General features: G+C 39.5%; 201 protein-coding genes, 2 tRNA genes and 2 riboswitches (2 of these 205 running past the window's edge). Of the genes, 158 read left to right on the plus strand and 45 right to left on the minus strand.

Going from position 1 to position 230,686, the window contains the following annotated elements; translation table 11 throughout:
* A protein-coding gene (locus tag PQ456_RS06675) for a cell division protein ZapA (protein ID WP_273615430.1) crosses the window boundary here: on the plus strand, nucleotides 1-3,456 show its 3' portion. 183 nt of this gene lie to the left of the window's left edge; the window shows 3,456 of its 3,639 coding nt (coding positions 184-3,639); its start codon lies off the left edge, out of view; its stop codon occupies nucleotides 3,454-3,456.
* A 91-nt stretch (nucleotides 3,457-3,547) separates the two neighbouring features.
* On the opposite strand, the gene PQ456_RS06680 is transcribed toward PQ456_RS06675, so the two are convergent.
* Nucleotides 3,548-3,994: a cytochrome c oxidase subunit II gene (locus PQ456_RS06680; RefSeq protein WP_273615431.1), complete on the minus strand. Its 447-nt coding sequence runs from the start codon at nucleotides 3,992-3,994 to the stop codon at nucleotides 3,548-3,550.
* A 304-nt stretch (nucleotides 3,995-4,298) separates the two neighbouring features.
* Here PQ456_RS06680 and PQ456_RS06685 point away from each other — a divergent pair, with 304 nt between their 5' ends.
* The 3 genes from PQ456_RS06685 to PQ456_RS06695 all read left to right on the plus strand — a co-directional run bounded on the left by PQ456_RS06685 (nucleotide 4,299) and on the right by PQ456_RS06695 (nucleotide 7,841).
* Complete coding sequence (locus PQ456_RS06685) at nucleotides 4,299-6,671, plus strand: endonuclease MutS2 (protein WP_273615432.1); 2,373 nt, start codon at nucleotides 4,299-4,301, stop codon at nucleotides 6,669-6,671.
* Between the two features lie 108 nt (nucleotides 6,672-6,779).
* Nucleotides 6,780-7,178: a DUF350 domain-containing protein gene (locus tag PQ456_RS06690; protein WP_204825671.1), complete on the plus strand. Its 399-nt coding sequence runs from the start codon at nucleotides 6,780-6,782 to the stop codon at nucleotides 7,176-7,178.
* Nucleotides 7,179-7,220: 42 nt separating this feature from the next.
* Nucleotides 7,221-7,841, plus strand: a complete 621-nt coding sequence (locus tag PQ456_RS06695) for a hypothetical protein (protein WP_273615434.1) — start codon at nucleotides 7,221-7,223, stop codon at nucleotides 7,839-7,841.
* Between the two features lie 118 nt (nucleotides 7,842-7,959).
* Here the strand turns inward: PQ456_RS06695 and PQ456_RS06700 are convergent, their stop codons facing one another.
* Nucleotides 7,960-9,210 (minus strand): NAD(P)/FAD-dependent oxidoreductase, encoded by a 1,251-nt coding sequence (locus PQ456_RS06700; RefSeq protein WP_273615435.1) that lies wholly within the window; start codon nucleotides 9,208-9,210, stop codon nucleotides 7,960-7,962.
* 204 nt (nucleotides 9,211-9,414) lie between these two features.
* On the opposite strand from PQ456_RS06700, the gene PQ456_RS06705 reads away from it, so the two are divergent.
* The 15 genes from PQ456_RS06705 (at nucleotide 9,415) to PQ456_RS06775 (ending at nucleotide 22,875) form a co-directional block, all read left to right on the plus strand.
* Nucleotides 9,415-9,915 carry an Lrp/AsnC family transcriptional regulator gene (locus PQ456_RS06705; RefSeq protein WP_069327277.1) on the plus strand — a complete coding sequence of 167 codons (501 nt, stop codon included), beginning with the start codon at nucleotides 9,415-9,417 and terminating at the stop codon, nucleotides 9,913-9,915.
* Nucleotides 9,916-10,005: 90 nt separating this feature from the next.
* A complete protein-coding gene (locus PQ456_RS06710; RefSeq protein ID WP_273615436.1) occupies nucleotides 10,006-11,208 on the plus strand; it encodes an aminotransferase class I/II-fold pyridoxal phosphate-dependent enzyme in 1,203 nt (400 codons plus the stop codon).
* Between the two features lie 162 nt (nucleotides 11,209-11,370).
* On the plus strand, nucleotides 11,371-11,580 hold the full coding sequence (locus PQ456_RS06715; protein ID WP_273616262.1) for an aspartyl-phosphate phosphatase Spo0E family protein: 210 nt from the start codon (nucleotides 11,371-11,373) through the stop codon (nucleotides 11,578-11,580).
* A 165-nt stretch (nucleotides 11,581-11,745) separates the two neighbouring features.
* Nucleotides 11,746-12,291: a hypothetical protein gene (locus PQ456_RS06720; RefSeq protein WP_273615437.1), complete on the plus strand. Its 546-nt coding sequence runs from the start codon at nucleotides 11,746-11,748 to the stop codon at nucleotides 12,289-12,291.
* Between the two features lie 30 nt (nucleotides 12,292-12,321).
* Nucleotides 12,322-12,888: a cob(I)yrinic acid a,c-diamide adenosyltransferase gene (locus PQ456_RS06725; RefSeq protein ID WP_273615438.1), complete on the plus strand. Its 567-nt coding sequence runs from the start codon at nucleotides 12,322-12,324 to the stop codon at nucleotides 12,886-12,888.
* Between the two features lie 84 nt (nucleotides 12,889-12,972).
* Nucleotides 12,973-13,884 (plus strand): RluA family pseudouridine synthase, encoded by a 912-nt coding sequence (locus tag PQ456_RS06730; RefSeq protein WP_273616263.1) that lies wholly within the window; start codon nucleotides 12,973-12,975, stop codon nucleotides 13,882-13,884.
* A 71-nt stretch (nucleotides 13,885-13,955) separates the two neighbouring features.
* On the plus strand, nucleotides 13,956-14,318 hold the full coding sequence (locus PQ456_RS06735) for an arsenate reductase family protein (protein WP_273615439.1): 363 nt from the start codon (nucleotides 13,956-13,958) through the stop codon (nucleotides 14,316-14,318).
* 211 nt (nucleotides 14,319-14,529) lie between these two features.
* Entirely contained in the window at nucleotides 14,530-14,964 is a 435-nt protein-coding gene (locus tag PQ456_RS06740; RefSeq protein ID WP_273615440.1) for a hypothetical protein, read from the plus strand.
* A gap of 100 nt (nucleotides 14,965-15,064) precedes the next feature.
* Nucleotides 15,065-15,508, plus strand: a complete 444-nt coding sequence (locus PQ456_RS06745; protein ID WP_273615441.1) for a GNAT family N-acetyltransferase — start codon at nucleotides 15,065-15,067, stop codon at nucleotides 15,506-15,508.
* A gap of 148 nt (nucleotides 15,509-15,656) precedes the next feature.
* Nucleotides 15,657-16,535 (plus strand): 5'-3' exonuclease, encoded by an 879-nt coding sequence (locus PQ456_RS06750; protein ID WP_273615442.1) that lies wholly within the window; start codon nucleotides 15,657-15,659, stop codon nucleotides 16,533-16,535.
* Entirely contained in the window at nucleotides 16,536-17,621 is a 1,086-nt protein-coding gene (locus PQ456_RS06755; RefSeq protein ID WP_273615443.1) for a phosphodiester glycosidase family protein, read from the plus strand. It begins immediately after the preceding gene.
* 124 nt (nucleotides 17,622-17,745) lie between these two features.
* Nucleotides 17,746-18,648 carry an ROK family protein gene (locus PQ456_RS06760; protein WP_273615444.1) on the plus strand — a complete coding sequence of 301 codons (903 nt, stop codon included), beginning with the start codon at nucleotides 17,746-17,748 and terminating at the stop codon, nucleotides 18,646-18,648.
* Entirely contained in the window at nucleotides 18,638-19,381 is a 744-nt protein-coding gene (locus PQ456_RS06765; protein WP_273615445.1) for a DsbA family protein, read from the plus strand. The genes PQ456_RS06760 and PQ456_RS06765 overlap by 11 nt, the downstream gene beginning before the upstream one ends.
* A 4-nt stretch (nucleotides 19,382-19,385) precedes the next feature.
* Nucleotides 19,386-19,850 carry a disulfide oxidoreductase gene (locus tag PQ456_RS06770; protein ID WP_204825066.1) on the plus strand — a complete coding sequence of 155 codons (465 nt, stop codon included), beginning with the start codon at nucleotides 19,386-19,388 and terminating at the stop codon, nucleotides 19,848-19,850.
* 241 nt (nucleotides 19,851-20,091) lie between these two features.
* Nucleotides 20,092-22,875, plus strand: coding sequence for an HAD-IA family hydrolase (locus PQ456_RS06775; RefSeq protein WP_273615446.1), 2,784 nt, complete (start codon nucleotides 20,092-20,094; stop codon nucleotides 22,873-22,875).
* A 194-nt stretch (nucleotides 22,876-23,069) separates the two neighbouring features.
* Here PQ456_RS06775 and corA read toward each other — a convergent pair whose 3' ends face one another.
* On the minus strand, nucleotides 23,070-24,005 hold the full coding sequence (gene corA / locus PQ456_RS06780) for a magnesium/cobalt transporter CorA (RefSeq protein WP_204825064.1): 936 nt from the start codon (nucleotides 24,003-24,005) through the stop codon (nucleotides 23,070-23,072).
* A 465-nt stretch (nucleotides 24,006-24,470) separates the two neighbouring features.
* Nucleotides 24,471-24,604: riboswitch (SAM riboswitch) on the plus strand.
* A gap of 137 nt (nucleotides 24,605-24,741) precedes the next feature.
* On the opposite strand from corA, the gene metA reads away from it, so the two are divergent.
* From metA to mqnC, 5 genes are all read left to right on the plus strand, one after another.
* On the plus strand, nucleotides 24,742-25,683 hold the full coding sequence (gene metA / locus PQ456_RS06785; protein WP_273615447.1) for a homoserine O-acetyltransferase MetA: 942 nt from the start codon (nucleotides 24,742-24,744) through the stop codon (nucleotides 25,681-25,683).
* Nucleotides 25,684-25,730: 47 nt separating this feature from the next.
* The gene (locus PQ456_RS06790; RefSeq protein ID WP_273615448.1) at nucleotides 25,731-26,921 is read left to right on the plus strand and encodes an aminotransferase class I/II-fold pyridoxal phosphate-dependent enzyme; all 1,191 of its coding nucleotides are present in this window, start codon (nucleotides 25,731-25,733) and stop codon (nucleotides 26,919-26,921) included.
* A gap of 6 nt (nucleotides 26,922-26,927) precedes the next feature.
* A complete protein-coding gene (locus PQ456_RS06795) occupies nucleotides 26,928-28,094 on the plus strand; it encodes a trans-sulfuration enzyme family protein (RefSeq protein WP_273615449.1) in 1,167 nt (388 codons plus the stop codon).
* A 98-nt stretch (nucleotides 28,095-28,192) separates the two neighbouring features.
* Complete coding sequence (locus PQ456_RS06800) at nucleotides 28,193-28,279, plus strand: putative holin-like toxin (RefSeq protein WP_273616264.1); 87 nt, start codon at nucleotides 28,193-28,195, stop codon at nucleotides 28,277-28,279.
* Between the two features lie 477 nt (nucleotides 28,280-28,756).
* A complete protein-coding gene (gene mqnC / locus PQ456_RS06805; RefSeq protein WP_204825060.1) occupies nucleotides 28,757-29,893 on the plus strand; it encodes a cyclic dehypoxanthinyl futalosine synthase in 1,137 nt (378 codons plus the stop codon).
* 117 nt (nucleotides 29,894-30,010) lie between these two features.
* On the opposite strand, the gene PQ456_RS06810 is transcribed toward mqnC, so the two are convergent.
* Both PQ456_RS06810 and PQ456_RS06815 read right to left on the minus strand, forming a co-directional pair.
* Nucleotides 30,011-30,979 (minus strand): NAD(P)H-dependent flavin oxidoreductase, encoded by a 969-nt coding sequence (locus PQ456_RS06810; protein WP_273615450.1) that lies wholly within the window; start codon nucleotides 30,977-30,979, stop codon nucleotides 30,011-30,013.
* 193 nt (nucleotides 30,980-31,172) lie between these two features.
* On the minus strand, nucleotides 31,173-31,505 hold the full coding sequence (locus PQ456_RS06815) for an antibiotic biosynthesis monooxygenase family protein (RefSeq protein WP_273615451.1): 333 nt from the start codon (nucleotides 31,503-31,505) through the stop codon (nucleotides 31,173-31,175).
* 108 nt (nucleotides 31,506-31,613) lie between these two features.
* Between PQ456_RS06815 and PQ456_RS06820 the strand changes: the two genes are divergently transcribed.
* The 15 genes from PQ456_RS06820 to PQ456_RS06890 all read left to right on the plus strand — a co-directional run bounded on the left by PQ456_RS06820 (nucleotide 31,614) and on the right by PQ456_RS06890 (nucleotide 49,638).
* A complete protein-coding gene (locus PQ456_RS06820; protein ID WP_337957876.1) occupies nucleotides 31,614-32,534 on the plus strand; it encodes a LysR family transcriptional regulator in 921 nt (306 codons plus the stop codon).
* Between the two features lie 134 nt (nucleotides 32,535-32,668).
* Nucleotides 32,669-33,214, plus strand: coding sequence for a phosphodiesterase (gene yfcE, locus PQ456_RS06825; protein ID WP_273615452.1), 546 nt, complete (start codon nucleotides 32,669-32,671; stop codon nucleotides 33,212-33,214).
* A gap of 434 nt (nucleotides 33,215-33,648) precedes the next feature.
* Nucleotides 33,649-35,589: a threonine--tRNA ligase gene (thrS, locus tag PQ456_RS06830; protein ID WP_273615453.1), complete on the plus strand. Its 1,941-nt coding sequence runs from the start codon at nucleotides 33,649-33,651 to the stop codon at nucleotides 35,587-35,589.
* Between the two features lie 188 nt (nucleotides 35,590-35,777).
* Nucleotides 35,778-36,863 carry a cell wall-active antibiotics response protein LiaF gene (gene liaF, locus PQ456_RS06835; RefSeq protein WP_273615454.1) on the plus strand — a complete coding sequence of 362 codons (1,086 nt, stop codon included), beginning with the start codon at nucleotides 35,778-35,780 and terminating at the stop codon, nucleotides 36,861-36,863.
* Between the two features lie 3 nt (nucleotides 36,864-36,866).
* A complete protein-coding gene (locus PQ456_RS06840) occupies nucleotides 36,867-37,937 on the plus strand; it encodes a sensor histidine kinase (protein ID WP_273615455.1) in 1,071 nt (356 codons plus the stop codon).
* Nucleotides 37,906-38,565: a response regulator gene (locus PQ456_RS06845; protein ID WP_273615456.1), complete on the plus strand. Its 660-nt coding sequence runs from the start codon at nucleotides 37,906-37,908 to the stop codon at nucleotides 38,563-38,565. The genes PQ456_RS06840 and PQ456_RS06845 overlap by 32 nt, the downstream gene beginning before the upstream one ends.
* Nucleotides 38,566-38,752: 187 nt before the next feature.
* Nucleotides 38,753-40,408 carry a S1C family serine protease gene (locus PQ456_RS06850; protein ID WP_273615457.1) on the plus strand — a complete coding sequence of 552 codons (1,656 nt, stop codon included), beginning with the start codon at nucleotides 38,753-38,755 and terminating at the stop codon, nucleotides 40,406-40,408.
* A 205-nt stretch (nucleotides 40,409-40,613) separates the two neighbouring features.
* On the plus strand, nucleotides 40,614-41,303 hold the full coding sequence (locus PQ456_RS06855) for a response regulator transcription factor (protein ID WP_273615458.1): 690 nt from the start codon (nucleotides 40,614-40,616) through the stop codon (nucleotides 41,301-41,303).
* A gap of 20 nt (nucleotides 41,304-41,323) precedes the next feature.
* On the plus strand, nucleotides 41,324-42,835 hold the full coding sequence (locus tag PQ456_RS06860; RefSeq protein ID WP_273615459.1) for a sensor histidine kinase: 1,512 nt from the start codon (nucleotides 41,324-41,326) through the stop codon (nucleotides 42,833-42,835).
* A gap of 142 nt (nucleotides 42,836-42,977) precedes the next feature.
* Nucleotides 42,978-43,952: a 4-hydroxy-3-methylbut-2-enyl diphosphate reductase gene (locus tag PQ456_RS06865; protein WP_273615460.1), complete on the plus strand. Its 975-nt coding sequence runs from the start codon at nucleotides 42,978-42,980 to the stop codon at nucleotides 43,950-43,952.
* A gap of 289 nt (nucleotides 43,953-44,241) precedes the next feature.
* Nucleotides 44,242-45,306 (plus strand): 3-deoxy-7-phosphoheptulonate synthase, encoded by a 1,065-nt coding sequence (gene aroF / locus PQ456_RS06870; RefSeq protein ID WP_273615461.1) that lies wholly within the window; start codon nucleotides 44,242-44,244, stop codon nucleotides 45,304-45,306.
* Nucleotides 45,307-45,692: 386 nt separating this feature from the next.
* Nucleotides 45,693-47,117 carry a type I glutamate--ammonia ligase gene (glnA, locus tag PQ456_RS06875; protein ID WP_273615462.1) on the plus strand — a complete coding sequence of 475 codons (1,425 nt, stop codon included), beginning with the start codon at nucleotides 45,693-45,695 and terminating at the stop codon, nucleotides 47,115-47,117.
* A 377-nt stretch (nucleotides 47,118-47,494) separates the two neighbouring features.
* Complete coding sequence (gene serC, locus PQ456_RS06880; protein ID WP_273615463.1) at nucleotides 47,495-48,583, plus strand: 3-phosphoserine/phosphohydroxythreonine transaminase; 1,089 nt, start codon at nucleotides 47,495-47,497, stop codon at nucleotides 48,581-48,583.
* A gap of 139 nt (nucleotides 48,584-48,722) precedes the next feature.
* Nucleotides 48,723-49,187, plus strand: a complete 465-nt coding sequence (gene trmL, locus PQ456_RS06885) for a tRNA (uridine(34)/cytosine(34)/5-carboxymethylaminomethyluridine(34)-2'-O)-methyltransferase TrmL (protein ID WP_204824902.1) — start codon at nucleotides 48,723-48,725, stop codon at nucleotides 49,185-49,187.
* Between the two features lie 196 nt (nucleotides 49,188-49,383).
* On the plus strand, nucleotides 49,384-49,638 hold the full coding sequence (locus PQ456_RS06890) for an AbrB/MazE/SpoVT family DNA-binding domain-containing protein (protein WP_069326911.1): 255 nt from the start codon (nucleotides 49,384-49,386) through the stop codon (nucleotides 49,636-49,638).
* A gap of 135 nt (nucleotides 49,639-49,773) precedes the next feature.
* Here the strand turns inward: PQ456_RS06890 and PQ456_RS06895 are convergent, their stop codons facing one another.
* Together PQ456_RS06895 and PQ456_RS06900 are read right to left on the minus strand one after the other, a co-directional pair.
* Nucleotides 49,774-50,841 (minus strand): phosphodiester glycosidase family protein, encoded by a 1,068-nt coding sequence (locus tag PQ456_RS06895; RefSeq protein WP_273615464.1) that lies wholly within the window; start codon nucleotides 50,839-50,841, stop codon nucleotides 49,774-49,776.
* Nucleotides 50,838-51,245 carry a hypothetical protein gene (locus PQ456_RS06900; RefSeq protein ID WP_420540645.1) on the minus strand — a complete coding sequence of 136 codons (408 nt, stop codon included), beginning with the start codon at nucleotides 51,243-51,245 and terminating at the stop codon, nucleotides 50,838-50,840. The genes PQ456_RS06895 and PQ456_RS06900 overlap by 4 nt, the downstream gene beginning before the upstream one ends.
* 248 nt (nucleotides 51,246-51,493) lie before the next feature.
* Between PQ456_RS06900 and PQ456_RS06905 the strand changes: the two genes are divergently transcribed.
* Both PQ456_RS06905 and PQ456_RS06910 read left to right on the plus strand, forming a co-directional pair.
* On the plus strand, nucleotides 51,494-52,213 hold the full coding sequence (locus PQ456_RS06905) for a response regulator (RefSeq protein WP_273615465.1): 720 nt from the start codon (nucleotides 51,494-51,496) through the stop codon (nucleotides 52,211-52,213).
* A gap of 48 nt (nucleotides 52,214-52,261) precedes the next feature.
* Complete coding sequence (locus PQ456_RS06910; RefSeq protein ID WP_273615466.1) at nucleotides 52,262-53,479, plus strand: aminotransferase-like domain-containing protein; 1,218 nt, start codon at nucleotides 52,262-52,264, stop codon at nucleotides 53,477-53,479.
* On the opposite strand, the gene PQ456_RS06915 is transcribed toward PQ456_RS06910, so the two are convergent.
* Nucleotides 53,476-54,195 carry a DUF2161 domain-containing phosphodiesterase gene (locus PQ456_RS06915; RefSeq protein ID WP_273615467.1) on the minus strand — a complete coding sequence of 240 codons (720 nt, stop codon included), beginning with the start codon at nucleotides 54,193-54,195 and terminating at the stop codon, nucleotides 53,476-53,478. The genes PQ456_RS06910 and PQ456_RS06915 overlap by 4 nt on opposite strands.
* A gap of 269 nt (nucleotides 54,196-54,464) precedes the next feature.
* Between PQ456_RS06915 and PQ456_RS06920 the strand changes: the two genes are divergently transcribed.
* Together PQ456_RS06920 and PQ456_RS06925 are read left to right on the plus strand one after the other, a co-directional pair.
* Nucleotides 54,465-55,520 (plus strand): globin-coupled sensor protein, encoded by a 1,056-nt coding sequence (locus PQ456_RS06920; protein WP_273615468.1) that lies wholly within the window; start codon nucleotides 54,465-54,467, stop codon nucleotides 55,518-55,520.
* A 115-nt stretch (nucleotides 55,521-55,635) separates the two neighbouring features.
* Nucleotides 55,636-55,884 carry a type B 50S ribosomal protein L31 gene (locus PQ456_RS06925; RefSeq protein WP_069326918.1) on the plus strand — a complete coding sequence of 83 codons (249 nt, stop codon included), beginning with the start codon at nucleotides 55,636-55,638 and terminating at the stop codon, nucleotides 55,882-55,884.
* A 191-nt stretch (nucleotides 55,885-56,075) separates the two neighbouring features.
* On the opposite strand, the gene PQ456_RS06930 is transcribed toward PQ456_RS06925, so the two are convergent.
* The 4 genes from PQ456_RS06930 to PQ456_RS06945 all read right to left on the minus strand — a co-directional run bounded on the left by PQ456_RS06930 (nucleotide 56,076) and on the right by PQ456_RS06945 (nucleotide 61,190).
* Complete coding sequence (locus PQ456_RS06930; RefSeq protein WP_273615469.1) at nucleotides 56,076-57,398, minus strand: MBL fold metallo-hydrolase; 1,323 nt, start codon at nucleotides 57,396-57,398, stop codon at nucleotides 56,076-56,078.
* Nucleotides 57,395-59,083 carry an ABC transporter permease gene (locus tag PQ456_RS06935; RefSeq protein ID WP_273615470.1) on the minus strand — a complete coding sequence of 563 codons (1,689 nt, stop codon included), beginning with the start codon at nucleotides 59,081-59,083 and terminating at the stop codon, nucleotides 57,395-57,397. The genes PQ456_RS06930 and PQ456_RS06935 overlap by 4 nt, the downstream gene beginning before the upstream one ends.
* An 11-nt stretch (nucleotides 59,084-59,094) precedes the next feature.
* Nucleotides 59,095-60,129 (minus strand): ABC transporter substrate-binding protein, encoded by a 1,035-nt coding sequence (locus tag PQ456_RS06940; protein ID WP_273615471.1) that lies wholly within the window; start codon nucleotides 60,127-60,129, stop codon nucleotides 59,095-59,097.
* 77 nt (nucleotides 60,130-60,206) lie between these two features.
* The gene (locus PQ456_RS06945; RefSeq protein WP_273615472.1) at nucleotides 60,207-61,190 is read right to left on the minus strand and encodes an ABC transporter ATP-binding protein; all 984 of its coding nucleotides are present in this window, start codon (nucleotides 61,188-61,190) and stop codon (nucleotides 60,207-60,209) included.
* 217 nt (nucleotides 61,191-61,407) lie between these two features.
* Here PQ456_RS06945 and PQ456_RS06950 point away from each other — a divergent pair, with 217 nt between their 5' ends.
* From PQ456_RS06950 to PQ456_RS06960, 3 genes are all read left to right on the plus strand, one after another.
* Nucleotides 61,408-62,283 (plus strand): LysR family transcriptional regulator, encoded by an 876-nt coding sequence (locus PQ456_RS06950; RefSeq protein WP_273615473.1) that lies wholly within the window; start codon nucleotides 61,408-61,410, stop codon nucleotides 62,281-62,283.
* A gap of 125 nt (nucleotides 62,284-62,408) precedes the next feature.
* Nucleotides 62,409-62,984 carry a hypothetical protein gene (locus tag PQ456_RS06955; RefSeq protein ID WP_273615474.1) on the plus strand — a complete coding sequence of 192 codons (576 nt, stop codon included), beginning with the start codon at nucleotides 62,409-62,411 and terminating at the stop codon, nucleotides 62,982-62,984.
* A 122-nt stretch (nucleotides 62,985-63,106) separates the two neighbouring features.
* Nucleotides 63,107-63,979, plus strand: a complete 873-nt coding sequence (locus PQ456_RS06960; RefSeq protein WP_273615475.1) for a hypothetical protein — start codon at nucleotides 63,107-63,109, stop codon at nucleotides 63,977-63,979.
* Nucleotides 63,980-64,043: 64 nt separating this feature from the next.
* Here the strand turns inward: PQ456_RS06960 and PQ456_RS06965 are convergent, their stop codons facing one another.
* The gene (locus tag PQ456_RS06965; RefSeq protein ID WP_273615476.1) at nucleotides 64,044-64,340 is read right to left on the minus strand and encodes a hypothetical protein; all 297 of its coding nucleotides are present in this window, start codon (nucleotides 64,338-64,340) and stop codon (nucleotides 64,044-64,046) included.
* A 381-nt stretch (nucleotides 64,341-64,721) separates the two neighbouring features.
* Nucleotides 64,722-64,882, plus strand: a riboswitch (FMN riboswitch).
* A gap of 136 nt (nucleotides 64,883-65,018) precedes the next feature.
* Here PQ456_RS06965 and PQ456_RS06970 point away from each other — a divergent pair.
* Nucleotides 65,019-65,996 (plus strand): DMT family transporter, encoded by a 978-nt coding sequence (locus tag PQ456_RS06970; protein ID WP_204824889.1) that lies wholly within the window; start codon nucleotides 65,019-65,021, stop codon nucleotides 65,994-65,996.
* A 189-nt stretch (nucleotides 65,997-66,185) separates the two neighbouring features.
* On the opposite strand, the gene PQ456_RS06975 is transcribed toward PQ456_RS06970, so the two are convergent.
* Nucleotides 66,186-67,532: a family 43 glycosylhydrolase gene (locus tag PQ456_RS06975; RefSeq protein WP_273616267.1), complete on the minus strand. Its 1,347-nt coding sequence runs from the start codon at nucleotides 67,530-67,532 to the stop codon at nucleotides 66,186-66,188.
* A 372-nt stretch (nucleotides 67,533-67,904) separates the two neighbouring features.
* Between PQ456_RS06975 and PQ456_RS06980 the strand changes: the two genes are divergently transcribed.
* The 11 genes from PQ456_RS06980 (at nucleotide 67,905) to PQ456_RS07030 (ending at nucleotide 84,188) form a co-directional block, all read left to right on the plus strand.
* Nucleotides 67,905-69,194 (plus strand): extracellular solute-binding protein, encoded by a 1,290-nt coding sequence (locus tag PQ456_RS06980; protein WP_273615477.1) that lies wholly within the window; start codon nucleotides 67,905-67,907, stop codon nucleotides 69,192-69,194.
* Nucleotides 69,195-69,197: 3 nt separating this feature from the next.
* On the plus strand, nucleotides 69,198-70,988 hold the full coding sequence (locus tag PQ456_RS06985; protein WP_273615478.1) for a cache domain-containing sensor histidine kinase: 1,791 nt from the start codon (nucleotides 69,198-69,200) through the stop codon (nucleotides 70,986-70,988).
* A gap of 28 nt (nucleotides 70,989-71,016) precedes the next feature.
* Entirely contained in the window at nucleotides 71,017-72,621 is a 1,605-nt protein-coding gene (locus PQ456_RS06990) for a response regulator (protein ID WP_273615479.1), read from the plus strand.
* A gap of 185 nt (nucleotides 72,622-72,806) precedes the next feature.
* Complete coding sequence (locus PQ456_RS06995; RefSeq protein WP_273615480.1) at nucleotides 72,807-74,099, plus strand: ABC transporter substrate-binding protein; 1,293 nt, start codon at nucleotides 72,807-72,809, stop codon at nucleotides 74,097-74,099.
* Between the two features lie 103 nt (nucleotides 74,100-74,202).
* A complete protein-coding gene (locus PQ456_RS07000; protein ID WP_273615481.1) occupies nucleotides 74,203-75,087 on the plus strand; it encodes a carbohydrate ABC transporter permease in 885 nt (294 codons plus the stop codon).
* Between the two features lie 17 nt (nucleotides 75,088-75,104).
* A complete protein-coding gene (locus PQ456_RS07005; RefSeq protein WP_273615482.1) occupies nucleotides 75,105-75,917 on the plus strand; it encodes a carbohydrate ABC transporter permease in 813 nt (270 codons plus the stop codon).
* An 87-nt stretch (nucleotides 75,918-76,004) separates the two neighbouring features.
* A complete protein-coding gene (locus PQ456_RS07010) occupies nucleotides 76,005-77,768 on the plus strand; it encodes a glycoside hydrolase family 2 protein (protein WP_273615483.1) in 1,764 nt (587 codons plus the stop codon).
* A gap of 298 nt (nucleotides 77,769-78,066) precedes the next feature.
* On the plus strand, nucleotides 78,067-79,620 hold the full coding sequence (locus PQ456_RS07015; RefSeq protein WP_273615484.1) for a PTS transporter subunit EIIC: 1,554 nt from the start codon (nucleotides 78,067-78,069) through the stop codon (nucleotides 79,618-79,620).
* Nucleotides 79,595-80,440: a PRD domain-containing protein gene (locus PQ456_RS07020; RefSeq protein WP_273615485.1), complete on the plus strand. Its 846-nt coding sequence runs from the start codon at nucleotides 79,595-79,597 to the stop codon at nucleotides 80,438-80,440. The genes PQ456_RS07015 and PQ456_RS07020 overlap by 26 nt, the downstream gene beginning before the upstream one ends.
* Before the next feature lie 486 nt (nucleotides 80,441-80,926).
* Nucleotides 80,927-82,438, plus strand: a complete 1,512-nt coding sequence (locus PQ456_RS07025; protein WP_273615486.1) for a glycoside hydrolase family 68 protein — start codon at nucleotides 80,927-80,929, stop codon at nucleotides 82,436-82,438.
* A gap of 154 nt (nucleotides 82,439-82,592) precedes the next feature.
* The gene (locus tag PQ456_RS07030) at nucleotides 82,593-84,188 is read left to right on the plus strand and encodes a glycoside hydrolase family 32 protein (protein ID WP_273615487.1); all 1,596 of its coding nucleotides are present in this window, start codon (nucleotides 82,593-82,595) and stop codon (nucleotides 84,186-84,188) included.
* 77 nt (nucleotides 84,189-84,265) lie between these two features.
* Here PQ456_RS07030 and hepT read toward each other — a convergent pair whose 3' ends face one another.
* The 3 genes from hepT to PQ456_RS07045 all read right to left on the minus strand — a co-directional run bounded on the left by hepT (nucleotide 84,266) and on the right by PQ456_RS07045 (nucleotide 85,611).
* Entirely contained in the window at nucleotides 84,266-84,667 is a 402-nt protein-coding gene (gene hepT / locus PQ456_RS07035; protein ID WP_273615488.1) for a type VII toxin-antitoxin system HepT family RNase toxin, read from the minus strand.
* On the minus strand, nucleotides 84,664-85,077 hold the full coding sequence (mntA, locus tag PQ456_RS07040) for a type VII toxin-antitoxin system MntA family adenylyltransferase antitoxin (protein WP_273615489.1): 414 nt from the start codon (nucleotides 85,075-85,077) through the stop codon (nucleotides 84,664-84,666). Before mntA ends, hepT begins: the two co-directional genes overlap by 4 nt.
* A 93-nt stretch (nucleotides 85,078-85,170) precedes the next feature.
* A complete protein-coding gene (locus PQ456_RS07045; RefSeq protein WP_273615490.1) occupies nucleotides 85,171-85,611 on the minus strand; it encodes a GNAT family N-acetyltransferase in 441 nt (146 codons plus the stop codon).
* Between the two features lie 195 nt (nucleotides 85,612-85,806).
* Between PQ456_RS07045 and PQ456_RS07050 the strand changes: the two genes are divergently transcribed.
* From PQ456_RS07050 to PQ456_RS07125, 16 genes are all read left to right on the plus strand, one after another.
* Nucleotides 85,807-85,998, plus strand: coding sequence for a hypothetical protein (locus PQ456_RS07050; RefSeq protein WP_273615491.1), 192 nt, complete (start codon nucleotides 85,807-85,809; stop codon nucleotides 85,996-85,998).
* Between the two features lie 167 nt (nucleotides 85,999-86,165).
* Nucleotides 86,166-87,605, plus strand: coding sequence for an amidase (locus PQ456_RS07055; RefSeq protein ID WP_273615492.1), 1,440 nt, complete (start codon nucleotides 86,166-86,168; stop codon nucleotides 87,603-87,605).
* A 189-nt stretch (nucleotides 87,606-87,794) separates the two neighbouring features.
* Complete coding sequence (locus PQ456_RS07060; RefSeq protein ID WP_273615493.1) at nucleotides 87,795-89,330, plus strand: methyl-accepting chemotaxis protein; 1,536 nt, start codon at nucleotides 87,795-87,797, stop codon at nucleotides 89,328-89,330.
* 385 nt (nucleotides 89,331-89,715) lie between these two features.
* Nucleotides 89,716-90,009: an acyl carrier protein gene (locus PQ456_RS07065; RefSeq protein WP_204824873.1), complete on the plus strand. Its 294-nt coding sequence runs from the start codon at nucleotides 89,716-89,718 to the stop codon at nucleotides 90,007-90,009.
* A 216-nt stretch (nucleotides 90,010-90,225) separates the two neighbouring features.
* On the plus strand, nucleotides 90,226-91,428 hold the full coding sequence (locus PQ456_RS07070; RefSeq protein ID WP_204824872.1) for a radical SAM/SPASM domain-containing protein: 1,203 nt from the start codon (nucleotides 90,226-90,228) through the stop codon (nucleotides 91,426-91,428).
* 15 nt (nucleotides 91,429-91,443) lie between these two features.
* Complete coding sequence (locus PQ456_RS07075) at nucleotides 91,444-92,802, plus strand: preATP grasp domain-containing protein (RefSeq protein WP_273615494.1); 1,359 nt, start codon at nucleotides 91,444-91,446, stop codon at nucleotides 92,800-92,802.
* Nucleotides 92,803-92,842: 40 nt separating this feature from the next.
* Nucleotides 92,843-93,088, plus strand: coding sequence for an acyl carrier protein (locus PQ456_RS07080; protein WP_204824870.1), 246 nt, complete (start codon nucleotides 92,843-92,845; stop codon nucleotides 93,086-93,088).
* Nucleotides 93,081-94,097: a BtrH N-terminal domain-containing protein gene (locus PQ456_RS07085; protein WP_273615495.1), complete on the plus strand. Its 1,017-nt coding sequence runs from the start codon at nucleotides 93,081-93,083 to the stop codon at nucleotides 94,095-94,097. The genes PQ456_RS07080 and PQ456_RS07085 overlap by 8 nt, the downstream gene beginning before the upstream one ends.
* 30 nt (nucleotides 94,098-94,127) lie before the next feature.
* Nucleotides 94,128-95,120 carry an ABC transporter ATP-binding protein gene (locus tag PQ456_RS07090; RefSeq protein ID WP_273616269.1) on the plus strand — a complete coding sequence of 331 codons (993 nt, stop codon included), beginning with the start codon at nucleotides 94,128-94,130 and terminating at the stop codon, nucleotides 95,118-95,120.
* Nucleotides 95,110-95,916, plus strand: coding sequence for an ABC transporter permease (locus PQ456_RS07095; RefSeq protein WP_273615496.1), 807 nt, complete (start codon nucleotides 95,110-95,112; stop codon nucleotides 95,914-95,916). Before PQ456_RS07090 ends, PQ456_RS07095 begins: the two co-directional genes overlap by 11 nt.
* A gap of 4 nt (nucleotides 95,917-95,920) precedes the next feature.
* Complete coding sequence (locus PQ456_RS07100) at nucleotides 95,921-96,733, plus strand: ABC transporter permease (RefSeq protein ID WP_273615497.1); 813 nt, start codon at nucleotides 95,921-95,923, stop codon at nucleotides 96,731-96,733.
* A gap of 30 nt (nucleotides 96,734-96,763) precedes the next feature.
* On the plus strand, nucleotides 96,764-98,194 hold the full coding sequence (locus tag PQ456_RS07105) for an ATP-binding protein (RefSeq protein WP_273615498.1): 1,431 nt from the start codon (nucleotides 96,764-96,766) through the stop codon (nucleotides 98,192-98,194).
* 104 nt (nucleotides 98,195-98,298) lie between these two features.
* A complete protein-coding gene (locus tag PQ456_RS07110; protein ID WP_273615499.1) occupies nucleotides 98,299-99,438 on the plus strand; it encodes a UDP-glucuronosyltransferase in 1,140 nt (379 codons plus the stop codon).
* A complete protein-coding gene (locus PQ456_RS07115; protein WP_273615500.1) occupies nucleotides 99,438-100,532 on the plus strand; it encodes a Gfo/Idh/MocA family protein in 1,095 nt (364 codons plus the stop codon). Before PQ456_RS07110 ends, PQ456_RS07115 begins: the two co-directional genes overlap by 1 nt.
* 109 nt (nucleotides 100,533-100,641) lie before the next feature.
* Nucleotides 100,642-101,937, plus strand: a complete 1,296-nt coding sequence (locus PQ456_RS07120; RefSeq protein ID WP_273615501.1) for a type III PLP-dependent enzyme — start codon at nucleotides 100,642-100,644, stop codon at nucleotides 101,935-101,937.
* Entirely contained in the window at nucleotides 101,934-103,391 is a 1,458-nt protein-coding gene (locus PQ456_RS07125; RefSeq protein WP_273615502.1) for a hypothetical protein, read from the plus strand. Before PQ456_RS07120 ends, PQ456_RS07125 begins: the two co-directional genes overlap by 4 nt.
* Before the next feature lie 111 nt (nucleotides 103,392-103,502).
* Here the strand turns inward: PQ456_RS07125 and PQ456_RS07130 are convergent, their stop codons facing one another.
* On the minus strand, nucleotides 103,503-104,747 hold the full coding sequence (locus PQ456_RS07130) for a pectate lyase family protein (RefSeq protein ID WP_273616270.1): 1,245 nt from the start codon (nucleotides 104,745-104,747) through the stop codon (nucleotides 103,503-103,505).
* A gap of 402 nt (nucleotides 104,748-105,149) precedes the next feature.
* Nucleotides 105,150-105,824 (minus strand): 4'-phosphopantetheinyl transferase family protein, encoded by a 675-nt coding sequence (locus PQ456_RS07135; protein WP_273616271.1) that lies wholly within the window; start codon nucleotides 105,822-105,824, stop codon nucleotides 105,150-105,152.
* 107 nt (nucleotides 105,825-105,931) lie between these two features.
* Between PQ456_RS07135 and PQ456_RS07140 the strand changes: the two genes are divergently transcribed.
* Complete coding sequence (locus PQ456_RS07140) at nucleotides 105,932-106,786, plus strand: alpha/beta hydrolase (protein WP_273615503.1); 855 nt, start codon at nucleotides 105,932-105,934, stop codon at nucleotides 106,784-106,786.
* A gap of 100 nt (nucleotides 106,787-106,886) precedes the next feature.
* The gene (locus tag PQ456_RS07145; RefSeq protein ID WP_273615504.1) at nucleotides 106,887-109,916 is read left to right on the plus strand and encodes a PAS domain S-box protein; all 3,030 of its coding nucleotides are present in this window, start codon (nucleotides 106,887-106,889) and stop codon (nucleotides 109,914-109,916) included.
* A gap of 94 nt (nucleotides 109,917-110,010) precedes the next feature.
* Here the strand turns inward: PQ456_RS07145 and PQ456_RS07150 are convergent, their stop codons facing one another.
* Together PQ456_RS07150 and PQ456_RS07155 are read right to left on the minus strand one after the other, a co-directional pair.
* Complete coding sequence (locus tag PQ456_RS07150; protein WP_273615505.1) at nucleotides 110,011-110,868, minus strand: DegV family protein; 858 nt, start codon at nucleotides 110,866-110,868, stop codon at nucleotides 110,011-110,013.
* Between the two features lie 178 nt (nucleotides 110,869-111,046).
* Nucleotides 111,047-111,640, minus strand: coding sequence for a hypothetical protein (locus PQ456_RS07155; protein ID WP_273615506.1), 594 nt, complete (start codon nucleotides 111,638-111,640; stop codon nucleotides 111,047-111,049).
* A 117-nt stretch (nucleotides 111,641-111,757) separates the two neighbouring features.
* On the opposite strand from PQ456_RS07155, the gene PQ456_RS07160 reads away from it, so the two are divergent.
* Nucleotides 111,758-112,141: a DUF423 domain-containing protein gene (locus PQ456_RS07160; protein WP_273615507.1), complete on the plus strand. Its 384-nt coding sequence runs from the start codon at nucleotides 111,758-111,760 to the stop codon at nucleotides 112,139-112,141.
* Between the two features lie 157 nt (nucleotides 112,142-112,298).
* On the opposite strand, the gene PQ456_RS07165 is transcribed toward PQ456_RS07160, so the two are convergent.
* On the minus strand, nucleotides 112,299-112,841 hold the full coding sequence (locus PQ456_RS07165) for a hypothetical protein (RefSeq protein ID WP_273615508.1): 543 nt from the start codon (nucleotides 112,839-112,841) through the stop codon (nucleotides 112,299-112,301).
* A gap of 320 nt (nucleotides 112,842-113,161) precedes the next feature.
* Nucleotides 113,162-114,259 (minus strand): S-methyl-5-thioribose-1-phosphate isomerase, encoded by a 1,098-nt coding sequence (mtnA, locus tag PQ456_RS07170; protein ID WP_273615509.1) that lies wholly within the window; start codon nucleotides 114,257-114,259, stop codon nucleotides 113,162-113,164.
* 233 nt (nucleotides 114,260-114,492) lie between these two features.
* On the opposite strand from mtnA, the gene PQ456_RS07175 reads away from it, so the two are divergent.
* The 8 genes from PQ456_RS07175 to PQ456_RS07210 all read left to right on the plus strand — a co-directional run bounded on the left by PQ456_RS07175 (nucleotide 114,493) and on the right by PQ456_RS07210 (nucleotide 121,516).
* Nucleotides 114,493-114,957 carry a Dps family protein gene (locus PQ456_RS07175; protein ID WP_204824853.1) on the plus strand — a complete coding sequence of 155 codons (465 nt, stop codon included), beginning with the start codon at nucleotides 114,493-114,495 and terminating at the stop codon, nucleotides 114,955-114,957.
* Between the two features lie 109 nt (nucleotides 114,958-115,066).
* Complete coding sequence (locus PQ456_RS07180) at nucleotides 115,067-115,663, plus strand: DUF1802 family protein (protein ID WP_273615510.1); 597 nt, start codon at nucleotides 115,067-115,069, stop codon at nucleotides 115,661-115,663.
* A 248-nt stretch (nucleotides 115,664-115,911) separates the two neighbouring features.
* Complete coding sequence (sufC, locus tag PQ456_RS07185) at nucleotides 115,912-116,694, plus strand: Fe-S cluster assembly ATPase SufC (RefSeq protein ID WP_069326962.1); 783 nt, start codon at nucleotides 115,912-115,914, stop codon at nucleotides 116,692-116,694.
* 29 nt (nucleotides 116,695-116,723) lie between these two features.
* Complete coding sequence (gene sufD, locus PQ456_RS07190) at nucleotides 116,724-118,025, plus strand: Fe-S cluster assembly protein SufD (protein ID WP_273615511.1); 1,302 nt, start codon at nucleotides 116,724-116,726, stop codon at nucleotides 118,023-118,025.
* Nucleotides 118,022-119,242: a cysteine desulfurase gene (locus tag PQ456_RS07195; RefSeq protein WP_273615512.1), complete on the plus strand. Its 1,221-nt coding sequence runs from the start codon at nucleotides 118,022-118,024 to the stop codon at nucleotides 119,240-119,242. The genes sufD and PQ456_RS07195 overlap by 4 nt, the downstream gene beginning before the upstream one ends.
* On the plus strand, nucleotides 119,232-119,657 hold the full coding sequence (sufU, locus tag PQ456_RS07200; protein ID WP_273615513.1) for a Fe-S cluster assembly sulfur transfer protein SufU: 426 nt from the start codon (nucleotides 119,232-119,234) through the stop codon (nucleotides 119,655-119,657). The genes PQ456_RS07195 and sufU overlap by 11 nt, the downstream gene beginning before the upstream one ends.
* A gap of 33 nt (nucleotides 119,658-119,690) precedes the next feature.
* Nucleotides 119,691-121,088: a Fe-S cluster assembly protein SufB gene (gene sufB / locus PQ456_RS07205; protein WP_204824849.1), complete on the plus strand. Its 1,398-nt coding sequence runs from the start codon at nucleotides 119,691-119,693 to the stop codon at nucleotides 121,086-121,088.
* Nucleotides 121,089-121,189: 101 nt separating this feature from the next.
* Nucleotides 121,190-121,516, plus strand: coding sequence for an MmcQ/YjbR family DNA-binding protein (locus tag PQ456_RS07210; protein WP_273615514.1), 327 nt, complete (start codon nucleotides 121,190-121,192; stop codon nucleotides 121,514-121,516).
* A 68-nt stretch (nucleotides 121,517-121,584) separates the two neighbouring features.
* Here PQ456_RS07210 and PQ456_RS07215 read toward each other — a convergent pair whose 3' ends face one another.
* The 3 genes from PQ456_RS07215 to PQ456_RS07225 all read right to left on the minus strand — a co-directional run bounded on the left by PQ456_RS07215 (nucleotide 121,585) and on the right by PQ456_RS07225 (nucleotide 124,241).
* Nucleotides 121,585-122,286: a 3'-5' exonuclease gene (locus PQ456_RS07215; RefSeq protein ID WP_273616272.1), complete on the minus strand. Its 702-nt coding sequence runs from the start codon at nucleotides 122,284-122,286 to the stop codon at nucleotides 121,585-121,587.
* Between the two features lie 89 nt (nucleotides 122,287-122,375).
* Nucleotides 122,376-123,422, minus strand: a complete 1,047-nt coding sequence (locus PQ456_RS07220) for an HD-GYP domain-containing protein (RefSeq protein ID WP_273615515.1) — start codon at nucleotides 123,420-123,422, stop codon at nucleotides 122,376-122,378.
* An 87-nt stretch (nucleotides 123,423-123,509) separates the two neighbouring features.
* On the minus strand, nucleotides 123,510-124,241 hold the full coding sequence (locus PQ456_RS07225; protein WP_273615516.1) for a molybdenum cofactor biosynthesis protein: 732 nt from the start codon (nucleotides 124,239-124,241) through the stop codon (nucleotides 123,510-123,512).
* A gap of 110 nt (nucleotides 124,242-124,351) precedes the next feature.
* Here PQ456_RS07225 and PQ456_RS07230 point away from each other — a divergent pair, with 110 nt between their 5' ends.
* The 6 genes from PQ456_RS07230 (at nucleotide 124,352) to PQ456_RS07255 (ending at nucleotide 131,306) form a co-directional block, all read left to right on the plus strand.
* Nucleotides 124,352-125,794, plus strand: coding sequence for a bifunctional metallophosphatase/5'-nucleotidase (locus tag PQ456_RS07230; protein ID WP_273615517.1), 1,443 nt, complete (start codon nucleotides 124,352-124,354; stop codon nucleotides 125,792-125,794).
* 98 nt (nucleotides 125,795-125,892) lie between these two features.
* Nucleotides 125,893-127,026 carry a radical SAM/CxCxxxxC motif protein YfkAB gene (gene yfkAB, locus PQ456_RS07235; RefSeq protein ID WP_273615518.1) on the plus strand — a complete coding sequence of 378 codons (1,134 nt, stop codon included), beginning with the start codon at nucleotides 125,893-125,895 and terminating at the stop codon, nucleotides 127,024-127,026.
* 63 nt (nucleotides 127,027-127,089) lie between these two features.
* Complete coding sequence (locus PQ456_RS07240; protein ID WP_273615519.1) at nucleotides 127,090-128,478, plus strand: hemolysin family protein; 1,389 nt, start codon at nucleotides 127,090-127,092, stop codon at nucleotides 128,476-128,478.
* 96 nt (nucleotides 128,479-128,574) lie between these two features.
* A complete protein-coding gene (locus PQ456_RS07245; RefSeq protein ID WP_273615520.1) occupies nucleotides 128,575-129,261 on the plus strand; it encodes an HAD family hydrolase in 687 nt (228 codons plus the stop codon).
* 132 nt (nucleotides 129,262-129,393) lie between these two features.
* A complete protein-coding gene (locus PQ456_RS07250; protein WP_204824841.1) occupies nucleotides 129,394-129,741 on the plus strand; it encodes a YlbF/YmcA family competence regulator in 348 nt (115 codons plus the stop codon).
* 227 nt (nucleotides 129,742-129,968) lie between these two features.
* Nucleotides 129,969-131,306, plus strand: a complete 1,338-nt coding sequence (locus PQ456_RS07255; protein ID WP_273615521.1) for a DRTGG domain-containing protein — start codon at nucleotides 129,969-129,971, stop codon at nucleotides 131,304-131,306.
* A 217-nt stretch (nucleotides 131,307-131,523) separates the two neighbouring features.
* Here PQ456_RS07255 and PQ456_RS07260 read toward each other — a convergent pair whose 3' ends face one another.
* Nucleotides 131,524-133,476 carry a methyl-accepting chemotaxis protein gene (locus tag PQ456_RS07260; RefSeq protein WP_273615522.1) on the minus strand — a complete coding sequence of 651 codons (1,953 nt, stop codon included), beginning with the start codon at nucleotides 133,474-133,476 and terminating at the stop codon, nucleotides 131,524-131,526.
* A gap of 232 nt (nucleotides 133,477-133,708) precedes the next feature.
* On the opposite strand from PQ456_RS07260, the gene PQ456_RS07265 reads away from it, so the two are divergent.
* The 6 genes from PQ456_RS07265 to PQ456_RS07290 all read left to right on the plus strand — a co-directional run bounded on the left by PQ456_RS07265 (nucleotide 133,709) and on the right by PQ456_RS07290 (nucleotide 142,401).
* Nucleotides 133,709-137,497: a DNA polymerase III subunit alpha gene (locus PQ456_RS07265; protein WP_273615523.1), complete on the plus strand. Its 3,789-nt coding sequence runs from the start codon at nucleotides 133,709-133,711 to the stop codon at nucleotides 137,495-137,497.
* A gap of 233 nt (nucleotides 137,498-137,730) precedes the next feature.
* Nucleotides 137,731-138,630, plus strand: coding sequence for an acetyl-CoA carboxylase, carboxyltransferase subunit beta (accD, locus tag PQ456_RS07270; RefSeq protein WP_273615524.1), 900 nt, complete (start codon nucleotides 137,731-137,733; stop codon nucleotides 138,628-138,630).
* Complete coding sequence (locus PQ456_RS07275) at nucleotides 138,631-139,731, plus strand: acetyl-CoA carboxylase carboxyltransferase subunit alpha (protein ID WP_273615525.1); 1,101 nt, start codon at nucleotides 138,631-138,633, stop codon at nucleotides 139,729-139,731.
* A gap of 159 nt (nucleotides 139,732-139,890) precedes the next feature.
* Complete coding sequence (pyk, locus tag PQ456_RS07280; RefSeq protein WP_204824835.1) at nucleotides 139,891-141,318, plus strand: pyruvate kinase; 1,428 nt, start codon at nucleotides 139,891-139,893, stop codon at nucleotides 141,316-141,318.
* A gap of 123 nt (nucleotides 141,319-141,441) precedes the next feature.
* Nucleotides 141,442-141,960, plus strand: a complete 519-nt coding sequence (locus PQ456_RS07285) for an acyl-CoA thioesterase (protein ID WP_273615526.1) — start codon at nucleotides 141,442-141,444, stop codon at nucleotides 141,958-141,960.
* Between the two features lie 30 nt (nucleotides 141,961-141,990).
* The gene (locus PQ456_RS07290) at nucleotides 141,991-142,401 is read left to right on the plus strand and encodes an FxsA family protein (RefSeq protein WP_373461944.1); all 411 of its coding nucleotides are present in this window, start codon (nucleotides 141,991-141,993) and stop codon (nucleotides 142,399-142,401) included.
* Nucleotides 142,402-142,621: 220 nt separating this feature from the next.
* On the opposite strand, the gene ytvI is transcribed toward PQ456_RS07290, so the two are convergent.
* Complete coding sequence (ytvI, locus tag PQ456_RS07295) at nucleotides 142,622-143,737, minus strand: sporulation integral membrane protein YtvI (protein WP_273615527.1); 1,116 nt, start codon at nucleotides 143,735-143,737, stop codon at nucleotides 142,622-142,624.
* Between the two features lie 383 nt (nucleotides 143,738-144,120).
* Here ytvI and PQ456_RS07300 point away from each other — a divergent pair, with 383 nt between their 5' ends.
* The 16 genes from PQ456_RS07300 (at nucleotide 144,121) to nrdR (ending at nucleotide 161,889) form a co-directional block, all read left to right on the plus strand.
* Nucleotides 144,121-145,233 (plus strand): citrate/2-methylcitrate synthase, encoded by a 1,113-nt coding sequence (locus PQ456_RS07300; RefSeq protein ID WP_273615528.1) that lies wholly within the window; start codon nucleotides 144,121-144,123, stop codon nucleotides 145,231-145,233.
* 249 nt (nucleotides 145,234-145,482) lie between these two features.
* On the plus strand, nucleotides 145,483-146,778 hold the full coding sequence (icd, locus tag PQ456_RS07305) for an NADP-dependent isocitrate dehydrogenase (RefSeq protein ID WP_273615529.1): 1,296 nt from the start codon (nucleotides 145,483-145,485) through the stop codon (nucleotides 146,776-146,778).
* Between the two features lie 12 nt (nucleotides 146,779-146,790).
* Complete coding sequence (gene mdh / locus PQ456_RS07310; protein ID WP_273615530.1) at nucleotides 146,791-147,735, plus strand: malate dehydrogenase; 945 nt, start codon at nucleotides 146,791-146,793, stop codon at nucleotides 147,733-147,735.
* 225 nt (nucleotides 147,736-147,960) lie between these two features.
* Entirely contained in the window at nucleotides 147,961-148,386 is a 426-nt protein-coding gene (locus PQ456_RS07315; RefSeq protein WP_273615531.1) for a hypothetical protein, read from the plus strand.
* Nucleotides 148,387-148,713: 327 nt separating this feature from the next.
* Nucleotides 148,714-149,574, plus strand: a complete 861-nt coding sequence (locus PQ456_RS07320; protein WP_273615532.1) for an SDR family oxidoreductase — start codon at nucleotides 148,714-148,716, stop codon at nucleotides 149,572-149,574.
* A 239-nt stretch (nucleotides 149,575-149,813) separates the two neighbouring features.
* Nucleotides 149,814-150,788 carry a bile acid:sodium symporter family protein gene (locus PQ456_RS07325; protein ID WP_273615533.1) on the plus strand — a complete coding sequence of 325 codons (975 nt, stop codon included), beginning with the start codon at nucleotides 149,814-149,816 and terminating at the stop codon, nucleotides 150,786-150,788.
* A complete protein-coding gene (gene pnpS, locus PQ456_RS07330; RefSeq protein ID WP_273615534.1) occupies nucleotides 150,785-152,602 on the plus strand; it encodes a two-component system histidine kinase PnpS in 1,818 nt (605 codons plus the stop codon). The genes PQ456_RS07325 and pnpS overlap by 4 nt, the downstream gene beginning before the upstream one ends.
* Before the next feature lie 89 nt (nucleotides 152,603-152,691).
* Nucleotides 152,692-153,423, plus strand: coding sequence for a response regulator transcription factor (locus tag PQ456_RS07335; RefSeq protein WP_204824825.1), 732 nt, complete (start codon nucleotides 152,692-152,694; stop codon nucleotides 153,421-153,423).
* Between the two features lie 125 nt (nucleotides 153,424-153,548).
* The gene (locus tag PQ456_RS07340) at nucleotides 153,549-154,736 is read left to right on the plus strand and encodes a methyl-accepting chemotaxis protein (protein ID WP_273615535.1); all 1,188 of its coding nucleotides are present in this window, start codon (nucleotides 153,549-153,551) and stop codon (nucleotides 154,734-154,736) included.
* Between the two features lie 132 nt (nucleotides 154,737-154,868).
* Nucleotides 154,869-155,624, plus strand: a complete 756-nt coding sequence (pstB, locus tag PQ456_RS07345; RefSeq protein ID WP_204824823.1) for a phosphate ABC transporter ATP-binding protein PstB — start codon at nucleotides 154,869-154,871, stop codon at nucleotides 155,622-155,624.
* A gap of 25 nt (nucleotides 155,625-155,649) precedes the next feature.
* The gene (gene phoU / locus PQ456_RS07350; protein ID WP_273615536.1) at nucleotides 155,650-156,309 is read left to right on the plus strand and encodes a phosphate signaling complex protein PhoU; all 660 of its coding nucleotides are present in this window, start codon (nucleotides 155,650-155,652) and stop codon (nucleotides 156,307-156,309) included.
* 169 nt (nucleotides 156,310-156,478) lie between these two features.
* Nucleotides 156,479-159,145: a DNA polymerase I gene (polA, locus tag PQ456_RS07355; protein WP_273615537.1), complete on the plus strand. Its 2,667-nt coding sequence runs from the start codon at nucleotides 156,479-156,481 to the stop codon at nucleotides 159,143-159,145.
* 129 nt (nucleotides 159,146-159,274) lie between these two features.
* The gene (mutM, locus tag PQ456_RS07360) at nucleotides 159,275-160,120 is read left to right on the plus strand and encodes a DNA-formamidopyrimidine glycosylase (RefSeq protein WP_273615538.1); all 846 of its coding nucleotides are present in this window, start codon (nucleotides 159,275-159,277) and stop codon (nucleotides 160,118-160,120) included.
* A 9-nt stretch (nucleotides 160,121-160,129) separates the two neighbouring features.
* Nucleotides 160,130-160,726 (plus strand): dephospho-CoA kinase, encoded by a 597-nt coding sequence (gene coaE / locus PQ456_RS07365; RefSeq protein ID WP_273615539.1) that lies wholly within the window; start codon nucleotides 160,130-160,132, stop codon nucleotides 160,724-160,726.
* Nucleotides 160,723-161,286 carry a lytic transglycosylase domain-containing protein gene (locus PQ456_RS07370; RefSeq protein WP_273615540.1) on the plus strand — a complete coding sequence of 188 codons (564 nt, stop codon included), beginning with the start codon at nucleotides 160,723-160,725 and terminating at the stop codon, nucleotides 161,284-161,286. The genes coaE and PQ456_RS07370 overlap by 4 nt, the downstream gene beginning before the upstream one ends.
* 123 nt (nucleotides 161,287-161,409) lie before the next feature.
* Entirely contained in the window at nucleotides 161,410-161,889 is a 480-nt protein-coding gene (gene nrdR / locus PQ456_RS07375; RefSeq protein ID WP_204824817.1) for a transcriptional regulator NrdR, read from the plus strand.
* A 208-nt stretch (nucleotides 161,890-162,097) separates the two neighbouring features.
* Here nrdR and PQ456_RS07380 read toward each other — a convergent pair whose 3' ends face one another.
* Entirely contained in the window at nucleotides 162,098-162,979 is an 882-nt protein-coding gene (locus PQ456_RS07380; protein ID WP_273615541.1) for a LysR family transcriptional regulator, read from the minus strand.
* A gap of 166 nt (nucleotides 162,980-163,145) precedes the next feature.
* Here PQ456_RS07380 and PQ456_RS07385 point away from each other — a divergent pair, with 166 nt between their 5' ends.
* Both PQ456_RS07385 and PQ456_RS07390 read left to right on the plus strand, forming a co-directional pair.
* A complete protein-coding gene (locus PQ456_RS07385; protein ID WP_273615542.1) occupies nucleotides 163,146-163,541 on the plus strand; it encodes a tautomerase family protein in 396 nt (131 codons plus the stop codon).
* Complete coding sequence (locus PQ456_RS07390) at nucleotides 163,542-164,504, plus strand: aldo/keto reductase (RefSeq protein WP_273615543.1); 963 nt, start codon at nucleotides 163,542-163,544, stop codon at nucleotides 164,502-164,504.
* A 73-nt stretch (nucleotides 164,505-164,577) separates the two neighbouring features.
* On the opposite strand, the gene PQ456_RS07395 is transcribed toward PQ456_RS07390, so the two are convergent.
* The 3 genes from PQ456_RS07395 to PQ456_RS07405 form a co-directional block, all read right to left on the minus strand.
* Nucleotides 164,578-164,661: transfer RNA gene (locus tag PQ456_RS07395), tRNA-Leu, on the minus strand.
* 268 nt (nucleotides 164,662-164,929) lie between these two features.
* Nucleotides 164,930-165,904, minus strand: coding sequence for an ABC transporter substrate-binding protein (locus PQ456_RS07400; RefSeq protein WP_273615544.1), 975 nt, complete (start codon nucleotides 165,902-165,904; stop codon nucleotides 164,930-164,932).
* A 139-nt stretch (nucleotides 165,905-166,043) separates the two neighbouring features.
* A complete protein-coding gene (locus tag PQ456_RS07405) occupies nucleotides 166,044-167,666 on the minus strand; it encodes a recombinase family protein (protein WP_273615545.1) in 1,623 nt (540 codons plus the stop codon).
* Nucleotides 167,667-167,787: 121 nt separating this feature from the next.
* Between PQ456_RS07405 and PQ456_RS07410 the strand changes: the two genes are divergently transcribed.
* From PQ456_RS07410 to PQ456_RS07435, 6 genes are all read left to right on the plus strand, one after another.
* Nucleotides 167,788-167,859 (plus strand) — tRNA-Ala (locus PQ456_RS07410).
* Between the two features lie 98 nt (nucleotides 167,860-167,957).
* A complete protein-coding gene (locus tag PQ456_RS07415; protein WP_273615546.1) occupies nucleotides 167,958-168,326 on the plus strand; it encodes a hypothetical protein in 369 nt (122 codons plus the stop codon).
* A gap of 420 nt (nucleotides 168,327-168,746) precedes the next feature.
* Nucleotides 168,747-170,648 carry a beta-glucoside-specific PTS transporter subunit IIABC gene (locus PQ456_RS07420; protein ID WP_273615547.1) on the plus strand — a complete coding sequence of 634 codons (1,902 nt, stop codon included), beginning with the start codon at nucleotides 168,747-168,749 and terminating at the stop codon, nucleotides 170,646-170,648.
* A 35-nt stretch (nucleotides 170,649-170,683) separates the two neighbouring features.
* Complete coding sequence (locus tag PQ456_RS07425) at nucleotides 170,684-172,138, plus strand: glycoside hydrolase family 1 protein (RefSeq protein WP_273615548.1); 1,455 nt, start codon at nucleotides 170,684-170,686, stop codon at nucleotides 172,136-172,138.
* Nucleotides 172,139-172,309: 171 nt separating this feature from the next.
* The gene (locus PQ456_RS07430) at nucleotides 172,310-173,752 is read left to right on the plus strand and encodes a hypothetical protein (RefSeq protein WP_273615549.1); all 1,443 of its coding nucleotides are present in this window, start codon (nucleotides 172,310-172,312) and stop codon (nucleotides 173,750-173,752) included.
* Nucleotides 173,753-173,864: 112 nt separating this feature from the next.
* Nucleotides 173,865-174,539 carry a TetR/AcrR family transcriptional regulator gene (locus tag PQ456_RS07435; protein ID WP_273615550.1) on the plus strand — a complete coding sequence of 225 codons (675 nt, stop codon included), beginning with the start codon at nucleotides 173,865-173,867 and terminating at the stop codon, nucleotides 174,537-174,539.
* Nucleotides 174,540-174,673: 134 nt separating this feature from the next.
* On the opposite strand, the gene PQ456_RS07440 is transcribed toward PQ456_RS07435, so the two are convergent.
* The 3 genes from PQ456_RS07440 to PQ456_RS07450 all read right to left on the minus strand — a co-directional run bounded on the left by PQ456_RS07440 (nucleotide 174,674) and on the right by PQ456_RS07450 (nucleotide 178,384).
* Nucleotides 174,674-175,846: a WG repeat-containing protein gene (locus PQ456_RS07440; RefSeq protein WP_273615551.1), complete on the minus strand. Its 1,173-nt coding sequence runs from the start codon at nucleotides 175,844-175,846 to the stop codon at nucleotides 174,674-174,676.
* A gap of 150 nt (nucleotides 175,847-175,996) precedes the next feature.
* Nucleotides 175,997-177,085, minus strand: coding sequence for a low temperature requirement protein A (locus PQ456_RS07445; RefSeq protein ID WP_273615552.1), 1,089 nt, complete (start codon nucleotides 177,083-177,085; stop codon nucleotides 175,997-175,999).
* Between the two features lie 222 nt (nucleotides 177,086-177,307).
* Nucleotides 177,308-178,384 (minus strand): polysaccharide deacetylase family protein, encoded by a 1,077-nt coding sequence (locus tag PQ456_RS07450; RefSeq protein ID WP_273615553.1) that lies wholly within the window; start codon nucleotides 178,382-178,384, stop codon nucleotides 177,308-177,310.
* A gap of 308 nt (nucleotides 178,385-178,692) precedes the next feature.
* Here PQ456_RS07450 and PQ456_RS07455 point away from each other — a divergent pair, with 308 nt between their 5' ends.
* Nucleotides 178,693-180,531, plus strand: a complete 1,839-nt coding sequence (locus PQ456_RS07455) for a UbiD family decarboxylase (protein WP_273615554.1) — start codon at nucleotides 178,693-178,695, stop codon at nucleotides 180,529-180,531.
* A gap of 468 nt (nucleotides 180,532-180,999) precedes the next feature.
* Nucleotides 181,000-182,445, plus strand: a complete 1,446-nt coding sequence (locus tag PQ456_RS07460; RefSeq protein WP_273615555.1) for an FAD/NAD(P)-binding protein — start codon at nucleotides 181,000-181,002, stop codon at nucleotides 182,443-182,445.
* A 129-nt stretch (nucleotides 182,446-182,574) separates the two neighbouring features.
* Here PQ456_RS07460 and PQ456_RS07465 read toward each other — a convergent pair whose 3' ends face one another.
* Entirely contained in the window at nucleotides 182,575-182,952 is a 378-nt protein-coding gene (locus PQ456_RS07465; RefSeq protein ID WP_273615556.1) for a ribosomal protein L7/L12, read from the minus strand.
* A gap of 224 nt (nucleotides 182,953-183,176) precedes the next feature.
* On the opposite strand from PQ456_RS07465, the gene PQ456_RS07470 reads away from it, so the two are divergent.
* The 3 genes from PQ456_RS07470 (at nucleotide 183,177) to PQ456_RS07480 (ending at nucleotide 185,289) form a co-directional block, all read left to right on the plus strand.
* Nucleotides 183,177-183,830 (plus strand): serine/threonine protein kinase, encoded by a 654-nt coding sequence (locus PQ456_RS07470; protein ID WP_273615557.1) that lies wholly within the window; start codon nucleotides 183,177-183,179, stop codon nucleotides 183,828-183,830.
* Nucleotides 183,831-183,914: 84 nt separating this feature from the next.
* Nucleotides 183,915-184,088, plus strand: coding sequence for a hypothetical protein (locus PQ456_RS07475; protein WP_273615558.1), 174 nt, complete (start codon nucleotides 183,915-183,917; stop codon nucleotides 184,086-184,088).
* A 211-nt stretch (nucleotides 184,089-184,299) separates the two neighbouring features.
* Nucleotides 184,300-185,289: a D-cysteine desulfhydrase family protein gene (locus PQ456_RS07480; protein WP_273615559.1), complete on the plus strand. Its 990-nt coding sequence runs from the start codon at nucleotides 184,300-184,302 to the stop codon at nucleotides 185,287-185,289.
* A gap of 138 nt (nucleotides 185,290-185,427) precedes the next feature.
* Here PQ456_RS07480 and PQ456_RS07485 read toward each other — a convergent pair whose 3' ends face one another.
* Entirely contained in the window at nucleotides 185,428-186,048 is a 621-nt protein-coding gene (locus PQ456_RS07485) for a 50S ribosomal protein L25 (RefSeq protein ID WP_273615560.1), read from the minus strand.
* A gap of 382 nt (nucleotides 186,049-186,430) precedes the next feature.
* Here PQ456_RS07485 and PQ456_RS07490 point away from each other — a divergent pair, with 382 nt between their 5' ends.
* The 14 genes from PQ456_RS07490 to PQ456_RS07555 all read left to right on the plus strand — a co-directional run bounded on the left by PQ456_RS07490 (nucleotide 186,431) and on the right by PQ456_RS07555 (nucleotide 202,412).
* Complete coding sequence (locus PQ456_RS07490) at nucleotides 186,431-187,612, plus strand: glycosyltransferase family 4 protein (RefSeq protein WP_204824797.1); 1,182 nt, start codon at nucleotides 186,431-186,433, stop codon at nucleotides 187,610-187,612.
* A 1-nt stretch (nucleotide 187,613) separates the two neighbouring features.
* Complete coding sequence (locus PQ456_RS07495) at nucleotides 187,614-188,723, plus strand: prenyltransferase/squalene oxidase repeat-containing protein (protein WP_273615561.1); 1,110 nt, start codon at nucleotides 187,614-187,616, stop codon at nucleotides 188,721-188,723.
* Nucleotides 188,716-189,795: a mannose-1-phosphate guanylyltransferase gene (locus PQ456_RS07500; RefSeq protein ID WP_273615562.1), complete on the plus strand. Its 1,080-nt coding sequence runs from the start codon at nucleotides 188,716-188,718 to the stop codon at nucleotides 189,793-189,795. The genes PQ456_RS07495 and PQ456_RS07500 overlap by 8 nt, the downstream gene beginning before the upstream one ends.
* A gap of 20 nt (nucleotides 189,796-189,815) precedes the next feature.
* Complete coding sequence (locus PQ456_RS07505) at nucleotides 189,816-190,778, plus strand: DUF1861 family protein (RefSeq protein ID WP_273615563.1); 963 nt, start codon at nucleotides 189,816-189,818, stop codon at nucleotides 190,776-190,778.
* Nucleotides 190,779-191,145: 367 nt separating this feature from the next.
* Nucleotides 191,146-191,892, plus strand: coding sequence for a DeoR/GlpR family DNA-binding transcription regulator (locus PQ456_RS07510; RefSeq protein ID WP_273615564.1), 747 nt, complete (start codon nucleotides 191,146-191,148; stop codon nucleotides 191,890-191,892).
* Nucleotides 191,893-191,894: 2 nt separating this feature from the next.
* Nucleotides 191,895-192,806 carry a 1-phosphofructokinase gene (gene pfkB / locus PQ456_RS07515; RefSeq protein WP_273615565.1) on the plus strand — a complete coding sequence of 304 codons (912 nt, stop codon included), beginning with the start codon at nucleotides 191,895-191,897 and terminating at the stop codon, nucleotides 192,804-192,806.
* A gap of 37 nt (nucleotides 192,807-192,843) precedes the next feature.
* Nucleotides 192,844-194,802, plus strand: a complete 1,959-nt coding sequence (locus PQ456_RS07520; protein ID WP_273615566.1) for a PTS fructose transporter subunit IIABC — start codon at nucleotides 192,844-192,846, stop codon at nucleotides 194,800-194,802.
* A gap of 424 nt (nucleotides 194,803-195,226) precedes the next feature.
* On the plus strand, nucleotides 195,227-195,991 hold the full coding sequence (locus PQ456_RS07525; protein WP_273615567.1) for a DeoR/GlpR family DNA-binding transcription regulator: 765 nt from the start codon (nucleotides 195,227-195,229) through the stop codon (nucleotides 195,989-195,991).
* Between the two features lie 105 nt (nucleotides 195,992-196,096).
* Nucleotides 196,097-197,479 (plus strand): PTS fructose transporter subunit IIC, encoded by a 1,383-nt coding sequence (locus PQ456_RS07530; protein ID WP_273615568.1) that lies wholly within the window; start codon nucleotides 196,097-196,099, stop codon nucleotides 197,477-197,479.
* 129 nt (nucleotides 197,480-197,608) lie between these two features.
* Nucleotides 197,609-198,067, plus strand: a complete 459-nt coding sequence (locus PQ456_RS07535) for a PTS sugar transporter subunit IIA (protein WP_273615569.1) — start codon at nucleotides 197,609-197,611, stop codon at nucleotides 198,065-198,067.
* Between the two features lie 214 nt (nucleotides 198,068-198,281).
* A complete protein-coding gene (locus PQ456_RS07540; protein WP_273615570.1) occupies nucleotides 198,282-199,208 on the plus strand; it encodes a prenyltransferase in 927 nt (308 codons plus the stop codon).
* Between the two features lie 223 nt (nucleotides 199,209-199,431).
* Nucleotides 199,432-200,595, plus strand: coding sequence for a sn-glycerol-1-phosphate dehydrogenase (locus PQ456_RS07545; RefSeq protein WP_273615571.1), 1,164 nt, complete (start codon nucleotides 199,432-199,434; stop codon nucleotides 200,593-200,595).
* Nucleotides 200,596-200,655: 60 nt separating this feature from the next.
* A complete protein-coding gene (locus PQ456_RS07550; protein WP_273615572.1) occupies nucleotides 200,656-201,750 on the plus strand; it encodes a GntR family transcriptional regulator in 1,095 nt (364 codons plus the stop codon).
* A gap of 56 nt (nucleotides 201,751-201,806) precedes the next feature.
* Nucleotides 201,807-202,412 carry a hypothetical protein gene (locus PQ456_RS07555; protein WP_273615573.1) on the plus strand — a complete coding sequence of 202 codons (606 nt, stop codon included), beginning with the start codon at nucleotides 201,807-201,809 and terminating at the stop codon, nucleotides 202,410-202,412.
* A 141-nt stretch (nucleotides 202,413-202,553) separates the two neighbouring features.
* Here PQ456_RS07555 and PQ456_RS07560 read toward each other — a convergent pair whose 3' ends face one another.
* Nucleotides 202,554-203,156 (minus strand): transcriptional regulator, encoded by a 603-nt coding sequence (locus PQ456_RS07560; protein ID WP_069327033.1) that lies wholly within the window; start codon nucleotides 203,154-203,156, stop codon nucleotides 202,554-202,556.
* 547 nt (nucleotides 203,157-203,703) lie between these two features.
* Between PQ456_RS07560 and PQ456_RS07565 the strand changes: the two genes are divergently transcribed.
* The 6 genes from PQ456_RS07565 (at nucleotide 203,704) to racE (ending at nucleotide 207,429) form a co-directional block, all read left to right on the plus strand.
* The gene (locus tag PQ456_RS07565; protein WP_273615574.1) at nucleotides 203,704-204,357 is read left to right on the plus strand and encodes a 50S ribosomal protein L25; all 654 of its coding nucleotides are present in this window, start codon (nucleotides 203,704-203,706) and stop codon (nucleotides 204,355-204,357) included.
* Between the two features lie 153 nt (nucleotides 204,358-204,510).
* A complete protein-coding gene (locus PQ456_RS07570) occupies nucleotides 204,511-204,798 on the plus strand; it encodes a Dabb family protein (protein WP_204824780.1) in 288 nt (95 codons plus the stop codon).
* A gap of 15 nt (nucleotides 204,799-204,813) precedes the next feature.
* Nucleotides 204,814-205,287 carry a DUF86 domain-containing protein gene (locus tag PQ456_RS07575; protein WP_273615575.1) on the plus strand — a complete coding sequence of 158 codons (474 nt, stop codon included), beginning with the start codon at nucleotides 204,814-204,816 and terminating at the stop codon, nucleotides 205,285-205,287.
* Nucleotides 205,288-205,455: 168 nt separating this feature from the next.
* Nucleotides 205,456-206,097 carry a helix-turn-helix transcriptional regulator gene (locus PQ456_RS07580; protein ID WP_273615576.1) on the plus strand — a complete coding sequence of 214 codons (642 nt, stop codon included), beginning with the start codon at nucleotides 205,456-205,458 and terminating at the stop codon, nucleotides 206,095-206,097.
* A gap of 126 nt (nucleotides 206,098-206,223) precedes the next feature.
* Nucleotides 206,224-206,538: a YtxH domain-containing protein gene (locus tag PQ456_RS07585; RefSeq protein ID WP_273615577.1), complete on the plus strand. Its 315-nt coding sequence runs from the start codon at nucleotides 206,224-206,226 to the stop codon at nucleotides 206,536-206,538.
* An 81-nt stretch (nucleotides 206,539-206,619) separates the two neighbouring features.
* Nucleotides 206,620-207,429, plus strand: coding sequence for a glutamate racemase (gene racE / locus PQ456_RS07590; RefSeq protein ID WP_273615578.1), 810 nt, complete (start codon nucleotides 206,620-206,622; stop codon nucleotides 207,427-207,429).
* 178 nt (nucleotides 207,430-207,607) lie between these two features.
* Here the strand turns inward: racE and mtnK are convergent, their stop codons facing one another.
* From mtnK to PQ456_RS07610, 4 genes are all read right to left on the minus strand, one after another.
* Nucleotides 207,608-208,822, minus strand: coding sequence for an S-methyl-5-thioribose kinase (gene mtnK, locus PQ456_RS07595; protein WP_273615579.1), 1,215 nt, complete (start codon nucleotides 208,820-208,822; stop codon nucleotides 207,608-207,610).
* A gap of 72 nt (nucleotides 208,823-208,894) precedes the next feature.
* Nucleotides 208,895-209,881: an ABC transporter permease gene (locus PQ456_RS07600; RefSeq protein ID WP_069327040.1), complete on the minus strand. Its 987-nt coding sequence runs from the start codon at nucleotides 209,879-209,881 to the stop codon at nucleotides 208,895-208,897.
* Complete coding sequence (locus PQ456_RS07605) at nucleotides 209,878-211,407, minus strand: sugar ABC transporter ATP-binding protein (protein ID WP_273615580.1); 1,530 nt, start codon at nucleotides 211,405-211,407, stop codon at nucleotides 209,878-209,880. The genes PQ456_RS07600 and PQ456_RS07605 overlap by 4 nt, the downstream gene beginning before the upstream one ends.
* A 108-nt stretch (nucleotides 211,408-211,515) precedes the next feature.
* Entirely contained in the window at nucleotides 211,516-212,610 is a 1,095-nt protein-coding gene (locus PQ456_RS07610) for a sugar ABC transporter substrate-binding protein (protein ID WP_273615581.1), read from the minus strand.
* 763 nt (nucleotides 212,611-213,373) lie between these two features.
* Here PQ456_RS07610 and PQ456_RS07615 point away from each other — a divergent pair.
* From PQ456_RS07615 to PQ456_RS07640, 6 genes are all read left to right on the plus strand, one after another.
* Entirely contained in the window at nucleotides 213,374-214,744 is a 1,371-nt protein-coding gene (locus PQ456_RS07615) for a hypothetical protein (protein WP_273615582.1), read from the plus strand.
* Between the two features lie 31 nt (nucleotides 214,745-214,775).
* Nucleotides 214,776-217,205: an autotransporter outer membrane beta-barrel domain-containing protein gene (locus PQ456_RS07620; protein WP_273615583.1), complete on the plus strand. Its 2,430-nt coding sequence runs from the start codon at nucleotides 214,776-214,778 to the stop codon at nucleotides 217,203-217,205.
* A gap of 6 nt (nucleotides 217,206-217,211) precedes the next feature.
* Nucleotides 217,212-217,850 (plus strand): class D sortase, encoded by a 639-nt coding sequence (locus PQ456_RS07625; protein WP_273615584.1) that lies wholly within the window; start codon nucleotides 217,212-217,214, stop codon nucleotides 217,848-217,850.
* A 241-nt stretch (nucleotides 217,851-218,091) separates the two neighbouring features.
* Entirely contained in the window at nucleotides 218,092-218,352 is a 261-nt protein-coding gene (locus tag PQ456_RS07630) for a hypothetical protein (protein WP_273615585.1), read from the plus strand.
* A gap of 337 nt (nucleotides 218,353-218,689) precedes the next feature.
* Entirely contained in the window at nucleotides 218,690-218,992 is a 303-nt protein-coding gene (locus PQ456_RS07635) for a heme biosynthesis protein HemY (RefSeq protein WP_069327047.1), read from the plus strand.
* A 24-nt stretch (nucleotides 218,993-219,016) separates the two neighbouring features.
* Nucleotides 219,017-219,256, plus strand: coding sequence for a YuzB family protein (locus PQ456_RS07640; RefSeq protein WP_204824768.1), 240 nt, complete (start codon nucleotides 219,017-219,019; stop codon nucleotides 219,254-219,256).
* 140 nt (nucleotides 219,257-219,396) lie between these two features.
* Here PQ456_RS07640 and PQ456_RS07645 read toward each other — a convergent pair whose 3' ends face one another.
* Complete coding sequence (locus tag PQ456_RS07645; protein ID WP_420540646.1) at nucleotides 219,397-221,415, minus strand: LTA synthase family protein; 2,019 nt, start codon at nucleotides 221,413-221,415, stop codon at nucleotides 219,397-219,399.
* A 62-nt stretch (nucleotides 221,416-221,477) separates the two neighbouring features.
* On the minus strand, nucleotides 221,478-222,629 hold the full coding sequence (locus tag PQ456_RS07650) for a THUMP domain-containing class I SAM-dependent RNA methyltransferase (RefSeq protein WP_204824767.1): 1,152 nt from the start codon (nucleotides 222,627-222,629) through the stop codon (nucleotides 221,478-221,480).
* 316 nt (nucleotides 222,630-222,945) lie between these two features.
* Between PQ456_RS07650 and PQ456_RS07655 the strand changes: the two genes are divergently transcribed.
* Nucleotides 222,946-223,590, plus strand: coding sequence for an O-methyltransferase (locus PQ456_RS07655; protein WP_273615586.1), 645 nt, complete (start codon nucleotides 222,946-222,948; stop codon nucleotides 223,588-223,590).
* A gap of 131 nt (nucleotides 223,591-223,721) precedes the next feature.
* On the opposite strand, the gene PQ456_RS07660 is transcribed toward PQ456_RS07655, so the two are convergent.
* Entirely contained in the window at nucleotides 223,722-224,978 is a 1,257-nt protein-coding gene (locus PQ456_RS07660) for an MFS transporter (RefSeq protein ID WP_273616275.1), read from the minus strand.
* Between the two features lie 389 nt (nucleotides 224,979-225,367).
* On the opposite strand from PQ456_RS07660, the gene PQ456_RS07665 reads away from it, so the two are divergent.
* From PQ456_RS07665 to PQ456_RS07685, 5 genes are all read left to right on the plus strand, one after another.
* Nucleotides 225,368-225,496, plus strand: a complete 129-nt coding sequence (locus tag PQ456_RS07665) for a hypothetical protein (protein ID WP_273615587.1) — start codon at nucleotides 225,368-225,370, stop codon at nucleotides 225,494-225,496.
* 130 nt (nucleotides 225,497-225,626) lie between these two features.
* Nucleotides 225,627-226,685, plus strand: coding sequence for a uroporphyrinogen decarboxylase (gene hemE / locus PQ456_RS07670; protein WP_273615588.1), 1,059 nt, complete (start codon nucleotides 225,627-225,629; stop codon nucleotides 226,683-226,685).
* Between the two features lie 53 nt (nucleotides 226,686-226,738).
* Entirely contained in the window at nucleotides 226,739-227,686 is a 948-nt protein-coding gene (gene hemH, locus PQ456_RS07675; protein WP_273615589.1) for a ferrochelatase, read from the plus strand.
* A complete protein-coding gene (gene hemG / locus PQ456_RS07680; protein ID WP_273615590.1) occupies nucleotides 227,686-229,119 on the plus strand; it encodes a protoporphyrinogen oxidase in 1,434 nt (477 codons plus the stop codon). Before hemH ends, hemG begins: the two co-directional genes overlap by 1 nt.
* Before the next feature lie 268 nt (nucleotides 229,120-229,387).
* Nucleotides 229,388-230,686, plus strand: partial view of a CapA family protein gene (locus PQ456_RS07685; protein ID WP_273615591.1) — the 5' portion only. 210 nt of this gene lie beyond the right edge of the window; the window shows 1,299 of its 1,509 coding nt (coding positions 1-1,299); its start codon is at nucleotides 229,388-229,390; its stop codon lies beyond the right edge, outside the window.

The raw sequence follows: 230,686 nt of genomic DNA on the forward strand, positions 1-230,686 counted from the left end.
ATGGCGGAAGAATCGATTAATGCCCAGATCAATCAGTCTGAATTTGATAAAGCGATCGCAGAGCAAGAGCGCTTAAATACAGAGCTAGAACAATTGCAAAGTGTAAAAGCTCAACAACAAGAATTGATTCAGAAATTACAACAGGACAATCAACAACAAACGACGACCAATGAACAATTACAAAAAAATGTGAAAGAAACATCTGCTCAATTAACACAGACTCAGCAAAAGTTAACTTCTGCGGAAGGTCAAAACAAACAATTACAACAGCAAAATCAAGAACACAAATTAAATAACGAACAAATACAGCACAAATGGAAAATTGCTGAAGAAGCTCTTCAAAAAGCTTTGAAATCCAATGTAGAACTGGAACAAAATCTGCAACAAACGACAGAAAATTTACGCAGTGAGATTAATCTTTTAACTGAAAATGAAGAAGTGTCCAGTTTGCGAGTAATGGAGTTAGAAGAGCAGTTGCAACTGTTACAACAACAACATGATCGTGTGCAACAGGATCATGCCGAACTGGAGGAAAATAACAAACGTACACTGACAGAGTTACAAGGATTACAAGAACAACATGATCAGCTCACCAAAAAAATAGCAGAAGCGCAAGAAGAATCCGAGACATGGCGCGAATTGTCTGTACAGCAAGAGCAGGAGTTGCAGACAGTACAAGTTCATTTAACAAATGTACAAGCAGAACAACAACAATTAGAACAGCAATTAAGCGAATCTCAACAACAATTGACAGCAGTACAAGCACAATTCGATACTGCTCAGCAAGAGATAGCAGAATCCAAAGAAGAATCCAATCGTTGGTATGAATTAGCACAGCAACAAGAGCAAGAAGTACAAAAAGTGCAGGTCGAATTAACACAAGCTCAAGAGCAACGTCAAACGTTGGAAGAGCAAGCATCTGCAACCAAAGAACAAATGTCTATTTTGCAACAACAATTAGCAGATGCTAAAAACGAAGTATCCGCTACCAAACAAAGATTAGAAACATGGCGTGAATTATCCGGTCAACAAGAACAAGAAGTGGCTCGTATTCAAGGTGAATGGTCACAAGCTCAAGAGCAACAAGTTGTATTGGAAGAACAGCGTGTAGCGATAGAAGAACAGCTTAACGAATTGGAAGAACAAAAGTCAGAACTGGACCAACAATTAACTGAACTACGTCAAGAAAACGCTACGCTCAAAGAAGAAGTAGACACGTGGCATGAATTATCTGATCAACAAGAACAGGAATTACAGACAGCTCAGTCCGAACTTGCACAGCAACAGCAACAATATACGTCTCTACAACAACAATATGCTACAGTGCAAGCAGAGTATGAATCATTACAAGCAACCAGTGAACAGTTACAGACCGAGCATGAATCTGTACAGACGCAAGCACAACAGCTACAAGAGCAACAACATGATCTGAATCAACAGCTAAGTACACTTCAAGAATCATTCACAGCAACACAAGAAGAAGCTGGAACATGGCGTGAATTATCCACACAACAAGAACAAGAAGTATCTCAAATTCAAGCTGAACTTGCTCAAGTGCAAGAACAATATACGGCTTTGCAACAACAATCAAACAGTATCCAGAGCGAGCGTAATGATCTGGAAAATCAAGTCCATGTACTGGAAACAGAACAGTTGGAGTTACAGCAACAATTGGTAGAACTTCAAGAAGCATTAACCGTAACGCAAGAAGAAGCTGGAACATGGCGTGAATTATCCACACAACAAGAACAAGAAGTGTCACAAATTCAAGCTGAACTTGCTCAAGTGCAAGAACAATATACGGCTTTGCAACAACAGTCGAATAGTATCCAGAGCGAGCGTAATGATCTGGAAAATCAAGTACATGTACTGGAAACAGAACAGTTGGAGCTACAGCAACAATTGGTAGAACTTCAAGAAACATTAACCGTAACACAAGAAGAAGCCGGAACATGGCGTGAATTATCCACACAACAAGAACAAGAAGTATCTCAAATTCAAGCTGAACTTGCTCAGGTGCAAGAACAATATACGGCTTTACAACAACAGTCGAATAGTATCCAGAGCGAGCGTAATGATCTGGAAAATCAAGTACATGTACTGGAAACAGAACAGTTGGAGTTACAGCAACAATTAGTAGAGCTTCAAGAAACATTAACTGTAACACAAGAAGACGCAGAGACATGGCGTGAGCTGTCAGGACAGCAGGAACAAGAGGTCGAGCGGATTCAAGCTCAATTACTAGATACGCAACAACAAGCGCAGACAGTAGATCAGCAGAGAGTACAATTAGAAGAACAACAGATTATTTTAAATCAACAACTTCATCAGGCGCAGCAAGAATTAGCCAATACGCAAGAAGAAGCTGAGACATGGCGCGAACTTTCTAGCCAGCAAGAGCAAGAAGTAGAACAGGCGCAAGCTCAATTGTCTCAAATGAGTGAGCAGGTTGGGCAATTAGAACAACAGTTGCAGACACTGGAAGAACAACGTCATCAACTGGAAAAAGAGCAGTCATCTCTTCAACAACAATTGGAAGATGTACAGCAACAGATGATTACTACAACCGAAGAAGCCGAGACATGGCGTGAATTGTCAACTCAACAAGAGGATGAAGTGAATCGTCTGCAAGCCAGGTGGACAGATGCTCAAGCAGAACGCCAAGTACTCGAAGAACAGCTTCGTGTTATCGAAGAACAACGTCAGACATTAGAATATCAATACCAAGATCTAGAAGAGTTACAGTCTGAACGTATCGATCAGTTAAATGAACTGCAACAGCAAAAATCAGCGATTCAGGAAGAAATGGAAATGTGGCGTGAACGTTCTAGTGAACAAGAAGATGAATTGCATACGTTACAAGCTCAATGGTCACAAGAACAGCAATATCATCAAGATGCACAAGCTCAGGTAGCTACATTGAATCAAGAGTTGCTTTCGTTACAAGATAAGTTAGGTCAACAAGAGCAGATTTTGCAAGAAGCGAATCATAATATCGATCAATGGAATGATCGGTATACTCAACTGGAAGAAGATTATCGCACAGTGAGTCGTAATGAAGAAGGGTATCTGGAAGAAATCGGACGCTTAGAACAGCAAAGCCATCAGTTGCGTCAAGAATTAAATGAATGGCAACAACGTATTCAAGCAACCGAGCAATTACAACAAGAACAAGCACAGCATATTGAGCGTTTAGAGCAACAAGAACGTGAATGGCGTGAGCAACAAGATCAACTGGCTACAGTAGAAACACAGAAGTCAGAAGAAATGCAAGAAATATTGCAGCAATACGAAGTGTCTTCCCACCAATTACGATTGGTTCATATCGAACTGCAAGATCAGCGTGAAGAGAAAGAACGTATTATAGGTGAGTTAGAACAATTGCGAGAACAGCATCATCGTCTGGAAATTGAATACAATGAGTGGATGGAATTAATCGAGCAGGACCAGAATTAGATATCAAAATCCCTTTCTGCTTATCACTACATATATTAGCTGTAGTGAAACAGAAAGGGATTTTTTAATAATATTTAATAGCTATAAGCGATTACGCTTCGTCTACGATTAATTTCGCAACCATTGTACTATGACCGGAACCACACATGATAGAGCAAGCAATATCAAATTGACCTGCTTCTTGTGGAGTAACGGTTGCTGTTGTATTTTGTGAATCCAGATCGACATTAAGCGCTGGAATCATCACACCATGATTACCTTGTACACTTTCAAATACGATCTGTACCGGTTGTCCTTTTTTGACATGATATTCTTTTTGATCAAATGCATAATTGGTTGCTTTAATCATCAATTGTTCTGTGCCATCAGCAGGTGCAACACCTGTCTCGGTAACACCACCTTGAGGTTGATTGGTAGCAGATTCATTTTTTTGACCACAAGCAGATAAAAGAACCATGACTGCGATCATCATACTAACGATAATCAGCGTTTTTTTATACGTATTTACTTTGGTATTCGGTTGAGATGGGGTATACATGCATTGATTCCTCCTATAGTGATATATAATAATGATCATTGCCAATATTCATAAATAGTATAACTCTGTTCTACATAAAGAGTAACCGGTATCATCAAATTTAAAATAAAATATGGCGAAAAAAAGAAATACGAATCATTAAGTAATCATTTAGAAAGCAATTGAGATCAGTTAGTTTTTGATCATATACCCATTATTTATTATTTGTCCTACAAGTATTTTGTGAATATTTGGTCTAGATGTATAATAAGAAGTAGTGCATTATATTATAAAGGAATTTGTTAGTTAGAGGAGTGTCATTACGTTGAACGAAAAAATATTCCATACCATGCAGTATGGTCAAATTTTGAATACATTATCTTCACATGCAGCTACTTCTATCGGTAAACGCGCAGCGCTTGCTTTGCAACCGGATACCGATTTGGAGCATGTCAAAAAGTTACTTCAAACAACAGATGAAGCGACATTGGTTGATCGTCTTAAAGGAACCCCGCCTTTTGGTGGGATTGTTGATATCAGTGCAGCCGTGAGTCGTGCACGTATTGGTGGTACATTGAATCCAAGTGAACTATTGGGTATTGCAAATACGATTATGGGCGGTAGACGTGCACGTCGTCATGTCGAGATGGTACATGAAGAAAATCCTGTACCGATGCTAGCTGATCTGGTCGAACTGATCTCTGATCAACGTCCACTGGAAAAAGCGATTCGTGCTTGTATTGATGACTCTGCTCATGTGATGGATTCAGCAAGCCCGGAACTTGCAGCAGTACGTCGTGAACTACGTTCAGGTGAAGTACGTATCCGCGAGAAGCTGGACAGTATGATCCGTTCTCAAAGTGTAGCCAAAATGTTACAAGATCAATTAGTAACGATTCGTGGTGATCGCTTTGTAATTCCGGTCAAAGCAGAATACCGTGCTCACTTCGGTGGTATTGTTCATGATCAGTCCGGTTCAGGTGCGACACTATTTATTGAGCCAGAAGCGATTGTAGCGATGAACAACAAGTTACGTGAAGCCAAGCTACGTGAAGAACGCGAGATTGAAGTGATTTTGCAGAAGCTAACAGCTCAAGTCTCGGATCAAGTCGAATTGCTGAATTATGATATTGATATTCTGGCAGACCTTGATTTTATTTTTGCCAAAGCCAAATTAGCTCGCTCGATGGACGCAACAATGCCGAAGATGAATGATCGTGGATTTTTGAAATTGAAAAAAGCGCGTCATCCATTGATTCCACTTGCTCATGTAGTGCCAACTGATCTTGAACTCGGCAATGAGCATACCAGCATTATTGTGACCGGTCCGAATACCGGTGGTAAAACCGTTACACTGAAAACAGTTGGATTACTGAGTCTGATGGCGATGTCAGGATTATTTATTCCGGCTGATGAAGGCAGTCAATTATGTGTATTTGATGCGATCTATGCGGATATTGGTGATGAGCAAAGTATCGAACAGAATTTAAGTACATTTTCAAGTCATATGACCAATATTATCTCGATTTTAGAGCAAATGACGCCAAAAAGTCTGGTGTTGTTTGATGAATTAGGAGCAGGAACTGATCCGGCAGAAGGTTCAGCGTTAGCGATTGCGATTCTGGAGCATATTCATTCACAAGGTTGTCGAATGATTGCAACGACTCACTTTAGCGAACTGAAAGCTTATGCTTATGATCGTAAAGGCGTGATCAATGCCAGTATGGAGTTTGATGTGAATACTTTAAGCCCTACGTATCGCTTGCTAATAGGTGTACCGGGACGTAGTAATGCATTCGCTATCGCTTCACGCTTGGGACTATCTGAAAAGATTCTTGATGTTGCGCGTGGCGAAGTTGGAGAAGAAGATCAACGTGTTGAAAATATGATCGCTTCCCTAGAAAGTAATCGTCTAAGTGCAGAAGAAGATCGTAATACGGCAGCTACATTGCGTTCTGATATGGAGAAATTACGTGGTCGTTATGAACGTGATCTTGCTAGATTAGAAGAACAACGGGATAAACGTCTGGAAAAAGCGGACGAAGAAGCACGTGAGATTATCGAAAAAGCGCGTAAAGAAGCCGATGAAGTGATTCGTTCATTACGCCAGCTTGCGCAAGAAGAAGGCGCTTCTGTAAAAGATCACAAGCTGATTGCAGCTCGCAAACAATTGGATGATGCTACACCAGGGCAGCGTGCGAAGAAGAAATCTGCTTCTTCTACCGAGTCCAAAAAAGTCAAACCACTTGGCCCTGGTGATGATGTAATGGTGTATAGTCTGAATCAACGTGGGCATATCGTAGAATTATCGGGAACCAAAGAAGCTGTCGTACAGATGGGTATTTTGAAAATGAAAGTAGCGTTAAGTGATCTAGAATTAGTACAGTCAGCCGCTACGATCAACGCACAGCCACAGAAGAAAGCAACAACGATCAAACGTTCACGCGAAGACAATATGCGCTCTGAACTTGATCTACGTGGTGCTAATGTAGAAGAAGGATTAATGGAAGTGGATCGTTTTCTTGATGAAGCTTTTTTAGCGAACCTGGGGCAGATTTATATTATTCATGGTAAAGGTACCGGTGTGCTAAGAACAGGGATTCAAGATTTCTTGCGTCGTCATAAGCATGTTAAAAGTTTCCGTACCGGTGAATACAATGAAGGCGGCAATGGCGTTACTGTAGCTGTACTGAAATAATCCGGCTTGAAACCATTACAGTGTTCATGCGTAATGAATAGAAATGTCTGTAGATGATTTCAGTACCGGAAGGAGCTATGAAGTGGCGTGAAAGATTATATTGATCCGATGCTTGCACATCCGGTCGGGATGATGATCGGTTTTTTCTCGGTAGCTGTACTACAGCTTATCGTATTTCTATGGTGTTTCGAAATGGTAGCCAAATATAAATGCTGGGACGAAATAAGACGAGGTAATGTAGCGGTAGCGATGGCAACAGGCGGTAAGATTTTCGGGATTTGTAATATTATGCGGTTTTCGATCGAAGCGCATAGTACGGTATATGAAAGTCTCGGCTGGTCGGTTATCGGTTTTGTTTTACTTCTCGCTGCTTATTTTATATTTGAATTTTTGACACCTGTTTTTAAAATTGACGAAGAAATTGCAGCAGATAACAAAGCTGTAGGTTTGATCTCCATGATTATATCGATCTCCTTATCGTACGTGATAGGGGCAACTATTTTATAATCAAGATTGAACTGAAATATGAGTGATGAGAGGAATTACAACATGGATACAACAATATGTCCTTGGTGTGATAGTGAGATTGTATGGGACCCCGAATTTGGACCGGAAGAATTGTGCCCGCACTGTCATAATGAATTAAATGGTTATCGTACGCTTAATATTGCTTTAGATGAAGACGAAGATGAGGAATATGTGGAAGGCGGACAGAAGCCACCTGCTGAAGTTCGTAGAGCTCCTGTAGCACCTGTAGCTCAACCTGAAGAAGAGCAACAATCTTTTGCTTCCCGAGCAACCAGTCTGTTGAACGATGCAGAACTATTTACACAACCGAGTCTATCTTCACTCAAAACGATTGAGCAATATGGTGATGAGAATTTCAACATGGTGCAGTATGAAGAAAATGTAGAGCAATTGCTGGATCAGCAAGAAGAGATTCCGCAATGTCCACATTGTCAGGAATATATGTTGCTTGCAGGTACGCAAGCAATGGGTGGAGCTGGATTTACCCCTTTGCCTGCAACAGCTAAAAATGTAGCGATTTTACCATCTACATTTAAAGTGAATGTATATGTATGTCCAAGTTGCTTCCATGTGCATCAAAGTCTATGTGAAGATGAGCGTGTAGCGATTATCGACAAGATTACTAATTTAAACGAACAATAAGCATATCGAACAATAAATAAAAAGCTCTTATTCTCTACCTGATAATAGGTGAGCATAAGAGCTTTTTGCTGTGTGATATAGGATGGTATGATTATGCAATAAATCGGTTACTGTAGAATTACACCACAATATCGTCAACTGTTGCAGGGGAAGGCTTGGTTGTACGAGTCAATCCAAACAGTTCTAATTCAGGACGCTCGATTCCAGTAATCGTATCTGCTAGCAATTGAGCTGCAATAGCGCTATAGACTGTTCCATTCCCACCATATCCTTCAACAAAATAACTATGAGGATAATCAGGATGTCCACCGATATAAGGCAATCCATCACGGCTAGAACCGAATACCGCTGCCCATGCATAATCGATCGACAATTCACCTACATTTGGAAATAGTGTCTGTACTTCTTCTAGCAACTTTTGGGATTGCTTCACCATACGAACATCACGCCATTCCGGATCTGTAAATGGCTCATCCAAGCCGCCTACAACGATTCGGTTGTCCGCAGTTGTTCTCATATACAGGTATGGACGTGTCGTTTCCCAGACCATACTTTGCTCATGCCAACCATCCCAACTTTCTACAGGGTTCGTCATAATCGCATACGTCGTTTCTAGAAATGCGCCACGTTCTTTTTTCATTTCTTGAGTTGCATAACCTGTAGCATAGATTACAGTACGTGCACGAATCTCGATATTACCTGCATAACAGGTAACGCCTGTATCATCAGCCACATGACTTGTGATTTCTACACCTTCATATAATTGTGCACCATGATTCATTGCATCAGCCATCAATGCATGAATAAAGCGATAAGGGTTCACTTCAGCATCGCCATGCGTATACAATCCACCCGCTTTTTCAAAAGAAAAACGTTTGGCTATTTCTTCTGCATCCCAATATTCAGCTTCAAATCCAAAACGTTTGAGATTGTCATATTCTTCTTTCAAAGCAGGTACGTCTTCTGGATTACTTGCATAATATAGACTACTACGTGGAATCAACTGAGCATCAATCGGTAATGTTGGAGCAATGTCGATTAGATACTCCATCGCTTGCTGGCAAAGGCGGTAAAACAATACACCATTTTGTTCGCCAAATGTATTGATGCAAGAAGTCATCATTTTATCGTTAGTATATTGAAGTAAACCGGTATTAGCGACAGAGCTACCTTGACCGATTTTTGATTTTTCTACAAGCACTACATTGATGCCTCGATGTGCAAGTTCGCGCGCAGACAAAGCTCCGCCCATTCCGCCACCAATAATAAGTACATCACAGGCAATATTTTCTTGTAATGATTGGTATTTCGGTGTCTCGGATTCAGATAGTGTTTTGTCCCATGCTGTACGGTTAGTGTGCAAATCCATAATATTTCGCTCCTCAAGGTATAATAATAGGCTACCGGTGCTGACTGTCTAAGTAATAACATTAAGTAACCTGATTGCTGTCCTCTTGAAGCAGTTCATTCAGATAATCGTTTGACAGACAATGATTCAATCAGAGGGTTGGCAGAAATGGGCGATTCATGTCATACTTATGATTAATCTTGCGCACTTGGAGGCTATTACATTATGAAAGAATTGAGCGACCTTAAATTACAAATATTAGATTTGTTAAAAGAAGATGCAAGACGCACACCACAACTTCTTTCTACATTATTAGGTGTTGATGAAGCAGAAGTAACTCAAGCGATTCGTGAATTGGAAGATGAGCATGTGATCGTGAAGTACACATCTGTAGTGAACTGGAGTAAAGTCGATGACGAGAAAGTCACAGCATTAATTGAAGTACAGATTACACCGGAACGTGGCAGAGGATTTGAAGGTATTGCAGAACGCATTTATTTGTATCCACAAGTAAAATCTGTTTATTTGATGTCTGGTGCTTATGATCTTCTGGTTGAAGTAGAAGGCACCAATTTGAAAGAAGTAGCAAGCTTCGTTTCAGATCGTTTATCTCCTATTGAATCGGTATTGTCTACCAAAACTCACTTTATCCTTAAAAAATACAAGCAAGATGGCATTATCTTTGAAGAACACGAAGATGACCGTCGCTTGATTATTTCTCCATAACATGAATATTCGTTGTGATATACAACTCTTTTTGATATAAGCAGAAGAAATCGCGCTTACGGAATACAGCGCTGAAGGAAGAGGATTGCTATGATTGTCAATAATGAACAACAGACCGGATCATCCAAGTCGATGACTTCGTACCTTTCACCATTAGTTCAAGATATTAAGCCTTCGGGTATTCGTAAGTTTTTTGATCTGGTGAGCGCAAGCAAAGATATTATTACGCTAGGTGTAGGAGAACCCGATTTTATTACACCATGGCATGTACGTGAAGCTTGTGTCTATTCATTAGAGCGTGGATATACACGTTATACTTCTAATGCCGGTATGCCTGAACTTCGTGAAGCAATTTCAGGTTATTTGGACAATGAATTCAAAACTGCCTATGATCCGAAAGATGAGATTCTGGTGACCGTCGGAGGTAGCGAAGCGATCGATTTAGCTTTGCGTGCGCTGATCACACCGGGAGATGAGATTTTGATCCCTGAACCTTGTTATATCTCTTATTCACCGATTACAGCTATTGGTGGAGGAATCCCTGTCGGTATTGAGACTTTTGCCAAAGACAATTTTAAATTAACGGCAGAAGCGTTAGAAGCACAGATTACTCCACGTTCCAAAATTTTGATCCTTTGTTATCCAAGTAATCCCACAGGGGCAATTATGACGTATGAAGATTGGTTGCCGATTGCTAAAGTGGTCGAAAAGCATGATCTTATCGTGATTTCTGATGAAATTTATGCAGAATTAACATATGGTACGAAGCACGTCAGCTTCGCATCGGTTCCGGGTATGCAAGAACGGACTATTTTGGTCAGTGGATTTTCCAAAGCGTTTGCGATGACAGGCTGGCGTATGGGGTATGCTTGTGGTCATCGTGATCTCATTTCTGCGATGCTCAAAATTCACCAATACACAGTTATGTGTGCTCCTGTAATGGGTCAAGTAGCCGCTTTAGAAGCATTGACCAATGGATTAGGTGAAAAAGATAAGATGGTAGAGTCCTATAATCGCCGCCGTCGTCTGATTGTCGATGGATTCCGCAGTATTGGTCTGGAATGTCATGAACCTCAAGGCGCTTTTTATGCTTTTCCAAGTATTCAGAATACAGGGCTGACTTCTGAAGAGTTTGCTCAACAGCTTCTAGTGGAAGGAAAAGTCGCGGCTGTTCCGGGTAGTGTATTCGGGTTAGGTGGCGAAGGATTTATCCGTTGTTCGTATGCTACATCTGTCGCACAATTAAGTGAAGCATTGGAAAGAATAGGTTCATTCGTAGCTAAAATAAAATAATTGTCACATAATCTTCTTTTTTCCTTGAATTAACAATTTTCCTGCTTTCATTTACATGATCCTGTGATATAATGGGTCTTTGGAAGCAGGAAATCATGACTCAAGGGAGGGGATTATTTGTATTGCGCTGAATATAATTTGCCGGGATATCGTGGACATAACATTGCAGAGAGTAATGGAGTATGGTCTACGTCCTCAGAGAAGTCTTCACAGATACTTTCCCTAGAGGATGAAATTTATTTGCTTCGTATGCGTATGGAACAGTTATTTTTGGAAGAGCAATCTTTTACATCAGAAGTTGTTATTGAAATCAGCATGTTGCTTGACCTCAAAATTAACGAATATATGCGCTCTCATCAAAAACATTCGTAACTCAGATCAAAACAGAATGTTGAGGTATGATCGATCTTGTTATAGTGGATACGATGTAACATTTATAGCCTGAAATCAACAGAGGGTCCTCAAAAAGGAGCTTCTTTTTTTACGTCAAATAGCTGTGGTATGATGGGATATAGTGAATTGAAGGAGGAACGTTGGGTGAAATTGTGGATAAAAGGATTACTACTAAGCATGAGTATGGTATTCGTTTTGACAGCTTGTGGTGGGGATCAACCGAAAGATCCTAATCAAGTGACTGTTTTTATTATGGGTAGTGAAGGATTTTCACAAGAATTAGCAGATCAGGTCAAACAAGATTTGCAGACCAAGCTTGGCAGTACAATGAAAATAACAGTCAATACAACACCGATTTATTCCGCTGAAAAGTTAACATTAGAATATGTCGATCGACAAGATGATATTATTATTTTGCCAGAAAATGATATGAAATCTTATTCGATTAATGGGGGTCATATGGTGTTGGATAAAGATTTTGATTCCAAAACGTATGCTCGCGGTGTAACGATGGGTAGTGCATCCGCAGAAGATGTAGATAAACAAGAAAAGCATCTATTCTCGATTCCTGTCGATCAAATGAGTATCTTCAAACAAATCAAATATACGCCGGACAATCTGTATGCTACCATTCCTGTGTTTGCAGATTATAATAAATCGCTCAAAATCTTAAAAGCGATGACAGAATAATATCGTTCTATCATCCATGTGGAGGGACAAATGAATATTTATACACGTACAGGTGATGAAGGGCAGACTTCTGTGATCGGAGGTCGGGTCAGCAAAGACGATGCTCGCGTTGAAGCATACGGCACGATTGATGAGCTAAATAGCTTTGTCGGCCAAGCGTTGGCAATAGCGGATAGTGAACACTTTGCAGATATTCAGGAGCAATTGTTGGCGATACAACATGAATTATTCGATTGTGGAGCAGACCTAGCCTTTGTTGAATTAGATGAAAGTAAGTATAAAGTTCATGCTGAATTAGCGGTTCAATTGGAACAATGGATTGACCAGTATGAGACAGAAAATCCACCAATAGAACGGTTTATTTTACCAGGAGGTCATCCGTTAGCCGCTTCACTACATGTCTGTCGTACGGTATGTCGTCGCGCTGAACGAAGAGTGGTAACACTGGGTGCAATAACAGATATTAATATAAATGTGCGTAAATACTTAAATCGACTTTCAGATTATTTTTTTGTGATTGCGCGTACAGCGAATGTGCGTTCAGGTATCACAGATATTGAATATATTCGTAGTCAAAAAGTATTTCGACGTGATTGAGGGACTATTGTGATTAATGCTAAAAACGATACTAACGATTATTACGAACCAATATTGTATACGATCCAATCGCAAGATGAAGGTATGATTCTCAAAAATATTATGCAACGCCGGATGGGCATTTCACGCAAATTGCTTTCACGTCTTAAAATGACAGAGCAAGGGGTAATGCTGAACGGTCAACATGTGTATGTAAGCGTCAAAGTGCAAGCAGGCGATCTATTAGAGATTCGGATGGAGCGAGAACAATCCGATGATATTTTGCCACAAGCCCAGCAGATCGATGTGATCTATGAAGATCAGCATCTATTGATCGTTAACAAACAAGCAGGCATTATCGTGCATCCTACGAGCGGACATTACACCGATACACTGGCAAATGGAGTAGTTCATTACTGGCAAGAGCGCGGAGAGAAGTTCCGCTTCCGTCCGGTGCATCGATTAGATCAAGATACATCGGGTGTGCTGGCTATCGCCAAAAATCCGTATGTACATCAACATATTTCAGAACAAATGATGCAGAATACAGTCCAGAAAAGATATCATGCCTATGTGCATCATATTCCGGTGATATTACAAGATCGCATCGAAGGAGCGATTGATCGTGATCTAGTTGAGCCTCATATGCGAGTAGTCACACCGGATGGATATCCAGCAGCTACCCGTTATCAAGTGCTAGAATCTTTTCCAGAGCGTGATGTATCATTAATTGAACTGGAATTAGAGACCGGACGTACCCATCAGATTCGGGTACATATGAAGCATATCGGTTGTCCATTGGTTGGCGATCGGTTATATGGTTATGCGCGACCAGACAATAATATAGACCCTTCTAGCTCTATCGCTCAATTGGATCAACTTGCAGGCAGACAAGCGTTACACGCTGTTGAGCTAGGTTTTGTACATCCAGTTACAGGTGAAGAGATGCTTTTTCACGCACCATTACCTGAAGATTTAGCAATACTGGATGCAGAATTACGAGGACATGAAGCTTGATGGTGAAGATAGGATATTCTCACATCAATAAAATCATTTTTTAATCCAGTATTAAAGGAGAATGTAAGCCAATGAGTAAATTAACAGTATATCAATACCCACAATGCAGTACATGTCGCAATGCAATCAAATGGCTACGTGCAGAAGGTCATGAATTGAACTTAATTCATATTGTAGAATCTCCACCTACCGCAGAGCAATTACGTGAATTGGTTGAACATAGCGAACTGGAATTGAAGAAATTTTTCAATACCAGCGGTGAAGTCTATAAAAGTCAGAATCTAAAAGAAAAATTACCATCTATGGATGCTCAAGAACAACTACAATTGTTATCTGAAAATGGTAAATTGATTAAACGTCCGATTGTAACAGATGGGGATAAAGTGACAGTAGGATTCAAAGAATCGATGTATGAAGAAGCATGGAAAGCGTAAAGTAGGAAGAATAATATAGCGATCTACCTAAAGAGTATGTCCAAAAGTCTTTTGCTGAGCATATATTTGCCAGACAAAAGGCTTTTTTTATGTTTACTGCTATTTATATGATTCAACACAGCTAGTCACTAGACAATTATTTATTTACATTATCTGCAAAAGAAACGATAATATGAGTGATTTATAATTACAAAAATGGGGGAAAAAGGGTATGAATAAAGTATGGTCGAAAGCATCGGCGATTCTTTTGTTAGGAAGTGCAATTTTGTTCAGTAGTAGTGCATCTACGCCTGTATATGCCGCATCGTCTACGTACAAAGTGACTTTTGAACAAGCACGATTAGTATCAAATGATCATGTAGGCAATGAGTGGTCTATCGCAGCAGCAGTAGCTGGTAAAGCAATCAATGAAGGCAAAAGTATGAATGTAAGTGTAGATTCGAAGGGAAGTATCAAATTGTATGGCTATGTTGTAGAAGAAGATAAAATTCCCGATGAAGGCGAAAATACCAAAACGGTAAACGTATCTTCGATCTCTAGCAAAGGTTCAACAGTTAAAGTAATGGTCACAGTGACCGAAAATAGAGGGCGTTATTCTGGTAATGAAGCTATATGGGAATTTACGTACAAAATCAAAAAACAATAATATATAATATATTGGAGTCGCTTTATATCTGAACATGGATCATGATCATCTCAGGTATAGAGCGATTTTTATAAATATAAATGATTAAAGGATGGAGATTATGTACCAATCACAACTTAAGCTGGTTCAAGCATCATCTATACATAAAGAGCAATTGGCTGAACTACGGGCGATGGTTCTGCAAGAAGATCTTACCCGTCTGGGTCGATTTGATGAGCATAAGGTTCGTCAGCGCTTTCGTAATGCTTTTGATCCGAGTTATACATGGTTGATCGAAGTGGAAGGAAAGATAGCAGGTTGCGTTGCTTTAAAGCCAGAACAGGAGGGTTACATTTTAGAGCATTTTTATATGTATCCTGATGTTCAAGGTCATGGCATAGGCAGTCAGACACTGCGTCAATTGTTAGCTCGACCTCATCTTCAAGGTAAAGTCGTTCATCTCAATGTACTCCAAGGTAGCCCGGCACAAAGACTTTACGAACGTTTTGGATTTGAGCTTGATTCTGAAGATGAAGTGGATATCTTTATGAGTCGCACGATATAAATAAATTAGTATGAAAATAAAGAACCAATTGTAGAATAGTTAAAAAATTTAAAGTCTTGTGAATACTTGTACAGTGTCGCAGAAATTCGGTATGATATACTCAGATTGGATTCATCTGTATTGAAGAGAGAAGGTAGAAGTGAAGATAATGAAAGATCAAAAAATAATGTTAGTCGATGGAATGGCACTGTTATTCCGAGCTTATTATGCAACAGCGCAATCCGGTTATATTCGTCGCACAAAGTCAGGGATTCCTACGAATGCGATTTACGGGTTTGTACGTTATCTATGGGACGCTGTACAACTGTATAATCCTACTCATATCGCTTGTTGTTGGGATGTTAGTAGCAAAACGTTTCGTACCGAAGAATTTGCTGCTTACAAAGGAAATCGTTCAGCTGCACCGGATGATCTGATTCCTCAATTTGATTTGATTTTGGAAGTGACCGAAAGTATGGGTATTCCTAATCTAAGTGCACCTGGTTATGAAGCTGATGATTGTATCGGTACCATTTCACGTGAGCTTGAAGCAGATATGGAAGTTCTGATTTTGACAGGAGATCATGATATGTTACAGCTAGTGGATGAACGGACTAGCGTGATTATTATGAAAAAAGGCTATGGTAATTACAAAGTCTATACGCCTGAATCACTAATGGAAGAAAAGGAATTAACACCTGCTCAGATTATTGATATGAAAGCTCTGATGGGCGATGCTAGTGACAACTATCCAGGAGTCAAAGGAATCGGTGAAAAAACAGCGATTAAGCTGGTCAAAGAGTACGGAACAATCGCAGGAATATTGGAAAATTTAGATCAATTAACACCTTCGATTCGTACAAAAATTGAAAATGGTCTCGATATGCTTCATATGTCTCATCGCTTGGCGGCGATTCATCGTGAAGTACCTGTCGTTTGTTCGCTGGATGCCAGTCTTTTGCTTTTAGAAGATGATATCATTCTGACGAAATTTGAAGAACTAGAGATCAAAAGTCTTTGTTCTATGTTAGGCGTAGGTGTATTTTAAATGAAAACATTATCGCGCTTAATGATCGCTATATTGTCTATAGTAATGATTCTGTGCTTGCTACCTACTGCTGGTTCTTCAGCGGTAGCAGCAGGGTCAGGAATCAAAGCTGCAACGCAGAAAGTGTCTGCTGCTGGACGAACATTTACTGTACAGACTGTTCGTATTCCCAAAGGAACCAAAACAGGTATAGGACTAGCTAATCAACAAGTCGGTCAGACTGCTTCTTTATCTTCTATCGTCAAACATTATGGTGCTCAAGCAGCTATTAATGGTGCTTTTTTTGAAGCGTATGGTGGTGCGCCTGATCCTTATGGTACGTTAATTAAGAACGGTCGTATCGCGCATTTGGGCAGATATGGCACAACGATAGGATTTTTGGCAAATGGTACAGCGTTGATGGATTCGTTACGATTGTCTGTCACAGGAACAGTGCAATCGACAACAGGCAAATCGTCTAGCTGGTACGCTATCTGGGTGAATCGTCTTCCCGGTGCTTCCAGTACATCTGTTATCTACACGTCTGATCGAGGTACCAATACAGGCTTCACAGGTGGAATTGCAGTTACTGTAGTGAATAACAAAGTAACGCATAAAGGAAACAACAACAAAACCAAAATTCCATCTAATGGATATGTGCTTGTGTATACAGGAGATCAGAAATACGCGGCTGATCGCTTTACGGTAGGTGCTACTGTCAACATGAATATCGCTTACCAGGATATCAATGGCAAAGATATTCCATGGCAACAAGTCGTGACTGCGGTAGGTGCAGGCCCAAGATTAGTGAAAGACAGTAAAATCGCTCTAAATGCAGAAGCAGAAGGATTCCAAGATTCTAAAATTTTGACTGCTGCTGGTGCACGTAGTGGGATTGCAATAATGGCGGATGGTTCGGTGATGATTGCGACTGTTCCAGGAGCAACCATGAAACAATGGGCAGCTATTATGCAAAAGCTTGGCGCTAAACAAGCGATGAATTTAGATGGAGGCGCTTCATCGGGAATGTATGCAAATGGACGTATGCTTACTGCACCCGGACGCTTATTAAGCAATACGTTAATTTTTGGTGCAAGCGGTTCATAAAGCAGTAGTGTCGACATCATCTCGACTTCAATATCATATATGATCAAATATGGAGCATCTCTGCACTAATCTAGGGGAATACTAATCTGTCCATACAGGATAACTCAAAGGAGAACTATCATTTATGAAAAAATTAGGGGCTATTGAAGCAGGCGGTACTAAATTTGTATGCGGGATCGGTACAGAGGATGGAGAAATTTTAGAAAGAGTAAGTTTCCCAACCGAAACGCCTGAGATTACGATGAAAAATGTAATTTCTTTTTTTGAAGGTAAAGGGGTTGAAGCGATCGGGATAGGTTCTTTTGGACCGATTGATCCGATTAAAGGCAGCCCAACTTATGGATACATAACGACTACACCCAAGCCACACTGGGGACAATACAATATTGTAGGACATATGAAAGAGCATTTTGATGTACCGATCGGTTTTGATACCGATGTGAATGGTGCGGCTTTAGGCGAACACAAATGGGGAGCAGCGCAAGGATTATCGAGCTGTATTTATATTACGGTAGGTACAGGTATTGGTGCTGGAGCAGTAGTCGATGGTAAAATGCTACATGGACTATCTCATCCAGAAATGGGACATATTTTGGTTCGTCGTCATCCTGATGATCATTTTGAAGGATTCTGCCCTTATCATGGCGATTGTCTGGAAGGTGTAGCAGCCGGCCCTGCGATTGAACGACGCTGGCAAGTTAAAGGTTCTGAGCTAACTCCAGAACATCCTGCATGGGAAATGGAAGCTTACTATCTGGCGCAAGCATTAATGAACTATGTACTAATTCTATCCCCACAAAAAATTGTGATGGGTGGCGGCGTGATGAAGCAAGAGCAATTGTTCCCGCTAATTCGTGAAAAATTACAAAAGCTTCTAGCTGGTTATGTACAGCATCCTAGCTTAAATGAACAAATTGACCAATTTATCGTCCCTCCACAATTGGGTGATAATGCTGGATTATGCGGAGCGCTCGCTTTAGCAGATCTAGCATGGTCTGGAGAAAAAGGTGCAACCAATGGCGAATAAGAAAAAAGTAAACCCAGCCATCAAAAGACAGCAACAACAAGAATACAAACAAAAAGAAGCGTTACGTCAAAAGAAGTTAATGCGTAATCTTATTATTGGAACTGTAGCTGTGATTGCAGTGATTGTTCTACTTATTATTTTCGTACCGAACAACAAAACAGCCGAAGCGACTACGTTTGATTACAATCAGCTTCCTGTCAAAGGTGAAACCACAGCTCCTGTCAAAATTGTAGAATTTGGCGATTTCAAATGCCCGATTTGTAAACAGTTCAATGAAATTATTGTGCCACAGATTCAAAAAGATTACATTTCCAATGGTACAGCCGCTATGTACTTTATGAACTTCCCGTTTTTGGGACCTGATTCCACAACAGCAGCTTTGGCTGTAGAGTCTGTGTATCACCAAAACAATGATGCGTTCTGGAAATATTTTGACGCTATTTATACTAATCAAGGCGATGAAAATACAGAATGGGCAACTACCGATTTTCTTGTTAATTTAGCTAAAAAAGCAGATGCGTCAATTGATACGACCAAGCTTCGTCAAGATATCGAAAATAAAACGTATGCCAAACAAGTACAAGCTCAATACGATAAAGGCAAAGAATTAAATCTTCCAGGCACGCCATCGATCTACATTAACGGAGTAGAGTATACAGGCGATCTAGGCGATTATACTGCACTCAAAGCAGCAATTGAGAAAGCCAAAACAGAAGCCGGATCGGAGGGCTAATACGATGAATACAGAATCGTCTCCATCTTTTTTAGCACGATACTATTTATTTCTAGCATGGATAGTCGCTATTGTAGCTACTGGTGGAAGTCTGTATTTGAGTGATGTAATGTTGCTAGAACCTTGTAAATTATGCTGGTATCAGCGTATTTTTATGTATCCACAGGTGATTTTGCTCGGTATCGCTGCTTATCATAATGATCGACGTATTGTCAGATACTCGATGCCACTCGTTATTCTTGGTGCATGTGTAGCGATTTACCATTATGCAGAGCAACATATTCCAGCTTTGAGCAGAATTTTACCATGTACAACAGGGGTTCCTTGCAATAAGCCTTATTTTGAATGGTTTGGTTTTATTACGATTCCTTTTATGGCATTGATTGCGTTTATCTTGATCGCTTTGTTGTTGTGGAGAGGTAGTCGCGCAGCAGATGCTATCGCTTATGAAGATGAAGAAACAGAATAAGTAATCATACCGTTGATTGATATCAGTACCATGTCTTCTTTTTAGCATTTATTGTTGAAAAGAAGACTTTTTTTATAATCCAACGATAGAAATATATGAACCTAACGTATGAACAGTAGGACTTGAAAAAAACGTCTATTTTGAATCAATTTTGATCTATTTGATGTAATGAGTACGTTTAACGGTTAACTATAGTAAGAGAATACTGTTCAATAACTAGATAAAAGTGGAGGAATGTCGAATGAGAGAAGGCAATTCAATATATGAAGTAGAGCCGTGGTCGATTCGAGAATCTTCGTTTGACCCTATCCACAATCGTAGAGGAGAAACTATTTTTACGGTTGCTAATGGATATTTGGGAATGCGTGGTCATTTTGAAGAAGGATTAGAAGGTGCAGGTATTAATGCACTGAATGGTACGTATTTGAATGGATTTTACGATTCAGCAGATATTACGTATGGAGAAGAAGCTTTTGGTTATGCCCGTAAGCGTCAGACGATGTTAAATGTAACGGACAGTAAAATTATTGAGTTATTTATCGATGGCGAACAATTTAATTTATTAAGCGGTCGTGTGATAGAATACGAACGTATTTTGGATATGCAACATGGGATTTTATCGCGTCATGTCGTATGGGAAAGTGGCACAGGTAAACAAGTGCAAGTGGATACACAGCGCCTAATTTCGTTTGATAATAAGCATGTAGCTATGGTTCGCTATACAGTGAAGCCTGTTAATTTTACAGGAGAAATTAAATTGATCTCTGCTTTGAACGGTAAAGTGACTAATGAAATATCAGCAGACGATCCACGAGCAGGGTCAGCTTTTGGAGGGCAAGTATTACATACGGTTCAGTCGTATGAAGAAAATACGTTTATGGCTCTAGAGCAACGTACGACCGAAACAGAATTTCATTTATTGTGTGGCGCAGAGCATACGTTAGATTATGACTATACGTTATCAACGATTCAAGAAGATGAGCGTATTGCGAAAGCATTTACTATGCAAGTGGACGAAGGACAATCTGTTACATTGGATAAATCTATCGTTTATTATTCTTCAAAAGATTATGAAGTAGATCACTTGCTAATTTTGGCTCAATCTACGTTAAAAGAAGTCAAAGCAAATGGCTGGGATGCTTTAACGATAAAACAAAAAGAATATCTAGATGAATTCTGGGAAATTGCAGATGTGAATGTAGAAGGCGATGAACTGTTACAACAGGGATTACGATACAATGCGTATCAATTATTCCAATCGGTCGGTCGTGATGGCAAAACGAATATTAGTGCGAAAGGAATCACAGGCGAAGGGTATGAAGGGCATTATTTCTGGGATACAGAGACATATATGTTGCCATTCTTCCTATATACCAAGCCCGAGTTAGCCTTGCGTCTGTTAGAATACCGTTATTACACACTGCCCAAAGCAAGAGAGCGTGCAGTAGAAATGGCAGCAGAAGGTGCTCTATTCCCGTGGCGTACGATCAACGGAGAAGAAGCTTCTGCCTATTATCCAGGAGGAACCGCTCAATTTCATATCAATGCCGATGTAGCTCATGCGATTATTCAATACGTAGAAGCGACAGGCGATCAAGACTTTTTGCAGAGCAAAGGTCTGGAGATGTTGATCGAGATTTCAAGATTTTTCTTATCTGTAGGGAATTGGATTACAGGTAAAGGATTCTGTATTAATGGAGTGACTGGCCCTGATGAATATACAGCGATTGTAAATAACAATACGTATACAAATATTATGGTCAAAGATGCATTAGAATTTACTGTACATGAATTAACACAGTGGGAAGAATTAACTCCAGATTCTTATCTGGCGATGCACAGTGTTATGGGACTAACCGAAGAAGAGATTGCAGATTGGGCACGTGCTGCGGATGAAATCTATATTCATCGTCAAAATGGATTGATCGGTCAGGATGATTCTTTCCTGGATAAAGGCGTATGGGATTTTGACAATACACCGGCTGAAAATTATCCATTACTGCTGCATTACCATCCATTGGTCATTTATCGTCAGCAAGTGATCAAGCAAGCGGATCTGATTCTGGCATTTTATTTGCTAGGTGAGAAATTTACCAAGTTGGAAAAAGTCAAAAACTATGCCTATTATGAGCCATTAACAACACATGATTCTTCGTTGTCAGCAGCGATTCATGCAATTATTGCAGCAGAGCTCGGTAATATGGATCATGCGTATAACTTCTTTATCGAATCGGCACGTATGGATCTGGATGATATTCATGGTAATGTCAAAGACGGGATTCATGCTGCATCAATGGCAGGTAGCTGGTTAACGATTATTGGTGGATTTGCAGGTATGCGTCAATATGACGGTCGATTGCATTTTGAACCGAAATTACCACCAAGCTGGACAGAGTACTCGTTCCGGGTACAATTTCAAGATCGCCTTGTCAATGTAAATGTAGAAGGCAACAAAACAACGTATAGCCTTGTTCGCGGAGAACCGTTAACGATAGAACATTATGGACAAGAATATGTAGTCGCAATGACACAGCCACTTGAAGCGAACAATCGTGATCTGTGTGCAATAGTATTTGGCTTGGAAGGTGTAGTTATTCCGGTTATTGATGAAGAATCAGAAACGATTGAATCCGCAGAATTGTTGCCAGGTGTAGAAGATTTACTACAACATTTTGCTGATCATAATATCGCTGTTGTTTTGGCATCTCACCGTAGTGATGCAGAAGAAGTGGTAGAAAAATTAGGAGTACGACAATATTTCAACCGCATCATTACATCGGATGATGTAGAGTTCAGTAAGCCTGATCCTGAAATATTTATCAAAGCAGCTAATGCAGTCAATATTCATCCTTATCACACGATGGTTATTGAAGATTCTACCGAATCGATCCAATCTGCCCGTCAAATCGGAATGAAAACGATCGCTGTAAGTTCACTAACCCGAATCGATAGTGCACACTTTACAGTACCCGGCTTAGACGGACTAAACCTAGAAACCATGATCCGCTGGATGCAACTTCCTTGATTAAGCGCTTGGCACCATAAGCGCGACCTATAGCACTTGGCAATATAAGTGCGACCCGTAAAATAAAAAAGTGATTTTTGCTTTAGCAAAATATCTTACCATCAGCACTTGGCACCATAAGCGCGACCAAGTGAAATCAAAAAAAGCTGTCCTTGTTCATCAATTGACGATGAATAAGGACAGCTTTAATCTTTTCAGATCCAATCTTTTTTGCGGAAAGTGAAAAACATAGTCAAACCTAGCGTAATCATAATCCCGATCACCAGTGGATAACCGAAACGCCAATGCAATTCAGGCATATCTTCAAAGTTCATTCCATAAATACCAGTAATTACAGTCAACGGCATAAATATTGTTGTGATCGCTGTAAATACACGCATGATTTCATTCGCACGATTAGAGATACTGGACTGATAAGCTTCTCGTAAGTTACCCATCAGATCGCGGAACGTATCAAACATCTCAGATACTTTAACCGCATTCTCATATACGTCACTGAAATATTTTTGCAATTGATCATCGATCAAACGGAGGTCTTTTTTATTCAATGTATTGATGACTTCACGCTGAGGTCCCAATACACGTTTGAGCCATAAAATTTCGCCACGCAAACCAATAATTTCGTTCAGATGCGATTTTTTGGTATGCATCAATATATTTTCTTCCAGTAGTTCGATCTGATCTTCGATCCGGTCACCGACAGCGAAGTAATTATCAACGACAAGGTCAATTAACAAATACATAAATTTATCAGCACGACTCACTTCTTCTTCCCATAAAATCGGTTTGAGAACACGCAATTCATTAATTTTCTGCTTGGTCACTGTAATAATATAATGCCGTCCTAGAAAAATATTCAAGGCGCGCAAAAAAATCTCTTCGTTATCAAAACGAATACTGTTGACTACAATAAAATAATGACTTTCATAAATTTCGATCTTAGGACGCTGTTCTTCTTCACTCAAGCAATCTTCTACAGCCAGATCATGAAGCATAAAAAGTGGTTGTAGTTCAATCAAATCTTCCAAATCTGCGTCTATCCAATAAAATCCTTCTTCAGGTGCTACCAGTGTGTCGGTAATATTTTCTACTGGAGTAAATGCTCCAGCATTGACGTGCCGAACTTTCATTGTGTTCTACTCCTTTATTATGAAATGAGCAGGGAAAGAAGCGGCAACCGCACACTTGTTTACAAAGCTTCGCTATAATTTATGAAAAACGGAGAAGATTTTTCAATAATGGCGCGTTACTCCAGTGCCCTATGGTTGTCGTTTGTTTCCTGCAATTTGTCCATCCGTCCTGCTGCCAACTGGGCCTCGGGTCGCCTTCCATTTTGAAATTCACCTCTTTTTGATTTAGATATTTATGAAAACTATGAAAAAACGTCAAATACTTGTTAAGTATACCGTGGTCGTGGAAGCCTTTCAAGCTTAAATAAGAAACCTCTTTTTAAATCAACCAATATAGTTACCAACAACTTATTTATCGGTTCAATCTAATACATTTTTCACAGCACTTGACGGCAGACCGTAGAATAGTATAAATTATGGTATAAGAAAAGTATCAAAACATGTTATTTTAAATTGAATAAGCAAATCTTATCAAGAGCAGGTGGAGGGACTAGCCCGATGAAACCCGGCAACCGGCGGTATAACCGCACGGTGCTAATTCTTGCAGAGATATAAGTTGATGGATCATTCTAGACTTAATATCTGCTGACAGATGAGAGAGGCGTCTATTATATACGCGAACATATCGCAAATGACCTTTCTCAAGTATCAGGAGAAAGGTCATTTTTGTATATACTTATAATGAACCTTTCTCCTGAAATGATAAGAAATACACACATCCAAGGAGTGAACGAACATGCCAATTAAGATTCCGGATAGCTTACCTGCCAAAGAAGTATTAACTGGAGAAAATATTTTCGTAATGGATGATAGCCAAGCATTTCAACAGGATATTCGTCCATTGCGAATTGCTATATTGAACTTGATGCCTACTAAAGAAACAACCGAAACGCAGTTACTACGCTTACTCGGAAATAGCCCGCTTCAAATTGATATCTATTTGCTACATGCACAATCCCATACTTCCAAAAATACATCGACTGAATATTTGAACTTATTTTATAAAACATTTGAAGAAGTCAAACATCTACGCTTTGATGGTCTGGTTGTGACAGGCGCTCCTGTAGAAACAATGGACTTTGAAGATGTGAACTATTGGGAAGAGATTCAAGGGATTTTTGATTGGAGTAAAAAGAATGTTACTTCAACCATGCATATCTGTTGGGCTTCACAAGCAGGGCTGTACCATCATTTCGGTGTTCCCAAAGTCGATTTGCCTGAAAAGTGTTTTGGTGTATTTCCACATACTTTAAATAAAGAAAATGTAAAATTGTTACGAGGATTTGATGAGTTGTACTTTGCGCCTCATTCCCGTCATACCGAAGTACGTCATGAAGATATTGCCAAGATTCCTGAACTGGAGATTTTATCAGAATCGGAAGAAGCAGGAGTATATCTAGCCGCTACTAAAGATGGCAGTCAAATTTTTGTGACAGGGCATTCTGAATATGATCCATTGTCATTAAAATGGGAATATGAACGTGATATCGCTAAAGGAATGGATGTCGCACCGCCGAAAAATTATTTTCCTAATAATGATCCATCGCGCACACCGCCTTCTACATGGCGTGCTCATGCCAACTTATTATTTTCCAACTGGTTAAACTATTATGTATACCAAGAAACACCATATGATTTGGAAAGTGCCAAAGCTGAAGCAGGTAATTACTGTATCTAATTTGAGATCAACCCAATCGATTGTTATTTCAGAGGAGGAATTATAGTATGACGGATCATCATTCAAGCGAACGAACTCTTAACATTGAAAGCAAATTGGCACAGATCGGTTCGATTAATGAACCGATAACAGGGGCAGTTAATTTTCCGATTTATCAATCAACTGCCTTCCGTCATCCCGCTCTTGGTAAAAGTACAGGCTTTGATTATATTCGTACAACCAATCCAACTCGGGCTGTACTAGAACAAGCGGCGGCAGCATTAGAATCAGCAGATGCAGGATTTGCCTGTAGTTCCGGTATGGCTGCCTTACAGACCATTTTTGCGCTTTTCGGTCAGGGAGATCATCTGATCGTATCGCTTGATCTGTATGGTGGCACATACCGTCTGTTGGAGCGTATTTTATCCAAATTTGGAGTAACTGCTTCTTATGTAGATACCAATGATCTAGAAGCGTTAGAAAAAATAGTTCAACCAAATACCAAAGCTGTATTTATCGAGACGCCAACTAATCCGTTAATGATGGTTACTGATATCAAAGCAGTAGCTACTTGGGCGAAAAGCCATCAGTTGCTGACGATTGTTGATAATACGCTGTTGACTCCTTTTTTCCAGCGTCCGATCGAACTGGGAGCAGATATCGTGATTCATAGTGCTACCAAATATCTAGGTGGACATAATGATGTGTTAGCAGGATTGATTATGACCAAAGGGGAAGAATTATCCGCTGAAATGGCTTTTCTGCACAACTCTATCGGAGCCGTATTGTCCCCAACCGATTCGTATCAATTAATGCGTGGAATGAAAACATTGGCATTGCGGATGGAGCGTCATGAATACAATGCTACAGCAATGGCAAAACATTTGGTAGATCATCCGCAGATTGCAGAAGTGTTTTATCCTGCACTACCGGATCATCCGGGATATGATGTCCAAAATCGCCAATCTAGCGGAAATACAGGTATCTTTTCGTTTAAAGTGAAAGATGCGCGTTATATTGAACCGATTTTACGAAGTATTCAATTGATTGCTTTTGCTGAAAGTCTAGGGGGCGTTGAATCATTAATGACGTATCCAACCGTACAGACACATGCAGATATTCCAACTGAGATTCGTGAAGCGATTGGTGTCGATGATCGTCTATTGCGCTTTTCTGTAGGAATTGAGCATATTGATGATCTGATCGCTGATCTTGATCAAGCGCTGGAAGTAGCACGCCTTGAAGTAGAAGGAGCGTGATCGATAATGACTTATTCTTCAGATCGTCAAGCTTCACGCAAAATAGATACCAAACTGATTCACTTTGGTGCTGAAATCGACAAAACAACAGGTGCATCCAGTGTACCGATCTATCAAGCGTCTACTTTTCATCAAGAAGATATCTCGAATCCACCACTTCATGATTATAGTCGTTCAGGCAATCCAACCCGTCAAGCGTTAGAAGATTATATTGCTTTGTTAGAAGGCGGAGCTTCAGGATATGCTTTTGCTTCAGGAATGGCGGCGATTTCTACTGCCTTTCTGATTCTATCCGCAGGTGATCATGTAATCGTGACTGAAGATGTGTACGGTGGTACATATCGTTTTCTGACTACTGTTTTGAATCGAATGAATATCGAGATTAGCTTTGTAGATATGACCGATCTGGATCAAGTGAAAAATGCGCTTCGTTCTAACACAAGAGCTGTCTATATGGAGACACCATCGAATCCAACGCTCAAAATTACAGATATCGGCGCAGTAACCGCTTGGGCGAAAGAACATCATCTACTTACTATGGTAGATAATACGTTTATGACTCCTTATTATCAGCGTCCGATCGAAATGGGCGTTGATATTGTGTTGCACAGTGCGACTAAGTTTCTAGGTGGACATAGTGATGTACTGGCAGGATTAGCGGTTGCACGTACTCCTGAGATTGGTGCTCAACTCAAGCATTTACAAAATGGACTGGGAACGGTACTTGGCCCTCAAGATTGCTGGTTACTTATTCGGGGAATGAAGACTCTTGCAGCTAGAATGAATCATTCTGAAAAAAGTACTGCCAAATTAGCAGACTGGCTGAGTCAACGTGATGATATTACAGCATTATATTATCCGGGATTAGCCAATCATCCAGGAGCTACCATTCATGCGGCTCAATCGTCAGGTGCAGGTTCTGTACTTTCCTTTGATGTTGGTTCAGGACAGCGTGCCAAAAAAGTATTGGATCGAGTGCAATTGCCTTTAGTGGCTGTAAGTCTAGGAGCAGTCGAAAGTATTTTATCGTATCCAGCCACAATGTCTCATGCTGCTATGGGTGAAGGCGTACGCAAAGAACGTGGTATAACCGACGGATTGTTACGTTTTTCTGTAGGCTTAGAAGATATTGATGATCTGATTGCTGATTTAGAGCAAGCTTTGCAAGATTAGTCTTGAATATAGAAATTAAAAGTGTGAAAAAAAGCGGTATACCTTTTAAAATAGGGTATACCGCTTTTATGTATGATAACAAGTAGAATTAAAGATTAATGATCCAATTTGGTATCCTTATTGTTTCGATACTGGGTTTGGTTGTGACGATTATAGTAGCTATGAACCAAAACAAAAAGAAATAGACCGCCTGCAGCAAGGGTTCGGTCTATTTCAATAGATTAGATCCACCTGAGTTGCCGACTGCTCTTAAAGTAGACTGTTGCCAAGCAGAAAAGATGTTAGCGCATCTTTTCTGCTTTTTTATAGCAAACATCTAAAAAGCGATAACTATCTAATTCACAATATAATGTTGTATATACTCATACTACATCATATTCTAAAATGAAAATAAATTATTTTCAAATGATAAAATCGCTAAATTCCCTTATCTAATCAGCATTTAGTTGATACGATATGTATAATTATTATTGCAAAATATCACCTTCCTGTCACAGTCAACGACTATTTTTCATTTGTGAAATATGGTACGATAAATGTGTTGTCATTATTTCAATTTTTAGATATGCATTTTGTGCCTAAATGGGTTATATATAGGACAATGCTCAAATTCACCTTCAGACACCAGTAAGATGTCTGAATAGGATAAGGGAGGCTGCAATATGAGCGCGGTAAACCGTATCTTGGAAAAAGCCGAACGGGGCGAACGCTTAGATTTAGAAGAAACTATTATGCTATATGAGTCCGATGAGATCGAGAAAATGGGACATGTAGCCAATCAATTAATGTTACGCAAAAATCCAGATCCAATTACAACGTTTGTAATTGGGCGTAATGTTAACTATACGAATGTCTGCGACGTATTTTGTCGTTTTTGTGCTTTCTATCGTAGTCCGAATTCAAAAGAAGGTTATGTGTTATCGGATGAGGTCATTTTGCAAAAAATTCAGGAAACCGAAGATGTAAACGGAACTGAAATTTTGATGCAAGGTGGAGTAAATCCCAATCTTCCTTTTGAATACTATACCGATCTTTTGAAAAAGATTAAAAAGAATTTCCCTAATATTACGATGCATTCTTTCTCGCCTGCTGAGATTATGAAAATGAAAGAAATCTCTGGTATGTCTTTGGAAGATACAGTACGTGCAATTCATGAAGCTGGACTTGATTCATTGCCAGGTGGTGGTGGAGAGATTTTAGATGATCGTACTCGTCGTAAAATCAGTCGTTTGAAAGGTTCTTGGCGTGATTGGATGGATGTTATGCAGACAGCTCACAAAGTAGGCATGAACACCACAGCGACAATGGTTATCGGATTCGGTGAATCGATGGAAGAACGTGCTCTTCATTTATTGCGTGTACGTGAAGCACAAGATGAATGTATCCGTAATGGCTATGATTCTGAAGGTTTCCTTGCTTTTATTTCGTGGACATTCCAACCGGATAACACCAATATGAAAGCTGAAAAGCAAACACCAGAACAATATCTAAAAAATGTAGCTATCAGCCGAATCGTACTTGATAATATCAAGCATTTCCAATCTTCATGGGTAACGATGGGACCAGAAGTAGGTAAAATGTCTCTTCATTACGGTTGCGATGACTTTGGTAGTACGATGATGGAAGAAAACGTAGTATCTGCGGCAGGTACAACGCACAAAGTAAATATTGAGCAAACGTTGCAAATTATTCGTGAAGCAGGTAAAATTCCTGCTCAACGGGATACCAAATATAATATTCTCAAAGTATTTAACGATGAGACGCAAAAAGTCGCTCATGACTTTATTATGCAGAACTAATCTGTATGTAATCATAAAAAAGCTCAACGATCAGTTTATAATGATCGTTGAGCTTTTTTTGTATTGCTTATTAGGATGCCAAAATAAAAATAGAATATTGTTATTAAAGTGACAGGCTTAGCAGATACCTGTTGCTAATTCATCTACAACTTCTTGTACAGTTTGGATTTTGGTAATAGGTGTAATACCTGTTCCGACAGTGATAATCCCACCTTCGCCGTTGCCTTCAAGCATACCGATACGTATAGCACCAGCACCACCAGCAGCTTGAGCAATTTCTTCACGAGATGCTCCTTGTTGATCCATGTCTACTAATTTCTCAACAAGTGGCGTAGGCAGTGAACGATAATAAGCAGGCAAAGTGCGGTATAACAACAACTCAGAAGCAGAAGCATCTACGATTTTTTGCTTAACCGATTCTGCTGCTGGATTTTCAACCGTAGGAATAAACCGACTTCCCAAAAAGACACCTTCTGCCCCTAAAGCAAAAGCACTTGCAACCCCACGAGCATCACCAATTCCACCAGCAGAGACGACTGGAATATCTAGCACATCGACAATCATAGGCGTGATCGTAAATGTACCAATAATACTTGTTGGTAAAGTACCACCTTCATCGAACCCTGTTACGACATAGATATCTACACCCATAGCTTGAGCAGCTCTGGCATCTTCTAGAGTTGGATTCAAAGGACGATAAATAATTTTAATATTCGCTTCTTTTAAAGGATTCACAATCTTTTCTGTGAGTGTTCCTTCAGCCCCATTCAGAAGAACCGTTTTGACATCTTCTTCAATAATAATTTCCAAAATAGGCCAAGTGTATTTCAAATCGCCATCCACAATAACAGTTGTTCCAAATGGCTTATCTGTGAGTGCTTTAGTTTTGCGAATCTCACGGCGCATCCGTTCTGCGGTTTCTTCTGGCGAAACGGTAACAGTCGTTTGACCAGCATTAGGGCCAAGAATCCCCAAACCTCCTGCGTTACTGACAGCCGCTACAAATTCAGCATTTGTAATCCAGCTCATAGGGCCTTGTATAATAGGCTTTTCAATTCCAAGAATATCGGCTACCCGATTACTCATTATATTCATCCTTCCATATTATCAAATAGTACATAACGTATAGCTATGCATTACTATGAAGTGTAATTAGTCCACTCTAGTCGATAGAGTGGTTCCAAAACCATCATACGTTTGAACATTTTATTTGCAAAGAAGGCAATTTTAATGAACATAGTACATCATTTTGTACTTTTAGATAGGAAGGAGAATATTCTTACATATTTTCAAAATCGTAAGCACGTTCTACTTTGCATATTTTCACCGAATACGATTGATACCATGTTTGTTTTCCTTTATCTTGAGCAATCTGATGAGCAGGATTACTTTTCCAATGACGAATATCTTCAAGTGTTTTCCAATAAGAGATTGTCACACCTGCTCCTGAAGATTCACGATAACTTTCGATTCCTAGAAATCCGGCTTGATCTCGTCCCATCGATTCCATCTGATCTGCCATTTGCCCATATCCTTGATCACCTGTCGTTCGTTGACTGGTAAAAATCACTGCATAATAAGGTACTTCAAAACGATTGGATAATAGATTCATATTCGTCATCCTTTCACTTCACTTTGAGTTAAGTATATCTAGCCTATTCGCATAAATAAAATGAATGTTTATAATAATAAGTATGAATTATTTTCAAGTATAAAAGAGGTGGATAGTATACATCTTCATAAATATCAGATTTTTAGTACAGTCGTGAAGTTGGGAAGTCTGACCAAAACAGCCCAATCCCTTAATCTTACTCAATCTGCGGTAAGCCACGCGATATCTGGATTAGAAAATGAATTGGGATTGAAAGTGTTAATTCGCAATCGATCAGGGATTCGTCTGACAGATAGTGGAGAACGAATATTGAAAAAGATAAACGAACTGTTGCAAATCAATGATCACCTGCTGATCGAAGTCGATGCTATTAAAGGATTAGAGACAGGTACAGTCACTTTAGGCACATTTTCAAGTGTATCGATTCAGTGGTTGCCACAGATTATGCAACAATTTCAAGAACAGTATCCTCATATTGATATTCAATTATTAGATGGTAATTATGATGAGATAGAGAATTGGATTGTGGAAGGTCATGCAGATTTGGGATTTGTGAACTTACCCGTATCTTCAACACTACAATCTATTTCTTTGTATCAAGATCAAATGTTATGTGTATTACCTGCACATCACCCTTTGCACCAATACGATTATATTGAGCTTGAGCAGATTGTAGATGAACCGTTTGTGATGCCAGTAGCAGGTTGTGATACCGATGTACAAATGATTTGGAATCAAGCCCATATGACCCCAACAATCAAATATCGGTTAGAAGATGATCATGCCATTATAGCGATGGTAAAGCATGGTCTGGGCATTAGTATGTTACCTGAAATGATTTTGCATTCCATGTATACAGAGGATTTATGTTTGCGACCACTAGCTGGAGCACATCATCGAACGATTGGGATCGCTGCAACTTCGTTTAAAACGATGTCACCTGCGGCACAGAAATTTATCGACTGTATTCAATCTTTTGTAGATCAGTACCCGATAGCTGATGTGGCTATATCCAATCAATTACCGTAATAAAAGCTGTTAGTTGGATAATAGGGTTATATCGAAGTTAGTGATATAATATATAAGTGCATTTACGTTAGCACATCTTTTTTCACTGGCATAAAAGCTAGAATAACCTATTTGTTGAAGGAGCTTTAGATGTTATGAAATTAATGTTTATTTCTGATATACATGGATCGTTGCACTGGTTAAGACGAGTGTTGGAAAAAGCTGAGATTGAGCAACCGGATCAATTGATTTTTTTAGGGGATTATATGTATCATGGCCCACGTAATCCATTACCGGAAGAATATAATCCGTCTGAAGTCGCGAATACATTGAATTTATATAAAAACAAAATTATCGCTGTACGAGGAAATTGTGATTCTGAAGTGGATCAAATGTTACTTGAATTTCCGATGATGGCAGACTATATCATGTTGTATCATGAAGGGATGCGCATCTATGTTACGCATGGTCATGGATACAGTATTGATAATCTACCGTTGTTACAACCAGGAGATGTATTTATTCAAGGGCATACTCATGTACCTGTAGCTGATCTACAAGATCATATCTATGTGCTTAATCCAGGTTCTGTCGCTTTACCGAAAGAAGATTATCCTAATTCATACGGTATTTTGGAACATGGTACATTTACAGTGAAAGACTTTGATGACAATATGATCAAATCGATCTCATTCTCTTGACGCTTGACCGATACACTTTTATAATGATGAAGCAATGTATCATCTAAATGGACAAAGCATCGATAAAGATATGAGTTATAGTGATAGTCCTGTACAGAGAGAAGGAAAGTAAGACGCTGCAATTCCTTCCTGTGACAGCTATAATCTTACCCCTTTAGAGCTATAAAGTTGAATCCGAATCTGTATGTCGTTTCGGTATTATATTTTATCGGATCATCCCCGTTATCAGATGTCGAATGAAGGATCTGCCAAAAAGAAGCTTATTCTACGAACAGATCGAATCAGGGTGGAACCACGGGTACATATACACAGCACTCGTCCCTTGCGGGATGGGTGCTTTTTGCTGTTTTTAATTGTAAACATTACGAATAAAACAGTTGATAACAGTGCATGCAGATACACCAATAGATGTATATTACTAAGGAGGAAATAATATGGCGATTCAGATTAGCTTACCGGACGGTTCTGTCCGCGAGTATGAAGCAGGCAGTACAATTGGAGATGTAGCCAATTCAATCAGTAAAAGTTTGTTCAAAAGTGCAGTAGCAGGGAAATTGGATGGTATCGTAGTTGATTTAAATACACCACTCCATGACAAAGCGTTAGTCGAAATTGTTACTCCTGATAGCGCGGAAGGCGTAGAAGTGATTCGTCATAGTACAGCGCATTTACTTGCACAAGCTGTAAAACGTTTATTTGGTCAAAATGAAGTAAAATTGGGAATCGGCCCTGTGATTGAAGATGGTTTCTATTATGATATGGATTTGGAACATCCTTTGAATCCAGAAGATTTGCAAAAGATTGAAAAAGAAATGGAACGTATCGTTTCTGAAAATCTACCGATTACACGTCGTGAAGTGAGTCGTGAAGAAGCACTTAACATTTTCCGTGAACTGGAAGATCCGTACAAAATCGAATTGATCGAAGCTTTGCCAGAAGATAGTGTGATCACGATTTATGATCAAGGCGAGTTTTTTGATCTATGTCGTGGACCGCATGTACCATCTACTTCTAAATTAAAAGTATTTAAATTGCTAAGTGTAGCAGGTGCTTACTGGCGCGGAGATAGCAAAAACAAAATGTTGCAACGTATCTACGGAACAGCTTTTAACAAAAAGCCAGAACTAGAGCAACATCTTCATTTCTTAGAAGAAGCTAAAAAACGCGATCACCGTAAGTTAGGTAAAGAACTACAAGTGTTTACATTTTCTCCACTTGTCGGTCAAGGTCTACCGATCTGGTTGCCAAATGGTGCAAAATTGCGTCGTACACTGGAACGCTATATCGTAGATTTGGAAGAAAAATTGGGTTATAGCCATGTATACACACCAGTATTAGGTAACGTAGATTTGTACAAAACATCCGGTCACTGGGAACATTACCAGGATGATATGTTCCCGAAAATGGTATTGGACAATGAAGAATTAGTGCTTCGTCCGATGAACTGTCCGCATCATATGATGGTGTATAAAAGTGATCTACGTAGCTATCGTGATCTTCCGATTCGTATTGCAGAATTGGGTATGCAACATCGCTACGAAATGTCGGGTGCATTAACAGGTCTACATCGTGTACGTGCGATGACGCTAAATGATGCTCACTTATTCGTACGTCCAGATCAGATCAAGCAAGAATTTGCACGTGTTATCGAATTGATTATGGAAGTATACAAAGATTTCGGTATTACGGATTACCGTTTCCGTCTGTCTTATCGTGATCCTGCAGATACAGAGAAATATTTCCCTAACGATGAAATGTGGGAAAATTCGCAACGTATGTTACGTGAAGTTGTTGAAGGTCTGGATATGCCTTTCTATGAAGCAGAAGGCGAAGCAGCATTCTACGGTCCGAAGCTAGACGTACAGATTCGTACAGCATTAGGTAAAGAAGAAACATTGTCTACTGTACAATTGGACTTCTTATTGCCAGAGCGCTTTGAATTAGAATATATCGGCGAAGATGGACAAAAACATCGTCCGGTCGTTATTCACCGTGGTATTTTGGGTACAATGGAACGCTTTACAGCATTCTTATTAGAAAACTTTGTTGGTGCATTGCCATTATGGTTGGCTCCTGTACAAGCTAAAGTCATTCCAGTATCCGGTGCATTTGAAGAATATGCCCGCAAAGTAGAAGACGATCTTCGTCGTAGTGGAGTAACTGTAGAATCCGATCTACGTAATGAGAAATTAGGTTACAAAATTCGTGAAGCGCAATTGGAAAAAATTCCGTATATGTTCGTTGTTGGTGAAAACGAAATGAACGCTGATTCGGTGTCTGTTCGTAAACGTGGCGAAGGCGATATCGGTATGATGTCTGTCGAAGAAACGATCAAAATGTTACGTGACCAAATCGCAGATCGTACTATTTTTTAAATAACGTATAGCTAACTATTTCGTTATCATGTATAAGCTGTTACACTAGCCCTAATTCAGGTATGATTTACTGATTAGGGCTTTTCTCCGTCTATAGGCGGATACGAAGTTCATTCTGATGCCACTATTGTTCTGTTCTAATTATGAGTACACTACATATATAGAAGTACAGAAAGCGAGGAAAGAGAATGAATAGACATTTATTCCGCAAAACATTCTGGGGTATAGGCTTAATCGGAATTGGCGTCGTATTTATGTTAAATAGAATGAATTTGATCGATTGGGGCATCGGCGATGTGATTTCATTGTTATGGCCGCTGATTTTATTAGAAATAGGATTAAACGAATTACTTTTTAAATGTAAACGTGATATCGGTGGTTGGATTATGACCGTTCTAGGTGTTTACTTTTTAGGTAGAAATATAGGGATGATTGATTATTCGTTAATCGATGCAGTCAAAATGATGATGCCATTGCTACTGGTATTAGGTGGATTGCATTTGATCTTCAATCGACGTCAACCGAAAAAGTCTTCTAAACAACAACCACCATTGAATGAAGATTATTCTGCTCCACCACCACCACCTGCATCTCCATTAGATGATTGGTTTGAACAAGAAATGGAGCGTAAAGGCAAACCGGTGCATTCAACAGATTACACTAAAGAATTTGTAGAGCGTTCTTCGTCATCTTCGCAATCCCCACGTTCTACGTATGGTACAGATCAGCAATCGTTTCGCACCAAAATCAATTTAAATAAAGAAGATATTCGTTCTTATTATAAAAATCAAAATAAAGATGCACATCGTGAACAATGGAAACAGCATCGTCATGACTGGAAAAAGCATCATCGCAAAAAATGCGGTTATGATTATGATTACGATTATGATCCTTCAGTAGAAACCAAATCTGGTTTTATCGGTGATGTGCATATTGGTAAAGATTATTTTGAACTCAAACCGATGAATATTTCTCATTTTATTGGTGATACCATGTTAGACTTAACCAAAGCACAGATTGCTTATGGTGTAACCCGTATCGAAATTTCTGCTTTTATCGGTGATGTGAAAGTCTATATTCCAAGTGGAATTGAAGTAGGCATCAAAGCGCAAGGCAATTCATTTATCGGCGATATGAATATTCTTGGACGTGAGCGCGAAGGTATGATGAGTCATATGGATGGTGAAACGATCGGATATGAAGAAGCAGGCAAGCAAATAGAACTTGTAGTCAATGCTTTTATCGGTGATATTCAGATTAGTCGGGTGGGTTAATGGATGCGAACAAAATGGTTTAAAAATATCAAATGGGAATTAATCGGCTTTTTCACAACAGGTGGATTATTGACCGTTATTATTATTTTTCTAGCGATCAGACAAGGGTACATTATACTCAGTGTACCCTATGTTTGGTACTATTATATTGCAGGTATTATTCTGATCTGTATGGCAGCAGGTTATATAGCAGGTCAACGTGTTCAGCGCCGGATTGATTATGTTCATTTAAAAATGGCTCAGGTAGGCAAAGGGAATTTTAGTATACGGATGGAGCCTACAGAAGATGAATCCTTTAACCGGGTGCATGAACAGTTCAATACGATGATGAGTACAGTTGAACGAAAAATGCGAATTTTACAGCAATTGGGTGAAAAAGAAGTCATGGAGCGTGCGATTGAGACCGAACGAGCGGTATTGGAAGAACGACGACGGATGGCTCGTGATCTACATGATTCAGTCAGTCAGCAATTATTTGCTATTCATATGTCTGCTTCATCGTTACCGAAAATGCTAGAAAAAAATGAACAACAAGCCAAAATCGTGATGGATCAAGTGATTCAAATGTCGCAATTAGCGCAAAAACAAATGCGAGCATTGATTACACAACTTCGACCTTTAGAACTGGAAGGACGTTCTTTAGCAGAAGCATTAGAATTCTGGTTTCCGGATTATTGTCGTCACAATGGGCTTAAAGGAATGCAAGATATTGAGTTAACAGGGCGACTGACGGAAGCAAAAGAACGTCAGCTTTTTCTTATTGTACAAGAAGCGCTTGCTAATATTATCAAACACGCAGATGCCACGATTGTAAGTCTGTCTTTACAAGAAGATCGCCATCATGTAGCTCTGCATATTAGCGATGATGGTAAAGGATTCAATAGCTCGATGCATAAGCAAGGGTCGTATGGATTAACGATTATGTCAGAACGAGCTGAAAAGTTAGGCGGACAAGCAGAAGTGATTAGTCGACCTGGTGCTGGAACAACAATACGTATCCATATTCCCAAATTCGATATTCATGAAGAAGAGGAGAATCATGATGGAGAAAATAAAAATTCTGTTAGCGGATGATCATGATATGGTGCGAATGGGTCTCAAAACATATCTAATGCTAGAAGAGCAATTTCATATTATTGCCGAAGCGGCTAACGGTAGAGAAGTTCTTGATTGGTTAGAACAAAGTAATGAACACGAGATGCCTGATTTGATTTTGATGGATATGATGATGCCTGTCATGAACGGTGTTGAAGCTACCCGTCTGGTATTGCAGAATTATCCACAGATGAAAATTGTGATCTTAACTAGCTTTTTGGAAGACGAGCTGGTGGTAGAAGCGATTGAAGCAGGGGCGGTCAGTTATATTTTAAAAACAGTATCTGCTGAAGAGTTAATCTATGCACTGCAAGGAGCAAGCCGGGGGATGCCTGTGATGACCGGTGATATTTCTCAAGCGCTTACTAGAGGGATTCGTCAACGCAGTACTGTACAAAATGAAGCTTCTCAATTGACTGTTCGTGAACGTGAAGTGTTGATGTTGATTGCAGAAGGCATGAGTAACAAAGAAATTGCTGAAGAATTACATATAAGTATCAAAACAGTCAAAACACATGTCAGTAATTTGTTGATGAAATGCGAATTAGAGGATCGGACGCAACTGGCTATTTATGCTCATCGCAAAGGTTGGGTCAGTCAACATTAGTGTACTCACATATACAAAAATTGATAACATTTCCTAAACTTATGGTATATTAACTTACTCATCTAGGATTTATTTTCTTTTTAATTGTTTTTAAGGTGAGATTAAGGTTAATAAGCGAATATAAGGATGTAGCAAATAACACATCCGGTTATTTTAATATCATGGGAACCTTGGGAGGTTGACTTCAATGGACGAAAAGAACAAAAATGATTTGAATAATGGCTTCAATCCTGATGGCCAAAACAATGATACAGCAAACCGTAATACCAATGAATCGAACTCAAATAATGATTCTTCATCAGACCAATCGCATTATTACTCATATGGTCCTTTCCAATCACTAAGCAAAGATAAAGATGGAGAGGAAGTTCGACAAGAACCTGCTCAGGAAGCTAGAAAAATGGAAATGACTCCATCGCAATCTAGTCGTCCAGTGTATCCAACGAGTTCAACTCCACCGCCACGTACAGATCATATTGATTCTCTAAACGGAAATCATGATGATAACAATGGCAACCGCAAAACCAGTCAATTTCAATACAACAAACCTAAAACTTCTGCCAAAACAGTTATTGCTTCTATATTAGCAGGGATGTTGATTATGACAGCAGGGATGTTTGGTGCAGATCGTGCTAATCTATTTACCCCAGAGTCAGAATCAACCACGACAACCAATATCGCTCCTGCTTCTGCTGTTACAACAGATAATTCTGTAACGCAAGCAGCATTGCCTGCTGGATCAGCAGATGTAGCTGAAGTAGCAAAAAGTGCCAGCCCTGCTGTTGTAAAAATTGAAACGTTGTCCAAATCCGGTGCAGCTAGCGGCGGAAACAGTCCTTACAATGATCCAGCTTATCGTTTCTTCTTCGGTGATCAAGGCGGAGGAAGTAATGAAGGTGGAGGCAATGGCGGAGATAGCAGTGGCGGTTCTTCCGGTTCTCTTACTCCACTCGGTATTGGATCTGGATTTATTTTTGATAAATCTGGATATATCTTAACAAATGCGCATGTAGTCGGTGAAGCAGATGTAATTCAAGTAACTCTTGAAAACAACAAAACACCGTATACTGCTAAATTAATGGGTAAAAGTACAGATCTTGACCTTGCTGTACTAAAAATCGAACCTAAATCTGGAGAAACGTTCCCATCTGTGACTCTAGGTAACTCTGATAATGTGGCGATCGGAAGCTGGTTAGTAGCGATCGGTAATCCTCAAGGATTTGACCATACTGTAACAGCAGGGGTGTTAAGTGCTAAAGAACGTAGCATTACAGCATCTGATGCATCCAATGGACAATCTACAGATTACACTCATTTATTGCAAACTGATGCTTCTATCAACCCTGGTAACTCCGGTGGTCCATTGCTTAATATGAATGGACAAGTTATCGGTATGAATACAGCGGTTAGTGAAGATGCACAAGGGATTGGATTTGCGATTCCTTCTAATGTGATTTTAAATGTAGTGGATCAACTGAAAAAAGGTGAGAAAATCCCAACAACACCTGTTCCATTTATCGGTGCTTCTCTTATGTCATTGACAGCTGAAGTATCCAAACAGTTGGGTATTGATACTACAGAAGGTTCTGTAGTTACAGAAGTATTGTACAGATCTCCTGCTTATCAAGCTGATCTACGTTCTTATGACGTAATAACAGGAATCAATGGTACAAAATATACAAACAGTCAGGATCTAGTCGCAGCTATTCAAAAACTAAAAGTTGGCGATTCGGCTACACTGAATGTGATTCGTAATGGTAAAACGATGGATCTTAAAGTAACGATCGGTAATCGCAATGACTTTGATACGACTTCTCCAAGTACAGGCGGTACAGGTCAATAATAGAAAGTTACGAAATCAATATGCTTAGTTGTACTGAGTATATGATAGATCATACTACAAGATCATAAGTGATACAGAAAGGCGGAAAGGGCATACCTTTCCGCCTTTCTTATGACTGTATCGACAAATAACTATTCATTGTTACAATAGAAGAAATAACAATCATAATGTTTACTAAAAAAGACATAGTAAAGGGGTAAGACCGATGAGAGCAACTATTTTAATTATTGATGATGATGAAAAAATTATTTCGATGTTACGTCGTGGATTAGCGTTTGAAGGATATGAAGTATTGACTGCTTCTAATGGAGCAGAAGGGTTAAAGCAGATGCTAGAAAATGATCCTGCGCTAATGGTATTAGATGTGATGATGCCACAAGTGGATGGATTTGAAGTCTGTCGTCGTGTACGTGAAGCTGGTAGTTCTGTGCCTATTTTGATGTTAACAGCAAAAGATGAAGTAGAGAACCGTGTAAAAGGCTTGGATGCTGGAGCAGATGATTATCTGGTCAAACCATTTGCGCTAGAAGAAATGTTGGCACGGGTTAGAGCGTTGTTACGACGCAAACCTGAATCCGAAGCTTCTACAAGTACACGTCTAGCATTTGAAGACTTAACGATAGATCCTGATGCGCGTGAAGTTACACGAGATGGGCAACGACTCGAATTAACAGCGAAAGAATTTGAATTATTACATTTATTTATGCAAAATCCGAAACGTGTGTTATCAAGAGATTTGATTATGGATAAAATCTGGGGTTATGACTATAGCGGAGAATCAAACGTACTTGAAGTGTATATTGCGATGCTTCGTCAGAAAACAGAAGAACACGGTGGCAAACGTCTGATTCAGACGATCCGTGGTGCTGGCTATATTTTAAGAAATAACAGCTAGAGAATGAAGGAGCTGACAGTATGTCAATACGTTTAAGACTGACGGTATGGTATTCGGGGATACTGGCAGTGACTTTGATGCTTTTTAGTATAGCGATTTATGGATTTGTTTATTTTAATACGTATCAAGATTTGCAGAATCGTCTAATCGAGCAGATTAGTAAAACACAGATCATTGTAAGCGAAGTCAATGATGAGCAGATTGATGTGTTTTTGTCACCGAAAGACCATGATCGTTTGGCAGACGCTGGGTTTCGGGTCAAACTCAAAAATTATACCAATGGAATTAACAACAATATTAATGGTACTTTTTTGCAAGCGCCTGCTTCTAACAAAATACCAAATGAATTAAAACAAATTCAATATAATGATCGTACTTATCTGGTCGCTTACGGTGGGATACCCTATTCGATTGATAACCAGGCCAAAATGGTTGGCGTATTAATGATAGCTGCGGATATGACAGATGCCCGACAGTTGTTTGACGATCTGCGTGTAACACTGATTGTAGGATCGCTGGCTACATTATTTATTGCGTTTACATTAGGTTTATTTTTGGCGCGCAAATCTATGGCTCCTATCGAAAAGGTTATTGATGCTGCTAGTCAGATCCAAAAAGGAAAAGATCTTAGTGTACGAATCGATTATGATGGACCTCATGATGAAATCGGGCAGTTGATTAGTACGGTTAATGGAATGTTAGGCAGAACCGAAGTATTTTATAAAGACCTAGCAGAAGCCTATGCTGCACAGCGTCGCTTTGTATCTGATGCTTCGCATGAATTACGTACTCCACTGACCACCATTCGTGGTAATGTCGATTTATTGCAAAAAGCATGGAACAAAAAACCTCATGAAGCGCCTCATTTAGATGAAGAAAGTCTGAAGCAATTGTCGATGGAATCGATTAATGATATTGCAGATGAATCCAAACGAATGAGTCGCCTGGTTAATGATATGCTTTCGTTAGCTCGCGCCGATGCAGGGCAGACGATCGTGATGGAGAGCTTGCCTGCGGGTGCTCTTCTGGATGATGTGATGAGACGCGCCCAATTTATCCCGCACAAAGCAACATGGCAACCAGCCAATACTGTGGCGTTAGACGACTATCATATTTATGGTAACAAAGATTATCTACAACAAATGTTGTTTATCTTTATTGAGAATGCTTTTAAATATACCAAAGAGGGTACAGTATCTTTAGATACCGTATTGTATCAAAATCAGATTGGGATTCGAATCAGTGATACAGGTATCGGTATGGATCAAGAAGAAGTGCCTCATATTTTTGAACGATTTTATCGTGCCGATGAATCGCGCGGTGTAACGCCGGGTACAGGCTTGGGATTATCGATAGCCAAATGGATTATCGATGAGCATGCAGGTTCTGTAGAAGTAGTTACCGCTAAAGGCAAAGGAACAACATTTGTAATCTGGCTTCCATTAGCGGCTGTACCGGTCGAAAATAAAATCGATCCTGTATTTGAAGCTGAACCTGAAAACGAGATTTCTGATACCAAAAAACCAGAATAGACAACAAGTAGCAAACAATAGTCACTTTTTGAAGCTAGGTTTGCTACTTTCCTTTCCTGCGCCCTATCAAATGGGTTATAATGAAGTTGCTATTGCTTCTTTCGTAAGATAAGCCAACCCTAGAAAGCAGGTGTACCCCTTCATGGAAATTGTAAAGATTGCGCCGCGTGGGTATTGTTATGGTGTAGTAGATGCTATGGTGCTTGCTCAGCAAGCTGCCAAGAACCTTGACTTACCACGGCCTATTTATATACTCGGTATGATTGTGCATAACAGTCATGTCACTCAATCATTTGAAGATCAAGGTATTATTACATTAGATGGACCGAATCGTGTAGAAATTCTTGAGCAAGTCGAAAGTGGAACGGTTATTTTTACCGCTCATGGTGTGTCTCCTGAAGTGCGCCGTCTGGCTCGTGAAAAAGGATTAACGACTGTAGATGCGACCTGTCCTGATGTAACGCGTACGCATGATCTTATCAAGGATAAAGCAAGCGAAGGTTATCAGATCATTTATATCGGTAAAAAAGGTCATCCTGAACCTGAAGGTGCGATTGGTGTTGCACCGGATCAAGTCTACTTGATAGAAAAAGAAGAAGAGATCGACCAATTGGAGATTCCAGCAGGTAAGATTGTAATTACGAATCAGACCACAATGAGCCAATGGGATATTCGCTTAATTATGAAGAAACTTCTAGAGAAATTCCCGGGAGCAGAAGTGCACAACGAGATTTGTCTAGCGACACAGGTTCGTCAAGAAGCGGTAGCAGAACAAGCAGGTCAAGCAGAGCTTGTAATCGTTGTAGGTGATCCGCGTAGTAACAACTCTAATCGTCTAGCACAGGTATCCGAAGAAATCGCAGGTGTTACGGCTTACCGTATCTCTGACCTTACAGAGCTTAAACGTGAATGGTTAGTTGGCAAAAGTAGAGTAGCTGTTACGGCTGGTGCGTCTACACCAACTCCAATTACTAAAGAGGTCATTAACTATTTAGAAAAATACGATAATGATGATGAATCCACATGGGAAATGGTAAGAACAGTAGATCCTAAACGTTTATTACCTCCTGTGCGTGAGAAAAAAGGTAGAACAACCAATCAACCTGTCCGTCACTGATGGACATTGTCCACGAAATGATGTATTTAAAGTGTCTAACCCTTGATGGGAAAGGCACTTTTTCTTTTTGTATTCTTTATACTATGCGTACAAGATTTTGTACTATGACACAGCTTGACATGTCTAACAGAGTGCTGTATATTTACTTTAGTGATTAAAAGCTTAAAAGCGAACAAGCGTCTAAGTGATGATGTAAAAATATAATAAATATCACATATCCAAATCATTTTATATAGTCAGCTATCTATTTTAATATCATCATCAACACATACAGAGAGGGAGATTACAAATGATCGTTATCGTATCGAACCAAACACCGCAGGAGCAAGTAAAAGAGATTACTACTGTTATAGAACAAGCAGGCTTACAAGCCCATATTTCTCGGGGAGCAGATCATACGGTTATAGGTCTTATTGGAACAGCCGAACCTCGCTTGATGGAGCATTTACAGCAGATGAAAGGCGTAGAGAAAGTGATGAAAATTTCCAAATCCTACAAATTAGCGAGTCGTGATTTCCATCCTGAAAATACGGTAATCCAAATAGGCGATGTATCGATCGGTGGTGGCGAATTAGTTGTTATGGGCGGTCCTTGTGCAGTGGAATCAGCAGAACAGATTGATGAGATTGCTCGTCTGGTCAAAGCTGCTGGTGGACAAGTATTGCGCGGTGGAGCATTTAAGCCACGTACAGGCCCTTACAGCTTTCAAGGTGTAGGAGTCGAAGGACTAATTATGATGGCAGAAGCAGGGAAGAAACATGGACTGCTAACGATTACAGAAGTAATGACACCGGAATATGTAGATATCTGTGGTGAATACGCTGATATTTTGCAAGTCGGTACACGTAATATGCAGAACTTTGATTTATTGCGCAAATTAGGAGAAAGCAAGAAGCCTGTGTTACTTAAACGTGGATTCAGTTCGACATATGATGAATTTTTGAATGCAGCAGAATACATTCTGGCAGGTAGCAATCCTAATGTAATGCTGTGTGAGCGTGGTATCCGTACGTTTGAGACATACACGCGTAACACGCTTGATCTATCGGCTATTCCTGTACTGCAACAATTGAGCCATCTACCTGTCATTTCTGATCCAAGTCATGGTACAGGACGTCGTGAACTGGTAGAGCCTATGACCAAAGCGTCAGTAGCTGCTGGAGCAGACGGTCTTATTATCGAAATGCATACAGATCCTGATAATTCGATGACTGGTGATGGTGTACAATCGTTATTCCCGGATCAATTTGCTAAATTACTGCGTGATCTCGAACAATTGTCGCCTATTATTGGCAAAACGTTCAGCACTGCCAAAGCACCAGCAGCGTTTTTTGAATCCTCTGTCCAAGTGTAGTATATTTAAATTAACCGAATATTATTTAAAATTGAGTTGATTTGAATAGGGACATGTCTGTACAAAAACAAAAACCATTTCTCCATAGCTTGTTTAATTTTCATGTTAGGTATAGCTGGAATATATTAGTATTTTAGAAAATCATGTAAGGTTTAAAAAAACAGCTCACTCTATCCGATTTTTAATTGACGGATTGACGAGCTGTTTTCTTTTTTGGTAAGCTATGAGTGTAAGCATATCTTACATAAATTTTAGGGATATGTAAAAAGGCTATTGACGATGTAAGGTTTTACGATTTATAATGACGACAGAAAAAAAATCGAGAGAATGAACATTCGACATCGAAAAAGAGTGTAATGTTCGGAAATTTGGGGAGGAAAGTACAAATGGCGGTAGAAAACGTATTGAAGCTTGCACAAGAAAACAACATTGAGTGGTTTGATTTTCGTTTTGTGGATTTGTCTGGTCGTGCTCACCATATCTCTTTGCCAGCTAGTGAAGTGGATGAGGATACTTTTTTAAATGGTGTTGCGTTTGACGGTTCTTCAATTCCTGGGTTCCGCGGTATTGAGGAGTCTGATATGGTGATGATGCCAGATCCGGAGTCCGTATTTATCGACGCTTTTACTGCTCATCCAACGTTGAACATTATGTGCAATATCTTCACCCCGGACGGCGAGCGTTATGAACGTGATCCGCGCGGTATTGCAGAGAAAGCGGAAGAATATCTGCAAACAAGCGGTGTAGGAACAGCAGCATTTTTTGCTCCTGAATCCGAGTTCTTTATCTTTGATGATGTACGTTACCAAAGCGATGTGAATGTATCCTCTTACTCCGTTGATTCTAACGAAGCATTCTGGAACACAAACCGCAAAGAAGATGGCGGCAACCTTGGTTTCAAAATCCGTAAAAAAGGCGGATATGTTCCAGTAGCTCCTGTCGATTCTCAACAGGATATTCGTAGCGAAATGTGTCGCTTGCTTGAAGAAGCAGGACTTCGCATTGAGCGTCATCACCATGAAGTAGCTACTGCTGGACAAGCAGAGATCAACTTCCGTTTTGACACTTTGAAATTAACAGCTGATAACTTAATGAAATACAAATATATCGTGCATAACACAGCACAACAATATGGCAAAACAGCAACGTTTATGCCTAAACCTTTATTCGGTGATAACGGTAGCGGTATGCACGTTCACCAATCTATCTTTGATGGCGATACGCCTTTGTTCTACGAAAAAGGTGCTTATGCGAACTTGAGTGAAATGGCATTACATTACCTGGGCGGTATCTTGTATCATGCTCCAGCATTGATCGCATTGACTAACCCAAGTACGAACTCTTTCAAACGTCTTGTTCCTGGTTATGAAGCTCCAGTTAACTTGGTGTTCTCGAAAGGTAACCGTTCAGCAGCAGTTCGTATTCCGATTGCTTCTGTAACACCTAAAGGTTGTCGTATCGAATTCCGTACACCGGATTCTACAGCTAATCCTTACCTTGCATTCTCTGCAATGTTGATGGCTGGTCTTGATGGTATCAAGAAAAAAATGGATCCTCGTGAATTAGGATATGGTCCTTTTGACAAAAATATTTATGAATTGCCTGAAGAAGATAAAGTAGGTATCCGTAGTGTTCCAGCATCTTTGGAAGAAGCTTTGGATGAATTGGAAAAAGATTTCGACTTCTTGCTTGAAGGTGATGTATTTACAGCAGACTTTATCCAAAACTACATTTCATTCAAACGTGCAGAAGCGAAAGATGTTGCAATTCGCGTACATCCACACGAATTCAGCTTGTACTACGATTGCTAATTATTACTTATCTCACACACTAGATCGTAGAGATCAAGTAATCAGAATCCTCCGGAACATCATGTCCGGAGGATTTTTATATGAGTAGAAAAATAAAACGATTACATTTTATTTTGTTCACAAGATATCGCATTATGTTAGATAGCAAGTGACAAAAGACACTTGATCACCCCTAAAATAGCTGATATCATAGCGATAATCATTTAGCACAAACCTAACATCTAAGCACTTGGCAGTATAAGTGCGACGAGTAAAACGAGAAATGATTTTTGCAAAGCAAAATATCTTACTGCTTAAGCACTTGGCAGTATAAGTGTGCTTACAGAAATGGAAAGTGAAAAAAGTGGAATGTTGAAATTGAAAGGGTGGAGAACAACATGACAAAAAGAGCGTACAATTTTAATGCTGGACCTGCTGCATTGCCTTTAGAAGTATTAGAGCGTGCACAAAAAGAATTTGTGGATTATCAAAATACAGGAATGTCTATTATGGAAATGTCACATCGTGGCGCAGTATATGAAAAGGTACATAGCGAAGCTCAGGATCGTCTGTTGTCGTTGTTAGGCAACCCGGAAGGTTACAAGGTGTTATTTTTACAAGGAGGCGCTAGCACTCAATTTGCTATGATTCCAATGAATCTACTGTCTGAAGGCAAGACAGCAGGTTTTGTAGCTACAGGAAGCTGGGCAAGCAAAGCGTTAAGCGAAGCGAAGTTAGTAGGAGACACAACGGTTGTCGCTTCCTCAGAAGAAGATAAGTATATGAAGCTACCTGATCTAAGCCAATTGGATCTACCTGCAAATACAGCTTATGTGCATATCACTTCCAATGAAACGATTGAAGGCGTACAATTTAGTAAGTTTCCTGATACAGGAGATATTCCTTTAGTGGTAGATATGTCGAGTGATATTTTGAGTCGTCCATTAGATATGAGTAAGCTTGATATGGTCTATGCAGGCGCGCAAAAGAATTTGGGACCTTCTGGAGTAACCGTTATTATTGCAAAAGAAGAACTCATTAACGAATCGCCTAAGCATATTCCATCGATATTCCGTTACAGCACGCATGCTAAAAATAATTCGCTATACAATACACCGCCTGCTTTTTCGATATATATGGTAAATGAAGTTTTAAAATGGATTGAAGAAAAAGGCGGACTTGAAGGTATTCAGCGTGAAAATGAAGCCAAAGCTACTTTAATCTATGATGCGATTGATAACAGTAATGGTTTTTATAAAGGGGCGGCTGAACTTGAAAGTCGTTCGATCATGAACGTTACATTCCGTCTAGCATCTGAAGAATTAGAAAAAGCATTTGTCAAAGCTTCGGAAGAAGCTGGATTTATAGGCTTGAAAGGTCACCGTAGCGTAGGCGGTCTACGTGCTTCGATTTATAACGCTGTTCCTTATGAAAGCTGCAATGCTCTGGTTGAGTTTATGAAGGAATTTCAGAGCAAAAATGGCTGAATGTACTAAGGAATGACAGCCTTCCCCTCTGGGAAGGCTTTTTTAAAAAAAATTTCCAATTATTTTTGTCAAAAGCTGTCGCATTTTACCGAAATCGGTTATAATCAAAAAGAACTATATAAAAGGTGGAAATAAACCTATGGCACTACACATTGTACTCGTTGAACCTGAGATCCCGGCAAACACCGGCAATATTGCTAGAACATGCGCAGCTACAGGAACGCATCTGCATCTTGTCCGTCCTTTAGGCTTCAAAACGGACGATTCTACATTGAAAAGAGCAGGTCTCGATTACTGGCATGCCGTCAATATTGAATATCATGATTCTTTCGAAGAGGTTCAAAAGACCTACTCAGATCACCGTTTTTTCTTTGCAACAACTAAAGTGAAAAATAGATATTCTGATTTTCAATTTCAAGATGGTGATTTTCTCGTATTTGGTAAAGAAACTAAAGGATTACCACCTGAATTAATTGCAGCAAATGCAGATACAGCTATGCGTCTGCCAATGTCAGATGATGTGCGTTCACTGAACCTTTCAAATTCAGCAGCCATTATCGTATATGAAGCATTACGCCAACTTAACTTTTTACATTTAGATTAATTGGTATGAATTGACTCTGTATCGTAATTTTAGTAGGAAATAATAAAAGTTAGCAGGATTCAAGAAGTAAGTGGAGAAATAAAAGGAAGTACTAAAATTCAGTGAATATATAGCTGATATTCCAAATTTTATAATGACTTCATTTCTCTACTGCTTCAATCAGCAAAGTATAAATATTAGTGAGGTGTGTATTAGTATGAAACCAGCAGGCGTTGTACGTAAAGTCGATCAACTTGGAAGAATCGTGTTACCAAAGTCTTTGCGCAAAAGATATCAAATGAATGAAGGAGATCCTGTAGAAATTTTAGTACAGGGGGATCATATCATTTTAGAAAGATATCGTCCGAAATGCGTATTTTGCGGATCAATGGAAGAAGTAGGGGAATTCAAAGAGCGTTATGTATGTGCTCAATGTATGGAAGAAATGAATTTAATTCCTAAAAATGCTTAATTTAGTAAATAAGTAACATTTTAAATTTTAAGATAGTTAGATTATCTTGATAAAATGCGAAATAAAAATAACCTTTCAGCACGATATTGTGTTGGAAGGTTATTTTTATCTTATCTATAATAGGTGTACATATACTTATTTGAAAAATAAAAAATGAGTTGGAACAGGACGCAAGCTTCCATCAGAAGGATGATTGATTACACGTCCGTTCAAAATAAGCGAAGTGGAGCCACCGCCATCTAAATTATAAGCATCAACAACGCCCATTTTGTATAACTTGTTTTGCAATTCGACTAGAGTTGCACCAGAACTACCATTTTCATTGTATCCATCCGCTACGATAACAATAATTTGATCGTCTTTGTATTTACCAATCACTGTTCGTGGTGCACGCAAAGGCGAAGCTTTCCATTTCGCAGGAATCGGTACTTTTTTTCCATTTTGAATCAATACCGGTACAAAAGAAGCACCAAATGAAGGGTCTAACGCATCCAGGTTAGCTTTACTTGTAAATTTGCCACCTATCAATTGCCCTGACTTATTCATCCCGACAAAAAATAAATCTTTGAATGTCGATTGAAATCCATTTAGATATTTTCCATTGAGTACAGTGGTACTGAGTGGATAGCGCTTGCCTCCTCCATCTGCAAATCCTCCAGCATTAATACCTGCTATTGCCCCTGATCGCTGAACAGCAGTCAGTGTCGTTTCAGATCCGCCAAATGAATCTTTACCCAGTGTCATATTCATAGCAGAAGGTTCTTTTAGTTTGATTTTCATAGCATATGCTTTGTACGTACCTGGATTCAGACGGTATAGTTCAATATGGATTCGATTGCTATTTACTTTTTCTGAAGCCGCTCCTAATTTGGACGTGATTCGTTTATTGTAAATTTGTTCAGGCTTATTCGCTTGGGTAGCAGCCGTCTGTACAATACGAGACATCGTCGATGTGGTCTGATTGTATAACTTGGTTGTGCGCTCAATCGATGATGATGTCTGTACAGCTACTTTTTCAGCTTGATTCAGATGGGTAAGAATCTGTTCTGATTGATCGCTGAGTTGACTAACCGGCGCATATTTTTGGATATCTAAAGGAACGGCAACCTGATTCGATTGAAATACCAATATAAATAACAATCCAGCAAAAGGTGCTGTCGCTAACATCAACAAACGATTGATTTTTTTAACACGCATCGTCATTTTAACAAATCCATTTTCTTTTGTAGTGTATTGAGTTGCTTTTGCACTTCATTGAGTTGGGTATACAATTTGTTGCTATTATCGGTTTTGCTACTGGCATTGTCTTTCGTAAATGTAAGCAATTCATTAAAAGAATCGACTTTACTTTGCAAAGCGGTCATTTCTTTAGACATATCATTTAATCGAGTCTCATAATCATGTTGCAATACAGCGATTTGCCGTTCTGTATCTGCTTTGATCGACGCGATCATCTGTTGTTTCATATGATTGCTATATAAGTAGGCGATCGTTGCACCCAGTCCAATAATCAATATCCAAAACACTAAAAACCATTTGGCAGAGGACCCTTTGTTTGTCTGATGTCGCATCGTTGTTTGGGAAGAAGACTCTGCTTTTGACTGCATATTCACTCACCTCGATAAAGCTTTTATTTTTGACCAAAATCCATTTTAACATGTCCGATATAGCCAGTCTATCTTACCAGATAAGATTCTATATTCTTCCAATATCATTCTTCTATTATCCAATTCTCGCATAAGATCATATCCACAAATATCCAAAAAACGTTAAAAATCTAGTGAAAGATGCCGATATCAAGATATATGTTAATAAGCAGTAACTAATAGCTGTTGATAAAGGGGGAAGTATCAAAATGGAAGACATTTGGAAGGTTATCATTATTGATAATCATCCGGCGCTGATGCTTGGAACAAAAATGATACTAGAAGAGACAGCCAATTTGAGTGTTATCGGAACTGCCAGTTCTGTAAAAGATGGAGTCGCTTTAGTAGCAAGTGTTCAACCTAACCTCATTTTGCTTGATGACGCGTTACCTGAAGGATCAGTTCAATCTTATTTGCGTCAAGTTAAGCAAGCGAGTAAAGATAGCCATGTGATTGTGCTTACCAGCGACAATCATTTATCCTTATTTGCAGGACTCATGAGTATGGGTGCCAGTGGCATGTTATCGAAAGAATCTTCGCCAGCTCAATTGTTACATCTGATCAGTAGTCTGCGTCAAGGATCAACCGTTATTCCTCTGTCATGGCTTCATCAAGGAGTAGTTCCTATTCCTGCTGAAATTCCTACCGATGGTTATTTTGATCTTTCCAAAATCGAACACACGATTATGATTCAAATTACACAGGGGTTTACATACGATAAGATCGCTTATATGATCCGTGTGAGCCGACGTTCTGTTGATAATTATTTACGCAAAATTTATCATAAACTTGGTGTAAACAGCCGGGCTCAAGCTATCGAAAAATATACGTTGTATTCGCATACAGCTTCTTTTAATAATGCACCTATGACCAGCATAATTGCACCACCTGAAAGTAGTGTTCCAGTAAAAGAGGTTGCTCTGGATTAAAGTTCAGGTGTATGATCTTGAAAAAGCATCGTACAGGAGGCTGGAGCGGTGGAATTTTCTTTTGCAGCAAGTGTGAGTCATATGCCTTCATTTTCGGTCAGGTCGATTGATAACAGGCAGCGTCGTGAATCATGGATTTCATTAGCTGAAGAATTACCAGCAGAAGAACTATTTCCGCTGGCACAATTAGGAGAAGCTGCTGGTGCTGTATTCTCAGCAGGGCCTCTTGTTCTTCAGTATGGAGAAGCCGCAGGTTCATTAGCTTTACGAAAATGGCTGAACACGCGCTGGCAAATCGATCAGAAATTGAATGTAGATCCTGAAGATATTTTGTTAACATCAGGCAGTCAGCAAACGATCGATTTGTTAGTGCGTATTTATGTCGATCGAGAAGATACAGTACTGGTAGAATCTCCGGCTTCGCCAGGGTGTCTGCAAGTGCTTCGATTACAAGGAGCAAATGTACTTCATGTAGATTGTGATGAAGAAGGAATGATTCCAGAAGATCTGGAGCGACTTATTGTAGCATATGGTCCTAAGCTACTGTGCGCTTCACCAAGCTTTGCGAATCCTACAGGAAGAGTATGGAGCTTGGAGCGTCGAAAAGCTATTCTAGAGCTCTGTAAGCGATATGAATTGTTAATCGCTGAAGACGATTCGTATGGAGATTTGCGTTATGGACTGGAGTCGGTTCGTTCTTTTCGCCGTCGTTATCCGAGTCTGTTTCAATTGGATCGGGAGCAAGGTGGGAATCATGTTCTGTATATTGGTTCATTTAGCAAAACTATCGCTCCTGCATTGCGCGTAGGTTGGGCAGCAGGAGATCAACGTTTGATTGAAGTGATGTCAGCTGCCAAGCAAACAGCAGATTGGCAATCCAGTTCGATGAATCAGGCGATTTTATTGCGTTTATTACAATCGCCTCGCTTCAATTGGGATAATCATATTACAATGCTCAATCGCGAATATGAGATTCGTATTAAATTAATGCTAGAATTGCTCAAACGTCCCAACTGGCAAGGAACTCAGGTAGATGTTCCTTCAGGCGGTATGTTTTTGTGGGCTGTTTTGCCGGATCAGTTAGATGGAGAAGAGTTACTTACACATGCTATGTCTAAAGGTGTCTCTTTTTTACCAGGAGCACGATGTTATGCAAGCGATGAAGGTAACAGTGCGATTCGTCTTAACTTTACCCATCCTGGACGGGATGAGCTGTTATTAGGAATGAATCTTATTTCGGAGTGTATTGCTGAACTGCGCAGTTAAAGCAACTTCTGATTCTCGATCACATGAGCATATTGTTGTAGAGCCCGTATACCTGCTGGCGTCAATTGATAACTACCTCGTGCTACACGTTCAAACCAACCATAATAGTTGCGCTGCATAATCGCTGCTGTACTACCGACACCACTTCGTTCCCGTAATTGTTGCGGGGATAAGTAAAGGTCAGTACCAAACGCAGAAGCGATGCGCAGCGCTTTTTCGCGATAAGCGGTAATCAGAGGAGTTCCTGTACTGCCACCTAGATTGTAATCACCGCTACGTTCGGCGATTTCTTGTAACAGTCGTTGTTTGCGACTCCCGCGACGTACTGATTTGGCAGGCTTGGAAGACACTATTGGACTACATAATATTTCTACAAATGGAGCTTTTGTTTTGTACAACGTCACTACAATCAATCCTAATCCTAGACGCTGACATAGTTCAGTAATCTCACGCCAACGCTGATTATGAGCTCCTTTTTTGGCGCGATTTTTTTCTACAGCTAGATATACATTGGAACTGAGCTTCAGCCGTTCGATACCTTGAAGCAGTAGTGCAATATTGAATGTTTTTTTGATTTCGATAATAAGGGGTTCATGATCTTGTTCTCGTATGCCTACTAGATCACAATGTTTAACCTCACTTTTGATATCATACCCCTGAGCAGTGAAAAATTGTTTGATCGGAAGATACAGTTCGGTTTCTCGTTGTACAGCCACAATATTCTCTCCTTTAGATAGGTATATCTTATATCTATGTCATAGTACTTGTATTCACTGTTATGTTCGAAAGTATAGCATAGCAGGATAATAACATAGAAGTCATGAAGCAGAAGAGATCGAATAATAGTACGTTTACAAATCGATTGTTCATTAATGTTACACATAAAGATACAACTAACACTTTCAATTGGCTATATTTTACAATAAAAGGTAAAATACGAATAAATATATGTGTATGTATTAGAGAGAAAGAGGGGATGTCAAGCATGATCGAAGTATCTGCACAACGACAGCAACAACTTCAATATATTGGCTTGAAAGAAGCTGACTTGCAATTACTGCATCAACATTATGATTTATTTGTGAAAGTGGTCGATGAGGTTGTTGATCAATTCTACAATCATATAGAGCAATATCCGGTATTACATGATATTATTCAGCAAGCTGGTTCTACGATAGATCGTCTCAAACAAACACAGCGTGATTATTGGATTTCATTAGCATCTGGAACGATAGATGAATCTTTTATCGAGCAAAGGTTAAAGATTGGTCGTATTCATTCACGAATAGGGCTTAATTCTGATTATTATCTAGGGACTTATATGACCTATACCAATATTGCAACGGTTGTATTAGAGCGCGAATTGCCAGATCAATGGATAAAAGTGCTACATGCTCTGACCAAAATGTTCAATTTAGATTCGCAACTAGTGCTTGAAGCTTACGGTGAAAGAGAGCAGTATCGTATTCAAGAAATGGCGAATCAAAAGCAACATATGTTAACAGCTGTAACCGAAGCGGTAAATCAGATGAGCGAAATGATCGTTAAATTAAATGATAATGCAAGAGTGATCTCACAATCAGCAGATCAAATGGCACAGTCCCAAGAAAGTTCACTACAACAGATGGACGAGTTAGGTTATGAGGTCAAAGAAATCAGCAAAGTGGGTACAGTTATGCGTGAGATTTCTGAACAGACCCATCTATTAGGTCTTAATGCTTCGATTGAAGCGGCTCATGCTGGTGAATATGGAAGAGGATTCAGTATTGTAGCGCAGGAAGTAAGAAAGTTAGCAGGATCGTCTCAGAATGCATTACAAGATATCAGTATGACTTTGAAAGTGATCATGACCAAGCTTGATCAAGTGCAATCTGAATTTGGTAAAAATGTAGAATGGTCACGCCATCAAGCAGGGCGTTCTCAAGAATTGGCGGCTTTTGCAGATATGATCCAACAAGTAGCTTATGAATTAGAACAATTACAACATACAGAGACTATAGATTCCACAGTTGTAGTAGGGACACATGCGAACCCTAAATGATCTTGAAAAAGGCTTAAAATTAATTGCAAATAAAAAACATAAGTTCTTTGACATTTCGATATAACGGTGTATAATAAGAAAAGTGCGATTAATTTTATGAACGAAGGTGATACTCATGAAAAAAGAAGGACATCCTAAATTCCAACAAGCTATTTTTCTTGATCCAAGTTGCGGATATAAGTTCCTGAGTGGAACAACTAAAACTTCCGGCGAAACTATGGAATGGGAAGATGGCAACACTTATCAAGTGATTCGCGTTGATACTAGTTCTGCTTCTCACCCGTTTTACACTGGTAAACAAAGAAACGCAGACATCGGTGGCCGCGTAGACAAGTTCAACAAAAAATACGGCTTGAAAAACTAAGACGTAAGTTGAGCGAAATTTCAAAACGTTTTCGAACTGTTTTGAACCGTCATAAAAAGCGTACCTGTTCGTATCCTAGGATATGAATATGGTACGCTTTTTTTGTTGTCTTTTTACTACAAACGAATAATAGAAGATGATATTCGATGATCATGTTCAAGCATAGCCTTTCCCATGATCATCGCTGTCACTCAAAATTGTATTTTGTCTTGTGGAAGTAAAGAATGTATCCGGTGAAAGCCTTCTTGTTCTAATCGTAATGCAAGTCCATCGGTACGTGACTTGGTAGCATGGACGAGTAGAGCAGGTGGGCTTTTGAGATCGAGTAGCATACGCCTTACATCAGGTAGCCCTTGATGGACTTTGTAGCGTACGTAATAGACTTTACACCCTTCTCGCTCGGTATCAAGCAATAGTCTGCGTCCAAAGCACCCATGAGCCAGATGACCTGTAAAAATCACCGCATTATGTTCATTGTGAGCGATTCGTTCATAATGTTGCTGAGCTTTGACCGATTGCATCATTCCATCATCGGTAAATAAAATAAACGATGTGTATTGCGTAGGCAGTTTATTACGAGATTGTTCATCCTCCATCACATACAAATACGGATGTTGTAGCAAACGTTCTATTCGTGCGCATGCTTGAGCATGAAGCCAGTAGGTATCTGTAGTGAAAGAACGCAAATTATTTAGTAAGCCCGCTTCCACAAGCAATGGCGTATCAGGATACTCTTCACTTGCCCACAATATCAATTCTTGCCCTCGTCCATACACAGGAACAGGAAGCATAACTGCTCCTTGTTGCCGGAGCGTCTCATCGATATGCCTTTTTAGTTGAGTTAGCTTATTATCTTGATGATCAGGATCAACGCCATATGCAGCATCTATGATCGCTATATCCAGATCAGGTATAATACCCGGAATTGTTTGCGTTTTCGAAATTAATCGTGTCTGGTGCAGTGGACGATCTGCGGCTAACAACTGCGATTCAGACGTATAATCTCCTGAAAAGAAAATATACTTATCATGCCAGCACAGTGCCAGCCAGATCGAACCCGGTAAATGACCTGCTCGTCCCCAACATACATCAAGATGGGGCAACAAAGGGCTCCAGCTCCCCGGTGGGACAATATCTTCTAAATAACGAAATTGGATACGTTGTTGATCTTCGTCATCATACGGACGTGTTGCCGAGCGGTGATCGGTATACCTTTTCCATGCTTCAAAATAAGCAGGTAATTGTCCAACCGTTGCCCGGGTTGTCCAGACCTCGCCGGTATAACCATGCTTATACAATAAAGGTAGAGCGATACAATGATCTTCATGAGCGTGAGACAAAAAAACAGTTTGCAGACTGGCGACCATTTCATCGATATCAGGTGTGATCGGATATTGTCCGTCGCCTTCTTTTTTGACACCATAATCCAGCAATAGACTTTGCTCCCCCTGTTGGAGTAGATAGCTGGATCGACCATGTTCACCTGCGCCACCAAGTATAGTAAGTTCCATCATGATAATTGCTGCTTCCGATAAGCAGGTAGTGTCTGTAACATCAGTAGCAAGATTGTCGTAATCCCCACTGAAACTACAGCCATCGCCATACCCATTGAGACAGCACCTTGTTCAAATTGAGCGAAAATATAAGTTGCCGAAGTCTGCATAGATGGTGGCAAAATCAACAGGGAAGCCACCAACTCGCGATTCGCAATCGTAAAGGTCATTGTCCAACCTGCGATCATACCCGGAATCAGCAGTGGCAGTAAAATCCGCCGAAATACATACAATGGACGACCACCAGAAATTGCACCCGCTTGTAATAAAATAGGATCAATCTGCCCGTTATTGGCTTTGACATATTGTAAAGTGTACGGCAAAAATAAAATAATATATGTTAGTACAACCATACCGTATGAATTGTAAAGAGGGATGGGCATCCATGGAGAATTCCAGAATAAGATTAATCCCACCACAATAACAATACCGGGTACGGTATTAGGCATTAAGCTCAAAAGATCGATCCATTTTTGTGACCATCGTTTGCCATATCCTACTTTCAGCGCTAAAAACGTACCGATCAGTACAGCAATAGTCGCAGCTAAAAGTGAAAGTGTAAAGCTATTAATCAGTGCTTCCATACTTTCAGAACCCCAGCTTAATAAGTCGCTATAATGCTGTAATGTAAAATTACCCATCGCCAGCCCTGTTCCGCGCAAGCGTAATAAAGATGCTGTAATCACAGAAAAGTAAGGAATCCCGATAGATGTAATCAGCAATATCCCGATATACAACCAGCAGATAATACCGCTCCAGCCTCGTAACGAATACTTTTTGCTACGGACTCCTTTACCACCTGTTAAGCGATAAGAATAGCGACTGCTTAATATACTCTGGATATACCACATCAATAAGCAAGCTGTTAACAGCAAAGAAGCCAGTGAAGTTGCTTTACCAAAATCTATCGGCCAGCTAGAGATATATTTATGAATCTCAGAAGTCATCACATAAAAGCCGATTTTGCGACCGAATGTAGCAGGTGTACCAAATTCAGCAATCGTTTTGACAAAAATCAATAATGCACCCATCGCATAACTGGATAATAGCAACGGCAAAATGATGCGTCGGAACCGATAGCTAAATGAAGCACCATGTACAGAAGCAGCTTCTTCTGTGCTTCCGCCAATCTGTTCTAACGTATTGCGAAGAATAAGATATAGAAATGGAAATAGGTGCAGACTCATAATCATCACCATACCGCCAAAGCTGAAAAAAGCAGGTGTGATAGTTGCTGAAGCAGGCAATAATTGCTCCATATAACCGTTCTTTTGCATAAATAACATCCAACCCATCGAACCGATATAAGGTGGGGTCATAAAAGGAATTAAAAAAACAACATCTAACCAGCGTTGTCTACCAATCGCTGTTTTGGCCATCATCCAAGCTAAAGGAAGAGCTAGAACAGTCGTCGCGATAATAACGCAACAGCCTAGCCATAATGTACTGAACATGACCGACGTAAGATCACTTTGACCAAGCAGACGTAAAGGAGCCATAAGATCAATCACACCATTTTGTTCAATCGCTGTTCGAAAAATCATCAGAAGCGGAAATAGAATTAGTACGGCGAGCAGCAAAAATGCCGCAGCCGTACTGATTTTTTGATAGGAGAATAAAGTTTGGTTGGTCTTTGTTTTCATCATAGGATCACCACTTATTTGTATAGGTTCGTAAATTTGGTTGTTGTTTCTTCGCTGTGTTCGCCCATCCAGTCCCATTTCACAGGATATGTTGGAATGTCGTTCAGGTTTGTACGATTGTCAGCCGTAATATCGGTTCTACCTGGCAATAGATAAGCACTGGTTACCATTTGTTGTGCTTCATCTGACAGCAGATAATCGATAAATTGTTTGGCTTGATCGGCATGTTGGCTTGTTTTGATAATGGCTGCTGGACGAGGGCTAATGACTGTGCCTTCTTTTGGATAGACGATATCAACAGGTTCACCATCTGCTTTGGCTTTGTACGCCATATAATCGACACCAGCGGCTACAGCTGATTTGGCACCAGTGATAACAGGATCAAGCGCTTCTTGATTGGCTCCTGCGATCGCAACCCCATTTTGCTTATACTGTTCAAATAATGACCAGCCTTTATCACCTTCAGCACTTAAATAACCGGTAATAAAATCAAGTGCAGAACCAGATAATGAAGGATCAGGAATATTGACTTTGTCTTTCCATTCAGGCTTCGCTAGGTCTGCCCATGATGTCGGTGGAGTCGTTACTTGTTTAGTGTTATATACAATACCTAATGCAGATGCACTGTAGCTAAAATATTTGCCATCTGTATCTGACCAGTCTTTGACCAATTTATCGTGATTCACTGCTTCTGGATAAGCAAGCGTCATATCTTGTTTGGCTAAAGCTTGCATCGATGGAAGAGAAGCAAGTACAACCACATCAACTACAGGATTTGCTTTTTCAGCTTCCATACGAGAAAGAATCTTGCCTGTAGTGCCCTGAAACATTTCTACTTTGATACCTGTTTTGGCTTCAAAACCTGCTTGAATTTTTTTGGCTAATCCTTCAGGGCCTGCACTATAGACAACAAGTGTACCCGCATCTTTGGTAGGTGATTGTGCTGAACCGGATGCGCCTGTAGAAGTGCTACAACCTGCAAGCGTAGTTCCTAAGATTGCTGTTAGAGCAAGTAAACTTCCTTTTTGCCACAATTGATTCCATTTCATTATTTATTCCTCCTAAAGTGGTTGAGTCCATATTTGAATTAAAAGTCTAGCTGATAAAAGGGGATCAAGATCATCGGTTAGACAGGGACGGGATTCAGTGTATGAACATGGTGTGCTGAAATATAAATAGTGACCGATTCACCCACAGTCATGCGTTCATCTTGATAAGCTGTCCATAGACGTTCTTCACCCATATCCAATAGAATCTCATAACGATCGCCCATATAACTGACCTGCTTGATCATTCCGGTATGTATATGTTCATCAGGAGAATGATTGCTGTACCAGCGGATATGCTCAGGACGAACCATCTGATGACCGTTATCGATCCAGTTGGAATGACCAATAAAGCGAGCGACAAATGGATGAGAAGGCTGTTGATAAATTTGCTCTGGTGTTCCACGCTGTAAAATAGACCCTGACTGCATCACAATAATTTCATCTGACATCGCCATCGCTTCTGTCTGATCATGAGTCACATAGAGAGCAGTGACGCCTAATTGCTGTACCAGATTCATTAATTCGGTTCGCATTTCATCACGCAAAATCGCATCCAATGCACTGAGCGGTTCATCGAATAAAATTAATCGCGGTTGCATCACGATCGCTCTAGCAAAAGCGACACGTTGTTGTTGTCCACCAGAAAGTTGATGCGGATAGCGTTGTTCCATCCCTTGCAAACGAACTTGTTCCAGTGCTGTGAGCACACGTGCTTTAATATCTTTTTTCTGACCGGAAGCTCGTAGACTGAAAGCTACATTTTCAAAAACTGTTAAATGAGGCCATAGTGCAAACTCTTGAAAGACCATCCCGAATCCCCGGCGATGTGGAGGTACATTTTTACGTTGCTTGGAAGAATACAAAATATCGTTTGCTATTCGTAATTCTCCTTGATCCGGTGTCTCTAGTCCGGCGATCATGCGTAACAATGTCGTTTTGCCACAACCGGAAGGCCCCAGTAATGTGGTGAATTTGCCAGAAGCGATCACAAGATCAGTCGCTTGCAAAGCTTGTACACCTTCAAAAGATTTGCTGATGCCTTGAATCGTTAATGCTGTCATTGTGTATTCCACCTATCTTTGACGCTTGTTCATTGGCATACATAAAGATGTATCATTGCTGCCCTGAACTACTTTCTATACGTAGTATATCTGCTCAATTTGCACGGGGTATGTGGGGAATGTAAACGCAACATTAAGTTTTTAGTGTGTTCCTTTTGACAATCATCGAATGTTTCTATGGTACGGTGAAAGAAAAGCAGTTACAGGGGGTTCATCAATGAATTTAATCAAATTACAAATCGTGGAATTATTGGATCGTCATCACAAAATCACAGCAGTTGCAGATGAGTTAGGACTCAAGCAACCTACAGTTACATTTCATATGAAAAGCTTGGAGAAAGAAATGGGCGTTGCTTTGTTCGAATCTAGAGGAGGCAAAGTGATGCTCAAAGAACCAGGCAAGGCATTACTTCATTATGCGATCAAAATTAATGCTCTCGCGGCAGAATCTAGAAGAGTGGTACAAGAATTTGGCGCTTTGGAACGTGGCAATCTGCGTATCGGAGCGAGTTATGTACCGGCTACTTATTTATTACCTTCTATTATTAATGAGTTCAGTCGCGCTTATCCAGGTGTAAGCATTTCGATTGCTGTTAAGCCCTCACCTGTAATTCGTGAAATGTTGATCAATCATGAAATCGATCTGGGCATTATGCTGACAGAACCTTTTGAACATCCTTCATTGGTAAAAGGATTAGTAGATGAAGATGAAATGGTTGCTATTTTTGCACCGAATCATCCGTTAGCAGACTATGAAGAGTTGCATATAGATACGCTACGGCAAAGTCGATTTGTTTTGCATGGAAGTGAATCAAGTACCCGCCAATTAAGTGATCGTTGGATGAGTAGTGTAGGGGTATGGTCAGAGCAGTATATGGAACTGGATTCACCGGAAGCGATTAAGAAGTCGGTGATGTTAGGCGAATATGTTTCGTTTTTGTCCAAAATGGCAGTGGAAGAAGAAGTGCGACAAGGTCTACTTCATATGCGACCATTACCGAATACACCTTTTCATCGTTACATTTATTATGTATACAACAGTCAACGTCATTATTCAGGGCTGATTCATCAGTTTGTAAAATCGTTTGGTTAGATCGATGCAATAGAAAATAAATTATAATGCAACATCATGGCTTTCCGAACGTTTGTTAGATATAGCTCTATTCTGGCAATAATGAATATCCAACATAAACGATCTGAAAAGGGAGCATGGTGTAGATGAATACTATACTAAGATGGAGTATCATATTGATGTTCAGTATAACGTTAATAGGATGGGGAGGTACTTCCTCTGTATCTGCTCTTTCTTGTGCTTATATTTTAACTGTAGAAGATGCTTATGCTAAATATGATGGGGTAGTGATTGCTCAAGTAAAAGAAATCCAGCAGTTAAATAGACAAAATAGTGAAAATCACCAAGTGGTATTAACTATTCTAAAAAGTTATAAAAATATTCAGCAACGGCAATTAATAATACAAGAAAATAGTACATGGGGAGCTTTGAATGGTCCAAGCAAAGTTGGAAATCAATATATCTTTTTTCTAAATCAAAAAGATGGTGAATGGGAAAATCCACTTTGTGGAACTTCTAAAAAAGTGAGTGAGCTTACTTCAGTAGAGTACAAGTTTTTACAGGATAAAGAATTAGCATTGCCTGTTCAGCAATCTGTAAGAGATCAATCTCTGCCTTCATATCATTGGATAATTGCTATAAGTAGTATTGTGTTATTAACTCTCAGCATCGTTTATTTTTTGTATCAAAAATCCAAAAAGCATCGAAAAAGTGATGAATAGCATATAGAAACTATAGATATGTTTTACGAAATCAATTAGATATGTTGATTCCACTATCATTTTTCACTGTTACATTGGAATAGTAGTCAAATGATATTCCATAGACAGGGGAGAATTTGCAAATGAATTTAGGATTGAAATTAGGTAAAAAAGCTCCATTGGTATTGTTAAGCAGTGTGTTGTTCGCAGGGTTGTATATTCCACAATCTACATCTGTTGTTGATGCCAAAGCCGCCAATCTCACACCAACGTATGAGGTTAAATTTATGCTGGACGATGATATTTTGAACAGCGACCTGACGATTCAATCTGAGGTACAAAATGCGTTTGATCTACCTGCCAAAGCGCAAAAAATTGCTGTAGAGTATTTCGATACAAGTGATAAGCAATTGGACAGCGAAGGCTGGAATGTACGTTTCCGCAAAAAAGAAGATAAAGATAATTTTGAAATGACGTATAAAAAGCGTTACAGTATTGCAAATGGAGATATCAATGCAGCGTTAACACTGGCTAATCAACAAGGATTTGATGCTTCCGATACGAACTATGAAGCAGAAGTCGATTGGGGATATAGCAAGCAGACATTAAGCCTGTCTAACGATAAAAAATCAAAAGCAACAACATCAGGAGCAACATTGCCTACGGATAGTAAAGCATTATCTTTGCTTGTCGATAATCTGCCGGGTAAATTGAAAAAGTGGAAAGATGGATCAAGCTGGGGTGAAAAGCAGTTAAAAGCATCGCGCTCGTATGGCCCGGTGATGGCGAGTAAATATGAAGGTAGCTGGAATGGAATCGATGTAGACGTAGAAATTTGGCCGATTCGTAATGCTTCCGGTACAGGTACTGAGCCTGTGATTGAGATTTCGTTCAAAACCGATGATTATAACACCGCTGCAACTGATCGTCAGCAATTAATGAACTATTTGAATCAAGAAGGTTGGTTAGTGCCTCAAGATTCGTTGAAAACACAGTTAGTTTTAGATCGTTATTAAAAGCATCTACTTAAAAGTAGACAAAAAAGAAGCACCCTGCGAGGTGCTTCTTTTTGTTTTGCTATTAATATCCGCTACGTTCCATATTGTTAACACTTGCGAAGAATGCTGCACCAAAAACAATAAAGATAATAATGTAGATAACGATAATGATTGCTGCCCATAAAAGACCTGCTTTTGCATAGTTAGCTTTAGTAGGGTGAGTACCTCCACCGAAAGCCCATACAAATAACATGACTAAATTGACGATAGGAATGAAAAGCAACAAAAGTGTAAGCATCCATTCTTTAACACTAATGATTGAAGCGGGTGCATCCGGTTGCGCAGGCGGGTAACCATTGTTTTGCGAATTGTAATCCAAATTTTTCTACCCCTCTCAGTTATGTACTACTTATTGTGTAAAGATGTAAATCCTCTATGATTATACAACTGTTACAGATATGTGACAATAGAGTAATATAAATAAATAGGGTTATAGACTAATCTCATTTACAAAATCAATGTATCTATAGAAACATTTGATAGATACTAGACATTCATTCTATTTATAGTATAGTTAATTGATCGGAATTAAGGATTTAAATATATTGCAAACTATTTATTTGTACGAAACTATTGCAAGTTACTAAAAGTATCTTTATAATGAGATATATTGAATGTTTGATACAAGAAAGTTTTCAAATCTTATTTTCATGGTTAAACATGAGAGTAGCTTCTTTATACTAATAAACCAAAATCGAATAGAGATCTTCGGGGTAGGGTGCAATTCCCGACCGGCGGTGAACGTTTCTTTTGTAATTGAAAGAAAGGGTAGCCCGCGACTCATTTTTCTTTTTTTTGAAAAATGACTGATCTGGTGAGAATCCAGAGCCGACGGTACAGTCCGGATGGGAGAAGATCAACCAATAAGCTTGCCAGTGTATTGTAAAATACAGTTGCACGTTTATTTGATCAAGCCCCCGTTTATTGTACGTTGATAACGGGGGCTTTCCGTATGAGATCTCATATTCAAATTCTAATCACGTAGGGAGTTTGAATCATGGAAAATGCAAGTTATAACATCAAAACAGCATCATCAGCTAGACAGCGTCATATTAAAAGTGGATTTTGGCTTGTTTTTGTAGGAGCAGCGTTATGGGGCGTTGATCCACTGTTTCGAATTATTTTACTCAAAACAATGACTTCAACTCAATTGGTATTGTTGGAGCATTTGATTGTTTTTCTAGCGGCGGCTCCTGTATTATGGGTCAACCGTGCTGAATTAAAAGGATTGAAAATGCGTCATATCGGAGCATTGTTGTTCTTATCCTGGGGTGGATCGGCGATTGCTACGATTCTATTCACGATGGGACTGGCTCATGGTAATCTCAATGCTGTCTTGTTATTACAGAAATTACAACCGATCTTTGCGATTGTATTAGCTCGAATTATTTTAAAAGAAGTATTACCGCGTGGATTTGGTTGGTTATTTGCTTTAGCATTAGTAGGAACGTATATTTTAACATTTGGATTCGCTATTCCTATCGGACATATGAGTGAATTTGTACAAGTTGGTAGTCTATTTGCTCTAGGTGCAGCAGCATTATGGGGTGGATCTACAGTGATGGGACGCTTAATGGTAGGTCAGATGAAATATGAGACCGTAACATCATTACGCTTTATTATGGCTTTACCTTTGTTGCTTGTATTAACATGGCATGAAGGTGCAGCTTGGAGCTTATCTGCTGATTCTGGTGGAATTGCAGCCGTATCTCTGAATTTGCTAGGTCAAGCATTGTTGCCAGGCTTGCTAAGTCTATTAATGTACTACAAAGGGTTGTCTACAACCAAAGCTTCTGTAGCTACATTAGCAGAACTAAGCTTCCCATTAGTCGGTGTAGTTATTAACTGGATCGTATTTGGACAATTATTAACATGGGCTCAATTGGTCGGATTTTTGTTGATCTGGGTAGCATTGTTCTTTATTTCCAGACGTCAGCAACCATCTGATGCCAAAACAGCCGTACCTTCTGCATAACAATTTCTTTGTTATCAAGAAATGATAGGTTCTATAATCTATAAATACTAACTTTTATATAAAAAAATCCTGTCTACCTAGCGGAATATCGCTGGAGTAGACAGGATTTTTTAGTTTGGACAAGACATCGCTGTGATGATATATCGAATATGAAGTAGCTTTTAATCTAAATCGGAAAGTATATTGTTTTTATTTGATAGGTACAAGATCGAAAAAGTCTAATTCTCCGTAACCATTTCCTTTGCTAAAACGAATCGTATGATTACCTGCTGTCAATGATAGACGTTGTGTCGATAATCCCCAATTTTCCCAACCTTTATTGGTAATAAAGAAGTCTGTTGGATTGCCGCTATCGACCGATAGTCGAAGAGTAGACCAATCCAGTCCATCTGTGCCATTACCTGTACGTGCAGCTAGCATATACGTTCCTGTAGTCGGGATATTTACCGTATATTGAACATAACTACCGTCTGTATCGATATGACCTGCTTTGGATAGTCCTGAACCATTAGGGCTTGAAGAAGCATAAGCCGCTCCACCGAATGTTCCTTGTTCACCTTCATAACGGGTGCGATCCGGTTCACCGGATGGAATAGCGATCTGTACATTAGGATTAAGAGGTTGACCGAATTGAGGGGTATTGTCTGTATTCCAGCTAAATTTCTGTGTACGAATTTCCCGGTTCCAACCTGCATTATTAAATTTGGCAGAATGATAAACGATCCAATCTTCTTTGCCATCAGGAGAGGTAGTAAATGAAGCATGACCGGGTCCATACACCCCATTAGCAGAAGCAAATACAGGTTGAGTGCGTTTGCTCCAAGCTGAAGGGCTTAATAAATTGCTATTGGTCTGTGCTGTAATTAGACCTAGCGCATAATCATTCGTCCAGCTTCCACTAGCTGAATAGATTAGATTGATTTTGTTATTTTTGATCACCACTTGAGGGCCTTCGTTGACATTCGGTTGGTGATTGGTCTCCCATGCATACGTAGGACGAGCAATCTCAACACGTGCTGAATCGATCGTCCATGGGTTACTCATATGAGCGATATATAGATTTTGTCTTACATTTTCTGAACCTTCCCAGCCTGACCAGATAAAATACAATTGCCCGTTCACCGATAATGGAGTCCCATCGATTGCCCAACGATTGGTAGTATCTGTAATCTGACCTTTATCTACCCAAGTGCCTTGCATCGGGTTACTGCTAGTATTCTGCATCACATACATGCGATGATTCGCATTATCACCGTCGTCTTTGGCATAGTAAATGTACCATGCTCCATTTAGAAAATGAATTTCAGGAGCCCATACATTTTGCCCACCTGTAGTAATTTCGCGCTTTTCAGCCGCATCAATACCGGTTAATGTGGAAGATTTCCAGATCGTGACATTGTTACCTGTCGTTTTTGTGAAATAATAGAAGCCATCAGTATGTTTATACATCCATGGATCTGCACCATCCTGCATAATGACATTATAAAACTGTTTTTGGACAGATGCCGCAGAAGCGATACTAATACTGGTGCTCATAAGTAAAGTGAATAGCAAAAATAAAACTCCTCCTTTAATGATCAAGCGATGACGTTTCATTGATTCAGCCCCTTTCAGTATAGTAAATAGATAACGCTTACAATACGAACTGTAACGCAGAATAATGTCGGGGAACAGGACGATATTTTGGATGGATAGACATTCTATTGGAGATATGAACGGGAAGGTCTGAATGAAGAGTTTAACCGTTTACACTTTGAGATCAAACAGGTACATTAGGCGTAATTCATATGCGTTATTTTGCTTTATATCGAGTACATCTACAAAGTGAGGTTAGGTTATATGGTGAGATGGATCAAGCAATATTGGTTGCCTATGACAAGGTTAAAATTATATAGGTTGCTTGTGGTGGTGATCATCATCATTGGCATACTCGGTTACAGTCTATATCGAAGCGGGATATCATCGTTTATAGGTGATCGTTCTCATCCACAGTCAGTAGCTAATCTATCGACTACAGATCCTATTCAGATATCATTTTGGACGCCTTTTAGCGGTGGAGATATTTCTTTTATGAATGAACTGGTACAACGGTACAACCAAGAAAATACCGATCATATTGTCGTCACGATGAAAAATAATAAATCAGATGATTACTATACCAAATTATCGACAGCTATCGTTACTGAAGAAGCGCCGGATGTAGCGATCATACATGCGTCGATGTTCGCTCAATATATACCCGCCGATTTTATCCAAAATGTAAATACTGTTGCTTCTCAAGCAGGTGTGAACTGGCAAGACTTCAATCCGTCTATTCTGGCAAGAACGATGATGCAGACCAATCATTATGCGATTCCTTTAGATACGCATTTTAGCGTATTGTATTATAACAAAAAGTGGTTAGCCAAAGCAGGATTGTATCGTGATGGACAGGTGCAGATACAGCCAGGAGAAAAAGGGTTTGTAGACTTTTTGCAGACCTTACAAAAACATATTCCACAGGATGTAGCACCACTTGCTGTACCGAACGTACGGATCGATTCGTTATGGTTATGGTGGTCATTGTATGCGCAGATCGAAGGGGGAGGACAATTGTATACAGCTGACGGACAACGTGCGGCTGTTGATATGCCAGCCGCTAAGCGCTCTTTAGAATTAGTCACTTCCCTGTATGAGCAACAGTTAATTCCGCCTAATATTAATGATGCTTCGAATGAATTTGCTCAAGGGAAAGCAGCAATGCTTTTTCTAGGTGTATGGTCTATCGGCTCTTTTGAAAAAGTACCTGATTTGGATTTTGGTGTAATGCCATTTCCGCAAATTTATGACCATGCAGGATCATGGGGAGATGCACATACGCTTGCTTTTCCAACCCATCATGAACAAGATCCAGAAAAAGTACTGGCGGCTGTCAAATTTGCACACTGGTTAGCCAAACATGGAGCAGTATGGGGAGAAGCAGGGCATGTGCCTGCGGTACAATCAGAAGCATTATCACAAGCTTACCTTTCACTACCTTTGCGAAAAGAGTATGTAGATGAAGCCAATCATGTTGAATATTTCCCCAGCAATCCGAAGCAAATTATGATCAGCGATGCACTGATTAATGAATTGGAGAAAATCTGGTACGGTAAGCAAAGTGTAGATCAGATGCTTGATCATTTAGAGCCTTTGATTAACCAGATTTTGAAGGAGTAAGTCATGCAGATATCTATCAAAAATTGGATTCATCGCTGGAAAAATATGCGATTAGTTACCCGGCTGATTATTATGAATATTACATTAATTTCGATTCCATTGATCATTTCTTCATGGATTTCTAGTATAGGGTACTCGGATTCGATTCAAACCAATGCAGGTCAATATCAAGCAGATGTAGTGCGAGAGTTCACATCGAATTTGGATGCGTATATGAATGAGTTAGTCTTATTATCTGTGTTGCCGTATCAATCGCCAGAAATTATGGATTATCTAGAACAGGATACACAAGATCAAGTGATTGATCGATATGAAGATCGCTTATTATTGGAAAGCTTTGTGCGGCGTATTCGGGTGAATGGACGTGTTGATATTGCAGGCGTCGCTTTATTTACCAATCATACGCATTCTTCATATGTAGAATTACCGGATAGTCCGGGCAGATTTGCAGAGTCAGGGGATCGAGAACGATTATTAGCGTTAGATACTGAATTGTCAGGCAAAGGGTATTTTATCGCTCCTCATGCAGTATTATCGGATAACGGAACGGTGTATCAAGTGTTTTCGATTGCTCGTAAAATTCGTAGTCTGGATAATGGCAAAGAATTAGGCGTGCTGGTGATTGATGTGCCTGCTGAAGCATTGACTGATCGGATTACACATCTGGCAGGTTCGCCTACATCGTTATTTGCAATGATCGATCAGCATAAGCAATTGATTTATAAAAGCCCTTCTTTTCCTGTCGACGATCCTACGCTACAGCAGTATGGAGGAGAAGGTACGTTAACGATTCATAATGGCAAGCAATCGGTACTGCTCACGTATCAGACCTCACCTGTAACTCATTGGACCGTACTGCAAGCAGTTCCTGTAGCAGTATTGGTACAAGATGCCGAGCAGGTTAATCGGCAAATGATCTGGTTAGGCGGAATCTGTCTGATTATCTCGGTCATTGTGTCTATCTTTCATGCGATGCGAATTACAAGACCGCTTAGTGTACTACGCGATTCTATGAAGCTTGTAGAACGTGGAGAGTTTGATATTACATTACCTGTTCATCAAACAGATGAGATCGGTCATTTGAGTCGTACTTTTAATATTATGGTATCCCGTCTAGGAACATTAACTTATCGATTATATGAAACAGAGATTCGGGAAAAAAATGCGCAGATTGCTTCACTTCAAAGCCAGATCAATCCTCATTTTTTGTACAATACACTCGGTTCAATCAGTATGTATGCGGAGCTTGAAGGCAATCATGAAGTGGTTCAAATGACCAATCATCTTAGTGCATTACTCCGGTATAGTATTGGCAGTGATCATAGTGAAGTAACGATCGAGCAAGAACTGGATCATGTCCGAGGATACCTTTCGATTCAGCGTATTCGGTATGATGAGCGCTTAACGTATACGATTCATGCAGACCCATCGCTGTTATCCAGCCCTATTATTCGTCTGACACTACAACCATTAGTAGAAAATGCAATTATTCATGGCTTAGAACGAGGTCGTGGTGATATTTATATTCAGATAAACGTTCATGTAGAGCAGGAGCAGATTCAGATAGACGTGATTGATAACGGCCCGGGGATGGAGCAAGAATGGATCGAAGAACAACATCTTCATATGGAAGCCGGTATTTTGCCAGAAGGCCCGGGAGGTCATGGGTTGGTCAATGTTCATCGCAGAATTGCTCTCAAGTATGGCAATGATTATGGCATTACGTTGCATAATCGGGACGAAGGAGGACTGCGCGTTACTGTTGTGATGCCTGCATCTGACATGATCTATTAAGATGACTTGAAGAAAGGAGACTCTTCTTATGTATAACGTTTTAATTGTTGATGATGAGATGATTTTTCGCAAAGGAATAACTCATTTAATTCATGAATCTAATCTAGAATGGACAGTTATCGGTGAAGCCAGAGATGGATTGGAAGCGCTGGAAATGATTCAGTCTCAACGTCCTCATTTGGTAATCACCGATATACGGATGCCTCGTATGGATGGTATTCAACTGCAAGCAACACTGGCAGAACAGTATCCTACTATTCGCTGTATTGTGCTAAGTGGACATAATGATTTTGAGTATGCTCGCAGTTCGATTCGTAGCGGCGCTAGAGATTATTTGCTCAAGCCGGTGAATAAAGAAGAACTGTATACCGCATTATGCAAAGTAGAAGCAGAATTGAGCAAAGAAAGTGAATCTCAATCTGTAGTAGAGCATACACCTAGTCAACAAGTCATTAGACAGCAGTTATTGAGTAGTCTGATTCATGGCAATATAGCATATGATGAAGGTGAATTATTCGATCAAGCCAGTATTTCTTTTCCTCATAACGGAATATATTGTCTGATTGTGCAATTGGATCGAGATTCGGTTACAGAACAGCGTTATCGTCAGAATGATCCTGAATTATTCTTTTTGTATATTCAGCAATTTGTGCGTGAGATGATCATAGAACCTTTACAAGGATATACATTTATAGATCATCATAAAGTGATTGCTCTGATTAATAGTGATCGAAGTGAAGCCACAGCACAGCAAATCAGATCATTGTCAGGACAATTAATTCGCACTATTAAGCGCATCTCTCAAATGACCGTTACGATTGGGATCGGTGGTGGAGTAGACGATCTAGAATCGGTACCGAAATCTTATCGTGAAGCAGAGACTGCTCTGTTATGTCGTTTAATTTCGGGAGGAGATCAAGTGCTGGTTTATGAATCTTCAGCGACGAATACGATGCCGTTATCTCGATTGCAGGCAGCAGACAGACACTTTTTGGAACAGTTATTAGCACAGGAAAATGGGCAAGAATTAACAAGACAAGTGCAAGCTTTTATCGAACGATTATGCAGGCAAATGAATCATCCAGAAGTGATCCAGCAACAAATATGCAAAATATTATTAGAGTGTTATGAGATTGCACTGGATTACAAAGTACTTAGCGAATGGCTGAATAAACAAGACATGGGTATGATCTTACAACATGTGTTGTTGATTAATGAGCGTCAGCAACTCGCACAATATTGCGGAGAATTATTGTATTCGTTATACGATCTCATTCAGCGCAAAGAAGGGCATGTGATCCATGCGGTTGATCAGGTGGTGCGTTATCTTGAAGAACATTATGCAGAGCCGATCACTCTAAGTCTAATGGCAGAAAAAGTCTACTTGAATGCTTCTTATCTCAGTAGTCTGTTCAAACATCGATTAGGGCATTCATTTGTCGAAGTACTGACAGAAATACGAATTCGAGAAGCGATCAAGCGATTGATTCATACCGATGAGAAAATTGCTACGATTGCTTATGATACAGGATTTGTGAATATTCGCCATTTTAATCGAGTATTCAAAACAGAAACGGGCACTACACCCAAGCAGTATCGGGATAGTCGTCGTCATTACCAACATCCTGTGTAATTTACAGATAGATTCTCTAGTTATGATCTGCAATAAAGAACTGCCTCACTAGACAGACCTAAATATATGTCTATAGCATCGAAAAAAGCGTCATGGTTCCCCCTTAAAGAATGAATTAAGATTCTAAATGTAAGCGTTATCTAAAAAACGCACATACTTATTTATTCGATAAGGGGGTTGTATTAATGAGAAAAACAAAAGGTATTCAAGCCGGATGTATATTGCTGATGGCGATGTTGATCTTATCTGCTTGTGCTGGAGGGAGCGCACCTGCCAGCAGTTCGGAAAGTGGTAAAACAGGCGGTAAAACACAAATCTCATTCTGGACACCATTCAGTGGTGGCGATGGAGAATTTATGACGGCTATGGTCGATAAGTTCAATCAGGAAAATCCAGATATTCAAGTCGAACAACTGAGTAACCGCTCAGAAGATTATTATACCAAATTACAAACGTCTTTAGCTTCCGATCAAGCACCTGATCTAGCGGTATTACACTCCTCGCGGATGCCTCAATTTGTACCTGCTGGTTATGTGACTCCACTGGATGATCTTGCCGCAGGTTCCAAAGTCAACTGGGATGAATTTAATCCTACAATTCTAGAATCTACAATCTATGATGGTAAGCATTACTCGATTCCATTAGATACTCATGCCATCGTAATGTATTACAACAAAACATATCTGGAAAAAGCAGGTGTGTTGAAAGATGGCAAGCCCGTATATGACCCATCACCAGAAGGATTCACTGCATTTCTAACCAAAATTAAAGATGCTGTTCCAGCAGATGTAGCTCCACTAGCACAACCTAGCGTACGGATTGATGCTTACTGGATGTTCTGGGGATTCTATAACCAGTTAACCGGTGGCGGTAAGTTCTATGATGACAATGGCCAAGCAGCGCTTAACAATCCACAAGCGCAGCAAGCATTAGAATACGTGAACAGCTTATATACATCCAAATTAATTCCGCCGAATGTGAATGATGCGGTGAAGTTATTCCAAGATCAACGAGCGGCTGTATTAATTACAGGAGTATGGAGCACCGGTTCATTTGAAAATATTAAAGGATTAGACTTTGCGGTTGTACCGATGCCACAAATCTATGATCAACCTGCTACATGGGGCGATTCGCATACATTAGCGTTGCCCAAACACAGTCAGGAAGATCCAGCCAAACAACAAGCAGCATTAACGTTTGCGAATTGGTTAGCAGAGCATGGAGATATGTGGGCAAAAGCAGGGCATATTCCAAGTGTAACCAAAGTACTCGATTCTAAAGAATTCAAAGATATGCCATATCGTAGCGATTATGCTCAATCGGCTGACTTTGTAAAATACTGGCCTCGTAACGAAAAACAAGGACAGGTCAACGATAATGTTGTGAAAGAATTTGAAAAAATGTTAGCAGGTCAGCAAGATCCAGCGACTACTCTTGAAAAAGCAGATGCTTCGACAAACAAAATTACCGGCAAATAAAGATAGCAAGAGGGAACAATAAGTCATAACAAAAGAAGCGGAGCGATATCAAGATCATACCGCTTCTTTTGTTTGATCTTACTTTGGAAAGGAGTAGACGATTATGGGCACTAAATCTTTAGCGCATCAAGGATGGATAACAGGCATATTAATGATTTTGCCGTATACGATTTTCTTTGCGCTTTTTTCTTTATTTCCGATTTTGTACGGGTTACGTATTAGCTTTTATGATTGGTCTTTGTTAGGAGATAAAGTGTTTGTAGGATTTCAAAACTATACTAATTTAATCGCAGATGAAGAGTTCCGTAGTAATTTGATGCATACCGTAATATTTACAATCATCAGTGTGCCATTAGTCAGTGGAATTGGTCTACTGTTAGCTATTCTGGTTCATGGGATACGTCGTGGACAGTCTTTTTTCCGCATTTCTGTTTTTATGCCATATGTATTATCTGTTTCTGTGATCTCTAGTATTTGGGTGATTTTTTTACAACCGTATACAGGATTGTTTAATCAGATTTTGCGTGCATTAGGACTGATTCATGAAGAGATTTTCTGGTTGTCACAACCCACTCTGGCTTGGGCGGCTATTATTATGTCTACCATCTGGTGGACAGTAGGATTTGTATTTATTTTATTTCTAGCAGGGCTTCAAGATATTCCAGCCTCTTTTTATGAAGCAGGGCAGATCGAAGGCGCGAATCGCTGGCAGACGTTCTGGTATATCACTTTGCCTTCATTATCACGCATTACGATACTGGTGATTGTGCTTCAGACTATCGCTTCGTTCAAAATCTTTGGTCAATCCAAATTGATTACAGGCGGAGGACCGGCAGGAGCAACCAAAACCGTCGTATTCTCGATTTATGAAAATGGATTTCAGACGTTCCAGATGGGATATGCGTCAGCGATTGCTTTTGTGCTTATGATCGTTATTCTGGTGATCTCTTTAGTGCAGACCTTTATTTTGCGGAGACTGGAATCTTAGAAAGGAGAGAGTCATCTATGATGGATCGCATCTATTATTATTTTATTCGTATTGTAGCTGTAGTACTGGCGATATTTTTTCTGATTCCTGTCGTCTGGATGCTAGCTTTATCATTTACGCCAGAAGGAGAAAATGTATTTGGTAATGGATTTCATCTTTCATTTGCAAATTATGAGAAAGTATTGAGTCAGGCTCCCATCTTCGGTTGGATGGGGAACAGCTTAATGGTGTCGGTGATTACCACAGCGCTTGTACTGATCTTATCTTCGATGGCGGCTTATGCATTTTCTCGGATTACGTTTCCGGGTAGTAAATTTATGTTTCTTTTGTTTTTATCCGGACTGATGATTCCAGCAGAAGCGACATTGATTCCGCTGTATCTTTTTATGAGAGATCTAGGTCTGCTTGGCACACGAACTTCTCTTATTTTGCCTGCGGTTGCGGGGCCGATGGGTATTTTTATCCTCAAGCAATTTTTTGATGGATTACCGAAAGACCTTGAAGAAGCAGCTCGAATTGATGGAGCCGGATTTTTTAAAGTCTGGTATAGCATCTTTTTACCATTGTCTCGTCCTGCCTTAGCAGCTTTAGGTATTTTTAGCTTTATTGGGGCATGGAATGATTATGTATGGCCACTGATCTCGATTTCGGACAAAGCTTATATGACGATTACTTTAGGATTGCCGATGTTTCAGAGTTCTTATGTACAGCAGTATGCACTTCCAATGACTGCTAATGCGCTGGCAGCGATTCCGGTATTGATTGTATTTTTAATTTTCCAGAAACAGATTATTAAAGGAATTGCGTTTACAGGTGGTAAAGAGTTATAAAGTCAGTAATTTGAGTAGTTAATGAATAAGAATATAGTTGAAGCATCATTATACAAGCGTTTACCATTCAAAGGAGGAATTACAATTATGACTGCAACAACAACTCGCTCTGAATATCCAAGACCACAATTTGAACGAGCAGACTGGATCAATCTAAATGGAACATGGGAATTTGCATTTGACGATGAGCGTGTCGGTGATCAGCAGAAATGGCATCTGGATCGACAAGATGTATTTGATCAAAGTATTCAAGTTCCGTTTACTTTTCAAAGTGAACTGAGTGGTATCGGGGATACAGGATTTCATGATCTGGTCTGGTATCGCAAATCTATAGAAGTGCCATCGGATTGGAAAAGCAAACGAATGATTTTACATTTTGGAGCGGTGGATTATACAGCGACTGTCTGGATCAATGGCAAATGGGCGGCATTTCATGAAGGTGGGCATACTCCTTTTCAAGCGGATATTACCGAACTATTAGAAGCAGATCATAACGAAATCGTATTGCGTGTAGAAGATTATAGTCAAGATGTGACATTACCGCGGGGCAAGCAATACTGGAAAGAAGACTCGGCTAGTATTTTCTATACACGTACTACCGGTATCTGGCAGACGGTATGGCTCGAAGCAGTTGACCCTGCTCATATTCGCAAAGCTAAATTTACGGCTGATATTGATCACAATGAAATTAAAGTGCGGTTATTTTATTCTTCAGCAACGATGCAAAAAGAATTACGGACACGATTAACGATTACATTTGCAGGCGAGTTTGTTGCACAGGATGAATTTGTAGTGACTCATACAGAACATACACGTTCGATTGGTTTACATGATTTTAACGATCATGAATTGGGACGCTGGTGGTCACCGGAAAAACCACATCTATACGATATTCAGCTAGAGTTAGTAGAGCAGGATGTTGTTATTGATTCTGTACAATCGTACTTTGGGATGCGTAAAATTTCGATAGAAAATGGAAAGCTTCATTTAAATAATCGTCCGTACTTTCTACGTCTAGTACTCGATCAAGGTTATTTCCCTGATGGAATCTTAACTGCACCGTCGGATGAAGCATTTATTCAAGATATTGAATTAACACAAGCAATGGGCTTTAATGGAGTGCGTAAGCATCAGAAAATGGAAGATCCACGCTTTCTATACTGGTGTGATCGCAAAGGTCTGCTAGTCTGGGGAGAAGCGGCAAATGCTTATAATTATTCGGAAGAATACGTACGTCGATTCACACAGGAATGGCAAGAAGTGCTTGAGCGTGATTATAATCATCCATCAATTGTGGTCTGGGTACCGATGAATGAAAGCTGGGGCATCCCGAATGTGAAAAATGATCAGCGGCAACAACAGCATGGACTAACACTGTATCATTTAACCAAGTCACTCGATGACACACGTCCTGTTATTTATAATGATGGCTGGGAAATGATGGAGACTGATCTGGTAGCGATTCATGATTATGCCTGGCAAGAAGAAGTGTTAGATGAACGTTATGCTTCGATTGAAAAGGCTGTACATAGTCTACCCGGTAATCGTGAGATTTTTGTCGGCGGAGCGACTTATCAAGGGCAACCAATTCTGATTACAGAATTTGGCGGAATCGCTTATAAAAAAAGTGAGTGGGAAGGCTGGGGCTATTCAGGCGCAGACAATGATGAAGATTATCTACAACGCTTAGCCGCTGTTATTCGTCCACTGCATCGCTCTCCGATCGTGCAAGGATTCTGTTATACCCAGCTCACCGATGTAGAGCAGGAGATCAATGGTCTAGTTACATATGACCGTAAGCCCAAAGTGCCGCTCGAAGATATTCGCCGTATCGTTATGAACTTATCCTAAATATATACATGATCCTTTATTATAAGTAAACCGGAGTGTTGCTCCATACCTGACTATATTAGTCTAAGGTATAGAGCAACACTTTTTGCGTATACACAAATAAATCATCGTATACGATCTTCATTATCACTTCAGTAATTTACACGAAATATTGTCATAATCCGCAAACTACCCTATACTACAAAGTTGTTACTTTATACATCTTATGAACATTTCAGAATATTCCAAAACTACGCTACGATCCAAAGATAAGTAGGTTTATTCGTTCTGGATTCAACCCGATAAAGGAGGAATAGCGTTGTCAGATCAAAAAAATCTGCCATCTTCTCGTAAACGATATGCGCAGGGCAACCCGACCGAAGAGCTTGCTCGACGTCTTATCCATTTATCCGGTGGGCCTGATAATCTAGTAGAAGTGATGCACTGTACAACACGTATCCGATTGAAATTAAAAAATGATCATCCAATTAACGAAGCGGAACTGCAACAGATCAAAGAAGTGCAAAATATTAATAGATTGCCCGGGCAATTGCAAATTATTGTCGGCCCTGAACTTGTCTACAAATTGCATCGGAAAATGAATATTGTGCTTCGCCAGTATGAAAACTTAGCTCATCTACAGCCACCTGTAGACGGTCAAGCTGATACAGCACCGCAAGTCGATCAGTTATCAGAATCCCAGCATCCTTATCGCAGACGTGGAATAGCCGGGCGTATTATACAGGTAGCGACGGTGTTTTCGGATATTTTGATCCCTATATTACCGCTGTTTATAGCAGCAGGTATTTTATTAGGGCTTGTTACCATTTTACAATCTTCGAGCTGGGTAGCAGAAGATGCAGTATGGTTCCGATTACTTGGATTGCTGACAAGTTCTGCTTTTCAAGTGATTAGTGTGCTGTTCGGTTATCATGCAGTAAAACGGTTTGGAGGTACTCCGGCGATAGGAGCAGTACTGGGTATTGCGATGTCTCAGCCTGATCTGGCGATCTTAATTGGTCATACAACGATGCAGGGCGTGAATACAATGGTAGCACCTCAATTTAGTTATCAAGGTGCAATGATGCCAATTATTTTAGCTTCATTAGTAATGGCATGGATAGAAAAAGGAATCCGTCGTATTCTGCCACCCTCTGCCTCTACACTTCTCGCTCCAGCGATCAGTCTAATTACAGGCGGTACGCTCGCTATCTTATTAATCAGTCCAATAGCGATCTGGCTTGGAGAATGGATAGGTCAGTGGTTAGAATATCTCTTCACGTACGGCGGAACATTGTTCGGATTTATTCTTGGTGGTATTTATAGCACGATTGTATTAACCGGTCTACATCAAGGAATACAAGCGCTTGAGATTGCACTTATCTCCGATCCTCATGTAGGCGTTAATTTTCTATTGCCTATCTGGTCGATGGCGAATATGGCACAAGGCGGGGCAGGACTGGCTGTCTATTTGGCGACTCGTAATCCTGAATTAAGAAAAGTCGCTTTATCTGGCTCGATTACCGCTTTTCTCGGTATTACAGAACCGATCGCGCTCGGGGTAAATCTCAAGTTAGGTCGTCCTTTTCTAAGTGCGGCGATCGGTGGAGCAGTAGGAGGCGCTTATGTCGGTCTGCATCACGTAGTAGCCAGCTCATTTGGATTAACAGGGATTCCTATGCTAGTCTATATTGTTCCTTTTGGAGAACTGAATTTTATTCATTATATGATAGGCTTTTTGCTCGCAGCCGGAATTGCGTTTTTGACGACTCTGTTGCTAGGGGTAGAAAAGCCAGCTTTCCGATACAATATCTCACATTTTGTTCGTAAATTCACAGGAGGAGCTTATGAAGATCAAAAAGATTCTCAATAATAATGCTGTGGTCGTCGATGATCATGGACAAGAAAAGATCGCTATGGGTGGCGGTATTTCTTTTGAAAAAGGAAAAAATGATATCGTAGATACCCAGCGGATCGAAAAGCTATTTGTATTGGAAGATCAAGAGCGTTACGGCTATCTTCAAGAAATGCTACAAAAGTTGCCTGAAGAAGAGATCGCTGTATCTGAACGGATTATTTCGTATGCAGAACAAGAATTACAAGTTTCTTTTAATGAACATATTCATATTGCCTTAACCGATCATTTGTCATTTGCTCTAGAACGTCTGCGCAATGGCATGATTATTCATAATACCTTATTAGAAGAGATTCGATTGCTGTATCCCGCAGAGTTTGAGATTGGGCTACATGCGAAGCAGTTGATTACACAGCACTTGCAGATCGATATTCCTGAAGATGAAGTCGGATATATTGCGATGCATATTCATACCGCACGAATGAATGCAGGAGCTCAAGAAACAGCCACAAGCATGGCAGCCATGATCAAAGATATGGTGAAAGATATCGAATACATGCTACACCAACCACTCGATCATAAGTCAGCCGATTATGAGCGCTTGATCAGCCAACTGAAAAGTATTCTTCAAGAATATGAAAAAGATCAGCCAGGAAGTGAGCTTAATCGCGAGTTGATTCAGATTGCAGTAGAGAAATATAAAACATTATATGAGCAAGTAGAAGAGATGGCAGAGAATATGGAAGATGAATATGATTATACTTTTACAGAGAGTCAGTGCGTATTAATGACGATCGAAGTGAATCGTCTACGGGAAAGACTGGGTCATAGCTCCTGATAATATAAAATAATTCACTTGTACAGTCGCTTATGATTCTGTTGATAGCGGAATAAAAGTCGCTAATCATACCAAAAATAACTATTCATATAGACTAACGACCCGAGTCGATAGGTTGCAGTTAATAGCATAAATATACAATTGACTAGGTACAAAGTATGGATAAATTATTGTGGATTACAAAATTGTAAACTTTGAAACAGTGAAAATAAGACTAAATATCATGAAAATCAATGAAAATTTACAGAATTATCCTTTTTACTCTTTTTGCAAATTGATTCATTCAGTCTATAGTGTGTTAGTGATTTGCCCTATAGAATAAATGTCAGCAACAGCATATTCGGGTGTGTTACTGGTAAAGCAGGCAAGACCTAAAAACTCCGTGAGGAATCCGGGCGACAAGTGTCGTTCGTTCTTCAGAGGAATTTTTAGGTCTTTTTTGTGCGCCAAAACAGCCACAATTTGAAATTAGAGAGGAAGAACACAATGAAAATCAAGAATTTCTCAAGAAAAACAGCCGCTATAATGATGGCAGCTACTATGCTAACAGGAGGAACTTCTGTTTTTGCAAGTGGTTCAGAATCAGATTACGGAAATGGTACACAGCCAACTCCGCCAACACCTGTTGTAGAAACACCATCATCTGTTTTTAATGATACTTATGGATTTACACATCTTACACGCTTTGATGCATTGAAAATAGCTAGTCAGCAAAAAGAATCTCGCTATCAAGTTCCACAATTTGATGCATCTACCATTCGCAATATTCCGTCTGCCAAAGGTAAAGATGCAAATGGTAATACGATTGATCTTGATGTATGGGATACATGGCCATTGCAAAATGCAGATGGTACTGTAGCGAACTATAATGGATATGAAGTCGTCTTTGGACTAGCAGGAGATCCAAAAGTATCGTCAGATACATTTATTTATCTGTTCTACAAAAAAGCAGGTGACCAATCATTAGATGCATGGAAAAACGCAGGTCGTGTATTTAAAGACAACGATAAAATGGTTCCTAACGATACGATCTTAAATAATCAATCTGAAGAATGGTCAGGTTCTGCAACAATGACCAAAGACGGCAAAGTGCGTTTGTTCTATACTAATCGTCAACCGTGGGATGTAGACAAAGGATTTTTCGGTAAACAAACATTAACCACTGCTCAAATCAATGTATCTGAACCTTCCAATGGAACACTTCAGGTCAACGGTGTAGAAGACCTCAAGTCTATTTTTGATGGTGATGGCAAAATGTATCAAACGGTTGATCAAGCATTCCGTGCGGGTGATTATTCTGATAACCACACATTAAGAGATCCGCATTATGTAGAAGACAATGGACACAAATATCTAGTATTTGAAGCGAATACAGGTTCTGAAACAGGTTATCAAGGTCAATCTATGTTCTCAAACAAAGCTTACTATGGTGGAGATGACGAATTCTTCAAATCAGAATACCAAAAAGTAATGAATAACCCGAGTCGTAATTACATGACGATTGCGAACGGTGCATTAGGTATTATTGAATTGAATAACGATTATTCTCTTAAAAAAGTAATGAAACCATTGATTGCTTCCAATACAGTAACCGATGAGATCGAACGTGCTAACATTTTTGAAAAAGACGGCAAATGGTACCTATTCACAGATACACGCGGTGCTAAAATGTTCGTAGACGGTGTTGATGCAGAAGATATCTATATGCTTGGATATGTAGCTGATTCAATTGATGGGCCTTACAAACCACTTAACGGTAGTGGACTGGTATTGCACCAAGATTTGAACAAACGTGATGTTACATGGAATTATGCTCACTTCGCAATTCCACAAGTAAAAGGCAACAAAGTCGTAATTACTAGCTATATGACCAACAGAGGATTCTATACCGATCATCATTCTACATTTGCACCAAGCTTTGAAGTAGAAATTGACGGTAGTGAAACCAAAGTCGTTCCTAATAGCATTTTAGAGCAAGGTCAAGTCACTTCTAATTAAATACGTTCTAAATCAATAAGTCTTGAAGATTCAATAAAGAGACAGGAAAAGAAAATGTCCGTCAAAGAGCGGCATTTTCTTTTCCTTTATTGCTTTTATCTGTAGATTGAAATGCAGTCACAAAAAGGAAACACTAATATATGGAGGTGCTCACTTGAACAACAGCAACCACGCATCGAAATATCGCCGGACACTCGTTGTTCTCAGTGTGTTCGGATGTATTATATTAGGTGCCTTATTCTACTTTTTTACACAGACAACTGCAAAAGGAAGCACTCAGAACAGTCTTCCTAACTATAGCGCTTCTAATACAAATGCAACATCTGTTAGTAGCGAACGTCCTGATTATCATTTTACAGTACCGGACAAATGGAAAAACGATCCGCAACGTCCTATTTATTTTAAAGGAAAGTATCACTACTATTATCTCTATAACAAAGATTATCCGAATGGCAATGGCACCGAATGGCGTCATGCTACTTCTACCGATCTGATTCACTGGCAAGATCATGGAGTAGCCATTCCTAAATATACAAATAAAAATGGTGATCCATGGTCAGGTTCTGTCGTTGTCGATACGAACAATACCGCTGGATTTGGTAAAAATGCTTTTATCGCTATCGTAACGCAACCTTCAGCTAATGGTGGAGCACAAGAACAGTATCTATGGTATAGCAAAAATGGAGGTAACACCTTTACGCCTTATGGAAAAAAACCTATTTTATCCAATCCCGGAACTGCGGATTTTCGTGATCCGAAAATAACATGGGATGCTCGTTCCAAACACTGGATTATGTTAATGGCAGAAGGAAACAAAATAGGCTTTTACACATCGACTAATTTGAAGCATTGGACGTATACCAGTGGATTTCTTACAGACAATGTAGGGATACTGGAATGTCCTGATCTATACCTCATGCAAGCCGCCAATGGAGCCTATAAATGGGTACTGGGTGCGAGTGCTAATGGTCGCGGAGCAGGTAATCCAAATACGTATGCTTACTGGACAGGAAGCTTTAATGGCAAGAAATTTATAGCTGACCGCAAAGAACCGAAATGGTTGGATCATGGATTTGATTGGTATGCGGCAGTAACATTTGAGATTGCTGGAGCTTCTAATCCGTATAAACAACGTTATGCTTTTGGCTGGATGAACAATTGGGATTATGTGAACAATACACCGACGATGAAAGAAGGATTTAACGGCATGGATTCGATCGTTCGTAAAATACGACTTCGATTCAATGGTCAATCCTATGATCTATCTTCGCAACCGATCGGAGCAATCAGCCAGATTCCTGCATCTACCCAGACCGTTCAACGGATAGAAGTTGAAGACACGGAAGCACTCCCTATGAGCGGAGCTTCTTATCAGTTAGATGCTGATATTTCATGGTCTGACTTGAAAAATGTAGGATTACGTCTACGAGAGTCAGCGGACAAAAGCCGTCATGTGGATGTAGGAGTGTTCGTAGAAGGCAAGTATACGTATGTGAACCGAGCATACACCGGACATCCTGATACGAATGGAAAAAGTCTGGAAAGTCAGGCGGCATTTAATACCGATAAGAAAAAAGTTCATTTGCAAGTGTTAGTGGACAAAAATAGTATCGAAGTGTTTGTAGATGATGGTACAGTAGCATATTCGAGTCTGATTTTCCCGAACAAAGAAGATCAAGGAATCAGTCTATTTGCAGAAGGTGGCAAAGCCATTTTTGAAAATGTAGTTTTAAAACAATTTAATTCATAATCAATTAAGCCGAACCTTTTGAATCTCTATTCAATCAAAAGTGTTCGGCTTTTTTTGATAACAGTATCTTTGGTTCGTTAAGCGCTGATCGCAGCAATAAACTTTTCAAAATCGTCCAATTGTTCTTCTATAATGCCTTGAATAATTTCTACCTGTACGCCTTGATAATCGTGAATAGCTATATTCCGAAAACCGACCATGGCTTTGATACTTTGGTTCAGTTCTTTATCCAATATTCCATTGCGAAAAAGCAGATCAAACACATCTCGACTGCTCTGCGGTACTCCAAGATTACGTTCAGAAATGATATGTATCGCTAGATCAAGACAAGCTTCGCAAGCCCGTTGAAGATTTAAAATAATCGAATCTTGCTTGGTATAGTTGAATAAATTATCTTCTTCGCCGGCATATTCTTCAAGAATACGGGCAACACAGCGACGAATCGTAGCCGTTTTGTTAAGTAAAATATCGTGATTCATAGCGTGCCTCTTTTCTCTATAAAGTGATCTAGTAGATATTGTCGCTTATCATTCAATTGTACATACTCGCGAAAAGCCTGCATATAGGAGAGTTGCCTTAGCAAAGGATTTTCTTCATATAATACGATTCCTGTAGTAGCGATTTGAATCTGAAATACAGTGCTTGCTTCTTGAAAATCAATCAAATCTACATCTCGATCCAATAAGTCGGCTACTTGTTGTCCAATTCGAAATCGTTGGTATGTCGATCTGCGTATAGAAGATAAATAAGCAATATCAATATCACTTTCAGGTCGCATTGTACCTTTGGCAACCGAACCAAAAATAATAATTGTATGAGCATCGCATCGGCTACGCAACTCTTCCACAATAAGGAGTTGTTGCTGTTGAGACAAAGATAATATAGACAAGTGCAACAACTCCTTGATTGTGTAAAGTTTTATTTTATAGTCAGTAGATCAAGTATAATTACAGACTATTTCATGTGTACGGGTAATCACCTATTATGATAATGATTTGGTGAACAAGACATGAGGAATATCGGATTCTAAAAATACATCAGAAGATTGTACATATCCTAAGCGCTCATAAAAAGCTGCTGCTTGTGTCTGACCATGTAATTTGGCTTGAGTTAGCCCTTGTTCTCTTGCTAATTGTTCCATATGGTCAACAAGCATTTTGCCAACACCATACTTACGATATTCTTGTAGTACACAGATACGCTCTAACTTGGCTACTCCTTCAACAACACGCAGACGTGAAGTCGCCACAGGTGTCTCACCATCATATACAATAATATGCGGAATAGTTGTACTTGCATTATCCCACTCATCGTATTCTTCGTCCAAAGGTACACCTTGTTCATTCACAAATACGGCTTTGCGAACAAACAGGCAATGATCCAATTCATATTCATTTTCGACTTGCTTAATCAGTAGTTCCATCTGTAGGCTCCATCCTTTACTTCGTATTCTATAGTGATGCTTTCTGTTATTACTTCTATTAATAAATATGTGTACATAAAGAAGTAATAGACTGTCTTTATATTTTAACGAAATGATGATAAATGTAAACCGCCCCATTTTACAGCATCCACCAAAGTCTGTTAAAATATTGAAAAGACGAAGGAGTTGAATAAGATGAATGAGATGTTTACTAATCTAGGAGACCGTCCACTTGATGAAAATACACAAAGAGCCGCTCAATTCAAACATAAAGAACGAGAAAGCAGAGAACACAAAGGGTATTCTTTTCTATATGAAGCTACGAATTTGTTGATTGGCGTGGGTATACTGGCTGCTGTTGTAGGGATAGGTGTATGGTTAAGCTAATAGATAACGGATTACGATACCATTGAGCAAAAGAATCTGAATCTACATGTCAGGTTCTTTTTTTGTACATTATAATGATACATAGATACAGGTTAACATTTGCACAACAGACCAATCAATTATAGAATCGATAGAAGATTGTAAGCGAAGTTGAAAGGGGCACAGATATGATCGATTTTCCTTTACAAGAGGCACGTATTCGAGATCTGCAACAATGGATGGAGACAGGAGAACAGACTTCTGTATCGTTAACATCTTTATATATGCAGCGTATAGCAGAAATAGATCAGGATGGGCCGATGTTACGATCTGTTATTGAACTGAATCCAGATGCTATCTATATGGCTACTCAAATGGACCAAGAACGAGCTCAAGGACATGTTCGTAGTGAACTGCATGGCATACCTGTATTGATCAAAGACAATATTAATACAGGCGATCATATGCATACCAGTGCAGGATCGCTGGCATTAGCAGATTCGTTTGCACCGGAAGATGCTTTTTTAGTAAAGCAATTACGCAACGCTGGAGCGGTTATTTTAGGCAAAACTAATCTAACTGAAATGGCGAACTTTATGGCTTTTAATATGCAAAATGGATATAGTGCTCGCGGAGGGCAGACCCTTAACCCGTATGGCCCCGGACGATTAGATGTAGGCGGTTCAAGCGCAGGCTCGGGAGCGGCTGTAGCAGCCAATCTATGTGCAGTCGCTGTAGGCACAGAGACATCAGGTTCGATTCTGAATCCGTCAGGTAAAAACAGTCTGGTAGGTATCAAGCCTACACTGGGATTAATTAGCCGCACAGGAATTGTACCGATTACGTATACGCAAGATACAGCCGGGCCGATGGCAAGAAATGTAGAAGATGCAGCCATTTTGTTAAGTGCACTAACAGGCAAAGATGAACAAGATGTATCGACACAAATTTCACCAACACCTGCGCTTGATTATACCGATTATCTTGATCCAGAAGGACTACGTGGAGCAAGAATAGGAATTAACCGGGCATTTGAACAGCAATGTAGTGACGAAGAAAAGTCAATTATCGAAGCGTCGATAGAAGCGATGTATCATGCTGGAGCAGTGATTATAGAACATACCGATCTTCCAGAAATTGTATCAGAAGACATGACAGTATTATTATACGAATTCAAGTCTGCTCTGAATAGTTATCTATCCACGTTAGGAGCACATTCCAGAATTCGTACACTGCAAGATATGATTGATTATAATCATCTTCATCATCAAGACGCTCTTAAATATGGGCAGGAGATTTTAATCAAAGCCCAGTATGAAACATCAGGTACATTAACAGAAGGCAAATATATTCAAGCACGTCTTAACAACTGGCGCCAGGCGCGTGAAGAAGGAATCGACCGTCTGCTTCAAGAGCATCAGTTGGATGCCATCTTTACGCCATCCTGGCATACCGATGCACCAGCAGTAGGTGGTTATCCAGCGATTATTGTACCGGCAGGATATCGTAGAGACGGTATGCCTTTCGGAATCAGCTTTATGAGTACAGCGTACAAAGAACCTGACTTGATCCGAATCGCTTATGCTTTTGAAAAAACAGTGCCTGCACGCAGAAGTCCGATGTTATAAGCTGTTCATATAGGAGAAAAAAAGCAGTAATTCTGATCTCAGAGTTACTGCTTTTTTACGTGATTATTTATGCAAAAAAATAACTAAAAAATTTAGTAAATTAACTGTAAACTTTTTGCTGAATTTTGACGAAATAGTAAAATAGAACTATTTCACTAATGAGAATTCAACATATCGAAGGAGGCGCTTATGAACAGCGTATTAACACAAAATGACAAAACAAAAGCAACACCTTATGAAAGATTAGCTTCTAAGCTTTTGCTATATACATTGGCTATCATTTTAACCAGTTGTGTTCCTATTTATGGAGCAATGTATTTTCTTCATCTGGTTGATTTGTATGCATGGTTATATTTAATCGTTTGCGTATGTATTTTGGTACCAGCTGCTTTCTTTATTTTCAAAAAGACCAATCATTTATCTATAGGTAAATATCTATTAACACCATTATCATTTATCGCTTGTACGACAGTGATCTGGGTACTTCCTTCTCAAGCTTCATGGTCTGCTTTTCTAATCTATGTGACGCTTTCTGTCGTTTACTTGAATATGCGTGTAAGTATTGTAGCGACTATCTATGCTGTTGTTTTAGAAGCAGTGTTGCTACTATTTGATCCTATCGTTACAACGATCTCTGTATTGGATATTATTGTACTGGTGGTCGTAACGATCATGGTTGGATCTGCTGGTGTATCGATTTGTATTTTGGGTCAGAAAATGATGAGCAACTTGCATCAACAAAAAACGCAAATTGATAATTTACTTCAAGAAGTAGAACGTTCTGCACAAGAATTGACTGAGTTTGGTGGACAATTGCAACGTAATGCAGAAGATACCGATCGCATAGGTAAAGAATTAAATACAGGGTTTAATGAAATTGCTAAAGGTATTGATTCCCAAGCAAGTAGTATTGGCGAAATTAATACATCGATGCAAAATTCAGAAACATTTATTCGCAATATTGGTAATACTGCTAATCATATGACAGAGCTTGCTGAACGAACCGCTTCCTTAACACGTTCAGGCAATGAGCAGGTGATCCGTCTACGTGAAGGTGTGCATGAAGTAGGTCAGACGATTGATAACACACATGCTGCAATGGATACTTTACGTAATTATGCACAAGAAATTTCTTCCGTTTCTCAAGCTATCGAAAATATAGCTCGTCAAACTAATATGCTGTCATTTAACGCAGGAATCGAAGCTTCACGCGCTGGAGAACATGGTCGTGGCTTCGCTGTTATCGCTACTGAAATTCGTGATCTAGCTAGTGAAGCACAGCAATCGACCGTCTTGATTACCGATATTTTGCATCGTATTCATGATCAGACAGAAGTAGTATCCGGTCGTATTCAGCAAGGGAAAGAAGCGATTGATGTGATTCAGCTCTCTGCGGAACAGACAGAATCATCTTTTGGAGATATTATGACAGAAGCTAATACAGTATCAGATCGCTCGGTAGAAATTGGTGGTATGATCAAAGAATTGATCGAAGGTATTCGCCATTCTGTATTAGAAACAGGCACGATCTCTGCGGTTACAGAACAATCGAGTGCTTCTATTGAACAAATGACTTCAAGCTTACAAGAACAATCAACACGAGTAAGCAGTATTGCAAACAGTATTGATGAGTTAAAACAATTGATCGATATATTAAATCATTCATTGGATCAAAATAATGCTCTAGTAGAAAGTGACGAAATTGTGTCTGAAAAAGCTTCTTAATTTGTCAATAAACGGACAAAATGTATTCAGATTCATGCATGATTTCGACAAAATAATTACAGGAGTATCTACTTGCTTTCTGTAAAACAAAGATCAAAAAGTGTTGTAAAACGATTGAACAAACACTACTCATGTGGTTTTCACATACGAGTAGTGTTTTTTTTAGTGGTAATTATGCACGTTGGGTCTTTTGACCAGTTTCTTATTATAAGGATTGACTATTTCTGGAATATAGATGAATATATATGCATATAATTCCATTAATTGGTGCAAGGGATTATCGGCTGTACAGCACCATTTTTAGTTCATTATATTCTTCATCTGTAATCGTGCTTTACCTGATTCTCGCCACTCGATACATCTATATCTAGAAGGAGGAATTAGAATGCAGCAATCCCCGGTTTCTGTAGAGCAAATTATTACTATGATTAGTGAGGTAAAACAAGACCCTTCCTGTTTGACACGTCTAGACCGCGATTCTGATATTATTCACGATGCCGGACTGGATTCAATCCAATTGATTCATTTTATTTTACGTGTAGAAGATGACTTTAATGTCGAAATTGATTTTGAAGAGTTTGATATGGAGCATTTGGGCTCTATACAAGCGTTCTGCAATTTTGTGAGTCATGAGACAGGTCAAGACAATCTGACTGAAGAAAAGGTCAACACGTTATAAGCGCTTACATAAAAATTAAAGCGCTAACACTTATTAACCATAATTACACGCTTAGGTACTTATTCCAAACCGATTTTATCGAATACAGCTAACACATATTGATGTACAAATTGTGTACAAAATCACTTTTTCTGACACTTATCGGGCTTATGATGCTATGCGTCATCAGATTCAAGTATGCTTTGAACATTGAATTCAAAGGAAGAGGTGTTTTTTTTGCAACCAAGAAGCGAAGTAACCATTGACCGCAAAGAATTCCAACTGATCAAACGAACTGTTCGTAATGCAACTGTCTCTTACCGTAATCAGATTAAAGATCCGACATACAAAACGCCTATCCCTCAATCTCTAGGGATTAAATTAACCAACCGTTGTAATCTACGGTGTACACACTGTTTCCAATGGAATGAAGATGGATATCATCATCAAATGGATAAAGCGGAACAGAACATGGATTTGGATCCGGCTATTTTCAAACAACTGTTGGATGATACCAAAGAAGCTAAATCTCGCTTGTATCTATGGGGCGGAGAACCGATGTTCCACCGTCAATTTGGACAAATATTAGAATATATTCAAAATGATCGTCGTGAGATGACGATCTGTACTAATGGATTGCTGATCGACAAATTTTTGGAACCTATTTTGGATCTCTCTGAAAATTTAGAGTTACTTATTGCTGTTGAAGGATTTGAATATGAGCATAACCTGATTCGTGGTAAAGGCACATTTCAAAAAACAATGGCACAAATTGATCGCCTAGTTGAATTACGTGATCAAGGATTATACAAAGGCAGAATTTCTGTTCATGCGGTTATTAATGACAATATGATTGGACGTATGACTGAATTGCTAGAGTTTTTCGAATCGAAAAAGTTAGATCTAGTGATGCTGTGCTTCCCTTGGTATATTTCACGGGAAACATCGCTCAAAATGGATACGTATTTCTCAGAAAAATTCCAGTGGTTGCGTCAGTTGGATGAGCGTCATATCAGTAGCTGGCATGCATTTAAATATAAAATCAATCCAGATCGTATGGATGCATTGATGGAAGACTTGCATAAGATCAATGATCGTATCTGGAAAATCCGTGTTCGTTATCAACCAGGTCTAGATTACGATGAAATTGATAAGTTTATTCATGGTGATGAAATGACAAGTCGTTGTTCTAATCACTGTCTGGCGTTAACATCACGTACAGATATTGTACCGGATGGTAGTGTTATGCCTTGTAAATTCTTTTCTGAGTTTACTGTAGGGAACTTGAAAGAGAAAAGCTTGAAAGAAATCTGGGATTCTGAAGAATATGAAAATGTAAGACATATTATTAATAAAGAAGGGCTAACGCCTGCGTGCTCGAAGTGCAGTGTATTGTATCTACATGGTGCAGGTACAGTCAATTCGCTCGACTATATTTAAGAGCGGAGGGAGTTTATGAGACAGCAGCTATCTTTAATGGATGCTTTGACCGATCGGCGTGATAAAGGTCGCTTAGTATGGATTTTTAATATTGGCGCTGAATCGGTCTGGCATAATATCAGCAAAGGAGTGAGTGATCCCCAGGAACAAGAAGTAGTCAATCGAATAGAAGAGATGAATCTTTTACTCTGTCGTAAGCAGGATATTATGATTTTGCGTAAACAACCAGACCCGGATTATCTAGATATGTTGGAAAATCTGGGTTTTGAGTTACCTCGAATCGAGATTCCTGAAGGGGAAAGTGATGATCCTTTTGTATCGATATCGCAATTAATTTTGCAAGATGAAGCGCTGTTAGAACGATTGCAGTTATACGGTATGCAAGGGCGTGCAGCTTATGAAGAAACGTATCTGGTTCCTTATGCTGTTACACAGTGGGAAGAAGAAATTGCGCGTACTTGTGAGATTCCGTATATCGGAGCGCCTTCGGATATCTGTAAATTAGTCAATGACAAAATATTCAGTCGCCAAGCAGCGATTGAATTAGGATTCCCTGTCAGTAGCGGAACCGTATGTGCGACAGTAGAAGAGATTAGACGTGAGTGTTTGGCGATAGGTACAGCTGATGCAGAAGCGCAAATTATTATTAAAGAACCTTATGGCGCTTCTGGCAAAGGCTTGTATTTATTACAAGGTACGCAAAAGCTTGATGCAACGCTGAGTGTAATGAGCCGTTTTGCACGCAAGCAAAATAATCCAGACCAAGCATGGTTGGTGGAACGCTGGCACAAAAAGCAAATGGATCTAAATTACCAGATTTATATTCATCCTGATGGAGATGTAGAAGTCTTTTCACTCAAACGTCAGATTGTGGATGGTACTGTCTATATTGGGTCGTATATGCCTTCAGGTGTAAGCGAAACGATTCGGCAGCAATCCCGTCAATATGCGATGGAATTAGGGCACTATTTGTATGAAAAGCAGTATCGCGGGATCGCTTCGATAGATGCTTTTATTGATGAAAGTGGTGAGTTGATTCCTGTTATCGAAATTAACGGGCGTTTTACGTTATCCACGTATATTTCATTATTACCGCAAGTGTTTGGACTTAGAATATTTCGTTCTCGTTATTTCCGGCATATTACGAAAGAGCGCTTAACTTATCAAGCCCTTTGTCAGACGTTGGAAGAGCATGATCTGTTGTATACGTCTTTGCATCCATTTGGTGTATGGATTTATACGGCAGGTACATTATCAGCCAGTAAAACCACCAGCGGGTATAACAATCGGATTTTTGCGATTGTAATTGCAGATACTCAAAAGGAAGCGCAGCGACTGGAAGAACAATTGGAACACATTATTGCAGAATTATAACCAAGTGATCGTCAACGATATGTTAAAAGGAGGCACAACGATGGAAGTAAGTGAACAACAGGTTGTACCATTGCTTGCTCAAGTGTTAAAAATGGCTCCAGGCGATCTGGAAAATCTACAACCAGACGATGATCTACGAGAATACGGTCTTAATTCATTATCGGCAGTCGAATTAATTGTAGAGTTGGAAAACCATCTAAATATCATGATCGACGATGATAATCTACTATTGGAAGAATTATCGACGTTACGCCGAATTGAAAATATATTAGCCCAATATGTTTAAAAGGTCACTTGCCAAACAAGTTTTGCCTGAAACAGTAGGAGCGCCAGGACAGCATTGCTTTTATGCTAGCCTGCACGCTTTGCTACTGCGTCAAGGTGTATATACCGATGAAGCTGATTTGTATTTTCTTTGCAACGGGTTGTCGATCTCGTACAAAGGGAATTTCGATTCATTTGGTCTACGTCCGATGGCGGATTTGTTATCTCAATGGTCAACCAATACACAGGTTGAAGTGAAACATGTCACTATCGATCCTTCGCTTTCAAAGCGAAACGATTTTTTAATTTTACAGGATTGGTCTAATGCTTTGGAAAATGGAAAAAGTATTCTTTTGCATTTACAAAGTCATTGTCTGAATTTCCATCCGGTGTATCAAAATAACCCGAGTAAAGGGCATGTGATCCAATTATACGGGTTAGATATGAAGCAAGATGAAGCGTATGTATCTGATCATTTTTTGTTAGAAGAGTCAGGGCATGTGCTTAGTTATAGTGGCAAAACCAATCTCACTTTATTGTTAGAAGGCATATCAGAATACGCGTATCTCAATGGCAATCCAGCAGAAGAATTGAGTGTAAAAAAAGTCATTCAAGCGTGTGATCTTCATTTAGAGCAATTTTTGCAAGAAAGTTGGTCTGCCTATGCTGTTTTGTTCTGTGATCTGGATCGTCTGTTAGATATGGATGATGAACAATTTCGAGCCAGTTGCGATACGTTATATTACCAGTTACGGATAGAGAGCTTGATGCATTTACTGCAATATACCGAGCAATTTATTAGTCGGTATGAAGGATTGATGGGCGGTGAGCATTATACAGATCTATTGCGATCAGATCTGTATGAACTCAGACAAACATGGAAAAGACATCTGCTTCAATTGTACAAAATAGGTCTACGTGTTAATCGTGATAAATTACCAGAATATATTCAACATAGTCTGCGTTTATTAGCAGAATTAAAAGCGGTATTAGAACGCATGAGAATGACGGTACATCAGGTCCGTCTATAGGAATAGGCAACATGAAGGAGGTCGTGTCATCTGTCTGCTATCACATTAAATCAACTATCCAAAACATTTGAATATTACAAAAAAGAGCCCGGCTTACGCAAATCATTTTCCAATTTATTTAAACGGGAAAAACTGCATAAAGAAGCAGTGATCGATCTGAGCTTTGATATTAACGAAGGTGAGATTGTAGGCTTTCTTGGACCCAATGGAGCAGGAAAAACAACAACGCTCAAAATGTTATCCGGTATTCTACATCCTAGTGATGGAGAAGCTTCTGTGCTCGGATATACCCCGTGGGAACGTAAAAAAGAATTTAAACGTCAGTTCTCGATTGTGATGGGTCAAAAAAATCAATTGTGGTGGGATTTGCCTGCAAGCGATTCATTTGAACTCAACAAATTAATCTATGATCTGGACGATACTGAATATAAGCGCACACTGGATGAACTGGTAGAATTGCTCGGTGTAAGTGAACAGTTACATGTACAAGTACGCCGTCTGTCTCTAGGTGAACGGATGAAGATGGAATTGATTGCTTCGCTACTTCATCGTCCGAAAGTGATTTTGCTCGATGAACCGACGATCGGATTGGATATTATTTCACAAAGTAAAATTAGGCAGTTTTTCAAAACATACAATAAAACGTACAATACAACGATTTTGTTAACCAGTCATTATATGCGTGATATTGAAGATTTGTGTTCACGAACGATGATTATCAATCATGGACAACTGGTCTACGATGGTGATCTCAAAAGTGTAAATGATGTAATCGGTTCCTGGAAATTGCTCAAAATCCAACTATCAGCCCCAGTATCGGAACTGTCTTTAAATGGATACGGTAAAATCCGTTCTCGCTCTGAATTGGAAGTCGTATTTGAATTAAGCAAACACGATGTATTACGCAAATCCAAAGAAATACTGGATCATTTACCAGTGATTGATTTTACGATAGAAGATATTCCTTTAGAAGAAGGGATTGCGATTCTATACGAAAAAGGTGGATTGCCCCATGCCCAATAAAGTGTATCGCAAAATTTTACATATGGGGATCCAGAATGAAATGGAATACCGGACCAATTATTGGATTCAACTGGTGAGCTTTTTTGTACCAATGATGACCCAGTTTTTTTTATGGTTAGCGATTTTTCAATCCTCCGGTCAGGGAACGATAGTAGGATATACGTTTCAAGAAATGCTGATCTATATCATTATGGCGGCAGTCACAGGCAAATTAGTCGCAGCTGGATTTGAATACGAGATCGCTGGCGATATCAAAGAAGGCGGATTAGGTAAATTTTTGGTACAGCCATTAAATTATTTTGCATATCGCATTTTGAAATTTCTTGGAGCCAAAGCTGTTCAGTCTATTCTTGTTATTGTATTTGCAGCAGTCGTATTAATCTGGTTGCGGATCGGTCTACATGTTCCTGTCGGTTGGGATAGTGCGCTACGTTATCTGATTGCATTACCCGGCGCTTTGTTACTGAATTTTGTCATCTATTATGCACTTAGTGGTATTGCTTTCTGGCTAACAGAATCTACCGGATTATTTTATACGTTATCGTTGATTATTTATATTGCTAGTGGCAGCGTATTTCCGTTAACGATTTTCGGAGAGACTATCGCCAAATTATTAGGCATGTTGCCTTTTTCCTATATTGTCTTTTTTCCTGTCAATATGATTACAGGCAAATTAACTCCAACAGAAGCGGTAACAGGGATTGGTATGCAGTGGTTATGGATCGTTGTTATTTTGCTAGTAGCTAGGTGGGTATGGAGTTCAGGAGTGCGCCGTTATGTAGCGGTGGGAGGATAATGATATGCAAATGATCTGGAAAGAAGCAAAGCGATATTCACGTATTTATGGACGGTTTATGAAATTCTCTGTGATGTCGCAAATGGAATACCGTACTAATTTTATTACAGCTTTTCTGATTGAGACTGCGTATCTACTGATCAAGCTATTATATGCGATTCTGCCTTATCAGGTAGGAACCGATATTAATGGCTGGTCGCCGGATGCGATTTTGTTATATGTAGGCGTATTTACGATTATGAGTGGATTGTATAGCGGATTGTTTTTTACTAATTTCACACAGTTACCGGATAAAGTGCGTACCGGTTCACTGGATGTGTTGATTACCAAGCCAATCTCATTGCAATTTGCAGTGACTTTACGCCAATTTGAATTAGGATATACGATTCCAAATGTGGTCGGTGGCGCTATTATGGTTGCGATTGGCTGGAGTCGAATGGGCTTACCGGTAGACTTTTACCATGTGGGTGGGTTTATCTTTTTTATCGCTATCGGAGTGTTGATTGCTTATTCGGTATTTCTATTGCCTCAATTGCTTGCATTTTGGACAGTACAGACGACAGGAGTCACCGATATGTCCAATAGCGTTTTTGAAACGAATTATGTTCCGATGGCTGTTTATAATCGTATTATTCAGCGTTTGGGAACCTTTTTATTGCCTGTGTTCGTGATTTGCAATTTTCCACCTATGTTTGTGATGGGTGCTCTGAATCCAGGGATGATCTGGTGGGCATTGCTTGCACCGGTCTGGTTGTTAATTATTATTCGTGTGATCTGGAGTTATGCTTTGCGTCATTATTCCAGTGCCAGTCAATAATGAGCTACTAACTAAAGGAGGAATATACATATGAGTGAACGTGTTGGTAACCAGTCATTACTACACATGGGTGCTTTTGAAGCCGAATTGTACTGGCGTGAAGATGATCTAGCTACTTTGCCAGCTTTACCTGATAAAGAAGCAGAAAAAATAGTTACGGCGATGGATGAACTGTTATTTACTTTTTGCCATCCAGGAGATCTGCTATTTACCCGTTATGCAATCGAGCCAGCACAGCGTCAATATATTCAGCAATTGGGCTTTAGCGTATATGGAAATACGCAAGATTTGGAAATGGATGCTGCCAAAATCAAAGATCATATTTTAGCAGGGCAAGATCAGACGATGGCAGGAATCAATCGCTTGAGTGCAGGCAAGCAAGCAGGGATGTCTGCACGTCCTGTGTCTGTTTTCCAGTGGATGCAAGAACAAGATGAACAGCTAACCGCTCCATTTCCACTATCTACGATGACTTTATCTCCATTTGCATGGATTCCTCATATCGAAGAGATGAATCAACGATTTGGGATCGGTTATCATGCTCCTGATCTGGAAGTCGTCAAAAAGGTCAATACCAAACACTATTCTGCTCAAATGAAACAAAAGCTCAACTTGAGCGGTGTAGGGGTACTTGTAGAAAGCAGTGAAGAACTGGTTGAAAAAGGAAGTGAATGGCTGAAAGAAGGGTCTTTTTTAATCAAAGACAATTACGGTGTATCAGGCAAAGGTAATATGCTGATCGATTCTCCTGAACTTCTTGTACGGATTGGTCATGGTCTGCATAAACAAGAAGAAAAAGGGAAAAAAGTTCAATTTCTAATCGAAAAGTATCTGCAAAAAGAACGTGATTTTTCCTGTCAATTCTATATTGATCCACAAGGAAATATCGAAATGCTATCTGTTCAATGGTTGGCTAACTCTCAATTTGCTTATCGTGAGTCACTTTCTCCTGATCCTGCTTTTATGGTGCGACTGGAACAAGAAGGTTATTTTGCTTTGATGGAGCAGATCGGTAAGCAGTTGTATCAAGATGGTTATTTTGGACATGTCTGTATTGATTCTATGGTGTTGCAAGATGGTAGTCTTGAGCCAATGGTGGAAATTAACGCTCGCAAATCAATGAGCTTGATCAAGCACCAGATGGATCAATATCTACGTACGTACGGACTGGTAGGTAATATGACCAACTATAATGTGTCCCATACAGGCGAAGTCTCGCACGAGCAATTGCTTCATCTTTTAGAACAAGCGAATCTGCTCTATCTGCCGAATCGCCAACAAGGTATTATCCCATTAACATCAGCCGCTTTACATGTTAATCACCGCTTCCGTAATGATAACAAAAAGCACAAAGGCAGAATCTACCTTTCGGTTGTAGCTACTCATGACTATATCAAGCAACAACTATTGACTCGATTTGAACAACTATTAGAAACAAACCAATTTAGCATATTAAATTAATCAAATAGCGAATGTTCTACTTTAATATTCACTTCTATTCATTTTTATCACTCAACATATAGTTCTTTTCTTCACCATCCTATACATGGAAGGATTTGATGATCATGACTGTAACGATATTGTGCTCTGGTTTTGGATTAGGCTTTTATACACCCGGTCTACTTGTAGAAGCAAGCTTGAAGCGTATGGGTATTCCGACAGACGTTCTTGTATTTGAAAATGTTATGCAATCCGATCAATTGCAAAAAGTAGATAAAAGCCGGCAAGCATATCATGCTGATTTTTCAGTTGCATTGATGTCTCAGCGAATTCCACAAGATATCCGCAAAAGTATGGATGATGAACAGATTGCAACATTGTTACAGCAGTGGGAATCCGAAGGAAGGCAACATTTTATTTGTTTATCAGGGCACTGGATATACATTTTAGATCGCTATCGGGAGCAGGTAGGCGAAGCCAATATCCATGTGGATTTATTGTATCTGGATGTGGTCGATTCTCCTTCCTGGAAAAGTGTACGCAAACGATTAGGTCAGCTACATGAGAGTTATCATGAAGTCTGGCTATTTGGTCATGGAGAACAAGAGATGTACACGTATATCGATATCCCTTTGTCAGACCCTGTGATTCCGTATAGTCAAAGGCAACATCGACTGCTGGTACATGGCGGTGGCTGGGGGATGGGGACGTATCGTGAACGTATTGCCGAATTAGAACAAGTAGGCTATGGACTGGATATTATTCTATATGATCAAGATGAACGAGGCACTTCAGAACAAGGGCAACGCTATTATCGAATGAATCCAGAATGGCGTACATGGCAACAAAATGAACAGGGTAAGCATACCTTTCCGCCATTAGGAGAAGTGCAAGCAGATCAGTCTGTTCAGTATGAATCACGAGCAGAGTATCATATTTTGTGCGAGATTGAACGCAATGTACAAGCGATCGTGAGCAAGCCCGGTGGAGGGACATTAGCAGATTCTTTTGCACTCAGTACGCCGATTATCTTTTTAGATCCTTTTGGTGAACATGAAGCTCAGAATGCAGCTCAATGGGAAAAATACGGATTCGGATTATCTTATGAACGTTGGATGAGTGAATATGGTGGAGGTACCGATATTTTGGAACAGATGCATCAGCAATTACTACAAGCCCGTCAACAATTTCCAGCGTACGCAGATGAGTATATTCAACGTCATATGCAGCTTCTTCATCCTACGATGGCTAAAGGTACATTATGATGAAATCTTCGGAAATGAGTATCAGGCAATCCACCACAGACGCAGATGAACATATTCTTTCGGCTCAAGTAAGTCACCATCCAGAATCAACTGTCAAATTAGGCATTCTAGGCTGTTCAGGAATTGTGCCACGTGCTGTTCTTGATCCTGCACCTTATGTCGATGGACTGGAAATTGTAGGCGTTGCTAATCGCACTTTATCCAAAGCCGAATCGCTAGCAGAACATTATGGAATTGCAACGATTTATAACAGTTTGGACGAATTATTAGCTGATCCTCAACTGGATGCTGTCTATATAGGGCTGAGTAACGAACTGCATGCAACATGGATTCGCAAAGCATTATCCGCAGGCAAACACGTACTGGTTGAGAAACCACTTTGTTTGTATCCAGAAGAATTGCCGATGATGGGTGCCGCGGCACAGCATTATGGATTGCAATTGATCGAAGGGATTATGGTAGCACATCATCCGTGGCAACATACATTGCGTGAGTTGATTCAGTCTGGTGAATATGGAGATTTGATACGTACAGTGACCCAGCTTACGATACCCGCCAAAGACAATCATCAGGATAATTACCGAAGCCATCCAGAGCAAGGCGGAGGATGTTTCTGGGATTTAGGTTGTTATTGGCTCCAATTTTTACAACAGGTGATCGGTATACAACATGGTGAATTTGATGGACAATCTCTATTTGATGGGCCGAATGGATGCGATTGGACATTTGAAGCGCAAGCCAGACTTGCTCATGGAGTAACAGCAGAAGCGATATTCTCATTTGAGAAGCCGTATAGTAGCCGTCATATTGTCTACCTTGAACACGCAACGATAACGATTAATGACTTTTTCCGCTGTAATCTAGGCTTTTATAAATTGAAGTTAAAGATTGCGTTGCTGGAAAATGGGCAAGAAACAGGTGAAGTTCGTTATCATACCTTTGAGCCAATGAATTATTATGTAAATCAATTACGCTTTTTTCGTGATACGGTTCATCATCCGTCCAATCATCATTCGTTGGATGAATCGGTAGAGCGTATCCACCTGCTATCTCATATTCATGCGACTGCCAAATCCAAAAGTGTTATATCTTGAGTTATCCATACAGATATGTGGCTTAGCAAACATCTTTTTCTTATCAAAATCTTTTTCTCGTTGAACATGGTTGCATGTGTAATGCCAAATGGTTAGGAGATGAACATGGATGAGTCATTTATCAGAAAATAATCCTTTATATGAAGCGTTACAGCAGTATCCAACGCCTTTTTATTATTACAATGGAGATCAATTAGCTGATCATATTCACTCTTTTCAACAAATGCTACATCCCAAGGTTCAATTGCATTATGCGTTAAAAGCCAATAACAATATAGCGATAGCTAGCCTTTTACGTGAATGGGGCTGTCATATTGAGATTGCTTCTTTAGGAGAATTGCGTCTCGCTGAAGCGGCAGGGTATTTACCAGAAGAGATTATTTATACAGGCCCGGGGAAAAGTGAAAAAGAATTACGGACAGCGATAGCGCATCAGATTTATTGTATCAATATCGAATCACTGGCAGAGTTAGAAACGATTCATCAGATTGCTACAGAATATGATTGCCATGTAAGAGTCGGTATTCGGGTGAATCCAGATGGAGAAGGAATAGGGGGATCGTCCATTCAGATGGCAGGTGTAGCCCGACCATTTGGGATTGATGAGTCTCAACTTGATCAAGTATTTCAGCGTGCGGCTGAGATGTCACATATTCAAGTGATCGGTATTCAAGTCTATGCGGGTACACAGATTATGGATGCAGAGGTGTTGCTGAGTAATTTTAGATATACTTTATCTTTAGCAGCCCAACTTCAAGCTAGATATCCGGTTCAACTGGATATTGTGAATCTGGGTGGTGGATTTGGAGTTCCTTACTTTTCCCATGAACGTCCACTGGATATAGAATATGTGATGCAACAACTGACACTGCTCATAGATGAATATAGTGTTCATCTGCCCCATAGTTCTTTTATTATCGAAAGTGGTCGCTATTTATTAGCCGCTGCTGGAATCTATGTCTGTCAGGCGCAATACACCAAAGTATCCAAAGGCGAACATTTTGTGATTGTAGATGGTGGGATGCACCACCATGCAGGAGCTACATTTCGAGGTAGACGACCACGCAACAATTATCCGATCGAAATTATTCCAAGACATCATACGTCAGATACAGAGCAGACGCAGGTTACCAGTATTGTAGGGCCTCTGTGTACGCCGGATGATTGTTTATTCAAAAATGTAGAGTTGCCTGTTATCCATGCTGGTGATTACATATGTATTCTGCAATCCGGTGCGTATGGATTAACATACAGCCCTATTCAATTTCTAGGGCATGCTACACCTGCTGAGGTGCTGTATTATAAAGGCAAATCGTATTTGATTCGTGAGCAAGGCGATCCTGAAGATTTGTTACTGCGACAGCAAAATATCGTACCTTCTACAGAATGGACGGCGGTGCCATGATGAATTCTAGTACGTATTCCTATACTCATTACGAAGCATCGTTAGCCCGTCAACCTATTCCGTCTGATTCGCAGAAAATCTTGCCTTTAGCTAAACCTTTTGTTAAAGGATATCAATACTTAGGGTATGCTCTATCTGTTATTATGACTCATGAAGAGTGTTTGCCGTGGGTGTATCATCAATTTATCCAGTTAAGTTCTCCTAATTACCAGTGGGTTGATTTTTACCATCCACATGACTTTAGTGATTACCCCTGGTTGGAGACGAATGAGACCGATTGTGCAGATCTGAATGCAGAGCAATTGATTCATACATGGATACAGCTTATTAATGAAGAAAAGTATCTGGTGATGTTTATTGATGAATTTTATTTGTCCCATACTGCTTTTTATCAAGAAGAGCATTATTCTCATGATATTATGCTACATGGATATGATTTGGAGCAGGGTATATTCTGGGCAAGCGGATACAATCGTGATTTTCAATATGGAGAGTATTCTATTCCTATCGAAGAAGTGCTAGCAGCTCATTTCTCATTTCAAGAATCGCATAAGCGTCTCATTACGATTCGCTATCAGCAAGCACCTGTACATTCTCCCAAAGTGATCGCTGTAGTTGTTACATTAGACGGTCTGATTGAACAGTTGCAAGACTATGTAGATTCTCGTCCTTCATCTTGGAGACGCAATGATATTCAGCAAGCCAGCGCCCACTTTTATGGTATGGAAATCTATGATATTTTACAAAATAGTATTCAGAACTTTATCGATAATCATATCAAAGCCGATATTCGGGCATTCCATATCTGGTACGAACACAAAGAAGCGATGGAGCAACGATTAACGTATTTGATGCAAAATGTAACAGGCTTACAAGCGATAGTAGAACAGCATCCTACACTGATGCCAGCGCTAAAAGAACTAACTCGTAAAGCAACGATTATTCGTAATCTATTGCTCAAATACAATCGAAGTCACAATATAGCTAGCTTAGAGCGCGCGTCGCAAATGCTCTATACGATGCGTGGTGAAGAAGAAGTAGCCTTGCAAATGATGCTCACTGTGCTCAAGCAAAGTATTCAGCCTGTATCTGTATTGGAGCAATCGCGTGAATTAAAACGGCGTGTCGTAGATCGTCAGCTACGCAAAACGGTCGAAGACCGATTGATAATCTTCGATCAATTAGAAAAGCTAGATCATCCTAATGAATGGATAGAAATTATGCTGATTATTGATCAACAGTTATGGGAACAGTTAGCTCAGACTGATTCAGTACGGACAGATCGTCTGATTGCTTTCTGGTGCGAACTGCTTCAAACCAAACCGTGGGTAGCCAGTCAATATGATACATTACGTAATGTGGTAGAGCGAATGCAGAAGGTGGCACAAGATGAGCAAGTCAAAGCCCAGTTAGAGTATTGGCACACAACGATGACTGCTATTCGTTCTCAATAAATCATCAAGTGTATAGAATAATTCAGATTATTGACATGAAATCATAAATAGCCGTAGGACTCTCTAATCATTAAGAGAATCCTACGGCTTATTTGATAGGTAGAACTTAGATTAGAGTTTACCAGCGCCTGCTTGAGCAGTCACAGTAGCTTTGACAGTCGTAGAAGCAGCAATTGCATCATATAACGTAGGCGTCCAACCTACATCTGTACTCAGACCTGCACTGGTAGCAGCATTAATAGCGACTCCATTTAACAAAGTGCCTGTATCATACAGTGCAGTGCCTTTAAGTGGACTTGCGACTTGATCTGCGGTTAGGCCTGTTATATCAATCACATTATTTTGAGCGTAGATTTTGGAAGATTTGCCAATACCCCAGATATACAGGGTAGCATAAGCGCCTGTAGTACTGCCTTGATAATAATTGTTATACACATGAATTTGTCCATAGCGTACGCGAGGAGTGCGTTGAACTGTATTTTTATAATAATTATGATGCAAAGTAGCACGTAATTTACCTTCATCACTGGTTGTACTATCACTTGAACCGATAATCGTAGTTTTGTCATGATCATGGAAATAGTTATAAGACAGAGTTAATAGATCAGCACCATTGCTCATATCTACAGCACCATCATGATGTTGATATTCACGACCATAATATTCTCCATTGCCACTATCAGGATGAGCACCATCGTCAAATGTACAATGATCTATCCATAAATGAGTAGCCCCTTTGATCGTGATACTATCATATTCAGAATTCCAATTGCCTGTACTGCCATCTGTAGGGTCCCATGATGGAAAATAATCATAAGCATCTTGGAATTCAATATTACGAATAATAATATTGTCTGTACCGCTTTTTACCTGAAAATTAACACCATTGATAATAGCATTGGTACCTTTACCTACAATCGTAGTGTTGGAAGGGATAGTAATACTTATTTGGCTAGCTTGATTTTTTTGCGAAGCTTTGCGAGCGTCTTCCTGTGTACCGGAAGGAACTTTAGACATTCCCCATGTTGCCGGATCATAAGCTTTGAGATAAGCATTAAAATCATAGCCAGCGTCTTTATAATCATTGGCACCGAGTGGTTGGTTGTTATCATCTACATTAATATTAATTGTACCGCTTACATAAATGATTTTAGGAGTAGTATTAGTAGCACTTCCAAGCGCATCCACTAACTGTTTGCGATTGGTTACGGTGAATATATTCGCAGTGGTTGCTTTGGCACCGCCTGTAGTTCCACCAGAATAAGCTGCCCAGCCATTTTTAGTTCCTAATGTTTCTTTGCCTATATCTGTAGCCGCTTGTACCGAAGGATTCCAGACTGCTATTGATGAGAACATTAATAATGTAGCTAATCCTATACTCCATTTTTTATGCATACATCTTATTCCTCCTTGAGTATATACAATCGTATCCATATCATAAGCAAGACAATAGTAAGCGCGACAAGTGAATAAGCAGATGAGGTTAAAAAGAAAGCCCGGGTACTTTTTTTCTAACCACCTATACAGCGTAATCATTTTTACATAAAGTGACAATATAAGAATAAATACGTAAATATAAGTGTAAATGATTACATATAGAAAACACAAAAAAGACCTTTGTTATAGAGGATATATCACAAAGATCCTTTTAAATCATAGGAATTAGATGTTATGATTATAGAAGTGTATAATACATAGTTATACAAATTGCATAAAAATAAACTTAAATTTGAACTAAATGCTCCCATATGTATAAAATTACGGAATTAGTTCAGTCCAATCTAGCATCACGAGCGGAAGAGGACCTAACGGTTCTGCTGCACAGACGGCTAATTTGTACTGTGAATCGATAGAAATATGACGGAAAAAACTTGGGGTGTCGATTGGTTTCGTAGAAGTCACTTGATAGTTTTGGATATCATCTTGCAAAATAGAGAATGAATCTAACGGAATCGAAAGCCCTTTGCCTACAAATTTGATGTAGCTTTCTTTTAATGTCCATAATTCATAAAAAGTCTGTAGCTGTCGATCTTCCGGTGCATTCAATACCAATTGATATTCATCAGGAGTATAGAATCGCTTGGCTATTCCAAAATCTATCGGACGTACCTGTTCAATATCAATACCTACGGGAACATCACCATCAACACATACAATCCAGTTACCTGCATGGGATACATTAAAATGAATATGGGGATAGTTGCGTAAGTAAGGCTTGCCATACTTATTTTTGTCTAACTGAATCTGATCATCTTGCAAATGATAATGGGTACGTAATCTATATAAAATAAGCAGTTCTCCTATTAATCCACGCTGAGCATCTTGCTGTCGAACAAATTTCAAAGAAGCTTCTTTTCTTGCAGATGATACTTTACTACGTAACATATCCATATCTTCTAACGATAATAAATCAGGCAGATGTATCCCTGTCACTGTAATCAATCTCTCGTCTCCCCACTTTCGAGTTTGGCTCTATTGCTATATAAAGAAATGGTTCTGTTGTCTAAATTATACAATATCATTTTCAAGGAGGAAACATTGTGCCAGAAATCAAACATTTAGCTCATCAGACCGAGGACGGTTATTTTGTTCAGTTGATTCCAGACGTTCAATTTGCTCGTTTTGCAAATGGACAATCATTAAAAATGAATATCTTGCGTCCAGTTTCTCATTTACCATTGCCGTTAATCGTCTGGGTTGTCGGTGGAGCTTGGGTAGATATCGATCCTTACAAGCATATTCCTGCTCTTTCCAAATTAGCCCGTCAAGGATATGTGATCGCTTGTGTAGAATACCGAACAGTCAACAAAGCACCTTTTCCTGCGCAATTAGAAGATATCAAAACAGCGATACGTTTTTTACGTGCTCATGCGCTTGATTATCATATCGATCCAGAACATATCGGCATCTGGGGACACTCTGCAGGTGCTCATTTATCTGCATTAGTAGGTGTAACTGGAGACCAATCCGAATGGGATCAACAAGGACAATGGCAAGGTTATTCCAGTAGTGTCAAAGCGGTAGTCGATTTTGCAGGTCCGGTTGATATTCAGGCAGATTTCCAGAGTGAATACGAATTGCCTGTAATCTCGTTACTGATGGGTGGACCTTTACGACATAAAATAGACACAGCAGATCAATCCAATCCGATTCATCATCTTTCTTCTCATATTCCTGCTCAAGTACCGCCGTTTTTGATTATGCATGGAGATCAAGATCAAGTGGTACCGCTACGTCAAAGTCAGTTTTTGTATGATGCGTTAGCAGCGATGTCTGCGGAAGTGGATCTATATATTTTGGAAGGTGTCGGTCATTCTTCGACTACTTTTATGACTCGAAATGATGTACTTGAAATTGTAAGTGAATTTTTTGCGCTACATTTGAAAGGATCATGACCAATATAGGTTAATAGTAAAGTAGACCATCATCACCAGTCCAAACAGTTCATCATTGCTTTACATTAAGGGCATAAGAAAGATTGAGAGGGATAGACCATTGGACAATCATGAACATGAAATTCTTCAAAACCTGATATCTGAAAGTGGTGCGTACCGATCTCTTTTTGAATACCACCCTGATGCGATATACGTTATGGACAAAAAGGGAAATTACATTTATATCAATCCAGGTGTAGAGAAGATTTCAGGTTATACCATAGATATGCTAGAACATGTTGATAACAATAGAATTTTTGGAGAAGAACGTACTGATATACGTTCTCCCTATGTTGCAGAAGTATTGGAGGGCAAATCTGTTCAATTTCAGACTCAAATTTACCATCGACAAGGGCATTTGATTGATCTAGATGTTACATATACACCGATCGTAATTCAGGAAGAAATTGTAGGGATTTATGGAATTGCCAAAGATATCACTTCACGCAACAATATCGAACAAAAGTTCAAAGAAGCTGAACGGATGTATCGATTAATTTCTGAAAATGCAGATGATTTGATTACTTGCTCGGATGCAGAAGGTAGAATTACATACATTTCGCCCTCTGTAGAAAAGATTCTAGGGTATTTACCTTCGGAATTAATACAAATGTTATCTACCGATTTAATCTATCCAGAAGATATTTTGCAGTTAGAACCTCCATTTCAATCTCGCAAAGCGGTTGAGATTCGTTGTATATGCAAAGACAAAACGTATAAATGGATCGAACTTACAGTCAAAGCGATTACAGATGAGCATGGAGAAATATGTCAATATATGGGGATAGGACGCGATATTACTGCCCGTAAGCAATCGGAAGAAGAACTTCGCAAAAGTGAAGAACGATTAGCACTGGCACAAAGTATCGCAGGCTTTGGATACTGGGATTGGAATTTGGACACACAGGAATTAATCTGTTCAGAGCAATTTCTGGCTATTTTAGGATTAGAATCTCCATCTGCTAAATTGTTATATCGTCATTTTTTGGCAATGGTACATTATGATGATCGTGATAAAGTACGGACTGCTTTTCGGCAATCGGTGGCTCAAGAACATATCAATATCGAATGTAGATTGGTCGATCGCACTAATCAGATCAAAACAGTGAATATTCAGGGAACTCTGGTGACCGATGATCAAGATGGTACACGCCAAATCGTAGGTACTATTCAAGACATAACAGAAAGTCGTCTGATGGAAGATCTGATTCGTGAAAGTGAACGGCAATATCGTATGCTGTCCAATAATACATTGGACTTGATTTCTTCGCATACCGCAGACGAACATTTGAGTTTTGTATATACATCTGCTTCTGTGAAAAAGTTGCTTGGTTATACAAGCGAAGAACTGATCGGCAAAAGTGCTTATCTTTTTTATCATCCTGAAGATTTTCAAAATGTACGCGATTATATCAACGGGATTACAACAGTCACAGAGCACAATGAGCAACAGACGGTACATTATCGTTTTCAACACAAAGCAGGTCATTATATCTGGTTAGAGAGTACAGCAACGTATACTCCTAGTCAGGTTGAAGGAATCAAGGGCACAGTGATCGCTGTATCCAGAGATGTAACCGATCGGAAATTAGCTGAACAGCGTCTACAAGAAAGCGAACAGCGTTACAAATCACTTGTCGAATACAATCCTTCGGGTGTCTATACATTTGATCTACAAGGTCGTTTATTTAATCTTAATCCTGTTGCCGAAATTCAAAGTGGATATGATCGCACAGAACTGAAAAATATCTACTTTGCCGAGTTGATTCATTCTGATCTACGTGAACAAGCATTAGATCATTTCAACAAAGCCAAAATGGGATTACCACAAAATTACGAGACGACTTTAGTACATCATACCGGTCATCAAATAGAAGTGAATATTACAAATGTACCTATTATCGTAAGTGGCGAGATTACAGGTGTATTCGGAATAGCGACAGATATTACAGAAAGCAAAAAGTATGTCGAACAGATTAAAAAGATCAGTGATGAGTACAACTTAATTTTGAGTTCTGTCTCAGAGGGCATTTATGGAGTAGACACTGAAGGCAATGGTATCTTTTTGAATGCAGCAGCATCTTCTATGTTAGGCGTGTCCAAAGAAGAATTTATAGGATCACCTGTACACGATGTGTTAATGCATACCAGAGCAGATGGAGAGCCGTATGCTCTTGCTCATCATCCAGTAGAGTTAACGATGCAAGACAGCATTTCAAGACGGGTAACAGAAGATGTGTTTTTTCGCCGGGATGGTTCTAGCTTTTTTGCTTCTTATCAGACCAATGCGTTGCGAGATCGAGATCAGATTATAGGTGTAGTGGTTGTGTTCAGCGATCGCACGAATGAGAAAGCAATTATCGAAGCAAAAGAATCGGCAGAGCGGGTTGCTTACGCGAAGTCACAATTTATTTCGATGATGAGCCATGAGATTCGTACACCGATGAACGGGATTGTCGGTATGGCTGAATTGATGCTTGATCTTGATCTCAATGAAGAACAAGCTAGTTATATTCATATTATTCGCCAGAGTGGTAATGAATTGATGCAGATTATTAATGATATTATGGATGTGCATCGACTGGAAAATGGAAATGTAGAACTGGAACAAAATGTGTTTGATCTTCATGAGTTAATCAATGAAGTCTATCAATGGTTTTTACCTACAGCCCAAAGTAAACATCTGCGATTTGAAAAAAATATAGAGCAGGAAGTTCCCAAACTCGCTCGTGGCGATATGCCTCGCATTAAGCAGGTACTGGTCAATATTATCGGTAATGCGATTAAGTTTACAGAAAAAGGAAATATTCGGATTAGCGCTGGCATTTCTTATATGTCGCAAGATGATGGAATGATGTTGCACTTCCGCATTACGGATACAGGCATAGGCATACCAGCAGATAAATTAAATGAATTATTTCATTCATTCTCGCAGGTACATCCGGTTATGAATCGGCGTTATGGAGGAACAGGACTAGGATTGTTTATTTGCAAAAATCTGATCGAGCTGATGAATGGAACGATTGGAGTCGAAAGTCAAGAACATCATGGATCTACATTCTATTTTAGTATTCCATTACAACTGAATTAAATATAAAGAAACCTGTTAAGAGGCATACCATCAACGATGCTTCTTAACAGGTTTTTTGCATATAACTAATAAATAAGTTAGCGTCTAATACTGATCAATCCATTTTTCTAGCATACATAATAGCGATAGTCTGAGGGCCACAATGACTGGAAATAACGCAGCCAGCTTCAGTAATCATAACTTGACGAGCATCGGTTTGTTCACGCAATACAGCTTGCATATGTCTTGCTTCTGCTTCTGCAAATGAGTGAACTACAAAAATAACATCTTGATCGATAGCATGTCGATGAGCCAGTGTATTGCGAAGAAGTTGTTCGACTGCTTTTTCACGCTTGCCTCGTATTTTATAAGCCGGCACAAGTGTACCCTGTGTAGTTACTTGAATAACCGGACGAATTTTGAGCAAGCTACCAATCAAGTTTTGCATTCCTGAACAGCGTCCACCTTTGTACAAATACTCTAAAGAGTCGATAGCGAACTCGGTCTCTATTTGTGAACGCATGTATTCAAGTAACTGTACAATCTCTGTAACCGATTGCTGTTGGTGGATCGCTTGAACAGCTTTCATAACTAATAAGCCGATCGAACTGGATAAATTTAAAGAATCGACGATAGTGACCGCACCTGCGGGAAATGTATTTGCGGCAAGATGCGCATTCGCATACGTAGAAGAAAGCGCAGAGGACAGACTAATATAAATAATCGTGTCACCATTGTCAATAACAGGCTGAAACGCTTGAATAAAATCAGCCGGGGAAGGTGCAGACGTTTTGGGTGTTTGTCCGGTCTGTTTTACTTTTTCATACAATTCGGCTGGGGTGATATCTATACCATCTCTGTATACTTCATCATTAAAATTCACATATAAAGGTACGACACCGATCTGATTTTCCTGTAACCATGTTTTCGGCAAATCGCAAGTACTATCTACAAACATACGAATAGATGTCATAATAATCTCCTGTCTTTCAATCGAATCCAATTATTCTATATACCTATAAGCATACATTCTAATAGTATATCATGATTCACAGTATACAAAAAAGCAGATAGTGACTGCTATCCACAAGAATAGAAGTTACTACCTGCTACTAATATTACTTATCACTTACTTTAATCACACATCGCTTTTAATAATTACCTTCTGAAAAGATACCAAGAAGCAAAGAAAGTAATAGGAATGCGGCTGGAAGAGCATTTAACACCACACCAAGAATTGCAAAAATTTTGCGACGTTGCTTGATGCAACAACCAACAATACCTAATACAAGCCCGGTAAAGTTAGCAAAGATCATAAATCCCCAGATCAAAATAAGTACAACCAGTCCGCCTAACATACCAGACATCCATGCGGTAATATTTTCTTCATCTAACATGTCCAAAGAAGTCCCTGTACTTCCAACAGCAGAAGCAACCATAATGACAGCAATAACCACCAGAATAATATTGATCACAATCGTAGATAGTCCAATCACAAAAGAAGCTACACCTAATTTGGAATGCGGCCATTTTTGACCGGGTGGCAACGCATATGGATCATTCACGTTATACTGGTTATAATCAGGATAGTGGGGTGGAGCAGTAGGTGAAGCATAATCTTCTCTAACAGGCTCTGATACTAATGGATCTCTAAATTCATTGTCTGGAGCTGGATCAGAATCCGTATCCGTATCTTTTTTCAAGTTAGGAAATGATGAATTGCGTTTTGGATCATAAGGGTCCATAAATGTAATCTCCTTTACAGTATATGTATGTACCGTTACTTTTTCATAATTTCCTCACAAATGCAAGTATTTGAGTAAGGTATAATCAAAATAAACAGATTAGCAGGAGGCATATTCATGCAACGCACATATTTAATTATCGGCTCTATTCTAGGAATGATCGGAGTAGGGATCGGCGCTTTTGGCGCTCATTTATTAGAACCTATTATTGGCGCACAATTAATGCAGACATTCAAAACAGGGGTAGAATATCACTTTGTACATACATTAGCGATTATTATGGTTGCTATTTTAGCAGGAGTGATTGGTGAATCGAGTCTATTACGCTGGGCAGGTCGATTGTTTACGGTCGGTGTTATTATTTTCTCAGGCAGTCTATATGTATTGAGTATCACTGGAATCAAAGTGTTAGGAGCGATTACACCTATAGGTGGATTATGCTTTATCGCCGGTTGGTTCATGCTAGCGTTAGTCGGTGCTAAATACGGCAAACGTGCGTAAAAGGTATAGATACTAGCATTTGCTTCAAATAATTACTTCTAATCGTAAGATAGTCAAATCATAAAGTAATCCAAAAAAGCGTTCTTCTCTGTAAAAGAGAAAAACGCTTTTTTTGATCATTGTCTTTACCAAAAGAATACATATGCAAGAAAACGATTTAAGTATGTTGAAAATCATCAATCTCATTCAATTTGAAAGTATACACTTGTTTTTCATCTACATGATATACACTAATCGTTTGATTTTCATTATCAAAATTTAAGATACGACAAGGTATCGAGAAACGATCACCACGATTGTTAATCGTTAAACGTACCAATGTATTATCTTTGATGTACAGAGCTAACCAGCTGTTCATATCGTTTTCAATTTTTTCATGCAAGATAGCCGCTGATTTCACTTCTTGTTTTTGTTTTTCAAGTTTTTTGACCAGTGATGCGGTTTGAGCTGTAATCGATTGTTTGCTTTCAGATATACTTGAGATATCTAAAGGCGTTTGTTGTTTGGTTTTATCTTTCAAAGAACTTTCAATCTTTTGTCCAAGTTTGATGCCAGAAACGACTCTAAAATCCGCCAATTCTTCGTGATTATTGAGAATTTCAAGCAGTTTTTGAAGAGCAACAGCGTTGTTTCGACCAGAGATCATCAGGTCAACGTTAAATAAAAATTCGGCTTCGTCGTTAGTTGGCTTTTTATCCATGATTCTCCCATCTCACTTATCCTATCAGAATATTAAAAATTTTTTACAATTCATTATAACCTAGCATTTTTAAAATGAAGCATATCATGTGTAAATACTTCGGAACCTATTATTATTGTATCAACAAGCAAACACATATGAACCATAGAAATGTAAGCCTTATCTATACCTTTTATCGGATGGGTTGTCGAAATATGTTACAAAAATATATTGTATTTCGGGGCAAAAAGACCGGTATCCTATCGGACCCGGTCGGCTCAACAAAATCATACGTGATGCAAAGCAGATATCACATTATACGGACATAATATGAGTATGGATTACACTTCAAATATATTTCTTAGACCTTCTTCATACGAAGGATAAACAATACCTTTTTCAGTGATAATTGCAGTTACGTATTCGTTAGGTGTTACATCAAATGCCGGGTTAAACACTTTGATATCTTGTGGAGCAGTACGCTTGCCAAATCCTTCAGTTACTTCTTCCGCAGAACGTTCTTCAATCGGAATTTCAGCACCGCTGGCAGTTGATAGGTCAATAGTAGATAAAGGGCAAGCTACATAGAATGGAATATTGTGTGCTTTTGCCAAAACAGCAACACTATACGTACCGATCTTATTCGCTACATCACCATTAGCAGCTACACGGTCTGCACCTACGATAACCGCTTGAATCCAACCTTTAGACATCACCATACCTGCCATATTGTCACAGAGAAGCGTAACATCAATACCTGCTTGTTGCAATTCAAATGCTGTTAGACGAGCACCTTGAAGCACAGGACGAGTCTCATCGGCATAGACTTTTAAATTGATTCCTTTTTCATGAGCAAGATACATAGGAGCAAGTGCTGTACCATATTTGGCAGTAGCCAGTCCACCTGCATTACAGTGCGTCAATACACCCATACCATCGCTAAATAAAGGAAGGGCATGTTCACCAATCATCCGGCATACTTCTTCATCTTCCACATGAATAGCTATTGCTTCTTCTAAAAGACCTGCATTGCGATCAGCAGTTGTACCGACTTGTTCTGCTAATTGATGAGCTTTTTTATTCATACGATCTAAAGCCCAGAACAAGTTAACAGCAGTGGGACGAGACTCAGCCAGATAAGCAGCCGTTTTGAGCACATGTTTGAGCCAGTGGTCTGCATCTTCGCCTTTATATTCCCATGAGCCTAGAACAACGCCATACGCCGCAGAGATACCGATAGCAGGTGCTCCGCGTACTTTCATCGAGCGAATAGATTCAAAGACTTGCTCGGACGTAAATAATTCAAGCATTATAATTTCATCCGGCAATAACCGTTGATCAAGCATTAGTAATTTATCGTTATCCCAACGCAATGATAATAGAGGTTCAAATGGCGCTTTAACTGGATTCTCATCCGAAGTTGAAAATGATGGATTCATATAAAGAAACACTCCTTGTCCTATATATCGTCAAACATACATCTTATTCATAACCAACACTTAAATAGTAAACGTTAAAATATAGGATATCGGAAAAGAAAGGATTTGCACAGTCTTTTTTCAATATCTATTTGTTTCGTAAATGAAATACAAGGGTAATTTGTAAACAGACGAGGCTGAGGATAGAAAGTCTCCATACTTAAACCTAAATGAAGAAAGAGGGATAACTAATCATGACGAATACAACTAACAAAGGTCAAACTAAAAAAGTTGAAGAACTTCTAAATTTACAGGTTGCTAACCTGAATGTATTATATGTAAAAATTCATAATTTCCACTGGTATGTAAAAGGTGAAAACTTCTATACATTGCATATCAAATTCGAAGAATTGTACAACGAAGTAACGTTGAAAATGGATGAAATCGCTGAGCGTCTATTGACTCTTAAAGGTTCACCAGCTGCAACGTTAAAAGAATATTTGGAACTAGCTACTATTCAAGAAGCGAACGGAACAGAAGATGCGCGTACAATGGTACAAACATTGATCGAAGACTTCGCTACAGTGAATGAGCAATTCCAAGAAACAATTGAATTGGCAGAAGAGGCTGATGATCAACCAACAGCAGATATGTTGATTGCATTCAAAGCAGATCTTGAAAAACACATGTGGATGCTTCGTTCTTTCTTGGGTAACTAATCCCATCTCAGATGTACTGCATAAGTGTCACCCTGCTACATTGAAGTCCTTCACATCTGCGATATAATAGGTGATAACAAACCGTTACAGAAAGTGAGGGCGACGATGGATGGCGGAATCAGTATTGGCTTTAAAAGAATGGGCTTCGGTTATTCAGGCGTTGGAGCAAGGAACACAGATACTTTTGATGCGCAAAGGTGGCATTGTTGAAGAAACACGTCACTTTGAATTGAAAGATCATTCCTTTTACTTATATCCAACTTATGAGCACCAACGTCGTGAATTGCTCAAATCTCAATATAATCATTTGGTAGACGAATCACTTAACGGCTGGTCTCCTAATACGAGATCAGCTGGTATTCGTCTGTATGCAGAAGTGACCGATGATTTGGAAATATTCGAGCAAGACCAGCTAGATGCTTTACTGGACCAGCATATCTGGACAGATACGTTTGCCGAAGAACGTTTGCATTGGAAAAGAAAAAGTCCGCTTCATTTACTGATTGTGCGGGTATATATACTTGAACGACCGATAGAGATCCCTGTGCAGGACCAGTACCTGGGCTGCAAATCATGGATTTCTATACCAAGTGGTCTGGTGACGAGCGAATTGACGCCGGTGCTGGATGCTGCGGAGTTTGAGCGAATGAGAACTGTCATTTTGCAAGCTTTGCAACAGGCGGGACATTCTACAAGGCTTGACTGAGTGATCGGTCAGGTCTTTTTTGCATGGTGTAAGATTACCCGTTTCATTGCGACTACTTCAAATTTATTATAAAATAACTTGAGAATCGTTGAGAATCAGTTTAGAATGGTTCTAAGAGAGATTTATTCTTAGACTTTATCTAAATGTCTTTTTATGTTTCGTACATCAGAGAAGTTGTGTCACTATACTCTCTGTTGACAGATATAGATCCAACCAAACTACTTATTTCACTGGAGGTCAAAACTATTATGGCAACGAATTTCGTCATTGAAGGTTTGAAAGCAACAATCGACAATAAGGAAATCCTTAAAGGGATTAACCTTTCAATGAAAGGTGGAGAAATCCACGCAATCATGGGACCTAACGGTACAGGTAAAAGTACACTAGCATCTGCTTTGATGGGACATCCTAAATATGAAGTAACTGAAGGAACAGTCACTTTAGATGGTGAAGATGTGTTGGAAATGGAAGTAGATGAGCGTGCTCGTGCAGGTCTGTTCTTGGCGATGCAATATCCAAGTGAAATCACAGGCGTAACAAACTCTGACTTTTTGCGTAGTGCGATCAATGCACGTCGTGAAGAAGGTAAAGAGATTTCATTGATCAAATTTATCCGTCAAATGGAAGGAAGCATGAAAGAGTTAGACATGAATGCTGAATTCGCACACCGTTACTTGAACGAAGGTTTCTCCGGTGGTGAGAAAAAACGTAACGAAATTTTGCAAATGTTATTGCTTGAGCCAAAATTAGTTATCTTAGATGAAATTGACTCTGGTCTTGATATTGATGCTCTTAAAATTGTAGCAAACGGCGTAAACAAAATGCGTAATGAAGATCGTGGATTCTTAATCATTACTCACTATCAACGTCTACTTGATTATATTACTCCTGACTATGTACACGTAATGATGCAAGGTCGTATCGTGAAGTCCGGTGGCCCTGAATTAGCTGCTCGTCTTGAAGCAGAAGGTTACGATTGGGTTAAAGAAGAACTTGGTATTACAGACGAAACTGTAGGTCAAGAAGCGTAAAACACTGTACGGAAGGAGGAGCTAATAACATGACATTGCAAACGATACTTCCATTAAATCTGGAAGCTCTTAAATCATTATCTCAACAAAAGAACGAACCAGCATGGTTGACTGAGAACCGTTTGAAAGCACTTGAACTTGCTTCCAAACTTGAACTTCCTAAGCCGGAAAAAACCAAGATCGACAAATGGGATCTTTCGGATTATGGAACTTATCAGGCACCTGTTAAAGTATCAACATTAGAAGAGTTGCCTACATTGATCAGTGCACTGGTTGAAGGCAATGAATCCGATAACCTGATTGTACAAAAAGATTCAGGTGCGATTTTCTCCAGTTTATCTGATGAATTGAAAGCACAAGGTGTTATTTTTACAGATTTGGAAACAGCTGCTCGTGAACACGAAGAGTTGGTGAAGCCTTATCTAACAACAGTCGTTGCACCTGACGAGCATCAATTGACAGCTCTTAATGCAGCAATGTGGAATGGTGGAGCATTCTTGTATGTTCCTAAAAACGTAGAAGTTAATATTCCTGTACAAGCGATCTTTTTAACTGAAAATGCTGGTGCTACTTTTGCACCTCGTATTCTAGTTGTCGCTGATACAAACAGTTCTGTAACGTATGTAGATAACTATATTTCCGCAGGAGACGATGTTCGTGTCCATAACGGTGTAGTTGAAATTGTTGCTAAAGCAGGCGCTAAAGTTCGCTATGCAACAGTTCACCAATTCGGTGGCAGTACGACAGATATGAGTTACCGTCGCGCAATCACTGAAAATGATGCTTCTATTGAATGGATCATCGGTGAAATGAACGATGGCAATACAGTTACAGATACAGCAACAGTGCTTAAAGGAAATGGTTCAACTTCTGATGCCAAAATCATTGCTGTAGGTTCTGGTTCTCAACGTTTGAACTATACAACCAAAGCGGTTCATTTTGGTAAAGATACAACAAGCCAAATGATCACTCGTGCTGTCATGCGCGAATCTGCGAATGCTATCATTAATGGTATTACCAAAATCGAACATGGTGCAACTCGTTCGAATGGTGAGCAGACTGAAAAAGTATTGATGTTGAGTCCAAAAGCTCGCGGTGACGCGAACCCGATTCTTTTGATCGACGAAGATGATGTTATGGCAGGACACGCAGCATCTGTAGGTCAGGTTAACCCTGAACAAGTTCATTACTTGATGTCGCGTGGTATTACTCGTCCAGAAGCAGAGCGACTGATTATCTACGGTTTCCTGGCTCCAGTCGTATCGGATATTCCTTTGGAACGTTTGCAGACTCGTTTGCAGGAACTGGTTGAAAGGAAGCTAGGTCAGTGAACTCAGCTATCCGCGAGCAGTTTCCGATTTTACATCAGGAAGTAAACGGACATCCGCTTGTCTATCTAGATAATGCAGCAACCTCTCAGAAGCCACAGGTTGTACTGGATGCGCTCAATCATTATTATGAGCACGATAACTCCAATGTACACCGCGGCGTTCATACACTGGGAACACGGGCGACTGACGCTTATGAAGGTGCTCGTGAAAAGATTGCTCGCTTTATTAATGCAGGACGCAGTGAAGAAATTATCTTTACGCGTGGTACAACAACAGCACTCAATCTAGTGGCTTCTTCTTATGGTCGTCCTCGTCTACAACCAGGGGACGAAATCGTGATTACACCGATGGAACATCATAGTAATCTGATTCCATGGCAACAATTAGCCAAGGCAACAGGAGCAACACTTCAATATATTCCGCTACAACCAGATGGTAATATTGATCTGGCTGATGTGGAAAAAGTAATTAACAGCAAAACAAAGATTGTCTCGGTCGTCTATGTATCTAACGTGCTTGGTGTAGTCAATCCAGTCAAAGAAATTGCTGAGATTGCTCACCGTCATGGTGCGATTATGGTCGTAGATGGTGCACAAAGTACACCGCATATGAAAGTCGATGTACAAGATCTGGATTGTGATTTTTACGCATTTTCCAGTCATAAAATGTGTGGGCCTACTGGATTCGGAGCTCTATATGGTAAGCGTCAATTGCTTGCTCAAATGGAACCGATCGAATTCGGTGGTGAGATGATTAATGATGTGGGATTGTACGAATCTGACTGGAAAGACGCTCCGTGGAGATTTGAAGGCGGTACGCCGATTATCTCTGGAGCAGTTGGACTGGGAGCAGCGATTGATTTCCTGACTGAAATTGGAATGGATGAAATCGAAAAGCATGAAGCGCATCTTGCGAATTATGCGATGGAACGTATGTCTCAGATCGAAGGTTTGACGATTTATGGACCTGCTAAGCGTAAAGTCGGTATTGTAACGTTCAATCTGGATGGTGTTCATCCTCATGATCTTGCAACTGTACTTGATACGTTCGGGGTAGCTATTCGTGCTGGACATCATTGCTGTCAGCCATTAATGAGATGGCTTGGAGCAAGTTCTACGGCACGCGCAAGCTTTTACCTGTATAATAATGAACAAGACGTAGATCGTTTGATCGATGCGTTGGTTCAGACGAAGGAGTATTTTGGCGATGAAACTTGATGATCTCTACCGCCGTGTGATTATGGATCACTACAAAAATCAACGTAACCGCGGTGCTTTTGAAGACGGAGCGATGACGGTTGAACTGAACAACCCAACCTGTGGTGACCGAATATCTCTACAACTTTTGGTGGAAGATAACAAAGTGAAAGATGCCAAATTTTCTGGAGACGGTTGTTCAATCAGTATGGCTTCCGCTTCAATGATGACAGAAGCTGTAAAAGGCAGAACTTATGAAGAAGCACTTGAACTTGCAGACCGCTTCTCTGCTCTCATGAAGGGCGAAGATGTGGAATTTGAAGAATACGAAGAGATCGAAGCCCTATCTGGAGTAAATAAATTCCCTGCTCGCATCAAGTGTGCTACGTTGGCCTGGAATGCCCTACGCAAGGGAATTGCCACAGAAGACAACTAAAATCTTCACAAATTAGATGGGGAGGCTACACAAATGGCTAAAACAGCACCAGAAATGGAAGAATATAAATATGGTTTCCGTGATGATCACAAGTCTATTTTTCAATCCGGTAAAGGACTGAACAAAGAGATCGTAATGGAAATCTCTCGCATGAAAGATGAGCCGGAATGGATGTTAGAATTCCGCTTGAAAGCTTTGGAACAATTCGAAAAAATGCCTATGCCTGATTGGGGCGGCGACATCAGTGACTTGGATTTCAACGATATCCAGTACTATGTTAAAGCATCTGAAGGACAAGGTAAGACTTGGGAAGAAGTACCGACAGAAATCAAAGAAACTTTTGATAAATTAGGTATTCCTGAAGCAGAGCAAAAATTCTTGGCTGGTGTATCCGCTCAGTACGAATCTGAAGTTGTATATCACAGCATGCAAAAAGAATTGGAAGATCAAGGCGTTATCTTTATGGATACAGATACAGCTTTGAAAGAACATCCAGAAATTTTGCGCGAATACTTTGCTACCGTTATCCCTACAACAGATAACAAATTTGCAGCATTGAACAGTGCAGTATGGTCAGGCGGAAGCTTTATCTATGTACCGAAGGGTGTACAATGTGAAGTGCCTTTACAAGCATACTTCCGTATTAACTCCGAGAACATGGGTCAATTTGAGCGTACGCTAATCATCGCAGACGAAGGCAGTATGGTTCACTATGTAGAAGGCTGTACAGCGCCAATCTACAGCACGAACTCATTGCATAGTGCTGTTGTTGAGATCGTATGTAAAAAAGATGCTCGTGTACGTTATACAACGATTCAGAACTGGGCTCCAAACATCTACAATTTGGTAACCAAACGTGCAGTTGCTGAAGAAAATGCAACAATGGAATGGGTAGATGGTAACATCGGTTCCAAATTGACAATGAAATATCCTGCGGTTGTTCTTAAAGGACGCGGCGCTAAAGGTATGGTATTGTCTATCGCTGTTGCAGGTAAAGCACAACATCAAGATGCTGGCGCAAAAATGATTCACCTTGCACCGGATACAACATCTACAATTGTGTCTAAATCGATCAGTAAACATGGTGGTAAAGTAACGTATCGTGGTCTAGCATCATTCGGACGTAACTCCGAAGGTTCTAAATCCAATATCAAATGTGATACGCTGATTCTGGATAACCAATCCACTTCAGATACGATTCCGTACAATGAGATCAAGAACGATAACATCACTCTTGAGCATGAAGCGACCGTATCTAAAGTATCTGAAGATCAACTCTTCTACTTGATGAGTCGTGGTCTAAGTGAAGATGAAGCAACACAAATGATCGTTATGGGCTTTATCGAGCCATTTACAAGAGAATTGCCTATGGAATATGCAGTAGAAATGAATCGTCTCATTAAATTTGAGATGGAAGGTTCTATCGGTTAATTCCTTTTATAGCAAGGAATTTTACATTAAAAGCGGGACAGAAAAGGGGGATTGCCCCAATTCTGCCCCGTTTTTTTATAAATTTAAAGGAATGATCACTTATGAAAAGCAAACAAGAAGCAATAGATTACTGTATGGCATACAACAATGTATATGAAGATCATCCATTCAAAGATGCCAATTGGACGTTAATCCGACACCAACATAACAAAAAAACATTCGCATGGATTTTTGAGAGAGAAGATCATATCTGGATCAATGTGAAATGTGAACCTGGTATGGTCGAACAATGGCGAGAAGAATATGAGTCTATCGTGCCTGCTTATCATCTCAACAAAGACCATTGGAACTCGGTAATATTGGACGGTTCTATTTCGGCAACAGACTTGAAGCACTTAATCAGTACCAGTTATGAAATGACAAAATAATAGACTGTTGTGCAGTCTTTATCTATACACGTAAAGTACATAGTTCGTATCTGAGAAAAGAACTATCCTTATTTTCTTGAGTTAGGGCGGAATCCGAATTTCTTTTTACTTTTTGCAGACGAAGCAGAGAAGGATTTATACCCACCAGCATACATCTGACCAATCTGATAGCCATGTGCTTTGGCAAGTTCGGCAGGGCTGATATGCTGTTCTTGTTCTAACAACTTTAACAACACATTGGCTGTTGCGCGTGCATCTTCTAGCGCATCATGGTGGTTAAACGTAATATCATAATGATTGGAGATCACATTCAATTTATGAGAAGGCAGATGTGATAGTATTTTTTTGCTAAATAGATACGTGCAGTAATAATCAAAAGCAGGATAATCCAGTAGCGCATGATCCAGACAATATCGTAATACACTCATATCGAATGAAGCATTGTGCGCCACGATTGATTTATTTTCAAAAAAAGGTAACAGTGTCGGCCACAATTCTTGAAAAGTCGGCTGACCTTTAACCATCGCTGGCGTAATCTTATGAATACTGATATTCATTGGGTCAAAATGTTGATTAGGATTAATGAGCCATTCTTGTTCAAACACGATTTTTCCTTGCGATACTTCTACAATCCCGATCGAACATGCACTGGATCGGCTAGAATTGGCAGTCTCAAAGTCAACAGTTACAAAATCCATATGATGATACTCCTTTCTATTCTGAGTGGCAGTTCTTATATTGTTAAGTATAAGGTAATGTCCACAAACCACAAAAATAACTGACAACGAAAGATCGCCGCCAGTTACGTCTGTTTGTCTATTTCATGTACATTGAAATCTATTAATTACCTAGTAACCACTTACATAAAGATCTCTTCAATATCCAAATTCGATTGCATCGCCAGGTCTGTAAATCCTTTGTCCGTTTTAATAAGTGGACGGAAGAAGTTAGAAGGATTGGTCATAATAATCTGACCGACTTCTCCAGAACTAAGCAATACTTGTTTGCCGATAAAGTTAGGTAGCATATTACGGATAAACGTCTGAGTGGTCTCCGCATGCAGTTGACCAAAGCTCATTCTATGCAATTCCTTTAGAACACGTAATAGCTCTTGCTTGGTCTGATAGACTCTGGCTGTCGTCATAGCGCTGTACACATCCGCTACAGCCGTAATACGTGATAACGGATGTATCTCATCTAGACTCAGTCCATTAGGGTATCCTTTGCCATCTGTGCGCTCGTGATGTTGTAAAGCTACCATGGCACTGATCTTGTCACCTGTAGACTGCATAATAATATCGTGACCATAAATCGTATGACGCTTCATTTCTTCAAATTCTTCTGTAGTCAAACGTCCGGGCTTATTCAAAATATGACTGGGTATTTTGGATTTGCCAACATCATGTAAATAACCTGCTCTACCTGCTTGATACGCTTCTTGTTCGGTATATCCCATCCATGTTGCAAGGTAATAAGAGAGCATCCCTACTTGTAGTGAATGAGTATACGTATAGTTGTTGTCATCGTTTAGAAAAAGTAGTACAGATACGACATCTTTTTGTTCTTGTAACTCTGTAAGTAAAGGTTGTAATTTGGCATCTACCTGACTACCATCGAACTCTCCGCGAGCGGCTGCGTTTAGAAATAAATCTTCAAACCCTTGTAGAGCGCTATTAAATTGAACTTTTGCATCTTGAAGAGGATGGCTAGATAAAGATTGGCTAATATCGGCAGGTTCTGAGAAAACTTCTTCAATGTCGACATCATCCACACCATGCTGTAGCAGCTTAGCAATATCTTCCCGCTGAAGAGTATGGCCCTTTTGCATAATATGAATGCCGAATGTATTGAATGTATCTCTAAGAAGCGTATCTCCCGGCTTCAAATCGGTAACATGCACTCTCAATGTGGGCACCCCGTTTATTAAACAAATTGTAAATGTATCATATCAGGAAAAAAAAGCAGGATCAATGTTGAAATCAGTTCATTTAGCTCAAGATTTTGGCTCGGTGGGGTTCCAAGGACCTGTTTGAACACCTTTCCACTCTGAACCATCTGCCCAGATCTCTTTTTTCCAAATAGGTACAGTTTCTTTAAGACGTTCAATCGCAAATCGACTAGCTTCGTAAGCATCATTACGATGAGCCGAAGAAACAGCGATAATCACACTGGTCTCCGCTATACCTACTGTTCCTATACGATGGCTGATCGCACAACGTGTTCCTGTCCATGTTGTTGCAATATGATCTCCAATTTTTTGCAATTGATGAAGTGCCATCGGTATATAAGCTTCATATTCTAAATGAACGGTCTGCATCGCACCTGTCATTTCACGAGTGGTTCCGATAAATGTTAACGTTGCTCCATGATTAGGATCAATCACTTTAGCGATCACATCTTCAGCTTGTAATCGTTCACTGGTAATGAGATATAAACCGTCCGTTGTCTGTGAAGTAGTAGTGTCTATTCCTGATCCACCGGATACAGGAGGAATCAAAGCAATTTCATCCACAGGCTTAATCCTATTATCGGCTAAAGCGTACTCTTGGTTAACAGCAGCGAAGGCAGCTTCGATCATTATTTTTGCTTCTGGATATTGTTTAGACAAAAGTTCTTTCAATTGTGCGACTGTAAGTTCTTCAGAGGATGGAGTTTCTATAATAACTTGCGATTGGCCAACGCGCTCAGCAAGACCTGCAAATAGTCGAACGGTATATTGTTGCATGATATTTAACGCCTCCATGTGCTTTTTCGATCTCTTTAATATATCATAAGTTCATATGTATATTATATAACCCCAATCAAAGGGAACGGATGCAGGAGGACATACTATTTATGAACATAAATGAAGTGGAAGATACATTAACACTATTACACACCAATGATATTCATAGTCATTTTGAAAATATGGGTGCAATTGCAGCGATCATCGCAGAACGCAAGCAACGTTTGGGTGAAGAGCAGCTATTGGTATTGGATATCGGTGATCATATGGATCGTATGTCGATTGAGACAGAAGGGTCTGCCGGTGGAGCCAATATCGATATTATTAATATGACCGGTTATGATGCGATTACGATCGGGAACAATGAAGGTCTGACCTACACGCCTGAACTGCTTAATCAAGCATATGCAGGAATTAGCTGTCCGATTATTTGTAGTAATGTAGAAGAGATGGAGAGCGGTGTTCCACCTGTGTGGATGGAAACTCATCGGATTATTCAAAAAGGAACATGGAAAATAGGTCTAATCGGGGCTACAGCGCAATATAGCGATTATTACGAATTGCTAGGATGGAATGTCAGTGATCCAATAGCCAGTCTAGCACCATGGGTAGCAAAGTTACGTGATGAAGTGGATTTACTGGTTGTCTTATCTCATCTGGGATTACCTACCGATCAGAAGCTTGCTGAGCAGTTGCCTGAGATTGATGTGATTCTAGGAGGACATAGCCATCATGTGTTAGATCGTCCGCTCTGGATTGGTTCTACAGTACTTGGAGCCGCAGGCAAGTTCGGTCAATATATCGGAGAAATGGTCTGGAAAAAAGATACACAGGGAGCACGTGCTCATCTACTGGATGGTGGCTTAATTCCGATCACCGAATATATGGAACGGGATGCGTCGATAGAAAATGCGATTGTGATTCATCGCCAACGTGCAGAAGAACGAATGAATCGTACGGTAGCAATGTTAGAAGCGCCACTTGAAATTCATTATGAACAAGAGTCTCCATTTGGTAATTTGCTTGCACAGGCTGTACGTCAATTTACAGGAGCAGAATTGTCGATTGTGAATGCAGGTCAACTGTTAGCCGATCTGCCCGCAGGCGAAGTCACAGAAGGTCTGCTTCATCGTCTATGCCCATCTCCGGTAAATCCATGTATTACGTTGCTTCAAGGAAAAAATATCAAGTTAGCGTTAGAACAATCGCTTTTGCCTGAATTTACGCACAAAACGATTATGGGATTTGGATTCCGAGGCAAAGTGCTTGGTTGTCTATGTGTAGATGGAATAGATATCTCGTATGATCTATCTCGACCTGCTTATGATCGTATTACAGCTATTCGCTTAGGGGATCAAGAGCTGAAAGATGAACAAGAATACAGCGTAGGTTGTCTGGATATGTTCACATTTGGCATCGGCTATATGTCTCTTAGTGAAAGTCATGAAGTGAAATATATTCTGCCTGAATTTATCCGCGATCTGTTACGAATGCAGTTGCAGACACCAGGAGCAGCGTTAGCGTCTGCCGAAAAACGATGGTTTATGGTATGATAAATGAGATCTTGCGTCATATTTTGCATATTTAATGAGTCAAAGAACGTTATGCAATACATGATTTAAGGTTAATACATGAAATAAGGTGAAAGCAAATGACAGTAATACAAAGAAGTGAATGGCCTCTTAAAGAGTTATCCCCAAGTTACGATCCGTGGGACCCTTTGCTATCACTTCGCAAATTTGGACGCAATACGCTAACCAGCGTGGAGATGACAGTTACCAATCTATGCAATATGCGCTGTGAGCATTGTGCAGTTGGAGATTCACTGGTGATGCGTGAACCGGATATGATTCCTTTGCCTTTGATGTTGAAGCGATTAGATGAAGTGGAACATCTTCAGACAATCAGTATTACTGGTGGTGAACCGACTTTCCGCAAAAAAACGGTGGATGAAGTCATCGTTCCTTTGCTTAAATATGCGCGTGAGCGTGGTATTCGTTCACAGATTAATTCTAATTTAACATTAGATATCGGGCGTTATGAGAAATTATTACCGTACTTAGATGTGATGCATATTTCATTTAACTATACATCTGTAGATGATTTCCATGAAGTGGGTTTTGCGAACAGTGGACATCCTGTTCCTCGTGAAGTCGCTGTTAAAATGTACGATAAAATGATTGAAAACTCTCAACTTTTGAGCAAAGCTGGGATGTTTATTTCGGCGGAAACGATGATTAATTATCGTACCCATCACAAATTACCTGAGATTCATCGATTGATCAAAGAAATGGGTTGTAGACGTCATGAAGTACACCCGATGTATGCAGCCGATTTTGCAGCGAATTTGCCTGTAGTCTCACTAGCTGAGTTCCGTACAGCGATTCATGATTTGTTAGATCATCGAGATCAAGACATGTGGATGTTATTTGGCACATTACCATTCTTCGCTTGTAACTCTGATGCTGAAGATCGCAAGTTGATTAACCGTCTGCATCGTGAGCGTAATGTAACTGTTCGTAATGATCCAGATGGACGTAATCGGGTCAACGTTAATATGTTTACAGGGGATGTATTTGTTACAGATTTTGCGGCTATTCCAGCGTTTGGCAATGTGTCTCATAGCCAGCTTGATGATGTATTTAGCGAATGGACCAACAATCATCCACTGAATCAAACAGTGAATTGTCATTGTGATGCGGCGGCTTGCTGTGGACCGAATTTGCTCGTAGCAGACATGTATTACAAAAATACAGATTTCAAATCACGTAAAGCTATTTTGTAAATCAATAAGCATTTTGCGTTATCAGATTGCAGACATAAAAAGAGGACAACAGCATAACGCAGAATGCTGATTAACTATGGAAGAAATGGGGCGTTCTGGTTGGGCCATTCGGAGTTTGAGATAGGAACTTTAGTATTGAATTTGGCTTTGGTTTTACTGCTCGTATTTTTAAACGGCTTTTTTGTGGCTGCTGAATTTTCACTTGTGAAAGTACGTCATTCTCGCTTAACACAATTAGAGAGTGAAGGCAACAAGCTTGCAGGATACGCGCTTAAGGTCAACAAGAAGCTGGATGCTTACTTATCAGCTACCCAATTCGGGATTACGCTGGCATCTCTTGGACTCGGTTGGATTGGTGAGCCTGCTATCTCGGAATTACTTGTCGAACCAATTATGTATAAATTAGGGTTCGGTGAATCTCCATTAGTGACCACAATTTCTGTCATTATAGGTTTTGCTGTAATTACATTTCTACATATTGTTATCGGTGAATTGGCTCCGAAGTCGCTCGCTATTCAGCGTACAGAAGGAGTATCGTTATGGCTGTCAGCACCATTATTATTCTTTTATCGTGTATTCTTCCCGTTTATCTGGGTGTTAAATGCAGCTGCGAACGCTGTGTTACGTGCTGTAGGTATAGAGCCTGCCAATGAAGCAGAAGCAGCTCACTCGGAAGAAGAGATTCGAATTTTGATGAATCAAAGTGCCAAAAGCGGTGTGATTGATGAAGGCGAAATGGAACTGATGAACAATATTTTCGAGTTCTCTGATTTACTTGCACGCGAAGTCATGTTGCCACGTACAGATATGACTTGTTTGTATACGAACTTTTCCAAAGAAGAAAATTTGGCGATTATCAATGAAACCAAACATTCACGTTACCCTGTAGCCGTAGAAGATAAAGACCGTATTATCGGTTTTGTGCATATTACAGATGTATTATTATCGCCTGTGAACCAACCGTATGATCTGGTTGCGTTGGCACGACCTATTTTGAATGTACCTGAGTCTATGGAAATTAGTCATGTATTACAAATGATGCAAAAAAACCATTCTCAGTTAACACTGGTTGTCGATGAATATGGTGGAACAGCCGGAATATTAACAGCGGAAGAAATTCTGGAAGAAATCGTCGGTGAATTATATGACGAATTTGAAGATGAACGCCCTGATATGGAGCGAGATGGAGATACAATCTCGGTCGATGGACGAATGTTGATTGAAGATGTAAATGAACTAAGCGGTGTTGAGATCGATGATGATGAAGTCGATTCAATCGGTGGATGGATGTTTAAAGAGCTTGAAGGTGTTCCCGAAACAGGCGGTAAAGTAGAAATTGATGGGGTAACTTTTGAAGTGGCAGAAGCCGAGCGTTTACGTATTATGCGTGTGCGTATCTATCCTGTTCCTGAGATTACAGATGATGAAGAAGATAAAAACGATTCCGATTAAAAAGTTGTATATTAATGCAGAATAACCTATACAATACGTCATGATTTAAGGGCAGTGTGATGCTGCCCATCATACATAGATAGGAGTTACGCAGAAATGAATGAACAACCGAAGTTACGCAAGCCTCAAGCGATGATGTTTGATATGGATGGTACTCTTTTTCAGACCGAGACCGTACTGATTCCTGCCTATCACAAAACGTTTGAAATGTTAAAGCAAGAAGGTCTGTATGACGGGGAAACACCACCGGAAGAGATCATTTTGAGCTGTCTTGGCATGTTGCTTGAAGATATCTGGGCACGTGTAATTCCAGGTGCAGGTGCTCCTACAGTCGCAAGAGCAAATGAACTGTTATTGCAACTACAACTAGATGAAATGGCAGCAGGAATCTCTGCGATGTATCCACAGGTTAACGAAACATTGCAATATCTGCATGATCAAGGTGTACGTCTATTTGTAGCAAGTAATGGTCTGGAAGGGTACGTCAAAGGAGCGGCTGAAGTTCATCAATTGTCTCCTTTAATGGAGGGTGTGTATAGTGCAGGAGAATACAATACCGCTTCCAAAGTCGATCTAGTCCAATTACTGTTAACCAACCATCATATAACCGAAGCATGGATGGTGGGAGACCGCTCTTCAGACGTAGAAGCAGGGAAAAAGAACGGTCAGGTCGTGATTGGCTGTAATTATGCAGACTTTGGAGATACGTCCGAGTTGGAAGGTTCAGACGTGATTATTACTTCTTTTGATCAATTGATTACATTGTATGATCAAGCAGAATAATAACTAGGATTCACTAAGCTTGATTCGTCTAATTTTACTTCTGCTAACAAATCAGTTACTCTAGTAAAAGTTCAAATCGCCAATGATTGGGTACAATATAAAAATGATATCAAAGAAAGCAGGGATACAATAATGAATATTTATGACAAAGCTAACGAACTATCGAAATCGATCCGCGAAAGTAAAGAAGTAGAAGACATTACAGCAGCAATGAAGCTGATTGAAAATGATCCAGAAAGCAAACGTATGTTAGATGATTTCCGTACGCGTCAAATGGAAGTTCAACAACGTATGATGTCTGGAGATATGCCGAATCCAGAAGAAATGGAACAAATGGAAAAAGTATTTGAAGTGTTAAACTTGAACTTGAATATTCGTCGCTTGTTCGATGCAGAGCAACGTCTAAGTGTAATTATTGAAGATATCAACAAAATTATTACAGAAAGTTTGAGCGATCTATACGGTGGCGAGAACGCGTAATTCGTTAATATCTGTTTTAATACATGGCGGTTATCAAATTATAACAGGTTGATAATTATTACAAATTTAAAGTATATATGATTTGAGAGAGATAACTTACTTTCAAAAGAATATATCAAAATAGCGCCATCACAAGCGCCTCTAGCCAGATATCTATGGTTGGAGGCGCTTGTTTTTGTGCTATAATCAAATAGGAGTGATACAGATCAAGAACGGTGGTGTTACAGTTGGAAGAACAGGATGAGACGATTACAAAGCATGAGCAGTTATTACAACATATTGAAAAGCTACAAGTCGGTAGCAAAATTTCAGTTCGCAAACTAGCCAAACATATGGGAGTGAGCGAAGGAACGGCTTATCGAGCAGTTAAAGAAGCTGAAAATATGGGTATTGTAGTGACGCGTGAACGTATAGGTACGATTCGTGTAGAAAAGAAACCGCGTGGTATCTCTGAACAGCTTACTTTTGCGGATGTGGCTGAGATTGTCGGAGGTCAAGTATTTGGCGGAAGTGGCGGTCTTAATAAAACACTTGTTAAATATGCGATCGGTGCGATGAAAGTAGAAGCGATGATGCGTTATGTGGAAGCAGGAAGCTTATTGATTGTCGGTAACCGTGAAGATGCTCATTCGCTTGCACTGGAACATGGCGCAGCCGTTTTGATTACCGGAGGATTCGGCACAAGTGCAGAAGTGAAAGCATTAGCAGATGAATGTGATTTGCCTATTATCTTATCCCGTCATGATACATTTACAGTAGCTTCGATGATCAACCGCGCCATCTTTGATCGGATGATCAAAAAGAAAATTATGCTGGTTGAAGATATTATTGCAGGCAAGCCAAAGCCAGAAGTACTTAAAGCGTCTAGCACAGCTCAAGATTTTCGTGAAATGACAGAGAAAACAGGGTATGTTCGATTAGCTGTGGTAGACGAATGGAACCGGGTGATCGGTATTGTAGGACGAAAAGAGATCGAAGAATTAACACCAGAACAACCGATCGAAAAAGTACTGATTCGCCGCCCGATTACAGCTACGTTACAGACTTCGCTTGCTTCAGCAGCACAGACGATGATGTGGGAAGGGGTCGACTTTTTACCGATTGTAGATCGTAATCGGAAATTGATCAGCACCGTAACCCGTCACGAAGTATTGCAAGCGATGAGAGATGCACAGCAACAGCCCAATGCAGGTACAGGGGAGACATTTGATCATTTGATTTGGAATGGATTTGCTGAAGAAAAAGATGAAGACGGTGGAATCGTATTTCATGGATTTATCACCCCGCAGATGGCGACCGATTTGGGTACCATTTCAGAAGGTGTGTTGACTACAGTCATGATTCAAGCCGCTACACGTACAGCCAAATTATTAAGCGGATGCGATTATGTACTGGACAATATGAGCACTTATTTTCTACGTCCGATCCAGATTGAAGATGCAGTAGTCATTCGCCCGATCATCTTAGAATCCAGTCGCCGTACATGCAAGCTAGAAATTCAAATGTCCTACGACGAACTCCCTGTAGCCAAATGCATCCTAACCCTACAATCCATTGACCACTAGCGCTTGGCATCATAAGCGCGACATATAAAATAAAAAAGTGATTTTTGCAAAGCAAAATATCTTACATCAAGCGCTTGGCAATATAAGCGCCGGGCACCACAATCCCCATCCTTATTCAATAAAAAGAAGCACTACAGATCAACTCACCTGTAGCGCTTCTTTTTTACATAATTTCTAATTCATTCATCAATCCTACTTCTACTACATCAACCAATCATCAGACTTGGAATTTCTCAACCATGCCTTTTAACTCTTGAGCAACATCAGACAATACAGCAGACGAAGCTGCGATTTCTTCCATTGTTGCTAATTGTTGTTCAGTAGCAGCAGATACCGATTCAATCTCACCTACTGAAGTATTAGTGATCTCAGACATTTGATGAACCGAACGGATTACTTGCTCTGTACCTTTAGAAAGAGTAGACGAAGCATCAGATACACTTTGAATATTGAAAGTCACTTCTTGTACGTACTGGCGAATCAGACCGAATGATTGTTCCGCTGTGTGTACAGCCGAAATACTTTGCAAGACTTCTTGAGAACCGGCTTCTGTGCGATCTACAACAGTATGAATCTCAGATTGAATACTGTCGATCAAAGCGCTGATTTGATTAGCAGAAGAAGAAGCTTCATCAGCTAAATTACGAATTTCTTTAGCTACTACACTAAATCCTTTACCGTGTTCGCCGGCGCGAGCCGCTTCAATACCTGCATTAAGGGACAATAGATTGGTTTGTTTAGCGATCTGGGCAATTACATTCACAATCTGTCCAATCGTCTCTGAATGATTATTTAGACTATGAACCGAACCGGACAGTTCTCCGAAAATAAATTTCAATTTACTGATTTCACTATCTGCTGCTTTGAGCGCTGTATCGCCTTCATTTACTTTTTCAGAAGCCATAACCGCTTTGGAAGCTACTTCATGAGCGCTACTAGCAATTCCTTGAATCCCTGTAGCCATTTGATTGACTGTCGACGAGGTATGATTTACATATTCCGATTGACGATCTGAACCTTCTGCCATCTCTTGAATAGATAATGCGATATGCTGAGAAGCGTTAGAAGTCTCACCAGCACTTGCTGTTAATTGTTCGGAAGAAGAAGCAAGATGAAGGGACGTATCTTTCAAATGCGATACCATTTCACGCAAGCTGTTCGTCATAGTAGCTAGTGCTGTAGATAATGCACCGATCTCATGTTTGGATTTGATATCCCATGTAGACGTTAGATCGCCCTTCGCTACCGCTTCGGTAACTTTTACAAGTTGCATAATAGGCTTGGTGAGGCGAGTAGAGAAGATGTAACCAGCGATAATTGCAAGAATAAGAGAAATCACCAGAATAATAATACTGTTGCGGAATAGTATATTTGAATCTGCCATAATCAAATTATATGGTTTTTCGCTAAATATGCTCCATCCAGTTAAAGGATCTTTGGCATAAGAGACTAATACGCGGTCTGATTTTTCACCATAAGTTAGTGTGCCTGGAGTGCCTTGAGAAGCATTTTGGAAAGAAGGGGTGTCTTTAATATCTTTATCTAATGAATTCGGATCAGGGTGAGCAAGAATTGTTCCTGTGCGGTCTGCGATATAAGCTGTCTGACCGTTTGTAGAAAATTCTTTGGCATAGGTGCTCATGCTATCTAAAGGCAATGTGACTTGAACCATACCACTGAGTGTGTTGTTTGTATCAAATACAGGGTAAACAACAGTAACAATCTTTTTACCTGTAGATTTGCTAACCAAAATATCAGAAACAACTTGTTTTTGGGTAGCTATCAACTGTTTGAAATAATCACGATCACTGGTATTGCTTAAATCGCCATCAGAACTTTTAGCAATTTGTTCACCATCTGTAGCGGTAAAAATAATCGATTGAATTTCAGGGTGTAATTTACCGACAGATACTAATAAATTTTTAACTTTTGCTAATTGAGTAGGTGTATACTCTTTGATCTCTGGATTTTCCGATAATTGTTGCAACATCTCAAATTCAGAATTGATTAAAGCTGTTGTTTTTTGAAGCACAAGATTAACATTCTGTTCGTTCATACTGTAAGCATCTTTTTCTATTTTATTGCTTGTTGTGATCAAACTGAATGTCCCGTAGACCAGTAACGGAATAAGTGCGATCAATGACATAATCATAATCAGTTGTTTTTTCATTATTATTTCCCCCGATGAATGAAATCAATTAAAGTTGACATTGATACGTTTATCGGCAGTTTTTCAGATAAGTTTAGAAATTTTGTCACCATATGTCGAAATAGGAGTAATATTCCTATGAGATAAAGAAGAAGTGCAAGATTTATTGACGAGTATGATAAAATAAGAAGTAATGAATAGATATCAAAATAGGCTTCAAAAATGAATAATTTTAACGAAAGTAGGGAAGCGTATGACCCCATTTGTTCACCTGCATGTGCATAGCGAATACAGTCTACTGGACGGGGCTGCGCGCATAAAGGATCTTGTCAGCCAAGCCGCAGAATCAGGCATGACAGCACTAGCTCTCACCGATCATGGTGTAATGTACGGAGCTATTCCATTTTATAAAGCATGTAAGCAACATGGCATTAAACCGATTATCGGTTGCGAAGTGTATTATACGGCTGGATCACGCAAAGAAAAGGCAGCACGCAAAGATCAACCGATTCACCATTTATTATTGTTAGCCAAAAATGAAATCGGTTATCGCAATCTGATGAAACTGAGTTCGATTGGACATTTAGAGGGATTCCACTATAAGCCTCGTGTCGATGCTGAAGTGTTACAACAGTATCACGAAGGTATTATTTGTCTGAGTGCTTGTCTTGGAGGAGAGATTCCGCAACATTTATTACATGAACAACCGGAAGAAGCTAGAAAAGCCGCTCTTCGTTATCAAGCGATTTTCGGTGAAGATTTCTATATAGAATTGCAAGACCATCATATTCCAGAACAGAAAAAAGTCATGCCGTTATTAATCGATCTTGCCAGAGAACTTCATATTCCACTGGTAGCTACGAATGATGTGCATTATTTAACGGAAGAAGATGCCAAAACGCAGGATGTCTTAATCTGTATTGGTACAGGTAAAACGATGGATGATGAAGGTCGTTTTCGAATTCCAACTAATCAGTTGTATCTAAAAGACAGTCAGCAGATGGAATCCTTATTCCGTCATGTTCCTGAAGCGATTACCAATACAACAGTGATCGCCGATCGTTGTGAATTGGAACTGACTTTTGGCGAGTCGTTATTACCTTCGTATTATCCGATTCCTGATGAGCTATCACCGGAACGTTATCTGGAACAATTATGTCGTACAGGCTTAGAGCAACGTTATCAAGATACGGTGTACTGGAATGATCCTCAAGAACGTCAGACGATTGAAGAACGATTAAGTTATGAATTGAAAGTGATAGGCAGTATGGGATTTGCAGATTATTTCCTGATTGTATGGGATTTTATGAAATATGCCCATTCTCAAGGTATCGTCACAGGCCCGGGACGGGGATCTTCAGCAGGTAGTCTGGTTGCGTATGTACTGGAAATTACCAATGTCGATCCGATCAAATATAAGCTGTTATTCGAGCGTTTTCTCAATCCAGAGCGGATCACTATGCCTGATATTGATATCGATTTTAGTGATCTACGTCGTGATGAAGTCATCGAATATGTTGTTTCCAAATATGGAAGAGATCATGTTGCTCAGATTATCACATTTGGTACATTAGCTGCGCGTGCAGCCGTACGAGATGTAGGACGAGCACTGAATGTTCCTTATGCCGATACAGACAAAGCTGCCAAGTTAATTCCGGCGCAAGTAGGCATGACGATCAGCAAAGCATTAGATCAAGTACCTGAATTACGTGATCGGTATGAAAAGTCTGCACCTGTTCGTGAAATGATTGATACCGCGCTCAAAGTAGAAGGTATGCCACGTCATGCTTCTACTCATGCCGCAGGCGTTGTGATTTCAAGCGGAGTGTTAACCGATATTGTTCCGATTCAAGAAGGTAGCGAGATTGCTGTATTGACTCAATATCCGATGGAAAGCTTGGAATCAATAGGTATGCTCAAAATGGACTTTTTGGGTCTACGTACGTTATCGATTATGGAACGCTGTATGACATGGATCGAAGAACAAGAAGGTCATCCGGTTGATTTTGCGCAGATTGAAGATAATGATCCTCAGACCTATGAAATGCTCAGTCAAGGTGATGCAATGGGCGTATTCCAGATGGAATCACCGGGTGTAAGACGGGTGCTACGCGATCTCAAACCGACCGCTTTTGAAGATATTGTCTCGGTCGTTGCCTTGTATCGTCCGGGTCCAATGGACTTTATTCCTAAATATATCGAATCCAAGCATGGTCGCACGATTCCAGAATATCCGCATCCTGATTTGGAGCCTATTCTAAGCGATACGTATGGCATTATCGTGTATCAGGAACAGATTATGCAGATTGCTTCTCAGATGGCTGGTTTTACACTGGCTGAAGCCGATTTGTTACGTCGCGCAGTCTCCAAGAAAAAGCGTGAGATTCTAGATGAAGAACGGGTGCATTTTGTTAAAGGAAGTATAGAACAGTCTTATACCGAAGAAGAAGCCAATGTAGTATACGATATGATCGTACGATTTGCAGATTATGGATTCCCAAGAGCACATGCGGCGGCATATGGTGTGCTTGCGTTTCAGACCGCTTATCTCAAAGCACATTACCCTGTGCAATTTATCGCTTCGATGTTAACAGCAGTCATGGGAACGCATCGCAAAGTTGCCGAGTATGTACTGGAATGTCGTCGTATCGGGATTGATGTATTACCACCTGACGTGAATACGAGTGGAGTTACATTTACACCGGTAACCGCAGCGATGCAACAGGAGTTAGAACAGCAATTGTTAGCCAAAGCATCGGAGTCAGATGGCGAACAGCTACAAGTGACTGAACCATCTGAACCGTCCAAATCTTCTACGCCTTCTATTACAGGTAATATTCGCTTCGGTCTCGGTGCTGTCAAAAATGTCGGTACACAAGCGATCAATAGCATTATCAAAGAACGTCAAGATCGTCCTTACGACAGCCTGATCGACTTTTGCCGTCGTGTCGATCCCAAAGCTTGTAATAAACGGGTCATCGAGTCTTTGATTCAAGCAGGAGCTTTTGATAGTCTTCCCGGACATCGTGCACAGTTGCTTACAATGCTCGATGATACGATCAAAGAAGCGGCCAAATGGCGCAAAGAACGTGAAGAATTGCAGATTGAAATGTTTGCCGATCTAGGATTTGTAGAGACTCATAACTGGGAAGTTTCTTATCCTGATGTAGCGCCTTATACAACGGGCGAACAGCTTGAATTTGAACGTGAATTGTTAGGGCTGTATCTATCCGGTCATCCATTAGATGATTATGAACAGGTAATTGAAGATACAGGATTATCTCGATTAATGAATCTACATGAAGGTGAAGATGAGAGCATAGTAGCGGTAGCTGGCATGGTCGTATCGCTCAAAATGATTACGACCAAGCAAGGTAAATCGATGGCTTTTATGGAACTAGAAGATCAGATTGAACGGTGTGAAGTGGTTCTTTTCCCGGAAGTATGGCGCAAAAGCAGTACACTTGTAGATAAAGGATTACTGCTCAGCGTACGTGGTAAATTGCAAAAAGAAGAGGACGGATTCAAATTGTTAGCAGAAGAAGTAGCTACTCTTAACGAAGGATCTGCCCGCGAGTTAGCGACTAGAGCTCGTCAACGGATGCATATCGCCAAAAATAAAGCTTCCAGTCAGACCAAGCAAGCTAACAAATCAACATCCAGTTCGGCTTCTAAGCCTTATGCCAAAAGTACAACGTCTGCCCCAAAGGTAGCCGCTGATCATCAGGAGACAGCATCTGCTTCATCCGGTGGTGGTGTAGCAAGTGTGGTAAACGATGCTCCTCATACCGACCGGAATCCTGAACCGGTATCGAAACAACGTGTATTTATCAAAATTACTAAAGAGTCTCAACAAGCAGATAAACTAGCCGCACTAAAACAACTGCTGGCAAGTCATGCTGGGCCTGTAGGTACATTACTATTTTACGAGGAAACGCAAAAGTTATTCGATCTCAGTGAAACCTATAGTATTAAGCCTTCACCAGAGCTTTTCCAGGAAATGGAGCAGATGTTAGGCGAAGGAACCGTTAAAGTTAAATAAGTCTAAAATGCTAGCGCACATTGATTGTCAACCCGTCAATGTGCCAATTTATCTTCACTTATCTTTGTTGCGGTAAAAAAGTGTGGTATGTTATCATTATCCCATTATGTGGGCTTAAAGCACTGCAATTATTTTGTGAACATTTTAAGTCCAATTAGCTCGGTATAAGTGAATAATATATGATATGAATTCCATGAATAGCGGAATGCGTATACGGCTGGAGAGGTGTAGTTGTGTTTAGAGATTTATTTCAAAAGAAAAAAAAATATGCAACCATTCCATCCCAACGTTGGGGGAATGACACAGAGTCTACTGAAGAACAGCAGGAACGTCCTAAGCGTGAAATTCCAGAAGGCTTAATGAACAAGTGTAGCAAATGCGGCACAATTCATTATAGTAAAGAGCTGGAGAAAAACCTGAAAGTCTGCCCTAACTGTGGTTACCATATGCGTCTTAATGCGATTGACCGTATTATGATGACTGTGGATGATGGACAGTTTACAGAAATGGATGCTCGTATGGAGTCCAAAGATCCTTTGAAATTTCCTGGATATGCAAGCAAGCTAGAGCAACAGAAAATGAACTCTGGTCTGCGTGATGCGGTGATTACAGGAGAAGGTCTAATCGATGGTCAACCGGCAGTACTTGCTGTAATGAGCTTTGACTTTTTTAGTGGCAGTATGGGTTCGGTTGTTGGCGAAAAAATCACTCGTGCGATTGAACATGCAGATGCGCGTAAGATTCCGATGATTATTTTCTCGACTTCTGGTGGAGCACGGATGCAGGAAAGTATTTTGAGTCTGATGCAAATGGCCAAAACAAGTGCAGCGTTAGCTCGTTTTCAAGAAAATGGAGGACTGTATGTCTCTGTAATTACTGATCCTACGATGGGCGGCGTATCTGCCAGTTTTGCAATGCTTGGAGATGTTAATATTGCTGAACCTGGAGCGTTGTTTGGATTTGCTGGACGTATCGTTATTGAACAGACGATTCGCCAAAAATTACCAGATAATTTCCAAACAGCAGAATTCAATATGGAACATGGTCAGCTAGATATGGTCATTCACCGCAAAGAGATGAAGTCTACTTTATCTCAATTATTAGATTTTCACAGTGGAAAAGGGGGATTTTAAGTGGCAGGAGAAATGCCTTTTGAAATGCCTCTCGTTGAAATGCGCAAAAAAATTGACGAGTTAAAGCAATTCGGACAAGAAAAAGGAATAGATTTCAACGATGAGATTACACGTTTGGAAGAACGTTATCGTCAGATGGAAAGTGAAATATACACTCAGATTTCACCGGCACAGAAAATGCATCTGGCAAGACATCAACAGCGTCCTACATCACTCGATTTAATTTCGATTGTTTTTAGTGATTTTATGGAGTTGCATGGTGATCGTATGTATGGCGATGATCTAGCGATTGTTGGTGGTATTGCCAAATTGGATGGTCATCCGGTAACGATTATTGGTCATCAACGTGGAAAAGATACCAAAGATAATATCGCTCGCTTTTTTGGGAGCCCACATCCTGAAGGATTCCGTAAATCGATGCGTCTTATGAAGCAAGCGGAGAAATTTGGACGTCCGATTATTACATTTATTGATACCAAGGGTGCTTATCCGGGTAATACAGCAGAGGAACGCGGACAGTCTGAAGCGATTGCTCGTAACCTATGGGAAATGGCAAAATTGCGTGTTCCTGTAGTCTGTGTAGTGATCGGAGAAGGCGGTAGTGGCGGTGCTTTGGCACTTGGTGTAGGTAACCGTGTACTTATGTTAGAAAATGCGATTTACTCAGCGATTTCGCCAAACGGTGCAGCTTCTATCCTCTGGAAAGACGCATCCAAAGCCGATCAAGCAGCGGAAGCGATGAAGATTACAGCGGAAGATCTGCTACGGATGGAAGTGATCGAAGATATAGTTCCTGAACCTCGTGGCGGAGCGCACAAAGATTATGAAGAAACAGGTGAAGCGATCAAAAAACATCTGCTTGTTCATTTGCGTGAACTTTCTCAAATGAGTGCAGAAGCGTTGATTGAAGATCGCTATCAGAAATTCCGCAAAATCGGCGAATTTACAGAGCAAGCGATGGGAACATTGCCAGCGAGTAGATCGGAAGTCAATATAGAAGATCAGCCTCAAGAAGAATTGCAATCTGATGTGGAGCCTATTCTTGGGAATGAAGAAGAGAAAGTAGCTACTAAATCTTCGCGTTCCAAACGTCATTCGTAAGATAGCTTTTCCACAATTTCTGAGGAATTTTGACAATCTTCTATACAAAGTAGGCAAACTGTAGTAGATTTAATTGTTGGGGCTTGTTGAATGGTTTCGGCAAGTCATGTTGGGAAAACAAAATAAAGAGAGACCTTTAAAAACGGAGGAAAATCAATTATGCGTAAAACTAAAATTGTATGTACGATCGGACCGGCAAGTGAATCTTTAGAAAACACAAAGAAATTAATTATGGCAGGTATGAACGTAGCTCGCCTAAACTTTTCTCATGGTGATTTTGAAGAGCATGGCAACCGCGTTAAAAACATTAAACAAGCTAGCAAAGAACTAGGTAAAACAGTAGCCATCCTGCTGGATACCAAAGGTCCTGAAATCCGTACGGGTAAATTTAAAGAAGAGCCAGTTGAATTGGTTCAAGATGAATATGTAACTTTGACTACAGAAGACATTTTGGGTGACCAACACCGTATGCACGTTACTTACAAAGACCTTCCAAGTGACGTTGAAGTCGGTTCAACAATTTTGATCGATGATGGTTTGATCGGTTTGACAGTTGTTGAAATTCAAGGTACTGAAATTAAATGCCGTATCGTTAACGGTGGACAAATCAAAAGTCGTAGAGGCGTTAACGTACCAGGAGTAAACATTTCACTTCCAGGTATTACAGAAAAAGATGCTAACGATATTATCTTCGGTATCGAGCAGGGTGTAGACTTTATCGCAGCTTCATTTGTACGTAAAGCAAGCGATGTTCTTGAAATCCGTCAATTGTTAGAGAGCAAAGGTGGTAGCCATATCCACATCATCTCTAAAATTGAAAACCAACAAGGTGTCGACAACTTGGATGAAATCCTTGCGGTATCTGACGGTTTGATGGTTGCTCGTGGTGACTTGGGCGTAGAAATTCCTGCGGAAGAAGTACCATTGGTACAAAAACGCATGATCGAAAAATGTAATCGCGTAGGGAAACCAGTTATTACAGCTACACAAATGTTGGATTCGATGCAACGTAACCCGCGTCCTACTCGCGCTGAAGCAAGTGACGTAGCGAACGCTATCTTTGACGGTACAGATGCTATCATGCTTTCTGGTGAAACAGCTGCTGGTAAATACCCAGTTGAATCTGTATTGACAATGTCTCGTATTGCTGAAAAAGCAGAGTCTGCTTTGAACTATCACGAATTGTTCTTAAAACAAACGCATGCTCAACAAACAACAGTAACAGAAGCAATCAGCCAATCTGTAACGAACTCTGCTATGGACTTGAATGCAGCAGCGATCATTTCTTCTACAGAATCCGGTCATACTGCACGTACGGTTTCTAAATACCGTCCTCAATCTCCAATTATCGCAGTAACTACATTGGATCAAACAATGCGTCGTCTTTCTCTAGCATGGGGTGTATTGCCTGTTAAAGGTACACAAGCTCATTCTACAGATGAGTTGTTTGAAATTGCTTTGCAAGGTGGACATGATTCAGGTCTTCTAAAAGAAGGCGATTTGGTTGTTATTACTGCGGGTATTCCTTTGGGTCAATCCGGTTCTACGAACTTGATCAAAGTGGCTCAAATGCCTGCTAAATCATAATTTCACATTAATTGATAGCAAGATAGTATGACATCAGAGAAAGCAGTGGATCATTCCATTGCTTTTTTTGATGATTTTTATAGAGATATTCACATTTTGAAATGAAAGTAGAGGTACAGCATGATGGCAAAAGAACAATTACATTTACCTAGCGATTGGCATGGTATTGCTTTTCGCGTACGTTATCAAGAAAATGATCCTATGGGTGTGGTGTATCATACAAATTATTTGAACTGGTTTGAATTGGGACGTACAGAAATGATTCGGGATCTGGGATTCCGTTATAGGGATATGGAAGCCGCAGGATTATTGTTACCATTAATCGATGCGTCATTGTCATATGGACATCCAGCAAGATATGATGATCGTGTAGCAATCTATACCCGTATAACAGAGTTTTCTAAGCTACGGATTGATTATGAGTACAAAATTCATCTGTTAGATGAGCATGATACTTCTGTTGGAGATTCCTCATCTTCTGGAGAGCGCCCTATCTTCAAAGCAGACGAAGTGTTACCCGGCGAGCCTTTAACCAGCGGTTCTACAAGACATGTCTGGGTTAATAAAGACTTCAAGCCTGTGCGACTTGATAAACAAGTGCCAGCGTTGTATTATGCACTTGTAGAATCTTTACAGATGTAGTGGGTTTGGATTGAGAAAGGAGAGGTACGTTTGGGTAAAGGAATCGGCAAATGGATTATTGCATTTATTATTATCGTACCGCTCCTAGAATGGTATGTTTTTTTACAGATGATTGAATGGATAGGCGGTTGGAATACACTTATTCTTTTGCTGACCACTTCACTGGTAGGTATATTAATGATGAGATTTGAAGGACGTAAAGTGATCGAAGATACCAAAAAGCAAATGGATGCTGGCGAACCACCGGGACGGCGAATGTTAGACGGCCTATGTGTTTTTGTAGGTGGAGTGATGCTTGTTTTGCCTGGTTTTATTTTGGATATTATCGGGTTTACCCTTGTTTTTCCATTAACACGTCCTATTTATCGGAATCTGTTATTACGCTGGATAGAGAAGCGTATGAAAAAGGGCAGTATTACTATTCATCGTGGTGGTCAATAATAGCATAAGTAGTCATGATGTTGACTCTGTAAATAGTATGACCACTATCAATCATCATTCAGATATATAATCATGCTGATGATAGCGATCCATCATAACAAACAGGCAGTACTTTAGAAGTTAGATTCTAAAAGTACTGCCTGTTTTGGTATATCGTTATAAGATACCTATCTTGATTGGTATGAATGGTGTAGTTAGGCTATTTCTGTGATGCAATGAATTATCTCGCTTTGCCATTGACAATATAGTTACGCAGATCACGGAAAACATTCGCACGATTAAGCGCAGAGACAATCACCAGTGTGACTGGCCCGATCAATAGACCTAATGCGCCAAATAGTTTTAAGCCGACAAACATACTGATTAAAGTGGCTAAAGGATCAAGACCTACGCTACTAGCTAGCACTTTAGGCTCCATAATCTGCCGTACAATCAATACAATGACATAAAGTACACTTAGACCAATCCCCAAGCTAATATCGCCGCTCATAAAGGTATAGATCGCCCATGGGATCATTACAATTCCTACTCCTAGATAGGGCAGTAGATCTACAGCACCGATCAGTAGACCAATCAGTAGAGCAGACTCAACTCGCAAAATAAATAGTCCAATAATCACAATAATGCCTGTAATCGAGATCAAAATAAATTGAGCACGTACATATCCGAACAATGCTTTTTGCAAATCCCGCCAAATCGTAACCATCGTCAGTCTAATATTCGAAGGAAACCATCCAGCTACGATACGGGTATGTTTTTCCCAGCTATTACTGATAAAAAAGGCAGATAATACAATAACGACAATAATCCAGGCAAAGTTAGGTAATGCGGTTAGAAAATCAAGTAAATAATTTAGAATCCCTGTAACAATACCACTAATCGTACTAGAAAGACTTTGTGTAGTCTGGTCTAGATTGTTGTTGATCGTATCTCCATAAGGGGTTTCTTTCAGAAAACCATTGATTTGATTAGTTATATTTTGCAGACTATCGTTTTTAGTCCAGCCTACAAACATTTGACGCCAGCTATCCATATGATCGTTGAATGTTTGCATAAGAGTGATAGTTTGTTGAACCAGTCTTGTTACCAAAAACGAAAGTAAAGCGAGCAGACCACCAAAATAAACAAGCAATGAGAGCGAGACTGCTAACCAGCGTGGAAAGTGAGCACGATTCTGTAAAAGTCTAACTAACGGATTCATCGCATAAGCGAACAACCATGCAAGCAATAACGGGTACAGAAGTGGAAAAAGGTAGCGCACAGCAATTGCAGTGATAATAATCGCTACAAGCACCCATATTCCACGTAAAATCCGATTACGGATCATAATGTTCAATGAATTGATCTCCTTATGTTCAATATAGTAATTATGTAATCAGCATCATATATGATGTTAAACGGCAGACAAGACTTTTGAAACGAAAGGGCTTATAATTGATACTGTAAGGGGTTACAAAAAAATTCTTATTGCGATGATAAAACAATTTAATGTCACAAACAGTCTTCATTTTGTTCACAACTCCGTCAAAATAAAGTATGATGAGTGAAGGTCCTTGGAAGGTTAATGGTAGGTGTTTGGATCATTAGAACTCTTTTCAACAATTGTGAGGGACCTCAATATCTAGTTTTTAAAATTTTCCATATTTAAAAATGTAAATGTTTTCATTCCCGAAAATGGGCAAAATCTCAATCATTCCGTTCTGCAAAGGAGAGAGTAATATGACAGCTACTAAAGGATTGGAAGGCGTTGTTGCAGCAAGCTCATCTATTAGTTCGATCGTCGACGGCGTACTTACATACCGTGGAATCGATATCGATGACCTAGCCATTAACGCAAGTTTTGAGGAAGTGGCTTATTTGTTGTGGTTTGGTAAATTACCAAATCAAGCAGAACTAGATCAATTGCAAAAAGATCTAGATGAATATGCTACCTTACCGGAACCATTGATTGCGCAAATGAAACTTTATCCTAAAGATATGAATCAGATGGCAGCTCTTCGTAGTGCGATCTCTGCTCTTGCTCTATATGATGATCTAGCAGAAGATATGAGCCAAGAAGCGAACCATAAAAAAGTCGTAAAATTACAAGCACAATTGCCTGCTATCGTAGCTGCACTTGGACGTATCGCTGCTGGTAAAGAGCCGGTTGCTCCTAAAAAAGGCGTATCGATTGCTCATAATTTCTTGTATATGTTAAATGGCGAAGAGCCTGAAGACACAGCAGTGAAAGCTTTGGATCAAGCGCTAGTATTGCACGCAGATCATGAATTGAATGCGTCTACTTTTGCTGCTCGTGTAACAGTAGCTACATTGTCTGATATTCATTCCGGTATCACTTCAGCAATTGGTGCGCTTAAAGGGCCACTACATGGCGGAGCAAATGAAGCCGTTATGAAAATGCTAGAAGAGATCGGTTCGATGGATCGTCTAGAAAGTTATATCCAAGAACAACTCGACAATAAAGTAAAAATCATGGGCTTTGGTCACCGCGTATACAAAAATGGTGATCCTCGTGCCAAGCATTTACAAAAAATGTCTAAAGAGTTAGGCGAAATGAATAACGATTTGAGCCTATACGAAATGTGTATTCGGATCGAAGAAATTGTAACAGGTAGCAAAGGATTGAAACCAAATGTTGATTTCTATTCTGCTTCTGTATACACAATGCTAGGAATTCCGCGTAACTTGTTCACACCTATTTTTGCCATTAGTCGTGTGTCTGGATGGTCTGCACATATTTTGGAACAATACGAAAACAACCGTATTATCCGTCCACGTGCAGAATATGTAGGGCCGGTTGATCAAAAATATATTCCGATTGAACAACGTTAATCGTAAATTTTTAATTATAAACAAGTAGATATTTCTCATATGACCCAACGTCTGGTAAAATAAAATACAGAACTGTGCATGTCTGTGAAGGTGAGCATATACAAATTGGTTGTATCATGCCTAGCGATGAGAAGAAACGAGCGAGTACATGATACTCAAACGTATCAGCTATTCCAAGTTTCTTTTCATCATGTGTAAACGCCTTCTCTGACGATGTCACAGCCATATCCCTTAAGGAGGAACATGATTATGCCTAAGTTTGAAAAATACGAATTACCTACTACTGGTGAGAAAATCACAATTGATAATGGAGTTCTTAACGTACCTAATAACCCGATCGTCCCTTTTATTGAAGGTGATGGTACAGGACGCGATATCTGGAAAGCATCTGTACGTGTATTGGATGCAGCAGTAGAAAAAGCTTACGGCGGTTCCAAAAAAATTGCTTGGTATGAAGTATTTGCCGGCGAAAAAGCATTCAATACATACGATGAGTGGTTGCCAGCTGATACGCTGACAGCAATTCGCGAATATATTGTAGCGATCAAAGGACCTTTGACTACACCTATCGGTGGTGGTATTCGTTCATTGAACGTAGCACTTCGTCAAGAACTAGATCTATATGTATGTCTTCGTCCTGTTCGTTATTTTGACGGTGTACCTTCTCCTGTAAAACGTCCTGAATTGGTAGATATGGTTATTTTCCGTGAGAATACAGAAGATATCTATGCAGGTATCGAGTACCAAGAAGGTACAGAAGAAGTGAAAAAAGTATTGAAATTCTTAAAAGACGAAATGGGCGTTAACAAAATCCGTTTCCCTGAAACATCCGGTATCGGTATTAAGCCTGTATCTGAAGAAGGTTCCAAACGTCTGGTTCGCGCTGCTGTTCAATACGCAATTGATCACAACCGCAAAACAGTAACTTTGGTACACAAAGGAAACATCATGAAATTTACTGAAGGAGCTTTCAAAAACTGGGGTTATGAAGTGGCTGAAGCAGAATTCGGAGATAAAGTGTTCACTTGGGCACAATATGACAAGATCAAAGAAGAAAAAGGTACAGACGAAGCAAATGCAGCGCAAAAAGCAGCTGAAGATGCTGGCAAAATCATCGTAAAAGATGCGATTGCTGATATCGCTTTGCAACAAGTACTTACTCGTCCAAATGAATTTGATGTAATTGCTACATTGAACTTGAACGGTGACTATTTGTCTGATGCTCTTGCTGCACAAGTAGGCGGAATCGGTATTGCACCGGGCGCAAACATCAACTATGTAACAGGACATGCTATTTTTGAAGCGACTCATGGTACAGCTCCTAAATATGCAGACAAAGATGTCGTGAACCCTGGTTCTGTTATCTTGTCTGGCGTAATGTTGTTGGATCATTTGGGATGGAACGATGCTTCTGCATTGATCTACAAAGGTCTAGAAAAATCAATCAACAACAAAACAGTTACTTATGACTTTGCTCGTCTAATGGATGGCGCAACAGAAGTGAAATGCTCTGAGTTCGCTGACAAAATCATCGAAAACATGTAGGAGGATAAACCTATGACCGTCATTAAGCGCAAAAAAATCACAGTAGTCGGTGCTGGTTTTACCGGTGCTACTACAGCTTTGATGCTTGCTCAAAAGGAACTTGGTGACGTAGTACTGGTTGATATTCCACAGTTGGAGAACCCAACAAAAGGTAAAGCGCTCGATATGATGGAAGCTAGCCCTGTACAAGGGTTTGACAGCCAGATTAAAGGGACATCTGATTATGAAGATACAGCATCTTCGGATGTAGTTATTATCACAGCAGGTATCGCTCGTAAGCCGGGTATGAGCCGCGATGATCTAGTCAACACAAATGCAGGAATCGTGAAGTCGGTATGCGAACAAGTCAAAGGGTATTCTCCAGATGCGATTGTGATTATTTTGAGTAATCCGGTAGATGCGATGACTTATGTAGCTTATCAAGCTTTGGGATTCCCCAAAAATCGTGTGATTGGACAATCCGGTGTACTGGATACAGCGCGCTATTGTACTTTTATTGCAGAAGAATTGAATGTATCTGTAGAAGATGTACGCGGATTTGTATTAGGTGGTCATGGAGACGATATGGTGCCGCTTGTACGATATTCTAGCGTCGGTGGTATCCCGATCGATACATTGATCTCCAAAGAACGGATTCAAGAAATTGTACAACGCACCCGTGTAGGCGGGGGCGAAATTGTGAATCTGCTCGGCAATGGTAGTGCTTACTATGCGCCAGCAGCGTCACTGGTACAAATGACAGAAGCTGTTCTTAAAGACAAAAAGCGTATTCTACCGATCATTGCTTATTTGGAAGGCGAATACGGTTATAATGATCTCTTTATGGGCGTACCTGCTATTCTGGGCGGCGGTGGTATTGAGAAAATCTTTGAATTGGAATTGACCTCCGATGAAAAAGCAGCTCTTGAGAAATCCGCTGATTCTGTCCGTAGTGTGATCCAAATCGTAAACGTTTAAAAGTGAGTACAAAAAGGCTTCCACCTTATGTGGAGGCCTTTTTTATTATGGTTTTGTTCAGATTGAATATAGACATACTTTTGTCGATATGACAAAAAATAGACACAACAGTCGATAAAATTAAGGCGAAAATATGTATTTTCATATCATCATCCGTTAAAATAATGAAGTATAGCAGAGCAGTAGTGATGGTCTGTGATTGATGAAATGAGAGGAGGTTCTATCATGGCTGAAGTATTGGTATTTATACACATTTTGGGAGCGTTATCGATGGGTTTTTACTTATTTTTACCTGTTGTAACAAGTAAATTAGCAAATGGCTCAGCAGAAGCGCAATCAGGTAGTATTGCGCTGATTCGTACATTAAATCGAATCGCTCAATTTGGATTGATTGTACAATTGTTAACAGGTGGATATTTAATGACCAAAGGCAATTATTCTGTTGCTTGGATGGTTGTAGTATTCGTGCTATTTTTGGCGATTGCAGCAATCGGTGGCATTATAGGCAAGCCTTTGCGCTTAGCATTAGCAGATATTAACGAGAACAAAAGTATTACAGCTCATATCGGTAAAATTTGTTCATTAAGTATGATTCTGGCAGTGTGTCTGGTTGTTATTAGTTTCTTTATGGTATTCCGCGATATTATTTAAACGAATTCTATTCAATGGGTAATTCACACATAGTAGACCATCGACTAAGATGGATCAATCCATACACATAATGTTTTACGTCAAAAACCGTTGCTATTATCAGTGACGGTTTTTTTATGTATTAAGGTTTTTATATTATGAGATCTGTTTCAGTGATAAAAGGTAAGGATATTTACCCTAAATATTGAATTTCAATACATAAAAAAATGTAAAAAATAGATGTTTAAACATGTATAGACAGTGGTAATAATGGACGGAAGCAACAACGGGATCTACGTTATTGTAATTGTAAATTATCCATTTTCATATTCGAAAGGAGAATTCATTATGTCTAGCGAAGAACAAACATTACCTCCACAACATCAGGAAAAGCAACCAGGTATCGAATCGGAAATGACTCCACGTCCAGAATATAAAGCACCTGCCTATCAAGCAGCAGGTAAGCTTAAAGATAAAGTAGCAATCATTACAGGTGGAGATAGCGGTATTGGTCGTGCTGTAGCCGTCTTGTATGCCAAAGAAGGTGCAGATGTAGCGATTGTGTATAAAGATGAACACAGCGATGCAGAAGAAACCAAAAAGGCTGTAGAGCAAGAAGGACGCAAATGTATTCTACTTCCAGGCGATATAGGAGATGAATCTTTTGCCAAACAAGCGGTAGAGCAAACGGTATCCGAATTAGGTAAGCTTGATATTGTTGTTAACAATGCAGCAGAACAGCATGTACAACAAAGTATTGTAGATATTACAGCAGAGCAATTGGAACGTACTTTCCGTACTAACATTTTCGGTATGTTCTTTATCACCAAAGCAGCTGTTCCACATCTTAAAGAAGGTTCTACGATTATCAATACTACATCAGTCACAGCGTATCGCGGTGAACCCGTATTGCTAGATTACTCTTCTACCAAAGGTGCAATTACAGCCTTTACACGTGCATTGTCGATGAATATTGTAGAAAAAGGAATTCGTGTCAATGCAGTTGCTCCAGGGCCAATCTGGACACCATTGATTCCTGCATCATTTGACGAAGAAAAAGTAAGCAAATTCGGAGCAAGTCAACCGATGAAGCGTCCGGGTCAACCGGAAGAAGTCGCTCCAGCTTATGTATATCTGGCAAGTACAGATTCTTCTTATGTCAGTGGTCAAATTATTCATGTTAATGGTGGCGAGATCATTAACGGTTAATTTGCATATTATATAAAGATACAGAATAGAGTAGAAAAGATATTCATATAACAATAAAGATATCATGGCGGTAGAGCAGGCATAATTGACCTGTTCTATCGTCTTTTTTTGAATACAGCTCAAATATCATCCGATCAATGAAAGCGACTTATTCTACAACCTCTGGTATGATAATACTTGTTATGATAAGTGATATATACCACTGAAATATGTTACCTTTTGGAGATGATGACTACATAATGAGAGAACACGCAGCTACATTTACTCGTTTGTTTGAAAAGTATATGTTTTTGATTATTCCATGTACACTGGTTTTGGGATTCTTTATATCCAAGCCATTATTACCTTTTGTCGGTTGGATTCCAGGCTTATTTGCTTATGTTACGTTTGTGATGGGACTTGGTTGTGGAAGACATCATTTAAAAGGCGTATTGACCAGACCTGCACCGATTATTGTTACTCTTTTGCTAGCCCATGTGGCTGCACCACTTATCGCATATGGATTGGGATTGTTGCTATTTGGTAGCGATTCACCATATACAGTAGGGCTGGTGCTATTTGCAGCGATTCCATTAGGCGTATCCTCTGTATTATGGGTAGGAATGTCTTTCGGTAATGTAGCGTTAGCATTGACGCTAGTAATCGTAGATTCAGCCATTAGCCCTTTTGTCGTGCCCCTGTTAATCGAGGTCTTTTTCGGTGCAGATATACAGTTCGATACTTTACATATGTTCAAAGATTTATTGTTACTGATCGTATTGCCTACATTTGCAGGGATGGTCGTGTACGAGATATCGGGTGGCAAATTCAGAGATTGGTCTGCTCCAATCACTCAACCATTAGCGAAGTTATGTTTTGCAGGTGTTGTATTGTTAAATGCCGCTGCTATTGCACCTCAATTGCAAACATTGCGTCGGGATCTGTTGTTAGTCGTACCGTCTGTATTGCTCCTGGTTGCGTTATGCTATGGACTGGGTTATGTGGCTTCTGCTATACTTCGTCGCAAAGGAGAAGGGCAGACATTGCCTGTTACACTAGCCTATGCTTCAGGGATGCGTAATATCTCGGTCGGAATGGTGATTGCGATGGCTTATTTTAGCCCTCAGACTGCGGTTCCAGTCGTACTCGGGATTATGTTACAACAACCAATGGCGACCCTCCAATATTCTATTTTTATGCGTATTTCAAATTATCGTAAAGGAAGAGATGCATGAAGCCTTTTCGCATTCGTCTGACATTGATTCTGATGATACTGCTTGGCGTACTCGGTCTAGCAGCAGCACTCACAATGGGACAAATATTCAAAAGCTCACATATTGCCACACTTGAAGACAATATGGTGCGTGAGATCCGTTTGTTAGAAACCACATTTGATTTTAAAGCAACAGGAACAGACGGTCAGCCTTCTGAAGATGTATTTCAATATTATTCGCAAGAAGCCCATCAGATAGGAAATTTAACCGATTCACGAGTGACTTTTATCGAAAAAGATGGAACCGTTATTGGCGATTCTGAAAGTGATCCACATACGATGAACAATCATATGGATCGTGAAGAAATTCGCGCGGCTGCTGCGGGTGGGGTCGGTAGTGCGATTCGTTATAGTGCGACACTGGACAAAAATATGTTATACATTGCAGCTCCTGTACAAGCAGGTAATCTGTTTGATGGATATATTCGGTTATCAATGAGTCTGGAAGCGGTAGAAGTAGGGGTACGCAACGCCTGGACAGTTATGGGTATCAGCTTACTGATCTTATTTCTAGTCGCTGCTGTGGTAAGTTATCGGGTAGCATCTGGGTTAACCAAGCCACTAGAACATATCACTGTAGTTGCCAATCGTATTTCCCGTCTGGATTACGGCGCACGTGTACGCTTAGAACGGCGTGATGAAATTGGTGAATTAGGTAAAGCGATTGATAATATGGCAGATAGTCTGGAAAAACAACTCAAAATTATTCGCGATAACGAAGATTTGCTACAAAGTGTACTGGCTAATATGACTGGCGGTATGTTGATGGTCAATTCGTTAGGAAATGTAGCACTGGTGAATCGGTTCGCTGAAGAAGTGTTAGGAGTCAGCTCTAAGCGTCTAACCGGTAAGTCTTATCATGAGTTAAAACGTCATTATGAATTGACCAAGTTACTAGGTGAAGGATTGCGACGCAAAGAGCGTATTCATGATGAACAGACATTGTATGATCCAGAGCCACGCTTGATTCAGATCGATGGTGTACCGATGTTTGAAGATGATGATACGTACAGAGGGATGTTGTTCTTGATTCAGGATATTTCCAATATTCGTCGCTTGGAAAAAATGCGTAGCGAATTTGTAGCGAATGTATCGCATGAATTGAAAACACCTATTGCTGCTGTAAAAGGATTTGCCGAAACATTATTAGGTGGCGGTGTACAGGATGAACAGACGTCGCGTGCCTTTTTACAAATTATTTATGATGAAAGTGAACGGTTGAACCGTCTGATCGGAGATATTCTGGAATTATCCAAAATTGAATCCAAGCGTTCGCCACTAAACTTCTCACCGATTCATTTACAGCCTTTTTTCGATACGATACGGGAAATGTTAAATTCTTCGGCTGCTAAAAAGAATATTACAGTAGATATGAATGTGCCGGAAGAAATGTTTATGGAAGCCGATGAAGATCGATTACGGCAGATTTTTGTCAATTTGATCTCTAATGCGGTAAACTATACTCAAGATGGTGGTAAAGTTAGATTAACAGTCGAGGAAAAAGGTTCTGACAACGGAGAAGAGCGTATTCTTTTCCATGTGAGAGATACAGGTATGGGTATTCCCAAAAAAGATTTACCACGTATATTTGAACGTTTTTATCGAGTAGACAAAGCCCGTTCACGCAGTTCAGGGGGTACGGGTCTAGGATTATCGATTGTTAAGCATCTTGTTGATTTACATCGCGGGACGGTAACTGTGGAAAGTGAAGTTAATATTGGAACAACATTTACAGTCAATTTGCCGTTGTTACAAGAGGATGAACCAGATATTTGATATTTTATTACATCATTTTACACAGGGTTAACATAAGAGTGATATGCTGACATTGATGTATGAAATGCGAACCCTTGTGGGAGGTTATCATGGCTAAACGATTACTGGTCATAGAAGATGAATCAACGTTATCTCGATTGTTGTCTTACAATTTGACACAAGAAGGATATGAAGTCACTGTAGAAGATCATGGAAGTGCAGGATTGGATCGTGCGCAAAGTGAACCGTTTGAATTGATTTTGCTTGATCTGATGTTGCCGGGCATGGCGGGATTAGATATTTTGCGTAAATTGCGCAGTTCAGGGGTTCGTACACCTGTAGTCATTTTGACAGCCAAAAATGCAGAAGAAGAAGTGGTAGAAGGACTCAAAGCAGGAGCCGATGACTACATTACGAAGCCATTCGGTGTATCTGAACTATTAGCACGTGTAGCTGCTGTATTACGTCGTGCAACAGGTAGAGAAGATCAACCTGAAGAAGAGTTATCGCATGAGAGTCGTATTGAACTGGGTGATTTAACGATCTATCCTGATAAATACGAAGTGACCCTCGGTACACAACAGATTACACTGCGTCCGAAAGAATTTGAAGTCTTGCTCTATCTGGCACGCAAACCAGGAGTAGTGATGACAAGGGACGATCTGATGAATGCAGTATGGGGATTCGATTATATTGGTGGTCAACGTACTGTCGATGTACATGTCAGCTCTTTACGTAAAAAATTAGAACTTGATCCTGAATCGGTACATATCGATTCGATTCGTGGGGTTGGTTATAAATTAGTAGTACGCAAAAAAACAAGCGCTCAACATTCCATTTAATATGGAGTGTCGAGCGTTTTTTACATACTTAGCGTATTTTAAAGGATTGATTTTTACATTGATCCTTTAGTCTTAGTCTATGAGTCTTAAAGACTATATTAATTCGTTAGGAGAGGTTATCAATCATGTTAGACATGCTGATACGTGAACCTGAAATCATGCAGCCGGTTGATATAGAGAAAGAGAATAAGCAAGCGATTATAGAACATGTAGATCAGATAATAGCAACAGAGGTAGAACCCCATATACACACAGATGCAAAAGAACTTCGTCTACGTCATTATGTAATAACAGTGCCTGCTATTCGTGCTCAAGAAACATGCCGGGATACTTTTGTTCGGTTCAAGCGCCAGACTCATCTTCCTTGTATTGTGTTGTGTGATGAACAGGAGCGCCCAGAAGGTCTGGTTATGCGTGAACAATTTTATCGACATATGGCAAGCCGATTCGCTAGTGAATTGTATGACACTCGTTCTACAGTGATGTTTAGTCAGTCTAATATGTTAGTAATGGACATCGATACAGAAGCTTGGATCGTGGTCGATGCTGCTCTGGCTCGTGAAGGCGATTCTTTTTATGAATGTGTTGTATTAATAGATCAAGAACGATTAGCAGGCATAGTGACGATACGCGATATTATGGAGCTGTCTAATCATCTGCAACTAGCTACAGAACAAAGACGGATTTCTTCTTTGCACGACACACGTCAATTTGTTGAGCAGATTGGAGAAGCAGTGAAAGTGGTACAACAAGCCGCTCAAGCCAGTCATCAGGAGCTTCATCTGATGAAGCAACAGACGATATCCGGGCAACACGATCTCAATCAAGCCCATCAACAATTTCAGCAAGTACAACAGTTAGTAGTGCGCCAGCGTACACTCGCAGAACAGATGCTTGATTACACAGGGCAAGCAAGTAAAGTCGTGCATACGGTAACTGATCTTGCAGGTCAGAGTAATATGCTTGCGCTTAATGCTTCGATAGAAGCAGCCCGCGCTAAAGCGGCAGGACAAGGATTCGCTGTCGTCGCAGAAGAAATGCGCAAATTATCTTCGCATATTACGACTCTTTCTACAGATGTAAATCGATTACTTACCGGACTTGGTGAAATGATTGGGCAATCTGCTTCGTCCACTCATACGACCGAGACAGTGATGGATCAAAGTATGATCTATATTCAGCAAGCGAATCAATTATTTGGCAAAATGACAGTCGAAGCAGAACAAGCTTCTCAAAATGCAGAACAATTGATGAAATCGGCTGATCAAGCGGATCATTTGACCAGTATCGTTGCACAAGCTTTACAGCGTTAATTTATTAGGCTTACATTTTTTACATTCCGTTTACAATTCGAACTGATGGGATTTACAAATATGATTTATGATGAATAGATGTAAAAAACATTTGTCACCGAAAATGAATTGAAAATCAGGGGAGTGTACCTTGTGTCAGCGATTATACGTATTGAACAATTGAACCTGTATTATGAGAAACATCAGGCTCTTAAACATATTAATTTGGATATTAAAGAAAAAGCGATTACTGCTTTTATCGGCCCTTCCGGTTGTGGTAAATCAACATTGCTTCGTACATTGAATCGCATGAACGATATGATTCCAGGCACACGCATCGAAGGCGTAGTGGAGATCAGTGGTTCTAATATTTACGGAGAAAATGTAGAAGTCGAAAATTTGCGTCAACAAGTAGGTATGGTATTTCAACAACCGAATCCTTTTCCCAAGTCTATCTACGAAAATGTAGCTTATGGTCCACGTCTACATGGGGTTACTTCCAAAAAAGATCTAGATGAGATCGTAGAAACAAGCTTGCGTCAGTCTGCGTTGTGGGAAGAAGTGAAAGACTATCTCAAACGTTCTGCACTTAGCTTATCCGGTGGACAACAGCAACGCCTATGTATTGCGCGTGCACTAGCAGGTCAACCGGATATTCTACTTATGGATGAAGCCACTTCAGCACTTGATCCAATCTCTACATTGAAGATTGAAGAATTAACGCGTGAGCTCAAAAAAGATTATACGATTGTGATGGTAACACACAATATGCATCAGGCAGCGCGTATTTCAGATCAGACTGCATTTTTCTTAAATGGAGAAATTGTGGAATCATCCGATACACCGGAGATGTTCTCCAACCCTACGGACTCTCGAACAGAAGATTATATTTCGGGAAGATTCGGCTAATACCTACACCAAGGAGGACTTGTTCATGCCCAACCGGAAAGAATTCGACCAAAGTCTAGGAGAGCTACGTCAATTGCTCACTGCTATGGGAGATCATGTAGTACACGCTTTGGAAGAAGCTGTGCTATCACTACAACGCCTTGATATCGAACAGGCAAAAATAATTATTGGTAATGATTATAAGTTAAATGAATTAGAAGAGAAAGTGATGGAAATCGGTTCACGCCTGATCGTAACACAACAACCGGTAGCCAAAGATTTACGTCGTATCATTGTAGCTTTCAAAATCTCTAGTGATCTGGAGCGTATGGGTGATCTGGCTCTCGATATTGCTAAAGTAACGTTGCGTCTACAAGATTCTACATTGATTCAGCCATTAGTAGATATTCCACGTATGGCAGATATCGTAGGACAAATGACCAAAGAATCGATCCAATCGTATCTGGATGAAAATACAGATCTAGCTTATAAAGTCGGTGTAGACGATGACCAAGTGGATCATATGTATAGTGGAATGATTCGTGAACTGCATAACTATATGATCGATCATGCGGTAGACGGCCCGCAAGTGATGTTGCTGAATCTGACAGGACGTTATATCGAACGTATCGGAGATCATGCTACCAATATTGGCGAAAGTGTCGTCTACCTTGTGACAGGCGTACGTCCTGATCTTAATCGTTAATGTACAAATAGGTTATATTATAAAGCAATCCCAAAGCATCGGACACAAATCCGGTGCTTTTATTTTTTGATTAGAAGGGCTTGTGGTATCATAGAAAGAGCAAATCTTAATCCTAATCATCAACCAGTACATGGTTAAATATAGAGATGTTCTAATTACAGGAGGTTCTATGGAAAAGTTTCTTTTAATAGATGGAAATAGTATTATTTATCGTGCTTTTTTTGCGATGCAACAACCGATGACAACCAAAAGTGGACAGCATACTAATGCAGTCTATGGATTTACCAATATGTTGATTCGCTTGCTGGAAGAAGAAAAGCCAACACATGTGATGGTTGCTTTTGATGCAGGTAAAATCACGTTCCGTCATACGACTTATGGAGATTACAAAGGTGGACGTCAAAAAACACCACCAGAACTATCCGAGCAATTTCCATTGCTTAAAGAATTATTGACCGGTCTTGGTATTACGTACTTTGAATTAGATACGTATGAAGCCGATGATATTATTGGTACATTATCCCGTACGGCTGAAGAAAAAGGACGTAATGTGCTGATCGTTAGTGGTGATAAAGATATGCTACAACTGGCTTCAGATCACGTCAAAATTGCACTTACTCGCAAAGGTGTAAGTGATATTGAACCTTACGGCCCAGCAGAAATCGAAGAACGTTACGGCTTAACACCTGCTCAGATTATTGATCTAAAAGGATTGATGGGTGATACATCTGATAATATCCCGGGTATTCCAGGTGTCGGTGAAAAAACAGCACTCAAATTGTTACATCAATTTGGCAGTGTAGAAGAAGTCTTAGCGAACACCGATCAACTCAAAGGCAAAATGAAAGAAAAAGTAGAAGCACATGCCGATGATGCTCGGATGAGTAAAGAGTTAGCGACTATTTTCCGTGATGTTCCTTTTGATGCGACATGGGAAAGTATGAAATATGATGGATTCAATCCGGTGACATCAATTGTAGCTTTGCGTAAATTAGAATTTAATTCGATTATTCAGCGTCTTAATCTGTCTGATATTGATGGAGAAGATCTGCATGATCCTGCTCAAGTGGAAGCTTCTGAACTAGAAGTAACTATTGTAGGTGAAGAACAGCTTCCCGCATTGGAAAAAGTACTGAATACTGTCGAAGTATTGCATATCGAAAGTCATGGAGATAATCCGCATCATGCTGAACTGGTCGGTATTGTATTGTCAGCGCCAGATCAGTATTACTTTATGACACCTGAGACGTTGCTTAGTGAGCGTGCAGCAGGTGTACGTGCATGGTTAGCCGATGAATCGATTCCGAAGCATGGACATGATCTACATCGCGCAGACCTTGTATTGTACTGGAGCGATATTCCTTTTGCAGGTGCTTCTTTTGATGTGCAGATTGCAGCCTACTTGCTTGATCCTACAGAATCAGGACAAAGCTTAAATGCTCTTGGAGCCAAATATGGTCTACCTCATATGCCAGAAGACGAGACGGTGTTTGGTAAAGGGGCTAAATATAAAGTGCCTGAAGAAGATGTATTGAGTCATCATCTTGCACGCAAAACAGCAGCGATTCGTGAATTGGTTCCATTACAACGTGAACAATTGGAACAAAATGAAATGACCAGCTTATTTAATGATCTGGAAATGCCGTTGTCGCGTATTTTAGCGGATATGGAGAAACAAGGCGTTGCTGTAAATACAGACGAATTGCGTGAACTAGGCAAAGAGTTTGAACAAAAGATTAATCTATTAGTGACAGAGATTCATGGGATGGCAGGTGTAGAATTTAATCTGAATTCACCGAAGCAATTAGGTGAGATTCTATTCGATCGTCTAGGTCTACCTGTAGAGAAAAAAACCAAAACAGGCTATTCAACCAGTGCCGATGTACTGGAAAAATTAGCACCTTATCATGATATCGTGCAGTTGATTCTGGTGTATCGTCAGCTTGCCAAATTGCAATCCACTTATGTAGAAGGATTGCTGAAAGAAGTTCATCCCAAATCTGGCAAAGTGCATACGTTTTTCCGTCAGACGATTACAGCAACAGGTCGCTTATCCAGTCAGTTCCCGAATCTGCAAAATATTCCGATTCGTCTGGAAGAAGGACGTAAATTACGTAAAGTATTTGTGCCATCTGAAAGTGGTTGGAGTATTTTATCATCCGATTATTCTCAGATCGAACTGCGTGTACTTGCTCATATGGCAGATGATCCAGGTTTGAAAGATGCCTTTTTGCATGATATGGATATTCATACCAAAACAGCGATGGATGTATTCGGCGTGACCAAAGAGCAAGTCGATGGCGATATGCGTCGTTCTGCCAAAGCGGTTAACTTCGGTATTGTCTACGGAATCAGTGATTATGGATTATCTCAAAATCTAGGCATTACTCGTAAAGAAGCAGGCGACTTTATCAATCAATATCTAGAAGTATTCAAAGGCGTTAGCCGTTATATGGATGATATCGTAGTCGAAGCGAAAAAAGATGGATTCGTTAAAACGATGTTAGAACGTCGTCGTTATCTACCGGATATCAACTCGTCTAACTTTAATCTGCGCTCTTTTGCAAATCGTACAGCGATGAATACACCGATTCAAGGTACAGCCGCAGATATTATCAAATTAGCGATGGTGCATATGGATCAAGCGCTCAAAGACCATAATTTAAACAGCCGTATGCTTCTTCAAGTACATGATGAATTGGTATTTGAAGTCCCTGCTGATGAACTGGAACAAATGAAGACATTGGTACCAGAAGTGATGGAAAAAGCATTGTCTTTATCAGTTCCTCTCAAAGCTGAAGTAAGCTATGGTGCGAACTGGTATGAAGCGAAGTAAATAGTCTATAATTAAAAGGGTAGAGAAGCGAAGCGGAGGGATGGTAGTTCCTCTCCGAGCATGTAGAAGGACATCCAAATTCATTCAATATAAAATAAATTTATTATATTAAAGGTAAGGTGAAAGGTTATGCCGGAATTGCCGGAAGTAGAAACAGTTAGACGCACGTTAAACACCTTGGTTGCCGGCAAAACGATTGATCATGTTACGGTATCTTTACCACGTATTGTTCAATTGCCAGATGATCATAAGCAGTTTGAGATAGAGCTTCAAGGGCATACGATTGAGAAAGTAGAGCGTCGCGGGAAGTTTTTGCGTATTGTGATGGATCATTTGGTATTGGTTTCTCATTTACGTATGGAAGGACGCTATGGAGTTTATACTCAGGATGAACCTGTTGAGAAGCATACTCATGTGATTTTTCATTTTACAGATGGTACTGAACTTCGGTATAAAGATGTTCGTCAATTCGGTACAATGCATTTGTTCAAAAAAGATGAAGATTTGCAGTCGAAGCCACTGATGCATCTGGGGCTTGAACCTCTTGCACCGGAATTTACAGCAGAGCAATTTATCCATATGATGAGCAAGCGCCGTACGATGATTAAGCCTGTATTGCTCAATCAGAAGTATGTGGTAGGGATCGGAAATATTTATGTCGATGAAGCGTTGTTTCGTTCGGGGATTCATCCAGAGCAGATTGCTAATACATTGTCAGCAGAGCAATTAACCCGTCTGCATGAAGCGATAGTATCCACACTTGCGGATGCTGTAGAAGCAGGGGGATCTTCGATCAAGTCCTATGTAAATGGTCAAGGCGAAATGGGCATGTTCCAGCACAGTCTACGTATTTACGGTCGTAAAGCAGAACCTTGTTATGAATGCGGAACACTTGTCGAGAAGACGGTTGTCGGCGGAAGAGGAACACACTTTTGTCCGGTGTGTCAGCCGCTACCTACTCGTCAGAAACATTGAGGTGATATCATGAATATCGGGTTAACCGGAGGAATCGCCACAGGTAAAAGTTCTGTCTCGGCATGGTTATCATCCAAAGGAGCCAAGCTGATTGATGCGGATCTGATTGCGCGGGAAGTGATGATGCCGAATCATCCTGTGCTGTCTCAAGTGGTAGAACGCTTTGGCGCAGACATGTTGCAAGCAGACGGAACACTGAATCGCAAAAAGTTAGGGGAACATATCTTCACCCATCCAGAAGAACGGAAGTCGCTTGAAGATATTACCCATCCAGCGATTCGTGAATTGATTCAGACACGTACGGTAGAGTTAGAACAGCAGTATCCAGATACACTGGTTGTAGCAGATATTCCGCTGTTGTTGGAAGCCAAAGGGGTCTATACGTTTGATCAGATTATGGTCGTATATGTGCCTCAGCCTGTTCAATTACAGCGTCTGATCTCACGTGATGGACTTACTGAAGAACAAGCCTGGAAACGGATTAACGCTCAGATGGATATTGAGCAAAAGAAAAAAGTAGCTGACATTGTAATTGATAATAGCGGTACCCTTGAGGACACGTATGCTCAATTGGAACAGTTCTGGCAGAGTAAAGGTCTTTCATGAAGAAATTGGTTCGTAAACGATTTCTTTTACCGCTATTCGTGCTTGTTGTGATTGTGGTTTTTTTCAATAGTCGCTGGCTAGGATGGATTTATCCGATAGAGTATAAAGAAGAGATTCGTGCGCATGCTTCTGCTTATGAAGTCGATCCTTTTCTAGTCGCTTCTATTATTCGAGTCGAGACTAACTTTAAGCCCAGTATGGAATCCAAAAAAGGCGCACTCGGTATTATGCAACTGATGCCGAATACGGCGCAATGGATTATGGAGCAAGCGCACTTGGACAACATGTCACTGGAAACGGTCAAGCATGAGATCGATCCGAATATTCAGATTGGTACATGGTATCTTAGACAGCTTAATCGTCAGTTCGGCGGTAACAAAATTGCTGTAATTGCTGCCTATAATGCGGGTCCTGGTAATGTAAAATCATGGCTAAGTTCCGGCAAATGGGACGGTACATTAGAAGATGTCAAAGATATTCCTTTCGGGGAAACGAGACATTATGTCCAACGTGTATTATATTATTATAAGCAGTATACTGAATTATACGATGCCTTTTAGATCGAACAAGCACTATGTTGGATTCTGTAACTCATATTTACTCACATCCTGAATATATATGCATGAACTTAACTGAAATGATGTCCGAATGAACGGTTGGCGAGAAAGGAAGTGACGTGAGCAATGAAATGTCCATATTGCAGTCACAATGGAACCAAGGTGCTGGATTCCCGTCCAGCCAATGATAATAAATCGATTCGTCGTAGACGTGAGTGTGAAAGTTGCAATCGCCGTTTTACGACGTTCGAGATGGTGGAAGAAACACCGCTAATTGTGATCAAAAAAGATGGAAGTCGTGAAGAATTTAGTCGCGACAAAATCCTGCGCGGTCTGATTCGCGCTTGTGAGAAACGTCCGGTATCGGTAGATCAACTGGATATGATCGTCTCTGAAGTGGAAAAAAGTCTACATACTACAGCGATGGCAGAAGTGGAAAGTCGTGCTGTAGGCGAATTAGTCATGGAACAGTTGTATCCTGTCGATGAAGTAGCTTATGTGCGGTTTGCTTCGGTATATCGTCAATTTAAAGATATTAATATGTTTATGAAAGAACTCAAAGGTCTGCTGTCAAAAGAAGACGAGAGCGATAGCTCAAATAGCTAATTCCTGTTAGATCGCATTAAGATTGCTAATAAAGGTATGAACGTCTATTGTATATTTCAAAAAAAGAGCACTTCTACAGTAACAAGTAGAGTGCTCTTTTTGGCATATTGCATATTCTTGTGATCCCATATTTATACATGGCGATTGCGATATGGGAGCATGGAAGCAACGAATATTTATGATTGAATCCATATCGAATTGAAGCTTACTATTCACGGAGATTTTTAAAATACTTCCGAACTTCTTCTACAAACAGTTGCTGCATACCGCTGTTATATTTGATACGCCGGGGTTGTAAAATGCCAATCTGCAAATGGTGATCTACAGAAGGGAAAGGTAAAACAGTATACGTATCATCTACACTCAAAGAAGACGGTACAATCCCGATCCCATTTAATTGTTCAGCATAAAGCGGAATTAAAGAAAGTTGATTAATTGTGTAAAATAACGGTTCTTGCTCATACGTTCTAAAAGCTTTTTCCACCTGAAAGCGATACTTGCACGACGATTGTCCGATAATCAACAAATGTGATAATAACTCGTCGATAGTCACTGCTTGGGTATTCGCCAATACATGATTAGCCGGTATAATCAGCGAGATTGATTCTTGTTGTAAAGGTTCAAATACATAATCGTGAGACGACTCCGAATCTGCACATAAAGCTAACGATATTTTCTCCTGCTGTAGACACTCTTGCAAAAAATCCGAATTACCCACAGTAATCTCATAAGTGATTTTGGGTCGATATTGCCGAAATTGATATAAAATAGCTGGCAAATAACGATCTGCCCATGTCTCTGTGACACCGATCCGTAAAGTACCTATTTCTTCTTCATTCAATTGCTTGGCTATATCACCAACATACCGCCAGTGATGGATTAATTGATCGACCTGTTCAGCAAATCGTTGCCCGGCAGGTGTTAAGGTCGCTTCCCAATTACGATAAAACAAAGTCAATCCTAATTCTTTTTCTAATCGTTTGATCTGGTTAGTAATTGTTGATTGAGCATAATTCAGCTTTTCGGCTGCTCTAGCAAAAGTACCTTCTTGCATGACGGTCTGAAAAGCAATCAATTCTGTTAGATCCATAATGCACCTCCTTAGTACATTTTCCTTTTGTTATCTTCATCGGTAAAATGAATGATCTTTATGATTATTATCTATTATATAAATAAAGAGAATATAGATACAATCATAGTATTCATAAAAGCTTGTATCAGTATCAACCAATTCAATCGTATGGAGGATCAGCGATATGCCATTTACAAGAGTAAGTTATAGGCATAATCAGTACAATGCAGAACAGTTACAACAGATGAGTCAGGTTATTTTATCCGCTTTAGTCGATTGTTTCGATGTACCGGAGAATGATTGTTTTCAAGTCTTTCATAGTCATCAGCCAGAACAGTTTGTATATGATCGACATTATTTACAAGGAGATCGTTCAGATGGATTATTATATATCCAGATTACTTTGAAGTCTGGTCGAGGTGTGGTCAAGAAGACAAATCTGTATAAACAGTTAGCAACAGCGTTAGCACAACAAGTGGGTATTCGGATCGAAGATGTATTTATTATATTGGTCGAGACTGAATTCGAAGACTGGTCATTTGGAAGTGGATTGGCACAGATGGTTAAGGAGAACAATTGAATGGATAAGCAGATATTAGGTAAATCGAATATTCCAGTATCCAAAGTAGGTCTGGGAACGATGGCATTTGGAAGATGGATCGATGCATCTGCTTCACAACGTATTATAGATCATAGTCTAGATATCGGTATGACTCTGATCGACACTGCTAACTTTTATGGAAAAAGGCAAGATATCGATCATATCGGAGATGGATTAGGCGAGCAGATGATTGGGAATATTCTTAAAGGAAAACGAGATCAGGTTATACTTGCGACCAAAGTAGGCATGCGTATGGGTGAGGGCAAGATGGACGAAGGATTGTCACGCCAGCATATTACACAACAGATCGACCGTTCGCTCCAACGTCTGCAAACCGATTATATCGATCTGTATCAAGTCCATGAGTTCGATCCTCATACTCCACTGGAAGAAACGTTATTTGTATTACATGAGCTAGTGCAACAAGGTAAAGTTAGAGCGATTGGTTATTCCAACTTTGCTGTAGATCAGCTACGTTCTGCTTATGAGATCAGTCATACACATCAATGGACAGCATGTGCTTCGATTCAATCTGAGTTCAATTTGCTTGCTCGTGCAGTAGAACAAGAAGTATTTCCTTACTGTGAGCAAGTGGGTATCGGCAAGATTATTTACAGCCCATTAGCAAGAGGGATATTAGCAGGACGGTATAGATCACTGCAAGAGATTCCTGTAGAAAGTCGCCTGGCTAAGGGAGAAGAACGGATTAAGCACTATTTTACCAACGAGAACTTCGCCAAAGTCGATACGTACCGTCAAATAGCAGAAGAAATAGGATGTACGCTGGTGCAGTTAGTACTCTGGTGGACAATCGAACATCCGCAAGTTGATTCGATGCTGATCGGAGCAAGTCGTACAGCGCATATCGATGAAATAGAGCAAGTTCTACAATTTGGAGCTATGTCTGCATCATTAAGAGAACATATAGCATCTATTCATTGAATATTTTAAAGCAATAGAAATATAAAAAAGCCCATCCCGCAATATACGAGACAAGCTTAGTAAACAATAGGGATGCGGTCAAGAGGACTCGAACCTCCACGGGGGTAAGCCCACACGGACCTGAACCGTGCGCGTCTGCCAATTCCGCCATGACCGCGAATATGTAACTTCCACATTAATCATGAAGTATGTCTAAGAAGTCAATGTGGGAGTGGTGAATAAATCACCGTAAGTACGATTATATCGGATTTGAAAAGTGAATACAAGTTTTTTTGCTTGTTGTATCAACGTAATTAGCATGTAACAAAAAACAACGATGAATCATATAAGCTGTTCCCAATATCTATCAAAAGGGACGCTGATTCACCGTTGTTTTTTACATAAGCAATTTTGTTATAAAATCATCATTCAGAAGACTGACTAGATTAAGAGTTACCTTCTACTTTTTTCAAAATCGTTTCTAATACATACGTTTTAGCAGGAGGGGTATTATTGAAAAAGGAAGGATCTACAATATAGACATGCCCGTTTTGTACGGCTGTTAATTGATTCCATGTAGCACCATCTGCTGTAGCTGTCATGCGTTTGTTCAATGCTTCTGGTGTATCGTTTTTAACCCCTGTAGAGATAAACAGATAATCTGGATTGATACTTTGCAATTGCGCAACTGTGGCTGGAGCAGATACTGTATCTGTTGGCAAAGTAGCTGGAGCTTTCAGTGCCATATCCTGATACATCACTTCACCGACACCATTTTTGGCATTGTTGTATAATGTCATACCGTTTTTGGTGATGGAAGCCGCTGCTACAGTGGATGTACCGATAATCGGGGTTAGCTTCGATTTGCTTGCATTGGTTGCTTGCTGAAATGCATTCAAGAACTGCTTCACTGCGGTCTCTTTATCAACGATCGTACCATAGTTATACAGCTCACTACGCCAATCATTCATTTGCGCAATATAGATTGTAGGTGCGATTTTGGACAATTCATCGTATACGGCACGATCGCTATTATTGGTAAAGATCAGATCAGGCTTTTGCCCTTTGAGTGCAGATAGATTGATGTCTGTACCTTCGCCTTCGATCAGTGAAATATTGTTCTTTTCTTCATCTGTCATATAGATAGGAAAAGGATTGCTTTCAGTCGGCTTAGGAGCCAGTGCCACATTCACATCAATCGCATTCAGGTAATCCAGTGCATACTGGCTAGTGACTGCGATACGCTTTGGAGATACAGGAATACTAACGGTTCCAAAAGAATCATTGATCGGCATCGTTTTGATCCCGTTTGGATTGAAAATATCGGCACGCGTTTCTTTAGGCTGTCCGCAAGCCGTCAAAAAAACCAACATTAGGAGTAATCCCAATCCTGCTTTGGCATAAGTGGTATTAAATTTCAATGCTTTCGCCTCTTTTCTGAGTACTATACTTCATTATACCAATACACACAGAACCAAAGTCAACGCTTACGCTCAACTGTCACCCGCTTGTCACAGACTGCGGTGTTACGAGTATGAATTGAGGTTGCAGATAAGGAAATTATCTTATTAATAACTCTAATATTTCATTTCTGAATTTAACTTCAATTTTATCTTTAAAAACAATAATTTGTTCTATTACATTTTTAAGCATTGATTTTTTTTCTACATAATTATTATTTTTAAAAATTTCAGTCCAATTAGTAATTGTATTAAAAAAATTTTCTATCCTATCAAATTCATCTGCCATATTTCTAATATTGTTTTGTAAATTACGAATAGATCGATCAAAAGATTTAACTAAATTTTCTTTATCTTCAATCAACTCGCTTAATAATTTGACTGAAAAAGAACTTTCTCCGAGAATACTTTTAGGTACTTCTTGTTTCAAAGAATACAACTCTTTATACACTTGTTCTAAATCAGTATGCTGTGCTTTTAATTCTTTTTTTAGTTTTATATAATTATCATTTTCATAAACTTCAACTGAAATTTTATTACTGATCTTGCTAAATTCCTGTACTAATATATTTACTTGTTCTATAACATTGTCTTCAATTTTGGTTTGAGAATATAGTGTTTGTCCGGAACATTCAATTTTGCTTAATGCTTTACCACTACAACGGTAGTTTGCTTTTTTAGATTTTTTTATTGTTCCATCAACTAGCCTATATGTTTTACTACAGTAAGTTGTGGTTAAGGGAGAACCACAATATCCACATTTAATCATGCCTACAAGTAGAAGAGGACTATTAGATACATTATTTCTCTTATAATTAGGATTTTTTATTTTAGCAGGTGAACGAGCACTTCTAAGAGATTGAACATAATCAAATTCAGCTTCTTCAATAATAATTAATTCTTTCACTTGTAATTTAGGAAGAGTCCATTCAGATTTTGGTTGAGTTTTAAAAATTCCTTCTTTAGAGGTCCTTTTCCCATAGCTAGGATATCCTTTGTAAATAGGATTTCGAAGAATAAAATTAATAGAGCCTGTGTTCCATCTTCCACCTGTAGACGTAGTTATATTTTTTTCATTAAGATGTTTTGCAATCTTATTACTTCCATATCCCAATTCTTTGACAAGTCTAAATATTTTCTTAATAGTAAGACTATTTATAGGATCAATAGTAAGTTTCATTACGGTATGACCTTTTTTGTTTGTATGATCAGCTTTAACCAACTTGTAACCAAAAGGTGCAGTTCCACCGCGATAAATACCTTCTTTGGACATCTGTTCATGTTTCTCAGTAACACGCATTGAAATATTAATAGACTCTTGATGAGCATTTTCAATTAAGTTAGAGGCGACTATTGATTTTTCTTCTATTAGAGGAAACTTTCCTTCTTTAACTGACCATACTTCAATATTGTGTGCTTGCAACCACTGTATTAATTCGGAGACTTCATCTAATTTGCGACCAAAACGATCAAACATAAAACAAATCACAGCATCAAAATGATTATTTTGAACATCTAATTTTAAACGTTGAATTTCATCTCTTTTTTCCATAGCAACTGTAAATCCTGAAATTGCTTTTTCCTTGTACTCTTTGATAAGAGACCAGTTCTGTTTATGTATAAAATCTTCACAAGCTTTTTTTTGTAAAAGGATATCATCTCCATCTAATTGTAATATTGTTGAGACTCTATAAAATGCAACTACACGTTTAATTGATGCCATTAATCAAACCTCCTATTTAGACATATACACTTAAATAAGTATAATCTCAATTTATGCATTGAGTAAATAATATTGACTGTTATTTTTATATATTGTAAGATATAAAAGTTGTTATATTCATGGGGCGTTAGTTCAGTGGGAGAACGCTTCGCTGGCAGCGAAGAGGTCAGGGGTTCGACCCCCCTACGCTCCATAAAATAAAAGTCCGTTAAACACTTTTCGTGTTTAGCGGACTTTTTGCGTATAATAGGACTAATCCAAATACATATCACTTACAGGAGGTTCCAACTCATGTCCTACCAACATATTACTTACACCATCGACAGCAACGGCACGATCTACGACAACGACTCGATCGAAGCATCTGTCATTTCAGATATCGTTCTTGATTTCCAAACAGGTATCTACGATTATATCATTATCACACCAAGTCAGCCCATCGAACATAGTATCTACATACAAGCCGCTTCGGAGCAACATGAAGGGGAAGGGATGGTGATTGAGATTCGGTTGGTACCTGAAGGCGACAAATCGGCTTTTCAACATTATGCTTACCACACATCCAGTCATCAGGAAATCATTCAAATCTTATTAGATTATTGGGGAGTGCAGAAGTTACCGAATCTGGCGAACTGGCATAATATCACGAATGAATTTTAAAATTGAATGACATTAAAAGACTTATTCGAAAAAAGAAAAGCACTCACATCTCTCTTAAAAAATAAATAATGTAAGCGTATACTTTTTGTCTTGCCAAATGAATCAAACGATGATATTCTTGTTTTAGGGATTGTTACTGAAAAGGCAAAACCCAGTACATGTAGCTAGGTCTGACATGTGTTGGGTTTTGCCTTTTTGCGTATTATATCTCGATCTGAAGCAATAAGTATAGCTTTATAGTAAGCGCTTACTATAAAGCGAGAACCACTGCTAAGTATGTAGCTACACTCAACAAAATATCTATAGGATTGTTACTGGTCATGCAGGCAAAACCTAATCAGATCGTATCGTATATGACTATACGCGGTCTAGTTAGGTTTTGCCTTTTTTCGTACTTCACTGTCAAAGGAGCGATATCCCATGAAATATGAACAATTGGCAAAAGACATTATCCACAATATCGGTGGTCGGGAAAATGTAAATAGTTTGACACACTGTATCACACGATTACGTTTTAAATTAAAAGACGAAAGCAAAGCAAATACGGATGTACTTAAAAATATGGATGGTGTTGTAACTGTTATTCAGAGTGGTGGACAATATCAGGTCGTTATTGGTAACCATGTACCTGATGTGTATGCCGAAGTAAATGCAGTCGGAGGCTTTCAAGCTGATACAGCACAAGATACATCCAGTGATGAAAAGGTCAGTTTATTCAACCGCTTTATTGATATGATTTCTGGCGTATTTACTCCGATTCTGGGCGTGTTATGTGCAACAGGGATGATTAAAGGATTTACCGCATTATTGCTTGCACTACATGTGTTAACCACAGAATCAGGAACGTACCAGATTCTTAATGCATTAGGTGATTGTCTATTTTATTTCTTTCCTATCTTTCTTGGTTATACGGCTGCGAAAAAGTTCAATGCCAACATATTTATCGGGATGGCGATTGGAGCAACATTGGTTTACCCTTCGCTTAGTGGCTTAACCGCTGGCGCTCCATTGTATACCTTATTTGCAGGTACATTGTTTGAATCACCGATCCACATTACGTTTTTAGGAATTCCTGTCATTTTGATGACGTATTCGTCTAGTGTTATTCCGATTATTTTAGCAACGTATGTAGGTTCGAAATTAGAAGTATTTTTCAAAAAAATTATTCCAAGTGTTGTTCGTACATTCTTGGTTCCGTTCTGTACATTGCTTGTTATTGTTCCGTTAACGTTACTTATTATTGGACCTATCGCTACATGGGCAGGTCAATTGTTAGGGGCAGGTACACTATTTGTCTATAATTTAAGCCCGATTATTGAAGGAATGTTGATCGGTGCATTCTGGCAAGTATTTGTTATTTTCGGCTTACACTGGGGTCTGGTTCCGATTGTGATCAATAACTTAACAGTGATGAAATTCGATCCAGTTTTAGCAGGGATGTTCGGCGCTTCATTTGCACAGACAGGTGTTGTACTAGCGATCTTACTTAAAACGAAAAATGTCAAACTCAAATCGCTTTCGATTCCGGCATTTATCTCGGGTATTTTCGGTGTAACAGAGCCTGCGATCTATGGAATCACGCTTCCTCGTAAAAAACCATTTATTATCAGTTGTATAGCGGCTGCGGTAGGTGGAGGTATTATCGGGTTTGCAGGTACTAAAGCTTATATTATGGGTGGATTAGGTATTTTCGGGATTCCAAGTTATATCGGTCCAAATGGTATCGATGCTGGATTTTATGGAATGTTGATCGGTATTGGAGTTAGCTTTGTACTTGGATTTGCCATTATGTATGCGATGTTCCAAGACGATAAAGAAACAGCAAAAGTCACAGAACCACAAGCGCCTAAAACAACGATCCAAATTGCTCAAGAAACGATTGCAAGTCCATTACAAGGAACGATTCTTCCACTTAGTGCGGTAGAAGATGAAGCATTTTCTTCTGGTGCGCTTGGTAAAGGGATAGCGATTGAACCGTCTGAAGGTAAAGTATATTCGCCTGTTGATGGCGTATTAACTTCGATGTTGTCCTCAGGGCATGCACTCGGGATTACGAGTGATCATGGAGTCGATATTTTGATCCATGTAGGACAAGATACCGTGAAGTTAAAAGGCAAACATTTCACACCAAAAGTAAAACAAGGCGATATCGTTACCAAAGGACAATTATTAATGGAATTCGATATCGAAGCGATCAAAGCCGCTGGATATATCGTGACTACACCTGTTATTATTTCCAATACAGCTAATTTCCAAGATGTAGTACAGACAGATAAACAAGCGATTCATTTCAAAGAAGATCTGATCACTGTTTTGATCTAATATACTGACGACTATCTAACAGGAGGAATTGCACAATGAGCGCATTACAGCCTACATTTCCACAAGGATTTCTATGGGGAGGAGCAACAGCAGCGAATCAGCTAGAAGGCGGATATGATCAAGGGGGGAAAGGTCTAAGCACCTCGGATATGTTAACTGCAGGTACACATACCACTTCTCGCCGAATCACAACGGAACTCGATCCTGCATTAAACTATCCGAGCCATGAAGCGATTGATTACTTCCATAGGTATAAAGAAGATATCGCTCTTTTTGGCGAAATGGGATTTAAAGTGTTCCGCATGTCGATCGCATGGTCACGTATATTCCCGAATGGCGATGATCTGGAACCTAATGAAGAAGGATTACAGTTCTATGATCAAGTATTTGCTGAATTGAAAAAGCATAATATTGAGCCATTAGTAACGATATCTCACTATGAAGCACCTTTTGCTCTGGCGCAAAAATACAACGGTTGGTCAGATCGTCGTCTGATAGAGTTCTATACACGTTATTGCGAGACTTTATTTACAAGGTACAAAGACACAGTGAAATACTGGTTGACCTTTAATGAAATCAATATTTTGACATTACCGTTTGGAACATTTCTAGCTGGAGCGATGATTCCCGAAGGCAATGGAGAATTAGTCGATACATCACAAGATGATCCGCAAGCACGATATCAAGCACTTCATCATCAATTTGTTGCTAGTGCCCAAGCTGTAAAGTTAGGGCATCAGATTAATCCTGATTTCAAAATTGGTTGTATGATTGCTTATATGTGTTCGTATCCGCTGACTTCGAATCCAGAAGATGTGATTTTAGCACAACAGAAAGATAATTTGACGAACTTCTTGTGTTCAGACGTACAGGTGAGAGGTGCTTATCCGGGCTTTGCTAAGCGTTATTTTGCAGATCATGGGATTGAACTTGTGATCGAACCGGAAGATGAGCAGACTTTGAAAGAAGGCTGTGTCGATTATTATACATTTAGCTATTATTCTTCCACTTGTGTGAGCGCTGATCCTGATCAAGAACAAGTAGGCGGTAATCTCTCGATGGGACTCAAAAACCCGTACCTCAAAGCAAGTGATTGGGGATGGCAGATCGATCCACAAGGATTACGCTGGTCACTAAATAATATTTATAATCGTTATCAGATTCCATTAATGCTTGTAGAAAATGGTCTGGGTGCTGTCGATGAAGTACAAACAGATGGCAGTATTCATGACGATTACCGGATTGAGTATTTGAAGCAACATGTGGTCGCGATGCAAGAAGCGATCGCTGATGGAGTCAACCTAATCGGTTATACGCCATGGGGTTGTATCGATCTTGTGAGTGCCGGTACAGGCGAGATGAAGAAGCGATATGGATTTATCTATGTGGATAAAGACAACGAAGGTAAAGGCACACTGGATCGCTCACGTAAAGATAGCTTTTTCTGGTATCAGAAAGTGATTGAGAGTAATGGAGCAGTGTTGGAATAGAGATATTTGAATAAATTATTGCTACGATACAATAAAAAGTCTGCTGTGCTCCTTAAAAAGGGGTAAGCAGACTTTTTTTATGTTAATCAATATTTAGCAATTTAATATATTGTAATTATCTAAGCTATTAAGTCATAATAAGATGTATATAAATGACAGGGGAGAAGGAATTTGGATAACTTATTACGAGAACTTGCCAAAGAACACACATTAGAAGCGATGAAATTTGAAATTCAGCAAAATCAGCGATTTATTAATACTACCCCTGTCTATCGAAATACATATAGAACCACCAAGATTGAAGTTCTTCGTGCTATGGTTCGTAATCATATCCTTCGTCAATTTGTTCATTTATCCGCTGAAGACCATACATTTGAAAACTTAAAAAAAATAAAAGGGATAAGTAATGAATTTGAGATGTTTGTCTCTAATATATCGGCTACAAGTTATGCTTATGAAGTAACGTATAAGGCTGAACAACAATTACTTCTGGACTATACAAATGTTAACCGCAGAGATACTGATTATGTTTTGGATCAATTATTAGATACAACTTTAGAAGAAGAGCATGAAATGAAAGGAACCACTAGATTTTTTTCTAAAATGCTTAACATCATACAGAAGACAATCAATATTATAGGACTATCTATATCTTGGTTACTAGCGATTCTGTATATTATGTTTATTATAGGTGTCTTTATAGGTACGATAAGGAATCATGAACCCAACACATTGGAAGCTGGTTCTACCGCTAATACTATAGTTGAAAATAATTCAGACAGCTCTATAAGATCATTTGATGCACAGATCGAAGACGATTCAACTCCGTCCAATTTTGGAAATACAGGTACAAGTGGAAATGATGCTATAAACAATAATGTTGTAGACAATCATGCAGATTACACTACAGCAGACAATAAAGTAGAAGCTCCTTTATCAACTACGCCATATGAAGTTGTGAAAAGTGATGATTATTCATTTGAAGAAGATACAGAAGATCAGACTTCATCCCTTATACCTGTAGAAGAATCAGAACTGGTAGTCACAGAAGTACCAGAGGAAACTTTTACTATCGGCTCAACCAAAAAGCAAGTTAAAGCCGTAATGGGTAATCCAACATCAGATTTAGGAAGCTCTTGGAGTTACAGCTATTCCTTTGTACAATTCGATCAGGATGGAAAAGTAAAGGGATGGTCAAATATAAGTGATAATTTGAAAGTGTATATGGGTGAAAAAAATGAATACAGTACTGCCTTTACAATATATTCTACTCAAAAAGATGTAGTAGCTTCAATGGGAACGCCAACCTCTATTACAGGTGATACATGGAGTTACAAATATTCGATGGTGAATTTTGATAGAAATCATCTCGTTAAAGGCTGGTCAAATATCAGTCGTAATCTGAATGTATCTTTGGGATCAGTCCAAAAGAATGCTAGACCATTTACTACACACTCATCTAAACAAGAAGTTATCCATGCTATGGGAACACCAACCTCTATTATAGGGAATACATGGAGTTATGAATATTCGATGATAAGATTTGATGAAAATGACGCTGTTATCAGTTGGTCGGATATCAGTCATAATTTGAAAGTAGAATCATCAAATTAAAATATGTAGACTGTCTTTCTAACCCTACAAGTTGAATCTAACACTGTTAGATGTTATCATGAACAAATAAGAAGTAAAGACCAATTTTGTAGGGTTAGATAAGAGGGATAACATGAATAAAAAACTAGCAGTGACAGAAGCCAGAGTGTTAGAAGCATCATGGGAATTGTTAACTCAAGATGGAATTGAAAAGTTCAGTATGCGTAAATTAGCCAAGCTGATCGGGATTCAAGCACCGTCGATTTATTGGTATTTTAAAAGCAAACAATTGCTTTTTCAAGCATTAGCCAATCATGTAGCCAAAGATGTTCTTTTGGCTATGGAACCAGAGGGAGATTGGAAAGAACAATTACATCATTATGCTGTTACGATGCGTAATCAATTAAAAAAGTATTCTTGCTCTGCACAATTATTAATGCAAACATTGCCTTTAGAAAGTGATTATTTACAGATGATTGATCAATTTCTACAAGCTCTGGAACCACTCTCTCTTACAGACAAAGAAAAGTTTAACTATATTATCTGTATTATTAACTATGTATTGTGTCATGAATTAGACGAGTATGAACGTCAACAAGTAGAGAATGAGTTGGAAGATGAAAATCAACAGTCATTAGAAGAATGGGCACTTCGTGCATTTGAACAAGTCCCACCTGAAAAAGTCAGTATTATTCGCAGAATGTATACCAATGGCTTATTTGGAGAAGTGGGTACAGATGAGATGTTTGAAGCGGGGCTGGATATTTTTCTAAGTGGAATCGAACAACGAATTGTTAACAACTTATAACAAATCATATTATTGTTAAAAACAAAACCCCATGTATATTACCTCTTGCTGAGGTTTGGATACATGGGGTTTTATAACTATCTATAATTTGAAAAAAAAGATAAATAATTTTTGGTTTTTACTATATTACGCATCTATTCATATAGATTGTTTTCAAAAAAATATTTTTGATAAATAGTGGCTTGATTTAAAGAGTTTATAAGTACACCATATCCTTCATTAAAAGCTGAACCAGAGCGATATGCAAGTGCTGTCAAAAGTTTTCCTCTTTGATCAATATAACCAAGTTTACTTGAATGACTTGTAGTAACCCCAATTAGTGCTACACCATTGTGAAATGAAGTTGCTTTATTATATTTTTGATAAGCAATAATCCATTTCCCTGTAGAATCAATAAATCCAACATTTCCTTTATCATTATATACTGCTGCTAATCCTTCGCTAAAAGAGTCCGCTTGATTAAATTGAAAAGGAATTACTACTTTCCCTTTTGAATTAATAAATCCCCATTTTCCTTTTTTATTTTGGACAGGTGCTAATCCTTGTGAGAAATCACCAGCTGCTTTGTATTGGAAAGGAATAATTACTTTTCCCGTTCTATTGATATATCCATAATTTTGGTTACCATCTTGAACAACAGCTAACTTTTCTGAAAAATTACGACCATAATTATATTTGTAAGGAATCACTATATTTCCAGCTTTATTAAGATAGCCGATCTTATCGCTATTTTTGGAATAAGAAAGGGCTAATCCTTCTGTGAAATTAAAAGTAGAATCATAACTTCGTTCTAAATCGAGTATTTTTTTACCAGTGGTATTAATAAAAGAACCATTATCGGATTTGCTTTTTTGGACATAAGCAATATCTTCTGAAAAATAACTTGCTTGTATATAACTGCAATCAATTACTAATTTTCCTTTAGTATTTATGTATCCATATAATTTACTATTTATATCTTTAACTAAAGCACGTTGTTGATAAAAATCAGACATGGGGACTAAATTCTGCGGTAGAATAAAACTTTGTTTGCCAGCAGTATTATAAAATAACAATTTACCATCTGTGGTTTGAGCAAAAAGAAGACCATCGTGAAATTGTCCATCACTTTGAGCTAGAGGAGTACTATAGTCTATATTCGAGGATACTATCTTTAAATCTGCTTTGTTGGAAGAAAGAACAGTTTTCATATTTGTCGTCTGTAATGATGGATGAATAGAAGCTTCTGTAATAGTTAAAGGACAAACTAAGCCTGATACTACTGATAACAATATAGTAGCAATAAATGTATTTTGTATAGTTTTCATTAGATTCTAATAAGCTCCTTTGTATGGTAAAAGATTTTATTACACTAGCGATTTATTCTTTTACTATCATATGGTTAACAAATCCCCGTAATAAAATCATCATGGATGATCGAATACAGGGAGTTGTTAAAAATTCAATTAATACACATATTACGTAGTGACTTTAGCAAATACGATAAAGAACACCATCAATTCCGCTAATACCACATGCGGTGATACCATTACCAACCAATCGAAAGCGAATAATATACCCAGTGTCAGTGCAAGTCCGATCATCACTTGAAATCGTGGCTTGAAATTATGGTAGCGATAGCGATGGAATACGATCATTACTGCTAAAAAGTAAATCAATACAGACGCAAAGGTAAAACTCAAAATAAATAGATACGAAAGTTGTTCTAAAAAAAGCAATTGAATCGCAGCCGCAATCATACTAAGTGAAAAGTAAATAAATAGATGCCCATACATAATCGTTTGTCCAGCAGTTTGTTTTTCTTTATCCACATGCTTTTCGACATTTTCGAAATATTGCCACCAGATTGCAATAATCAACACAAATGCCATTGCTGCAAACAAGATCGACGAAGGAGTAAATTGATCAGATTGCAGTACAGACAACATACTGATCACAGACTCTCCTAATAAGATTAATGTGAATAAAGCAAATCGTTCTAGCAAATGCGCAGTATGAATCGGCGTTTTGACCAGATTTTTGCGACCGATCAAAGGCACAATAATATCGACAGCTATACCTGCGTACAAAATAAGATAACGAATCCATGAATCGAAAAATAAAGAACAACATGAAATAACAATCCCGACCCAGAAATACGTTCCGAAAAAACGAGCCGTTTCTTGGCGGTGATGCTTCTCCTGCGTAGTGGTGATCATGTACTGAATAACCATCAATGCCCTGAGCCCAATATATCCGATCAGAAAAGGTATGTAATTTGAATCAAAATCGATATTGAGACTGGCGGTCATAATCAGTACAAAAAATAACTGCACAATCATAAATATCCGATCTTTGGTGCTGTCTTTGCCAAAGCGATTGTTGTATACACTTTGCCCGACCCAAGCCCACCAGATCGGAATAAAAATAAGTAAAAACTTACCTAACTGTTCGAGTGAAATGCCACCATGTTCTACATGAAGTAAGACATGGGTCGCTTTGGATACCGCAGCTACAAATAGCAGATCATAAAATAACTCTAGCCAGGTCACCTTTTTTTCTAACATCAATTGCCCCCTCTTTCACCAAACTTATTTCCATATCTATTGTATAGAATTGGAAGAAAAGTGTCAGCTTATTATTTTAGCATTATCATAATTAAGTAGTTGTTATATGTAAAAGTACAACCTGAAAGTCCGCTATCTAGAGTAACTGATAGCGGACGGTATACCTATACGGATTCATTTTCATACAGGTACTAGATTGTATTTAATAGCAGATCATATTCTTTATTTAGAAGTGTCAGACTTTTCCGATTCTCCTGCTTCACGACCACTATGCTGGATCGAATCAGGAATAAATAGATTGCGTCCAGGTAGTTTGTTTTCCCACATGATTGAATTATATAGACGCTCTGGATCGATCAGTGGAGAGCCACCATTGATACGTGGAATCGTCATAAGATCGGTATCACGTGTGACCAGACCAAGTTCAGTTGTAAAAGCATAACGAATACCTACATTTTGAGCGACTTTCTCTACTTCTGGTGTATGCAATCCGTAAGGATACGCAAATGTATTAATGACATGAGGAGTAAGTGGACGAAGTGCTTCTACACAGCGTCTAAGATCGTTCTCAATCCGTGCTAGATAATGTTCATGAGTCTCGGTTACGCCATCTTTTACCAGTGGAGCTGTAAGGGCATCAGTAGTATCGCTTGTTTTGTAATGTAATTTATCGGTATGCGCTTGAACTTCCATATTCGGATCAGAGCTAGTCATGTTTTTAATTTCGGCTTTGGTCATATGAGGAGTGGCTACAAGAGCGCCTTTACTGAAATCTCCTGTAATCACAAAGCTTACACCGGGAATATGGCGCTCCTTCATAATCGGATACGCTGTAGTATAGAAGTTCTCATATCCATCATCAAACGTAACCAAGACCGCATTATCCGGTACTTTGCCACCTTTCATAAAAAGACGGAATTGTTCCAGTGAAATAAAATTCATATCTTTAGAACGCAAATAATCCAATTGAGAAGCAAAAAGAGCAGGTGTAATAATATCTCCACCTTGTTTGATCGGATCAATATCATGATACATCAGTACAGCCACTTTATTTTGATAATGATCTTTTTTGGCAATCGAAGCAAATTGTTCTACAGGTGGAAGTTGATCTGCGGATAATGGTGGATTTACTGTTACGTTGGAAGTTCCTTGAATAGAATCTCCCAAGCGATCTGCTTGTGCAGTGGTAAAAGATGAGAAGAAATTGCGATCCGAATACACTGCCATCAAGATAAGCGCAATCGCTACTGTCGTTACAAGACCCGTAACCACATACACAGACGTTTTGAATAATTTCATACATAGATCATCCTTTATTAGAAAGTGAGAGGCATCCATAGACATAATATCGGAAAATAGAGAGTGGGATATAACATATATACTGTAAAAAATCATTCTGACTCGTATGTAGTCTATAAGATGCGTTTTGCAGCATTATATCGTACACTAAAAAGAAGTGATCTCATGTTCACATAATAGTACCATCTCTATATCGTTACGCCATGCCATAATGGGGATATAACATATATACTTATTTTTAAATCAAATTTTAACCAATGTAAACTGATATTATAGATCAAGTAATGAACGCAGAATGGAGCTGGAATATGAACTACCGTAATATGGAAGAATGTGTGAATGATCTGGAAAAAAACGGGCATCTGATTCGGATTCGTGAAGAAGTTGATCCTTATTTAGAAATGGCTGCGATTCATATGCGTGTATTTGAAGCAGGTGGGCCTGCACTGCTTTTTGAAAATGTAAAAGGTTCTAAATTCCGTGCTGTTTCTAATCTATTTGGCACTGTCGAACGAAGCAAATTTATTTTTAGAGATACATGGGAATCGACGCAAAATGTAATTGCTTTACGCAATAATCCGATGCAAGCACTGAAGCATCCTTTTCAATATGTAGGTACAGGGTTGTCTGCTCGTAAAGCGTTACCTTTGAAAAAATCGAGTGGATTACCTGCGGAATTTGAAGAAATTCAGATCGCTGATCTACCGCTTATTCAGAACTGGCAAGATGATGGTGGAGCTTTTGTGACTTTGCCACAGGTCTATAGTGAAGATCCAGAAAAGCCCGGCATTATGAACTCGAATCTAGGTATGTATCGGGTGCAGTTGAATGGGAACGAGTATGAATTGAATCGGGAGATCGGTATCCATTATCAGATTCATCGGGGGATTGGGATTCATCAGGAAAAAGCTAATCGTCAAGGTAAACCGCTGAAAGTAAGCTGTTTTATCGGTGGCCCTCCAGCCCATACGTTATCTGCGGTGATGCCTTTGCCTGAAGGAATGAGTGAATTAACGTTTGCAGGATTGTTAGCAGGGCGACACTTTAGTTACAGTTATGTAGATGAATTTTGTATCAGTAATGATGCTGATTTTGTGATTACAGGTGAAATTTACCCGGATGAGACAAAGCCTGAAGGGCCGTTTGGCGATCATCTTGGATATTACAGTCTGACACATGAGTTCCCGATGTTACGAGTGCATAAAGTATATGCACGCAAAAATGCTATTTTCCCATTTACTGTAGTAGGTAGACCACCGCAAGAAGATACAGCTTTTGGTGCTTTAATTCATGAATTAACAGGTGGAGCGATCAAGCAAGAGATTCCCGGGGTCAAAGAAGTGCATGCTGTTGATGCGGCAGGTGTACATCCATTACTATTTGCAATTGGTAGTGAACGATACACTCCTTACCAGAAAGTAAAGCAACCGGCTGAAATTTTAACAATTGCCAATCGGATTCTAGGTACAGGACAGTTAAGTCTTGCCAAGTACTTATTTATGACAGCGGAAGAAGAAGAAATATTGGATTCTCACGATGTTGAACATTTTCTTACTTATATCTTGAAACGAATCAATTTGCATCGTGATATTCATTTCTATACGAATACAACGATTGATACACTGGATTATTCAGGAACAGGATTGAATACAGGTAGTAAAGTGATTTTTGCTGCTGTAGGAGAGCCAAAGCGAGAGTTATGTACAGAAGTTCCGACGATCTTACATGATCTACCACAATGTGGAACAGCTCATCTGGTCATGCCAGGTGTGGTTGCTTTGCAAGGAGCTAGCTTTGTAGATTATGAGCATAACGAACAGCAATTAAATGATCTGTGTCAGGTGATTGCCGATCGTGGTGAATTACCAGATTGTCCATTGATTATTTTGTGTGATGATAGTCCATTTTTAAGTGCGACGATTGATAATTTCTTATGGGTTACCTTTACACGTAGCAATCCATCTCATGATATATACGGAGTAAATAGCTTTACCAAGCACAAGCATTGGGGTTGCGATAATGTTATTATTGATGCACGCACTAAGCCTCATCAAGCTCCACCATTAATCCCTGATCCTACGGTAGCGCAACATATTGAGCGACTATTTGTACAGGGAGCTAGTTTGAATTCATTAGCTAAGCCATAATCAACACAATCACAGAAATAATACTAAAAAGAACCTTTACTTTTACCTATAGAGAAAGGTTCTTTTTGCTGTAACAAGCATTTTCAAACGTTTCGTAGTTCAAAGGGTAAGAAATGAAGAGTAAGAAAAGTTAAATATTGAAGTGATATATAGATGAATATACTATTTATAAGAATCATAATGGAATATTAACTGACATATAATTTATAAAATTTGAAATTATATTCGTTAATTCTACCAATTTGCACCTTCTTATTTAGAAATGATGACAATAAATCTATCATTAACTTTTAAAAATAAGAATAATACATATATAATAAGTCTATTCCTTAGCAATTCTTACATCAAAATTCGAAAGTTAAAAATAATCTTTAATAAATAAAAGTAGAGTTGATATAGAACAGTTCTGAATCATATAGATTTGTTCTATCTTCAAATAGATACAGAGCACAGGAAGGATGAGAGAGTATGAGCTTGGCAGAACTGAATCAACGTGTGAAAACAGACCTTTCTTATCTAGCATATGGAGGAGCCGATTGGGTACGTCCATTGCAACACCCTGAAGGACATGTCTATGATGTAGTTATTGTAGGTGGTGGTCAGAGTGGATTGGGTGCAGGTTTTGGATTGTTACGTGAGCGGATATCGAATATTTTGATTATTGATGAAAATAAAGAAGGCGTCGAAGGCCCCTGGGAAACATATGCGCGGATGGTAACGTTGCGTACACCCAAGCATTTAACTTCTATTGATCTAGGTATTCCTTCATTAACATTCCGCTCTTGGTGGGAAGCACAGACAGGTGCAGAAGGATGGGAAGCAGTAGATAAAATTCCACGTGGAGATTGGATGAATTATCTACGCTGGTATCGCCAGATTCTGAATCTTCCAGTACGTAATCATACTCGCTTGAAGATGATTGAACCGACTGAAGAGGGGATTCATCGTCTGCATATTGAAAGTACACAATCATCGCCTGTATCATCTACAGAAATATTGTTAGCACGCAAAGTAGTGTTGGCAACAGGCATACAAGGAGGCGGAGAATGGCATGTTCCGCCGATGATTCGTGATCATTTACCTACACATCTCTATGCTCATACCTCGGCAAATATTGATTTCGAACCATTACGAGGTAAAAAAGTCGCTGTATTAGGCGGTGGAGCTTCTGCTTTTGATAATACAAATTTTGCACTTTCTCAAGGTGTCGGTGAAGCTCATGTATTTGTAAGACGTGAACATCTACCACGTATTAATCCTATTCGCCAAATGGAAGTCTCGGGGATGATCGAACGGTTTGCCGCTTTACAAGATGAAGATAAATATGCAGCTATCGGGCACTTTTTTAAATATAATCAACCACCTACCAATGATACATTTGAACGTGCATCGGCTTGGGATGGATTTCAACTTCATTTAGGCGCACCGTGGCTAAAAGTAGAGCAAGTGGGCGACCAAGCTGTTGTCACTACACCGCAAGGTACATTTTCGTTCGACTTTTTAATTATCAGTACAGGATTGTTAAGTGATCCAGCGTTACGTCCAGAATTGCAAGATGTAGAATCTTATATTGCACGTTGGAGTGACAAATATACACCACCAGCAGAAGTTGCCAATCCACTATTGGATGCTCATCCTTATCTTAGTCCGGGGTTTGCACTACAGAGCAGGGATGAAGTAGGGAAAGACAAATTACATGGGCTGTATGTGTTTAACTATTCTGCATTGGTTAGTTGTGGTTTGTCGGCTTCTGCGATTTCAGGGATGCGCTTTGCGATACCGAAGTTAGTCGGGGCGATAGCTGACGAATTATTTTTAGATGATCGAGCAGATATTTTACATCAATTCTTTGCTTATGCAGAAGACGAGTTTATCGGACAGTGGCCTAAAGTAGCCAACACTGTCGATGTATAATTTGTACAGTAACGCAGATGTCTTATAAAGATTTCGGATATACAACTAAACGAGCTTATGTATCCAAAAAGTGCTTATATGCAAAGAAGTTTAGCACATAAAAAAAACCTGTAAACACATAAAGCGTGCTTACAGGTTTTTTTGTTTGTATTCATTTTCTAGTTGATCTACATAATCTTTAGCTTCTTTCAGTCCCCAACCACGAACTTCCCGTACTTCTTTGATCGCTTGAATTTTTTTGTTTTCATGAGTCAAAAACAATATCCGTTCTTCAAATGAAGCTTGATCTATCGTTGAAGGTACGCTTGTATGTTCTGGAGCACCTGTAGACGATGAGAGAGGTTTGGGACGATGGGTAGAAGTCAGTCCTCCATTACCCGGTCGATTTTTGAGCCATTCTAGATCTGATTTCATTTCATTCAGTTGACTTTGCAAGCTTATGACGCGCAATAACAACAGTACGGACAACACAAGCGCAATTATAGCTACAATTTCATATGTATTCATTTGATAACTCCTTTCTATATGTACTCATCTACAAGAGTATAGCATAGATCAATTATAGGGTCATATGATCAACAGATTGAATATCATTTATACTATAAATAGATTAAATAATGATGCCTTTTGCCACATTATAACGTAAAATAATATAGTAGATTATCTACAGCATTTACATATGTAGCCACACAATAATGACTTTACGAATGAAGCTATAGGGAGCGTATTAGATGGAAAAATTATTACAGCAGGTAACCGATGAATTAATCGCTAATGTGATAGTAGAAAGTTTTCATTTTATGGAGCCTGTAAAAGTAAAAAATGCACCTCAGCCATGGATTTTACTCGGTGCAGGGAATTATGCTGCTGTATTTTATCATCCTGATTATGAAGATTATGCTGTCAAAGTATATGCAGTCGGTAAGCCCGGCTTACAAGAAGAAGCTAAAGTATATGAAAAGCTAGGCGTACATCCTGCCTATTCTGCTTGTTATTATGTAGGGGCAAACTTTTTGGTATTGAAACGTCTACGTGGTGTAACCGTCTATGAATGTATGAAAAAAGGGATTCTCGTATCCGAGCAAGCGATCAAAGATATTGATGCAGCACTAGATTATGCTCGCTCCAAAGGATTACGTCCTCATGATATTCATGGCAAAAATGTCATGGTCGAAAATGGACGAGGATTAATCGTCGATATCTCTGACTTTTATAAACAAGAAGAATGTAAAATGTGGAGCGATTTCAAAAAAGCCTATTACCGTTTGTATTTACCAGTAGCTTCCCGCATCTTATTTCCTGTTCCCGGCGTTATGTTAGAAGGCGTGCGCAAAGGCTATCAAGTATACCGCAAACGTAAAAAAGCCCAATTTGCCAGACACTGACTTTATGTAGTGTCTTTTTTTAGTTATACTCATACCTTATATAATAGAACAGAATGAAATCATATATTGATAAAGGAGAATATAATGGACATTACCCTTATACTATTTGCGATTATTGCTGTAGCCGGTTATACATTTATGTTTAAACTTACACGAATCATCAAGCCAGATATTGATTTTTCGGACAAAAGTTCGATAAGTATAGCATTTGTAATACTCATTTTAGCTATTTTGTACTTTGTTTATTTGACTTCTTAAACTTATAAAGATGATACTTTTGGAAGAGTCAGTAACAATACATTAAATCAGCTAATGCGTATATTTATAAAGATAGTCATAGAAAATAAATACAACATACTACCGATTGTTTGTCTTTATCAAAAAGAAGGTAATAGATAGGATTATGATTGATGCAATCAATATTGAACTGGTTGTTCTAATGCTAGTATTTACTAAGGAGGTCTAACTTATGATTCATCTTCCAGAACGGGTTGTACTGGCTAATCTACCAACCAAGATAGAAAAATTAGATCGTTTATCTGCACAGTTGCAAGGGCATTCTTTGTATATCAAACGAGATGATCAGACAGGAACTGAATTTGCAGGTAACAAGATTCGTAAGTTGGAATATTGTATTCGTGAAGCACTGGATCAAGGGTGCGATACATTGATTACTTGTGGAGGGATTCAATCTAATCATTGTCGGGCTACCGCCGCGGCAGCAGCAAAGTTAGGCTTAAAAGCTATCGTTGTATTACGTGGTGAGCAACCTGATACGTATGAAGGAAACGTTCTATTGGATCATTTGTTAGGTGCCGAAGTACGCTGGATTAGTAGTGAAGCGTATCTTGATCACCGGATGGATATTATGAATGATATTGCTAGTGAAGTCTCTGCACATGGACAACAAGCTTATGTTATTCCAGAAGGAGCTTCCAGTGGCATCGGTGCATTTGGATATTATACAGCGCTACAAGAAATCGTACAGCAAGAACAAGAATTAGGAATTTCATTTGATGCGATTGTTGTAGCATTAGGGTCGGGTGGGACACATGCTGGATTACTGCTAGCTCAACAGTTACTTGAAACTTCGCACCGGATCTTAGGAATCAATGTATGTGATGATGAACAATATTTTCAAAAAGCGATCTCTACAGTTATCCAAGAAAGTTCGCAATATATCGATCAACCTGTACATATACCGTTAAAAGCGATAGAAATCATAGACGGTTATGTAGGGAAAGGCTATGCTCAGAGTCAACCACAAGAATTAAAATGTATCCAAGACTTAGCTTCATTAGAGGGTGTGATTCTTGATCCTGTATATACGGGCAAAGCTTTTTACGGGTTATTAGAAGAAATTCGCAAAGGCACATTCGAGGATATGCAAAACATTTTATTTATTCATACGGGTGGTCTGTATGGATTGTTTCCACATGCTTCATCGTTTCGATTTTGAAAGTGAACACAAAAAAGTCCACTAAACACACAATAATAAAGTGTTAGCAGACTTATAAGTTGTGGATAAATAAGTACATTATACGATAGTAATTTATTTTAACATAAGTTTATATCGTATAAAATCTATAAAAAGTGATTATGCTGATGGTTTGTCTACTTCTGGAACGACTGGAGTAGCTTCTGCTGATTCGTCTTCTAGCTCAGCTTCAATCGCAGCAGATACTTTGATTACAACAGCTGTAGGATCTGTTAATACTTCAATTCCTTTGTGGAATTCAAGATCAGATACTAATAAATGATCACCGATACCGACTTTGGTAATATCGACTTCAAATGCACTTAACAAGTCATCAGGCATACAACGAACTTCAACTTCATACAATTCAACTTGCATAACGCCACCTTCGTATACACCAATAGGTTCGCCAGAGAAATGAATCGTTACTTTAGTGTCCATCGCTACATTCATATTCAATTGGTGAAAATCGATATGCAAGATTTTGCGACTAATCGGATCTTTTTGAATATGTTGAATCGTAACCGGCTTTTTACCTTTTTGCGGGATATCAGCCATAAGAATAGCACGAGGATTTTCTTTAATAGTAGCTAAAAACAATTTCTCTTCCACCATAACAGAAACACTACCAATGTCTTTGCCGTACACAGTAGCAGGAATATGACCACTGTTTCTTAGACCGCGAATTTGCGAACCTGTTTGTTGGCTACTACGTTCATTTAATACGATAGCATTACTCATTTGTATTGCCTCCTTGGACATTCAAGAAAATTTTACGCAAAAAAGCCGATTAGCAATGAATGTCTAATCAGCTCGCTATGCGAACACATTTTCTTGTTGTTATCTAATATGTTACTACAAGTTTAGTGCTTGTCAAATATGTTACCTTAGAAAGTGAATTATTTGACAACTTATCTATACAATGGTAAAGTTAGGGAAGCAGATAGGAACGGAAAGATACACATATCAGCTAAGAACATACATCATGACTACATTTAATAACGCACACTATAAATACACACTCCAATATAAAATCAACTCGATCTTAAGAAATAAAGATATCTTTATTTCTTTTTTGTTATTTGATTTTGGAAAAAAATATAATAAAAGGGAGATAATAACTATGAATGAAGAGACAACAAAACGCAATATTGTATTTTTGGGAACAAGTCTGCCAAGAGAATGCGGGTTGGCTACGTTCTCGCAAGATATGCTTGATGAAATTAAAAAAATAAATGACTTTAATCCACCGCATATTATGGCGGTTAATAATGATAAATCTTATGAATACGGCAGTCAGGTAATGGGAGAAATTAATCAATTTGAACGGGCAGATTACTTGCGAGCGGCTAATGATTTGAATCAATCCAATACAGATGTACTGGTTATTCAACATGAGTTCGGTATTTACGGCGGTGAAAGTGGAGAATATGTTGTCGAACTTGCAGCACAGTTAACGATACCTTTTATAGTTATTTTCCATACTGTTCTATCTGAACCTAGTGATAAACAGCGTCAGATTATGAAACAACTTGCTGATCTTAGTTATAAAGTAGTAACAATGGTAGAGAATAAAGTACAGGACTTAATCGAAGTGTATAATATTCCTGCTGAAAAAATAAAAATGTATCATCATGGTGTTCCTTTTGTTGACACAGGTAGTCGTACAGAATTAAAAGAGCGTTATGGATATAGCGATCGCCAAGTTTTATCTACATTTGGATTTTTGAGTCCAGGTAAAGGTATCGAATATGCTATTCAAGCGATGAGCGGTGTAGTCAAAACGCATCCAGAAGCACTTTATATTATCTGGGGCAAAACGCATCCTGTGGTTAAGCAACAAGTAGGTGAAGTATATCGTCAGAAGCTAACTGATTTGGTATCTGAACTTGGACTTGAAAATAATGTTGCGTTCGTCGATCGACTGTTAACACAAGAAGAAGTGGTTCAGTCGCTAGTATTGTCTGATGTGTATTTGACTCCTTATTTAGGCAAAGATCAAGCAGTTAGTGGCACGTTAGCTTATGGCATAGGGTATGGAAGAGTTATTATTTCGACTCCTTACCGTTATGCAATAGAAATGTTAGCAGACGGAAGAGGATTGCTGGCAGAATTTAACGACTCTGCTTCTTTGGAAACGCATATTTTGAATATATTAGATCATCCAGCACTTAAAGCAGAAATGGAAGAAAAAACGATGGCTTTAGGAAAAACAATGATGTGGAGCGAAGTAGCGAAGTCTTATGCTCAGTTGTTTCGTGAAGTCATGTCAAGCAGTTACGGATTAAAAGGGAGTGCAGTTTAAAATGGAAAATATCATCGATTCAACGCCAACATCTACTCTATCAGCACACTATTTACGACGCTTAACCGATGATACAGGTATTTTTCAACATACCAAATTTGGTATTCCTGACCGTTCAAAAGGATATACTTCTGATGATAATGCAAGAGCATTAATAGCAGCGGTATTACTATACAAAACCAAACAAGATCAAGCGTCTCTGGATCTTGTTCATACGTATCTTGCGTTTATCTATCATGCTCAAAATGAAAATGGTAGTTTCCGTAACTTTATGGATTATAATCGTACATTTATAGAAAAAACAGGTTCAGAAGATTGTCAGGGCAGATGTCTATGGGCACTGGGTGTAACAATTGCTGAACCTTCGATTCCAGATAATTTGCAGAATACTTGTAAATTTATGATTAATCGTGCGCTTCCCTTTTTGGAAAATATCCGCGCGCCAAGAGCGATTGGTTATGCGCTAATTGGTTTGACGACGATGTTAGAAACACCGGATGCACTAACCTATACATTCCCATTTGCTACAGGGGAAAGATCAGGCGCCTCTTTCTTACCACGTGCACGAATTGAAGCATTGATTCAGAATATGGGTATTCGTTTGCATAATCTATATCAAGGTCATGCCAGTGCAGATTGGCATTGGTTTGAAGATAAAGTGACTTATGGTAATGCTATGTTACCGTGGGCTTTGTTCAAAGCATCTCAATTTTCGAATACTGCTGCTTTTCAGCAGACAGCGCGAGAAAGCTTAGATTTTCTAGCAGAATTAACATTTACAGATGAAGGTTATTTCAAGCCGATTGGTAGTCATGGTTGGTTACAGCGTGGGAAGCCTGCTGCGCCGTATGATGAGCAACCGATTGAAGCTTCGGAAATGTTAATGGCTTGTTATGAAGCGTACAAAGTGCTTGGCGTGCAAAAATATCATGATCAAGCTTTGCTATGTTATCAGTGGTTCCACGGTCGCAATTCACGCAATGAATCGTTGATCGATCGTCAAACAGGTGGATGTTATGATGGAATTCATGCGGTAGGCTTAAATCTCAATCAAGGGTCAGAGAATATCGTCTCTTACTGCATGGCTCATGCGGTGATGGGTAATGAATAGATTTGCAACGATTCTGGCAGGTGGCGGAGGTACAAGATTCTGGCCTCTATCCCGTCAAGATCTTCCCAAACAATTATTAAATATCAGTGGTAATGATATTATGTTAAATGATACGATTCAGCGCTTTGATGGAGTCATCCCGATGGAGAATACGATTATTGTGACTCATCGTTCTCAAGCTGTTTTACTGGAAAGTATTATGCATACCAGTGTGCAAGCTTCTAATATTCTTGTCGAACCTGTATCCAAAAATACAGCCGCCAGTATTTTGCTAGCGGCTCTCTATATCGAAAAAAATCATGGGGATTCGTTAATGATTGTTTTTCCTTCCGATCATCATATTACTCAGGAAGAAAAATTTCGTGCTAAATTAGAAGAAGCATGCCAAATTGCTATGGAAACTGATAAAATTGTGACTATAGGAATTAAGCCTACTTTTGCAGCAACAGGCTATGGTTATATTTCATGTAAAAGTGAACCTATGATGAGTGTACCTTGTCCTGTATATGAAGTGGCTGAATTTGTAGAAAAGCCTACGTTTGTCAAAGCGAAGTCTTATCTGGAAACGGGTCATTATCTATGGAATAGTGGTATGTTTATCTGGAAAACGTCTACGATTATTGATAATTTTAAGCGTTTTCTGCCGAGATTGTACAAAACGATGGTTCCTTTGATTGCTTATCTAGGAACGGATCAAGAAGAAGAAATGATCAATCAGATTTATCCGCTATTGCAAAACATTTCGATCGATTACGGTATTCTAGAACGTTGTGATGAAGTGGTTGTGCTTGAAGGCGATTTTGGTTGGAATGATATCGGAAGCTGGGATGCGTTGGGAGCTATTTTCCCACCGGATGAAGAAGGCAATATTGTCAAAGCCAATTATGTAGGTATTGATACGCGTAATTCGATTATTTATGGAGAAAAGCGATTGATTACTACGATAGGAATTGACCATTTAATTATTGCTGATACGGAAGATGCGTTGTTGATCTGTGCCAAAGATCGTGCGCAAGATATCAAAGATATGGTAATCATGCTAAAAGAAAAAGGACTTCAGGAATATACCTGAGAAAGGTTGCCTCTTACCTCATGATGAAATTAGAATGGGATATCAAAACGTGCCGGGAACTACTGCTAGAATATACACCTGCTAAGGAAAAAGGAACCAAGATTCACTTTACAGGAGTAGATAATCTGGATGTGTATAATATTACAGCTCCGTTTTGGAATGAAGGCGAATTGTATATTGCTGGACGTGTCGAAGCAAGAAATTCCGAAGATTCTGAAGTAATCTTTTTTACTCGTAATGGAGATGTCTGGGAACCGAAAGAAGATTTAACCCCGTTTCAATTACAAGATCCATTTATTACAAGGCTGGATAATGAATTGATTTTTGGTGGTGTTGAAATTTATCGTAATCAAGAACCAGATCACAAAATCATCGGCTGGCGTACTTTATTGTATCGTGGCAAAACGATTCGTGATTTTGAATATGCAGTCAGTGGACCCTGGAGTATGAAAGATCTTCGTCTCAATGAAATGGCTGATGGTAATATAGCTGTTTTTTCTAGACCTTTTGGTGTAGAAGGAGCGGTAGCTTTGATTGGATTTGGTATTTTTGAATCGTTTCAAAATTTGTCAGAGTCTAATATTATTAGCGCTCCTGTATTTAAAGATCAATTTGATAAAAATGAATGGGGCGGCGCTAACGAAATTCATTTATTGAAAAATGGCTTATTAGGTGTATTGGGGCATATAGCGTATCGAGACGAACAGAAAATGCTTCATTATCATGCGATGTCTTTTGTGGTGAATCCATGGACACGTGAGAAATCTGCAATGAAAATTATAGCAGTTCGAAGTGATTTTCCTGAAGGACCTGCTAAGCGTCCTGATCTGGTAGATGTTATTTTCAGTGGCGGAATGACTCGTGAAGCGAATGATCGTGCGATCTTGTACGTAGGTGCTAGCGATGTAGAATCGTATTGTCTGGATATTCCTGATCCATTTACAGAGTACGAGCAGATTGTTCTGGCAGAAGCGATGTCATAAGAGTCTATCAAAAACCTATTTTAGATAGAAGTACGATACAAATAAAGAAGGCTATCTCCTGTCAGTAATCTGATAAGGGATAGCCTTTTATTTATGATCAGATTAAGCTTTCAGATCATTATTATAGAAACGCTCCCAATTAGAATAGAGATCAATAACGTACATATGATGCAGATGGCTTTACAAAATGTATTAGTTTACCGAAAAGAATAATAGTGAATCTTATCAAACAATCCAATTTCCTCCAAATATTTATCAAAATGTGAACGAAAACAGTCATTGATTGAATTTTTATGGATTATTTTGAACGAAAATGATTGTTTTTTGTTAGGTTTGTGATACGATAGTTGGAGTTGGAGGAATGAACATGCTGACAGAAGAACGCTACCATTTAATTCTACAGCGCTTACAGGAACGAAGCATAGTTAAATTACAAGAATTAGTTGATATTTTAGGTGCTTCTGAATCAACGATTCGACGTGATCTTATCGATCTTGAAAGTCGCCAACTGCTAAAGCGTATACATGGGGGAGCAGCCCTAGTTCATCAAAAAAGCCAAGAACCTGGTATGGACGAAAAAACATTCACAAACGTTCAACAAAAAGATGTAATCGCTAAATTAGCAGCACAAGAGCTTTTGGATGGAGAATGTATCTATCTAGATGCAGGTACCACTACGCTTGCCATGATTCCTTATATTGAAGCCAAAGACATTACAGTCGTGACCAATGGATTGTCTCATGTAGAAGCGCTCGTTCATCAACAGATCCGCAGTTATTTGTTGGGAGGGATGATGAAAATGCATACCAAAGCCGTTATTGGAAGTATAGCTCTCCAAAATATGGACAACTTCCGCTTTGATAAATGTTTTCTCGGAGCAAACGGTATTGATGCAGAGATGGGATATACGACTCCAGACCCTGAAGAAGCTTTAATTAAAAGACGTGCACATGAATTGTCCAGTCAGACGTATATATTAGCTGACTCTAGTAAGATCGGTGAGATTACGTTTGCCAAATTGTTTAGTCTTAATGAAGCCGTATTGATCACAGAAGCGATGCCAGAACAATGGCAACGTTCGATTGCTCAAAAAACTAAAATAATCGAGGGATAACCATGATATATACAATAACGCTTAATCCTTCCATAGACTATATCGTGGAAGTGGACGAATTGAAGTTAGGTGACTTGAACCGCATGAAGCGTGACTTAAAGCTTCCAGGTGGTAAAGGCATTAACGTATCTCGTATTTTGAATCGTTTGGATGCACCGAATACAGCACTTGGATTTGTCGGTGGATTTTCCGGTCAATATATAGAAGATAAACTTCATGCTGAACACATTTCGACTGACTTTGTTCATGTGGCAGATGATACACGCATCAATGTAAAGCTCAAGCATGGAGAAGAAACAGAGATCAATGGTCAAGGGCCGAATATCAGTACGGAAGAAGCTGATGCGCTGGTAGCTAAATTATCTCAATTGCACAAAGAAGACGTGGTTGTTCTTTCAGGAAGTGTACCCCCGTCTTTGGGAGCGAATTTCTATGATCGTCTGATTGAAGTATGTAAGCAGACAGGAGCAGAATTTGTAATTGATACGACAGGGCCAGCATTGCTCAAAGCACTTGCAGATCGTCCATTATTAGTGAAGCCTAATCATCATGAATTAGCAGAACTGTTCAGCGTTGTGATTGCAAGTCGTGAAGATATTATTACGTACGGTCGCAAATTACTAGAACTTGGTGCTCAACATGTATTGATCTCGATGGCTGGTGACGGCGCATTGTTGATTACGCCGGAAGAAGTCTATCATGCTAATGTACCTAAAGGAACGGTCAAAAACTCTGTCGGAGCAGGCGATTCTATGATTGCTGGATTTACCGGTACACTGGTATCGACTCATGATCCTCTTGAAGCTTTCCGTACAGGTGTTGCTTCTGGTAGTGCAACTGCTTTTTCAGACGATCTAGCGACACGTGAAAAAATTGAAGAATTACGTCCACAAGTTACTATTGTTACATTATAGAAGCTATTGATTGAATCCAATAAAGGAGTGTAACCTAATGAGAATTACAGATCTAATGATCAAAGAAACGATGATCATGGACTTACAGGCAACAACCAAAGAAGCAGCGATTGATGAATTGATCGCTAGTCTTGCAACCAGTGGAAGAATCAATGACAAAGTACTATTTAAAGAAAAGATTTTGAAACGTGAAAGCGAATCAAGTACGGGTATCGGTGGCGGTATTGCGATGCCTCATGCCAAAACAACAGCGGTAAACGAGCCTACAGTTGTTTTTGCTAAAAGTACAAGAGGGGTAGATTACGAGTCTCTTGATGGTGAACCTGCTCATTTGTTCTTTATGATTGCAGCACCAGAAGGAGCAGCAAATACACATTTACGTACATTAGCTGCGCTCTCTAAGCTACTGATTGATAGCGATTTCATCGAAAAATTGATGAATACAACCAGTCCTGACGAAGTATCCGCACTTTTCGATACACAACAAGCTGAAAAAGAAGCGGCGGAAAAAGCAAAAGCTGAAGCCAAAGCAGCAAGAGAACAAGCCAAACAACAAGAAAATGCAACAGTGCAACAAGCAGAAGCTACGCTGGAAGGCAAAGACAACAAACCATTCGTGGTTGCTGTTACCGCTTGTCCTACAGGGATTGCTCATACCTTTATGGCAGAAGACGCATTGATCAAAAAAGCGCAAGAAATGGGCGTAGAGATCAGAGTCGAAACAAACGGTTCCGAGGGTGCTCAGACTGTACTAACTGACGATGAAATTCGTCGTGCAAGTGGTGTTATTGTAGCCGCTGACAAAAATGTAGAAATGGCGCGTTTTGATGGTAAGCCTGTTTTACAAAGACCGGTTAGTGATGGTATTCGCAAATCCGAAGAGTTGATTCGCAAAGCGATGAATGGAGACGCTCCGATCTATCATAGTGCTGGAGGAAAATCGTCTTCTGAAGCTTCATCTTCAAATGAAAAAACAAAAATAGGTAGTAAAATTTATAAAGACTTAATGAATGGTATCTCGCATATGTTGCCGTTCGTTGTCGGTGGTGGTATTTTACTTGCGATCTCGTTCTTAATCGAACAGACAGCAGGCGAGAATAGCCAAATCTTCAAGCTATTGCAAACGATCGGTGGCGGAGAAGGCGCATTCTTCTTCCTGATTCCAATCCTAGCTGGTTTTATCGCAATGAGTATTGGGGATCGTCCTGCATTAATGCCTGGTATGGTCGGCGGTCTAATGGCAGCGAACTCTAACGCTGGTTTCCTCGGCGGTTTAGCAGCTGGTTTCTTGGCAGGTTATGTGATCCTTGCTCTACGTAAGTTACTTGCTGGATTACCAAAAACATTAGATGGTCTCAAACCGATTTTGTTATATCCTGTACTTGGTCTGTTAATTACCGGTACGATTGCGTACTATATCTTCGATCCAATCTTTGGTGGTATTAATACGTGGTTGGTTAACGTCTTGAATAACCTTGGAACAGGAAATGCTGTTATTCTAGGTCTGATCTTAGGCGGAATGATGTCAATCGATATGGGTGGGCCATTTAACAAAGCCGCTTATGCGTTTGCGATTGGTGTATTTACATCAAGTGGTAATGTAAATGGTACAATGATGGCGGCTGTTATGGCAGGCGGTATGGTTCCTCCACTTGCGATTGCTTTGGCTACTACATTCTTCAAAAACAAATTTACAGAGCAAGAACGTAAGTCTGGTCTAACTAACTATGTACTTGGATTGTCCTTTATAACCGAAGGTGCGATTCCTTTTGCAGCAGCTGATCCATTACGTATTCTAACGTCTTGTATTATTGGTTCTGCAGTTGCAGGGGGCTTGACACAATTCTGGGGAATTAATATTCCTGCACCTCATGGTGGGATTTTCGTAGCAGCTCTTGCTAATCATGCTTTACTATTCTTATTAGCTGTTGCCATTGGCGCTGTTATTTCTGGTTTGATTTTAGGAATATGGAAAAAAGTACTTGTAGCTAAATAATAAAAGATAATACTCAAAACCTCTGTGTGAAGATCAAGCTGATTGGATATAGCTAATGTTCTTCTCACAGAGGTTTTTTTGGTATCGTTGTGCAAAAGTAACATATTTAAATGTCGAATTTTGTATTGTATGACCATTTCATAAAATAAATAAAGAAAATGAGCGAATTCATGCAAATAAATGTAAATATTAGGCAAGATAATGACGATATATAATCTATAACTCCTAGTATATTAAATAGTTCAAAAGAATTATAAAAATCTATTTACAGTCTATGAAAACGCTGTTATAATCAAAATCAATCAAGAGTAATCACAAACGATCACGAAAATTGTCGAAAAAAATCAATAAACGATCATCATCGATCATGAGCACATGTTCAACGTCATTATTAGCTAACATATGTAGACAGGTGGAATGTCCCATGCTTTTTGAAGAAGAACGAAAGCATAAAATGGTTCAATATTTACAAGAGAATCACCGGGCATCTGTTCAAGAACTAGGGGAAGCTTTTGGAGTATCAGATTCAACGGTTCGTCGGGATCTCAAAGAGTTAGAAGATGCAAGGCGATTGAAAAGGACACACGGGGGAGCCGTATCACTGCAAAGTGTTAATTTTGAACCCAATATGGTGGACAAAGAAGATTCTTTTCGAGAAGAGAAAGAGCGCATTGCGAAACGAGCGGTAGAGATGATCCATCAAGGTGATACGATCTTGCTTGACTCGGGAACGACAACTCTTCCATTAGCAAAAGAACTAAAGCATATGTCCGGTATTCGAGTAATCACGAACTCGGTCATTGTTCTTAGCGAACTTCGAGATTGTCGGAATATTGAATTGTCTATTATTGGCGGATTGTTAAGGCCAGACACACTAGCATTTGTTGGGCCGATAGCAGAACGTTCACTGGATATGGTACGTGTAGACAAAGCTTTTATTGCAACAAACGGTCTGGATCTCAAAGAAGGTGTAACCACCCCTAATCTGACAGAAGCTGCTATTAAGCGCAAAATGATTGATATTGCTAAGCAAGTTATTTTATTAGCAGATCATAGCAAGATTGGTAATATCGCTTATGCCAAATTTGCAGACGTATCAGAGATTGACCATTGTATTATGGATGATGGAGTACCGCTTCATATTATTCATCAACTGAAAAAGCTAGGTATAGGTGTGACGATCGCTTAACTACACGTTGGGATCAGAAATACATGATACATCATGATGAATTTGAAAGCGTTTTAATAAAGGCGATAAAGGTTAGACCATTACTCATTATAAGGGGATATTACCATGAAAAAATTATTGGCTGTTACCGCTTGTCCAACCGGTATTGCTCACACGTACATGGCTGCTGAGTCATTGCAAAAAGCTGCAGATCAAAAAGGTGTACCGATCAAAGTAGAAACTCGTGGTGCAGTTGGAGTCGAGAATGGTCTAACCGCTCAAGAAATCGCTGAAGCACATGCTATTATTATCGCTGCTGATACAGATGTAGATGAAGATCGCTTTGCAGGCAAACCTGTTATTCGTGTAGCAGTTGCACAAGGGATCAAAGTTCCAGGAGAATTAATCGATCGTGCATTAGCTAAAGAAGCTTCCAGTGGTCTTGCTGCTTCACCAACAGCTACACCTGAAGAAAATGCAGGTCGTAAGCCTAATATGTTCTACAAACATTTAATGAATGGTGTATCCAATATGTTACCGCTTGTTATTGCAGGTGGTCTGATTATCGCATTCTCATTCTTATTCGCTTTCACTAAAGGCGGAGTCGATCAAGTAGAGGGTTCGTTTGGAGCTGCTTTATCCACAATTGGTGGCGCTTCAATGGGACTGATGGTTATCGTATTATCTGGATTCATTTCATTCTCTATCGCTGGTAAACCCGGACTTGCACCTGGTTTGGTAGGCGGTGTACTTGCTAAAGATATGGGTGCTGGATTTATCGGCGGTATTATCGCAGGTTTTGTAGCTGGTTATATTGCACATTACTTGATCAAAACAATCAAAATGCCTAAAAACTTTGAAGGACTTAAACCGATTCTAATCGTTCCTGTATTGTCTGTACTTGCTATTGGTCTATTGATGGTCTATGTTATCGGTCAACCGATTGAATGGTTGTTGACAGGTTTGACAGCTTGGTTGACGAATATGGGTGCAGGAAATGCTATTATTCTAGGAGCTATTCTTGGTGCAATGATGGCACTCGATATGGGGGGCCCTTTCAACAAAACCGCTTATACTTTTGCAGTAGGATTGCTAGGTGCTTCTCTTTATACGCCAATGGCGGCTGTTATGGCAGCAGGTATGACTCCACCACTTGGTATTTGGTTAGCAACTGTTATTGCTAAAAATCGCTTTACCAAAGAAGAGCGTGAAGCTGGTAAAGTGGCTTCGATTCTAGGGCTATCGTTTATTACCGAAGGTGCTATTCCGTTCGGTGCGGCTGATCCGATTCGTGTTATTCCTTCCTTTATGGTAGGTTCGGCTGTAGCTGGTGCATTATCAATGTACTTCGGTGCAGGTCTACATGCTCCTCATGGTGGTGTATTCGTTCTCTTTATCCCGAATGCAATCGATCATTTGCCACAGTATGTATTGTCTATTGTTATTGGTACTGTCGTTACAGCGTTGATGGTCTTGTTGCTTAAACGCAAAGCACCTGCTAAATTATAAGTAATTATAATTCATTACAAGCGACCGGAACGATGATTTGTCCGGTCGCTGTCCATATTTTCAAGATTTACACTTAGGTTCTACCAGTTGACTATAAGATGATGACTATTAGAAGGAGTGACACTACCCATGAATATCAGCGAACTATTAAGCACAGAAAGTATATTTTTACCTTCTAACGCAACAACACGTGAAGAAGCGATTCAACAAATGGCAGCAGGTATGAAAGCTTCTGGAGCAGTTACGGATGAAGCAGCTTATGTTAATGCGGTTATGGCACGTGAACAACAAAGTTCAACAGGTATTGGTTTTGGCGTCGCTATTCCTCACGGCAAGTCATCAGGGGTTGCCAAAGCAGCATTAGCTTTCTCACGCTTTGCAGAACCGCTTGATTGGGAATCTTTAGATGATCAGCCGGCTCAAATTGCATTTATGATCGGTGTACCTGAAGCCAATGCAGGAAATGAACATTTGCAGATTCTGGTAGCTCTTTCTCGCAAATTAATTCATGAAGAATTTCGGGCTGAATTGATTAACGCTCAGAGCAAACAAGAAATTATAGATATTTTAACTCGTACGATCGGTTAATCCTAATTAGATAGAATAGATATGTAAATAAAAGCGTATTGCCTGTTTATAGGTGATACGCTTTCTTTAATATACGTTGGCATCATCATCTATTGATTCTGATCTCTACATCTAAAATAGATACGCGTTTGAAAGTCATACATACGGTTAATGAAGATTATCTGATTCCAAGCAAATTAACAAGAAGATGAATCTAATACAAAGGTGGAACATAATGAGTAAATGGGTAGAGTTTAGCCAGGCTTCGCGGTTGCATTTTGTGCCTTTAATGGCGATTTGTGTAGTGCAGGGAGCTTTAGCAGCATGGATATGGAATGATCAATTTAGCGTACTGATTTTCCTTTTAACATTGATTGGTTCAAGTGCAATACATATTTTTTCGATGATGATTAATGATCTATGGGATTATCGCAGTGGTGTTGATGTTGCCGCTTATCAATCCGAAGAATCGATTTCGACAGATTCAGGATATCTGACGACTGGTAAATGGAGTGAACAAACATTTGCAAAAGTAACATGGAGTATGCTCGCTATCACGATCGTCTGCGCGTTAACATTATACTTTTTAAGTGGATGGGGCGTGTTATTACTCGGAGGAATTGGCGGATTACTTGCTTTATTTTATGTTGTTCCCCCGATCAAATATGGATATATCGGTAAAGGCAGTAGTGAACTGGCGCATGTATTATGTTTTGGCGTGTTCCCGGTGATGGGCGCTTATTATGTGCAGACAGGTCACTTTGATATACGGTTATTCTTTTTATCATTGCCTATGGGGTTGCTAACGACACTGACCTTTTTCAATCATCACTTTTTACACTGGAAAACAGACAAACAGGTTGGTAAACGTACATTGGTCGTGGTATGGGGAGAACGAAAATCGTTTCGCTTTTCGATTTTCTTATTATGTCTGGCTTTGTGCAGTATTTTGCTCTGTGTACTTGTCGGTGGATTGCCGATCTACGGTATTCTTGCGCTATTAACAGCTATTCCGTTATGCCGTATGTACCAGCATATGAAAAATAAGCGCAACTTGCAGACACATCAGCAATTATTATGGTTGTCATTACGAACCTCGCTACAATGCGGAACAGTGATGATTTTAGTATTGTTAGTCGGGCGCTGGATATGGTTTATGTAAAAGTAGATCCTACTTAAACAGGTTAAACAAAAAAGATATCTATAATAAGATGTCTTTTTTTGTTTAGCACAACCGAAATGATTTTAAAAGATAGACATAACTACAAAATTTTTCTAAAATGTATGTACAAGTTAGATGTAAAAGCGCATAATTTAATAAATGATATGTACAAGTTGAGAAATATTGTAAGCGGTATCTTGATTATACAAAAGGGGATGACAACATGAAGCAGCCATCATTATCTATTAACGAGCAAATTACGATCTGGAATCAAAAGTCAGCTTTAATTGCAGGTAATCAATCTTTTGAGACGATAGGGATTCATATTGAATTAGAAGCAGGAGCTATTCGCAAGTTACCCGCATATATCCATACCGAGCGTTATCAGCATATTATGGTTGTGTATGATAAATTCACATATGAAGCAGCAGGTCGGCAAACGATAGATTTACTGCAAAGTATTGAGGTAGGTATTACAGAATTAGAGTTACGTGAAAATAAAGTAGGCGATGTAATTGCGGATGAAGCGACAATTGTACAATTATTGTTAGCTGTTACTCCTCAGACCGATGCGATTGTAGCGATTGGTTCAGGAACGATTCATGATGTTGTGCGAATTGTCAGTCACAAAATGAATAAGCCATTTTTGTCTGTTCCTACTGCAGCTTCGGTAGATGGATTTACTTCTGCCGGCGCACCACTTATTGTGAATGGAACCAAAGAAACATTTCAAGCCAAAGCACCAGAAGCTATTTTTGCAGACATTAATATTTTGATCAATGCTCCGCAAACATTAACCGCCGCAGGATTTGGTGATATGTTAGGCAAATGCACTTCATTAGCAGATTGGAAAGTATCCCGTGATCTTGGAAAAGAACCTTATAATCAGTTGGTATACGATATTACAGAAGAAGCGCTTCATCAATGTATTGAAAAAGTAGATTTGATTGCTTCAGGTAGTGCAGAAGGTATCTATACGGTTATGTATTCACTACTTGCTTCAGGAATAGCTATGTTGATCGCTGATCATTCGCGCTCAGCGTCAGGGGGAGAACACCATATTTCTCACCGCTGGGAAATGGAATTGATCAAAGGTGGACACAGACAAATTTTACATGGAGCCAAAGTAGGAGTGGCATCAGCACTTCTAGCCGATCATTATCGCCAATTAGCAATCGATCATCCAAAAGTTCAAGCTTTTGCCGCTTACAAAGATATCCCAACCAGCGCACAGATGAAGCAGTGGTTATCCGCAGTAGGTGGCCCAAGTGAATACGAACAATTAGATATGCCAGCTGAATGGTTAGAACTGGCTCTACATTCCGCTCACACTCTACGTAACCGATATACAGGGTTAAAATATATGAATGAACATCAATTGATCTAATCAGTTGTGTTTATGGTAAAATAAAATATCTTATATCTTTATCAATCGTTCGGAGGAATTATGGCCGCAAAATACAGACAAGTTCGAGATGAAATATTATCGTGGATTCATTCATCCAAATTATTACCAGGTAGCCGATTGCCTTCGGAACATGAGATTGCTGATCAATTCAGTGTCAGTCGACAAACGGTACGTCAGGCTTTAGGGGAATTGGTGCGAGAAGGCTGGTTGAACCGGATGCAAGGCAAAGGGACATTTGTTGCTGATCCTGCTGTCAAATCAGTCGATGACAACAAAACGGTAGGTGTGATTACTACGTATATTTCGGATTATATTTTCCCCCAAATTGTGCAAGGTATCGAAACGAGACTACGTAGCGAAGGATATCGTCTACTGCTAGCGAGTACAGAAAATGATCCAACCAAAGAGCGCGAGTGTCTTGAAATGATGCTCAATCAGTCTCCTGCGGCTTTGATTGTAGAACCTACTCGAAGTGGAGAACGCAGTGCCAATCTCAATTATTTTCTTACTATTGAAAATCGTTCAATACCTTATCTGATGATTAATGCGAGTTATGAAGAAATGGATTCCGCATGTCTACGAATGGATGATGAGCGTGGAGGATTTTTGGCGGCTCAACATCTGATAGAACTGGGACATCAACGGATTGCTGGCTTTTTCAAAACAGATGATATGCAAGGCGTACGTCGTATGAAAGGATTCGTTGCGGCACATCGCAAGCATGGGATTGCTTTACAACCATCATTGATTTTTACGTATACTACAGATGACAAAAGCACTGCACCGATTCAACAAGCACAACAACTTATTAAGCAATCTGCTCAAGAGCGTGCAACCGGATGGGTACTATATAATGACGAATTAGCTATTAATCTGCTTCAAGTTGTGCGTGAAGCCGGTCTTTCGGTACCGAATGATCTATCGTTAGTCGGATTTGACGATTCTTTTCTAGCTACAGCTACAGAAGTGAAGCTAACAACACTTAGTCACCCCAAGCATGCATTGGGAACAGCGGCAGCAGAAATGATTTTGCAAATGTTAGATGGAGAACAACGGGGCTTAGGCGAAAAGATACATACCCCTGAGCTGATTATTCGTGAATCCACATCATCTCCTGCTGTAATACCCACATAACTGTCTGGATCAGTGAAGATCTCTGGATAAGCTAGATTATAATTAGGAGTGTACGTATGAAATCATTAGAAAAAGCATTATCACAATGGGTACAGACTCATCATCAATATAAAGTTAGCGGGCAATATATACCTGTATCGCCGGATACATTGCAGCACCAATGGCCAGATACAATTCCAAGTTCACCTGAATTGGATTATTATCTAAGTCATTATGAACCGTCTGATGTACTGGTTGAGACTGGATTTGCTCCGATTATATTCTGGCCTATCGATCAGTTGCAACAAGCATTGATTGGTTATCGCTGGGTAGGCATGTCAGAGCCTTTTACAGAAAGCGATACATGGCGTGCAGACTTTGTGATTATTGCAGATGATCTGGGCAAAGGTAATCCTATTATCGTCGCAACCAGTGAAGAAGGGACGCCTGTATATGCAGGATATGATGCAGGCGAGCCTTTTTTGATTGCACCTACACTGGCAGATTTTTTTGTAGCGATGAGCTTACTTATTGAGGTTGTATACGGATCATTTGAGATTTTTGAAATAACAGATGATGATAGTGTAGTGCTACCAGCGTTTGAAGAACAGCTCAAGACTGCGATTGAACCGATTCTGGGAGCGGAATTATTTGCGAATTTCTATGATTACTTTTACGGATAATCGTTATTTATGGCTCGATAGGGGACAAGTCTATAGAACAGACATAATAAAAACTCCGCTTCTCACTAGATATCGTGGGAAAGCGGAGTTTTTGTGCTGCTTATTTGGTTGTACCTATACATTCAATGTGAATATGCTAAATTACGCTTGAGATTTTTCATCTTCGCCCAATACACAGTCAGCGAATAAGACGGATTTGGGAATACGGAAAAATTGTTCTGTTTTTTCTTGAAATGCTGGTGAAGGCAGTGTAGCTTGATGTAACCATTTACGGAAAGTACCGGGATGAACACCAATCCAATGGCTAACATCGGTTACTGATAGATCATGTACCATACATAAGCCTGTCAAAATGTGATTACGTACCGGTGAACGAGTAATCGTTCTTTTCATAAAGCGAGATGGTTCTTGCTGGCAAATCACAGGGCTATTATTGATCACCTGCTGGTTAAACAAAATGTGGTGCGGGTATCCCAATTCCCGGCATACTTTTTCAAGATTGGCTTTGCCAGGGAGGCGGCCTTCATAGACCCAAGCGCTTACGCTTCGTGATGAAACCGATAACCGTTCTGCAAGCTCAGATAGTTTGATATCATTGACCATGAGCACAGCGAGCAATACTCGATTGCGGATTTGACAACGTGTTGGTCTGCGGAATCGCTTAACTCGCACTCCTTTGCCGAGGTACTTACGGTTGATCAGAGACCACGCCTCTATAAAGTGTCGTTCTGGTTGATTAGGCATATTTCCTCCGATTAATCTATTTTTTCTTGATATTAGGTTTAGTGTCCTTTCAACATCCTACAACACCCAGACGCTCGTTTCAAGCTGACATGGTCACTATTTTTAACCATTTAAGAATATTTATCAAATAAGAATGATTATAAGCATATTTACTTATCTAAATCAGTAAGATGGATCACAACCATCTGCTTTATTTTAATAGAAGTCATTGATATTTGAAGCGTATAAAATAAGATAAAAAAGTGATCCTTATATCCTTTTTTTGGAAGATATATCGCTATCATTTATAAAATACACAGAAGACTGGAGAAAAAAAACAGATATTCTTGCGTATAGACAGAAGTCTGCTTTTTCCTTGATATCACTCACTTTTGGAAGGATATCGATGAACATACAGGTTGTTATTTGAAAAAAATAAATCCATTTCTGATACATTTGTTGTGTAATGGGGTATTAAATAAGACGATAGCCAATTTGCTTACTAAATTGGTTGCAACATTAAAAAACTAACATACAATCGTTTTATATTATTAGGAGGCCAATACTTATGAGTACAAGTCATGAAAAACTTACAGCAACAAAAAGAGAAAGTTCAAAACGTTCTGAAATGCGTGAACTTCGTCTAAAAGGACGCGTTCCAGGTGTAGTATATGGCCCGGATTTGGGCAGTGTTCCTGTACATGTAGATTCTAAACAACTTCTAGCTCACGTTAAACGTGGTGGAGCAGAAATGTTCTCACTTGCTGTAGAAGGTGGAAAAGAAGTACAAGTTCTTATTAAAGATGTACAACGTGTAGACGGTCGCATCTTGCATGCTGACTTTATGCAAGTTTCCGATACTAAACCAATTCATGTAACCATGCCAATTGACTTCCACGGTGAAGCAATCGGTACTAAATCTGGTGGTGTGTTACAACACCAAGCAACAGAATTAGAAGTAAGCGGTTTGGCTAAAAACTTGCCAAGTAGCCTTGAAGTTGATATTTCCGCTTTGGAAATCGGCGACAGAGTAACTGCTGGCGATGTTAAATTGCCTTCTGGCGTTACATTGGTATCAAGTGAAGAAGAGATCATCGCTTCTGTTATCGTACCTCGTGTAGCTGAAGAAGATCTTGAGCCTACAACTGCTGAAGAAGCTGAAACTACTGATGCTTCTACAAATAATCAAGGCGAAGAAGTTCCAGAAGTAGGTAAAGAATAATAGTTGCATCTATCTGTACAATGCGTACTATATAGCATAACGAAAAAGCTGATACTCTTTAAGAGTGTCAGCTTTTTTTATCAGCGCATCTATTGATTATTTATGATACGATAAGAAAGAAACTTATTGTCTATATAAAGGAGCTATTCTGTTATGATCAAACACATTGTCTTATTTAAGTTGAAAAATCCTACAACTGAAGTCGTGAATGAAACCGTAGCCAAATTAAGAAGTTTGGAAGGAAAAGTGGATTCACTGATTGCTTTGGAAATCGGGGCAGACATTTTGCGTACAGAACGTTCTTATGATGTTGCGTTAACAGCTACATTTGAGACATTAGAAGGTTTACAAGCGTATCAAGTGCATCCAGAACATGTGAAAATCATTGAATACATGAATAGTGTGAGAGAAAGTTCAATAGCAGCAGACTACGAATACTAAGGCGGTGTGACTCTTTTGTACTATATAAACCGTGAACAGATTGAACGAAGAATTGTAGCCTTAGAAGATGTATGTGAAGCATTACAACAAGTGTCTACGGATTGGGATAACAGTCTTATTTCTGGTTTTGTTCAAGAGCGGGCACTTCATTTAGCGATTGAATGTGTAACTGATATCGGCAGTTATTTAATTGATGGTTTTATTATGCGAGATGCTAGTAGTTATGACGATATCGTAGATATTATGCGTGATGAAAAAGTAATCGATCAACCGATGGGCGAAATGTTGACAGCACTGGTGCGTCTGCGTCGTCCGCTAGTACAAGAGTATTATGATTGGAATCGCACTGAACTTCATCCGCTGACTACTCCTCTAGTAGAGGTATTAAAAGAATTCGGTCAACGGATTTATACGTATCTAGATCAAGAATTAGATTCGTTAACAGTGGTAAATGTAGACAGATCATCAGGTACCTCGACGTCTACATAAGCTACCCTATTATAGTAAATATCTTGTTTGAAATGAATGCTTTGGAATTTACATCGCTGAGTGGATACGCTACAATAGCGTTAATCCACAAAGGGATAATGTGACCCTTTTCGCTGACAAAGCGGATCGGGTCATTTTTATTTCAATTTAGAGCAAGGGGGTCATACGATGAAGTCCCATCAGGAACCATCGACCCGGCGCAGTATTATGATTATGCTCAAAACACAAGGACCCTTCAGTGTATCTGAGCTAGCACGGGAATTGAATATTACAGAGATGGCGGTCAGACGTCATATTCATACGTTAGATCAAGAAGGATTATTGATTACCGAAACGGTGCGTATTCCAACAGGTAGACCGTTTTTACGCTTTCGGTTAAGTGAACGTGCAGAAGAACATTTTCCTCATAATTATCATCAACTAGCGTTAGATCTGCTAAGTGAGTTGGATGAAGACGCAGTGGCTGTATTATTTGAAGGACGTAAGCAGAAATTGTTATCTCGTTATCAAAGTATTGCAGATACTCAAGATCACCAAGAACGAGTAGCTGCTTTGACTGATATTCAGCATCATGGTGGATATATGGCACGTTATGAGCAACAAAGTGAGGATCAGTATACGATTTATGAATATAACTGTCCCATCAATCAGATTGCGAATCGCTATGATATTGCTTGTCAGTGTGAACAACAGTTATTTGAACAATTACTACAAGCAGATGTAAAGCGAACTGAATGTATCGCCAAAGGTGGACATTGTTGCGTATATCAGATTCAATTTCCATCCAATTCAGCAGCAGATTCAGAGTAAAAGCAGATCGATTATCGGTCTGCTTTTTGATTTATCTGATGATGATCTATCGACAGGTGGGATTTTTAAGCGGTGTGTGGGTAATACACATATAGAAAAGATAAGTGAAACGAAGGAGAGATAACGATGCCAAATCATAACAAATCGAAAAGTTTAACATGTGGTATTTTGACAGGACTATTAGTAGGAGGATCGACAGCACTTTTGCTAGCTCCTAAAGGCGGTCGTGAACTGCGTTCAGATATTTCCACCAATGCTCGTATTGCAGGAGCAAAAGGTCGTGAATTAGCAGAACTGAGCAGAGAAGTGGTAGGCGTAGTCAAAGATTGGAAAGAACAGATCAATATCGCAACAGCAGAGGTGAAAGTAGAACTAGCTGCTCTCAAAGCAGAACAAGCGGATCAACCAGGTCCACAAACTAAAGGAAATTATAGCGTCTAAACAAACGTTACATCTTTCACTTGCTACTAATTGTGTATACGGTATAATAAGTACAGTTTACGAAAAGGAAGCGATATGTACGTGCAACAACCGATAGCTATATTCGACTCAGGTGTGGGAGGATTAACTGTTGCTAAAGAAGTGATGCGACAACTACCACGCGAAAAAATTATTTATTTTGGAGATACAGCACGTGCACCTTATGGGCCTCGTTCTCTAGAAGAAGTGAAAGAATTCACCGAGCAAATTGTGAATTATTTGATGACCTTTCAGCCGAAGATGATTGTGATTGCTTGTAACACCGCAACGGCAGCAGCATTGGAACATATCAGTGCACAGGTATCTATACCGGTGATTGGTGTTATTCATCCAGGCTCACGAGCTGCGATTAGCGCGACCAAAACAGGCTTTATCGGTGTAATCGGGACATTAGGAACGATTAACAGTGGGGCATATTCAGCAGCGTTGAAGCAATTATCACCTTTTGTACAAGTGTATAGTCAGGCTTGTCCTGATTTCGTACCGTTGGTGGAGCGTGGAGTGTTTTTGGATCAGGAAGCTTATGAGGTAGCTCAGCAAGTGTTAGCACCTGTGCGTAGTTATCCTATTGATTGTCTGATTCTAGGCTGTACGCATTATCCATTTCTGACCGAAGCGATCCAAGCAGCAGTCGGGCCTGATGTGAAATTGATCAATTCAGCCGAAGAAACTGCGCGCGAGATCAGTACCATTTTGTACAACAAAGGAAAACTTGCTCTTACAGAAGATCTACCTGTACATGAATTTTTCTGTAGTGGAACTGCGGAGATTTTTCAACAGATTGCCCGTCAATGGTTAGGAGAGCAGATCAAGCTTACTCCAGTACTATGGCAAGTCTCGCGAATGATGTAAATGGATGATTCTATTTGCAATAAGTACATAAAAAAGCTACCTTCATGCTGTATAAGTTGAAGGTAGCTTTTTTGATTATATTTTGAATTGAATTACATATGATTAAAGAATAGGATTAAGCGCTTATCCCTATGATGAGCAGGTATCATTTATCTGAATAGACAGGTTCAATGGTCTATTACAATGAGGGGTGGACGATAGATGCTCCTGTAACGACCTGTTGTAGCGCCTGTACGAGTTGTGCAGGGCTTTGATATAAAGAGCGGTTGACGATAAAGTCACGTCCTAGTGCCGCTGCATTGCGCTTAACAGTGAGTCTATGAGCATCTTCTATGATCGCTTCGATATCCCGTGCATGAGCCAAACCGAAAATGCGGCGGATTATTTCACTTCCAGCAAATCCAACAGCATCTTCAAAAATATGCTGTAACTGATATTCCAGATAACCCTCGATAGATGCAAAATCTTCTACATTGTTCTGTTGCCATAGAGTAGAAAAGGTGTCTACAAATACATCCCATACATTGGTGATATGGAATAAAAGAGCATCCCGTCCATCTTCTTCACGAGCGAGCGCAGACAATAATGTATTGGCTATAAAGAGCCCAATATCGAATCCAATCGGCCCGTAAAAAGCAAATTCAGGATCGATCACTTTCGTTTCTTCGTCACTAGCGAAAATACTTCCTGTATGCAGATCACCATGTAACAATGCTTCCGCATGAGTGATAAATGTCTGTTTTAACTTTGCCGCCTCAAGTAAAAGGGATTGATCTCCCCATATCTGTTCAGCAATGGGACGCAGTATAGGTTCTACATCATTTGTCTCATGGTCGAATAGAGGATACGTAAATACAAAGTTTTCTGTAATTTTACACAATTCAGGATTATGAAATTGTAATGCAAGTTCGCGCTTCTCTTGCGGACCCATAGCAAAATCTGAAGTTGCAAACAGAGTCTTTGCCAAAAATTCACCAATATGTGTAGAAAGCAGTGGATAGGTAGAGCCGCTAGCTAATCCAGTACGTACAATCGTGAGATGAGACAAGTCTTCCATCACTGTAATAGCATAGGTAGGATCAGTATAATAAATTTCAGGTACATATTGAGGAACATGTTTGGCAAAATGTCGTAACGCTTCACTTTCAATTACAGCCCGATTCAGTGTCAAAGGCCATCCTTCACCAATCACACGTACATAAGGAAGAGCTTGTTTAATAATAATGCCACGCTTAGCCGCAGGTTCGGTGATCCGAAAAACCATATTCAGATTACCATCACCAATCTCATGACAGATAAGATCAGCATCTGCGCTGAAAAGTTCTAATGTTTTGGCAAGGGCGATTGCGGTTGTTTCTGTTAGTGCTTCATATGATGGTTCAGAACGAGTCATTCTATATATCCTCCTCATAGAAAAGATTTGACTTAGTACAATGCTGATTGATCATTTATAAAAAAAGAAATCTTATACTTTTTGCCGTTTACGATGAACAAAAGTTACTGCCAAAGCGAGAACAAGTACTGCTCCTTTGATAATATCTGTTGTGTAATACTGCACATGAAGCATAGTCATACCGTTAACCAGTACGCCCATTAATACAGCACCGAAAAAAGTACCAATTACATTAGGACGACCTGCACCGAATACAGAATAGCCGACAAAAACAGCCGCTAGCGCATCCATTTGCATCGATGATCCTGCATCAATCTGACCGGAACCTACACGAGCTGCGAATAGAATTCCGCCTACCGCTGCAAACACACCGGAAGCCACATAAGCAAGAGTACGTACACGATTTACCCGCAATCCAGATAAGCGAGCCGCTTCTTCATTGCTACCTGTCATAATCATTTGCCGTCCACCACGTGTATATTTGAAAAATAAATGCATACCAATTACAGCAACTAGCATCAGAATAACTGGAAAAGGAACGCCCAACAATTTACCCTGACCAATCCAGAGAAACGAATCCAACATTACTCCAGGCGCTTTGGTTCCATCTTGAAATTGCATATTGTTGTAGATCGAGTAGCCTTTGGTATACGTTCGATGAATTCCGCTGACGATATACATTACAGCTAACGTTGCCAGTAGATCAGGAATCCGAATTTTGACAATTAAAAAGGAATTCAATAAGCCTACTAGAGCACCAATAATCAACGGAACAATCAATACTAAAATCAACGGCATCTGGTGCCAGACCATCATTGCCGCCACTACAACCGTAGTCAGCGATACTGTCGATCCAGCAGAAAGATCGAATCCATCAACCGTGAGTGAGATCGTAATGCCTATCGCTACAAATGTAACAATCGAAATCGAACGTAAAATATCGCTTATATTGTTGTATGTGAAAAAGTGTTGATTATAAATAGAGAAAAACAGTAATACCAATCCGATAAAAATTAAAGCTCCATAACGATACGAAAACTGAGCGATTTTGTGGTTCATACAAGTTCCTCCCGGCCAGCGCTGGCATAGTATAACAATTCTTGTTGTGAAGCTTCTCCATAAGCAAAAGATTTCATGATTTTACCGTCACACATCACGAGAATACGATCAGCCAGCCCGATCGCTTCTTCAAATTCACATGTGAGATAGAGTATTCCTTTTCCTTGAGCCGCTAATTCTCCGATCACTTTGAAAATATCACGTTTGGCACCAATATCGACCCCTTTGGTCGGTTCATCTAATATAAAAAGTTCAGCATCGGTCTGCATCCATTTTCCAATCGCTACTTTTTGCTGATTCCCTCCGCTAAGATAGCCTGTTAATTGCTGGTCAGACGATGTTTTGATACCTAGCGATTGAATCAATTGATCCCCGTGCTGCTTTTCGGCTGATTTGGAGACCATACCAAGATTCGTAATTTTTTTTAATACAGGCAAGCTTAAATTATGCAATACTGATTCTTTGACCAGAATACCTTCTTTGCGACGTTCTTCAGGAACAAGTACAATGCCAGAGCTGACTGCATGATAAGGAGTTTTGGAATGAATAGCACGACCATTTAATTGAATCGATCCTCGTTCCGGTTGATCTGCTCCGAATAAGAGTTTAGACAATTCTGTTTTGCCTGCTCCGACTAACCCCACTACAGCAACCACTTCACCACGCCGAACATCAAGATCAACCCCTTGCACATAGCGACCTGCCGCAAGATCAGATACGGTTAGTAAAGGTTCACCAATCGGTACAAATGTTTTGGGATATTCTTCTGCAAAAGCTCTACCGAGCATAGAGTGTACCACTTCATTAGCATTTGTCTCGGCTGTAAGAACAGTACTTACTTTTTTGCCATCACGCATCACTGTAATCTTATCGCACACTCTGAAAATTTCAGGTAATCGATGAGAGATAAAAATAACGCCAATCCCCTGTGCTTTGAGGTCTTCCATAATAGTAAATAAGCGTTCTGCTTCTTCCATACTAAGTGGAGCTGTCGGTTCATCGAAAATAACGAATTTGGCTTGTTCTGCCATAATACGTGCAATCAATACTAACTGCTTTTCGGCTAACGATAATTCGCTCACAGGCTGACGGGCTGAAATAGCAAATCCAAGCTTTTGTAAAATATCTTCAGCTTGTCGGTATATCGATTTCCAATGCAGAATCGGACTACCTTGAGAAGAAGTTAGACGACTTAATAAAATATTTTCGGCTACCGACAACTGCGGAATAAGCGAAGTATCCACTTCTTGATACACACACTGAATACCGGCTTGCTTGGCGGCGGCTGGGGAATCAATATGAACTTGCTGACCATTAATCACAATCTGACCCTGATCTGCTGTATAAGCGCCGGACAAAATTTTCATTAGTGTGCTTTTGCCAGCACCATTAGCACCGAGTAGAGCATGAATCTCACCGCTACCCACTGTAAATTCAACATCAGTTAATGCGGGCACATTAGCAAATGATTTGTAGATTCCGCTCATCACCAGACTGCTAGATGATGGTTCGATCGAAGTAGTCATCGGATTCTTCCTTTCTTAATCGTTATCCATATAGACAAAATCCGGATCGGTCTCCTAAGAAACCGCCGGAATTGGAGTCTACTGTGAAGTAGAAATAAGTATATTTAATTATTTCCCAGCGACAGATTTTTCAAGTGCTTTTAGGTTATCTGTATTGCCTTGATCACTTTCACCCCAGCCTTTTACATATTCATTCAGGTCGGCTGTTGTTACTTTTTTATCTTTTGGTAGATCATCACGCTGTACATAGACAGGTTCCAATTCTACTTTTTCGTCTTTTGTATTTCCATCGAATTTTTGGTACAAATAACGAACTTGTACACGTCCGATCGTTGTTGGATCTACAGCAGCAGAAGCGATCCATGGACTATTTTTATCTTGAATCAATGCTAAGTCTTCATCACTAAGATCAATACCATATACTTTGATCTCATCGCGTCCTGCTTGCTTAATCGCATTACTTGCTCCTTTAGCAAATTCGTCCCATGCTGCCCAGACAGCTGTAATATCACCTTTGTTTGGATATTGTTTTAAAATAGCTTCCATCTGAGTCTGTGCATCTAGTTGGGCATTGTCTGCTGTACCGAAAGCAGCGATTTCTTTAATGTCAGGATATTTAGCTTGAAACGCTTTATAGGAAATTTGACGAGATTCCATAGGAGGGAAGCCAGCTACCCAGATTTTGACGATATTACCTTTACCATTTGCATCTTTAGCAAGTTGGTCTAATGTTAACTCTGCCATTTTTTGATCATTTTGAGCTAGATTAGTGACACCTTGTACACCATCTAATGCAGAGTCAAATGCAACGATAGGAATATTGGCTTGCACTGCTTTTTGCACACCCATTGTTAGTGCTCCTGCATCGCCATGATCTAGTAAAATTCCATCAAATTCACCTTGATTGACAGCCGCATCAAGAGCAGATGCCATTTTACTAAGATCATTATCTGCTGTAATAACTGTAACTGTACCGCCGTATTTCGCTACTTGATCTTTTACACCATCGACATATTGAGCGGAAAATGTACCATTGTTCAAACGCATAATCAAAGCGATATTTTTACCTTTAAGTGGTTGATCTGTAGATGAACCTGTAGCAGCCGTATCGTTACTAGCTGCACCGTTGCCGCAAGCACTTAAAGCGAGCACCAGAACTACCATTAATGTAAGCAAGCTAGCAAACTTTGAACTTTTTTTCATTTTCTTTTCCCCCTGTACATAATCGCTTTAAAGCTTTCAAGTAATTTATAATGTTAAAATTTAATATAGAAGCTAAAACCAAGTATGTCAATGGGTTTTATTTTATTTGATGATTTTTGTCGAAAAAATGCAGTTTGAATATGATGTGAAAGACAGTATTTTGGGTTTTCGAGGTGCAGTTTATTCCTTGTTTTATAGCTATTTTTATTGTTATATTTCAAAAAAGAAAAAAATAGCCAGGCGATCGATATTTCAGCAATAGGTAGTATTCTATCTAGGAGATGATCTTAATCTGAACATTTTGAACAACTAAGAATAAGAGTCTGAAAATATGGATAGCGAATCAAGTTCTGCACTTCAAGCATCAGGAACAGATACAGTATTCGAAGACGATGTAGACTTCGATCTTTTGAGGAATAGTGAAGTGACAACAGACACGTATACGAAATAAAAGAAATCAAATCAGATATTGCAACTCATATGTTGTATTATCTAAATCACCAAAAACCCCTTCAAGATGTTGAAGGGGTTTTTGACGTATTAACAAGCATTTTATATAGATATTGGCTATAGACGCAATACGAATAACAATATACTTAAAGTATGCGATAAGAATAAATATTAATCCTAAAAAAGTATAAAAATGGATATCAATGAGTAACCTAAAGGGTAATATATAAGTAATTAAAACTTTAACTGTTGTAATAATTGTCTAAACATAGTTGTCTCAACATTCTTATATAGAAAGGAGGTGAAAGCTCCTATGAAATATCGAGTGTTAGCTTTATTGATTGCTTTGTTTTTATATTATTTTACTCATCATGATATCGCACGTGCACATGGAGAAGTGCCTGATCCAGAATCGTCTTCAACTCAGACATCATCCACTGGTAATGACTCCTCGAAGTCAACACCAAGTCTAGTCGGTAATATAGTAAATAAAACAACAAGTACAGTTACAGATGTAGTACAAGACACCGTCAAAGGTACAACCGAGACTGTCGACAAAACAGTAGATAATGTAGCCAACACAGTAACAGATACTACAACTCAAGTATCTACAACTGTAGATCAAGTTACGATAGACGTAGATAAAGTTGTCAAAGATGCTGTAGATATTCCTGCTGATGTTATTACCGAGGTAGATAAAGCAGCAAAAGGACAATCTTCTGACGTACTGGGTAGTGTAACTTCTTCTGTAGACCAAACTGTAAACAATGTTACAGGAACAGTGCAACATACAGTTGGAAATACAACCAATACAGTAACAGGTGTTATTGAATCTACTGTTCAAACTGCTAGTGATGCTGTAACTTCTGTTGTAGATACAACGACAACCGTTATCCCAGAAGTAGTACCTGTTGTTCCAGATGTACCGGTGATCCATCTTCCGCCGATTGTACCGCAGCTTCCAGTAGAAGTTACACCTACTCCGGTACCGGATGATGTGATAGCACCAACTCCATCTAAGAACACCAATACAACCCACCATACTCAGAAAAATAGTACTCAAGGTAATCCGGAAATCACACCATCTTCACAACCGGCTCTACCTGCTGTCCCATCGGTTCATAAAGCAACCCAGTCCCCATCAACAGAGGCAGTACAATCTTCACCGATTCATGAGTCTAACGATAAAGATCCACAAGCTATGATTGCATCAATTCAGAAAGGGACAACACAATATGTACCTGTAGTCCCACAGCCAGTACAACCAAAAGGAAAACCTCAGTATCCTGCATCAAAAACAACTGCTGTACCATTGGATGAGACCGTATCGAATGTATCTGATACAGATGTTGCTACAGCTCAAGCAATAGTTCAACCTCAATCAGAGAATATTCCTGCTATTTCAAGTGAACAAGGTACACAACCGGTTTCTCCAGCAGCAGCCATCTGGCTTGATGTTAAAGGTATTCAAGGATTAATCGTTGCGGGTTCTTCGAATGTATCAGAATTGTCTAATAGTAATACTTCCAATTCGCAAAATGTATTTGTCAATAATCGTTTGGCTAATTGGAAGCATTATCGTATCCATCTTTTAACGTATCGTGCTCAATCTGAGCATGGCAGTAATCAATGGACACATGCACCACCAGGACAGCCACCACAGCAAGCTCCCTATTTTATTTGAAAAAATAAAAAATTAAAGGGAGCGATTAACAATGAAATGGTCAATGAAAACAATGGTAGCAACAGGTTGTCTAGCGGCGGTATTGGGATGGTCACAAGGAACAGTATCAGCAGATTCAACAAGTGATGCATTAGTACATGTTGATCTTCAGCACGACGAATCTTCTTCAAGTACTGTTCAGGTTGGTATTTTGCAAAATAAAAATACGTCATCTTCAACAGACACTGCTGAATCGAATGCAGTGATTAGTATCCAGACAGAAGATACTATATTGGGTGATGAACTAGACGTTGATATTTTGCCAGAAAATCATACAACTACGGCAACTGATCAACAAAATCATCAAGCTGTAGTGGATGTGACAGGAACAGATAGTATCGTAGCAGACGACTTGCATGTTGGTGTATTGGATCAACACAACCAATCCATTAACAACAGTACCAATGACCATGACGCAGTAGTCGAAGTAAGCGGAACGGATACTATTGTCGGCGATGACTTACACGTAGGCGTATTAGATAACAACGATTCGTCTACAGACACTACGGATAGCAATCACGAAGCTTTAGTGGAAGTGAGTGGAACTGACACTGTAGTCGGAGACGACTTACATGTAGGAGTGTTAGACAACACTAATTCTTCCACAGACACTACAGATACTAACCACGAAGCTGTAGTGGAAGTAAGTGGAACGGATACTATTGTCGGCGATGATTTACATGTAGGAGTGTTAGACAACACTAATTCATCTACAGACACTACAGATAGCAATCACGAAGCTGTAGTGGAAGTGAGTGGAACGGACACTGTAGTAGGCGACGACTTACATGTAGGAGTGTTAGACAACACTAATTCATCTACAGACACTACAGATAGCAACCATGAAGCTGTGGTCGAAGTAAGTGGAACGGACACTGTAGTCGGAGACGACTTGCATGTAGGAGTGTTAGACAACACTAATTCGTCCACAGATACTACAGATAGCAACCACGAAGCTGTGGTCGAAGTAAGCGGAACGGACACTGTAGTCGGAGACGACTTACATGTAGGAGTGTTAGACAACAATAATTCGTCTACCGACACTACAAATACCAACCACGAAGCTGTGGTCGAAGTAAGCGGAACCGATACTGTAGTAGGCGATAACCTACACGTAGGAGTATTAGACAATAATAGTGATTCGTCTACCGACACTACAGATAGCAACCACGAAGCTGTAGTAGAAGTAAGTGGAACCGACACTGTGGTAGGAGACGACTTACATGTCGGAGTATTAGACAATACTAATTCGTCTACCGACACTACAAATACCAACCACGAAGCTTTGGTCGAAGTAAGCGGAACCGATACTGTAGTAGGCGATAACCTACACGTAGGAGTGTTAGACAACACTAATTCATCTACCGACACTACAGATAGCAACCATGAAGCTGTGGTCGAAGTAAGTGGAACGGACACAGTAGTCGGAGACGACTTACATGTAGGAGTATTAGACAACGCTAATTCATCTACAGACACTACAGATCATAACCAACAAGCTGTTGTGCAAGTAGCGACAACTGATCTGATTGTAGATGCGATTGACCTTTCTATTTTGGAAAATAGCAGTCAGCAAAATGCGGAAGGTCAAACAGACCGTTCTTCTCTTATTTCAGTAGGGTTACTGGATAATGTATTGCCTGGTATCGATGTAGCTGTATTGGAAAATGTAACATTTACACCAACACCAAATACAGAAGATCCAGATACGACAACTCCAGACAACAATACACCGACGGTTCCACAACAACCAGATAACAATAACGGTAATGGAACAGAAGGCAATACAGGAAATAATGGGAATAACGGAAATGGCAATAATAACAACGATAATGATACAACAAGTGGAAATAGTAATAATGGCTCTAATCCTAACAACAATACAGGCAATACCAGTGGCAACTCTAATGGAAACACTGGCAATAATAGCGACACAGCTAGTACAAATAATGGCATTTCATCTGCAAGTAATGGTAGTCGTGTACCTGTAGATGTATCTAGTGATATTGCAACATCTAACCCTGTTCCTACTAGCACTGGATCATCTACTGTAACAACAACGTCTACTACTGATCCTAGTCCAGTAATGATTGACGATATGGAAGCAACAGCTTTGCCATCCGATAATATCAATTCAAATCAACCGAATCATGTAATTACAGCTTCTGCCGATGTACCGCAATTGGTATCTTTATCTACAGATCGTTCTTCACAGCCAGCGCGTGGAGTCGTCACTGCGGCTACTGTAAATTCTAACAACGCAGATGCTACAACCAATATGTCTACACCTTCCTTATCTGTTTTGCCAAAAACAGGAGAATGGGCAGACTCTACAGTACTTTACACATTAGGTAGCTTGATGGTGATACTCGGATGGATCGTTCGTCGTCGTTCTTTACGCTTTGATCGTCAAGGACGGTGAGCAGGAATGTCCCAATTTGTAGCTAGATGTGGAACATTATTATTATTGCTAGGTATAGCGACGATTGGCTATACACTGTATTCCAACTGGCATACGAATCAAGTACAAGCTTCACTCAAGCAGACGTTTGCTACAGGATTGGATCAAGGTAGAGAAGTAGAAGCTAAGATACAATCTGTCGCAAGCAAAAGTAATACAAATAAGCAAACATCTACGATCAGTCAAAATGTAAATGGTCTTCATGTACAGGGAATCCTTACTGTTCCTAAGTTGAATCTGGAAGCGGCTATTGTAGAAGGCGCTGATCCAGAACAATTACAATCTGCTTTAGGGCATATTCGTGGTGGTGGCGAAGCAGGGCAGACCAATAGCAATTATTCTATTGCAGGTCACCGTTCCAGTCGATATGGCAAGTTTTTTAATCGTCTGCATGAATTGAATAAGCATGATGCTTTTCAGTTACAGACATCCACAGGTAAGTATGATTATCAGGTCTACGATATTCAGATTGTAGAACCGGATCAAGTCGAAGTACTACAACCTGAATCTGGGCAATCGATTGTGACGCTGATTACTTGCTACCCTGATCACTCCAGTCAATACCGTCTTATTGTCAAAGGAAAACTTGTCTCACAATCAACGTAATAAGTAGCACAGATAGAGAGAATAGGTTTGTAGATGCAAGATCATAAAATAGACTAAGGCTTTCTTCGAGTACTATAACGAAGAAAGCCTTTTTTTGTGAGGAGGGCTATAGATATTGGCAATTTTAGAACAGGTTCTTATAGAAAATTGAAACTTTTTGATTAGTTTACCGTAATACTAGAGCAAGACGCTAAAAGTGTCAGTAGATATTGGTTTGTTATAGAAAAGGGAGAGATGGATTGTGAAATGGAATCGATTTTTTTCGTTACAACAATGGGCGCATGTATTTAAAAGACTGCCAAGCTTGTTAACCTCCCGGGAATTACCTCTAGGAGAAAAATTATTGTTTCTTATACCTGTGTTAACGTATTGGGTGTTGCCTGATGTAATGCCGTTTATGCCTATAGATGATATTGGAGTAACTTTATTAATGATGAATTGGTTCGTAACCCGGGCAGAGCGCAAAACAGCAATGGTCTATGAACACAAGAAACTTCGCTAAGTAAAGTATTCAAATTGTGAATAGCATCATAGTTCACTGTTCCAATTGTGAATAGCATCATAGTTCACTGTTCCAAGTCTATTTTTATAGTAGAATAAAATAAAGAGCGCTTGCGGTTCTAAGCGCTCTTAGTCTTGCGTATTGCGCAGTAGAGCTATACAATAGTATAGGTTAAAGTTACGGAATAAGTATCTGAACCGATCATGAATGTTGAAGTAAAGGAAACCCAAAAAGTAGTATTGGGTTCATTTCTTTTTCAAAAAAGAATATAATGATCGGATATTCCAAATATGGTTCCTGCATATAGCAGGCTAGTCGATGAAGAGGAGCTGATCTTATGAAAGTCAAAATTACACGTAATGCAGCGAAAGTGATTCAAGCTGAATTGGATAAACCCGAAAATGAAGGTCTAAAATTGCGCGTATTTATTACGAATTCTCATGGTGATCATGTTCATTATGGTATGGATTTAGGTCAACCAGAAGGTGCAGAAGAATTAGTAAGCACAGATAAAGAAATTGATGTAGCTGTAGATCCAAATGAATCCTGGTTAGATGGAATCAAGATTGATTATTTATATTTGCCAGAAGAAGGCTTCGTTATTACTAACCCTTCCAAAGGCAATCATGGCGATCACTAAGACCGCTATAGAAGGGAAAGTATAATGGCTAACGATATTCGCGTATGTGATAAATGCAATCATGTTCGCTTGAAAACGATGATTCCAAAGTTGGAAAAAATGGCTCCTGATGCCGAAATTAAAATAGGATGTAAATCGTACTGTGGGCCTTGTGGCAAGCGTGCTTTTGTCTATATTAACGGTCGCTATGTCAGTGCACCTACAGAAGATGAAGTTCTAGAAAAAGCATCTAAATTCATTAAAAAACCATCTGTGCAAGCATAATCATTAGGAATAAAAATAGAAAAGCCTTTGTCAATCACACGATAATGTGTAGATCGACAAAGGCTTTTTTTGTTGAACTATCTATCTGTTATCTATCTGTTGTGAATCTACGAGCGAATAGACTATACACTCACAACAAATTATTTAGATGTTGAAGATTTAGCTTCATGAAATTGACGAATCAGATCGTACGTGATGAGTTCATCCGATATATTGAGTCGTTTTTGTGCTTCATCATAACTTGAACGAGCTTGCTCCACATCGGTCACTTCACGTGTTTTCATATCATAAGCAGTACCATTTTCAAATATGCCATCTGCTGAGGGAATATAAAATACTTTTCCATCGGTAAATGCACCGGTACGTAAAACGACAAGTTTATCTTCTTTCTGATTGAACATATCGTTACCCATCAGATAATAAGAGCTCGCTTGAATACCGAGTAAATGCAAGATCGAAGGCGTCATATCTAACTGCCCGGCAGGTTCATTATAAGTACCCGCATGACGATCATCCGGCAAATGAACAAGCATTGGCACTTGATTCATCAATTGTTCCATATCCAGATCAGATAAAGAACGACCTAGAAATTCTTCCATCGGTTCTTTTTCTTTTAATGAATTGTCATGATCTCCATAGAACATAAGAATCGTTTTATCCCATAATCCATTGTCTTTCATTTCTTGTTCCATTTCACCTAATGCGGCATCAACATAATGAAGTGATTGAATATAATCACCGAATGTCGTTCCGCTTAGATCGCCCATATCCAATTCTTGAACAGAAGCAGGCAAGCTAAATGGATGATGGCTGGATAAAGTGATCAAAAAAGAGTAAAACGGTTGTTTCAACTCTGTCATTTTATCAAGCGATTGACGGAAAAAGGATTTGTCGCCAAGAGACCAGCCAAGTGGTTCATCGATCGTAAAATCAGGTTTACTGTAAAAAGTATCGTAGCCCATATTTTGATACATGATTGACCGATTCCAGAAGCTACTTTCATAAGCATGGAATACATTGGTACTGTAATCTTTGCTTTTGAGTATTTTGGGTAACGTATCAAATTCATGATCAGGATAACGGATAAATACCGAACCTGTCGGTAGCGGATGAAGAGAAGCATTAGAAGCCATATCAGCATCGGATGTACGACCTTGACCGGTCTGATGATAATACTGGCTAAAATACATACTTTTTTTCATCAAGCGATTAATATTCGGTGTGATTTCTTGTCCATTGTAGCTTTTGCCAATCACAAAATTCATAAAGGCTTCACCTTGAACTACAATCACATTTTTACCTTTATAAGCACCAAATAGATCATCATCACCTGCTTTGGATCTAGTGGCTTGTTTGGCATCGAACCATTGTTTAACTTCATCTGTTTTGTCTGTCGACAATTGATCTTGAGGGCCAAAATGATCATCAGCATATCGATAAGCATCATATCCATGAAAAGCAAGTAGACCAGTTACATTGTAAAGAGACATATTCCACCAGTTCCCTACAAATAGTCCTGTTGCCCATGTAGATGTAGCAAATTTGATCGGCCCTACTGTCAATACCAGACCAAGCACAAATACAATCATTCCTTGGACAAACCGTTTGGAAAAGCGCTTGGCCAAAAGATCATTATACATAGAGGAATGCTGGCGATTTGATGAATAATATCGCGGAGTGCGTCTACGTATACGACGTACCAGCAAAAATAACCCAACAAGTAACAATGCAATCCAATCTGCAAACATCCATATATCTTCTACATAGATCAATTCCCAGATACTATCTCCAAGCGAGTCGACTTGACCTGCTTGCAACAATACAGGAATCGTGATGAAGTCTTGAAAATAACGGAAATAAACCAGATCTGAAAAAATTAAAAAAGTTAACAATACATCTAATACAATCAAAGCAATAATCCGTCCACGATACGGCAAAAAGATCGTCCAAAAAGAGGCAAGCATAATAGAACCCACAGCCGTAACCACATCAAGTGGATTCATATCAATATTTTGCAGATGCAAATGACTATGCAAAATGACTAATTTGGTCAGCATTAGGATAATAAAAATTATATAATCTATTCGACTAAACGACACCAGCCACTTCAGGCGATCAAGCCAACTGCCACGCTCTGAACGAGAAGTTAAGTATGGCAAAGCCAGACCTCCTTACGGTTGAAAAAATAAATCAAACGAATCTGATTTGTATAACACGTTGGTTATGCTTCTACTTTGGGTTGACGAGGAGGCAAAGGTCCAAGATATTGAAGGAATTGACATTCAATCCGTCCATTGTATAGTTTGCGACGTTTGTCTGCTTTACGACCGAAATATTGTTCGAATTGACGGGTCGGACTGATTGCAAATACAGACCAATCAGGTAAATAAATCGTGGCACGTCCTAGATCACGAATCATTTTTTCGACTTCTTTTACTTCACTTAGACGCTCCCCATAAGGAGGGTTGGTGATAATACAACCGAATTTACCTTGTGGTTGAACACGAGATACAGGCATAACTTTAAATTCGATCTCGTTACCAAGCCCTGCACTTTTCGCACAAGCTTGAGCAATTTCGATCGCTTCTGGATCAATATCGCTACCAACTAATTGTAAAGGCACATCGTCTTTGACAGCATCATAAGCTTCGTCACGTGCTTGTTCCCACAGTTCATCAGGAATAATCGACCAACCTTCAGAAGGGAATGAACGACGAAGTCCAGGAGCAATATTCCAACCGATCATCGCAGCTTCAATCAATAATGTACCTGAACCACAAAATGGATCATATAACGGACGGTGAGGGCCCCAGCGACTAAGTAACACTAACGCAGCAGCTAATGTTTCTTTAAGCGGTGCTTCTGTTGCATGTTTGCGATAGCCCCGTTTGTGAAGAGAAGGACCTGTTGTATCCAAAGTTAGCAAAGCGATATCATCATATAAAGAGACATCTAATTTGTATAATGCACCATCTTCAGGGAACCATTCGGTGTTATACGTTAATTTGAGCTTTTCAACAACCGCTTTTTTCACAATACCCTGACTTGCAGGAACACTGCTTAGTTGTGATTTTTGCGAACGGCCGGATACAGGGAATTCACCATCAGCAGGGATAAATTGATCCCATGGTAAAGCTTTAGTACCTTCAAATAATTCATCAAAAGTGGTAGCTTTGAACTCGCCCATTTTGATCAATACACGATCAGCAGTACGCAACCAGTAATTACAACGGCAAATATCAGCAAAGTCACCACTGAAAGTAACACGTCCATTTTCAGTTTGAGTATCATGATAACCGAGTAATTTTAATTCTCTTGCGACTACAGCTTCAAGTCCCATCGGACAAGTCGCTATTAATTTCAATTCTTTCATTTTACAATGTCAACTCCATTTAAACTTGTAGGGTAGTTCCGAAAACCATACAATCTAGTATAGGTGAATGAAGCTATACTTACAAACGTTTCTATGCCAATATAAATAAAATAAATAGGCATCATTTGAGGGCATATCGCTATTTTAAAAAGGATATTGCGCTTATATACGTGATTGTATAGGATAAGGTACTCCGCACATATTGATTTTAATTTCTATTGTAACAGGTTAACGCCATGTAAAACCAAACAAAAATGATCAACAGACTATAAAATGATAACCAGTGATCATAATATCCAAAGGAGAAATCAAGATAATGACAGAACAATCATTGCCAGATGCTGAACAATATATGGATGAATTGCTTCAAGAAGATCCATTATTAATTCAAATTAAACAAACGATTCGTGAAAAAGGAATGCCAGAAGTATCGGTAGCGCCTGGATATGGTCGACTATTAACGATGCTCGTACAGTTAGCACGTGCAGAACAAGTGCTTGAGATCGGAGCGCTTGGTGGCTACAGCGGTGTCTGTCTTGGTAGAGGATTAACATCTACAGGTCACATTACTTCATTAGAATTACAAGCAGATTATGCAGAACTTGCCAGACAACATATGACACTTGCCGGTTTGGGAAGTCAAGTTGAATATCGGATTGGCGAAGCGATCCATAGTCTGGAGCAATTGAAGCAAGAAGGAAGACAATTTGACTTCTTTTTTATCGACGCAGACAAAGGAAATTATTTAAACTATTTGGAATATGCGATTACATTAGCTCGCCCGGGGGCGATTATTGCTGGTGATAATCTGTTATTGCGTGGACGTACACTGAATCCAGACAAAAATGGGCCTGCTGTACAAGCGGTACGTGAGTTCAACCGTCGTATGGTGACTGATCCTAGACTTACCGGAACACTGTTGCCTGCTTACGATGGATTAGCATTAGCAATGGTCAAATAGATCAACGGATATAGAACTACTTTGATAAAAGAACCATCTGATTTCTTCTGGTTATCTTATAGAAGAGATCGGATGGTTCTTTGTGTTTCATATCGAATCATAATTAAATCGTTCAGATCATGAAGACAATATCACTTTTTAGTATACTGACTTTGCTTAGACTCTAAAGCGCTAGATGGATTGTGTTTTAATGCCCCAGGTTTAACGTACAATTTGGTGCGTACCCATACCATATTGAGCAATAATAAGACCCCAGCCATAATAAAGAGTCCTTCAATACCGATAAAGCCTGCCAAGACACCGCCCATAACTGCTCCTGTCATATTACCAAGTGCTGTTGTACTACTGTTAAATCCAAAAGCTCGACTTTCCATACCATCCGGTGTGTAATAACGAATTAATGAGTTAACGCTAGGCAGTAGACCACCCATACAGATCCCCATCATAAAGCGCACAATAATCAATTGCTCTACACTTTGAACAAAAGCTTGCGGGATTAACATTAATCCTGCTCCTATTAATGAAAATGTGAGTACCCGATGAGCTCCGTACTTATCACTAACTTTGCCTAGAATCGGAGCCATTAACATATTGGATAATCCGGTGACTGCACTCACCAGCCCTGCCCAGAAAGCTACATTTTCGGCTGTCCCATGTAATTTCTGTACATACAAAGGCATCAGTGTCATCGGACTGATCATCGCAAATTGTAGCAGTAAAGTCACTGTAAATAATGCAGGCAATTGCGGGGTTAAGCTAAGTTCGCGGAATCCTGATAGCACCGATACTTTAGGCATTTTAGATGCAGCTAGACGATCGAATTTCTCCCGTACAAGGAATAGAGCTAACAATGTCGCCATAAAAATACATGTTCCTGTAATATAGAAAATCGAGCGGAATCCAACTGTATCTGCCATAATTCCACCGATTAACGGGCCTAGTATACTACCGGCAACTGTTCCCGATTGGCTGATTCCCATTGCAAAGCCCATTTTTTCTTTGGGTGTACTGCTGGAGATCAAAGATATCGAAGCTGGATTAAAGCCAGATATCGTTCCGTTCAATAATCGCAGTACAAGTAGATGCCACGGCTGAGTTGCAAAGCCCATCGCTGTAAATACAATCGCCATCCCGAATCCAGAGCGAAGTAGCATTACTTTGCGTCCATACTGATCTGATAATTTGCCCCACAACGGTTGGAACAAAAATGAAGTCACAAAGTTGGCAGCAAAAATAACCCCGGACCAGATTGCTACCCGGTGTTCACCTTGCACGCCGATATCTTGTGATAAATAGAGCGCTATAAAAGGAATGATCATTGTGGTTCCTGCATTAACCAGAAATTGACCAAACCATAACACGATCAGATTTACTTTCCATGCTTGCATCATGTTTCACTTCCTTAAAAAAGTCCATTCATATAGTATACCATAATTGAAGACACTTTTTAGGGGTGAAAAGAAAGAAATTTTGCTATGTAAAATCATTTTTGATGAGGTAAAAGATGTAGCGTTTATAATGCCAAGTGCTGAATGTAAGATATTTTGCTGAGCAAAAATCATTTTTTATTGGAGCAGGAGATAGAGCGCTTATGGTGCCAAGCGCTTTATGTAAGATATTTTGCTGAGCAAAAATCATTTTTTATTGGAGTAGGGGATGTAGCACTTATGATGCCAAGCGCTTTATGTAAGATATTTTGCTATGCAAAAATCACTTTTTATTGGAGTAGGGGATGTAGTGCTTATGATGCCAAGCGCTTTATGTAAGATATTTTGCTATGCAAAAATCATTTTTTATTGGAGTAGAAGATGTAGCGCTTATGATGCCAAGCGCTAGATTCATCGGATTGTCATGGGATGTTCATGGTTGGGGAGTTGTCCCACCACTTAAAAAAGGGCATAATTAATAAGTGAGATTGTAGACAGGAACCATAATTTGTTATGCCAAAATCATTATAGATTGAAGCGGCAGATATAGATCTTATTGTGCGATGCACTATAGGAGAAAGATTTTTATTAAGCAGCGGAGGAAAAAAGATGACATATAATGATTCCTTTATACGCGCATGTCGAAAACAAGACGTAGATCGTTTGCCTGTCTGGTATATGAGACAAGCAGGACGTTATGATCCCGATTATCGCAAAATTAAAGAAAATTACAGTTTACTTGAAATTTGCTTGCAACCAGAACTTGCAGCAGAAGTGACGATGATGCCTGTACGCAAGTTAGGTGTAGATGCAGCTATTTTGTATTCAGATATTATGAACCCTGTAGCATCGATCGGTATCGATTTTGATATTGTCAAAAATATTGGCCCGGTCATAGCGAATCCGATTCGTAGTGCTGCTGATATCGAGCGGTTACGTCCTATTCAAGTAGAGCAAGATTTGTCTCATATTTTAGAAACGATTCAGATTTTGGATAAAGAATTAGAAGTTCCGTTGATTACATTTGCAGGAGCACCATTTACCATTGCCAGCTACTTGATCGAAGGTAGACCTTCCAAAAACTATATTCGTACCAAAACGATGATGTATAGTGAACCGGAATTATGGCATTCCTTGATGCGTAAGCTAGGAGATATGGTAGCAACCTATTTACGTGCCCATGTACAATATGGCGGCAAAGCATTCCAGTTATTTGATAGCTGGGTAGGAGCATTGTCACCACGAGATTTCAAAACGTATGTATTGCCAACGATTCAATATATTTTTGATCAGCTTCAAGATTTGGATGTACCGAAGATTTATTTCCCGGGAGTCAGCTCAGGAGAATTGTTGCCGGAACTTCGTCAATTGCCTGTAGATGTGATCGGTATTGATTGGCGTGTATCACTTGCTGAAGCACGCAAACGGTTAGATTACAAATATGCGGTACAAGGTAATCTTGATCCTTATTTGCTCACCGGGCCTTCTTCACTGATCCATGAACAAGCCAAATTGATTATTGATGAAGGCTTACAAGATCCAGGGTACATTTTCAACTTGGGTCATGGTCTATTCCCGGAAGCTTCGATTGATAAGTTAAAAGAATTAACAGATTATGTCCATGAGTATTCAGCAGAAGTGCTTCGTCAGCGCATCACTTCGAAATAATGGATGTATAGGTAATCTAGAATAACGATACGATTTGAAGGAGAGAATGAATCATGAGTAAAAAAATTGGTGTTTTGGTTATGTCTTATGGTACGCCAGCAAGCTTGGATGATGTAGAAGCGTATTACACACATATCCGTCGCGGGAATCCACCTGCTCCTGAACAATTAAAAGAGTTAAAAGATCGTTATGAAGCGATTGTCGGCGGTGTGTTTCCGTTACGTGAAAATACAGATAATCAAGTTCAAGGTATGCAAGATATGCTCAATGAACATACCAAAGACAGCGAATTGGAATTTGTATGTTACCAGGGGTTAAAACATGCTTTTCCATTTATTGAAGATGGTGTGGAACAAATGGCAGCTGATGGAATTACAGAAGCAGTCGGTATAGTACTCGCTCCTCATTATTCTACAATGAGTGTAGCAAGTTATATCAAACGTGCGAAAGAAACAGCAGAAAAACATAACTTGCCGATCTCATTTATCGAAAGTTATCATTTGCATCCTAAATTGATCGAAACATTATCGAATCGTGTTAATGCTAAATTAGAGCTGTTTGAAGAAACAGGTGCGACGCGTGAGCAAGTACGTGTATTGTTTAGTGCACATAGTCTACCTGAACGTATTTTGACTATGGGTGATCCTTATCGTGATCAATTGATGGAGACTTCCAAAGCGATTGCTGAACGTGCTAATGTACCTTCATGGCAGTTCACATGGCAAAGTGCCGGACGTACTGCTGAGCCTTGGTTAGGGCCAGATGTACTAGACACGATGCAAGAGTTAGCTAAAGAACAAGTTAAATATGTATTGGTAGCTCCTATTGGATTCGTATCTGATCATCTAGAAGTATTGTATGATCTGGATATTGAAGCACAAGAATTAGCAACTGAAATTGATATGCGTCTTATGCGTATTGATTCATTAAATACTGATCCGTTATATATGGAAGTATTAGCAGACGAAGTCATTCGTAAATATAAAGAGGTGTATGCGTAATGAGTCAATCTACTCGCCGCGTAGTTGTTATTGGCGCAGGGATGACTGGACTCAGTGCCGCTTACTACATGCGCAAATTTTTGCAAGAAGCAGAAATTACTGCACAGATCACGATTGTAGATCAAGATGATCATATTGGTGGAAAAGTTAACACATTACAACGTGATGGTTTTGTAATCGAACGCGGGCCGGATTCTTTTCTTGCTCGCAAAACAGCGATGGTGGATCTAGCAACAGAACTTGGAATGGAAGATGAATTGGTTACCACGAATCCTGATGCCAAAAAAACGTATATTTTGCATGATGGTCAATTGCATCCGATGCCTTCCGGTCTGGTACTTGGTATTCCTACAGAATTAAGATCATTTATGGAAAGTGATCTATTGTCGATGGATGGCAAAATTCGTGCATTGGATGATTTTCTATTACCTGCCAAAATGGATGGCAAAGACGAATCGTTAGGTGACTTTATCGAACGTCGTCTGGGAAAAGAAGTATTGGAAAATGTAACCGAGCCATTGCTTGCAGGCATTTATGCTGGAGATACACGCAAGTTAAGTCTGCAAGCTACTTTCCCGCAATTTGGTGTCGTGGAACGTGAATATGGTAGCTTGATCAAAGGAATGAATACAGGGAGTAAGCCTGTAGAAACGCACACAGGTACAAAGAAAAGTGCATTTCTAACGTTCCGCAATGGATTACAAAGTCTGATTAATCGTCTTGGTGAATCATTATCTACAGCAGATCTACGTCTGAATACAGGTGTACAATCGATTCAGCCTCAAGCAGATGGTACGTATATTGTGTTATTAAGTGATGGACAAGAAGTTGTTGCCGATCATGTGATTGTCACTGTACAGACATTTGCCGCTTCCAAATTGTTGAAGCCGCTGGTAGATACCAAAGCGTTAGAGATGATCAATTATGTATCTGTAGCCAATGTCGTTATGGCATTTGATCGCAAAGATATTGAGACAGAATATGATGGTTCTGGCTTCCTTGTACCGCGTAAAGAAGGTCGCACGATTACAGCATGTACATGGACATCCACTAAATGGCTTCATACCAGTCCAGATGATCGTGTACTGATGCGTTTCTATGTAGGACGTTCTGGTGATGAGCAAGTTGTTGATGAAACGGATGAACAGATTACAGCGAAAGTGCTACATGATATGCGCGAATTGATGGGTATTGATGCACAGCCATTATTTACCGAGATTACACGACTTCATCATTCGATGCCTCAATATCCAGTAGGGCATATGGATAATATTGCGATGCTACGTGCTCAATTAGCAGCACAATATCCAGGCGTATTAGCACTTGGAGCAGGATACGATGGTGTAGGACTACCTGACTGTATTCGTACAGCCAAAGAAATGGCGATAAAAGAAGCAGAACGAGTGACTTCATTTTCTAATAGTCATTCGTAATAATCATATAGCTGTATAAGCAACCTTCTGTTGTGCAAAGTCTTTTGAACACATCTATCCGTCGTATATTTTATACACTTGGATGGATGTGTCATAGAGATCAAACACAACAGAAGGTTTTCTTGTATAGAGAGGTCAGCTTTTGCCGAACAACTATAACCTGTTATAATAGACAAAGTGTAAAATGCTACAAATGGTCTGTATGATTCGATATAGTCAAAAAGACATTTGGTATAGTAAACTATTTTATGCTTTAAAGGAGTTCGTTATGTACACAACAAGGTCTCAACAATCTCGTCAGCGTCAGCAAGCAAAAAAACAGCGTCAAAAACGGATCCGTTATTGGATCATGTTTAACACTGTGCTGGTTCTGTCTATTGTTGCGCTTGGCGGTTATTACTGGCTTCATATCAAGCCACAGGAAGTACAGCAAGCTTCGAGTGTTCAGACAGATAATACATTAGATCCGGCAAATAGATCAGATCAAGATGTACCTGATCCTGCTATAGAAAACAATGATTCTTCAGAGCTATCAGATCATGAAAATGACAATGAGAATGATCTTTCACTTTCTAAGACAGAAGGAGATGTAGAGCATCTAGATCAGACGTCAACTGATGATCAAGAAGCACAACCTTCTGATTTGGAGCAAAGTGCAGAAGAAACAGACTCGCAATCATCGGATACACCATCTAATGAATCTACAGCAACCGATAAAGCGCCAGAACAGACAACAACATCGGATTCATCTACTAATACGCCAGCACCTTCTGAATCATCTTCAGATTCGTCCAACAAAGCACTTCAGCCTGCTACTAACACAACACCATCCGGTCAGACGGTGACGCTTAATTTTGGCGGAGATGTGATGTTTTCAGGAAAAGTCGGTGAAAAGTTAGCGAAAGCAGGATATGATTATCCATATCAATATGTTAAAGGTTCGTTTACTTCGGATGATCTAACAGTGGTGAATCTAGAAACGCCTGTGACTGATTCAAATACAACGGCCGCTGACAAAACATATGCTTTTAAATCATCGCCTCAAGCGCTTCCACATATGGCGCAAGCAGGTATTGACGCAGTAAATTTAGCAAACAATCATATTTTGGATCAAGGCATTACAGGATTAACCGATACGATTACTCAACTGGATCAAAGTGGGATTGCTTATGTAGGAGCTGGCAAAGACAGTGCTCGTGCGTACCAACCGGTTTATTTTGATCGTAAAGGAATTAAAATTGCTCTTTTGGGATTTAGTCGAGTCATTCCAGAAACCAGTTGGAATGCTGGTAAGAATCAAGCAGGTGTAGCGACAGCTTATGATGCAACAGCTGCGCAGGCAGCTATTCGCGAAGCCAAAAGCAAAGCCGATCTTGTCGTTGTCGTCGCTCACTGGGGCATCGAACGTTCAGATACTCTTGCAGATCATCAAAGTGATCTAGCACATACATTTGTCGATGCAGGAGCTGATCTTGTTATTGGCGGTCATCCGCATGTGTTACAAGGGCTAGAGCATTACAAAGGAAAATGGATTGCTTACAGTACAGGCAATTTTATTTTTACCCGT

Source organism: Paenibacillus kyungheensis, assembly GCF_028606985.1.
GTDB lineage: Bacteria > Bacillota > Bacilli > Paenibacillales > Paenibacillaceae > Saccharibacillus > Saccharibacillus kyungheensis.

Excerpts from the sequence above, each read along its gene's own strand:
- PQ456_RS06680 (WP_273615431.1), bottom strand. The coding sequence starts at position 3,994 with ATGTATACCCCATCTCAACCGAATACCAAAGTAAATACGTATAAAAAA.
- PQ456_RS06690 (WP_204825671.1), top strand. The coding sequence starts at position 6,780 with ATGCTTGCACATCCGGTCGGGATGATGATCGGTTTTTTCTCGGTAGCT.
- PQ456_RS06695 (WP_273615434.1), top strand. The coding sequence starts at position 7,221 with ATGGATACAACAATATGTCCTTGGTGTGATAGTGAGATTGTATGGGAC.
- PQ456_RS06700 (WP_273615435.1), bottom strand. The coding sequence starts at position 9,210 with ATGGATTTGCACACTAACCGTACAGCATGGGACAAAACACTATCTGAA.
- PQ456_RS06705 (WP_069327277.1), top strand. The coding sequence starts at position 9,415 with ATGAAAGAATTGAGCGACCTTAAATTACAAATATTAGATTTGTTAAAA.
- PQ456_RS06710 (WP_273615436.1), top strand. The coding sequence starts at position 10,006 with ATGATTGTCAATAATGAACAACAGACCGGATCATCCAAGTCGATGACT.
- PQ456_RS06725 (WP_273615438.1), top strand. The coding sequence starts at position 12,322 with ATGAATATTTATACACGTACAGGTGATGAAGGGCAGACTTCTGTGATC.
- PQ456_RS06730 (WP_273616263.1), top strand. The coding sequence starts at position 12,973 with ATGATTCTCAAAAATATTATGCAACGCCGGATGGGCATTTCACGCAAA.
- PQ456_RS06735 (WP_273615439.1), top strand. The coding sequence starts at position 13,956 with ATGAGTAAATTAACAGTATATCAATACCCACAATGCAGTACATGTCGC.
- PQ456_RS06740 (WP_273615440.1), top strand. The coding sequence starts at position 14,530 with ATGAATAAAGTATGGTCGAAAGCATCGGCGATTCTTTTGTTAGGAAGT.
- PQ456_RS06745 (WP_273615441.1), top strand. The coding sequence starts at position 15,065 with ATGTACCAATCACAACTTAAGCTGGTTCAAGCATCATCTATACATAAA.
- PQ456_RS06750 (WP_273615442.1), top strand. The coding sequence starts at position 15,657 with ATGAAAGATCAAAAAATAATGTTAGTCGATGGAATGGCACTGTTATTC.
- PQ456_RS06755 (WP_273615443.1), top strand. The coding sequence starts at position 16,536 with ATGAAAACATTATCGCGCTTAATGATCGCTATATTGTCTATAGTAATG.
- PQ456_RS06760 (WP_273615444.1), top strand. The coding sequence starts at position 17,746 with ATGAAAAAATTAGGGGCTATTGAAGCAGGCGGTACTAAATTTGTATGC.
- PQ456_RS06765 (WP_273615445.1), top strand. The coding sequence starts at position 18,638 with ATGGCGAATAAGAAAAAAGTAAACCCAGCCATCAAAAGACAGCAACAA.
- PQ456_RS06770 (WP_204825066.1), top strand. The coding sequence starts at position 19,386 with ATGAATACAGAATCGTCTCCATCTTTTTTAGCACGATACTATTTATTT.
- PQ456_RS06775 (WP_273615446.1), top strand. The coding sequence starts at position 20,092 with ATGAGAGAAGGCAATTCAATATATGAAGTAGAGCCGTGGTCGATTCGA.
- corA (WP_204825064.1), bottom strand. The coding sequence starts at position 24,005 with ATGAAAGTTCGGCACGTCAATGCTGGAGCATTTACTCCAGTAGAAAAT.
- metA (WP_273615447.1), top strand. The coding sequence starts at position 24,742 with ATGCCAATTAAGATTCCGGATAGCTTACCTGCCAAAGAAGTATTAACT.
- PQ456_RS06790 (WP_273615448.1), top strand. The coding sequence starts at position 25,731 with ATGACGGATCATCATTCAAGCGAACGAACTCTTAACATTGAAAGCAAA.
- PQ456_RS06795 (WP_273615449.1), top strand. The coding sequence starts at position 26,928 with ATGACTTATTCTTCAGATCGTCAAGCTTCACGCAAAATAGATACCAAA.
- PQ456_RS06800 (WP_273616264.1), top strand. The coding sequence starts at position 28,193 with ATGATCCAATTTGGTATCCTTATTGTTTCGATACTGGGTTTGGTTGTG.
- mqnC (WP_204825060.1), top strand. The coding sequence starts at position 28,757 with ATGAGCGCGGTAAACCGTATCTTGGAAAAAGCCGAACGGGGCGAACGC.
- PQ456_RS06810 (WP_273615450.1), bottom strand. The coding sequence starts at position 30,979 with ATGAGTAATCGGGTAGCCGATATTCTTGGAATTGAAAAGCCTATTATA.
- PQ456_RS06815 (WP_273615451.1), bottom strand. The coding sequence starts at position 31,505 with ATGAATCTATTATCCAATCGTTTTGAAGTACCTTATTATGCAGTGATT.
- yfcE (WP_273615452.1), top strand. The coding sequence starts at position 32,669 with ATGAAATTAATGTTTATTTCTGATATACATGGATCGTTGCACTGGTTA.
- thrS (WP_273615453.1), top strand. The coding sequence starts at position 33,649 with ATGGCGATTCAGATTAGCTTACCGGACGGTTCTGTCCGCGAGTATGAA.
- liaF (WP_273615454.1), top strand. The coding sequence starts at position 35,778 with ATGAATAGACATTTATTCCGCAAAACATTCTGGGGTATAGGCTTAATC.
- PQ456_RS06840 (WP_273615455.1), top strand. The coding sequence starts at position 36,867 with ATGCGAACAAAATGGTTTAAAAATATCAAATGGGAATTAATCGGCTTT.
- PQ456_RS06845 (WP_273615456.1), top strand. The coding sequence starts at position 37,906 with ATGGAGAAAATAAAAATTCTGTTAGCGGATGATCATGATATGGTGCGA.
- PQ456_RS06850 (WP_273615457.1), top strand. The coding sequence starts at position 38,753 with ATGGACGAAAAGAACAAAAATGATTTGAATAATGGCTTCAATCCTGAT.
- PQ456_RS06855 (WP_273615458.1), top strand. The coding sequence starts at position 40,614 with ATGAGAGCAACTATTTTAATTATTGATGATGATGAAAAAATTATTTCG.
- PQ456_RS06860 (WP_273615459.1), top strand. The coding sequence starts at position 41,324 with ATGTCAATACGTTTAAGACTGACGGTATGGTATTCGGGGATACTGGCA.
- PQ456_RS06865 (WP_273615460.1), top strand. The coding sequence starts at position 42,978 with ATGGAAATTGTAAAGATTGCGCCGCGTGGGTATTGTTATGGTGTAGTA.
- aroF (WP_273615461.1), top strand. The coding sequence starts at position 44,242 with ATGATCGTTATCGTATCGAACCAAACACCGCAGGAGCAAGTAAAAGAG.
- glnA (WP_273615462.1), top strand. The coding sequence starts at position 45,693 with ATGGCGGTAGAAAACGTATTGAAGCTTGCACAAGAAAACAACATTGAG.
- serC (WP_273615463.1), top strand. The coding sequence starts at position 47,495 with ATGACAAAAAGAGCGTACAATTTTAATGCTGGACCTGCTGCATTGCCT.
- trmL (WP_204824902.1), top strand. The coding sequence starts at position 48,723 with ATGGCACTACACATTGTACTCGTTGAACCTGAGATCCCGGCAAACACC.
- PQ456_RS06890 (WP_069326911.1), top strand. The coding sequence starts at position 49,384 with ATGAAACCAGCAGGCGTTGTACGTAAAGTCGATCAACTTGGAAGAATC.
- PQ456_RS06895 (WP_273615464.1), bottom strand. The coding sequence starts at position 50,841 with ATGACGATGCGTGTTAAAAAAATCAATCGTTTGTTGATGTTAGCGACA.
- PQ456_RS06900 (WP_420540645.1), bottom strand. The coding sequence starts at position 51,245 with ATGCAGTCAAAAGCAGAGTCTTCTTCCCAAACAACGATGCGACATCAG.
- PQ456_RS06905 (WP_273615465.1), top strand. The coding sequence starts at position 51,494 with ATGGAAGACATTTGGAAGGTTATCATTATTGATAATCATCCGGCGCTG.
- PQ456_RS06920 (WP_273615468.1), top strand. The coding sequence starts at position 54,465 with ATGATCGAAGTATCTGCACAACGACAGCAACAACTTCAATATATTGGC.
- PQ456_RS06925 (WP_069326918.1), top strand. The coding sequence starts at position 55,636 with ATGAAAAAAGAAGGACATCCTAAATTCCAACAAGCTATTTTTCTTGAT.
- PQ456_RS06930 (WP_273615469.1), bottom strand. The coding sequence starts at position 57,398 with ATGATGGAACTTACTATACTTGGTGGCGCAGGTGAACATGGTCGATCC.
- PQ456_RS06935 (WP_273615470.1), bottom strand. The coding sequence starts at position 59,083 with ATGATGAAAACAAAGACCAACCAAACTTTATTCTCCTATCAAAAAATC.
- PQ456_RS06940 (WP_273615471.1), bottom strand. The coding sequence starts at position 60,129 with ATGAAATGGAATCAATTGTGGCAAAAAGGAAGTTTACTTGCTCTAACA.
- PQ456_RS06945 (WP_273615472.1), bottom strand. The coding sequence starts at position 61,190 with ATGACAGCATTAACGATTCAAGGCATCAGCAAATCTTTTGAAGGTGTA.
- PQ456_RS06950 (WP_273615473.1), top strand. The coding sequence starts at position 61,408 with ATGAATTTAATCAAATTACAAATCGTGGAATTATTGGATCGTCATCAC.
- PQ456_RS06955 (WP_273615474.1), top strand. The coding sequence starts at position 62,409 with ATGAATACTATACTAAGATGGAGTATCATATTGATGTTCAGTATAACG.
- PQ456_RS06960 (WP_273615475.1), top strand. The coding sequence starts at position 63,107 with ATGAATTTAGGATTGAAATTAGGTAAAAAAGCTCCATTGGTATTGTTA.
- PQ456_RS06970 (WP_204824889.1), top strand. The coding sequence starts at position 65,019 with ATGGAAAATGCAAGTTATAACATCAAAACAGCATCATCAGCTAGACAG.
- PQ456_RS06975 (WP_273616267.1), bottom strand. The coding sequence starts at position 67,532 with ATGAGCACCAGTATTAGTATCGCTTCTGCGGCATCTGTCCAAAAACAG.
- PQ456_RS06985 (WP_273615478.1), top strand. The coding sequence starts at position 69,198 with ATGCAGATATCTATCAAAAATTGGATTCATCGCTGGAAAAATATGCGA.
- PQ456_RS06990 (WP_273615479.1), top strand. The coding sequence starts at position 71,017 with ATGTATAACGTTTTAATTGTTGATGATGAGATGATTTTTCGCAAAGGA.
- PQ456_RS06995 (WP_273615480.1), top strand. The coding sequence starts at position 72,807 with ATGAGAAAAACAAAAGGTATTCAAGCCGGATGTATATTGCTGATGGCG.
- PQ456_RS07000 (WP_273615481.1), top strand. The coding sequence starts at position 74,203 with ATGGGCACTAAATCTTTAGCGCATCAAGGATGGATAACAGGCATATTA.
- PQ456_RS07005 (WP_273615482.1), top strand. The coding sequence starts at position 75,105 with ATGATGGATCGCATCTATTATTATTTTATTCGTATTGTAGCTGTAGTA.
- PQ456_RS07010 (WP_273615483.1), top strand. The coding sequence starts at position 76,005 with ATGACTGCAACAACAACTCGCTCTGAATATCCAAGACCACAATTTGAA.
- PQ456_RS07020 (WP_273615485.1), top strand. The coding sequence starts at position 79,595 with ATGAAGATCAAAAAGATTCTCAATAATAATGCTGTGGTCGTCGATGAT.
- PQ456_RS07025 (WP_273615486.1), top strand. The coding sequence starts at position 80,927 with ATGAAAATCAAGAATTTCTCAAGAAAAACAGCCGCTATAATGATGGCA.
- hepT (WP_273615488.1), bottom strand. The coding sequence starts at position 84,667 with ATGAATCACGATATTTTACTTAACAAAACGGCTACGATTCGTCGCTGT.
- PQ456_RS07045 (WP_273615490.1), bottom strand. The coding sequence starts at position 85,611 with ATGGAACTACTGATTAAGCAAGTCGAAAATGAATATGAATTGGATCAT.
- PQ456_RS07050 (WP_273615491.1), top strand. The coding sequence starts at position 85,807 with ATGAATGAGATGTTTACTAATCTAGGAGACCGTCCACTTGATGAAAAT.
- PQ456_RS07055 (WP_273615492.1), top strand. The coding sequence starts at position 86,166 with ATGATCGATTTTCCTTTACAAGAGGCACGTATTCGAGATCTGCAACAA.
- PQ456_RS07060 (WP_273615493.1), top strand. The coding sequence starts at position 87,795 with ATGAACAGCGTATTAACACAAAATGACAAAACAAAAGCAACACCTTAT.
- PQ456_RS07065 (WP_204824873.1), top strand. The coding sequence starts at position 89,716 with ATGCAGCAATCCCCGGTTTCTGTAGAGCAAATTATTACTATGATTAGT.
- PQ456_RS07075 (WP_273615494.1), top strand. The coding sequence starts at position 91,444 with ATGAGACAGCAGCTATCTTTAATGGATGCTTTGACCGATCGGCGTGAT.
- PQ456_RS07080 (WP_204824870.1), top strand. The coding sequence starts at position 92,843 with ATGGAAGTAAGTGAACAACAGGTTGTACCATTGCTTGCTCAAGTGTTA.
- PQ456_RS07085 (WP_273615495.1), top strand. The coding sequence starts at position 93,081 with ATGTTTAAAAGGTCACTTGCCAAACAAGTTTTGCCTGAAACAGTAGGA.
- PQ456_RS07095 (WP_273615496.1), top strand. The coding sequence starts at position 95,110 with ATGCCCAATAAAGTGTATCGCAAAATTTTACATATGGGGATCCAGAAT.
- PQ456_RS07100 (WP_273615497.1), top strand. The coding sequence starts at position 95,921 with ATGCAAATGATCTGGAAAGAAGCAAAGCGATATTCACGTATTTATGGA.
- PQ456_RS07105 (WP_273615498.1), top strand. The coding sequence starts at position 96,764 with ATGAGTGAACGTGTTGGTAACCAGTCATTACTACACATGGGTGCTTTT.
- PQ456_RS07110 (WP_273615499.1), top strand. The coding sequence starts at position 98,299 with ATGACTGTAACGATATTGTGCTCTGGTTTTGGATTAGGCTTTTATACA.
- PQ456_RS07115 (WP_273615500.1), top strand. The coding sequence starts at position 99,438 with ATGAAATCTTCGGAAATGAGTATCAGGCAATCCACCACAGACGCAGAT.
- PQ456_RS07120 (WP_273615501.1), top strand. The coding sequence starts at position 100,642 with ATGAGTCATTTATCAGAAAATAATCCTTTATATGAAGCGTTACAGCAG.
- PQ456_RS07125 (WP_273615502.1), top strand. The coding sequence starts at position 101,934 with ATGATGAATTCTAGTACGTATTCCTATACTCATTACGAAGCATCGTTA.
- PQ456_RS07130 (WP_273616270.1), bottom strand. The coding sequence starts at position 104,747 with ATGTTCTCATCAATAGCAGTCTGGAATCCTTCGGTACAAGCGGCTACA.
- PQ456_RS07150 (WP_273615505.1), bottom strand. The coding sequence starts at position 110,868 with ATGACATCTATTCGTATGTTTGTAGATAGTACTTGCGATTTGCCGAAA.
- PQ456_RS07155 (WP_273615506.1), bottom strand. The coding sequence starts at position 111,640 with ATGGACCCTTATGATCCAAAACGCAATTCATCATTTCCTAACTTGAAA.
- PQ456_RS07160 (WP_273615507.1), top strand. The coding sequence starts at position 111,758 with ATGCAACGCACATATTTAATTATCGGCTCTATTCTAGGAATGATCGGA.
- PQ456_RS07165 (WP_273615508.1), bottom strand. The coding sequence starts at position 112,841 with ATGGATAAAAAGCCAACTAACGACGAAGCCGAATTTTTATTTAACGTT.
- mtnA (WP_273615509.1), bottom strand. The coding sequence starts at position 114,259 with ATGAATCCATCATTTTCAACTTCGGATGAGAATCCAGTTAAAGCGCCA.
- PQ456_RS07175 (WP_204824853.1), top strand. The coding sequence starts at position 114,493 with ATGACGAATACAACTAACAAAGGTCAAACTAAAAAAGTTGAAGAACTT.
- PQ456_RS07180 (WP_273615510.1), top strand. The coding sequence starts at position 115,067 with ATGGCGGAATCAGTATTGGCTTTAAAAGAATGGGCTTCGGTTATTCAG.
- sufC (WP_069326962.1), top strand. The coding sequence starts at position 115,912 with ATGGCAACGAATTTCGTCATTGAAGGTTTGAAAGCAACAATCGACAAT.
- sufD (WP_273615511.1), top strand. The coding sequence starts at position 116,724 with ATGACATTGCAAACGATACTTCCATTAAATCTGGAAGCTCTTAAATCA.
- sufU (WP_273615513.1), top strand. The coding sequence starts at position 119,232 with ATGAAACTTGATGATCTCTACCGCCGTGTGATTATGGATCACTACAAA.
- sufB (WP_204824849.1), top strand. The coding sequence starts at position 119,691 with ATGGCTAAAACAGCACCAGAAATGGAAGAATATAAATATGGTTTCCGT.
- PQ456_RS07210 (WP_273615514.1), top strand. The coding sequence starts at position 121,190 with ATGAAAAGCAAACAAGAAGCAATAGATTACTGTATGGCATACAACAAT.
- PQ456_RS07225 (WP_273615516.1), bottom strand. The coding sequence starts at position 124,241 with ATGCAACAATATACCGTTCGACTATTTGCAGGTCTTGCTGAGCGCGTT.
- PQ456_RS07230 (WP_273615517.1), top strand. The coding sequence starts at position 124,352 with ATGAACATAAATGAAGTGGAAGATACATTAACACTATTACACACCAAT.
- yfkAB (WP_273615518.1), top strand. The coding sequence starts at position 125,893 with ATGACAGTAATACAAAGAAGTGAATGGCCTCTTAAAGAGTTATCCCCA.
- PQ456_RS07240 (WP_273615519.1), top strand. The coding sequence starts at position 127,090 with ATGCTGATTAACTATGGAAGAAATGGGGCGTTCTGGTTGGGCCATTCG.
- PQ456_RS07245 (WP_273615520.1), top strand. The coding sequence starts at position 128,575 with ATGAATGAACAACCGAAGTTACGCAAGCCTCAAGCGATGATGTTTGAT.
- PQ456_RS07250 (WP_204824841.1), top strand. The coding sequence starts at position 129,394 with ATGAATATTTATGACAAAGCTAACGAACTATCGAAATCGATCCGCGAA.
- PQ456_RS07260 (WP_273615522.1), bottom strand. The coding sequence starts at position 133,476 with ATGAAAAAACAACTGATTATGATTATGTCATTGATCGCACTTATTCCG.
- PQ456_RS07265 (WP_273615523.1), top strand. The coding sequence starts at position 133,709 with ATGACCCCATTTGTTCACCTGCATGTGCATAGCGAATACAGTCTACTG.
- pyk (WP_204824835.1), top strand. The coding sequence starts at position 139,891 with ATGCGTAAAACTAAAATTGTATGTACGATCGGACCGGCAAGTGAATCT.
- PQ456_RS07285 (WP_273615526.1), top strand. The coding sequence starts at position 141,442 with ATGGCAAAAGAACAATTACATTTACCTAGCGATTGGCATGGTATTGCT.
- PQ456_RS07300 (WP_273615528.1), top strand. The coding sequence starts at position 144,121 with ATGACAGCTACTAAAGGATTGGAAGGCGTTGTTGCAGCAAGCTCATCT.
- icd (WP_273615529.1), top strand. The coding sequence starts at position 145,483 with ATGCCTAAGTTTGAAAAATACGAATTACCTACTACTGGTGAGAAAATC.
- mdh (WP_273615530.1), top strand. The coding sequence starts at position 146,791 with ATGACCGTCATTAAGCGCAAAAAAATCACAGTAGTCGGTGCTGGTTTT.
- PQ456_RS07315 (WP_273615531.1), top strand. The coding sequence starts at position 147,961 with ATGGCTGAAGTATTGGTATTTATACACATTTTGGGAGCGTTATCGATG.
- PQ456_RS07320 (WP_273615532.1), top strand. The coding sequence starts at position 148,714 with ATGTCTAGCGAAGAACAAACATTACCTCCACAACATCAGGAAAAGCAA.
- PQ456_RS07325 (WP_273615533.1), top strand. The coding sequence starts at position 149,814 with ATGAGAGAACACGCAGCTACATTTACTCGTTTGTTTGAAAAGTATATG.
- pnpS (WP_273615534.1), top strand. The coding sequence starts at position 150,785 with ATGAAGCCTTTTCGCATTCGTCTGACATTGATTCTGATGATACTGCTT.
- PQ456_RS07335 (WP_204824825.1), top strand. The coding sequence starts at position 152,692 with ATGGCTAAACGATTACTGGTCATAGAAGATGAATCAACGTTATCTCGA.
- PQ456_RS07340 (WP_273615535.1), top strand. The coding sequence starts at position 153,549 with ATGTTAGACATGCTGATACGTGAACCTGAAATCATGCAGCCGGTTGAT.
- phoU (WP_273615536.1), top strand. The coding sequence starts at position 155,650 with ATGCCCAACCGGAAAGAATTCGACCAAAGTCTAGGAGAGCTACGTCAA.
- polA (WP_273615537.1), top strand. The coding sequence starts at position 156,479 with ATGGAAAAGTTTCTTTTAATAGATGGAAATAGTATTATTTATCGTGCT.
- mutM (WP_273615538.1), top strand. The coding sequence starts at position 159,275 with ATGCCGGAATTGCCGGAAGTAGAAACAGTTAGACGCACGTTAAACACC.
- coaE (WP_273615539.1), top strand. The coding sequence starts at position 160,130 with ATGAATATCGGGTTAACCGGAGGAATCGCCACAGGTAAAAGTTCTGTC.
- PQ456_RS07370 (WP_273615540.1), top strand. The coding sequence starts at position 160,723 with ATGAAGAAATTGGTTCGTAAACGATTTCTTTTACCGCTATTCGTGCTT.
- nrdR (WP_204824817.1), top strand. The coding sequence starts at position 161,410 with ATGAAATGTCCATATTGCAGTCACAATGGAACCAAGGTGCTGGATTCC.
- PQ456_RS07380 (WP_273615541.1), bottom strand. The coding sequence starts at position 162,979 with ATGGATCTAACAGAATTGATTGCTTTTCAGACCGTCATGCAAGAAGGT.
- PQ456_RS07385 (WP_273615542.1), top strand. The coding sequence starts at position 163,146 with ATGCCATTTACAAGAGTAAGTTATAGGCATAATCAGTACAATGCAGAA.
- PQ456_RS07390 (WP_273615543.1), top strand. The coding sequence starts at position 163,542 with ATGGATAAGCAGATATTAGGTAAATCGAATATTCCAGTATCCAAAGTA.
- PQ456_RS07405 (WP_273615545.1), bottom strand. The coding sequence starts at position 167,666 with ATGGCATCAATTAAACGTGTAGTTGCATTTTATAGAGTCTCAACAATA.
- PQ456_RS07415 (WP_273615546.1), top strand. The coding sequence starts at position 167,958 with ATGTCCTACCAACATATTACTTACACCATCGACAGCAACGGCACGATC.
- PQ456_RS07420 (WP_273615547.1), top strand. The coding sequence starts at position 168,747 with ATGAAATATGAACAATTGGCAAAAGACATTATCCACAATATCGGTGGT.
- PQ456_RS07425 (WP_273615548.1), top strand. The coding sequence starts at position 170,684 with ATGAGCGCATTACAGCCTACATTTCCACAAGGATTTCTATGGGGAGGA.
- PQ456_RS07435 (WP_273615550.1), top strand. The coding sequence starts at position 173,865 with ATGAATAAAAAACTAGCAGTGACAGAAGCCAGAGTGTTAGAAGCATCA.
- PQ456_RS07440 (WP_273615551.1), bottom strand. The coding sequence starts at position 175,846 with ATGAAAACTATACAAAATACATTTATTGCTACTATATTGTTATCAGTA.
- PQ456_RS07445 (WP_273615552.1), bottom strand. The coding sequence starts at position 177,085 with ATGTTAGAAAAAAAGGTGACCTGGCTAGAGTTATTTTATGATCTGCTA.
- PQ456_RS07450 (WP_273615553.1), bottom strand. The coding sequence starts at position 178,384 with ATGAAATTATTCAAAACGTCTGTGTATGTGGTTACGGGTCTTGTAACG.
- PQ456_RS07455 (WP_273615554.1), top strand. The coding sequence starts at position 178,693 with ATGAACTACCGTAATATGGAAGAATGTGTGAATGATCTGGAAAAAAAC.
- PQ456_RS07460 (WP_273615555.1), top strand. The coding sequence starts at position 181,000 with ATGAGCTTGGCAGAACTGAATCAACGTGTGAAAACAGACCTTTCTTAT.
- PQ456_RS07465 (WP_273615556.1), bottom strand. The coding sequence starts at position 182,952 with ATGAATACATATGAAATTGTAGCTATAATTGCGCTTGTGTTGTCCGTA.
- PQ456_RS07470 (WP_273615557.1), top strand. The coding sequence starts at position 183,177 with ATGGAAAAATTATTACAGCAGGTAACCGATGAATTAATCGCTAATGTG.
- PQ456_RS07475 (WP_273615558.1), top strand. The coding sequence starts at position 183,915 with ATGGACATTACCCTTATACTATTTGCGATTATTGCTGTAGCCGGTTAT.
- PQ456_RS07480 (WP_273615559.1), top strand. The coding sequence starts at position 184,300 with ATGATTCATCTTCCAGAACGGGTTGTACTGGCTAATCTACCAACCAAG.
- PQ456_RS07485 (WP_273615560.1), bottom strand. The coding sequence starts at position 186,048 with ATGAGTAATGCTATCGTATTAAATGAACGTAGTAGCCAACAAACAGGT.
- PQ456_RS07490 (WP_204824797.1), top strand. The coding sequence starts at position 186,431 with ATGAATGAAGAGACAACAAAACGCAATATTGTATTTTTGGGAACAAGT.
- PQ456_RS07495 (WP_273615561.1), top strand. The coding sequence starts at position 187,614 with ATGGAAAATATCATCGATTCAACGCCAACATCTACTCTATCAGCACAC.
- PQ456_RS07500 (WP_273615562.1), top strand. The coding sequence starts at position 188,716 with ATGAATAGATTTGCAACGATTCTGGCAGGTGGCGGAGGTACAAGATTC.
- PQ456_RS07505 (WP_273615563.1), top strand. The coding sequence starts at position 189,816 with ATGATGAAATTAGAATGGGATATCAAAACGTGCCGGGAACTACTGCTA.
- PQ456_RS07510 (WP_273615564.1), top strand. The coding sequence starts at position 191,146 with ATGCTGACAGAAGAACGCTACCATTTAATTCTACAGCGCTTACAGGAA.
- pfkB (WP_273615565.1), top strand. The coding sequence starts at position 191,895 with ATGATATATACAATAACGCTTAATCCTTCCATAGACTATATCGTGGAA.
- PQ456_RS07520 (WP_273615566.1), top strand. The coding sequence starts at position 192,844 with ATGAGAATTACAGATCTAATGATCAAAGAAACGATGATCATGGACTTA.
- PQ456_RS07525 (WP_273615567.1), top strand. The coding sequence starts at position 195,227 with ATGCTTTTTGAAGAAGAACGAAAGCATAAAATGGTTCAATATTTACAA.
- PQ456_RS07530 (WP_273615568.1), top strand. The coding sequence starts at position 196,097 with ATGAAAAAATTATTGGCTGTTACCGCTTGTCCAACCGGTATTGCTCAC.
- PQ456_RS07535 (WP_273615569.1), top strand. The coding sequence starts at position 197,609 with ATGAATATCAGCGAACTATTAAGCACAGAAAGTATATTTTTACCTTCT.
- PQ456_RS07540 (WP_273615570.1), top strand. The coding sequence starts at position 198,282 with ATGAGTAAATGGGTAGAGTTTAGCCAGGCTTCGCGGTTGCATTTTGTG.
- PQ456_RS07545 (WP_273615571.1), top strand. The coding sequence starts at position 199,432 with ATGAAGCAGCCATCATTATCTATTAACGAGCAAATTACGATCTGGAAT.
- PQ456_RS07550 (WP_273615572.1), top strand. The coding sequence starts at position 200,656 with ATGGCCGCAAAATACAGACAAGTTCGAGATGAAATATTATCGTGGATT.
- PQ456_RS07555 (WP_273615573.1), top strand. The coding sequence starts at position 201,807 with ATGAAATCATTAGAAAAAGCATTATCACAATGGGTACAGACTCATCAT.
- PQ456_RS07560 (WP_069327033.1), bottom strand. The coding sequence starts at position 203,156 with ATGCCTAATCAACCAGAACGACACTTTATAGAGGCGTGGTCTCTGATC.
- PQ456_RS07565 (WP_273615574.1), top strand. The coding sequence starts at position 203,704 with ATGAGTACAAGTCATGAAAAACTTACAGCAACAAAAAGAGAAAGTTCA.
- PQ456_RS07570 (WP_204824780.1), top strand. The coding sequence starts at position 204,511 with ATGATCAAACACATTGTCTTATTTAAGTTGAAAAATCCTACAACTGAA.
- PQ456_RS07580 (WP_273615576.1), top strand. The coding sequence starts at position 205,456 with ATGAAGTCCCATCAGGAACCATCGACCCGGCGCAGTATTATGATTATG.
- PQ456_RS07585 (WP_273615577.1), top strand. The coding sequence starts at position 206,224 with ATGCCAAATCATAACAAATCGAAAAGTTTAACATGTGGTATTTTGACA.
- mtnK (WP_273615579.1), bottom strand. The coding sequence starts at position 208,822 with ATGACTCGTTCTGAACCATCATATGAAGCACTAACAGAAACAACCGCA.
- PQ456_RS07600 (WP_069327040.1), bottom strand. The coding sequence starts at position 209,881 with ATGAACCACAAAATCGCTCAGTTTTCGTATCGTTATGGAGCTTTAATT.
- PQ456_RS07605 (WP_273615580.1), bottom strand. The coding sequence starts at position 211,407 with ATGACTACTTCGATCGAACCATCATCTAGCAGTCTGGTGATGAGCGGA.
- PQ456_RS07610 (WP_273615581.1), bottom strand. The coding sequence starts at position 212,610 with ATGAAAAAAAGTTCAAAGTTTGCTAGCTTGCTTACATTAATGGTAGTT.
- PQ456_RS07615 (WP_273615582.1), top strand. The coding sequence starts at position 213,374 with ATGAAATATCGAGTGTTAGCTTTATTGATTGCTTTGTTTTTATATTAT.
- PQ456_RS07620 (WP_273615583.1), top strand. The coding sequence starts at position 214,776 with ATGAAATGGTCAATGAAAACAATGGTAGCAACAGGTTGTCTAGCGGCG.
- PQ456_RS07625 (WP_273615584.1), top strand. The coding sequence starts at position 217,212 with ATGTCCCAATTTGTAGCTAGATGTGGAACATTATTATTATTGCTAGGT.
- PQ456_RS07635 (WP_069327047.1), top strand. The coding sequence starts at position 218,690 with ATGAAAGTCAAAATTACACGTAATGCAGCGAAAGTGATTCAAGCTGAA.
- PQ456_RS07640 (WP_204824768.1), top strand. The coding sequence starts at position 219,017 with ATGGCTAACGATATTCGCGTATGTGATAAATGCAATCATGTTCGCTTG.
- PQ456_RS07650 (WP_204824767.1), bottom strand. The coding sequence starts at position 222,629 with ATGAAAGAATTGAAATTAATAGCGACTTGTCCGATGGGACTTGAAGCT.
- PQ456_RS07655 (WP_273615586.1), top strand. The coding sequence starts at position 222,946 with ATGACAGAACAATCATTGCCAGATGCTGAACAATATATGGATGAATTG.
- PQ456_RS07660 (WP_273616275.1), bottom strand. The coding sequence starts at position 224,978 with ATGCAAGCATGGAAAGTAAATCTGATCGTGTTATGGTTTGGTCAATTT.
- PQ456_RS07665 (WP_273615587.1), top strand. The coding sequence starts at position 225,368 with ATGCAAAAATCATTTTTTATTGGAGTAGAAGATGTAGCGCTTATGATG.
- hemE (WP_273615588.1), top strand. The coding sequence starts at position 225,627 with ATGACATATAATGATTCCTTTATACGCGCATGTCGAAAACAAGACGTA.
- hemH (WP_273615589.1), top strand. The coding sequence starts at position 226,739 with ATGAGTAAAAAAATTGGTGTTTTGGTTATGTCTTATGGTACGCCAGCA.
- hemG (WP_273615590.1), top strand. The coding sequence starts at position 227,686 with ATGAGTCAATCTACTCGCCGCGTAGTTGTTATTGGCGCAGGGATGACT.